Genomic DNA, 230,686 nt, shown 5'->3' on the forward strand with positions numbered 1-230,686 from the left:
CACCATTTCTCCGGGCTGCATCTCGCCGATTGGTGAGAAGTACGTCCGCTCCGGGGTCCCTTGCTCCTGTCGCGCCGGAATCGAGTCGCGGCTGCGATTGGCAATATAGGCAAACTTCTTGTCCATCCCGAACATGTGCAGCTGGGGGGCGATGATAATGAACGGTAAATCTCTTTTCTGCGCCCATACCTCGTATAGCGGTCCGTGCGTAAGCACGAAATCCAAATCCTGCCTGCCATCGCCACGCTCGCCGTTGCCATGCAGGAACAACATTAACGGCCACTGTTGTGATGAAGAAGCCGCGTAACCTCGCGGCAGATAGACAAAATACTCACGCTCTGCCCCATCCACCTCGCTGATATAGGACTGTCGATTTAGTTGTCCATCACTTACGATCTTCTGCACCTTCGGTTCTGGGGCGCACGCGCTGAGGAAAACCGAGCAGGCTAGCGGAAGAGCAATCGAAAGAACAAGCGAGAGAACGGCGCGAACACCGGGAAAACGACAATTTTGCAGCATGGTAAGTATTTGCTATCAGTGGTTTTACAACAGGACCGGGCCAGCGCTGAGAATCTATCAGAAAACCAGCAAATATACGGCCCGGCACTTTTGTTATAGGTATTCGGATTACTGTAACCCAGTGGCGCCTGAAGGTCTTTAAATTTGTGTCACGGTGCACAACTTTCACGGGGCCCACTTGGAGCGATTCCGATGCAGTGGTTTAAACTCGGTAGTACAAGAACGATAAAGAGCCAAATGCGATGAAAGTCCTGCTCCTGAAGAATTTCTGGTTGTCCGTAAAGTTCGCTCTGCTTGCATTACTGTCGCTATCACTCTGCGCCTGTAGCGACGACACTCCAACAAGCAACGCCTCATCTGCTGCACAAAATAAACTGATCGTTGCGACCGTAGGTGGCCAGCCTATTTACCTGCATCAAGTGGATACCGCCATCCAGATACAGCATTACGACCTGCTTCTTTCCGAATATGAAATGCGTTTCACCCAGTTAACTCAGATGGTTAATGCCAGGCAGGCCAAAATTGGCGGCGACGTCGAATGGCTACTGGATTATCCCGAGCCGCCACGCATCGAAGTGAATGCCGGGGAGCGTCCCGTACGGGGAAATCCGCAGGCACCCGTGGCACTTACGGTTTTCTGCTCCTACCAGTCGGTGCACTGCGCACAGGTTCACCCCCAACTGCTGGCACTCTTGGATACCTACCCGGGCTGGGTGTCACTGCAACAGATCGATTACCCCATGCACTTCCACCGCGAGGGCCACAACGCCGCCCGTGCCGCACGTTGTGCCGCCAGACAGGGCTCGCCCTGGGCTTATGCTGACGGGCTCTATGCGCGTGCGCGCCATCTCGATAGTGAAACCTATCCACTATTGGCAAAGCAGCTCTCCCTAAAAGCGGAAGATTTAGCAACGTGCATGCAGGAGCGGGAAATGTCTGCACGGGTGGAGTCTGATCTTGCGCTCGCCAAGGACCAGGGCTTCGGTAATGTCCCGGTCGTTCTGATCAATGGCCTATATACCCGCGGCCCCAAGTCTTATGAGCATTATGCGATGTGGGTTGAGCGGGAACTGCGGCGCATTGGGATCGCCTCTGGCAGTATTCATCCACAAGCCGACAGATATTCCGCAGGTGGTGAACCGCGCGTTCAGCACACGCAATTACCCCTGCGCCTCGAAGGCACCAGTCTTTCCACCGCCGCGGAGAACTCCAGCGCACTGATTGCGGTAGAAGGTAAGGAGGCGGTGCGGTTCTCCACGGGAGCATCACTGCTGCAGGGCGTGCAGCTAACCTATATCCATAAAGATCATGTGATACTGAATAATCATGGTGTTATAGAGCGGCTAAACCTGCGAGGTGCAAACAGCGAGGCCACTGATCTGCCGCCGTTAACCAGTCGGACACCACGGGACGCCGCAACCATGCAGCGTATTGAGCAACCTGCCGGTGAGACCCGCAAACTTATCCCACCAGATGGCGTTTTGCCATTGGGGCAAGAGTGGCTGCGCCAACAGCTGCTCGAGCGCGAGGAGCTGGCGAAGAAATTTGTTCTCGCGGAACACGAAGTTGATGGTTACAAGTTACTGCGCCTGGAAGGTATTGCAGACAGCGAGTTTTTTGCCGCACTGGGACTCGAAGAAGGCGATGTCGTGTTGCGGGTTAACGACGAATGGGTTCACAGCGGCCAGAACCCGTTGTGGGACGCCCTGGTGAGCGGTGAAGTGACAGACGTAACCTTTATGCGCAACGGATTGCCCCAGCGCCTGCAATATACCGTCGCAGAGTCCGGTTACTTCGACGACCTGGATAGCGCACCGGCGAATAGCAACAGCTCGGGCAGCAATAGCAATAACAATGACAGCGAGTCTGCCGGTGAGGAAGATGGCGCAGGAGGCCGGGAAGACGGAGAAGAAGATTCAGATCCGGACACCGATGACGATGAAGATGACGGCGCGTAGTCTTGCAGGGTAGGTGCACGAGGGCGGGTACTGCCTGAGCCCGCCCGTTCACCGTTTACGTCTCGGAATGTTTGGCCTTATTTGTCCGGGTTGCCATTCCACATCAGGTCGGCGACGGTATTTTGTCCGGCAACACTCGGGTGGAAGCAGTCCCCACCATCAATATCATTTTTACCGAACTGGAAAGTACCGGTGCTGGGCTGCGACTCCCCGGCATACTCTGCGACGACTTCGATGCCGTTGGTGCCGTTATAGGCGCTGGCTTCTTCCTGCAGGATTTCGTTATACCGTTTCTGGGCCGCGGTAATGCCCGCGTGACGGGTTGCAAAGCTCTCACCATTCAAGGTGCCGCCATCGGTGGCGATTCGACATATACCGAAGGTCGACCAGGCGCTTTCACAATTTACCCGCCAGTTGCCGAACTGCTTGGCAAGGCCCGCCGCACGCAGGTCCTGGATGCGCGGCACGGAACCAAGCACAACCGTAGAGCCTGTCGGAAGCCCATTCATCAGCTTGTCCATACCGGCACGGACAGCGCCGCGCCATTGTGCGTCGGTGTACAGCGGATCCCCACAGTTAGCGCCATCGACACAGTCGCGATTACAGATATCATTGCCGCCCAGTACAACCTCTACGTGATCGGCGACCGAGGTCTCGGCAAGAATCCGATCTGCCTGAACACTGAAGCTATCACCGCCTCCTCGCATTTCCGCACCGGAACGTGCGGCACCTTTGTTAGCTGCTACGCCCGGGTCTAGCGCCTTGTACTTGTCGTGGACACTGTTGACGCTGGCATCCCAGCCATCAAACCAGCTGTGTTCGGGCTGGTCTCCACCCAGAAGACAAAAGAAGCCGCCGGTAAAAAACGTATTACCGGTGCAGTCGGCGGCGAACCCCATGGTAATACTGTCGCCAGCAGCGGTGGCTTTTACTGGCGTGGCTACAACTTGGTTCGCTGAAAAAGAAAAGAACAACAGGAGGGAAGCAAGCAGTTTGAACTTCTGCATGATGAATTCTCCGTTTGTGGTTTTTATCAATTATTCGAATTTGCAATCACGGTGAACCGCCCAAGTGTTGTGCACGCAACGCCCCATTACCAACCAGATTCGACTGACCAATTAGTCCATGACCAAAATTGGGAATATGGTCGCATCTCGGTCGCAAAAATCTCTGCAAAGCAAACCGGCAGCGATCCAAAAAAGTGCGCTATGCACCAGCTCACAACGGGTTGCGCTGCTATCCGGGGGATGCGAAGAGCGTCAAATGAACGATCTAAACGGAGATTTAGACAAGAAGTAAGGGAGAAAAAGAGGAACTGTACGAGCGGCGGGAAGATAAAAGGCCTGGCGCATTTTTTACTTAGTGATCAATGCGCCTGCGCGTGACACGTCGCGGGAACGGAAAAAGACGAGCGCCTCACGAGACACTCAGCCACAGCGATCATCCAACCGCCAGAGGTCAAATGCGACCTCTTCATAGGGGTGTGCGCGGCGCATGGCCACGAGCACCTCATCGACCACATCATCCGCGCAGACGGTTTCCACGCGGTACTCCGCCACCTGCTCCACCTGCCCGCGCTGGCCGATAAACGGCTGGCTCTCGTCGAGTGGGCGAAACTGGCCGGTGCCCAGCACCTGCCAGCAACAGCGATCATAGTCGCCAATACGACCCGCACCGGCGTCGAAAATAGCTTGTTTCAGCGGTTCCAGATGGGTCTCGGGAACGTAAATACAGAGTTTGAACATGGCGCAGGCTCGGGGTTTTGGCTCAGAACATCAGTGTCATCAGCTTACGCTGATAAGTGGTGGCAACCGGGTCGCCGGCACCGAGAGCTTTCACGATATCCAGGAATGCCTGCTTGGCTGCACCATCGGCAAAACCGAGGTCTTTGCGCAACAGTTTGAGTAAAATCTCCAGGGCCTCTTCCTGGCGTTCCGCCTGGCTCAACTGAATCGCCAGCTTGTAGGCTGACTCATTGTCGTCCGGGTTCTCTACCAGCGCCTGTTGCAAGGCTTTGATTTCGGGGGATTCGGCGGCGGCCTGCTTCAGTTCCAGCTGTGCCATCAGTTGCTGGTAGTCGGCATCCTGATCCGCCATCAGGATCTTGCCCAGCACCTCTTCCGCTTCCTTGGCGCGATTCTTCTCAAGCAATACCGCGGCATACTGTTTGGCGATATCGGCGCGCTCGCCGGAATCCCCGTAGGCCTGGCGTAGCAATGGCAGCGCCTGGTCCAGTTCGCCTTCACCTACCAGCTGCTGCGCCTGCTGGAATTGCAGGTCCCAGGTCTTGGGCAGGTACTTATCCAGCATGTCGCGGATTTCTTTCTCCGGCTGCACACCGGCAAATCCGTCCACCGGCTGGCCTTCCTTCAGCAACATTACCGTAGGCAGGCTGCGCACCCCCAACTGGCCTGCCAGGGCCTGCTCCGTGTCGGCGTTCAGCTTTGCCAGCAGGAACTGACCGGCGTATTCCGTGGCCAATTTCTCCAGCACCGGCATCAGCTGCTTGCAGGGCTCGCACCAGTCCGCCCACACGTCGACCAGTACCGGTCGCTTCATGGACTCTTCGATCAGTACCTGCTGTGCGTTCTCTGCCGTCACCTCGACGATAAATTCTTCCACGATTACTCCTGTTGTTCTGCTGACGGGTCACCGCGCAGGCGGCGACCATCGGATGGGCGCATGATACCCGATTGGCTACCGATTGCGTTTCCTCCGCCAATAATTGGGGGTAGAGTGCGGCCTTTCAATCTCAATGAGCTTCGCAATACGCTATGGGCACACAAATTGACATGGATACGCCGATCCACAAGGTTTCTCTGCTGTTCGCCATGGAGGAAGAGGCGCGCCCGGTGATTGAGGCGCTGGGGCTGAGCGCCGATAGCCGGCTCCACGACCAGGACCTGCCTTTTGTGACCTACCGCGGCGAATCTGCCGGGCTGGCAATTTCCGCTACCGTGAGTGGCCACGACCACCGCTACGCGGTAGACAATATCGGGCCGGTTGCCGCCACCCTGATGGCCTACACCACGGTGGATCACTTCGCCCCTGACCTGGTGATCAGCGCCGGTACCGCCGGCGGCTTTTCCGCCCGCAGCGCCGCTATCGGCACCGTCTACCTGAGCGATGACCGTTTTGTATTCCACGATAGACTGGTGCCTTTGCCCGGCTTCGACGAATCCGCTGTTGGCCACTACCCGGCATTTAATGTGCGACGTATGGCGTCGGCACTGCAGTTACCCACGGGAGTGGTGTCATCCGGAAGTTCACTGCAGAAACATCCACGGGATGTGGAAGTGATCGAACAGTTCGGCGCGGTTGCCAAGGAGATGGAAGCGGCTGCAGTAGCCTGGGTGTGCATGTTAAAAAATACACCGCTGGTGGCGGTAAAATCGATTACCAATCTGCTGGACGAGCCGGGGACGTCCGAGGAGCAATTCCTGCGCAACCTTGCAACAGCCTCGCAATCCCTGCAGAAGCAACTGTTGCGAGTACTGGCGTATCTGCCAGGGAAAACCCTGGCCCAGCTGTCTGAACACGAGAGCTAACTACTAGAACAGAGTCTGCGACGTACCCGGTGGTATGTACTGATTCACCTGCTGGGCCTCCCCGGTGTACTCCAACCCCATGGCTTTGTGCAGCGGCTGCACCAACAAGTCCGCACCGTCAAAGCGAATATCCGGGTGCAGATAGGGTTCAAACGCCTGGGTGTCTTCCCCACCATCGAGCCACTGGTCGACAAAGGCCGGGTCTGCAGGCGCAATCATGGGAAAACTTTTCTCATGGAAGCGGGCGGTATCCGGGTGTGCCGCCAGGGTGATAATCGAGCAGCTCAGTAGGTCACCCCAGGTTTTGTACAGGCCACAGAAAAAGAACGGACGACCGAAGCGGAACTCTACCGGGTTCTTGCCGTGCTGGCTCTCCACCCAGGCGGTTGCGGGAATTAAGCAGCGCGACTTGCGGTACTCCGGCCGTTGCCCGAGCTTTTTCCAGTTACTGTTGATGGACCAGTATTTTTTGTGCGGTTTCCAGGCGTCGCCCTGCTTTTCCAGATACAGGTGCCAGATGGCATTTTCCACCTGATGCGCACCGTGGCGACCGGTGACGATACTCACCTTGGTGGTGGGCCGCCGGCGGCGGCCAAAAATCATTTCCTCCTGGTGTTCCACCCCATATTCATCGAGAAAGCGCTCGAAGCCGGCCTCATCATCAACATCAAAAACACTGCACATGGCTATTCGACTATTCGTTAAATGGCTACTAGTAAAGCGGTTACCAATTTAGTGAAGACGGCAAGCGCGGCGAGGACAGCAGCCGACTAAATTTTTGCCAGCGCGCCTGTGGGGTATCTGCGTCAGCCTCGATATACTCTTTGACCAGCGCCTTGCCCCAGTTGTAGTTGATCACGTAGGCACCGTAGGTATCGACAAACTTTACCCGCTGCTCCGCTTTCTCCGGGCTCATCGCGGTGTATTTCTGAAAGCGTTTTACCGCTTCCGCGCTATCGATTTCTCCGTCGATGTATTCGCGGGCAACAATATTTTCCGCGAACTTCAGCTGTGCCAGTAGATCCAGTACGCGCTGGTATTTTTCCGCAGTAGCAGGATCGAGTCCGGCCAGGGGATACAGGGTTTCCTGTTCAAAGCGGGTTTTCTCTTCCCCCGGGAACGCGAGTTCAATACCGTAATTCGCCGTACCTTCGGCGATCAGCGACTGGGGGCTGAATAACGGGTAAACACTGTACTCAACCCACCCCTGATCTTTTACCAGCTTTTCCTCGAGCAGGGCGTTATAGGTATGGTGCCCGGGATACCCTTCGTGGCAGCCGAGGTCCACGGCGCGGTCAATATGAATGGGGAGGCCAGCGTTGATCTGAATCAGGCTGTGAGAGTCACCCTGATACCAGTTGTAACCACTCCAGGGTTTGTCTTTGACGTATTCCAGGCGAAAGCTTTCGTTAGCAGGGAGCGCAACCTGTGCCTGGGTGCGCTCCTTGCAGGCTTCGATGGCCGCTTTGAATACGCTGTCGAGCTTGTCTTCGGGAATCCGGTATTGCTCGCGAAACGTTTGCACCCGAGTATGCAGGGGATCATCACCGGGCAGCTCGGCATCCAGCGCTTTGAGCACCGGGTCAAAGTCACTGTATTGCTGCACCGGCGGCTCGGTATCGTATAGCGCCTTGGCCTCCTGCTGAAAATTGCGGAAGCTGGCGTCGGCAATATGATGCGCGTGGGCAGCCACCGCTCCCAACTGGGTTTTCAGGTACTGCTTGCGCAGGGTGTTGAGGTCATCGGCAGGCGCAATGGCTTGCGGTAACTGGGCAAGCAGCCGCTCAGCGCGATTGGCAAGTTCCGCAGGCGATGCGGTGTCTGCCTCGGCCTCTGTTTTCCACTCTGCCGGGCCGTAGTAAGCATCGACGTAACTCTTATCGTGGTTACCCAGCGTAAGGACCAGCCGCACATAATGCTCGGCCAATGCGTCCATTGCTGGGTCGCGCTCATTAGAAACTTGCGCCCGATCATTGGAACCCGACGATTTAACAGCAGGCGCCTGTGCTTCCGCCGCCTGTTGCTCGGGAGGTTTGTTATCGCAAGCGGTGAGCACCCCCAGGATTCCACACAGAATTGTCGCGCTAATTATTTTTTTCACATTGTTTCCCGCTATTTGTTCACGATGTTTGTTGAGGACGAAATGGATTTCGGACCCAGCTTTCAAGCATATCCCAGCTTCAGGCTACCGCGCCGATTTGTGCAGGTAAGCGCGCGAGTTCCTGTTTTAACCAGGACAGAAACAGCTGTACTTTTTGCGTCCGGTGCATGTCACGATGGGTTACCAGCCACAAGTCCGTACTCCAGTCCGAGGGCGGCTCAATCAACCGCTGCAATCCGGGCCGGGCCTCGGCACACCAGCTGATTATTGCGGCAATACCCACATCGCAGCGGGCCGCATCCTCAAACCCAGAAAACTCGTTGCAACGTAGCACGATCTGCTCCTCCGGTACCGCCCGGGCGATCCATGCGAGGCTCGGAATGAAATCGTAGGCGTCAACCGGGGCGACAAAGCGATGCCCGGCAACCTGCTCCAGCGACTGAAACGGCCCGCACTCACGCAGGTAGGCGGCAGACGCATACAGCGAGCTATGCAGTGAAATCGCCTTTTGCACCACGTAATCCGGCTCCGAGGGCTTGGCGCCAGGGCGGATGCCGATATGGGCTTCGCCGTGTTCCAGGCGCAGCTGGCGACTGTCCGCCACCAGCTCCAGTCGCAGCTGCGGATTCTTGCGCTGAAACCCTCGCACAATGGGCATCAGCATGGGGATTAGTGTGCCGACCGTGGTGATTACCAGAGAGCCCTGCAGCGTCTCATCGACCCCCTGCATTTTGCCCACCAGCAGGTCCAACTGGTCCTGCATATTCTCCGCCGCGCCCATCAACATGCGCCCCGCTTCGGTTGGTACATAACCGCGGGGGTGACGAATAAACAGGCGAGTTTTTAGCGCTTTCTCCAGTGCATCGATACGGCGCAATACCGTGGAGTGGGACACATCCAGCTCGAGTGCAGCCCCCGACAGCGTGCCCGCCTTGGCCACCGCAAGGGCATAGTGCAAGTTGTTCCAGTCCTTGACCGATGGACCTGCCATTGAACGCTCCTCAAAGTCGCCTCTAGGGGTGGAAGTAATCGTGGGAAAGTAGTCGATAGGCGACGGCGATCTGCAGACTTTAGCCGGGCCAGCCCCTCTGTGCAAATTTGCACAGAAACATTGCAAATACTTTATTTTTGTTCTTCTGTGAAAGGATCAAAATAGCCTCAATACGTTCAAAGGCCCTCACACGACCAAGGTAACCGGGGCCAGGCACCAGAGGAATACACATGAGCAACCAACGTAAACCCCGTCTGCTGGCACTCTCCGGTAGCCTGCGCAAAGATTCCTGGAACCGCCAGCTGGCCAGCGCTGCAGCGGAAATGGCGCGGGCAGCAGGCGCCGAGGTAACCGAAATTGATTTGCGCGACTACCCCCTGCCCCTGTTCGATGAGGATGTGGAAGCGACCGCCACTCCGGAAGCAGCTGGCAAACTGAAAGCACTGTTTGCGTCCGCGGACGGCCTGCTGATCGCGAGCCCCGAGTACAACGGCTCCGTCACCGCCGCACTCAAGAATCTGATCGACTGGGTATCCCGTCCCGACGCAAACTTCAGCCGCGGCGTTACCTTCCAGAACAAACGCGCCGCCCTGTTCGCGACTTCTCCCGGTGGTCTGGGCGGTATGCGCGGGCTCAACCACCTGCGGGATATCCTGCAACCGATGGGCGTGTGGGTCTCCCCGACCATGCTCGCGGTACCGTCATCGTTTAGTGCCTTCGCCGATGGTGCACTGGTGGATGAATCCTCGTCCGCGCAGCTGCGCACGCTGGTGGAAAAAACCATCGCCGCGATTCCCGCACTGGAAGAACGCGAAAGCGCGACTGCGTAATCGCACGAGAAATGAGGTAAGCGCCCGCCGAAGATAAAAAGCGGGCCTATTCGCCCAGATCTTCAGCCCAATAGCGCTGCATTTTGAGGAACAAGAAAGAGGCCGACCAGGTGATCAATACCAGGCCGGTCAGGGCCTCAAGCCCCACGGTGAAACGCAAGGTGCCGTGGGGCTCAATATCACCGAGCCCGAGAGAGGTGTAGGTGGTAAATGAAAAGTAGATACAGTCCTGGAGGGTACCATCGAAGTTACCTTCCAGGGTCCCAAACAGCGGCGAGTGAAACATCACGTAATACCCAACCGCAAACATCCAGATTTCCATCACGTGCGCGATCAGGGTGCCGAAAACACCAATCAGCACGCCAATGTTCCTGCGCAATTGCCACTTCTGCCCCACCCAGAACAGCGTATTGAGTACCTCGTGGTGGATCACCACCGCGAAGGCAACCAGCAGACTGTTAATGACAATGGGGATCAGCATATCAACGCCGTTTCCGGAAAAAATCCTTTAGTAAGGCGCCGGCTTCCTCAGCCATAACGCCGCCTTCCACCTGCACCTTGTGATTGAAAAAGTTCTGATCAGGCAACTGTAGCTGACTGGTGATCACCCCGGCGCGCGGTTCGATTGCGCCATACACTACACGCCCGATGCGTGCGTGAATCAAAGTGCCGAAACACATGGTACAGGGCTCGATAGTCACGTACAGGGTGGCGCCGGGCAGCCGATAGTTTTGCTGCTTGTGCGCAGCCGCACGCATCGCCATCACTTCCGCGTGGGCACTGGGATCAGATGCCAAAATCGGTTGATTGAACCCTTCGCCGATCACTTCACCATCCAGTACCACTACCGCGCCAACGGGCACTTCACCCACTTCCGCGGCCTTGGCGGCGAGACCCAGCGCCCGCTGCATAAACATAAAATCCAGAGGTGTTGCCAAGGTTCGGTATCCTGAATCTGCCGGTGAGGAGGTTATTGTAAGGGTGAAAATCAGTGGACTCGCTTGGCGTAGCGACGCAGCAGAAAGTCCGCCTCGAGATTGAGGCCAGGCTCTTCCTCCAAGGTGCGACGGGCTTCGGCATCCCCCTTCCACGCAAACGGCGTCATGGCGAGAAAATCCTGTACCGGTTCACCACCCTCAATCAGCAGTGGAAATTCACAGCGCAGTTCGCTCTCCAGGTCAAAGCCAACTACAGGCGACGGCGCAGTGTGCTGCTGTGGTTTATCGTACAAGCGGCTTTTCAAGCTCCACAAATGATCCGGCCCCGGGGATACATCGAGCAGGATTCCGCCGGGCTTCAGCACACGCGATAATTCTTCTGCGGGGCCCGGGGCAAAAACCCGCAATATGGCGTCGACACTGTTATCTGCAACTGGCAGATGGAAGCTGCTGCCCACAGCGAAATGGGCCTGCGCCTGCCTCTTCGCTGCAAGCCGCACACCGGCCTTGGCGATATCCACACCAGCTATCCCAGATTCCGGCCAGCCGGCCTGAACCAGAGCCCGGTCGTAATAACCCTCGCCACAGCCCACATCCAGCAACACCGGAGATTGTGCTTGTTCTCGCCCCTGCATTAACTGTGCACAAATGGCGTCTGCCAGGGGCGCATAGTGCCCGGCTTCAAGAAAGCGCCGACGGGCATTTAGCATTTCAGCAGAATCCCCGGGTTCACGGCTGCGCTTTTGCTGCACAGGCAGCAAATTTACGTAGCCCTCGCGGGCCTGGTCGAAGGTATGGCCATTGGCGCAGCGCCAGCTTCGTCCTTCGAGTTCAAGGGAAAGGTTGCATTGGGGACACTGCCAGATCATGCGTTTTCGGTAACTTCCTCGGTGCTTGGCACGGCGGATTTGCTCAAGATTAAATCCGCGGCTTTTTCGGCTATGGCGATCACCGGCGCATTGGTATTGCCACTGATCAAGGTGGGCATTATGGAGGCATCCACCACACGCAGTCCATCCACGCCTCGTACACGCAAGTCACTATCCACAACGGCCAGTTCATCCTGGCCCATTTTGCAGGTACCTACAGGATGGTAAATAGACTCGGCCTTTTGTCGAATAAACTTCGTGATCGCTTCCTTGCTGGTGAGTGATTCTTCCGGCAGCCACCAGCGTTTTTGCAGCTGCTTCAATTCCGATTGCTCAATAATATCCCGGGACATTTCGAAGCCTTCCACCAACACCTGCAGATCATCCGGTTCCGCCAGGTAATTCGGCTGAATGATTGGCAAGTCCCGCGGGTTCCGGGATGCCAAACTGATCCGCCCGCGACTTTTTGGGCGCAGCGCACAGGCGTGCAATGAAAAACCATTACCCGAGCGCTTGTCGAGGCCGTGGTTAAACAATGGCACTGCACTCAAGTGGAACTGGATATCGGGATGCCCGCCCGCAAGACTGGAACTGGCAAATCCGCCGGCCTCGGCGACGTTATTGGTGAGTTTGCCGCGATTCAAGAACAGGTACTCGGGCAGGTGTAATGCCGCCATCATTTTCGGCAATAGCGCATCGTTAAACCCAACCGAACGGTTGGTCTCAACCACCTGGGTGATATCCAGATGATCCTGCAGGTTTGCGCCCACCCCCGGCAAGTGGCACTGGGGCACGATACCCAGCTTTTTCAGCTCGGCCTCCGGGCCAATACCCGACAGCATCAGGATGTGCGGTGACTGAATTGCCCCGGCACACAAAATGACTTCTTTATTCGCCACAATGCGCTGACCATTCACCAGGGTTACCGCACAAACCCGGTCGCCTTTGAATTCCAGTCTCGCCACCGGAGAGCGGGTATAGATACTGAGGTTTGAGCGCGCTTTAGCGGGGTACAAATAGGCGGTGGCGGAAGAGCAACGCCGGCCGGATCTCTGGGTTACCTGATAAAAGCCGACACCGTTTTGCTGCTGGCCATTGAAGTCGTTATTGAGAGTGTGCCCGGCCTCCTTGGCTGCGCGCAGAAATGCGTGGCCTGCGGGCGATTTCCACTTGAGGTCCGACACCGACAACGGGCCATAGCCACTGTGCCAGGCATCACTGCCGCGCTCGTTGCCCTCGGCCTTGAGGAAGTACGGCAACATACTATCCCAGCCCCATCCGGGGTTGCCGGCGCGTTCCCAGGCGTCGTAATCACCGGCATTGCCGCGGATATACAACATGGCGTTAATCGCGCTGCTGCCCCCCAGTACCTTGCCGCGGGGCCAGAACAGGCGGCGGCCGTCGAGATGTTCCTGCGGCTCGGTGTAGTGATGCAGATTGAAGCGTTTGCCGGGCACCAGATAGCCAATGCCCACAGGCATCTGAATCAACAAATTGTGATCCGAGGGGCCAGACTCCAGCAGGCAAACCCGATTCTGCTCGTCTTCACTCAGACGATTCGCCAGTACACAGCCCGCCGAGCCGCCACCGACGATTACGTAGTCATACACCTTACTTTTCGCCATGGGCACCTCTCGTCGTCGTTCTTATTAGTTAGATGGTCTTTGGATAAATACAGTGCACCCAATCTAGCACCCCACGGGCGGTATTTTCCCCACCCCCGCCATACAGAACACCTTCAATTCCGAAATCCGTGAGGAATAGCGCGCTGATCACCGGGATTTATTCAGCAATTGTAGACCTGAGGCAGAAACACTCTCCGGCGACAGCAAGTGACAACAACCAAAGCACAATAAAGAAGCAACAAAAGAACAACAAAAAAAGGGCCCGTAAACGGGCCCTTTTTTTAGAACACATCCACAACGGATGTCGGTTACGACGCCACAAATTACAGTGCCACTGATCGTCCAGCCCGTTGCCCGTCTGCGCTCATTGCACGCAGTGACTGCACCGCTTGTGGAGTTACATCATCGGCCAGTGGTTGCCACTGTTCGCCATCGAAATACTCCAGCGTCAGCCCCGGATACGGCAGAGCGGTCTTCACACTTTCCCCTTCAACCGTCGCCCCCGGTACCGGCACGCGGTAGCCAACACCGGCGCGATCCAGCTTGAGCAACTCTTTGTTACCGAGTGCCGCGGCAAACACTGCCCAGTCTGCCGCCATCGCGGACTTATCCACAAAGGTAGTTTCGGCAGAGAAACTCTGCCCTTCATTTAGAGGAAGCTCCCACGAGGCCTGGTGCCAGGCGCGTTCGGCCAAGGCCAGCAGGCGCGGGAAAACCTGGTACTCCACCGCTTCGTCGGTGCGCACCACTTCGCTCCACAACTGCCCTTGAATACCCCGCACACTGTCGGCGAATTCCACGGCCGGCGTATTGGCGGTCCAGCCCTGGCCATCGCGATTCGGATACACCTCGGCCAACTGCGCCGTATTCAGCGGTGCGTAGCTAAACGTTTTGCGCGTATCTGTATAACGGGATGCCCAGTAGTAACCACGCTCCTTGGGATCCACTTCCTGTGGCATGTCGAAGTAGAGGAAGTCAGAGTGGGACTGCACCACCTCAAAACCGGTTTCGGCGAAGTGCACGCTCTCGTCGCCGCCACCCCAGAAGAGCGGTGCCCAGGAATTCACGAAGTTATGCGGCGTCGCCAGCTCTTGCTCAGCATCACTGATTTTCTTCACGCCGTCGTTCCAGGCTGCCATGGTGGGCACGCCGGCATCGGCAACCAGCTTGCTCACCCGCTTGGCGTAGAGTTCACCCAGCTCGTCGATGGCTTTTACTTCCCCACTGGCGATCAGCTTTTGGCACTGGGGTGAATTGGTCCACGGTTTGTTGCGCTGCTCTGCACGCGCATCCCCCTTCTCCGGGTCATTACCTGGTGCATCTTCAAAGGAATCCGCGGCCATGATATTCACCGCCTCATCGCCTCCGAAGTGCCAGGTCTTCAGCGGGTGCCCCGCGCGATCGTGCATCGCCTTCACTTCGCCGATCAGCTTGCCGACGAAGTTATAGGTAGAGTCCACACAGGGATTAATGTAGCTGTCGTTGTAGAACTGCACCGACAGGTACTCGGTATCATCCAGCGGGTCGATCAGGCGGTAGGCGGCCGCCGCTTCTGGATCTGAATCCTTCAGCTTGCGGTAGCGGGCTTCCATTGCCACCACAGCGGAGCGCGCGTGGGCCGGCATATCAAATTCCGGCACCACCTCAATATGACGATCCGCCGCATAGCGCAGGATCTCTACATAATCGTCCACGCTGTAGAAACCACTGCCAAAGTTATCCGCAAATGGGCCGGAACCCAGCTGTGGCAGCAAGCAGCGGTTTTCTTCCAGGTCGAAACAACGCTGGCTGCCGATCTCGGTCAGCTCCGGCAACCCGGGAATTTCCAGGCGCCAGCCCTCGTCATCAGACAGATGGAAATGGAAGCGATTGAGCTTGTACGCTGCCATTTGATCCAGCAGCTTGAGAATCACTTCCTTACTGTGGAAATTGCGGCCCACATCCACAAACATGCCGCGATGGGGGAAGCGCGGTGCATCTTCGACCGCCGCTTGCGGCAGACTGGCGCTCTTTAGATCAACCAGTGCCAGCAGGGACTGCACACCGTAAAAGGCACCACTGGCATCGGCGGCGACTACTTCCGCACCCTGCTCACTCACGTTGAGCTGGTAGGCACCCACCGGCTGACCGGTAAAGCCAGCGACATCCACCTTAATTCGTACCGGGTAAGCCGCTTCGCCCTGCGGCGACAGCTTGAGCGTATCGATACGCTGCTGAAGTGCGGCAACTGAACCGGCACCCAGTCCGTCGGCGTGCAGCGCAATACCGGAACCCAGCTGGATCGCTGGCGCTTCGCTCAACTGTATGCTGGCAGGTTGCGGGATAATACGGGCTCGCCAGTCTTCTTCACTCACCGGCGAGACATCGGCGGTGAACCGCTGATAGCGGGTTTCGGCGGTGGCCAGGGTATTGCTGTCGCTCGTTACACGCTTCCAGTTGTTCGGATCATTCTTGGTGATTGGCAATACGATGTCCGACAGGTCATCGGTGTCGGTTGCGCGAATGATGTGGGGTTCACCGGCGGCGTCCACAACAAACAAACGGGGCTGGAAGTCGGACTCGAACTGCATCCAGTTCTCGGCCAGCAAATCCAGCTCCAAGGTATCGCCACTGGCAATACCAGCGAACTGCTCGGTCGGGGTCAATCGGTGCAAATCCCCATTCACCCGCTCCAGCTTGAAGGCATCACTGTTCAGCAGTGCAAAGGTGCGGCGCACGCTGTGGAAATACAGGGTCCAGTCGCGCTCGCCGGCGCCTACCGCAGCACCATTATTGATCAAGCTGATGCGATAGGTGGAGCAGATCGCCCCGCTACCACCAGCCTGTTTGCACTGCGCCCGCAGGGCATCGTCTACGCCCTGGAAGTTCTGAAGTACTTCCTGAGTCACCGCGAAATTGGCCGCAAGCCGCTCGGCGGCCGGGGAATCGGCGCTCGCCAGCGGCGCAGCGGCCTCTGGGGATTCGGTAGATCTTGGGTCGGAGCAGGCAGCAATGACCGCAGACAGGGCCAGGCTGGCAAAGAGTGGGATCCTTCTCATGGACAGTCTCTTTATTGGTGAGTGCACTGCACAAAGCACCCGTTAAATTCTTATGTTGTGGTGGCGGATTTTAGAGTCCACCCAAAGCAACACCATAACGAAAAAGACAGCGCTGTCAATAAGCCAGAAAACATATGACCCGCCACGCTCATTCGTTCACGTTTATCTCAAAGACTTACGACCAAAATGACGCCAACAGTCAAAAGCTATGGAACTGCCTTTTCCGTTATCGATCCAAGGCTACGATCACTAGACAAAGTTTTTATAAGCATTTCCGCGACTAAATCAATTTCATACTAAAAAACATTGGCGGAAAGCTCCCCGCAGGCCTTGAGAACTGGGCAAAACTCTAGAGATCCAGCAATCATGGGGCTTGCGGAAAAATGACTCGTTTCACAGAAACGTTTGCAAACGGCGTTGGCATCTTCGCGACTTTTGTGAGATACAACAGCTTGAACAGGGTGAGCCATAATAAATTCAGTGGTTGTTCAGCAACCACCTGAGCCAAGAAAACATTCCCTGGGGTAGCAAAATGGAATCTCGCTGTACTCGGTTTCGTTCATCAAGGCACCTGGTTAATCCTGTACCAGTCGTGCTCGGTCTCTTACTGCTCCCAATTTCTTCAACCCTGCTTGCCGACGATATTTTTATTCCCGACTCCGATAGTGCCCTGAACCTTCAGGCCGACAATGCATTTTTCATCGACAGTGCCTTTGGCATGGATAACCAGGCTCTGTACGAATCCGCCGAGAACCTGCGTAACAACTCCATGGGTATGGTCCACCGCCGCCTGAACCACCAGTGGCTCGAGCAGCATACCCGCCCCAGTGATTACGCCGAGAAAACCGGGGGCCGCGCGGTCAATGAAATCCTGAAGATGGGTTTCAAGACCTATATGGCTCAGCACAAGCGCAACAAACAACATCCGCTGCTGCGCTATACCCAGAGCGAGGGCAAGTTCAGTAACGTACTGGATTACGACTTCCGTCTATCCGACGACAAGTTCAAGTTCACATTCGAATACGAGTTCTGATCCGACTGCCGTCACCCACAAGGCGCGCGCTCCCTCATTTACCTGCTAGAATCTCCGCCACTTTTTCCACAGGCGGAGATTCCCGTGTCCGACACCGTCAAGTCACCTACTGAATTCAACCACCTTCCCTACGCAGGCGTCGTTCCGCGCCTGATTGCGCTGATCTACGACGCGCTGATCGTCGCCGGCCTGTGGATGGTGTATGGCTTCTTCGCCCTACTCGTGGCCACCACATTTGGCGGCCTGCAATGCCAGCCGGAGCACATTGACTACACCCCGTGCGTGGGCGGCCCGCTCTATCAGTTCGGCCTGCTACTGGTCACCGCCGGCTACTTCTTCTGGTCATGGCGAGCCGCGGGGCAGACCATCGGCATGCGCGCCTGGCGCCTGATGGTGGCAAACAACAACGGTGTGCAGTTGAGCTGGTACCAGTGCTGTATTCGCGCACTGGTCGGCCCGCTGTCGGTGGCGTGCCTGGGACTCGGGTACTTCTGGGGATATTTCCGGCCAGATCGGGCCAGCTGGCATGACCTGGCGTCAGATTCGGAAGTTCGACAGCTGCCGAAAAAGAAGAAGAAAAAGTCGCTGTAAGATCAAATAGGATAAAGCGAAGAACTGCTGGAGACGGGCGCTTAGCGCGCCCGCTTCAGTAACAACCAGCCGAGCAGGAAGCTCGCCAGAATGGGGACGATCACCGCAATAAACGGCGGAAAGCCAAACACCACGGAAGACGGCCCCAGCATATCCTGAATCGTCTGGAACACGATCCCCACTATCACCCCGGTAAACACCCGCAATCCAGTGGTCACCTCACGCAGCGGACCAAAGATAAACGAGATAGCCATCATCACCAGACCGGCAATGGTCAACGGTTGCAGCACCTTCTTCCAGAACGCCAGCCAGTAACGTGCGGACTCCTCCCCTTTGCGATCGAGGAAGCGGCCGTAGGACCAGAGGTTTCGCGGAGATAGATCTGAGGGCAGCGGCACCACCAGAGAGAAGAGTTCCGGTGACATGTCCGAATTCCAGGTGGAACGCGCTTCCCGGCTGCTGCTGGCGCGATCTGCCGTCAGGCGGGTCTGGCGACTGTTCTGCAGCTCCCAACGACCATTTTCGAAATGACCGCGCTCGGAGAAAACCACCTGCTGCAGCTGGCGATCCTCATCGAACTTATAGCGGGTAATGCCAAACAAGGTTCCGCCCGGCAGCGCCGCGTTGAAATGCACGAACTCCCCACTGTCAAACAGCCATAGTCCATGCTCCAGGCCGGAGTTTTCCAGTTCGCCCTGGGCAATCGCCCGGCGGCTCTCGGCGGTTTGATTGGTATAAGGTATCACCAGTTCGGCAAGCGCCAGACCGAAGATGATCAGCACAATCACCGGTTTCATTACCGCCCAGGCGATACGCCCAATGGATACGCCCGATGCGCGCATGACCGTTAACTCGCTGGTACCGGCAAGTGTGCCAAGGCCCACCATACAACCCACCAGTGCAGAAAAGCCCAACTGGCTGTAGATGCGTTCGGGCAGTGTCCACACCACGTACTCGAGCAGATTCGTGAACTGGTAGTTACCACCCAGATCTTCCAGCTCATCGACAATGGCAGAAATAATATCCAGCCCGAGGATAACCATCAGCACCGCAAGGACTGCCAGGGTAACGGTGCGCGCAATATAGCGATCAAGCAGAGACATCGGCACCCCCAACATTACTTGCGCCACCGCTATTTGCACCACGTTTGCGCGGCTTGCGGTCGCGCCCTCCGAGCAATATCAGACCGAGAATCAGGAAGGGGGGATGCACCAGCCAGATAGCCCAGGCCTGCTCGATCTTGCCATCTTCAATGGCGCCACGAACACTCTGCAGGGCAACCAGATACACGATGTAGAGCAGTACCGCGGGAATCATCTTGGCATAGCGGCCCTGGCGCGGGTTGGTGCGACTCAGGGGCACCGCCAGAATCGCCACGATCAGCACCAGCACAGGCAGGCTGAAACGCCAGTGCAGGTTCACCCGTTCCCGGGGATCCTCACTTTTCCACAGCGCTGCGGTGGACATGGATTGCAGCTTTTCACTAGCTTTTGAGCGCAGGCGCGGCACTTCGAGCAGCACCTCGTAGCTGGCAAACGCCATCTGCCGGTAATCGCTCTGGCCGGGTATACCTTCGTAGCGGTAGCCGTCCCGCAAAACCAGGTAACGCAGGCCGGTTTCCGGATCGATCTGCTGCACCCCTTCACTGGCTACGGTAACAATCTGATGGTCGGTTTCGGTATCACCGCGGGAATTGCCCAGCTCGGCAAGAAACACATTGTGCATCGTGGAGCGGTCGTCACTCAGCCCTTCGGCGTAGTACACCGCGCGATTGCCACTGGTGGCGATAAATTTCTTCGGCACCAGGTGATCAAATTCATTGCGGGTTTTATCTGCAGTAAGCAGATGAGAGGTGCGCTCAATGCCCGTGGGCGTCAGGTACAGGCTCATTGCGGCAACAAACGCCGCCACCATCAGGGCAGGCACCAGGGTGTAACCCAGCAGCTGACGCTCACTGAAACCACACGCATGCAGCACCGTCATTTCGCTTTCGATATACAGACGGCCGTAGGCGAGCAAAATACCGACGAAGAAGCCGAGCGGGATAACCAGCTCGAGAAAGCCCGGTAGACGAAAGCCCATCAGAGAAAACAGGATTCCGGCGGACAGATCACCCGCCGCAGCTTCCGCCAGGTACTTCACAAAACGGCCGCTCATGACCATCAGCAACAACACGGCACTGACGGCCAGAGTTGCACCGAGTAGCTCGCGGCAGAGGTAGCGGAAAATTATCACTGAACGACCAGCTTCCCTGATTGCACTGTTTGATTTCGGGCGATTTGAAATGCGATTCCGGTTTATCGGCATCGGCGAGTGTCAGAATAGGACACCTGTTCAGAGGTTCCCGAGCAAATCGATCCTTCTCGGGTTAAACTTGTGCGGCGCATTATCACCAAAAAGCCCGGCAATGTCTCGGCCCATCAGCCAATCTCTGGCCCACTGACAGCAAGACACCCCCGAGCCTGTAATAAATAGCTCGAAGTATTCGTCTGTACATAAGCCGCGGCAGGCAAAAATTCATAAAGGAAACGATTACATGCAGTTTACCGCCAAGGTCACCGATATTCTCAAACAGCGCAGTGCCTGCGCGATTCTCGCCGTCGACAACAAGAACCGTCTCACCGAAAGCGGCAGCGCACTGGACAAGGCAAATGGCGGCCTTTTGAGCAAAATCCTGAAACGCGGCGATCTGGGCAGTGCTGCGGGCAGCACTCTGATGGTCCCGACCGTGGAAGGTGGCGCCGAGCGCGTAGTACTGGTGCGCACCCCGAAGCCCCCTGTTTCCCAGGCGGAATTCCGCAAAGTGGCCAACAGCAGCGCCACGGCCGTTAAATCCCTCAAAGACGCCTCCTCTTACCTGGCCGAAGTGTCAGTAAAAGACGCCGACGTCACCTGGCAGGCCGCGCAAATCGCACTCGCCGCTGGCCTTGCCAGCTACAAATTCACCCGCTGCCACAGCGATGCCAAGCCAAACCCACTGGCGAAGTTCACCGTGCATGCATCGGACAAGAAGCAGTTGAAAGCGGTGCAAAAAGGTGTGGAGCTCGGCGGTGGCCAGGCGCTCGGCAGCAATGTCGCGCGCGAACTGGGTAACCTCCCCGGCAATATCTGTACCCCGAGCTATCTGGTGGGCGAAGCCAAGGCGCTGGCGAAAAAACATGCAAAACTGTCCACCACTGTGCTGGACAACAAGAAGATGGAATCCCTGGGCATGGGCTCCTTCATGAGCGTTGCCAAGGGCAGTGACGAGCCGGCGGCGATGATTGCCATGAACTACAAGGGCGGCAAAGCCGGCCAGAAGCCGATCGTGCTGGTGGGTAAAGGCATCACCTTCGATACCGGCGGTATCAGCCTGAAGCCGGGCGCAGCCATGGACGAAATGAAGTTCGACATGTGCGGCGCGGCCAGCGTGTTCGGCGTAATGAATGCACTGGTTGAAATGAACGCACCGGTGAACGTGGTTGGTGTTGTTGCTGCTGCCGAAAATATGCCCAGCGGTCGTGCCAGCAAGCCCGGCGATATCGTGACCTCCATGAGCGGCAAAACCATCGAGATCCTCAACACCGATGCGGAAGGCCGACTGGTACTGTGTGACGCACTGACCTGGGCGGGCAAATTCAAGCCCAGTGTGGTGATCGACGTGGCCACCCTGACCGGCGCCTGTGTAATCGCCCTTGGCCATCATGCCACTGGCCTGTACGCCAACCAGGACAAGCTTGCTAACGACCTAATCGCCGCCGGTGAGACCAGTGGTGACCGCGCCTGGCGCATGCCGTTGTGGGACGAGTACCAGCCCATGCTGAACTCCAACTTTGCTGATATGCAAAATATTGGTGGTCGGGAGGCCGGCTCCGTAACGGCAGCGTGTTTCCTGGCCCGCTTTGCCGAAGACTACAACTGGGCGCACCTGGATATCGCAGGTAGTGCGTGGAAGTCCGGCGCCGCGAAAGGTGCAACCGGCCGTCCAGTACCGCTGCTGCTGCAATACATCCTGAACAAAAAGTAAACAACCCCAAAAACGAAGCTCTAAATATGGGCTAAGGCCCTGCCACCGGTAACGGTTCGCAGGACCTTCCGCGAGAGGGACCTCGCGGAAGAGCCCCCAGGGATGGGTTCACGGCGTGTCCTGTGAACCGTTACCGGTGGTAGGGCCGCCACAGCGGTTAGATTAACCCTCTGAATCGAGGGGCGTGGCGGTGCCACTACCGGGGACAGCTGTGCGAGACACGCCGTGAACCCATCCATGGGGGCTCTTCTAAAACATCCCTGTTTTAGAAGGTCTCGCACAGCTGCCCCCGGTAGCGTCACCTTCGCAAATAGCTGAAGTAGCTCTTTTCAACCATCATGACCCGAATAGATTTTTACGTATTGGCTTCTGAGAATCCCGATGAGATTCAGAACTTTGCCTGTCGTCTCGCAGAAAAAGCGTTCCGCAATGGCCTCAAGGTACTGATCGCTGTGGATAACGGCGAGCAAGCCAAGCAACTGGACGAGCTGCTGTGGACATTTCGTGAGGACAGCTTTCTGCCGCACGCGCCCCAGAACCTCGACCAGCAGGCCGCGATTGAGGTCAACAGCGGCGAAGATCCCGGCCAACATCACGGCCTACTGATCAACCTGTGTGCGGATATCCCCGGCTGGTTCAGCCGATTCGACCGGCTAGCCGAGATTGTCTGCCAGCATCCCGACTCCCTGGCACGGTCAAGAACTCGATACAGTCACTTCCGCGACCGCGGATATCCGTTACAATCCCATAAAATTGGCAACTGATCAGAACCCGAACCTAATTCCATGTCCGGCCGCAAAAAAAACAGAAAGCACCGCCACGGCCAGCCGCCGCACGAACTGCTGAACGAGCTGAGTTCGCTGCACGAGCTGCTGGGCAGTGACATGGAAGCGGATATTCCCCTGCTGGATCAGGTAGCCGCCCCCACTTCCGCTGGCAACACCGCGAAGCCCCAGCAAACCGCTCCTGCCAAACCCGCAGCGGCAGCCCGCGCACCCAAGGCTCAGCCACGCCCGCTGGAAGAGGCGGACCTGCCGATTCTGTTCAGCCCGATCGACGAAGAATTGGACGATGAATACGCTCCGATACTGAGTGATGCAGACCGTGAACTACTGCGCCCTCTGCAAGACCTTCCACGCGCAGCGTCGAGCAATGCTATTCAGCCAGAGACGGCAAAAGAAAAGAGCACGGAGCCTCTGCCACCGAAAGACGCTGAGGCGCATGCGGACAACAAGTCCATAGCACGTGAAGAGTTCCAACCAGGCCTGTTCGACACCCCGCAAAAACGCACGAAGCACGCGGCAAACCCGGCACGCCAAAAGTCCGAGCCAGTACCTGAGCCTGCCGAGAAGCGCGCACCGGCTTCAGCTGGTGCCCCTGTGATCGAGCCGGACAACCAAGCCGATAACGCAAAACCAGCCCAGGACAAAGCACAGGCCAGTAAGACTAAGCCTGCCTCTCAAGGAACTGGCGTTGAGAACCCATTCTTGCCAGCACATATTCGTGCGCGCCTCACCGGCGGGCGGGTACCGCGGCCAGAGAACCAGGCCCTCTCCTCCCCCAAAGCAGAGGCCGCCACATCAGACGCACAAGCTGCCGCAGTGCAGCTAGAGCATGAATCACCTGCCGCCGCGGAGCCTCCAGCCGCAGAAGGCAGCAGTGAGCCAAAAGAACCCAGTGCACGGGAAAAGTTGATCGAGCAGCTTATGGCCGAGCAGCTTCCGGAACTGGAGCGGCAGCTACGCGCAAATATCACGGCCCTGGTAGACGAGATCTACCCGGAGCAGGATTAAGCGGCCCCCAAAGCACGCACAAGATTTGCCCCTCCTCGGCCCAGCGGTATAATTCCGCCCCTTTTTCTCTATTCTCTAATTTTAATGGCCCGGGAAATTGTGACCCGGCAGCCAGCCCATACAACGCAAGGTATTCCCCCGCGCATGGACAAGACATACCAGCCCAACGCCATCGAACAACAGTGGTACAAAACCTGGGAAGAAAACGACTACTTCAAGCCTTCCGGTAATACCGAAGCCACCCCCTACAGCATCATGATTCCGCCGCCGAACGTCACCGGCAGCCTGCACATGGGCCACGGCTTCCAGGAATCCATCATGGACGCGCTGATTCGCTACCACCGTATGAAGGGCGACAACACCCTGTGGCAAGTGGGTACCGACCACGCCGGTATCGCCACCCAGATGGTGGTGGAACGCCTGCTGGCCGCCGATGGCAAGAATCGCCATGAGCTGGGCCGCGACAAGTTCATTGAGAAAGTGTGGGAATGGAAGGAAGAATCCGGCGGCAACATCACGCGTCAGCTGCGTCGCCTGGGCGCCAGCCCGGACTGGTCCCGCGAACGTTTCACCATGGACGACGGTTTCTACAAAGCGGTGCAGGAAGTCTTCATTCGCCTGTACGAAGACGATCTGATTTACCGCGGCAAGCGTCTGGTGAACTGGGATCCGAAACTGCACACCGCGATTTCCGACCTGGAAGTGCTGAACGAAGAAGAACAAGGCAGCCTGTGGCATTTCCGCTACCCGCTGTCTGACGGTTCCGGCCACCTTGTGGTTGCCACTACTCGTCCGGAAACCATGCTGGGTGATACCGCCGTCGCCGTGCACCCGGAAGACGAACGTTACAAGCACCTGATCGGCAAAACCATCAAGCTGCCGCTGGCGGATCGTGAGATCCCGATCATCGCCGACGACTATGTCGATCTGGAGTTCGGTACCGGCTGCGTGAAGATCACCCCGGCCCACGACTTCAACGACTATGAGATGGGCCAGCGCCACGATCTGGAAATGATCAACATCCTCGACCAGGACGCCAACCTCAACGACAACGTGCCGGAGAAATACCGCGGCATGGAGCGTTTTGCTGCACGCACGCAGGTGGTCGATGACTTGGACGCGTTGGGCCTGCTGGAGAAAATCGAACCGCACACATTGAAGGTTCCGCGCGGCGACCGCAGTGGCGTAGTCATTGAGCCGTGGCTCACCGACCAGTGGTATGTAAAAACCCAGCCGCTGGCGGATGAGGCTATCAAGGTTGTCGAAGACGGCCGCGTTGAATTCGTGCCGAAAAACTACGAGAACATGTACTTCTCCTGGATGCGCGACATTCAGGACTGGTGTATTTCCCGTCAGCTGTGGTGGGGTCACCGTATCCCCGCATGGTACGACAACGACGGCAAGGTATACGTTGGCCGCAGTGAAGAAGACGTGCGTGAAAAGCACAACCTCGGCGACATCGAGCTGCGCCAGGACGACGATGTGCTCGATACCTGGTTCTCCTCGGGCCTGTGGACCTTCGGCACCCTGGGCTGGCCGGAAGAAACACCGGAACTGGAAATGTTCCACCCCACCAGCGTGCTGGTAACCGGCTTCGACATCATCTTCTTCTGGGTTGCGCGCATGATGATGCTGACCCTCTACTTCAAGAAGGAAGTGCCATTTAAAACCGTATACGTGCACGGCCTGGTACGTGACGGCCAGGGCCAGAAGATGTCCAAATCCAAGGGCAATGTACTGGACCCGATCGATCTGATCGACGGTATCGACCTGGAAAGCCTGGTGACCAAACGCACCGCGGGCATGCAGGTGCCGCGCCTGCGCGAGAAAATCGAAAAGCAGACCCGCAAGGAATTCCCGGAAGGCCTCGCCGCCTACGGTACCGATGCCCTGCGTTACACCTATTACTCGCTGGCCTCTACCGGCCGCGACATTAAGTTTGATGTAGGCCGTATCGAAGGCTTCCGCAACTTCTGTAACAAGATCTGGAATGCGTCCCGTTATGTTTTGCAAAACTGCGACGGCCACGACTGCGGGCAGGACAGCAGCGAAGACTTCGAACTGAGCATCGCCGACCGCTGGATTATTTCTCAGCTACAGCGCACCGAAATTGCAGTCAAGGAAGCCATCGAAAGCTACCGCTTTGACCTGGCCTCCCAGGCGCTGTACGACTTCGTGTGGAGCGAGTACTGCAGCTGGTACCTGGAGCTTTCCAAGCCGGTACTGTGGGACGACAACGCCAGCGACGCAGTGAAAAAAGGTACCCGCCGCACACTAATCCGCGTGCTGGAAACCATCCTGCGCATGGCGCACCCGCTGATGCCGTACATCACTGAAGAAATCTGGCAGCGCGCTAAAGAGCTGGCGGGCAAGGCCGGCGACACCATCATGTTGCAGCCCTACCCGGAAGCCAACGAGCACCGCATCGACGAAAATGCCGAAGCGGCGATCGCCTGGTTGAAAGGTGTGATCGAAGGCGTACGTAATATTCGCGGTGAAATGAACATTTCCCCGGCGAAGAAAATCCCGCTGATCCTGCGCAACGGTTCCGAACGCGACGAAGAACTGCTGAAGCAGACCCGCAGCCTGCTGACCAAGCTGGCAAGCCTGGAATCCATCGAATCTCTGGAAGCCGGTGCGGAAGCGCCAGCCTCCTCCACTGCACTGGTGGGCGAGCTGGAGCTGCTGGTACCAATGGCAGGACTGATCGATGTGGAAGCGGAAAGCGCGCGGGTTCAGAAGGAACTCGACAAGCTGGACAAGGACCTCGCCAGTGTTGCCGGCAAGCTGAAAAACCCGAACTTTGTGAATAAGGCACCGGAAGCGGTGGTGAACAAGGAAAAGGAAAGACTGGCCGATCTGGAAAGCGCGCGCACGCGCTTTGCGGAACAGCTGGAGTCTCTGAAGAACCTGTAACATTCCCGGTTCTTCAGAACAAAAAAGGCGAGCTTCTAGCTCGCCTTTTTTATGCACTCATTTAAATTTACTAGATGAGCCGATTCGGTTTCTCAACCGTTTAGTCAATTATCCCATCGGCTCGGCCGCGAAATAATCCATCGAGTAGGCCACTCGCTCATCCACGCCCTTTTCCAACTGCTCAAGATCCATCTTCTCGATATGCTCCAGGCGCGTGCGCAGACCAACACCATTGGCGATCTGGATCGCGAGGCCGGGGCGCGCATTGGCTTCCAGCAACAGCGGCCCACGCCGGCGGTCCAGCACAATGTCGCAGCCGAGATACCCGAGACCGGTCATCTCATAACAACTGGCCGCAAGTCGCACCAACTCCTTCCAGTCCGGCACTTCCAGGTCCGAAAAACGCATTTCCGTGTCCGGGTGCTGGTCGATTCGAACACCGTGCTGCACCGCATGGCAGGATTTACCCGTTGCCAGATCCACCCCCACGCCCACGGCGCCCTGGTGCAGGTTCGCCTTGCCATCGGAAACGTGCGTAGAGCAACGCAGCATGGCCATAACCGGATAACCGCGAAACACAATCACGCGGATATCCGGCACGCCCTCATAGGAATACTTGTCGAACACCGGATCGAAATCCACCAGCGCCTCGATCATCACCCGGTCCGGCTTACCGCCCAAGCTGTACAGGCCACTGTGGATATTGCTCACGTGACGCTGAATATCCAGCGCGGTAACTTTGGCTCCCGAGGGCTTTAAATAGTCGTCGCCGTCGCGCCCGACAATCACCAGAATACCCTTGCCACCAGAGCCCCGCGCCGGTTTGATCACAAACTTGTCCAGCGGCTCGATCACCCCCATTACCCTTCTGCGGCTTGGCTGTGTTTCAAACGCAGCAATCAATTCCGGCACGGGAATGCGGTAACGCTTTGCCTGGCGCTTGGTATTGAGCTTGTCATCGACGATCGGGTATTTGTCGCGGTCATTGTAGCGCGCAATGTAATTTACATTGCGCGCATTCATGCCAAGCACGCCACGCCGATTCAGCGCGAAGGGCGAGACCAGTCCACCGCGGAACAGATAGGACAGATGCATTAGCGCACCAGCTGGCGGAAGCGCGCCAGTTCAGCCAGCCTGAAACCGGTGTAGTTACCGACGATCATAATCACGCCCAGCAGTACCAGCAGCAGTTCAGGGAAGTTAAACGTCCAGTGCTCGATATAGCGGTTGGTCATCACCCACCAGGCAATCACCGCCACCAGCAGACTGCCACCCGCCTGAATCAGAACCTCGTAAGGGCCATCTTCCTCCCACACAATCGACATCCGCTCGATGGTCCAGGCCAGAATAATCATCGGGAAGAAGGTGACCGTCAGCGCCTGCTCAATGCCCAGCTTGTAACTGATCACACTGATTGCGCCCATCAGGATCACCACCGTCACCACGACGGCGGCGATCCTCGCCACAAGGAGCAAATTCAACCGACTTAAATAGAAGCGAATCCACAGGCCGAGGATCAGGATCAGGACGAAAATCGACAGGCCGGTAAGTAACTGGGTTTCAATAAACGCAATCGCCAGCAGTACCGGCATAAAGGTACCGGAGGTACGCAGGCCGACAAATACCCGCAGTAGCACTACCACCAATGCGCCAACCGGCACCAGCAGAATCAGCTTGAAGATACTCTGCTGCTCGATAGGCAGGCTGTAAATGGAGAAATCCACCAGGGCTTCTTTTTCCTGGCTGGTACTCAACATGGCAACGTCCCGCGCGGGCACGTCGTTGGAGATAACCGAGAAGGTCACACGAGAGTTATAACCGCCTTCAACGTCCAGCAGGCTCTTGCCCCCGCGCTGCCAGATAAAGAAGTTCTTCGGCACACCCGGCGACCCTGTCTGCGGCTCAAACACCACCCAGCGCGTGCCGTCGTATATCTCCAGCAGATCTTCCGGGGACATGCGTCGGCGGTCATCTTCCAGATAGAGGCCGCGAATACGATGCGCAGGAACATCTGCAGCCGCTAGGACCAAAAGTGCCACATCGACAAAAGAGCGATCTTTGTAGTAGCCGAAAATCATGTTGCCGTCCTGGTTGCGGCGGTCAGCCAGGGCGGTCAGCAGTTCGGTGGTAAAGGTTTGCGTGTCGGAAGAACGCTGGCGGGCCGTGTCTACCAGCGAGTAAATCGCCTGGCGTACCGCCTCCTGTTCGCGAGCAGCCAACAGTGGCTTCACCACTTTGGTGCTCATATCCAGGGGCTGTTCCAGTGCCGCGCCCGGTGTCTGGTGTACATCGAGCTGATAGAAGAGAGACTGGGGGCCACTGGCCTCGCGCTTGGCCCAGACCGCGCGATACTCGTCGTCTTCCTGAATGATATTGAAACCGTAGCCGGAAGAGCTGAAGGTTTCCCCCAGCACTTCCATATTGCGCTGTTCCCTTGGCAGGGTGAGCGCGGCCTTGGCCGGGCCGCCGTCTGCGGTAAACCCTACCTTGGCCTCAATGGTCCAGACGGTGCGGTATTCACCAGGCAGCAGCGGAAAGCCCAGTTCGACGTTTTTATAGATAGTAAGGCCGGCGCCCATCAATGTGAGCAGCGCAGCCAGAATATAGACCTGAGCCCGTGGCGACATTCGCCATTCCCCGTATCAAGATAATTTGCAGAATTTAGCGGCGTATTCTGCCGAATGCCATTAATTCTGCCATTAAACGCGACACATTTATCGGGATTAGTGTGATTCCCTTGGGCTATTTACTGACGATTGGCAGTTGACCGTTGCCCTGAACAAACTTGCGGCTCACATCAACTACGGCGGAATCCTTGAGGAAGTTGCGCCCTACCTGCAGCGGGAAGTCAAAATCACCGCGCTGCACCAGGTTCACCTCGACCATGTGGGTAACATCACCAATGGTAAGGCTCATATTCACAATCGGGCGGCGCTGGCGATCAAAGCCCGGGCGCGCTACGCGCACGTGCCGCTCGATGGGCAGCTCAATTTTTGCCGCCTCGGTCTCTTCGCCATTGGACACGTTAAAGCGCACCCAGTCACTGCCATCCCGCTCAAACCGTGTGAGTTCCTCGACATGGAGAGAGCTGGTGGCCACGCCAGTATCGATTTGCGCCTTTAAACGCAAATCACCGGGCTCAACCGTCGCGTACTCCTGTGAACCAAGCACCAATTTGTCTTTGGCCACCGGTACTTCCACGATGGTCTCGAACTTGCGCTCGATCACTCGCTCAACCACTTTGACTTCAGGCTCGGCACACACCACGGCCTGGACCGGTGGGCACTGGCCAGGTAGGGCTGCCGCATCAGCGGCTGACGGGGTGTCTTCGAATACATTCACTGTCTCCGGCGCAGCAGCCGGCGCGCGGGAATACAGCGATTCGCAGCCGACGAGCACCTGGCTCATCAGCAAAAGGGAAATTAAGGGCAAAAACCGCATCTGCTTTATTACTACCTTAGGGCGCGCATGACGGCCCTGTGTACTGTTATTAAGTAATCCTGGCGGTATGTGATCGGGAGGGCTCCTTGCTACCCGATTTTTGCAAAGTCCGGATACTACCTTATCCACTTAACATCTGCACAGCACCGATACCCACGCTTTTCGGGAGTGGGTATCGCGGTGAGATGCACTGATGCGATGGCAGAAATATCAACATAGGTGACAGCCGGACCAGAATGGTACCAATTGGTCACAATGAATCAAACGACAAACAACGTCAACCCTGCGCCAATCGCTCGTCAATTTCCGTCAGTTTTGCCACCAGTGCAGGCCCCTGTAGACTGCCCCCACGAAAATACTCTTCTGCCATCGGCGCAATACCGCATTTCTCAGGTAAAGGCTGTTCCAGCTCCACCAAGTGACTCATACGCGGCAAAAATACAAACTGCAGCCACTGGGGAAAGGTCAGGGTATCCACACAGAACGGCTGGGTGCTCGCCAGTGCCTCGGGGCTAGGTGGGGTTTCATCCCACAACTCGAGGAGCCGCAGTTCCGCTTCCAGTTCCAACAACAGCGTAGCAATATCCGGGTAGATGGACTTCATATCGGGTAAATCGTCAGTTAATAGCGCGCCGGAACGGCGGTAATGAATCCAGCATGGCACGGCCATAGCGCTTCGTCACGATACGACGGTCCAAAAGCGAGATAGTTCCTTCATCCTGCTCGGTACGCAGTAGGCGACCGCAGGCCTGTACCAGTTTGAGCGCGGCATCCGGTACGGTGATCTGCATAAACGGGTTACCGCCCTTGGCCTCAATCCATTCGGCAAGCGCCGCTTCGATAGGATCATCGGGCACCGCAAACGGCAACTTGGCGATAATCACATGCCGGCAATAATTGCCCGGCAAATCGAGGCCCTCAGCAAAACTGGCGAGACCAAACAGCACACTGCGCCCGCCCTTGTCGACGCTCTTCTTGTGACTGTCCAGCAGCTGCTGGCGGGACTGCTGCCCCTGCATCAGAATCCGATTGCGCCAGGTTCCGGGCAGCGATTCGTAGACCGTCTCCATTTGCCTGCGCGAAGCGAATAGCACCAGAGAGCCGCCCTCTTCCCCGTGGGTATCCAGCAGCTCCGGCAGCGCTTCGATCACCGCGCTGGTGTGCAGATCTGCATTATTCGCTTCCACCGCATCTTTGGGCACGCTCAACTCCGCGCGGGAGAAATCAAACGGGCTTGGCACAACCTCATAACTGGCATTATCCGGGGTACCGGCACGCATTTTCAGGCGATCGAAGCGCCCCAGTGCGGTCAATGTGGCAGATGTGAGTACGGCACCGTAACAGCGCCGCCACAGACTGTATTCCAGGGTCTTGCCCGCAAGAATAGGCGAGCTGCACACCTCAAAATCAAACGAGCCTCCCCAGTCCACCAGGGTTACCCAACGGGCCTGCGGCACCGCCCCCTGATCCTCTCGGGAATAGTTGGCCCAGAGTTCGAGGTTGGCCTCGGCGCGGCCATGCCACCCCCCCAGAATCGGGTACCACCGCTCCAGATCGACAATCGGCACCGGGCTGTGGGCGTCTTCCATCATGCGCTGGGCGGACTGCACCATTTTGCCCAGCAGGGCCTCCATCTCATCGAAGTCCTCGCGCAGCTGATCGGCAAGCTGCATCATGGATTCCGGCACCACACCGCCCTCGAAGCGGAAGCGGGCGCTGCGCGATTGCTGATTGCCGCCGCGGCCGCGCTCTTCCTCGAACTCGCACAGGTCTTCGATCAGCGGCCAGGCCATCTCGAGCTTTTGTTTGGCGGAGGTAAACAGTGCGGGCAGCTCTTCGCCGGCGCGGTCCAGCTCGGCACCATCGCCAATTTCCCCCAGCATCTGACTGAGGTTTTTATTCGCCTGATCCAGCCAGCCGGTGGTCGCACCGACGCGGCTGTGGTGGGCAAAGTGGTTCAGGGCCTTATCCGGCAGGTGATGGGCCTCGTCCAGCACATAAATGGTTTCTTCCGGCGGTGGCAGAATGGCCCCGCCACCGAGTGCCAGGTCAGCCAGCAGCAAATCGTGATTCGCCACGATCACGCGGCTTTTGCCCAGGCTTTCGCGGGCGCGGAAGAAGCTACAGCTGCTCACATGCGGGCAGCGACGACCACTGCACTGCCGGTGATCGGTGGTAACCCGGCTCCAATCTTCGCCTTCCAGGGTGTCTTTCCAATTATCGCGATCGCCATCCCAGCGCCCGCTGGCCAATTCGTCGGCCATTTCCCGGTACAGCTTGACCCCAGCCTCATCCACTTGCGGCTTCTCGTCTTCATACAGGGCGAGGGAGCCTCCCACACCGCTGGAGGTGAGTTCGGTCAGGAGCTGATCGAGTTTGGAAAGGCACAGGTAACGGCCGCGTCCCTTGGCGAGGGCGACATCAAACTTGAGACCGGAGTGACGCACCAGCTCCGGCAGGTCCTTGAGGATAATCTGCTCCTGCAGGGCCACGGTCGCGGTGGAGACCACCAGGGTTTTGTCGTGGGCGATTGCCATGGGGATGGCCGCCAGCAGGTAGGAAACGGTTTTACCGGTACCGGTACCGGCTTCTACCACACAGATGTGCTCACCGTCGGTCTTGCCGTGGTCGCGCTCGCCGGCGCCATTGCGTTGAATGCCGCCAAGGGCACGGGCGATGGCTGCAATCATCAGTTTCTGGCCATAGCGGGCTTTGAGCTCGCGGCCATTGAGGAACTGACGGTAGGCGTTTTGGATGGATTCTTTGTCTTTATCGCTGAGCACTGGGGACCGGCTGAATTTGCACTGGGGCTGTATTTACACAGGGGTTATATCAGCCGGCCATTATCCACGCTTGCTCAGTCTTGCGCCATTGTGGCGTGAGATTAGTGGCGTGAGATTAGTGGCGTGCGATTACTGTTCGAACGCGAGGCGCGATACCACGGGATTGGCGTAGCCCAGAATGGCCTTGTCACGCCAGCGCTCATCAATCCGCGCCATACGCTGTTCGAACTTCTCCCGGATTTCCTGGTGCTCTTCGGGATTCCAGGGCTTGGGCGGGTAGCCCACGGGCAGCGCGGGCGCCTCACCATAGATCTTTTCGTAGGCGATCATATTGGTGGGGTGCAGCACATAGTTACCGATGATCTGGCGATCAATCTCGTCCGCGAGGGCGCCGACATCGTTGAAATCGCCTTCAATCGGGGTACCGAATGCCGCGTGGATGTGCCCCTTCTGGCCCACCACACCCTTGGCAATACTGCCCAGGTCCTCGTGGGCCTGCTTCTGGTACTCGTCCTTGTGTTCCTTGATGTAGAGTTCGCGCGCCTTGTGGCGGTCGCAGGGATCCCACTCGTAGGAAATCGCCAGCGGGACAATGTGCAGCTCGCGCCAGAAGTCCGCGAAAGGCTGATCCTTTGGCTTCGCCATGGCAAACATGGCCGCCAGCGCGGGGTTGGTGCGGTCCAGCCCATCTTTAGCCCGGCCCGCGCGCTGGGCGATCCAGACATGCTCGTTATCGTTGACGATCGAGTGATGGATGTATTTGGAGAGTTTGGTCGCTGCCATCAGCTTCTCACGACGGCTGCCGGAGCTGCGCTTCACCACGAAACACTTATTGAGCTTCATGATATCGGTGGCAAATTGCTTGGACAGCAGGTTGTCACCAATCGCGATACGGGAAGTCTCGTGCCCTTCCTTGTACATGGACAGAATTGCCAGCGCCGGGTCCATGGCGATATCCCGGTGGTTGCCCACGAACAGGCAGGCGCGGTTGCGCGGCAGGGTGTCGAGCCCGGAGATCGAAAGGCCGCAGCTGGTGCGATTGACCGCCTTGTCCAGGTACTTGGCAATGACTTCCTGCACGCCGCGGACATTCTTGGCATTGCGGAACTCGAAGCGCACCAGCTGGCGCACCATCCACGCAAGCGGACGCTCCAGCTTGCTAGCAGCGCCGGGAAGCAGGAAGTGCGCGACCACCCGCGACATTTCCGGGTCTTCTACCAGGCGGCGCAGGACCGCGCGCACCTCGTCATCCCGGTAAGGGCGGATGTCATCGAACTGACTGGGATCAATATTTCTCGCATTCATGGACTAGTGCTACCTGCCAACTTCAGCGCGCCGAGGGTTCGCGCCCGCCGCGCTCTGGCTCATTCTTATTGTGGCCCAGCGTACACTGACTGATCGAAAACCAGGTGAATTGCCGGGCGAAACCGGCGCAGAACATACCGGAAGCGGCCGCGAACTGCCAGCGCCAACCCCGACCCGGGAGTAACACTGGCCGATTCGCCCACCTGTGCGGCGCCACAGCCATCCCCCAAACTCCTCGCGGCGCCCCTTACCCCGCTCTAGACATATCCGGACCCGGCCACGAGAATAGGCCGCTTTATAACAAGAAACTGACCAGGCTGCCGGCCACAAGCGGGCAAGCCAAGTTGCTGTCAGCCACTAGGAGTTCACTTTGAGTCACACCATTTCCAGCGAGTCTCCGCAAGACTCTCGCAACCCCAGTCTGCTGGATGCGCTGATCCCCCTCCTGATCCTCATTGGCCTGCTTTCGCTTTCCGTGTACTTCTATGGTGCCGACTCCTCTTACGGCCCGAACCAGATTGCCCTGCTGCTATGTGCCGGCGTTGCTGCCCTGGTAGGGATGAAGAACGGCTTCACCTGGAAAGAAATGGAAGGCGGCATGCTGCACGGCATGAGCCTGGTATTCGGCGCCATCCTGATCCTGCTCGCGGTCGGTGCGCTGATCGGTAGCTGGATTCTCGCTGGTACCGTGCCCTCGATGATCTATTACGGGGTGCAGATGCTGTCCCCAGAATGGTTCTACGCCGCGAGCTGTGTGATCTGTGCGGTTGTCGGCCTCAGTATCGGCTCCAGCTGGACTACTGCCGGTACCCTGGGTGTGGCACTGATGGGAATCGCCGGCGCGCTTGGCCTTAACCCGGCCATTACCGCCGGTGCGGTAATCTCCGGCGCCTACTTCGGTGACAAGATGTCTCCCCTGTCGGACACTACCAACGTTGCCGCGGCGGTAACCTCGAACGACCTGTTCCTGCATATTCGCCACATGCTGTGGACAACCATCCCCGCGTTCACCATCGCCCTGATCGTCTTCGCGGCAATCGGCCTGATGGCTGACACCGGCCAGGCTTCTGCAGAAGATATCCAGCAACTGCTGGGCGCCCTGCAGGAAGAGTTCAGCATTTCCATCGTCAGCCTGCTGCCACTGGCACTTCTGCTGTTTATGGCGTGGCGAAGAATCCCGGCCTACCCGACCCTGATTATCGGCGCACTGGTGGGTTGTGTGATTGCCATGATTTTCGAACCCAACGCCACCCGCCAGCTGGCGGGCGGTGAAGGTCCATTAAGCCTGCTGAAAGGCGCGTGGCACAGTCTGTTCGATGGCTACAAGTCGACCTCCAGCAACGAAGCCGTGGCGTCACTGCTGTCCAAAGGCGGCATGAGCAGCATGCTAAACACCATCTGGCTGATTATCTCGGCAATGGCCTTTGGCGGTGTGATGGAGCGCGCAGGCTTCCTCGAGCGCATCGTGCGCTGGGCGCTTTCCGGAGTTAAAACCGTTGGCGGCCTGATCACCTCCACCGTATTTACCTGTTTCGGCATGAATGCGGCAGCCGGCGACCAGTACATGGCCATCATCATCCCCGGCCGTATGTTCCGCGAAGCCTTTGAAGGCAAGGGCCTGCACGGGTTGAACCTGTCTCGAACCTTGGAAGATTCAGGCACCATCACCTCGGTACTGATCCCCTGGAACACCTGTGGTGCCTACATGGCAGCCACACTGGGCGTTGCCACCTTCAGCTACGCGCCTTTCGCCCTGTTCAACATTCTGTGCCCGCTGCTGGCCATCGCTTACGGCTGGCTGCACTTTAAACAGATGCCGCTGGGCACCCAACAACCCCTGCAAGATGCAGAAAAGGCTTGAGTTCATCCATGGCCAACACTCTGAGCGATCTGATTGCTTCAGCCGACTTTGACCTTCGCTGGTTCGACCTCGGGCGCCGGGTGCGCCCAATTTCTGCCAAGGCCGCACGCGCGTTTGAAGACGGTGCGGCACCCTGGTCCTACCCTTACCTGCGCCAAGCGTGGTGTGGGCTACTGCTGTCACCATCCAAGGCCGCAGAAGAAAACGGAGCAGCAGAACCCGCTGTTTGGTTCCTGCGTCTTCCTCTGGATGAACAGGGAAAACTAATTCTGCCTATTCGCGATCGTTTTCTCGGTGGTGTGCAGAAGGCTCTGGACCCAGCCCACCACAAGCCCGGAAATGGCCATGATCCGGCCAAAGCACTGCAACAGGCGCTGGAAGAGAGCGGCCTCATGTTCACACCCGCTGCGGATAAGCGCGCCGTATTCCACGCCAAGGCCGCCAAAGTCCTGCGAAGGGCGGCCAGCGACCACTTCCCCGCCGCCAAGGCCTACGCCAAGGACCCGGCTGCATTCCCCTGGGAACAACTGGCTCTCCAGGGGCTTGCCGACCTGGCGGTGGACTGGGAAAAGGAGCGCGATAATCTGATCGCAAACCTGTCGCGTTTTGCCACACCAGCACTGATCTCTCTTTGCCAGTGCCTGGAAAGTGAGGCCATTGATCACCAGCTGGTAGAGCCGCTGATCGCCCGCGCCACACAAAATCTGGCCTCAGATGCGGTGGACTTCAACCTTGTCACCGCCGTGATACGTGGGATATCGCTCAGCCCTGCAACGGGCATGCGACAGCAGTTTCTCAATTGGTTGCTCACAGAGAATCCCGCCGGGGCCGCCCACCAGTCGGAAGTACTCGCGGCCATCGGCAGCCGCTGTAACGAAGATCTGGTAGAGCCGGAGATCGCCAAAGCGTGGCTGGAGCGACTTAGCGATAGCCAGTCTCAAGACACCTTCAACTTGCTGCTGACAGACCTCCTGTTTCTGCCAGAGCTACGCAATGTCCTGCTAGGGGTGTTGCGAGACCCACAGCGAGAGGAATCCGTCGCAGTCGCGTTTGGCCGCTTCCTGCAGTCAGGCACCTAAACCGATCCCGGGCCACCCCAATGGCCCGAATCGCCTCACCCTTTATTTTTTTATCCCCTCCTGCTTTACCGAAACGCGAAAACCAGCGCGACAAACATCTTTCCTCGACCAAGCGCGACTCAAAAAAATAAAAAAATTTCAATTTTCTGGCGTCAATTTCTGCAGCTTTTCCCCACCAAGAAAGAAAAAAATTAAATTTTCACTTTAATGAAAAAAAATATTCCTCACTCTGCGGCGTCGCGGAGAAAGGTTAAGCGCAAAATGGCGTTTAACCCTTTAAATTCAGGCCGTCTGGGACGACAAACTGGCGGTGTTTTTATCCTGAATTAATGAGTGGCGGCTATTTTAACCGCGCGCCTATTACACTCCATTGGGCGGTATGTTTGTAGAAAAGATTTTTACAAAGCACACCAAACAGGTGACGTTTTATTGTCTATGCTATTGACTAACATCAACGGAAAGGAGTTAGGGGATGAATTTCACTCCAGCCAAGTACTTAACCGGAATTATTTGTGCACTGGTCCTCGCAGGTTGCTGTGCACCGGCTCCGATGCCGGCCGCCTGCCCACCGGGCTCAGAACAAATTCCGACTTCCATGGCCTGTCCTGCGGACGCGGATTGCTGGATGGCATCCGATAACGTTCGCTGTATGAAAGTGGTTAAGTAAACTCTCTCATAACAGGATCGTGCAAATGCCGCTTTTCGAAGCGGCATTTTGCATTTCTGGGTCTACAAATTTGTGCGCGGAAATCTCCGGTTTCCAATGCATAGAAAGAAGCCCCGGAACAGGCGACGCAAGCCAGCATCGATTGAATTAAACCTGTGCGTCCACCAGCGACTCGCACCACACTCCCATACCCGCCATCTATCACAGAAAGAAATTGCGCGCCAATTGCACCCTATTTGCGCCCTCCTTTAACTGTGTCGCTAAACTGGCCGCACCGGCCGTTTGTCGCTAATATCTGCAGCTTTCCAGCCGAACACTTATCTATTTCAGCGAAGAAGTCTTGACCATGGATGCTCTCCCCCTGTCTGCCGCAATTGCCGCTCTCCAGCAACATAAAGATCAACAACGCTGGTCCCTGCGCGACCTGTTTGCCTCAAACCCTGACCGCGCGCAGACCTTTAGTGCCGAAGCTGCCGGCCTGTATCTCGATTACAGTAAGAACCTGCTCAACGCCGATACGCTGCAGCAACTACTGGACTACACCGATACCGCGCATCTGAAAAGCAGTATCGAGGCGTTGTTTGCTGGTGCCAGCATCAACAACACCGAGCACCGCCCGGCCTTGCATACCGCCCTGCGCTTTCAGGGAGAGCCCAAAACCGAGCACGAACAGGCGGTAGCCGATTGCCGTGCGCAAATGGCCCGTTTTGTGGAACAGGTACACAGTGGGGCCTGGACCGGCTTTAGCGGCAAAACCATTCGCCACGTGGTCAACATTGGCATCGGCGGATCAGATCTCGGACCGCGCATGGTATGGGAAGCCCTGCGCCCCTGGCACAAGCAGGACCTGACCGCCCACTTTGTGGCGAACATCGATGGTGCCGACCTCAGCGATACCCTCGCCTCCCTGCCCGCTGACGAAACGCTATTTATCGTTGCCTCCAAGTCCTTCTCAACCCTGGAAACCCGCCAGAACGCCCTCTCCGCGCGCCAGTGGGTACTCGACGCTGGATGTAATGCATCCGATCTGGAGAAGCATTTTGTTGCAGTGAGCAGCAATATCGTTGCCGCCCAGGACTTCGGTATCGCGGCTCAAAATATTTTCCCGATGTGGGATTGGGTGGGTGGCCGCTACTCCCTGTGGTCAGCGATCGGATTACCGGTAGCACTGGCCTGTGGATTCGATGTATACAGCGACCTGCTGAAGGGCGCGAACGCGATGGACACACATTTCGCGGAAGCGGAATTCAGCCAGAATCTTCCGGTGCTGATGGCGCTGATTCACTTCTGGTACCGTCAGTGCTGGGGCGCGGGCAGCCTCGCGGTTCTCCCCTATGCGCAGCGACTTGCCAAGTTCCCGGCGTGGCTGCAGCAGTTGGATATGGAGAGCTTGGGCAAGAGCGTCACCCGCGACGGCCAGCCTCTGCCCTACCCGAGTGGTGCAGTGATTTGGGGAGCGGAGGGCAGTAATGGGCAGCACTCTTTCCACCAGCTCTTGCATCAGGGCACCGACATGATCCCGGCGGATTTTGTTGCCATCAAGGAACCCACTTCGGAGCTGAAAGAACAGCATCAGTGGCTGCTGTCCTGCTGCCTGAGCCAGAGCCAGGCTCTACTGCGTGGTAAATCACTAGCTGAAGCCCGCCGCGAGCTGGAAGCTTCCGGCCACACGCATAAAGAAGTCCACCAGCTGGCACCACACAAGGTGGTTCCCGGCAACCGCCCGAGCAATACGCTGATTGTGGAAAAGCTCGATCCGTTCCATCTCGGCAGTTTGCTGGCACTCTACGAGCACAAGGTATTTACCTTTGGCTGCCTGCTGGAAATCAACCCGTTTGATCAGTGGGGTGTGGAACTGGGCAAAGTGCTTGGCAATGGCGTACATGCGGCCATTGATGGGGAAATCCCGGAAGAATGGGATGGGTCTACTGCTTTGCTGCTTAAAAAGCTACTGAAGTGATATTACTCCCGGGGCTCCACTTAGGAGAGTCACGGGCGTTAAAGCACCGGGGAAGGGTTTTCGGGACCGAGCTAGGCGCCCCCCTGTGAACCCATCCCTGGGCGCTGCGGCGCAAACATCCTGATTTGCGACGCTCCTGAAAAGCCTCCCCGGCACTGGACCTTAGCGACAAACTCAGTGCTTTATCGATCCATGAGCTGTGGCTAGCTTAGATAGATTACGATTCTTCAAATCGAAGACAGAGTACTGGGTACTTGTTTTCGAAAGCGTCGGCGACATGGACGTCGCCGACGCAGCTTACATGGATGTATTTATAGCGGTTTCGAAAACAAGTACCCAGTGCTTTGTCGCCACTAACCTACCTTACTCGGCACCACTGACTTCAACCTACTCACGCACCTCGTTTCATCTGTTGGTCCAAAAGCGGCTTAATTAAGTCCATCGGCAGCGGGAACACAATCGTCGAATTCTGCTCTCCGGCAATATCAATCAACGTCTGCATATACCGCAGCGTGATCGCATTCGAATTCTTGGATAGCTGATCGGCAGCCTCGGTCAGCTTCAGTGCAGCCTGCGCCTCACCCTCTGCGTGAATTACCTTGGCACGACGTGAGCGCTCCGCTTCGGCCTGCTGGGCAATCGCGCGGATCATGCTCTCATCCAGGTCGATATGCTTGATTTCCACATTGGTGACTTTCACACCCCAGGCATCCGTCTGCTCATCGAGAATTTTCTGAATATCCACATTGAGCTTATCCCGCTCGGACAACATCTCATCCAGCTCATGCTTACCCAGCACCGACCGTAACGTAGTTTGCGAGAGCTGGCTTACCGCCTCATGATAGTTTTCCACATTGATGATGGCAGACTGTGGATCAATTACCCGGTAATACACAACCGCATTCACTTTTACAGACACGTTATCCCGGCTAATCACATCCTGCGTCGGTACATCCATTACCACCGTACGCAAGTCCACACGTTCCATCGTCTGCAGTACCGGAATGATGATGATCAGCCCCGGCCCCTTCACCGCCTGAAAACGTCCAAGAAAAAATACCACCGCACGTTCGTATTCTCGCAGAATACGAATCGCGTACATGATTACCAGGACAACCGCCAGTATCAGCAGACTGGCAAAGTAACTGACCATAGACATCTCTCCCTGACTATTTAATTAAATTGCTTATTTCAGACAACTTCTGTTGAAACTGATTACTGTGGTTCCACCTGCAACATCAAACCCTGTTCAGACGTCACCCGCACTGTCTGCCCTTCGCTTAGCGGCTCGTCACAGCGAGCACGCCAGATCTCGCCACCGACTTTTACCAGTAGCTCCGGTCGCACTTCGTCAACAATGGCGGTGCGCCCAACCATCGCCTGATTTGCCGGTACCTTAGGTTTGCGCAAGCTGTGGCCGATGGCATACATAATTCCCAGTAATGCCAAGCCACTGACCGCAGCAATGGATCCGATCAAAGTCTTGGATACGCGCATACCCGGCACATCACTATCAATCAGCATTACCGAACCGATCACCAGTGCAATCACGCCACCAATACCGAGGGCGCCGAAACTCGGCACAAAAAACTCCGCCGCAATTAGCAGTGCACCGACGACAATCAGTGCCAGCCCAGCGTAACTAATTGGCAATACCTGTAGCGCGTAAAACGCCAGCAACAGGCAAATAACGCCAACTACGCCGGGCACAATGGCACCCGGGCTGTAGCCTTCGAAAATCAATCCATAGATGCCGATCAACAGCAGGATATAAGCGATCTGAGGGTTAGTGATTAGGGACAGCAGTTCGTTGCGCCAGTCCGGTGCATAAGCCACCACGGGTAACTCTACGATATCTGCGGCGATCTTCTGCTGTTCGCCCAGCAATACAATTTCTCTGTCTGGCAGCTGCTGCAGTAATCCCTGTTGGTTATCAGCAACGATGTCTATCACATTCTCTTTCAGCGCTTCCTGCGCGGTAAGCGTTGCGGCATCGCGCACCGCTTTTTCCGCCCAATCCGCGTTGCGGCCATGGCGCTGTGCCAACCCGCGAATGTATGCCACCGAATCATTAATCACCTTGCGTTCCATCGCGCTTCCGGAACGGTCCGGACTCTTATCCGCGCCATCGCCTTGCGATGTATCCGCAGTGTCTTCTTCTGCCTCTTTGGAAGTCTGCTCTGCAGCTTCTCTCGGTGGCTGGCCCGGTGGTTCCTGCTGCCCCGGCATACCGCCCATCTGCACAGGTGTCGCCGCACCCAGAGTTGTCGATGGCGTCATCGCAGCCACATGGCTCGCATACAAAATATAGGTACCGGCACTGGCTGCACGGGCACCGGCGGGTGTCACATAGGTAACGTAGGGAATCTCTGACGCGAGGATGTGCTGGATGATGTCCCGGGTGGCGGCGTCCAACCCCCCGGGCGTATCCATATCGATGATAATCAGGCGCGCACCATTTTCGCGTGCCTTGTCGCTAGCGCGAATCAGATAGTCTGTTGTCGCAGGCCCGATGGGGCCATCGATGGTGAGTTGCGCAATGTGTGGTTTTGCCGCATCGGCCGCGGCACTCTGTCCACTCTCTCCACTATTTGCACTCTCTACACTCTCCACTTCCTGCGCAAACGCTGAGGCCTGCGCAAAAAACAACATGGAAAGGATGAGAAGCGCTTTCCGACACCACTGTTCCATAGCTGTTATCCCGGGTGCGAAAGATCAGAAACCACAAGGGTAACAGAACTGCGACAACGCACAGGGAAAAGGGCGCCGGTTGCGGATGGGAAGTCATCCACAGACGGTGGAATGGGGACATCCGCTACATCGCCACACCGTATCAGATAGCAGTCAGGTATCGCCTGGCAAATTTGGAGTCCATTTTCTCCAGATCTACCACAACCAGGCCGTCAACCGAATCGCAAAAATCCGGGTCGATATTGAAGGCATGGAAGCTGGTACCACCGGGAGTGGTAACCGCCGTGTACTTCTTGAAGAGCGGCGGCAACACCACCCCCTCTTCCTTCAGGATATGTTTCAGCTGCAGCATATCTTCGTTTGCGCAGCCGGAAAGCACCGGTAGATCTGCGCGCTCCTCGACAAATGGCAGGCGCGCATTTCCCATCGGACGTTCGGTGGAAAAATGGTGCAGGAAGTAACGAACAATGGCGGATTTGGCGCGACGGGAAAAGTTACCGGGCATGGAGACAGGACCGAACAGGAATCGTCGGTTATTGCGCAAAATCCACTGACCAATACCACACCACAACAGATCCAGGCCGCGGCTGCGCCAGTACTCAGGCAGTAGAAAACTGCGCCCAAGCTCTGCAGATCTGGGTAAGCATTCCTCCGGCGAGCGGGAATAGTTGAACAGAGTGGTGGAGTAGATTTCGTCCGCAGCCAAACCATCCGTACTTACCAAACGGTAAGCACCCGCAAGCTGCTGACGGTCCTTATCCCACAGCAGCAGATGGTCATACCAGGCATCAAACGCATCCCAATCGCGATTGTTGCCGGTACCCTCGCCCACCGCGCGAAACGCGATCTCACGCAGGCGCGACAGCTCACGCATTACCGGACAGTCCGGTTGCTGGCGATACAGCTTTACCTCGAACTCCCCGTGGGCCACCAGGGTCTCGCAACTGGCAATGCCTCTCGCAACTTCGAACGGCGCTTCAGCCGCAGCAATTGGCTCCGGCGCCAGTTCTTCCGGCTTCCTATGCAGACGATAAACCTGCTTTTTCCACAGCTTCGCCTGGGCACGCGGCGTCATTGGCCACTGCCGATAGTGCTCTGGTGCCACTGGTGTACCGACGCGAATGTCGATTCCGCGGCTTACCTGTTTGAACATTTCCCGCACCAGCCACAAGGTGGACAGCGGTTTGTTGACGATAGACAGGCCATACCACCACAAGGAATTCCGACCGCGTACCTGCACTGGCAGAATAGGCGCGCTGGTTTTGTCGGCAAAACGAATAAAGCCTGGATTCCAGCGACCGTCGCGCACCCCCTGAGGTGTAAGTCGCGATACTTCACCCGCAGGGAATACGATGATGGCACCGCCTTCACGTAAGTAGTCGTAGATCCCTTCCACATCCTCGCGGCGGGTGCGGCCATTAAAGTTATCCACCGGCAGCAAATAACTGCGCAGCGGCTCAATATTCCACAGCAACTGACTGGCAATCGCCTTCACGTCTTTACGAACACGCGCGACCAGGTCGATCAGCGCCAGTCCATCGAGGCTGCCCAGTGGGTGATTGGACACAATCACTAACGGGCCGGTGGTAGGAATGCGCTCAAGTTCCGCCAGATTGACGTCATAACGGAAATCAAAGGAGCGGAATACTTGGCGGATAAAGTCCAGCCCCCCAAGGTGGGGGAAGTCCTTGCCAAACTGTTGCAGCTGCTGCTCACAACATATTTTTTTTACCGTGGCGGACATCAATCGGCGCGTCGGGCTTCTCGGCGCAGCACTGTACCAGGGGTTCTTCTGTAAAAGGTTTTCCAGTTGAATCATGCGGCCACCGCCTCAGTCATAATACGGGCAATCTTCGGCGTCCGGTGCCAGTGTAATACGTTCAGCGCACCACTCTTTTCTTCCACAATGGCGGTCATTGAATCCACCCAATCCCCACAGTTGGCGTAAGTCACGGCGCTGTCTTTGCAGGCACTGTCCTTGGAGGCGCTGTGACGGATACCGGCTCGGTGGATGTGCCCACAGATCACCCCGTCGAATCCACGACGGGCCGTCTCACGAATCGCGACTTCTTCAAATTTATTCATCATGCGGCGGGCGGCGTGCACACGATTCTTCACGTGATTGGCGAGAGACCACCAAGGCTTGTCAAAACGACTGCGCCAGTAATTGATCCAGCGATTGATACGCAACATCAGGTAATAGCTCTGATCACCTATGTGGTAACTGACGGGGTTGATTTCGATATGGTGTTCGAACTGATCGCCATGGGTCACCCAGTAGCGCTTGCCATCGTTCGTGGTGTGGGTCCATTCGCGCTCGACGCGGATATTGCCCAGACGCTTGCCCGCCCAGCTGCGCATTGGGGCATCGTGATTGCCGGGCACATAGATGATTTCCGGGGTGTTACTGCCCAGTTCCGACAGCATTCCCAGCAGCAAGGAGGAGGCATGACACCAGCTGCCCTTGCCTTGGGAAAGGGCTTTCATGTCAAAAATATCGCCCACCAGATACACCGTATCGGCGGAATTCTGGGCCAGAAAGTCCGCCAGCCGTTGCGGCTCGCTATCCCGGCTGCCCAGATGAACATCGGAAATCCACAATGCGCGATATCGATTACTCATTGGCTAGTCCCATCATCGTTGGTTCGGACCACATCAGATGGCATGAGACTTTGCTTGAGTTTTCTTACAAACCGACGGCTGTTTCTTGAAGCTTCTATTGCAAAGCAGGATGGGGAAGGAAAGAAGCGACGAAATCCGCGCTTCTGCAAAACATTATTCTAATTGCGTACCCGCTGAATCCTTTCCAGCCGGGAAATGCTGCCCAGATAATCCTCCCAGCTGGCCTCCAGCTCCGCTGTCTGGAAGCGCTGGTACTTCTCACGGTCCAGCCAGTAGACCCGGGTGCGCACACGGCGTAAATCGATCATGGGCAACTGATCAATGGCCGCCGATCCCCGCTTAAACACCGAACCGGCGCGGGAGTTCTGCACCATGTCGCTGACGATCGTGAGATGCACATTTTGCGCTGCGGGATCCAGATGATTGAGCGCGGCGACATCCGATAGCGCCTCATAGATTGGCGATACCGGCTGTGCTTCACCAGTCACAGCGCGGCCAATGGCGCGATCCAGAGGCTGGGCAAAACGCTGCTTGTACAGCGCATCCACAAACTGCTGATTGGCCGTCAGCGCACTGACCTCTTTACCCGAATGCGGCTTGCACAAATCGATCACCGGTTCGGAAAGCCCGTTGTAGTGATCATCCAGCACAAAAATCGAAAACCGGTCGTTGACCGCGGCGGAGGCCAGCAGGTCGGAAATATGCGTTTTCAGGAAGTGGACTTGATGCGCGGACATGGTATCCGACGCATCGATCACCACCAGATGCTGGGCAAAACGCGGCAAGTGTGGATTGCACAGAGTCACCGCATCAAAATCCCGTGCCGGCGAGCGCACCACCTTCAGTGCGAACACCGCCAGTGCCAACAGGATGATCAGGCCCAGGGCAAACACCAGCACACCCTTTTTGTCTTCGCTGGAGAAACGCCCGCGGCGACTAGTGCGGAGCCTTGTTCGACGCACCCCAGCCATCAGCCTCTCCGCAACCCGTGGTCCAACTCAAGCTTGTCCACAAGCTCGGAAAGGGCCGCCTGAATCGTCTCGCAGCGGCGGTTCACCACATCGATCGCACCGGTGTAGGTGTGATCCAGTTCGTCCATCACCTGCTCGAAGGTCGCGAGATCCTGTTTATGCTGCTCGAGTCCCGTGGTGTTGAGGCGCGGCAGTTTTTCCAGCTCAAAGCGCAGAAGCTCGCCGAAGTAGGCGGAGCGGCGGTTCATCATGCGCGCGGAATAGGATTGATAGTAACGAACAAGCTCATCCAGCAAGCCCTGCGCCTTGATAATGTCTTCGTGATAGTGCCGATGAATTTCTTCGCTGCGCTCAATACTCGCCTTGAACTGGATAAACTGCGCGCGAATGGTTTTCTCCGTGTCAGAAATGCCATCCTGTATTTCTTCCGCCATCTGGTTAACACTCTCAATCGCATCTTCGTGGGCATCGCGCCACGCCGTATGCTGGGATTTCACTCGTCGGGTAATTGCCGTGTACCCCGGGTAGCGGTCATCCACCACAAAGAACTTTGCTGTCAGTAACACCAGAGCTATGCCACTGACCACCACCATGATCCACGAATTGAAATCCTGGATACCCAGAGGCTCCGCCTGCAGTGTGCTCATCGCCACCTGCGACGCGGTAAATGGATCGGCCTCCAGCGCCTCCCGGTAGTGCCCCACTCCGAGTACAAACACCACCGAAGTAACCAGCACCGCGCCAAACAAAACGCCAGCACCGAGTTTTCTCAGTGGGTTCAAGTGAAAACAATGTCGCAGGGAAAAAGCCAGAAAGGCAGCAAATCCGAGGTTAATCATGGAAATGATAAACGCTTGAAAGAAACCGCCGACCAGTCCAAGCGCACTGCCTTTCGACAGGAAGAACGCATTCAACACCGTCTCGAGAATGACGATGAAAAACACAATGGAAAAATGCAGCATTTTGGACTCGCGGTACACCGCTTCTCGGGTAAGTCCGTTGCGCTCCCGAAACATTTCCAAGTCCATGCGTAACGCGGAATACTCCTGCGCGCGCTGCTTGATGCCACTCACCAGATTGGCCAGGCGCGCAGCGATGGTTTTTTCCACCAGCGACTCGGTGTTTTTCATTTCCTGGTAGAGCTGGCGAATATCCACTTCACTGCGATCCGCAAGCTCCTTATCGAGCTCGCTCTGGCGGTTCTCGTGGACACGGCCGATGATTTCCCGCACCACGTAAGAGCGCATACTCTCTTCGCTGTCGGTGTGGTTACGTCGGTCGACTTCGGGGATGCCCGCTTTCACATCGCGTTCGACGCGCTGCTCAATTTTCAGGGCGGAGATAGCGGCTTTGGTGGCCGGAATTGAGGTCATGAGATCACCTAAAAACTTCCACTACATTTTAGGTTGTCGGGATTTTATCCATCCCTCTCTCAGAATAGACTGCCGCCACGCGCACATGCCGGCAATGCGACAAATGGCGCACATTTAACGCTTCAGGCGCCACAAGCGCATCACATTGTCGCGGGAACACACAAAATAGTGGTAGCAGCCGACAGGACTGCCAAAGCGGCGCGCGCATATTGCGGGCATAAAAAAACGGGCCGCTGAGCCCGTTTTTTGGTGAGCAAGGACAATGCCTTACTCGGAGTCGCTCGGGTGGCGCATCGGCGCAGGGAATGGAAACTGAGCCACCTTGTCGCCCTTCACGTCGTGAACCTTGCCAACGCCCTCTTTCTCCACCTCGTCAATCCGCACAATGCTGTGCATGGGGATATAGGAGCGCTTCACCGAGGAGAACTCGGTTTTCAGCTTCTCTTCACTGGGGTCGACCACCAGCTGGGACTTTTCCCCGAACACGAACTCTTCCACCTCAACGAAGCCATACATCTCGCTTTGGTAGATGGCGCGCGCGTAAAGCTCGAACACCTGGTTCTGGTTGTGAAAAATGACTTTGTAGATTGGGTTTGCCATAGATTGCTCAATGCCGGGGCCTATGCGGATGCCCCATGAATACTAGTGTGCAGGCGGGCTGACCCGCGAAAAGCGCGGAAGATTATCACTCTCGCCTGCCCCCGTCTATGCAGCCTCCAGAGGGGTCGGTATAATGCCCGACCTTTTGAATTGACCAGTTTTTAACCAGGCGCATCATGTCCACCGAGAAGTCCTCCGAATTATCCGAAAAACCGGTGAAAAAGCTCTTCATCAAGACCCACGGCTGTCAGATGAACGAGTACGACTCTGCCCGTATGCGGGACCTGCTGGGGGAATCCCACCAGATGGTACCCACCGACGATCCCGAAGAGGCGGATGTACTGCTGGTAAACACCTGTTCTATCCGCGAGAAGGCTCAGGAAAAATTGTTCCACCAGCTCGGCCGCTGGAAGCACCTCAAGGAAAAGAATCCCGAACTCGTGATCGGCGTCGGCGGCTGCGTGGCCAGCCAGGAAGGTGAAGCCATCGCCAAGCGCGCCCCTTATGTGGACCTGGTATTCGGCCCGCAGACCCTGCATCGCCTGCCGGAGATGATGGAAACCAAGAAACAGGAAAGCGGCGCGATCGTGGTTGATGTGTCCTTCCCGGAAATCGAGAAATTCGATCGCCTGCCCCAGCCGGAAGCCGACGGTGTAAGCGCTTTCGTTTCCATCATGGAAGGCTGCTCCAAGTACTGCACCTTCTGTGTTGTGCCCTATACCCGCGGTGAAGAAGTGAGCCGCCCGGTCGCAGACGTGCTGGAAGAAGTGGCGCACCTGGCTGACCAGGGTGTGCGCGAGGTAAACCTGCTGGGCCAGAACGTAAATGCGTACCGTGCACCCGGCGAAGATGGCCAGATCGTGGATTTCGCCGAGCTGATCACCTATGTTGCAGCGATCGACGGTATCGACCGCATCCGCTACACCACTTCGCACCCGGTGGAGTTTTCCGATGCGCTGATCGACGTGTACGCGGAAGTACCAGAGCTGGTAAACCACCTGCACCTGCCGGTTCAGAGTGGCTCCGATCGCATTCTGATGGCGATGAAGCGCGGCCACACGGCACTGGAATACAAGTCCAAGATCCGCCGGCTGAAGGCGATTCGCCCGGATATCTGCCTGTCCTCCGACTTTATTATCGGTTTCCCGGGCGAGACCGAGCGCGACTTTGAAGCCACCATGAAGCTGATTCAGGACGTGGGCTTCGATATCTCGTTCAGCTTTATTTACTCCCCCCGTCCGGGCACCCCGGCCGCGGACCTTCCGGACGACACGCCGGAAGAGGTCAAGAAACAGCGCCTGCAACTGCTGCAGCACCGCATTAACCAGCAGGCTGCGGAGATCGCCCGCCGTATGGTCGGGAATGTGGAGCGCGTTCTGGTCAGCGGCGTATCCAAGAAAGACCCTGGCCAACTGCAAGGTCGCACCGAGAACAACCGCGTGGTCAACTTCCGCTGTGACCAGCTGGAGCTGATTGGTAAGTTTGCCGACGTTGTGATTGAGGAAGCGCTGCCTAACTCCCTGCGCGGTACCTTGGTAGCTTCTGAGCTGGATGGCCCTCTGAGCTGATCTGATGGACTCTACTCGCTAACGTCAGGGTCCACGGCCTAAAGCTAAGGCGCTGATGCCGGGATTCGTTTCCGGGACCGTACGCGGCCAAGGATGGCCGCGTCCGAGCGCACAGGGATGTGCTTGTAGCGTGTCCCGGAAACGAATCCCGGCAGCAGCGCCGCCACCTAAGAAGCTACGAAGTAACAAAGTCACCAAACCGGTCACGAGCGAAAAACCTTCATACTCCAGTGTTATAAGCCACCGAACTGTTTAGAACCCATTCGTCACAAAGCGCCCTTTCCCATTGTGCCGAAATGGGTATAACCTACAGACTGAACCCTCAGACAAAAGGTGCATGGAAACCAATTTGGAAACACAAGCCCTCGCTCACAGCATCACTCTTGAGCCCAACGACGCCCGCCGCCTGGCCAACCTCTGTGGCCAATTTGATCAACACCTGCGCCAGATTGAACAGCGACTGGATATTGAAATCCGCAATCGCGGCAATCAGTTTGCTTTCTACGGTGACGCCAAGTCCGCACGCGCAGCCGGTGAGATCATCAGCAGCCTATATAAGGAAACCGGTGGCAAAGACAGCCTGACACCAGACGAGATCCATCTCGCCCTGCAGCAGTCCGGGGTGGAAGAGCTGATGAACGGTGGTCAGAAGGCCGCTGAAGGTGAAGGCGACCAAGTAGTCCTGATTCGCACCAAGAAGTGTTCAGTACGCCCGCGCGGGGTTAACCAGCGCAAATACGTGCGTGCGGTGCAGAGCAACGATATCAACTTCGGTATTGGCCCCGCCGGTACCGGTAAGACCTACTTGGCCGTAGCCTGTGCGGTAGAAGCACTGCTCAAGGACCAGGTAGAGCGCATCCTGCTGGTACGCCCGGCAGTAGAAGCCGGCGAAAAGCTGGGCTTCCTGCCCGGCGACCTGAGCCAGAAGGTAGACCCCTACCTGCGCCCGCTGTACGACGCACTCTATGAAATGCTCGGTTTTGAAACCGTCGACAAGCTGATTGAGCGCAACGTGATTGAGGTTGCACCGCTGGCGTATATGCGCGGTCGTACCCTGAACAACGCCTTCGTTATTCTCGACGAAAGCCAGAACACCACCCGCGAGCAGATGAAAATGTTCCTGACCCGTATCGGGTTTGGTTCTACCGCGGTGATCACCGGTGACCCCAGCCAGATCGACCTGCCCCGCGGACAGGCCTCCGGCCTGCGCCACGCGATTGAGGTGCTGGGCAAGGTCAACGGCATCAGCTTCACCCATTTCGGTGCCAAAGACGTGGTTCGCCACCCGCTGGTACAGCGCATCGTCGAAGCCTACGACGTGCACGAGGCGGAAGTGGAAGCCGAGCAACAGGCTGAACGCGCCGCGCGTAAAGCCGCCGCGCTCGAAGCCGCTGGCCGCGCTGGAGAAGATGCGGCCTGAGGCCGCGCCCATGAACGCCACCCTATCTGAGAGCCAGTCGGCCTCGCCCGCGGACATCCACCTGGATGTTCAGCGGGCCACCACACTTACCGCCCTACCCAGCGATGAGGACCTTGCCCTCTGGGCCGCCGCCGCTGTGGGCACGCACCGCGCTGAAGCTGAGATCTCCCTGCGTATCGTCGATGAAGACGAAAGTCAGGCACTCAACAGCCAGTACCGCGGCAAAGACAAACCCACCAATGTGCTCTCGTTTCCGGCCGATATCCCGCCGGAACTCGGCCTGCCCCTGCTGGGCGACTTGGTGATTTGCGCCCAGGTAGTGGCGCGAGAAGCGGAACAGCAGCACAAAGCGTGTTCGGCCCACTGGGCACACATGGTGGTCCATGGCACACTGCATCTATTGGGTTACGACCATATCGAGGACGATGAAGCCGAGATCATGGAAAATCTTGAAACCCGGATACTGGCAGGGCTTGGGATCGACGATCCTTACCAGCCAATTGAAGCGCCCACACAGGGCGTACAAATAGACAAATGACAAACGGAATCGACGAGTAAAGCGGAGTATGGCCACATCCATGACCACCGACGAACCCCCAAGTAGCTCCTCTTCCAACCGCCCTCGGTCGGGGGAGAAAAACTGGTTGGAAAAAATACTGGGCGCCTTTTCACAAGAGCCCAAATCCCGTGATGAGCTACTAGAAATCATCAAGGACGCCGCCGAAAACAAGGTGGTGGACGCCGAGGCATTAACCATCATCGAGGGTGCGCTGGACGTTTCCAGCCAGCAGGTGCGGGAAATCATGATTCCGCGCTCGCAGATGGTGGTCGTCAGTATCGAAGACTGCCCCAAAGACTTCCTTCCCAAGATCATCGAGTCCGGCCACTCCCGCTTCCCGGTAGTGGGCGAAAGCATCGACGATATCCGCGGTATCCTGCTGGCCAAAGACCTGCTGCCGCTGGTATTGAAGGGTGTGGATGAATTCCGTCTGGAAGACCATATCCGCCCCGCCAACATCATCCCCGAAAGTAAGCGCCTGAATATCCTGCTGAAGGAATTCCGCGAAAACCGCTATCACATGGCTGTCGTTATCGACGAGTACGGTGGTGTCTCGGGCGTGGTGACTATTGAAGATATCCTCGAAGAAATCGTCGGCGAAATCGAAGACGAGACGGACGAGGAAGAAGAAGATAGCTTCATCCGCAAGGTGAGCGACAACGACTATGTCGTTAAGGCACTCACTCCCATTGAGGAATTTAACGAGTTCTTCGCCTGTGAATTCAGCGACGAGGAATTTGATACCGTGGGCGGCCTGATCATGCAGTCCTTTGGCCACCTGCCAGGACGGGATGAAATCACCAAGCTCGGGGATTTCCAGTTCCGTGTCCTTTACGCCGACAACCGGCAGATCCATCTGCTGCGCGTGAGTCGGTTCGACAAGCCCGCAGAAGAAGATGGCTGATGCGTAAACCCCTGCCCGCCGTGGCCGCCGCGATTGCCGGCGGCCTGATGACCCTTTCCTTTGCCCCATACAATCTATGGTTGTGCGGCCTGCTGTCACTCGGGCTGTTTGCCTGGCTACTGGCACCGGGCCCCAAGGCGCCAAAGCTCTCGGGCAAAAATACCTTTTGGTTAGCACTGTGTTACGGGGTGGGCCTGTTTGCCACGGGTGGCTCCTGGGTATACGTATCGATTACCGACTTTGGCAACTCATCGCCACTGCTCGGCGTCATTCTTACCGGCGCCTTTGTCGGCATACTGGCGGTGCTGCTGGCACTGCCATTTGTATTGATCTCGCGCTTTCGCAGCAAGCCGATCTCCTTCGCCCTCGCCTTTGCCGCGCTGTGGTTTTTCAGCGAGTGGTTGCGTACCTGGATGTTTACCGGTTTCCCATGGCTGTTTGCCGGTTACGGGCACATCCACACTTGGCTGGCGGGCTGGGCACCCATCGTCAGCGTGTACGGTATCGGCCTGTTGCTGGCGTTTACCGCGGCGGTAATGGCTCTCTTTGCGCGCCGTACCTTCGAATCGTGGAAGTCCCCCAGCGCCATAGCACTCGCCGCCGTCGCACTGCTGGCCTGGCCTCTGGGCTTGCTGCTGAACAATATTCAATGGACCGAAGCCAGTGATGACACCCGCACCATCGGCTTGGTACAGGCGAACATTCCACAGGAAAAAAAGTGGCTCCCCGAGTTTCGCGGCGAGACCATTCGGCGCTACCAGAGCGCCACTCAGGATCTCCACTCCCAGGGTGTCGATGTCATTATCTGGCCGGAAGCAGCACTCCCCCTGCTCTACCATCAAGCGCCCAACCTGATTGAAGCACTGCAAGACAACGCTCTGAATACGCAAAAGGATCTGATCACTGGCATCCTCTACGATACCGAGCGCGACCATCGTCGTGTGATACACAATTCTGCGGCGGTCTTTGGCAGTGAGCAGCAGCTTTACCACAAGCGCCATCTCGTGCCCTTCGGTGAATATGTGCCGTTAGAAGACTGGATTCGCGGCACCATCGAATTCTTCAACCTGCCCACCTCCTTTATTCGCCCCGGGCCGGAAGGTCAGCAGCCACTGACAGCCGGCGGCCTGAGCTGGGCGCCGCTCATTTGCTATGAGATTGTCTACCCACAGCTGGTCGCGGAAAGTAGCGGCGATGCACAGGTGCTACTGACGCTGAGTAATGATGCCTGGTTTGGGGACTCCATCGGCCCGCTGCAACATATGCAGATGGCCCAAATGCGCGCACTGGAAACCCGGCGCTACCTGGTACGCGGTACCAATACCGGCGTCACCGCTATTGTTTCTCCGGATGGTGTTATCACCGAGCAACTGCCGCAGTTCGAGCAGGCCACACTGGTTGGGCAGGTACAGGCGCGCAGCGGACTGACCCCGTTTATGGTGATTGGCATTTGGGGGCTGGTGGCACTCGCGACCCTGATGCTGCTCGCTGCCGTCATCCTGCAAAAGCGCCCGGAGACAATCACGGACGGTGCGCTAACGGGAGCCCCCGACTAAGGCCTTTTGGAAAGGCCTTTCTGGTACAAGCGTTTCTAATAGAAAAATCCGGGCGGCTGTTACCCCGCTTTGCCGTCCGGTTTCACCCAGCGCGCACCAATTTTTTTCACATTTCATCGCAAGCGCCCTTGCGGCTGCTATTATCGTGAGATATTTGCCCGGCAGCGGATAAACCTGCGTGAAGGATTATCCGGCGCGTTACCGCAACGCAAACGCCCCCTCCCATCAGCCGGCGCAACTTGTGCAGACAGGAACGTCTGTCCCGAACAAGCCGAACGCGTTTTTACGGCGTACATTTGGGAACAAGTGGTTTAATTTAAACCGCACTCTTCCACATTCGATGCAGCGCCAACCGGGTTGCAGTGGCGGAAAGCGTGCGGCATGGATGCCAGATTTATGCATTGCTTAATCACCGGCGGCACCGGATTGATCGGCCGCCAATTCTGTTCAAAATGGCTGGAGCGGGGAAATAGCCTGACCGTACTCAGCCGCTCGCCAGAGAAAGTCCGCCGGCTTTGTGGCGAGTCCGCTACCGCGGTCAACGACCTCGGTCAGATAGATCGGCCCGTCGACATCGTGGTTAACCTTGCCGGAGAAACCATTTCCAAACGCTGGAGCGAGGCGCGCAAGGCAGAAATTCGGCGTTCGCGCATCGAAACCACCAACGATCTTGTGCGCTGGATACTCGCGCAACCACAGCGACCCAAATACGTCCTGTCTGGCTCTGCCGTGGGCTTCTATGGAGACCGGGGCGGTGACCTGCTCAAGGAAACCAGCGGGCCCGGAGGCGGATTTGCGGCGCAACTGTGCCGGGACTGGGAAGCCGCCACCCTACCTCTGCAACAGGCCGGCATCTGTGTCGGCATCATGCGCACTTCCATCGTCTTGTCGCCGGACGGCGGTGCCCTCAAGGAAATGCTCCCGGCCTTCAAGGCAGGGCTGGGTGGCCCAATGGGCTCTGGCGAACAGTGGATGAGCTGGATTCACGAGGCGGATATTGTCGGCCTGATTCTGCACGCCATCGACCGCCATCTGTGCGTCCCTTTCAACGCCTGCGCCCCGGAACCGGTGACCAACAGCAGCTTCTCGCGCCTGCTGGCGAAACAGCTGCACCGACCCTGCCTGCTCCGTACACCAGAGTGGCTACTCAAAATATTGTTTGGGGAAATGGCGGAGGAATTACTGCTGGCCAGCCAGCGTATGGAGCCCCGCACGGCACTGGATAGCGGGTACAGCTTTCAGTACCCGACACTGGAAAAGGCGCTAGCCGATCTGCTTGCCCCGCAAGGGGGAGCGGGCAATACCCACGTATCACCCAGAGGACACTAGCGCGGCGTCGGCGGTTCTACTGCCAGTAACCTACCTGTTACTTACTGCCAACAACTCGCCGACAGACGCTATTCAGGCCCGCAAGACCTATCAGATTTGCAGTGGGTGGAGATTACGCTGCCGCGTTACTGCGCGTCAGCACCTCTTCCAGGTAATTGCGCGCGGCCTCCGAAGTCACCGGGTCGGCCTTGCACTCCATTGGTGCAGACCCAACCCACTGGGCGTGCCAGCGGAACCAGTTGTGCGCTTCTGCAGCGGCATCAATACCGTCGGAGCTTTCAGCACCCTCTGCACCATCTTGGCGCAGCTCGACAAAGTCGGTCTGCTCCGGGTCCAGCTTGAACTCACGGACGATCTGGCCGACAAAGGTCTCGAAATTTTTACTGAATTTGGCGCCACTTTCCGCACCGGCGGACAGCATCACCAGGTGCCGGCTGCCGCGGCGAGCCAGCTTGAACCCGACCCAGACGGGGCGATTTAGACGATTGTGTAGCTGAATGGGTGAAAACGACGCGGGAAACTCCGACATCAGTACGTACCTCTATATTTTTTGTTGTTATTCGCTAGGTCGCCCTGCAAAACGCCTGCCGTGATTCGGCCTGAATCCGCGGCAGTCAGCAATGGGGCTAGCCATACTAGTTTTATCCGAAACTAACGGCAACCACCGGACACCTACAACACAGCGACAAAAACACTCAACACTGGCGGCGCGCGGGCAATGCGCGCCACCGATACCACTGCATACCCAATAGCTCGCGCCAATAGACCTGAGTCCGTATCAAGGCGCCAGCACTGGGCAACCAGCGCAACAAGCCACTCTCCCCCCTAGGCACCAATTCACCGGGGCCACCTACCGCCAGGGGCCGTACCTGCAGCCCGGCCCGGGCGAAAACGTCCGCTGCGCGGGGTATATGCCACCAGTGGGTAACCAGGAGTACATTTTCGACCCCCGCATCGTGCAGAAGTGCCGCGGAATTGGCAGCATTTTCCGCGGTAGTGCGACTGCAATTCTCGCGCCAAGTCACATTACGACCAAACAGATCCTCGAGGGCAGAGGCCATCAGGGCTGACTCCGGCTGCTTTTCCCCCGCAAATACACGCCCGCCGGAAACCAGAATCGGCATCCCTTCCGGCGCTTCCTGCACAGCCCAGGCCACCCGTTCCAGACTCGCCGCAGACAACCGCTCGCGCCCCTGCTCCTCGTCCCGGTAGCGACCACCACCCAGAATCACCACGGCCGCAGGCTCCACCTCCGGTGCAGTCGGCTGCTGATTCACCAGGCGCTGTCCAAGCCATTGGGCAAACGCCGGGGTCGCACAGATCCACAATGAGACAAAGCACAGAACCGCGAGCGGCACAGACAATTTGGCGAGCGGGGAGCCCGCGGGGAAAAACCAGAATGCGAGAGCCATCAGCATCCCAACCAGGGGAGCAAATGGCGGCATGGCGAGAGTGGTGAGTGCGGTTTGCAGTTCCATTTTCAGCGTGATCGGTCGTCCTTGTTCGCTCAGGGCCCGGAGAATACGGCTATTCGGCCTCGCTCGCACCCTCTGACGGTTGTCCGGGCAGTACCTGGCGGAAGCACCCGTAGCCACAGCGGTGGCAGGGCGTGATCTCCGAGCTCGCAGGAGGCAGAGCCCGATAGCCGCAGCCGAGGCACTGCAAAGCCTCGCCCTCCCCGGCGTCCTCCCCCGCCAGCGCCCAGGCCTCTCCGCGCTTGATACAGCGCATAATCGCCGGCCACACGGTCTTGGTGGGGTCTGCGGCATCCAACAGCCAGTCCCCAACCCGCTCTTCCTGGGTGATCAGCTCATCGCCCAGGTCGCGCAGGTAGTCATCGGCACGGTGTACATCATCCTTGAGCCAGGCATTCAGAAAGGCCGCCTTGCGCGCGGTGAACTGCTCGACATCCAGCTCCTCACCCACCAACTTTTCCAGTTCACGCCTGGCCTCGGTGGAAAGCTTGCCTTCCTGGTCCGGCAGATCGGGATTCGCAGCCTCTTTAGGTTCCTTACTCACCCTATCCCTCCTATAATTCGCCGTTTTCCGGCCGGCCTTAGTGTCACGGCCAGAATCGCCAAATAGATCGAATCACAGAGTATAGGTTCCCCACAGATGGAAGAGCAGTACAACCCCTCCGCAGTCGAAGCCGCCGCCCAGGAGCATTGGGCCGAGCAGAAGAGCTTCGAGGTAAAGGAAGACCCCAGCCGCGAAAAATTCTACTGCCTGTCCATGTTCCCCTACCCCAGCGGCAAGCTGCACATGGGGCACGTGCGCAACTACACCATCACCGACGTGATCTCCCGCTACCAGCGCATGCAGGGCAAAAACGTGTTGCATCCCATGGGCTGGGACGCCTTCGGCCTGCCGGCGGAAAACGCCGCCATCCAGAACAAGACTGCGCCGGCCAAGTGGACCTACTCCAATATCGACTACATGAAAGGCCAGCTCAAGGCCCTCGGTTTTGGCTTCGACTGGTCCCGCGAACTGGCCACCTCCCAGCCGTCCTACTACCGCTGGGAGCAGTGGTTCTTCACCCGCCTGTACAAGAAAGGCCTGGTGTACAAAAAGATGGCCACGGTCAACTGGGACCCGGTGGATCACACCGTACTTGCCAATGAGCAGGTAATCGACGGTCGCGGCTGGCGCTCCGGCGCTGTGGTTGAGCGTAAAGAAATCCCCCAGTGGTTTATCAAGATCACCGACTACGCCGAGGAACTGCTGGCGGACCTGGACAAGTTGCCACACTGGCCAGAACAGGTGCGCACCATGCAGCGCAACTGGATCGGCAAGAGCAAGGGCATCGACCTGAGCTTCGCCCTGCCGCAGACCATTGCCGGCGTCGACCACTTTGACGTGTACACCACCCGCCCGGACACCCTGATGGGCGTGACCTACGTATCTCTGGCCGCCGAGCACCCGATTGCACTTGAACTGGCGGAGAGCAACCCAGAGCTCAAAGCGTTTATCGCAGAGTGTAAAAAGCAGTCCATGTCCGAGGCCGATATGGCCACCATGGACAAGAAAGGCATGGACACCGGCCTCAAGGCCATCCACCCACTGACCGGCGAAGAAGTACCGGTATGGGTCGCCAACTACGTACTGATGGATTACGGCTCTGGCGCCGTTATGGCAGTACCGGCCCACGACCAGCGCGACTGGGAGTTTGCCAAGAAATACGACCTGCCAATCAAGCAGGTTATTGCACCGGCCAACGACGAAGCGATCGATCTGGACAAAGAAGCCTTTGTTGAGAAGGGCAAGCTGGTCAATTCCGGCGGCTTCGACGGTCTCGATTTCGACGCCGCCTTCAATGCCATCGCCGATGGCCTGGAAGCCGCGGGCAAAGGTCGTGTCACCACCAACTACCGCCTGCGCGACTGGGGTGTATCCCGTCAGCGCTACTGGGGCGCGCCGATTCCGATGTTCAACCTGGCGGACGGTAGCGAAATCCCGGTACCCGCGGAAAAACTGCCGATCCTGCTGCCAGAAGAAGTTGAACTGGACGGCGTAACCTCGCCGATCAAAGCCGACCCGGAGTGGCGCAAAGACGAAAACAATGGTGAAGCCGTTGAGCGCGAAACCGATACCTTCGACACCTTTATGGAGTCCAGCTGGTACTACGCGCGCTACACCTGCCCCGACTTCGAAGAAGGCATGCTCGACCCGGACCGCGCCAACTACTGGCTGCCGGTGGATCAATATGTGGGCGGCATCGAACACGCCATCCTGCACCTGCTGTACGCGCGCTTCTTCCACAAGCTGATGCGCGACGAAGGCCTGGTGAAAAGCGACGAGCCCTTCAAGCAGCTGCTGTGCCAAGGCATGGTGCTGGCGGAGTCCTTCTACAAAGAAGTGGAAGGTGCGCACAAAATTTGGGTGAACCCTGCGGACGTCGACGTAGAACGCGACGAAAAAGGTAAAACCATCCGCGCAGTTGAGCGTGCTACCGGCGAAGAATTGATTGCCGGCGGCGTGGTGAAAATGTCCAAATCCAAGAACAACGGCATCGACCCGCACGCTGCGGTGGAACAGTACGGCGCGGACACCGTGCGCCTGTTCACCATGTTCGCCGCGCCCCCCGAGCAAACCCTCGAGTGGCACGACTCCGGTGTAGAGGGCGCCAGCCGCTTCCTGCGCAAACTGTGGAAAACCGTGCAGAGCCACATCGCCGCCGGCGACGGTAGCGCTGCGATCGACGTAGACAACCTGAGCGACAAGCAACAGCAACTGCGCCGCAAGACCCACGAAACCATTCAGAAAGTCAGCGACGACTACGGCCGCCGCCAAACCTTCAACACCGCCGTTGCCGCGGTAATGGAACTGCTGAACGAAGTGGGTAAGATCGCCGAACGCGACTCCGCCAACGGCCTTGCCGTAGAGCGTGAAGCCCTGCAAGCCGCGACACTGCTGCTTGCCCCGGTTACCCCACATATCAGCCATGAACTGTGGAGTGCACTGGGTAACAGTGGTGAGCTGGTCGACGCCCAGTGGCCACAAGTGGACAAGAAAGCACTGGTACGCTCTTCCATCACCTTGGTGGTACAGGTGAACGGCAAGCTGCGCGCGAAACTGGAAGCGCCGGCGGATGCCGACAAAGAAACCCTGGAAAAAATGGCGCTGGCGGACGAGAACGTTCAGAAATTTACCGAAGGTAAAACGGTGCGCAAGGTGATTGTTGTACCGGGCAAACTGGTCAACATCGTCGCCAACTAACTCGACTATTTCTACAAATTAAAAGAGCCCAACGCGAAGGGCGGGCGCCGGGTACGGGTTTTCAGGAGCGTCGCAAACAGGAAGTTTGCGCCGCAACGCCCAGGGATGGGTTCACAGGGGGGCGCCTAGTCTGGTCCTGAAAACTTTTTCCCGGTGCTGGGCCGCCACGAAACCAGAACAAGAACTCAACGGACAAAGATGAAAAGCACACTGCTCCGCACTATTACAATAATTCTGGCCATCACTATTTCAGCCTGTGGCTGGCACCTCCGCGGCGCACCGAAAAACTTCCCTCCGGGCAGCAAGCTCTACATCACCACCCAAGACCCAAGAAGCGAACTGGCCGACAGCATCACCCGCCTGCTGCAAACCAGCGGCCTACCGCTGGCAGAGGAGCCCAGTGAAGCCGACTACACGCTCACCATCCACCAGGAAACCGAAACCAAACGTACCGTTTCTGTGGATGCCAAGGGCCGCGCCTCCGAATACGAACTGATTACCAGCGCCGAGTATAGCGTGCAGGACAACAACACCGGCCGCGACCTACTCACCCAGGCCAAAGCCGACGTCTACCGCACACTGGAATGGGACGACAACGAAGTCGTCAGTAAAGGCGAAGAAGAGCGCCTGCAGCGCGAAGAAATGCGCCGCGAACTGATCGGCCGCATCATCGACCGCCTGCGCCGCATCGACATCCGCACCCCGATCACCGACAACCCGGCGCAGCCCTGATATGCCGCGCATCAACCCTCGCCAGCTCAAGCAAAACCTGCGACAGGGCCTCTACCCCATATACGTGGTTACCGGCGACGAACCGCTGCTGGTGCAGGAATGCTGCGACAGCATCCGCGAGGCAGCACGCAAGCAAGGGTTTAACGAACGCGACCTATTGCACGGCGAGCACAATTTCGATTGGGGCCAGCTACTCTCCGCCGCCGGCAGCATGTCACTGTTTGCCGACAAGAAAGTCATCGAGCTGCGCCTGCCCGGCGGCAAGCCCGGTGACAAAGGCAGTAAAGCCCTACAGGAATTTGCCGCAACCGCCAATGATGACACCCTGCTATTACTGGTGTTGCCGCGACTGGACCGCTCCCAGCTCAACAGCAAATGGGTCAAAGCTCTCGAGGCCAAGGGTGTACTGATGCAGGTCTGGCCCGTGGAGGCCGCAGAAATGCCCCGCTGGATTCACCAGCGCCTGCGGGCCGCGGGGCTGGATGCCGAGCCAGAAGCAATTCAGATTCTGTCCGAACGGGTCGAAGGTAATTTGCTGGCCGCCAGCCAGGAAATCGAAAAACTGAAACTGCTGGTACAGGACTCTGTGGTTACCGCAGAAATCATGAACAACGCCGTGGCCAGCTCCGCCCGTTACGACGTGTTTGGCCTGATCGACAAGGCGCTGGCCGGCGACGCCGCCGGTGCCGTCCGAACTCTACAGGGGCTGCGCGCCGAAGGCGTCGAAGCGCCCATCGTTCTGTGGGCCATCGCCCGGGAAATTCGCACCCTGCTAGAAACCCAGCAGAAGCTCTCTGAGGGCCAGCCGATCAGCCGCCTGGTGCGTATCCAGAAACGTCAGTCGCTTATCCAGGCCGCCTGCCAACGCCTACGACCCCGCCATCTGGAAAACTTCCTGATGCGCGCTCGCGCTGTGGATAACGCCATCAAAGGTGGTAAGGAAATGGACCCCTGGGCCGGCCTGCTGGAGCTTACCCTAAACCTGTCCGGCAAGCGCAGTATCTAATCCTCAAGCAATATCTGACAAGCACGATCCATTCCGCGCCAGAAGGCAAGCCTGCCACCAGATAAACCGCTAGGATATCCGTTACTGATCTCAGGGCTTAGTTGCCGCCTTGAGAGCGCCCCAAATAACGGCCAGATCCAGCGACTATGCGAAATAATAATAACGGTCCAGCACAAACCAGCACGCACCAGGTCTTCAACCAACCTGAGCCACTGCAGGGACATAACCTCTACGCCGGGGATGACGCTCTCAAAGAGGCGGTCATTCGCTATGGCGGGCACTGGGGCGAGGATGACCTACAGCGCTATGGAGAAATCTGCGGGCGTCCCGAGTGGATCGAGCGCGGTTTTCAGGCCAACGCGCACAAACCAGAGTTTGAGCCCCACGACCGCGTGGGCAACCGCATCGACCAGGTCAATTACCACCCCGCATATCACCAGTTGATGCAGCTGGCGAAGAGCGAAGGGTTGCACTCTTCCCCTTGGACAGATCCACAACCGGGCGCGCACATCGTGCGCGCGGCCAAATACTACCTCCACAGCCAGCTGGAATCCGGCCACTGCTGCCCGGTAACCATGACCTTTGCCTGCCTGCCCGCACTACAGAGAAACCCTGTAATTGCCGCGGTCTGGTTACCCAAAATCACGGAACAGGCCTACGACCACAGCGATCGCCCTTATTTCGAAAAACCGGCGCTCACCATTGGTATGGGCATGACAGAGAAACAGGGCGGATCTGACGTACGCAGCAACACTAGCCATGCCACACCCTCGCCAGGCGAAGCCGCAGGCGTGTACACAATCCGCGGCCACAAGTGGTTCCTGTCGGCGCCCATGTGCGACGGATTCCTGATGCTCGCACAAACCGCCGAAGGCCTGAGCTGCTTTCTGGTACCGCGCTGGCGGCCAGACGGAAGCAAAAACCCAATCGAGATCCAGCGGCTAAAAGATAAGGCCGGTAACGTAGCTAACGCTTCTTCGGAAGTGGAGCTGCGCGATGCCGTAGGTTGGCTGGTGGGCGATGAAGGCGCGGGGATAAAAACGATTATCGAGATGGTGGCCCTGACCCGCTTCGACTGCATGATCGGTTCAGCCGCAGCCCAGCGACAGGCAACACTGCAAGCCATCTACCACGCGCAACACCGCAGCGCCTTCGGCAAAAAGCTGTCAGCCCAGCCGCTGATGCAAAATGTGCTGGCAGACCTGCAGCTGGAAGTCGAAGGCTCACTGGCACTCAACATGCGCATCGCGCAGGCACTGGACCACCCGAATGAGGAACACCAGCGACACCTGTTACGGCTGGGCGCCGCAGTGGGCAAGTACTGGATCTGCAAACGCACACCGCACCACAACTACGAGGCCATGGAGTGCCTCGGCGGTAACGGCCTGATCGAAAATTTCATTACCGCACGCCTATACCGGGATGCCCCAGTGAACGCCATCTGGGAGGGCTCGGGCAATATTCAGGCCCTGGATATTCTGCGCACCAAACACAAGGAGCCAGAAATCCTCGACAGCTGGATCGATGAACTGACACAAAGCGCCGGATCCGACCTCTGCTTTGACCGCGCACTGACTCACCTGAAAGCAGAGCTCAGCAAAGACAATGACTTGGAATACCGCGCCCGCGATATTGCCGACCAGCTGGCACTCACCATGCAGGCCCACCTGTTGATTCAGGGTAGTCCAGCACCGGTAGCAGATGCGTATATCCAGTCGCGGCTACACCGGCACAACAGCCACAGCGTTGGCACCATCCCATTGGGAGCAGATCTGGATCTACTGATTGAACGCGGCGATCCACTCGCTGGCTAGAGGGGCTCAACTTATACCCATGTATCCAGCTTAACCTCCTTACTCATCTGGTACGTTAATTTCGTTACCTTCGAGAGGGAGCCCTGACACGGAAACGCTTTCACCGGAATCAGCACGCACCACATCTATACCGACAACATCTGCACTGTAGCTAGAGCTGGTACTAACAGGTGTTGGTACTGACACATCAGGTGATTCACTGTCGTTACCTCCACCGCTGCCGCCACCACCGCACCCACTTAGCACCACCGCACAAAGGAATACACTTGATAACGCTGAATGAATTCTCATAATCGACTCCCTGTTACGGCGCTACGTCATAGGTAACTATGAATTGCTGGTGCCCGACGGGTAACGAAATCGGCTCATCCAGCTCCAGCACTAGACTGCCGTTATTGACGAGGTAATCACCCTCTGCCAATAGCTGATCTTGAGCGTCCAGCATTCCATTTTCATTTGCATCAATGTGCAGCGCGACCCTATCGATACCAACACTATCATTTCCACTCCCCCGCGCCTGCAACGTTATCGAGCGCAGCTTGAGAGTTGCATTTGTATTCAGCTTAAATACGTTAACTACGATGTTCTGATCCCCACGACCAACTTCCAGGTTTTGCAACGAAACGCTACTTCCTTGCACCGCTGCATTGGCAACATCCCAATAAGTCGGGTTGAGCGGCTGCACATCTTCACTGTCCTCAACACCATCACCGTCATCATCGACATCTTCATTGTTGCCGATGCCGTCCCCGTCAGTATCAACGGATTCGTTCGGATTGAGAGGTAATTGGTCTTCCGCGTCGGGAATGCCGTCACCGTCATCATCGGCATCTTCATTGTTGCCGATGCCGTCTCCATCGGTATCAACAGATTCGTTCGGGTTGAGAGGTAGCTGGTCTTCAGAGTCAGGGACGCCATCACCGTCGTCATCGGTATCTTCATTGTTGCCGATGCCGTCTCCATCTGTATCAACGGATTCATCTGGATTCAATGGCAGTTGGTCTTCAGCGTCGGGAACGCCATCACCATCGTCATCGGTATCCTCATTGTTGCCGATACCGTCTCCATCTGTATCAACGGACTCGTTCGGATTTAATGGTAATTGGTCTTCCGCGTCAGGAACGCCGTCACCGTCGTCATCGGTATCCTCATTGTTGCCGATACCGTCTCCATCTGAGTCGAGCCACTCGGTAGGGTCATCCGGAAATGCATCGACACTATCCTCCACACCGTCGTTGTCACGGTCTGTATCGGAATTGTCTCCGATACCATCCCCATCAGCATCACCAGATTCCATCGGGTCGAACGGAAAATGATCCAAGTCATCGACGACCCCATCATCATCAAGATCGACTTGCTGTGCGACATCAGACCCAAGAAGAAACGCGCCGTTTATGACATTAACAATACTGTTGCCGTCCGCCGTCTCCGCGGAGATCTTCAGCGCGACCTCTGACACTCCATCAATTACAGGTAAGGGCGTCACATACTTCCCGTCGAGATATTCGGAATTCAGAACCTCCCAGGCACCACCGTCCAATGCGATCTCCACCATGAACTCAGAAATTGCCTGGGCTTCATCGAGATAAATATTGATCGCAGCATTGCTCTCCGCGTAAACCGATACCTTCCCATCATTGATCAGCTCCACCATCTTTATGCGCGGTGACACCGACAGATCCATATTTGCCATACGAACTGTCGAAGTCGCCTCTAACTTGGCGTCTCCAAGAAAAACAGGATAACGAAACTCAAACGCTATCGTGTTGCAGCCAGAGTAATCACTATAAAAGGACGCGTGTATTACTGAGCCACTAGATAAAAACTGCCCGGTATCAGCACACGAAACGGAATAGGTGATGTCGTCCCAGTACCCATTACCCCAACTATCTGATACCGACTTTAAGGAAACGTAGCCATTACGGTCGGGCTGCAGTCGATACTGTCCAGCATGATTTTCCAGCTGTGCGGACCAGAACCTGAGTCCCTGTCCCATAACCATATCGCCGTTTTCACGGGCTAGAAATATCGAAACTCTATCCACATCGGAATCACTCCGGTTGAGCTTTTTGTAGCCCTCCTGGCCAATAGAGAGCTCCGCCGAATCTGACCGCGTACCCTCCCCCTCTATCCGCGTACTAAATGTGGGAAATGTCGGCCACTCAATCGGCACTGATTCGTTGCCGTGGAGAGTCAGTAACATTGATTGATTATGCTCAGGGCTGATACCGCCAAACCCCTCAGTTCCCCCCTGCTCGGAGTAACTCATAACCCAGGTAACAAGCTTGTATCCTGAGAGATTCCACAGGGGGTTACTAATCAACAACCGAGAGGAATGAAAGCTCTCGACGTCAAACGTAATATCTTCCGCAGGAGCATCCTGCTGGGTTTTCAGGAAGTACAAATCGCGGCTATAGGGGCTCTGGCTTGCGTCCTGCATCACTCCCATATAACCAAACTTGAATCCCGGTGTCAGACCGGAAAACTTTGACGGCTCTAAGTCCCCACCAAACCCTCTCCGCAGCCGAAAGTCAGGATTTCCGACATGCGTCACCTCGACGGCTTGCTCAACAAACTCAGCCTGACGTCCGTTGCCTATATCCGGTTTCACAATACGGAAGCCCGTGAGACCAGCGGGAACCACGATTGGCCCGTCTGCCAAAAGGTGCCCGGTAACACCATGTAACGTGTCCGTACCCCATGTTTCTACAATGCCAGTTACTGGCTGGTCGCGCACAGCAATATATAGCGAGCTTTCACTGCTATCGTAGGAGTCTGTATATCCTGAATAGATATGATCTTGATCAAAGAGCTGCGCACTGTAGCTCCAGTAGTCATATGGAGTTTGCGATGACTTCACTTGCAACAGCTCCGCGCGATGAAACCCAACCGGAATATTCACCGTACCTTCTGCCGACTCCAGTCGTAAACTCGAACCGAATGCCGTGCGAAGATCATCTGGATAATCAAACACCTCGGTATCAACACTTAACGTTGCGGTCGCCATGCGCTCACTAGCTGAATACAAGGTGAGCTGTGAGTCGTCAGGCACCAGGCGTGCTCCCTCAGGGAAGTCGCCGGAGTCCGTCACATCGATAACAGCCTCGCCACCCAAGTTCTTCACGACAAGCTTGACGTCGAGGTCGCTATCAATCGTATGCTCGCCCACGTGCCCTAAATACAAGGTAGCTGGCGAAACAAGAAATTTCGCTTGTGCCGAACGCGCCACATTCACCAAGCCCGCACCGACATCGGCAATATTCCCAGCCACAGTTGATGCCTGGTTAACCAGCAAGGACTTGATGTCCTGACTACTTAATGTCGGGTGCAGCTGGCGCAGCAGAGCAGCAGCGCCCGCTACATGTGGTGCGGCCAATGATGTTCCGGAATAACTTGCATAATTACCGCCAAGGTCGGTGGTATAGATGTCTACGCCGGGCGCCACCAGTTCAGGCTTGACTACATCGGACTGTCTATCCAAGCCGGTACCAAACAGGCCGCGAGAACTGAAACTTGCGAGAGTGCCGGAGTCATCGACAGCGCCGACGGTAACGACGTCCGTGGCGCTACCAGGTGCTTTGATAGAATTTAGCCACGGGCCATCGTTCCCTGCAGCGGCGACCACCACCACACCTGCCTGCATTGCTGCATTTGCAGCTAATGAAACGGCCGCTGAGCTACCGCCCCATCCGCCCAGGCTCAGGTTGATCACATCCACTGCGTCGTCAGTCATCGGATCACCGTCAGGATCCACCGCGCGCTCGATACCAGCAATGATCTGATCGTCCCACCCTTCACCATTCTCATCGAGTACCTTGTATGCATGCAGCCTGGCCCCAGGCGCGACGCCCAGTAAGGTGCCATCAGCAGCAACTACACCGGCCACAACAGTGCCGTGGGAATGGTCGTCCATTGGATCGGCGTCATTATTGACGAAATCCCAGCCCGCGGAGACTTTACAGCCATTGCCGAAGCACCCGCCCAAGTCTGGGTGCGTGTAATCGATCCCGGTGTCAAGAATGGCAACGGTGATTCCCTCACCAGTTAAAGAACTGCCGCTGCCATCCTGCATCGCCCATACCGCCGGCACACCGATCTGGTCGAGACTCGTAGTGAGCAGCACACCCATCTTGCGACTGAGCGTGACCGATTGAACGTCCGGCATTGCCAACACCTTGTCGATGTCACCAGCCTTCATATTTGTCGCTATCGCATTGACTACACGGTTGAATCGCCTGATCTTTCCGCGCGTGAGCTGACTCGAGCGCAGTCTGCCAATCAACTGTGCTTGGGTGGATTCAATTTGACGAAGCATGGTCACCAGCGAAGACGGCATCGTCGTGCGGCTCGCTCCTGCAACCCTAGTCTTGATTTGTTTAACCAATGGCGGCTGACGGAGGTGAATTAATACGCGAACATCTTGATTGGGAGGAATGTCAGAAAAGTCCAATAATTGCGACTGGGAACCGGTACTGACTCTCTTTGCTTCTTGCAAATCCACAGCGAGAAACGTGGGCGCGGTGTTGGCCGCTGCCCCGGTGGCAACACAAAAAAAACATAGCCCCAGCAAGTTATTCCATTTTTTTAGCATTATTCCCCCCAGGCCCGCTGCTAGTATTAGCGTCTCGGCTATCGATTATTTTTTACGCATATTGTGAGGTCAATTTCGCTGCATAATACTGACCGAGTCGGCAAAAAAATACGATACAGTCGATCGAAATTCACCGTCAGCTGAGGCACACGTCACACAGAACCTTCTTGAAATAACGGATTCGACTCAATCGCAGAATAAATAGAATGCCTGCGGGAGACTATACACAGCCTTACGCCCGCCCCCATTAACCCCTCCAAAAGCCCAAGAATTTACCCAACAGTATTTGACTCACTCCGGTTTAGGCCGTTTTATACAGGTATATCACCCATTTATCGCATGACATTGATCACTCAATGGAAGTGCCTATCTTGTCAGTCTCCCAAACAATGGAGGTGACTTATGAATTACAGGGTATTGATTGCGGCCACCCTGGCGGCAACCGCAGTGCATGCAAATAGCATCAGTGATCAACTGCCTGAATCCTGGTTTAAAACAGGAAAAAATCCGGCGCTGGCTGCCTGTACCGCAGGAACCGATCGACAGCTCGACCATCTTGGCGATGGCAATATTACCTTGCAGTGCGAATCGCCCACGGAGGGCTTTATCACTGCTATGCAACAATTCAGTGCTGAAGAGTATCGCGGTAGCCGCGTGCGTTTTTCCGCACAAGTAAAAGCCGAGGACGTAAAAGGGTGGAGCGGATTGTGGATGCGTATTAATGCAACAGAAAAGAACGCTGTCGCCTTCGACAATATGATGGACAGGCCGATTAAAGGTACGCAAGGCTGGAGTCCTTATGAGGTTGTTCTCGATGTACCGGCGGATGGAGAGAGAATCTCATTCGGCGTATTAATTGAGAATCAGGGACAGGTCTGGCTAAAGGATGCCGAGTTCGAGGCAGTCCCGACTAACGTCGCGACCACAGGGCCGCTGCAACGAACCAACCCTGACAACCTGAACCTGCAACAGAGATAAGGCGTGAGATGAATCCAATCCTACGCTTTTTGTTTCCCGGGAGCCCTCATCAGGGGCTCCTCGGGGAATTCAGTTTCCGCCGTGCTATCGTGCCAACGGCCCTCTTCGTTGTAATTCTCGGGCTCTTCTACCATTTATCTGGTAAGGGACCAGCATTGGCCTTGCTGGTCAAACTATGGGTCTCTTTCGCTTCAGCCTACGTACTGCTCGCAGCACTGGCACACTGGAAAGGCAGTAACCCCGAGTGGCATTACATTATCAGTGCATCCGTATTCGGCGTCATAATCGGCGGGGGACTCGCAGCTCAGATCGCTCATCTGGAGCACCCTGGCACCCACATCAGCTGGCAACAAACCGGGTTGGAATGGGTAACCGGCACAGCGTTTAGCGCCTTTTTCATTTGTTTATCCCTTGGCGCCAGTATCGTACGAAACAACGAGCAGCGGAAATCCAACCAACGCGAACAGGTACTCCAAGCGCAAGTTCGCGCATTGACCGCGCAGATAGAACCCCATTTCCTGATGAACACCTTGGCAAACCTGCGCTACCTGATGCGTAAGGATGTAGAACAAGCCCAAATTATGCTTGACCATATGGCCGACTTCTTCCAGGGCGCCCTGAGTCGCGCGAGAGCCGCCAAGGCCGACCTGGGTCAAGAACTGGATCTCGTACAAAGCTATCTGCAAATCATGCAAATTCGCATGGGAAACAAGCTACAGTGGTCAATCAATGTCCCAGCTGAGCTATTACATAATCCCTTTCCCTCACTCATGTTACAAACCCTGGTGGAAAACGCTGTTACTCACGGTATCGCACCAATGGAAAACACAGGCGAAGTAAAAATTTTGTCCGAGCGTCGCAATGGAAACATCCTGCTAACCGTTTCAGATAACGGTGTGGGCATGCCCCAAAATCCAGAATCGCGACATGGAATAGGTCTCGAAAACACCAGGGCCCGATTGAATGGATTTTTCCATGGCAAGGCAACACTTGCCATTCAGTCTAATCATTCTGGTACTACAGCGACGATTACCGTTCCTGAGTAAGGACCACAAAATGCCTACTGCGATTATCGCGGATGACGAACCGCTTCTGTGCATGGAATTAGCAGACGCACTTGAAGATCTCTGGCCTGAACTCCGCATCATTGCACATGCAGATAACGGAGCCAAAGCTCTCAGATACATTGAGGAATACCAGCCCGATGTCGCTTTCCTAGATATCCGCATGCCCTCTCTTGACGGCTTGGAAGTCGCTGATCAAGTTCGAGATAAATGCCAGGTGGTGTTTGTCACAGCATATGATGAGCACGCCGTAACCGCCTTCGAACAAGGAGCGATAGACTACGTCCTCAAGCCGATAAAGATGGCACGCCTCGCCGCTACGGTCAGCAGACTTCGGCAGAGATTGAGTGGAAAACCTGGCAACCGCGAAACATCCAATGACGAACCATTGCAGTGGGTTCGCGCCAGCTCGGGTAACAGCCTGCGCTTTTTCCCCGTACAGGACATTGTATATTTCCGCTCAGAAGGGAAGTACACAAAACTCGTGACCAGAGATAATCAGGCGCTGATTCGCGAGCCTCTCCGCTCACTGGGACAAACTCTAGACTCAAAGATGTTCTGGAGAATCAACCGCGGGATTATTGTCAACCTCACCCATATTTCCCATGTCACCAGAGATAATGAAGGCAAGATGACTGTGCATCTACAGGGGGAAGCCACCTCACTTCCGGTTAGTAAAAATCATCAATCCCAATTTCGCGGTATGTAAGGCCGTGCGCAGTGGCCAAAAGCGTGTAAGCTCACATTTTTACTTGGCAAACCGGTATTACCACGGAATCGGCGAGCCGTCCCAGAACAGGAGCCGACCCGTGTCATCCTCGGCCAGATTCTGAATCACGTCCGCAATCCGTGAAGCACTAAGTGCTGGGGAAAAAAGTTTTTCTTCGGACAGGTTGGCCTGGAAGGGTTTGGACAGCGGCGTATCGGTGGTTCCCGGGTGAATTGCCACCACCTTGCAGCTATCGACCTTGCGCCCCCATTCGATCGACAGGTTGCGTATCAACATATTCAGCGCGGCCTTGCTCATACGGTAGCTGTACCAACCGCCCAAATGATTGTCTTCAATACTGCCGACTTTTGCCGAGAGGGACGCCCACGTAAGTGGTGAGCGGCGTTTTAAGAGCGGGTCTAGCGCCTGGGCCAAATGCAGGTGTGTGAGGGCATTAATTGAGAAGCTGTGCAGCATTGCCTGGTCATCGCACTCCCGCAAGCTTTTCTCGGGGCGATGATCTTGCCAGTGCAGGGTGCCACAACAGCTCACCACCCAGTTGGGCAATGGACCGCGCAGCAACCAATCCTGTACATCAGCTACACTAGCCGGGTTTTCCAGCTCGATTTTCAGATGCTGATGGCTAGGCGAAAGGCGGGGAATGTCGTGGCGACTGATGGTCAGGAGTGTGGACTGCGGGAAACGCCCGCACAGGGTTTGCGCCAACGCTGCGCCGACACCGCCATGGGCGCCGGCAAGTAAAATGCACTGCGGCGATTCATTACTGGTATCGAGCGCTGGCGTCCCTGCCATAGTTCTTGCCTCGACCTTATCTCGATCTAGGGCCTTACTTGCGTTTTTTTGCCTTACCGGACTTTGCAGCACCGTCGTCCGAAGAAACTACGGGCTCCTTCATAACCCGGATCATCGGCTCGTCGGAGCGGAAGATAAGCCCGTGGATCTCCGTGCTATTTTGCCCCTGCAGGAGCTGCTGCAAGAACTGCACAATTTGCGGAGAAATTTCCTGCCCGGGTACCAACACAGGAATACCTGGCGGATAAGGTACGATCTCGTCTGCGCAAGTTCGTCCTACCAGCTTTTTCTCTGCTGCCACACCATTGTCCATCAGCGGCAACTCTTCCGTTTCAGAAAAGTAGGCATCTGCCGGCAGGCAATTAAGATGAGTAAATTCAGGCAACTGACGCGCGGTGCCAACGTGGCTGCGCTTGCGCGGGTGCTTTGCCAACTGTTTCAGCGCGTGTACCAGACGCAGTAATTTACTCTCAGTACTACCCAAGGTAACCAGCACAGTCACCGTGTTGTAAGTGGTTTTCTCCACCTGAATACCGAAATGATCGAACAGTTTCACCTGGATTTCTTTGCCGGAATATCCACTGGCGGTCACATCGATGGTGACTTTGGTTGGATCCAGGCTGATGTTGTCTTTGGCCAGGGGCGCGGGAATCAAATCGTCACAGGTCAGTGCGCGGAATACGCCGGTGGCATCTACTTCACGACGCAGTGTCTCGACCATTTTCAGGCAGCTGCGCAGACGCCCGAAGCCCTCCATCGACATTTGCTTGCGCGCGACATCCAGGCTCGCAATCATCGAGTATTGCGGACTGGTAGACGCATACATATTCAGGTTTTCGCGGAAACGGAACTCATCAAAGTCCGGGTCCTGCACATGCACCATGCTGGCCTGTGAGAACGCAGACAGCATTTTGTGCGAGCTCTGGGTCACGTAGTCCGCACCGCACTCCAGGGCGGTGGGCCGCAATTCATTGTGGAAATAACCGTGTGCATACCAGGCTTCGTCAACCAGCACTTTGACGCCGCGCTCATGGGCGTAGTCGATAATTGGCTTCAAGTCGTAACGCAGGCCGTCGTAGGTACAGGAGGTAATGACCAACAGGGCTGCATCCGGGTGTGCATCCAGTGCCTTCTCGATATCCGTGCGGCAAACAGGACCGTAGATTCCGAATTGCGGGTGCAGGGTAGACTTCAGGTACACCGGCTCGATCCGGTTCATCACAATGGCGTGATGCACGGATTTGTGGCAGGCCTGATCCACGATGATCTTGCCACCGCCACCGAGAATCTGCTGGATAACCACCTTGTTGGCGGTGGAAGTGCCGTTGGTGAGGAAGAAGGTATGTCGCGCACCAAACACCTGTGCGGCCAGGTCCTGCGCCTCCTGAATAACCGAGTGCGGTTCCAGCAGGCTATCGAGTACCTGGACCGATACCGACAGGTCGGTATTGAACACATGCTCGCCCATAAAACGGTAAAAATCGCCGACCCAGGGGCTGTTGCGCAGGCTGTCGCCACCGGAATGACCGGGGGTATGCCACGCGTCACGGGCAGAAAATACGTACTCTTTCAGGGTATCCGCAAACGGCGTGGAGGCTCGGCGGGCGATAAAGGCCTGCACCAGGCGGAACATATGGTTGAAGTTGCCTTCGCGGCGGTCAAACAGCTCGTCAAAGCGCTTGCGCACCGAAGCCGGCGCTCCACCTTCCTCACTTAAGAAGGAATCCTGCGCCACCAGAAACACGTTCAACTGCGAGCGCAGCTTGTGCATATGATCGGAGAGCGTTTCTGCGCTTTTCAGCTCATCGCGACAACAACCGGCGTCGATAATCACTGCCTGCAGGCGCTCGTCTTCGCGCAAGCGTGACTCTATCGCAGGGACCGCTACCGCCTCAAAACACAAGCCAAACGGGTTCTCGTGCTGGGCAGCAGTGGTGTTCAGGGCATTCACCCAGTTGTGACTGAGATCTCGATCATTGCTTACCAGAGCGACTCGACACTCCAGCGGCTGGCGCCGCTCACTCAGGTTGCCCAGGTCAGGCATTGTCAGTTCCACACCCATAGTACTTCTTCTTATAGTTCAGCATAAAAGGCGGATACTAAATGAGGCGGACAGCGAATTTGACGGCGAATTTATATTTGGCAATTACCACCAAAATTTCGCACAAATGTGATATCAAAACTGGGTTAGTCGCGCAGCTTCAGAATTTTGCGCTCTGAACTTCGCCGTTAAACTGCAAACAATGCTGAACACGCACACGCTGGACGGGCGTCAGATCTTTGAGGGAGAAATAGTCGAAGTCTGAATGCTCCGACGACAGGACGATGTCACCGCGTCCCTTGAGGTGAGCACGGAAAATAAATACATGGGAGTTGTACACGCGGTGGTAATAGACGCCACTGAGATAATCGATAACGACTTCCCGCCCCAACTCCTCCCGGCATTCACGGTGCAGCGCTTCGTGAATGGTTTCCCCCAGGTCCAGCGCCCCCCCGGGCAAGCCCCAGGTTTTATCCGCGTAGGTGGCGCGCAACTGGAGTACCTCACCGGCCTCATTGGCGATCACCGCGTGGGCGCTTAGCTTGTATGTGTCGTCAAATCCCATCCTTGGATCTATCCGTGCAAGGTCGTTTCAATCAAGTACCGGTACTGCGGGCCAGTTCAAAACCGATGCCCAAGGTCTGTACAGATTCATCGTAGTCGATCAGGCTCTCACCGAAGCCGTTGAAGTATTTTACATAGCCGCGTACCCGGCGGCCCATGGGGAAGCTCCAGCGCAGCTCCGCTGCCCCCTTGTTATCGGAGCGCAGGTTATTGCGCAGCATTAGCGACACATTGTGCGCGCCCTTTTCGAATCCGCCGGTCAACTCAAAGTGACCGAGATAAAACTCGAGGTCGGGATTGTCATCTTCTTCCCTGTCTTCCTTGATGCGATACCAGGGTTTGAACGCCAGATAGTAGTCATTTTTTTCGAAGACAAAGTTCGCGTAAATACGATTCCAGCTCCGCGAGAGTGGTTCGCTGCGACCATTGGACTGGTGGTTGATTGCCAGCTGGTTGGCCACGTTCTGCATGCCGAACAGGGTCCAGTCATTCAGCCAGGTCATGATCAACTCCGGCTCGTGATTGGTCTCGCGAAACGGTGCGGAATCGTCGGAGTTGTAGGCCTGCCAGAATGAGCGGTTGGTGTAGGCGAAGCTCATAAACGATGCCTTACCGAGAAAACCGCGCCACACGGGGACCTGTACCGACAGCTGAAACTGAATCTCGATGGAATCCAGGTCGATCAGCCCGTCCGGGTCATAGTCTGCAAGCCCCCCCTTATTCGGAGAGGGGTTGTAGGTGATGGGCAGCAGATAGTTGGTTTTATGCGAGGCCAGAGTAAAGGGGTTTTCCGCCGCGTCGCGAATGGCCTGTGCCCGCTGGCTGATACGCGGGCCATCGGACGATTCGATCGCTTCCGGCGTGGTCGCGAATATAGGGGTCTGTTCCTGATACTCGTCGCCGCGCAGCACCCGCAACTCGCAGCGAATACGCATTTCTTCGAGCGTAATATTGGCCGGTGCCGTGACTAGCTGTTCACGCAGACAATTTTCCTGCCGAATGGCCTCACTTTGCCCACTATCGTCCAGCTGCCACAAGGCTATGACACCGCCCTCTGCAGGCTCTGCGGTCTGCTCATCCTCAGGTGTCAGTATGTTCCCCTGCGCAACCTCCCGAGCCTCCAGTGGCGTCTCCTGCGCTTTCACAGCAATCGCCAAGGGCAGACACAACAGAGGCCACCAGCGGCGAATCCGCAAGCGGGGGGTAAGATAGCGGGAGAATGGCAAGGCACGCGCTCCTGAAGACCGTAGGGCCGCCAGTGTACACGGAATAGATACCGAGAATCGTTGTTGAGTCAGTTATTGCTGACCACTCAGACGAGGCTTTGCAGCTCCGGGGACCACTCCAGTTCGCGCAAGCGCACCTGCCACAGACGGCCGGTGCTACTGGGCCAATCGTAGCCCACTAGCAGTCCACGCTGGTCCACAAAGCAGTGGGCATCGCGCTCGGCCTCATCGCCCTGATAAGAGAACACCGTGACATCCGGGCCGAGATCATGCACACCCTGGATATTGGCATCACCGGGCATGACCGACGCGCGCCGGTGGCTGACTTTGGGCGCCAGTAGCTTGCCCCGCTGCGACGGGTCCACAATATCCGGCGCAACCACTTCACAGCCGAACTCCATATCGCACAGGCGCAGCAGCAGTGGCCCCATAAAGATACGCATCAGCGGGAACAACAGACGGTTCTCGCCTTCCAGCAGCTTCTGCTGTGGTCCGTTGGGGCCAGTCCAGTCCACTTCGATCGGATCGCCAAGAGAGGCAACCTCGCCATCACTGGGGACGAGACGGTAGTGAGCATTTACCTCATCCATCTCGTCTTTCCAGGTAACCCGGCACTCGGTAACCAGCCCCGCGTCCATCAACGCGCGCACCTCTATCCCGTGGCCCTGCTCGCCCACCAGACGGCGGCTGATTAACAATTGCCGGCCCTGCGCATCGCGCCCCAATTGCCAGTCATCCTGCACCGGCATGGTTCTGCCATCGCAACTGTATTGGTAGCGGCCCTGGGCCAGGTTAGCGGTCATTCGCATCGGGAGTCCGTCCTTGGAGTCGTCTGCGGAAAGTATTGCACACCCCCTCACTTTTGCTGCGCTTTGATGAAGTTTTCGCGAACTTTTCACTCGTTATTTTTCGACAGACTTCGCTGCTATTCGAAAAATACTGCCGTGAGTTATGGTGAAAAAGTAATCACAAAATTTGCTACCTTGCGCAATAGTGCGCGCGCCACATTGGATTGGGGCATAATCTCCCGCTTGCATACGCGCACATTGTGAGCGCTAGGAAATTCACGCATTACCAAGGAGAAGGCCATCATGCTGGAATGGCTCAATACACATATCGCCTACTGGCACTGGCTGGTGCTGGGCTTGTTGCTGGTTACCGCGGAAATATTTGTTTCCGGGTTTGTTCTTTTCTGGTTCGGCCTGGCCGCGCTGTTCATGGGCGTTTTGCTGATGGCAGTGGGCATGCCGATTACCGCGCAACTGGTGATCTGGGCAGGACTATCCATCGCGCTGGTATTTCTCTGGCAAAAATTCATTAAGCCCAACTGGAGAGATCGCACCACCTCGGGCATGGCGCTGGAAGCGCTCACCGGCCAGGTGGGCTCGGTAATCGAAACCAATATTGGCAAACCCCGTGGGCGCCTGCGCTTTCCCGCACCAATTTTGGGCGAGGACGAGTGGATGTTTATGAGCACCAGTCAAATTGCTGTGGGCGAACGGGTGAAGGTGCTGAATATTTCCGGCAACACGCTGGTTGTCGGCCCACTGTAAGCCCTTCGACACAGCACCAAAAACACCGAAAAAAAACTAACAAGACCTAACTGGGGAAATTAAATGGAAGGATTATCCGTAGTACTGGCACTGGTTGTGCTGGTGATCATTACCATCGGCATGGGCATCCGCATTGTGCCGCAGGGTTCCAAGCACATTGTGCAGCGCCTGGGTAAATACCACAGCACCTTAAACCCGGGCATGAATGTCATCATTCCCTACGTAGATCAGGTGCCCTACAAGGTAACCACCAAAGACATCGTGCTGGATATCCCGTCGCAGGAAGTGATTACCCACGACAACGCCACCATCATTGCCAACGCCGTGGCGTACATCAACATCGTCTCCCCGGAGAAGGCGGTATACGGTGTAGAAGATTACGAAATTGCGATCCAGAACCTGGTGCAGACGGCACTGCGTTCCATTGTTGGTGAAATGTCCCTGGACTCCGCACTTTCTTCCCGCGACCTGATCAAGGCGAAGCTGAAAGAAGCAATCTCCGACGATATTGCCGACTGGGGTATCAACCTTAAGACGGTTGAGATCCAGGACATCAACCCGTCCGCGACCATGCAGAAGGCGATGGAAGAACAGGCTGCCGCGGAACGCCAGCGCCGGGCAACGGTAACCCGTGCGGAAGGTGAAAAACAGGCGGCGATCCTGGAGGCCGACGGCCGTCTGGAAGCTTCCAAGCGTGACGCGAAAGCCCAGGTAGTACTGGCCGATGCGAGCCGCGAGGCCATTGAGCGGGTAACCCAGGCCATCGGCGAAAAAGAAATGCCGGTAATGTACTTGTTGGGTGAGCGCTATATCAACGCGCTGGAAGGGCTGTCGACCTCTGACAATGCCAAGAACATTATCTTCCCGGCCGACCTGCCGAATGCGGTAAAAGGTCTGCTTAACCGCTGATCAACTCGATATGAATCTGGTAGCGCTAACTGACCCAATCGCGGGTTACAGGTAGCGCTGCCAGAATTCCGCCTGGCCAAACTCTTCATCCAGAGCATAGGGTTTAAACCCACACTTGCGATACGCCGCCTGCGCCGGCAGATTTTTCTCCAACACCTCAAGGGTTATCTTGGTACACCCTCGCGCCTTGGCCTCTGCCACCACATGCTCGAACATCTTGGTGCATATCCCCGCGCCCCGTGCCGACGCGCTCACCACCACATCGTGAATGTTCACCAAAGGCTTACAGGCGAAGGTGGAAAAACCCATAAAACAATTCGTTAAGCCAACGGCTTGCTCGCCGCGATAAGCCAGGATCGAAAAGGCTCCGGGAAATTCAGCCAAACGCGCCAGCAACTGCTCGTTACAAATTTCTGACAGTGGTTCACCCCCACCGCAGGGGTCCAGAGCATATTCATTCAGCAGCGCCAGCAAATCAGCGCCCTGTTTGCTGTCACGGTAATCGGCGATCACCGTGACAATATCATTCTCGGAACTACCCAATTCTCACATCCTTAGACAGTCTCATGATTGTTTTTTAAACGCGGTTCAACAGAGAGCTTCGGAACGTATGAATTACTGATCCACCTGACCGGCTTCGGCCTCGATCACGATCTCCTCCTGCTCGGCGAAGAAGCGGCGGTAATTGCGGATACGTGCCCGCTGGGCCGCGAGCCAAAGCACTTTTTTCCGGCGCCGCGACTGCACCGCATTGTGTCGGTTAAAGCGGCGTGGTCGGCGAATTTTGGCACTGCGAAGCCCCATGGCTCAATCTCCTTGTTGATCCGGTATGCGCGGCTGGATAAAGCCTTTGCCTGAAGCGCAAGCTGGCAGGTTAGCAGAAGGCATAAAGCGGCCGCTAGCCGCTGAGGGCATAGATGCATCCGCGGCTGGAAATTCAACGTATTCCCCAGCGATCATAAACAGGATATTCTGCCAAAACGACGCTAACCAACGGATTGATTGCCTTGCCTGAACTGCAAGACCTTATCGAGAAAAATCGCCACTGGTCGGAAACTACCCGCGCGCAGGCGCCGGACTTTTTCCGCGACCTTTCCGCACAACAGTCTCCCGACTACCTGTGGATCGGCTCTGCGGACAGCCGCGTTACGCCCAATCAGATCGTTGGACTGATGCCCGGCGAACTGTTTGTGCATCGCAACGTGGCCAACGTCGTAGCACCCTCCGACCTAAACTGCCTATCCGTACTGCAGTATGCGGTGGAAGTCTTGCAGGTGAAGCACATCCTCGTGGTCGGACACTACGGCTGTGGTGGGGTCAATGCCGCGCTGGAAGATACCCGCATGGGGCTGATCGAAAGCTGGCTAAGACACGTCAAGGATGTACGCGACAAACACCACACCCTGATCGAACTGTTCCCGCAACACCAGCATGGAGATCTGCTGTGTGAGCTGAATGTACTGGAGCAAGTGATTCACGTGTGCCAGTCGCCCCCGGTGCTGGATGCCTGGGATCGGAGGCAGAAAGTCGCGGTTCACGGCTGGGTATATCGCCTCAGCAACGGGCTGATCAAAGACCTGCAGCTGACCATAGAAAGCCCCGAACAGGTCAATGACATCTACCACCGGGCCCTGACCACCATCGCCCAGCGCGACAAAGATTAAAGTGCTCCACCAGCACCGGCTCAGCTTCCTTAACTTTCCCCCCGTTTTTCCCTACACTCCTCTGCCACGAAAGTCTGACCAGTGCTTGGTCACCTTAATGAATAAAGCAGTTTCCAGGGGTAACCATGTCCAACTTCCGCGTGTGGGAATGCCAGATTTGTGGCTGGATTTACGACGAGGCCAAAGGCTCACCAGATGACGGCATCCCGCCGGGCACCCGCTGGGAAGACGTGCCCGACGATTGGGCCTGCCCGGAGTGCGGCGCCAGCAAAGATGAATTCGAAATGTTGGCCGTGGTTGGCAATCCACCCGCCCAGCAACCTGAAGTGAGCACCGCCCCACAAGCTGCCGCCGCTCCCACACCAACTACCTCGGCACAAACCTCCGCCAACCGCATCTGGGAGTGCATGGTATGCGGCTGGATCTACGACGAGTCCAAAGGTGCGCCGGAAGAAGGCATTGCCCCGGGCACCCGCTGGGAAGATATCCCCGATGACTGGACCTGCCCGGAATGTGGCGTGGGTAAAGAAGATTTCGATATGGTGCTGGTTAACCAGCCCGAGCCGGAAGCAGCCTCGACGGCACAGGCAGAAGCCGCTCCCATTGAGCTGGACGACACCCTGCCACTGGTGATTATCGGCACCGGACTCGCCGGCTACCACCTGGCAAAAGAATTCCGCAAACTGGACCAGCGCACCCCGCTGACCCTGATCACCGGCGACGATGGCACCTTCTACTCCAAGCCGCTATTGTCCGCCTCCCTCGCTCACGGCAAGACCCCGCAACAGCTGGCGACCGCCAGTGCCGAAGATATGGCCCGGGAACTGAACGCGGAGATCCTGGTGCACACCCACGTCACCAATCTCGATCGCGAGGCCAAACTACTGTCGCTGGTTTCCGACGGTGGTATCAGCGCCGAGCTGCCTTATGGCCGCCTGGTATTCGCCACCGGTGCCAACTGCACGCCGCTGCCGCCGATGGAAGGCAACGGCATGTCGCGCCTGTTCCGCGTCAACAACCTTTCCGACTATCACCGCTTCCGCACCGCACTGGCCAACCGCAAGCGCGTATTGCTGATCGGCGCGGGGCTGATTGGCTGTGAATTCGCCAATGACCTGATTCAGGCGGGCTACTCGGTGGATGTGGTGGACGTACAGGCATGGCCGCTGGCCACCCTGCTGCCAGAGGCTGCGGGCCGCGATATCCAGAATGCGCTTGAGCAGGCGGGCGTGCGCTTCCATTTCGGCGCCGGCGTCACCAAGCTCGAGCAGCGTGCCGGCGGCATTCGCGCGCAGTTGGCCGATGGCAGTGTCATCGAAGCAGACCTAGCACTGGCCGCCCTGGGCCTCAAGCCCAACGTGGGGCTGGCGGAAAGCGCCGGCCTCACCGTCAAACGCGGTATCGCCACCAATCGCGCGCTACAAACCAGCGACGCGGACATCTTCGCACTCGGCGACTGCGCCGAAGTCGATGGCCACAACCTGTTCTTTGTCGCGCCCCTGACCCAGAGTGCACGCGCGCTGGCACAAACCCTTGCCGGCAACCACACCGAGGTGCAGTACGGCACTTTGCCAGTAGCGGTGAAAACCACCTTGCGCCCCACCGTGGTATGCCCGCCGCGTGCCGGCAGCTTTGCCGAAGGCACTGCAGACTGGAAGGTCACCAAGCTCGAAGACGGCGTCGTCGCGGAATTCCTGAGCAACGATGGCCAACTGCTCGGCTTCGCCCTCACCGGCAGTGGCATTGCCCAGCGCGACAACCTGAGCAAGCGCTGTGTGCCATTGATGGACTCCTAACCAGGAACTCCAGTAGGCCAACGAAAGAAAATCACGCGCCGGCGGCACTTTTCCCGTAGAATGGCCGCCCGCACATTTTTTGTACACAATTTGAACGAAGTATGACGGCATCCACCCAACCCACCCCTTCCGGGGAATCAGCAAATCCTGCCAAGCCTGCCGCAGACGCTCAGGCCAAGGCCGAGCGTGCCCGCGCCCTGCGCGACACCCTCGGGCAGTTCGCCACCGGCGTGACCGTGGTCACCGCATTGAATGCACAGGGTGAGCCGGTCGGCATGACCGTCAACAGCTTTAACTCCGTGTCCCTGGACCCTGCGTTGATCCTGTGGAGCATCGACCGCGGTTGTATGAGCTACGCGGCCTACACCGAAGGGGAGTACTTCGCGGTACACGTACTGAAAGGCGACCAGCAAAACGTATCCAACCTGTTTGCGGGCCGCGGTGCCGACAAGTTTGGCCAGGTGAAATGGCACAAGGACGCCAATGGTGTCCCGCACCTCGACGACTGTGCGGCCATATTTCACTGCCGCCGCGTGCAGAATATCGAGGGTGGCGACCACACCATCCTGCTGGGCGAGGTAGTGGAGTTTTCCGCCGCGGGTGGTGAACCACTGGTCTTCCACTGCGGGCAATACCGAGCACTTGCCGGCCAGTAAACTGGCCGCTCCTCTCAGGGCGCTTCACGGCGCCCGTTTTCCTCCTCCCCCTCGTAAAACTTCGACATAAGCCCTTCCGAGCCACCGTAAAGCCGTTCAGTTATAAACGTGCCTCAGTGTTTCGTTAAATGATCTAAAAAATTCCGGCACTTTCTACCCTGCGTATTTGTGACGCTGTCACCTCATGGTCATACTTCTGGTACACCCTTGGGAGACCTCCGCCACCGTGGACGTCGAGATGCGAACCAGCGACACCCTCTTTTGCTTTGCTCACCGTGGCTATCCCAAGCGCGCCACGGAAAATACCCTGCAGGCCATCACTCACGCACTGGAGTTTGATATCGACGGTGTGGAAATTGATGTGTGGAATGTGGGGGGAGAGCTGATGGTCAAACACGACCGTCGTCTGGGACGCCTGCTCGCGGGCCAGGAACTACTGACGGATATGGCCCCCGCCGCCCTGCGCAAAATGCTGTTGCCGGGTGGTGAGAAGGTCCCCACCCTGCGGGAGGTGCTGGAGCTGATTGGCAACAACGCACAGCTCAATATCGAACTCAAAGGCCCCAACTGCGCAGCACTGGCGGCAAAAGAGCTGGAAGCCTACGTCCGCGATAACGGTGCCAGCTACGAGCAGTACATCCTATCCTCGTTCGACCACCGCCAAGTGTATCAGTGCCTACAGTTGATTCCCCAGGTACGCAGAGGCGTACTCATTGATGGGGTGCCACTGGATCTGGCCGCCTGCGCCGAGCCGCTGGAAGCCTATTCACTGCACCACAGCCTCAACTTTGTCTGCCCCGAGATTATCGCCGACGGGCACAAACGCGGCCTGAAAAGCTACGTATTTACCGTAAACCACCCACACGACCTGAACCTGGTCGCCGCCATGGGCGCCGATGGTGTGTTTACCGATGAACCGCAACTGATCATGGATTACAACGCCACCAAAACCGCGGAGCTGGTGGCCCAGCAGCTACAGACCTCAGGTGGCATAAAGGCCCAGTAAGCACTGGCGAGCGCGCTAATAGCCGTCCCCACCAGCCATGTTTCCACCTATTTACTGCCCACGGTTATCCAGCATATTCAGCAACTGCTCGACACTCGGACGGGTTTTGTAATCTTTGGACACATGGGCCCACTCCACGGTACCCGCCTTATCCAGCAGGAAGATACCGGGGGCCGCGATTTTGTGGTGATCCCGCCCGGACCAATCCTCCAGCACAATACCGTAGGTTTTGTACTTCTCCGCGGTGGCATCGTCGATCTCGATAATTACATCAAATGCCTCATGCGCCTTCAGGTCTGGATCGGACAGTACCGGGAAGGGAATCTCATAGGTTGCCTTGGCCATGGCACTGGCATCCGGCTTATCCACACTCACCAGTACCGGGGTAACGCCGCGCTTCTCGAATTCCGGCCAGGCCTCCGCCAGCTGACGGATCTGCACGTTGCAGTAGGGGCACCAGCCACCCCGGTAAAAGATCACCAGCAGCGGTGCCTTGTCTTTTGCCAGAGCCTCCAGGGATACGGGGCTACCCTTATGATCAAGCACGCTGAAATCGGCCACCTTGGCGCCCGGCTTCACGCCTGAGTCCGCAGTACCAAGTGCCGATTCGTCGGTGACCGACAGCTCCGGAAGCCGCTCCGGCAACTTGATGTCCTGCGCCTGAGCGAGCCCAGACAGGCAGGCCAACAGGCCGGCCAGATAAACAAAACGTTTCATCAAAACTCCTTGATTACATTTATGACAGGTGAAAACGGAACATGCGCCCAACATTGATACCCACAACCCCAAAGGTACGCCGTGTACTTATCAACACAGTACTCTACCCAATACTCCTGGTTGCCGCACTTCCGTTACTTAACGCCTGCAGCGAGCGACAAGATAACGATGGCAAAGCCATACTCGACCAGAGCAACCCAGCCGCGGAGCACTGCGCCAAAATCGGCGGTAAGCCAGGGACCTATACGCAGCCTAGCGGCGATCAGGTCAGTACCTGCACAATGCCCGACGGGCGTGAGTGTGATGCCTGGAAGCTAATGCGGGACGAACAGTGCCAAGTAATCGAGCGGCAAAACCCGTAAACTGCGAACCAAGAAAATGGCGAGTAGCCGTATCGCTGACATGCGAACGGACAGAAGTGAGAGAAAAAATGAGCAACGACCACCTGCAAAGCGTATTGGCACAGACCGCCGAGGAGCGCTTTGAATACTTTCTGGATGCCGTGGGTGAAGAACGGGAAATCTGGATTCTGATCAACAGCGACGAGCACTTCCTAAAACTGCACGGAGAGGAAGACGGCGGCTTCGAATACCTGCCCATCTGGCCCAGCAGCGACTTCGCCGAGCACTATTCCCAAAACTGTGCCGAAGACAGCAACGACCTAACGCCCAAGAGTATTCCCCTACCCCAGTTCCTTAACCGCTGGCTACCGGGCCTGAACAAAGACGGCATCGAAGTCGGCGTCTTTCCCGGCGCCGACAACAGCGTATGGATCAGTGAGCCCAAGGATCTGGAGCAGGACCTGCGTGACGAACTGACCCGATTCTGACTTGGCAGACTCGCCTCCCATATTCCCTCGACCAGGGCGCGAGCGACACGCCTCAGTGAGAGCGGTAATTCTTCGCCTGCGTATATAGCTGGTCTTTCAGCCGCGCGCGTTTGGTTTTTAGCTCTCTGAAGTGGTGGTCATCCGTCGCCACACCGCGCTCTTCCAAACCACGAATAGCCTTATCGAGCTTGTGGTAATTATCGTGGTCGTTTTTGTACTGGATGCTGTCCTGGACCAGGTGGCGGATGCTGTCGGCGAGGTCGGGGAACTCGGTTTCGAGGACGTGGGAAGGGATAGCCATTGATGGTGACTCCTCGTTATCAGGTCAAATACCTTCCCATTGTAGTGTCAGCATTTGCGGCAACCAGCTGGCAAATTTGCCAGAGACGCAGACCTGCAGAGACCAGAAATCCTCGAGTCGTGACAAGTGTGCAATACCCCCTGCGGCCTCGCTTTCGCGTCTATTGTGCCCAAACCTGTTTACTCAGCATGTCGAGCGATTTCGTTTAAAAGCCAGCGCAACGGCTGACCCTCAACCACACCAGGTATATCGGCATTCCCCAGCCACACAAACACCCCATCTGATGGCGTTATTACCACGAGTGCCGATGTTCCTGGCAAGTAACCATCCTTTACATTGAGATGAACTGCATTTTCTGCGGTAAACGAAAAGAATGCTCGACCGAAACAGGATCTGAGCGCGGTCGAATCACATTCACCGGCACTTTCGGGCGACGCTAGATAGCCGGGATAATCCCGCAAGAGGAGCTCTCGCATCAACCGCGCGTAGGCAAGCGCACTGCCAGACATACCTGCTGTAGCTGTTATGGCCTGATAGTCGAAATTACCGGTAAACGTCGCGCTATAAAATGGATTATTACGATAATCGCGCAGGACCTCATCCTCTGCGTTAGCCTCTCCCACAAAACCAATACCGCGCTCTTGTAGCGAAAGCAGTCGATCCAGCGCAACCCCGACGGGCTGCCCCTCGGCTACCGCGATCGCTTCTCCCACAAGGCAGTAATTGATGTTTTCATAGCGGCTCTGGCTACCCGGCGCAAAGTGCAAGCGCGCGTCGGCAATCTTGGTCAGGGCATGGGGGCACCATGGCTTACCGTCGCGAATAAAAATTTGATGCAGCCTCCCCACAAGACCGGCGCGATGCTCCAAGAGATGAGACAACTTGAGATTTTTAACCCGCGAATCAACTAGGGTAAGAGCGGCAGAATTATCCAGCATCGCCGACGTTACGGTTGTGTCGATCGGCAGTGTTCCCCGCCGGTCGAGCTCCAGTAACGCAGCAGATACCAGTGGCTTGGTTAAGCTCCCATAGCGAAAGCGCACATCGTCGGTCAATGCAGCAGTCGTAAAGGGAGTACCGGCCCAGCCGGTCTCACAGTGATGCTCCCGGCCCGAGCCATCAATCCAAACCAACTGGTTAGACAGTGCCCGCATTTGATAGGGAATAGTTTCCGAAAGGTGTTGAAGCCACAAGGGAGCCTGCTTGGAACAGGACTGCGGGCTCAACAACGCTTGCACAGGAAAAAGGGTGCGAAGAACTGATTGCCGATCGGCAATCCAGAAATGTGTGCCGACGGTCAGGGTAAGGACGGCCACAATCAGTAGTGCCAAGTCGCGTTTTCGGCGAGAAAACTTTCGCAACAACTGAGTGGAAGTGAGGGACAAAAAGGAGTGCATTAACTAGCCAGCACGAACGAATGACGCCCCGATTGGGGCGTCATCAATAAGCAGAGACGGACAGTCCGCCAAATACTTAAGGGGTAGTGGTGCCGCCACCAGTGCCGCCAGCTGCAGTAGTAGCACAGCCAACCGGCTGATACTTGGTATCAACAGTAGTGGAGCAAGACCAGGTGCCATTGGCATCACGGTTCCAGGTCAGGCCTTTACCGTTGATAGAGGCTGCAGAGTTACCGCCAAAAGTCGCCGCAAGAGAAGCGGTATTCGCAGTCAGGTCAATGGTGGCAGTGAGGCCAGTTTGCAGGGTCGCACCCAGCAGATTACTGTCGTTCCAGCCAAAGTCGCAAGCGGTGTCCGCAAGACCGTCCATCATGCAGGTTTCAGTCACGGTACGCAGTGCACCTACTTCACCCATTACACGGCTAACCTGAGACTTGGAAATGTAGTTCTGATACTGCGGGATCGCTACCGCGGCCAGAATACCGATGATCGCAACAACGATCATCAATTCAATAAGAGTAAAACCCTGTTGCTTTTTCATTGTAACCGTCTCCATACAGACTGTTGTTTTTAGACGAAATCCCGTGAGGAAGTCGGCAGTTACAATACAGGGATTGTGGCAAAACGCGCAAGCGAGAAAGCCCACGATAAAGCTGGTAATGAGAAATATTTCCTGCCAGCACCGAACAACTCACAGCCAATCAGTACACTTTTCACCCAGAAGACACCTTCTAGTGACACATATTGTCAGTGGGTCGTTTGTTCGTTATGCCAAGACCGCAACAATCGCCACCTCAGTTCACAGTATTCTTGAGCTTTATCACTTAAGGCTGTGATGCAATTAGCTTTTCAGTATTTGGCGGTCAGCAGGGAATTCGCTATATTGGTGCGCTGGCGTATAAGCTCAGTAAACCGCCAACAAAACAGAACAAAAAATGCACAACAACGCACGAATTGATCTCCATGAGTAGCCCCCCCCTGAGTGGACTGGCCAAGCGCCTAGTCATTGATAAAGCCATTGACGAGCCCACCGCGCAGTCTGCCATCAAAGCCGCTAAACGTGAGCGACAAAGTTTTGCCCAACATGCTGTTGAGGCGAAGCTGATCAAAAGCCGCGAACTGGCAAATATTGCCAGTCAGGCATTTGGCTCACCGCTTTTCGACCTATCGAGCTACAACTTCGACTTGCTGCCAAAAGATGTGCTGAGCGAAAAGCTGATTACCAAGCATTTTGCCTTGCCTCTATACAAGCGCGCCAACCGCTTGTTTGTGGCCGTAGCCGACCCCACGAACTTGGCCGGGTTAGATGAAATTAACTTCAATACTGGCCTGAATACCGAAGCGGTATTGGTGGAGACCGACAAGCTCACAAAAGCGATCGAAAGCTACCTGAATAATAGTGGTGATATTGGCGGTGGTCTTCAGGGCCTGGACGATGAAGGTCTGGACAGCCTGGACGTCGAAGGTAACGAACAGGCATCCGACGACGACAACGACGTTGGGGGGGACGAGGCACCTGTTGTACGTTTTGTGAACAAGGTTTTACTGGACGCAATACGTACAGGGGCATCCGACATCCATTTTGAACCCTATGAGAAGACATACCGGGTACGCCTACGCACCGACGGCGTGCTGCACGAGGTGGCGCGCCCGCCAATTCAGCTCGCAACTCGAATTTCGGCACGCCTCAAGGTCATGTCGAAAATGGATATTTCCGAGCGTCGCGTACCCCAGGACGGCCGAATAAAGATGAAGCTGTCCAAAACAAAAGCCATCGACTTCCGGGTCAACAGTCTCCCCACCCTGTGGGGGGAAAAGATTGTACTGCGTATTCTCGACCCTTCTTCCGCCAAGCTCGGCATTGATGCTTTGGGGTATGAAGAGGACCAAAAGCAAATTTATCTAGATGCCCTCGCGCAGCCGCAGGGCATGATTCTGGTAACCGGACCTACCGGTTCTGGTAAAACTGTATCCCTATATACCGGGCTAAACATTCTAAATACCCCCGAGCGCAATATCTCCACAGCGGAAGACCCAGTGGAGATCAACCTGGAGGGAATCAATCAGGTCAATGTTTCGAACAAAGTCGGCCTCAACTTTGCCGAGGCATTGCGTTCGTTCCTCCGTCAGGATCCGGATATTGTCATGGTCGGCGAAATCCGGGATCTGGAGACCGCAGAGATTGCCATCAAGGCTGCGCAAACAGGCCACTTGGTTCTGTCCACGCTCCACACCAATTCCGCCCCAGAAACCCTGACTCGCTTGATGAATATGGGTGTTCCCACGTTCAATATTGCCACTTCCGTCAGCGTTATTATCGCCCAGCGTCTAGCACGACGACTTTGTGGGGAATGTAAGAAGCCCGCGCAATTGCCAGACGAAGTATTAGCCGATGAAGGGTTTGATGCAGTAAACATTCCTAAATCTGAGTGGCAAGTCTACCAGCCGGTAGGCTGCGAGCACTGCTCCAAAGGCTATAAGGGGCGCGTAGGTGTGTATGAAGTGGTTCGCATCACCGATGGAATCTCGAGAATTATAATGGAAGGGGGTAACTCCATTCAGATCGCCGACCAGGCAAAAAAAGAAGGTTTCAACAACCTCAGGGTATCCGCATTGCGCAAAGTGGTAATGGGGGTTACCAGCCTTGAAGAGGCCAATCGGGTTACCAAAGACTAATAACATTCCGAATACCTATGGAGCCCCGGCTCCCATCGAAATAAAAACGGGTAAATAGTATGGCTACTGCCGCAGCGTCAGTCGCATATATATATAAAGGCGTTGACTCCAAGGGACAGAAGGTTGAAGGGGAAATCAACGGGACGACCCCAGCCCTCGTCAAAGCTCAGTTGCGCAGACAGGGCATTATCGCCAATAGAGTTCAAAAAAAGCCCAAACCTCTTTTTGGTGGCAAAAAGAAAATTACACCCGGTGATATCGCTCTATTTACCAGGCAGTTAGCCACGATGATGAAGGCTGGGGTACCACTGGTTCAAAGTTTCGAAATTGTCGCCGACGGTTCTGACAATGATGGAATTAAAGAGCTCATTTTAAAAATCAAAGATGAGGTCGCCTCGGGAACCGCGTTCGCGGATGCGCTACGTAAACACCCGCTTTACTTCGACGATCTGTTTTGCAATCTCGTTGCGTCTGGCGAGCAATCTGGCGCACTCGAAACCATGCTGGATCGAATCGCCACCTACAAAGAAAAGACCGAGTCGCTGAAAAAGAAAATAAAGAAAGCGATGACCTATCCGGTGGCAGTAATCGTGGTCGCCGTTGTTGTAACAGCCATTCTCCTGGTGAAAGTTGTTCCCCAGTTCGCCTCCACGTTTGCGGGATTTGGTGCAGACCTACCTGCATTCACGTTATTTGTACTAGGCATCTCCGAGTGGATGCAAGAGTATTGGTTAATTACTTTCGTAAGCCTGCTGATCGGTGTCGGTGGTTTGGTGGAGCTCAAAAAGCGCAACAAGAAGTTTGCAGAGTCTTTAGATCGATTAATACTGAAACTGCCTATTTTGGGGGTTATCACATACAACTCGATTGCCGCACGGTATGCGCGCACGCTTTCTACAACGTTCGCTGCCGGTGTTCCGCTAATTGACGCCCTGAAATCCGTCGCTGGTGCCACAGGCAACGTTGTTTACGAAGAGGCCACGCTAAAAATCCGCGACTCCGTGGCAACAGGTATCCCTTTAAATGCCGCAATGAGTCAATCCGGCTTGTACCCAAATATGTTGGTACAAATGGCAGCCATTGGCGAAGAGTCTGGCGCACTTGATGACATGTTGAGCAAAGCGGCAGACTTCTATGAAGAGGCCGTAGACAACCTAGTAGACAACCTGACCACACTGCTAGAACCGATGATTATGGCTGTCCTCGGGGTTCTCGTCGGTGGCCTTCTCGTCGCCATGTACCTGCCAATCTTTAACTTGGGTAACGTTATCTAAGTATGTCCATCTACCTAGCTTCCCACCCAGCGCTGCTTATTGGCAGCGCTTTTATTTTAGGCCTGCTAATCGGCAGCTTCCTGAATGTTGTTATCCATCGCCTGCCTATCATGATGGAGCGGGAGTATCAGCGGGATTTCTATGCTTACTTTGACAAGACGCCAACTGCGGAAGAAAAGAAGCTGCTGGGCCAGACTTATAACCTGATTCTCCCCCACTCCCACTGCCCCAGCTGCGATCGGGAAATCAAACCCTGGCAGAACATTCCCGTCATCAGCTACCTGCTGCTGGGCGGTAAATGTGGCAATTGCGGCACAGCTATTTCCAAGCGCTACCCGCTGGTGGAGCTGGCAACCGGTATTTTGACTGCAATTGTGGTTTGGCAGCTGGGCTTTACCTGGCAAGCGCTGGCCGGGGTAGTGTTTACCTGGGCGTTGGTGGCACTAACCGGAATCGATTTTGACAAGCAACTGCTGCCCGACAGCATCACCCTGCCGCTATTATGGGCAGGCCTGCTGATCAACCTATGGGGTGTGTTCGCACCACTGCAGGATGCGGTGATCGGGGCGATTGCCGGGTATCTAGTGCTGTGGAGCATTTTCCATGTCTTCAAGCTGGTTACCGGCAAGGAAGGTATGGGGGCAGGAGACTTTAAGATTCTGGCTGCCATCGGCGCCTGGTTTGGCTGGCAGGTGCTGCCACTGGTGATCCTGCTATCTGCCGCGGTAGGTGCCCTGGCGGGTATTCTGTGGACGCTGATTTCCGGGCGTGACAAAAACCTGCCAATCGCCTTCGGTCCCTACCTCGCGGGCGCGGCGTGGATTGCCATGCTTTGGGGCGAGCAGATTATGGGCTGGTATTTCCGCCTATCCGGAATGAGCAGCTAAAGCATGCTTATTGTCGGGCTGACCGGTGGAATCGGCAGCGGCAAATCTGCTGCGGCGGTGCGCTTTCGCCATCACGGCGTTAACGTAGTAGACGCAGATATCGCTGCACGTGTGGTGGTTGAGCCCGGACGCCCGGCGCTCGCTGCCATTGCCAAACACTTCGGTACAGGCATACTGCTAAAAAATGGGGAGCTGGACCGCGCTGCTCTGCGCAAGCAAGTTTTCGACAATCCCAAAGAGCGGCGCTGGCTGGAACAGCTGACCCATCCTCTAATTCGAGAAGAAATCATTTCCTCTCTTACAGCTAGCGCAGAAACCCATAGCGCGCCTTACGCCATTCTCGAGTCGCCACTGCTAATTGAATCCGGCCAAGTCGAGCTGGTGCAGCGGGTGTGTGTGGTCGATATTCCCGAAGAATTGCAGCTATCCCGAGCCACAGCGCGGGACAGCAACTCGGCAGCGCAGATACGCAAAATCATGGCCGCACAGCTCCCGCGCGCTGAACGATGTGCACAGGCACACGATATTTTGGATAATAGTGGCTCTTTAGAAGCCCTGAACGCTCAGGTGGATGTGCTGCACACACAGTACGTCCAGCTGGCGACGAAACCGGAATAGCCGTTATCCATGTCCGATCATTCTTCCCCAGACAAGCCAACCGTGCCCTGCCCTACCTGCAAAAAGCCAATGGAGTGGAGCGCCACCAACCCGCACCGCCCATTTTGCTGTGAGCGCTGCAAGCTGATCGATCTAGGTGAGTGGGCCAGCGAGGGACACAAGATTCCCGGCCAGCCAGCGTTTGACGATGTAATGAGCGAAGACCTGGATCCCACCAAGACCCGCCATTAAGCACATTTGTTTACTTATCCACAGGGGCCGGTAACTCTGCCACTCCCCTGCATCCGGCCATTGAAGCATCTTCGATACTCGCCGAACCGATAGCCAGACATTCGGAAAGTGGGCGCGGCCGAATACGTTGATCGATAAATCGAGCAACCTCGGCCTTCGGCGCACGCTGATCTGCACCTGAGGGTTTGGAATTATCAGTAAACTCCAAGCCACTCCACATATAAAGAGTGTGCTTGGCCTGCATCACAAAGTCGGTTGAAACGCCAGGAAGTGGGTATCCCCCAACTTGGTCCCTCACACTGCTCCGCTCAGCTTCAGCAACATCGGATAGACGGACGACCATCGTATCCATCACACGCTCCATTAACTCACGGTAATTTGTAGTGGGGGAGCGCTGTGCCTGTCGGTAAGGATTTCCGGCATTTTGCAACCATTGATTCACCATAAAGTGCCCTAGCAAGCATTGATTGTGGCCGATTGGACTCAACCAAAAAAAGTCATGCGGACCACTCCACAAAGGCTGAGTTTCAAAATACAACCACTCTGTGCCGTTTCGACTCAGCCACTGACTATTGATAGGTGATAGGTAATTTGGCCAACAGTACTTGGTAAGATCAAAAGGGTTCCGATCTTCATTGTGCCCAGCATGATATCTCCCAATGTCTGTAGTGTTGTGCAGACGCTCAACAAGGCCGACCATCGTCGAGTGAGTAAATAGACTCTGATTGACGGGAAGATCCTTCACGTTTAGCACGCTCAATCGCAAAACTAAATCACCTAAAGTCTCCCCATCTAAAAACGGTCGGCCAGTAAAACTCCAACCGCTGAGCCAGATTAGCGCATCCTGAATACCACCCTCGCTTTCGGATTTTTCGTAAGGCCGATAGATTGCGGGATCACTCAGATCAAAAGCATCAGGCTGCTCTTCCAGCTCACTGCGTCCGCGTAGTGGCAGTCGCAAGACCGGTGCTGATAACTGTACTTGGGTCCCAGACACACTCTTGTGTACCGTCCGTAAACGTTTCCAGTCCGGGCCCTTTGGGTTCTTTTCATTTCCAAAAAACATTGATCTCATACCTAGCCGGGTTTGCGGAGTCGATTCAGCCATGCACCGAACTGCTGCCCCGGATTCTTGTAATGGCTATCTCTAGCCCCCGGCAAGGACGCAATCAAAATACTCGCACCTAAAATTGCTAAACTGCCGGGAATACCTGCAGTGGAAATCAATGCAGTGGCAGCGCCTGTAACAAACAACCCTTTGGTACCTGATTGCCATAACAGGTCGCCAGTTTTCCCAAGCATATCGTCTTTCGAAGTACGATGACGCAACTCGCCTGCAAGACACAGCAGCGGAGCCACGCCAAAATGCAAACCTCCCGCTACTTGTGCCGGGCCCGGGGCAGTGTTATGCCAAGTGTTGTCTTTGGTATCCATATTAATGGCGCGTCTTACTTGATCAGCAACCACATGGCTTGAAGATGCATCGCTGAGAAATATCTTCTGGCGCTCCTCAAGGTTAACCTGTCTCTTTGCCAGCTGCCGCATGGCCTCTGTTAACACCCAAGTCCCATGCTTATGAGCGGTCCACTCAATGTAAAGATCTTTATGGTGAGCCTCATACATGCATTGGGCCAAAATACCTACAGCTAGTCGTTGCTCATCAGTTCCACCCAAACCCAGAGATTTAATCGAAATCCACTCTGCTGCGAGCGCACTATTCGTTGAAGGGACATAAAACAACTGAAATCCAGAGCGCTCCAGATTGGCCCTTTTACCCTCATCACCACGTGACATTTGCTTACTGAGTACCGTCGCAGCATGACTGAGACTTTCACAATGTCCGTTGATCCCTACTCGAAGCGGGCTTTGCTGCGTCCCAGACGATTTTGCAGTCGGCGATATCGTTAATCTCGGCCTCGCATCCTCGGGTACCCATTGCCCGCCCTGGCGATACCCCATTTCCCATAGCGCCGGACGGAGGCGGTTAGTTGCATCCTCGGTTGTTAGCCGAATATCTACAATCTCCACATCGGTCTGACAGTCTCCATAGTAACTATTCAGCTCGTACTCAATCTCAAAGCCACCCGCTACGAGCAAGCGCCGTGTAGGATACTTCGGCTTGAGCATGCTATTCACTGGACTGACGGCACCACGCAAGCTATTTACGGCCTTTACCAGTGACTGTGCATGATAGCCTTCACTACTTTGTTGAGTGCTGAGCTGCTGAAAATTATCGAGAAGCTTACGGTGATGGCCGGAGGCGAAGATGGAGCGGCCGGGGCCGCGTTGGCCCCAGGCTTTAAGCGCAGCGGCGCTTTGAGTGGCTTGCAGATATCCCACAGCAAAATCCTTTTGCAAACGGTTTTCCATGTTTTGGCGAGTTGAGCGAACGCCTATCACGGAAGACTAACAAAGGGCGTGAAACATCGGCAAAAATAGTTGGAGTACTAGAGTCCCAAATGAAATAACAATCAAAGACTTGCTAGCGAGTGGCCCACCACAGCCGCGCTTTTAGCCCCAAGCGGGAAGCCATGCCGGCGGTCACGGTACTGACTTCACCCGAGCTATCGACGATGGCAATGGTGGGGGTTACCTTGAGGCCCCAGCTCGCACTGAGTGCACCACTGGGATCGTTGATGGTGCGGAACTTGAGATTGTGTTCCTGCTGGTAGGTGGCCACTTCGTCCGGCGTACCGGATTGCAGGGCGATACTGATTACCTGGTATTCCTCGGATAGATCGGACACCGCCGGCGACACCACCCGGCAATAACCACACCAGGTGGCCCAGAAATAAATCAGTACGGGGCCTTTCTGAGTCATCCCCTGCAAATTGATTGGCAGGCCATTAATGTCGGGCGCCAGTAGATCCGGTGCCTGTCCTTTGGGCATGCTACGGGCGTGATACCAGGAAACCGCGACAACGACCAACACAGCCAGAAGTGCAAACTTAATCAGGGACCGCAGCCCACGTTTTACATTCACTCGCCCTTTCCTTCCGTAATTACTTTCGACTCGAGCGGGGTTAGTGCCGCGACTTGAATCCCGTCATCCCCATAGCGCCATTGCAGGTTAAACCCGCACAGTTCCATCCCGTATATACGCGAGGAATCGGGCTGCTGATACGCGGGTTTGGGGTCTTGCGCGAGCACCTGTTGAATTAACGCCAACAAGTCGGTGCTCCACTCATCTTGATATTTACGCGCAATTTCCGCGATTGGATCCGGGATATTTACCTGCGTGGCAGCCGGGGCGGTATCCGCAAATTCGCTGGCAGCGTCGGGGACATTATCGGCGTAAGGAATGTAGGGTTTGATATCCAGGATCGGTGTGCCATTTAGCAGGTCGGCACCGGCAACGATAATTTCGACTTTTGCCGGCGCGTTGGCTTTATTCACGCGCACTTCAATCAGCCGAACCACGGACAAGCCGATGTTATTCGGCCGAAACGGGGAGCGGGTGGCAAATACGCCCATTTTTTTATTGCCGCCAAGACGCGGTGGGCGGACCTTGGCAGACCATTGCCCTGCTACCTGATGAAACTGCCAGGTTAGCCACAGGTGTGTATATTGCTCCAGGCCGGCGACAGCCTCCGGGTCGTTGTAGGGAGGCAGCAATTCGAGGGATGCGCGGCTGGCATCCGCCAGCAGAGGCTGGCGCGGGATGCCGAATTTATCCGTAAAGCAGGAGTGGGTGATGGCAACGGGCTCAACACTCAGTGCAGGGATATTCAAATGCCACCCATGCACAGATATTTGATCTCGAGATAATCATCGATTCCGTACTTGGAACCTTCGCGGCCACTACCGGATTCTTTGATGCCGCCGAAGGGGGCCATCTCATTGGAAATGATGCCCTCGTTGATGCCGACCATACCGTATTCCAGCCCTTCCGATACGCGCCAGATGCGGCCGATGTCGCGGGCATAAAAATACGAGGCCAAGCCAAACTCGGTATCGTTGGCCATACGGATCGCTTCTTCTTCGGTGCTGAATTTAAATAGCGGCGCAACCGGGCCGAAAATTTCTTCTTTGAACAGGCGCATGGTGTCGTTCGCGTCCCCCAATACCGCGGGGGTATAGAAGCACGCACCCAGTTCGCTCGGGCCACCCGGGTTCAGCGCCTTGGCACCTTTGCTTAATGCGTCTTCCACCAACGCAGTAACGTCTTTGACCGCGCCCGGGTTGATCATGGGGCCAACATCGGTGCCACTGTCTGCGCCATTACCCAGGGTTAACCCGTTCACGGCCTGAGAGAATTTCTGTGCGAACTCATCGTACACGCCTTCCTGCACCAGAATGCGGTTGGCACAGACGCAGGTTTGTCCGGCATTACGGTATTTGCAGATGATCGCGCCTTTTACCGCTTCGTCGATATCCGCATCGTCGAACACGATAAACGGGGCATTACCGCCCAACTCCATGGAGGTTTTCTTGATGGTTTCCGCACACTGGGCCTGCAACTGCTTGCCCACCGCGGTGGAACCGGTAAAGGTGAATTTGCGCACCAGCGGGTTACTGGTCATCTCACCGCCAATTTCCCGCGAGCTTTTACCCACCACTACGTTGAAGACCCCATTGGGCACGCCGGCCTTTTCCGCCAGTACTGCCAGCGCCAGTGCGGATAGTGGTGTTTCCGATGCGGGCTTGGCAACGAAAGTACAGCCCGCGGCCAATGCGGGGGCGACCTTGCGCGCAATCATCGCACTGGGGAAATTCCATGGCGTAATAGAAGCGGTTACGCCCACCGGCTGCTTGATGACGACAATGCGCTTGTCGTCGGCTGGTGGGGCGATCACATCGCCGTAAGCACGCTTGGCCTCCTCGGCAAACCACTCCAGGTAGTTAGCGCCATAGATAATTTCGGTTTTCGCCTCCGCCAGCGGCTTGCCCTGCTCCGCGGTAAGGATTGCGGCCAGGTCATCGACGTTTTCGATAATCAGGTTGTACCAGTCGCGCAGAATTTTCGCGCGCTGTTTCACCGGCAGTGCACGCCACGCTGGCCAGGCTTCATTGGCGGCCTCGATGGCGCGACGGGTTTCGGCGGCGCCGAGGCTTGCGATGGTGGCGACGGTTTCGCCATTGGCCGGGTTGGTAACGTCCAGGGTATTACCACTATCGGCATCCAGCCACTGGCCGTTGATAAAGGATTGCGTGCGGAACAGATCAGAATCGTTGAGCTTCGGCATGTCAGAGCCTCTTCCTTGTGGTAGCCGACAGTAAAAGGGCGGCACGTGTAATGTGCCGCCCAGCCAATTCAGTTACTTTTTCTTTTTCTTCACAAACTTCATCAGGCGACGTTTCTTCGCCTTCTGGCGGTCGCTGAGCTTGTTTTTCTTACCCGCGAATGGGTTATCGCTGGTGCGGAATTCAATTTTCACCGGGGTACCGTGCAGGTCCAACGCCTTGCGGAAAGTCTTTTCCAGGTAACGGACATAGTGATTCGGCACCTGACTGGTCTGGTTACCGTGAATCACGATCACCGGCGGATTCTGCCCACCTGCGTGTGCATAGCGCAGCTTGATACGGTGACCATTCACTAGCGGAGGCTGGTGCTCACTTACCGCCCATTGCAGGATACGCGTCAGGTGGTTAGTGGAGAGCTTGTCGGTGGCCGACTGATAAGCGGCCTCGATGGACTCGTACAGGTTACCGACGCCGGTGCCGTGCAGAGCAGAGATAAAGTGGATATCGGCAAATTCCACAAAACGCAGACGCCGTTCCAGTTCGGTTTTCACGAAGTCGCGGTGGTCCGGATCCAGGCCATCCCATTTGTTCAGCGCCACAACCAGCGCGCGGCCAGACTGGATCACGGTACCCATAAGGTGCAGGTCCTGGTCCACCAGGCCTTCACTGGCATCAATCACCAGCACCACCACATTGGCGTCTTCCACCGCCTGCAGGGTTTTGACGATGGAGAACTTCTCCACCGATTCCTTGACGTTCTTACGCCGGCGAATACCCGCGGTATCGATAATGGTGTAAGGCTTTTCGTCACGCTCGTAATTGATATACACACTGTCGCGCGTAGTACCGGGCTGGTCGAATACCACCACGCGGTCTTCACCCAACAGACGGTTCACCAGGGTGGACTTACCCACATTCGGGCGGCCGACAATACCAATCTTGATGCCGCTGGCCTCGTCCACGACCTCTTCTTCGCCCACTTCCGGGAAGTCGCCAACCAGGCGCTCCATCAGCGAGCGAACACCACGGCCGTGGGTAGCGGTGGTCGGGAAGAGTTCCCCAATCCCCAGCTCGTAAAACGGTGCCAGGGCAATATCCGGGTTCACCCCATCTACCTTGTTAGCTACAAGAATGGTGGGTTTGGAACGGGTGCGCAGGCGCTCGGCGATCATTTCATCCGCCGGAGTCAGGCCAGCACGGCAATCCACCAGGAACAGGACAAAGTCCGCCTCTTCGATCGCCTGCATGGACTGCTGCGCCATGGCCGCATCGATGCCCTCTTCGCCGCCACTGATGCCGCCGGTATCCACCAGGATCATCTTGTGGCCTTCGAATTCCGCCTCGCCATATTTACGGTCGCGGGTCAGACCGGCGTAGTTAGCCACAAGGGCATCACGGCTCTTGGTCAGGCGATTGAACAGGGTGGATTTACCCACATTGGGGCGCCCAACCAGGGCGATTACAGGCAACATAAATTGAATATACTCAAAAACTGGCCCCTTAACTGGGCCAGACCATAAATACAAACGCCCGCATACTGCGGGCGATAGTTAAACCAGAGCGGTTTTGCTTACCCCTGGCGCAAACCCGGGGCAGCATTGTGGGCGCTTGCTCTGCTGTTTCAGCGCTCCAGGCGCAGAGCCACCAGCTCACCGTCATCGGACAGCGCGAACAGCAGATCGCCATCCGCCAGCAGCGGGATGCGGATCGGATCGCGGTCAATGCGGGTACGACCGACAAAGCGACCGGTGGTCGGATCCAGCGCATGCAGATAGCCGTCCAGGTCACCAACCACAACCACATCGACAAAGTAAGCCGGGCCACCAAGCTGGCGGCGCAGTAATTCACTGTTGGTCCACTGAATCTGGCCATTACCTACATTGTAGGCGTGGACACTGCCGTCGGCGTCGCTCAGATACACCTGGCCGGCACCCACGGCAACACCGTGGTTAGTGGAGGCATCGCGCGCCCACAGGCCACGACCATCTTCACGGGACAGCGCAACAACGCGCCCCTGATAGCTGGCGGCGAATACCAATTCACCGCGCACCAGCGGCGCACCGTCAATATCTACTACCCGCTCCAGCTCCGCAGTACCCTGCGGAATGGCGACGCGCTGCTCCCAGCGGGTAATACCGTCGGTAGCACTCAAGGCAACCAGCTTGCCGTTATCCAAACCGGCGAACACAACGCCGCCAGAAATAACCGGGCTCGCGGTACCGCGCAGGGTCAGTACAGGCAAAGTGGTGTTATGGCGCCAGGTCTGTTCACCGGTTTCCGCATTGAGGCCGAGGAGCTTACCGTCTACGGTCTGCACCACCACCATACCTGCGCCAACCGCGGGAGTAGAAACAACCTCACCGCTGAGCTGGGTATCCCAGCGCTGCTCACCGGTATTCAAATCCAGTGCCACCACGCGGCCGCGGAAGTCCGCCACTACCGCGATACCCAGGCCAACGCCAACGCCGCCGCTGATGGAGCGCTCGATATCCGTTTTCCACACGCGCTTGCCGGTGCTGCGATCCAACGCGACCACATCGCCGTCGCTGTTGGCGGCAATAATTTTTCCGTCAATCAGGCCAGGGGTCAGCATGGCGTAGCGCAGCGCATCAATATCACCGATATTGGTGGACCACACTTCGGTCAGCCGCACGCTCTCCTGAATTTCAGTCAGCTCGACGGGATCCGTGTCTTCCTTTTCTTCATTGGAAGCACAGGCACTGATGACCGCGGCCAGGGCCACGGCAAGAATTCGGTTGAGTGCCTTGCCTGCCGCGAAGCGGTTACCGGTGTGCGTGCCTATCATTGCGGGGTGCTCTCCTTGTCGGCTTCGTCTGCTTCGGTTTCGTTACCGGGCTCAGACACCGCTTCGCCTTCCGTAGTTTCATCGGATTTAGGCGCATCGCCCAAACTTTCGATTTTCAGGTCCAACAGGCGGGAGCCTGCAGCTTGCTCCGGCAGCAAAAGCGCGCGGGCTTCCTGATAGGCGGCGCGAGCGGCGTCTTTGTCACCCTGCTGCACGAGGATGTCGCCGCGGGTTTCTGCATAGAGCCCAGCAAATGCCGCGGGGACATCGCCTTCGAGCAACTTCAGTGCTTCGCCGGTTTCGCCGCGCGCGGCTTTGACCGCAGCCAGGCGGCGCTGGGCGACAAATTTCAGCGCGTCGTCTCCGGTGTTATCCAGCGCCCACTGCAGCTGCTTGGCAGCCTCTTCCAGGTCATTGGATTCGGCGGCGAGTGCGGCCAGCTCGAGGGACGCCTGAGTGGCGTAGATACGCTTGCCAAAGTCGTCTTTCAGTTCACGGGCCAGGGACTGGGCCGTGGTCAGCTGCTTGTTATCCGGGTTGCCTTCGTTCGCTGAAACCGCAGCAACAAAGCTCTGGTACAGGTTGGAAGCTGCCTCGGCATCGCCGCGCTCCTTACCCTGCCACCACTGCCAGCCAAAATAAGCAGAGAGCGCCAGTACCACACCGGTGACAATGCCAGTGCCATTTTCTTTCCACCAACGCTTGATGGATTCAATTTGTTCTTCTTCTGTCAGATGGTCTGCCATTTGTTATTTGCCTTATTCCCAATACCAATTCTTTGAGATGCTGTTCGCGCGCTGAGACGGCTTTCGCCTCAGAAGTGCAATTTAGCCTTGTAAAATTTTTGCCAGTTCAGCAACCGCCACGGTCTGCTGCTCGACATCTGCGCGCAGGGACTTAACGGTAATTTGCCCCGCCGCCGCTTCATCTTCGCCAATGATCAATGCGTAATCCGCGTTGCTCTTGTCGGCCTTCTTCATCTGGCTCTTGAAGCTGCCACCACCGCAGTGCGTCTGCAGGCGTAGCCACGGCAAATCACTGCGCAGCTGCTCGGCCGCGGCCAAAGCGGCTGATTGTACATCACCCACGGCAACCAGATAGGCGTCAACCTGCTGATCCAGGGTGTCGGGCAGCACTTCCAGGGTCTCCAACAGTAGCACCAGGCGCTCAACGCCAAGGCCGAAACCCACCGCGGGCGTGGGCTTGCCGCCCATCTGCTCTACCAGGCCGTCGTAGCGGCCGCCGGCACACACGGTACCCTGGGCACCAAGACTGTCGGTTACCCACTCGAAAACCGTTTTGCCATAGTAGTCGAGGCCGCGCACCAGGCGCGGGTTTACTTCATAGGTAACGCCAGCCGCGTCGAGGAAGGCGCGCAGCTGCTCAAAATGGGTGCGCGACTCGTCGTCGAGGAAGTCGAGCAGGCAGGGAGCATCGGTAAGCAGCGCCTGGGTATCCGGGTTCTTGCTGTCGAGAATCCGCAGCGGGTTGCGCTCAAGACGGCGCTGGCTGTCTTCATCCAGCTGGTCTTTGCGCGCAGACAGGTACTCCACCAGCGCATCGCGGTAAGCCGCGCGGCTCTCGCTGTTACCGAGAGAGTTCAGCTGCAGGGATACATGCTCGGAGACACCCAACTGTTTCCACAGACGCGCGGTCATCATTAGGATCTCGGCGTCGATATCCGGACCTTCGATACCAAACACTTCCACCCCGAACTGGTGGAACTGGCGCAAGCGGCCTTTCTGCGGGCGCTCGTAACGGAACATGGGGCCGAAGTACCAGAGGCGCTGTGGCTGAATAAGCAGATTGCTCTGGATGGCCGCGCGCACCGTGCCGGCGGTACCTTCCGGGCGCAGGGTGACACTGTCACCACTCTTGTCATCGAAGGTGTACATTTCCTTTTCGACGATATCGGTGGCCTCGCCGACGGCGCGGGCAAACAGTTGGGTCGCTTCCAGCAACGGGGTACGGATCTCACTGTATCCGTAGCGTGCGAAGAGTTCGCTGAGGGTGCTTTCCACGTATTGCCACACCGGGGACTGGGTGGGCAGCAGGTCATTCATGCCGCGGATGGCGCGAAGTTGTTTCAACGGTAGTCCTTAAATACAGTTCGTACGCGATGCCGGCATCCGCCGGCACCCAATATTATTCGGTGGTTTCCTTGGCGATGATGTTCGCCTCTTGCTCCGCCTTGGCCGCAGCCTTTTCGCGGATCAGCTGCTCCAGATCGTCCACCAGGTTGTCATTCTTGAATTTGCGGTCCGGCTGCCCGTCGACATAAATCGCGTGGCTGGGTGTGCCACCCGCCAGGCCGATATCCGCCTCTTTTGCTTCACCCGGGCCGTTCACGATACAGCCGATGACCGCCACATCCAGCGGCGTGGTGATATCTTCCAGACGGGTCTCCAGCTCGTTCATAGTTTTCACCACGTCGAAGTTCTGGCGAGAACAGCTGGGGCAGGCAATAAAATTGATGCCCTTGGTGCGCAGGCGCAGGCTCTTGAGCAGGTCCCAGCCTACTTTCACCTCTTCCACCGGGTCTGCAGCGAGGGAGACACGCAGGGTGTCGCCAATCCCGTCCAGCAGCAGCGCACCGAGGCCAATGGCCGATTTCACGGTGCCCGCGCGCAGCCCGCCGGCTTCGGTAATACCGAGGTGCAGCGGCTGCTCAATCTGGGTCGCCAGCTTGCGGTAGGCGGCGGTGGCCATAAAAATATCCGACGCCTTTACGCTGACCTTGAAGTCCTGAAAGTTCAGGCTGTCGAGAATATCCACATGGCGCAGCGCGGATTCGACCAGCGCATCCGGCGTGGGTTCACCGTATTTTTTCTGCAGGTCTTTTTCCAGAGAGCCCGCGTTAACGCCGATACGAATCGGGATATTCATGTCCCGCGCCTTGTCCACCACTGCGCGAATGCGCTTTTCGCGGCCAATATTGCCCGGATTAATACGCAGGCAGTCCACTCCCAGATCCGCCACGCGCAGTGCGATGCGATAGTCGAAGTGAATATCCGCAACCAGCGGCACCGCCACCTGCTTCTTGATCTCGCCAAAGGCCTCCGCTGCGTCCATGGAGGGCACAGACACCCGCACGATATCCGCACCGGCGTTTTCCAGACGCTGAATCTGATCCACAGTGGCAGCTACATCGCAGGTTTCCGTATTTGTCATGCTCTGGACGGAAATGGGCGCACCACCGCCGACCGGCACATTGCCCACCATGATCTGGCGTGACACGCGACGAACTATGGGTGACTCGAACTGCATAACAGAACCTGCGTTAGTGTTGAGCGGGGACGGAAAAACGGGAGGATTATAGATAGATTGGGCGCAAACCTACAGAGTTTGCGCCCTTCGCAAGGAGAATAAGAAGCTCAAACCGGGGCGCTAGCCGCCCACAATCAGCTTGCGGGTACGGCGCGTACCCAGCGGCGAGCTGTCCACCAGCTCACCGGCATAGCTGACGGTAGTCGCCGCCGCATTGCCCAGCATTACGTTAAACGGCGCCTCGCCGGTCAACTCGACCGTGGAATCAGCGGGCTGCAGGCGGGACAACAGCTTGTTACCCGTCGCATCGACCACTTCGATCCAGGCCTCTTCGCTGAAGCTCAGGGATAATACCGCATCGGAGATGGTTACCTCCGGCGTCGCCTCTGCTTCGGCTAGGGGGTCAACGGAAACCGCTGCGGCTTCCAGCTCTGGCGTTACTTCCGGTTCTGGCGCGGCTTCCGGTGCTGGCGAAGCAGCCAGCTCCTGGGGCGCGTCGGATTCGGTCGGCTCTGCGACTACCACCGGCGCAGGAGCCGATTGCGTACCTTCTGCCACTTCCGCGACCGTCTCGGCTACCGCTACGCTAGCTTCGATGTCAGCAGAGGCCACAACGCGCTCAACCGCGTCCACACCGGACTCAATCACTGCATCCGCCATGGCTATCGGCGCTTCTGGCGCCAACTCAGCACCCTGAGACGCCTCGGCAAGTGCCGGGTCGACACTGGTGATCGGCGCTCCGCCCTGTAGGCCAAACCACCAGTAACCACCGGCAGCGGCAATCGCCAGTACCAGCATCAGCGGGCGAAACGACGAGTCACCACCTGAGGTACCTGCGCCCTCCACCTTCATACCGCGCGGCATTTCCGGGATATGGGGCGTGGAGTCGTCGGGCGATTGCTGGGCGAACACTTCCAGCAAGGGCTCCGCATCGAGACCCAGCTCTTTACACGCATTGCGGATGTACCCGCGCACGTAGAGAGCGCCGGCCAAGCGATCAAATTCGTCCTGCTCCAGAATTCTGAGCTTTTCGGTCGACATACACAGGCGACTGGCCAGCTCTTCAATTTCCAGCCCGGCCTGCTCACGGGCAGCCCGTAGCTGACCGCCAACTGAAATGGAGGAGACCTGCTCGGCGGCGTGCTCGGTAGAGCCTACGAAGGAATCATTACTGCTCATTTTCGGCCTTCATCTCCTGGTATTTCAGCGTTTCCGCTGAATAGGGAAACAGGTTTTTCAGAGCCAGGGCATAGCTTCGCTCTTTGTCCCGGTTACCGAAAATCTTCTCGATACGGATACCCAACCACAGGGATTGGGGTACCTGCCGGCTTTTTTCGGTGTAACGGTCCAGATACTGCTTGGCTTCGGCGTAGTCCTGCTTTTGAAACTTGAGTTCGGCCAGCTCCAGCAACGCCACCGGCAGCCCGGGACTCAGAGCCAGCGCCTTGGTGAAGGCGCGCTCGGCACCATCCAGCTCGTTCAGTCGCAGCTCAGCGCGGCCCAGGTTGGCCAGAGCAAATGAACGGCGGTTATAGGAGAGATCTTCAGAAGCGGTGAGGAACTGGGCTTTCGCTTCACGGTAGCGCTCCTGTTGATACAGAAACACCCCGTAGTTGACCCGCGCCATGGAGAACTTACGGTCAAAACGCAGGGCTTTCTCGAAGTGGGATTCGGCCACGTTCAGCTCGCCGTCTGCCTGATACAGCAGCGCGAGGCCATGGTGGGCACGGGGGTCTTTCTTACCCAGCTTGAGCGCTTCCTGGAAGTGATGACGGGCCATTTCCCGGTTATCACTGCCACTTTGCAGATAGCGCAGCCCCAACTGAATGTGGGTCTCACGGGCCTTGTCGAGATCAATGGACTTGCCGCCCGGGCCGGTGCTGACACAGCCCCCCAACAGAAGGGTAATGAACAACCCGGCGAGCAGCGCCGACTTGGAATTTCTTGCTAACACTAGCCTCACCTTATAGTTATCGGGTGCGTACAACCCCACACGCCAACTCCATTCGGCGATGCTTGGCAGCAATCGAGGCGGTTAGGCCTGGCCAACAATCCGTACTGGACGCTCGGCGTTGCGATAGCGCTCGGAGCGGCGGGTACGATCGTTTACTTGGCCGGCCAGCTGACCACAAGCCGCATCGATATCATCGCCACGGGTGGTACGCACGGTTACGGTATAGCCTTTGTCCAACAAAATCTGTTGAAAACGTCGCAAAGCGTTATTGCTGACCCGCTGATAGTCGGACAGCTCAAACGGATTGAAGGGTATCAGATTTATCTTCACCGGCACATCACGCAGCAGCTCGGCCAACTGTTCCGCGTGCTCAGGGCGGTCGTTCACCTCCCGGATCATGGTGTACTCGATGGTCATCTTGCGATGGTTATCCGGCATGTTCTCGATATAGCGCTGGGCGCTGTCGAGCAGCATGGCGATGGGATACTTCTTGTTAATCGGCACCAGCTCGTTGCGCAGCTCGTCATTGGGCGCGTGCAGGGAGATCGCCAGGCTGACATCGGTGACTTCCGCCAGGCGGTCCAGTGCGGGCACCACACCGGAGGTACTCAGGGTAACCCGACGCTTGGAGATGCCGTAGGCATTGTCTTCCATCATCAGGTTCATGGAATCCACCACGTTGTCGAAGTTGAGCAGGGGCTCGCCCATACCCATCATCACGACATTGGTTACCTTGCGCGGGCCATTCGGCTGTAACTGGCCAAATGACTTACACGCGATCCACACCTGGCCAATAATTTCGGCCGCGGTCAGGTCTCGGTTAAAGCCTTGCTTGCCGGTGGCGCAAAAGCTGCAGTCCAGGGAGCAGCCCACCTGCGAAGACACACACAGGGTGCCGCGGTCGCCGTCCGGAATATACACGGTCTCGATGACATTGCCGCCGCTGACTTCGATCAGCCACTTGCGGGTGCCATCGGCGGAATCCATCTGCTTCAGGACCTTGGGCGCGCGCACTTCGGCGATTTCCGACAGCTTGGCACGCATGGCTTTGCTGACGTTGGTCATCTGCTCGAAATCGTCCACGCCATTCTGGTGAATCCACTTCAATACCTGCACCGCGCGGAAACGCTTTTCGCCCAAACCGGCAAAAAAGTCCGCAAGCTTGTCCACGGACAGGCCCAGCAGGTTCACTTTTTCGGTTTGTACTGTTTCAACAGTCGCGGTCATGGATTCACCTTGCACCGGTCGCGGTGCGGAAATTGCCGAAACGGCAAAACTTTGTAGGGATAGCAAGAGTCCGCATTACTGCAGACTCCTGCAAAGGCACGTGCTGAATTAGCGTGCGCAGATTTCTTCGGCAGCGAAGAAGTAGTTCACTTCACGCTCAGCGGAAGTCGCGGAGTCGGAACCGTGAACAGCATTCGCGTCGATGCTGTCAGCGAAGTCAGCGCGGATGGTGCCAGCGTCAGCTTCTTTCGGGTTGGTCGCACCCATCAGGTCGCGGTTGGCCAGGATGGCGTTTTCGCCTTCCAGAACCTGTACAACAACCGGGCCGGAGGTCATGAATTCAACCAGGTCTTTAAAGAAAGGACGCTCTTTGTGCTCTGCGTAGAAACCTTCAGCCTTCTCCTGAGACAGCTGAACCATTTTCATGGCAACAATGCGCAGGCCGGCTTTCTCAAAGCGGCTTTCGATTTCGCCGATTACGTTCTTGGCTACGGCGTCCGGCTTGATGATGGACAGAGTACGTTCCAGGGCCATGGTTTTCTCCATTTCTAGGTTTTGAAAAAAATTGTCTTAGATCAGATACGAAAAGAGCAACTGACGTTGCTCTTCCCTGAATTCTCTCAGCTCGCAAACTGTCGATTAATTAACCAACAATGATCGCGGAGCGCGGATTATACGCGTAGTCGCGTGAAGTGTGTACTGTAGGACTGACTACTCGTTCTCTTCGATCCATGCGGCCTGAATGGCCTCCAGGATCTTTTCCCCGCAGCGCTCCGGATCGTCGTCGAAATCCGGCAAATCCATCACCCACTTGCGAAGATCGACGAAATTGACCGTCAAAGGGTCAATATCCGGGTGGCCATCGCTCAGTTCGATGGCAATATCGTGAATGTCCGTCCACTTCATAATCCAACGCTCCCTGCCGATTTAGTGTTTTTCCGAAACCTGGTTGATGGTGTACTTGGGAATCTCAACCACCAGATCCTCCTGCTCTACCACTGCCTGGCAGGATAGGCGAGATTCCGGCTCCAGGCCCCAGGCTTTATCCAACAGGTCCTCTTCCAGCTCGTCCGGCTCTTCCAGAGAGTCAAACCCTTCACGCACGATGACATGACAGGTAGTACAGGCGCAGGACTTCTCACAGGCATGCTCAATGTGGACACCGTGCTTCAGGGCGGCATCACATACGGTAATACCGGGATCTACCTCGACAACCTTGCCCTCAGGGCACAGCTCTTCGTGGGGTAGGAAAACGATTTTCGGCATATTTCATTACTCTCGTTCGATGACCGCCCCAAGGGCATGTCAGATCGCCTTCAGGGTTTATCAAAAGGCCCTTAGGGCTTATCAAATTCATCCAGGCTGTGGCCTTGCATTGCGCGCTTGATGGAGGAATCCATACGGCGCGCGGCAAAGGGCTCGGACAGGGTGTTGAGCGCCTCGACCCGGCTGCGAATCTCGTCCGCAGTGCCCTCATTATGCGCCTGCCGCAGGCCCTGCATGGCCTGCTCCAGCTCGGACAACTCGGCCTCACTCAACAGTTCCGCACCGTTTTCCTGCAGGGCAACAAGCATGGCCTCCAGGGTGCGCTCAGCCTCCACCTGCGCCTCGCGCAGTGCGCGCGCCGCAATATCTTCCTCGGCATTGGCGTAGGAGTCCTGCAGCATACGCGTGATATCCGTGTCCTCAAGCCCGTAGGAAGGCTTGACCGTAATCTCGGCCTGCACGCCACTGCTTTTTTCCATCGCCGTCACCGACAGCAGACCATCCGCATCCACCTGGTAGGTCACGCGAATATGTGCCGCGCCAGCCACCATGGGCGGAATACCGCGCAGCTCGAAACGCGCCAGCGAACGACAGTCGGCCACCAGTTCGCGCTCTCCCTGCACCACGTGAATAGCCATCGCAGTCTGGCCATCCTTGAAGGTGGTGAACTCCTGGGCCTTGGCCACGGGAATGGTGGTATTGCGGTGAATCAGTTTCTCGGTGAGTCCACCCATGGTTTCAATACCCAGGGAAAGCGGAATCACATCCAGCAACAGCAGATCTTCGCGGGACTTGTTGCCCACCAGTACATCCGCCTGAATCGCCGCGCCAATGGCCACCACTTTATCCGGGTCGATATCGGCGTGGGGTTTTCTACCAAAGAACCCCTCTACCTTTTCACGCACACGCAGCGTGCGCGTGGAACCGCCAACCAGCACGACCTCTTCCACATTTTCTGCGGATAGGTCCGCGTCGCGCAGCGCACGCTTACAGGCGCGCAGGGTTTTGCTAATCAGCGGGTCCAATAGCTCGGCGAGCTTTTCCCGGCTCAGCGAACCGCTCCAATCTAGATAAGACATCGCAACTGTTTCTTCCGCAGCCAGTGCCTCTTTTGCCGCGCACGCAGCATCCAGCAACTTGCGCTGGGTGCCCGCGTCCAGGTCGGTGCCGAGCCCTGCCTCTGCGGCAATCCACTCTGCCACTGCGCGGTCAAAATCATCACCTCCGAGCGCACTGTCGCCACCGGTGGATAGTACTTCGAAGACACCTTTGGACAGGCGCAGAATGGAGATATCAAAGGTGCCGCCACCCAGGTCGTAAACCGCGATAGTTTTATCGGCGGAGTCAGCACCATCTTCTGTCTTATCCAGACCGTAGGCGACTGCTGCCGCGGTCGGCTCGTTCAGCAGGCGCAACACTTTCAGGCCCGCCAGTTTGGCCGCGTCTTTGGTCGCCTGACGCTGGGCATCGTCAAAATACGCCGGTACGGTGATTACCGCACCATCCAGCTCGCCGCCGAGGGAATCGGCACCGCGCTGCGCCAGCACCTTGAGGATTTCCGCTGATACCTGCACCGGGTTTACGGCACCAGAAACGGTTTCGATGGCGGGCATACCGCCAGTATCTTCGGCAAAGTGATACGGCAGTTGCTCACCGAAGTGTTTGATATCCGCGAGGCCGCGTCCCATCAAACGTTTGATGGACACCAGGGTGTTATAAGGATCGTCTCCTGCAGCGGCGCGCGCGCCGTAGCCTACCTCAATACCACTATCGGTATAACGCACCACAGACGGCAGAATGGCTTTGCCATCCTCCGCCGGCAAGGCTTCCGCGGTACCGCTGCGCACCGTTGCCACCAGCGAATTGGTGGTGCCCAAATCGATCCCTACCGCGCGCTTGCGCTGATGGGGTTCGGGGGTCTGGCCGGGTTCGGAAATCTGCAGTAATGCCATAGGTCTGTACTAGTCCAGTAAATCTTCTTCGAGCTCTTCGATTTGCCGCTGCAACTTGGCGAGAAACTGCAGCTTCGACAGCGCGCTCTCGCCGTCTTTCAGCGCATTGGCTGCCAGCGCATCGGAAAATGCCTGTTCTTGAGCTTTGAACAGAGCGGCGGCTTCAGCGCTCAGCTCTTCCAGTTCGGCCTCCGGATCGGACGCTTCGCGCACCTCTTCGAGACGCTCACGCAACATCATTTGCTGCATCAGAAAGGCGCCATCTGCGGTGGTCTGCTCCGCCTTCCGCTCCACTCCACGCAGCTGCAGCAAATAAGCAGCGCGGGCCACCGGATCCTTCAGGGTGTTGTTGGCTTCGTTGATCTGCGCGGCGTACTGCATGGCCAGCATTTGCTCGCGGTCAGATTTTGCGGCGAAGCGATCCGGGTGAAACTCCTGCTGCAACTCGCGGTAGCGTTTCGCCAGCGCCTGGCGATCCACCTGGTAGCCAACCGGCAAACCAAAAATTTCAAAGTGATTCTGCTGCATAGGATTTTGCTAATTCGCCTGCTGAATGGAGAGCATCATAGAGCGCTTCGCCCAATAACAAAAAGGCCGGCATGCTTGTGCGCACCCGGCCCTGTTGCTGCTGCGCTTGAACTTTAAACGTGAAAGCTCTCGCCGCAGCCGCACTCATTTTTCACATTGGGGTTTTTGAACTCGAAGCCCTCGTTCAACCCCTCCTTGACGAAATCCAGCTCGGTGCCATCCAGATAAGCAAGGCTTTTGGGGTCGACGATCAACTTCACGTCGCCGGAGTCAAACACCTCATCTTCCGCCTGCGCTTCGTCGACGAACTCGAGCACGTAAGCCATACCGGAGCAGCCGGCGGTTTTCACGCCGACCCGAATGCCGATACCTTTACCGCGACTGGCCAGCTGTTTGGCCACGTGTGCCTGGGCCGCTTCGGTCATGGTAATTGCCATATCGGTGCTACTCCTTACTTCTTAACCTGATTGTGCGGATGCTACTTACTTTAACTACTTAGTTAGCCCGCAGCCTGCTCGGCTTCTTCACCGCGCTTCTCGCGGATATTTTTCACTGCCGCTTTAATGGCGTCTTCCGCCAGAACGGAGCAGTGAATTTTCACCGGAGGCAATGCCAGTTCTTCGGCAATTTCGGTGTTCTTGATCTGTGCCGCCTCATCCAGGGACTTGCCTTTCACCCACTCGGTCAGCAGGGAACTGGACGCAATAGCGGAGCCGCAGCCATAGGTCTTGAATTTGGCGTCTTCGATGATGCCGTTGTCATCCACCTGAATCTGCAGGCGCATCACATCACCACAAGCGGGAGCGCCGACCATGCCGGTGCCCACGTTGTCCGCTTTGTCGTCTAAACGACCAACATTGCGGGGGTGTTCATAGTGGTCAATTACTTTATCGCTATAGGCCATGACTATACCCTCTCAAAAAGTCTCAATTACTGCGCCAGTGCGTTAGTGTGCTGCCCATTCGATGGTGCTGAGGTCAACGCCATCCTTGTACATATCCCACAGCGGGGACAGCTCACGCAGTTTTTCCACTGCCTTTCTTACTTCTTTGGCCGCGGTATCCACGTCCTGTTCCGTGGTAAAACGGCCAAAACTGAAGCGCAGAGAACTGTGAGCCAGCTCATCGTTCACGCCCAGAGCACGCAATACATAGCTCGGCTCAAGGCTGGCAGAGGTACATGCGGAGCCGGAGGAAATGGCCAGGTCCTTCAGGGACATGATCAGGCTTTCCCCTTCCACAAACGCGAAGCTTACATTCAGGTTACCGGGCACACGCTGCTCTGCGGAACCATTGATATGCACTTCTTCCATATCGCTGATCTGGCTCCAGAAGCGGTCGCGCAGGGCCAGTATGCGCTTGGCTTCGTCTGCCATTTCTTCTTTGGCAATGCGGAAGGCTTCACCCATACCAACGATCTGATGCGTCGGCAGGGTACCGGAACGCATACCGCGCTCGTGGCCACCGCCATGCATCTGCGCTTCCAGGCGCACACGCGGCTTACGGCGCACATACAGGGCACCAATGCCCTTGGGGCCGTAAATTTTGTGGGCGGAGAAGGACATCAGGTCCACTTTCATTTCCGCCAGGTCGATCTCAATCTTGCCGGGGCTCTGCGCCGCATCCACGTGGAAAATAACCTTGCGCTCACGACACAGCTCGCCAATTGCGGCGATGTCGTTGATCACACCAATCTCGTTGTTTACGTGCATCAGGCTCACCAGAATGGTGTCCTCACGCATGGCTTCCGCCACCTGCTCCGGATAGACGATGCCGTCTTCTTTAGGGTTCAGGTAAGTCACTTCAAAGCCTTCACGCTCCAGCTGACGACAGGTATCCAGTACCGCCTTGTGCTCGATCTTGGAGGTAATGATGTGCTTGCCGCGGCCCTGGTAAAAGTGCGCAGCACCTTTAATGGCAAGGTTGTCGGATTCGGTCGCACCACTGGTCCACACGATTTCACGGGGGTCCGCGTTAACCAGCTCGGCGACTTGGCGGCGCGCTTCCTCGACCGCTTCCTCCGCCTTCCAGCCGTACAGGTGGGAGCGGGAGGCCGGGTTACCGAAGTTGCCTTCCATCGTCAGCTGCTCCGCCATTTTACTGGCGACGCGCGGGTCTACCGGACAAGTTGCCGAATAATCCAGATAAATGGGAAGCTTCATAATCTTTTGTCTCCACTCGCTGGCCTTTGCCAACGCCTTACTGCTGTCATTAATGCGTAAATAACACTTTCAACAATCATTGAGCAGGCGCTTGGCCTGATCGGGCGGCCGGCACCTTACTGCAGGCCGCCAATAATCGCCACTTTCTGCTCGCCGGCATCGCCAAGTGCCTCACCGCGACGATCTTGTCGACGGGCCACTTCCTGCACTTCTGCGCGCTTAACCATGTCTTCCAGGCTAATCCCATTGAGGAAGCCGTGGATCTGTTCGCTGAGGTCGGTCCACAGGTAGTGGGTCAGACACTGCTCGCCGCCGGAGCAGTCGCTGTTTCCACCACAACTGGTGGCATCTACGGATTCATTTACCGCGTCGATAATCTCCGCCACGCAGATTTCTGCACTGGCGCGCGCCAACCGGTAACCGCCGCCCGGGCCCCGCACACTGCACACCAGTTCCGCTTGGCGCAGACGGGAAAACAGCTGCTCGAGGTAAGACAGGGAAATGTCCTGCCGCTTGGAAATATCGGCAAGGCTGATGGGGCCGCGCTCGGCATGCAACGCCAGATCCAGCATGGCTGTGACCGCATACCGCCCTTTGGTTGTCAAACGCATAGACCCTTCCTCCAAGACCGGTTTCACATGTGCCGGCCGCCGGTGCACCCCGGTTTAACGAGTGCCCACCATCAATTTGGGCGCGAGTATGAAATAACCGACTACTTCAGTCAAGTATATAGCCGAGTAATTCACTCGGGTATTTGGCGCCTACTACTACGTCAAGCGACCAATTGGCGGCAATGGTCACCAGAGCCTCACTCGACCAGCTAGTCAGGACGCCCCTTGCCCCCGCTGCGGTGAATATGGTTCTGGATCGCGGTCAGCATTCCGCGCAGGATGCCGAGCTCCATATCGTCCGGGCGCACGCGACTGAACAGGCGGCGCAGACGGGTGATGGTTTGACGGGGGTTGTCCGGATCGATAAACCCGAGCTCCGCCAGTGCCAGCTCAAGATGCTCGTAGTACAACTCCATGTCCTCAGCCCTGGCGGGCGGACGGTCCCAGTCGCTGAAGCGCAGCGCTTCGCCCTTATCAGCTTCCAGCGCGGCCATGCGGGCTTCGTACACCAGCACCTGCACCGCTGTGGCGAGGTTCAGAGAGCTGTATTCGGGATTGGAGGGAATGTGCACGTGGTAGTTACACGCCTGCAGCTCATCATTGGTAAGACCGCGGTCTTCGCGCCCGAACACCAGTGCCACCGGGTGGGTTTTTGCCTCCGCTACTGCACGCTCACCGCATTCTCGCGGGGTCAGCAATGGCCAGGGTATACGGCGCTCACGCGCACTGGTGGCCACTACCAGGCCACAATCTGCGACCGCTTCCTCCAGCGTCTCCACGACTACAGCGGAATCCAGCAGCTCTGATGCGCCGGCAGCCCGCCATACCGCATTGGCGGCAGGGAATTCCCGCGGCTGCACCAGATACAACTGACCCAGCCCCATATTTTTCAGGGCGCGAGCGGCGCCACCGATATTGCCCGGGTGCGCACTGTTCACCAGTACAACACGGATGTTGTCCAGTGCGGCAAGCGCTGACTGAGAAGCCATCTGGGTGGAAGTTTCAGAAGGAGAAATCGCCATGGTGAGTACCGGGGTCTGAGCTGGTTTGCAGGTAGCGAGGCGCTGCTCGGCCACTCTACACTTGACTGTTACAAAACGGGCGCGGAGTGTAGCAAAATTGTACGGAAATCCCTACAATCGCGCCCGCCGGCGAGCCCGGCATTGCTTTTTACCATCCACAATCCACAACTGATCGCGGAATCCCTATGGAACCCATGCTGAATATTGCCCTGCGCGCGGCGCGCAAGGCCGGTGAACTGATCGAACGCGCCTGGGAGCGCGGCGACCTGATGAAGTTTGAAGAAAAAGGCCGCAACGATTACGTGACGGAAGTGGACAAGGCCAGCGAGCAGGAAATCATCTATCACCTGCGCAAGGCCTACCCCAAGCACAGTATCCGCGCCGAAGAAACTGGCGTCATCGAAGGCGCCGAGCCTGAGTACGAGTGGATTATCGACCCACTGGACGGCACCACCAACTTTATTCACGGCATGCCGCACTTCGCGATATCAATCGCCTGTCGCTATAAGGGACAGATCGAGCATGCAGTGGTCCTGGACCCGATTAAGCGTGAAGAATTCACCGCGAGCCGCGGTCGTGGCGCAGCCCTGAATGGCCGCCGTATTCGTGTATCCAACCGTCAGGGTTTGAACGGCGCACTGATCGGCACCGGTATTCCATTCAGTGGCGAACAACTGGATAACATCGACGCCTACCTGGCGGCAATGAAAGAAATCGCCGGGCAAACTGCCGGCATTCGCCGTCCAGGTGCCGCAGCACTGGACCTCGCCTACGTTGCCGCTGGACGTTTTGACGGCTTCTGGGAGATGTACCTGAACACCTGGGACATCGCTGCAGGCTCACTGCTGGTCAAAGAAGCTGGTGGCCTGATCAGTGACTTCCGCGGTGGCAACGACTACCTGGACTCCGGCAACCTGGTTTGCGCCACCCCGAAAACCTTCAAGCCACTGCTGCAAATTGTGGGCAAGCACCTGGGTAAAATTCGCCAGTAGCCGTCTCCTTGCGGGGCAACCCCCGGCAAAAAACAGCAATAAAAAAGGGCGCATATGCGCCCTTTTTTATTGCTTCACTTTTATTGTTTCAAAACGGCTGTTCAGAGTGCCGGCGCCAGATCTTGCTCACGCGGAGCACGGCGTTTCAACACGCCATCCAAAACCTCATCCAGAGGCACCGGCCTGCCAATGTGATAGCCCTGTACCAGGTCTACGCCAATCTTATCCAGCTTGTCGACAGTTGCCTGATCTTCCACAAATTCCGCAATGGTCTTTGCCTTCAAGCGATGCGCCACCTGATTGATCGACTCTACAATCATCAGGTCAACGAAGTTCGAATCCACGTGCCGCACGAAACTTCCGTCGATCTTGATGTAATCAATCGCGAAGTTTTTCAGATAGTTGAAAGAACTGAGGCCATTACCAAAGTCATCCAGTGCAATGGTGCAGCCCATACTCCGCAGCTCCGCTACAAACTGGCTCGCGCTTTCCATCTGGTTGATCATTGCGGTTTCGGTGATCTCAACGCCCAACTGGCTTGGCACAACAGAGGAGCCGCGCAACATGTCAAAAAACGCCTGCTGAAATGCACTGTCACTCAATGCATCGGCAGAAAGATTCAACGCAAATTTCAATCCGCTCTCGGTAATTAACGCGGCTTTACGCCCAAAGAACTCTTGCGCGACCCAGCTATCGATTTGCAGCATCAACCCGTAGCGCTCCGCCGCCGGAATAAATGCACCGGGGAAAATAATATCCCCATTGCTATCGAGCATGCGCACCAGGATTTCATAGTGGTGAATTTCTGAAGGATTAGCTGAGTTCGCGATTGGCTGGGCATACAGACTAAAACTCCCCTGGTCCAGAGCAGTGCGAATACGAGAAGCCATATGAATTTCACGATGCTGCTCCGCCGCCGCGCTGCGGTCGGGTTCGTACAGCATCACTACGCCGCGCCCGCTGTGCTTCGCCGAGTAGCATGCGACATCCGCCTGACTCATAAGGTCAGCGACCTGACTATTTTCATGGGAGACTTCTGTCACCCCTACACTGGCACCGACATCGAAAATCCGGCCGCCCCACGGGAAACGCAGCGCAATAATCTTCCGCACCAGCTGTTCGCAGCGGGCAATTCCCTGCTCCTTGGAGCAATCCCGCAGCAGGATGCCAAATTCATCACCCCCAAGACGCGCCACCTGGTCTGACGCGCGCAGGTGACCTCGCAAGAAGCGTGCAACATTTTTTAACAATGCATCACCGGCCTGATGCCCGGCGCTATCGTTGATAACCTTAAAGCGGTCCAGATCCATATAAGCCAGCACATGGACACGGTCTGAGTTTCGCACCGTGCTTACCGCTTCCAGCAAATCTCGTCGAAACGCCTCCCGATTCGGTAGGCTGGTCAAGTGATCGTGACTCGCCTTATAGCGTAATTGACGAATTAGCTGGCGCGTTTCTGTCACATCCTGAAAGACCAGTACTGCCCCAAGTAATTCACCATTGCAGGAGCGCAGTGGGGACGCGGAGCACTTGACGTCATAACCACTTCCGTCTCGGTGGTAAAGCACAGCGCCTTCGGCAGAGAATACCGATCGGTTTTGGGTCAGACACTCCTCAACTGGGCGCGGAACTTTTTCGCTCCCACGTCCATAAGAAAGGTTCAAAATGGTTTCAATTTGCTTGCCCTGCACTTCATTCAGTTTCCAGCCTGAAAGCTGCTCGGCAACAGGGTTCATAAACGTCACGTTGCGATACTGATCCGTGGCGATAACCGCGTCCGCAATCGCGTCCAGGGTTACCTGTAAACGCTCTTTTTCCTCCCCCAGCGACTGCGCCATTTGTTTATTTTGGGTAATGTCCCGCAACACACCGATCAAGCGCAGCGACTCATCTCCATGACTCGACTCCATAATATGCGCAACTTCATGAATCCAGCGCAGCTCGCCCGAGTCTGTGCGCACACGATACTGGCAATCAATATCCGCCGCGTCGCCATCGATATGGGCTTCCTGAGCCGCCTGCAGCCGCTGCCGATCTTCACCGACCAACCTTTGTAGCCAATCATCTCTGCTCTTCAGACAGGAAGGTTCAATCCCTATGCCGCTACCCAACCATTCAGAGAAGAAGGTCTTGCCCGTAATCAAGTCCCAGTCGTAAACCACCTGGCCGGTCACCGAAAGAGAAAACTTCCAGCGCTCTTCCGCGCGCGCGAGCTGCTCTTCGCTGTGTTTGCGCCAATCGATATCCTCGACCTGAACAACCACGTACTGAGGTTCATTGTTACTTCCCCGAGCTACCGAGCAAGACCAGTGGCCCCACAACTGCTTGCCATCTTTGCGGATAAAGCACAGCTCTGCGTCCTGAACGAAGCCAAATTCCAGGTCCAGCAATGGGCGCTCAAAGCCCTCGGTCTCCTCCCGGCGAATGCCGATCCCATACGGTGGTATCGATACAACCTCGTGAATACTCATGCCACGCAGTTCGACATCGGTGAAGCCGATAAAGCGGCAAAAGCTGGGATTGGATTGGATGATGCGGTTATCCAGCGAAACAAGCAGCATGCCAATGCGCGAGGATGCCATCGCCGCACGAAAGCTACTCTCGACCTCAATGATCCGCTGTCCGCGCTGACGCTCCACACGCGACACCACCGCCATGATGTAGGCCGGGAATACTGCGGCGTACAACGGCAACAGGTCCAGCGAATCCTGTACTTCACCCGCCCCCACAGGAAGCCAAGGCAGGCGACCAGAAAATGCCAGCAACTGCACCACGATGGCGACAAATATCAGCAATAGCGACTGGAATATTTCCAGTCGAGAAACCGCCCAAATCAGAGGAAGCGAGATAAATACGAAGGGGTGTGGGAAGGCAAAAAGTAACAGGGATATGCCAGTCAAGGCGAGGGAGGAAACCGTAAGGAAACGGGAACACGCGCGCAGGCTGAAATCACATACTCCGCTTCCCGTTAACCACAAATAGACGATCGGGAAAAATACGCTGATACCAATTACATCCGCAAGATACCAAACGAGAAAGACATCAACGAAGGGTAACTCTGCAAACCGGAAGGCAACAAAGGCACCGAAGCCGGCCCCCACAAAGGTGGGCAGCAGGGCTCCAAACATTATGAATTTCAGCCAGCGCCCTGTGCCGTCAAAAAAATCGCCCCTTGCACAGAACAATCGCAGTAGCCCAGCTGCACAGCATGCTTCAATGGCGCCAGCAAGCGAGTAGAGGGGGGCAATTGCAGTATCGATCCCCGAGACAACAGCGGCCGCGAGCGTACCCGCGAACGATGCTAGTAACAACATTGGCCATGACGAATAGGAATAACGAAACAAATACGCGATCGTCAACGCATCTGCCAGCCAGATAGCGGCAATGCCATCACTGATCGAAAGGTGGTGTTTACACAGATAGGCAAGTGCGTAGCAACCCAACGCGAGCACAATCGCCCCGGACCAAAGGCCAGCAGAGGTTGGCTGCTTCGGGCCCGCTGGCGGCAGCCCGAACACCTGTTGTTGACTGCCCTCAATTTGCGCGCGCGCGATCATCGCCCCTGTTTTCCCTTTGTAATCATATTCTTTTTCTCTTGCCATATTGCTCTTAAAGCAATGTGGCCTCAGGGTATTTTATTGTTTGGCTAAGTCGACGACTTCATCCCTGACTGTCATCATTCGCAAACTCAAAAGACAAGCCGCGCCGCAGCGCCTCGGAGAGCATCGCCAGGTCATAGTTGATCGGAATGCTCAAGTCCACGCATTGAGCGGGCTGATCCATAATGCCCACAAGCGGAATGCGGGCGGTTGCCGGATCCTGGCGCAGAATACTGGAAAAATCTTTGAGCAATACACCGTGTAAATCATCGTCAACCAAAATAAGATCAGGTTGAGCGGTCCGTGCACTGAAAATGCCCTTCATCGCATCGTTACACACCTGTACCACTATTTGTTCCACCGACGACAATACTCCCCTGAGCCGGTTTGCATTCGCAGTGTGCCCCGTTACATACAGTAGCCGGCACGGAGGCAATGCCTTGGCATAATCTGGACGCGCGGCCATGCGCAGCACTTCACTGGGAGCATCGTTCATCAGGAAGTCGATCCAGAATACCGACCCCTGCCCCTCTTCACTATCAAAGCCGATACGCCCACCCATGGCTTCGGTCAATTGCCGAGCAATTGCCAACCCCACACCGGTACCTTCAATTTTTCCCTGCTCAGCGCCAAGCCGGTTAAAGGGCTCAAAAACCTGAGGCTGCTTGCTGGTAGGGATTCCGCAACCGGTGTCCAGTACGCTGAGACGCAGCCAACCTTCCGCCTGCGGTACGAGCGAAATAACCACCCGCCCGTTTTCCCGATTGTATTTGATCGCATTCCCAACCAGGTTGAGCACAACCTGCTTGAAACGCACGGGATCCGCGAGGATGTAGGCCCGCTCCCACCCCAAAGGCTCGAACGTGAGGCTCACCTTGCGCGTTTCCGCCAGCGGTTCCAATAGCTGGCGGCAATCTGCCACCAGATTGGCCGGCTGCACCAGTTCGATCGACGGCGCGAGACGATTACTGTCAATTCGCGCCAGATCCAAAACATCTCCCACTAGGTGCAGCAGGTGTTGCCCGGCCTTGCGAATTTCTGCCAGACGTAGGCGCTGATCCGGATTAACGCTCTGATCCAGCTCTACCATCTGGCTGAAGCCCAATATAGCGTTCAGAGGGGTACGCAACTCATGCCCCAGGCTGGAGATCAATTCCGCCCGACCTTTGTTTTCTTGCTTGAGACGAAGCAACTCTTGCTCCGCGTGCAACTGCTTCTTTTTACCAGCAGTTACATCCTGCAGGGTTCCCAATACGCGAATCGGCTGGCCAGCACTACTGGTTTGCAGGTTGCCGCGGCAACGCACCCAGATCACGTGGCCCTGTTGATGCTTCAGACGATACTCCACATCCAGAGGTAGGCGTTCACGTACCGTATCCTCCATCGCCTGCTTCACATCCGGGTAATCCTCGGGAAGCATGTGCGTCTTCCAGCGGGCCAGTGCCGCCCTTGCATCAGCATCACTTTGCCGACGCGGGTAGCCGAGTAATTGCCAACAGGCCTCGCTCAGGACCACCTCATCAACACGCAGATCCCACTCCCAAAAGCCATCACCGACCGCATCGAGAGCATTCTGTAACCGTTCACTAGAAAAGTTAGATGGGCCACGCGCTTCCAAGGGCTCGCTGTAATCCGTACACCCACCAAGAAAAAAACGGTCGCCCGCGGGATCGGTAAAGGCCCGCGCCCAAAGGCGCAACCACACCGGTTGGCCATCGCGAGAGGTAGCACGGAAGGCCGTATCCACAAACGTCCCTTGCTGCGATAAACGGCTGCGCAATGCCCGCAATGCGTCGCGCTCATCCGCGTGTACCAGGCTCAGGTCACCACTCCATATACTGCTGAGTGCAATGTCCGGATTTTCATGCAGCTGCTGCCAGACGTTACCGGTCGCACGCTGAACCCCAGTCTCCGGGTGCCACTCCCAGAACCCCTGATTCACATTCAACAGCAGGCCGTGCAGATACTGAACCTGGTCCAACGCCTGTTCCGCACCCAAACTCGCCAACTCACCGGGAGTAGCAAGTAAAAAGTCGCCAGTATTGGATTGAGTTAGAGTCGTCTTCGACACCGTATTACCGTGATCGTATTGTCGCGAATGCTAAATATCGCCAGGAAAGGCCGTAGATGACAGCCAGATTACGGCTAGTGAATCACTTATTGCTGGATAAAAAAAGGCCCCGCAATGCGGGGCCCAAAATAGCGATGATGAGAGAAAACGGGAAGTCACGCATTATTTCGTTTGCCATAACCCGTGATGGATTCCCGGAGCATGGATCTTTCGACCCATGTCATAGGTATTGCAACTGGTGTGCCAACTTTTTAAGAAAGGCAAAATAAACAGAAAAAAGTCGCGACAGAATGAAAAGTGTACGCAAATTAACCAATCCAAAACGGCGGCGGGTGAAATGGCTGTGCTATACACAAGAGTTTTACCGAAAAATGACAACGGTTGACCCATCTTTGAACGCAAAAATCCACTAATGCACCAAAAGGATGCAAATTACGACCATTTGGATAATATGTGACTTTCTATCCACCCTTTTGTGCAAACACACTACCCAATATCGACTTATTTACGCTGGTCTCGGGTCAAAATAGGTCTCACAAACAAAGTTTGAGGTCTAAGTGCCCTCGAATAACGTGTCCCGAATCGGCATCTGCGGTAGGATTTGCCTTTCGGTCCACGCACTGCGCAACGGGCCGAGATCGGTAGGCTCTAACAAGGTTGTAAAAATATGAAAGTAGTTCCCGAAGCCCCCCGTATCTGGCTCACGACGATACTCTTCGCCAGTACCGGGCTGGCGGCTGTGACCCTGGTGCCGCTTTACGGTTTCATGGTCGGGTACCACTGGTATCAATGGTTGGCATTCGCTGTACTGGGTGCCTTTTGCGGTTTCTCCATCACCGCAGGCTATCACCGTCTCTGGTCGCATCGCACCTACGAGGCCCACTGGTCCCTGCGGCTGTTTTATGCGCTGTTCGGCGCAGCCGCGCTCCAGAACAGCGCGCTGATTTGGTGTTCTGGCCACCGTCGCCACCACCGCCACTGCGATGACAACGAGCAAGACCCTTATTCAGCCAAGCGCGGATTCTGGTTCTCCCACATCGGCTGGATGCTGCGGGAATACCCCAGCGGTGAAGTCGACTTTGATAACGCCAAAGACCTGCAGCGCGACAAGATCGTAATGTGGCAGCACAATAACTACATCGCGATTACCGTTGCCATGAACGTTGGTGTGCCTCTGGCCCTGGGCCTGCTCACCGGCGATGTAATCGGCATGCTGCTGCTGGCGGGTATTCTGCGCATTGTGGTTAACCACCACACCACCTTCTTTATCAACTCCCTGGCGCATATCTGGGGCCGCCGCCCTTACACCGATGAAAATACTGCCCGCGACAACGATTTGCTGGCGTTTTTCACCTTTGGTGAGGGTTACCACAACTACCACCACATCTTCCAGACCGATTACCGCAATGGCATCCGCTGGTACCAGTGGGATCCCACCAAGTGGCTGATCAAGACCGCAAGCTGGTTTGGCCTGGCACGCAACCTGAAAACCGTGCCGGCCATGCGTATCCAGCGCGCCATGCTCACCATGCAGTTCAAGCGCGCGGAGCAAAAGCTGGAGAACTCCAAACATAAAGAAGGCTGGAAGCAGCTGCTGGAGCGCGAAGCACAAGACTTCTCTGAATCGCTCGCCGAGTGGAAAGAGCTGCAGCAGCAACGCTATGAAAATGCCCGCGAGCGGCTGGTGGAAAAGTGGGAAAACGCAGCCATCCGCACCCGCGTTAAAGAGCTGGAGTACAGCCTGAAGATGCAGCGCAAACGCTTGCAGATCATGATGGAACAGTTCCACCTCGCTCCTGCGGCGGCGTAAACAACGAAAAGGCGATCCAAGTGGATCGCCTTTTTTGTATGCGCAACGATATTCGATGACGACTTGAACGCCGCCAGATTTGCACTATAACCATAAGAGAAGGCAAAACTTCCTTTTTGAACCTATCGCCCCGAAACCTACAGCCCGACGACGAAAACCATAAAGACATCAATCAATGAGAAGGCGCGCAGATGAAGACGTTCAAACAGGCCCACGAAGTACTCAAGGACGCCCAGAAGTTTCACCTGGATATGGCCGGTGTTTACCAACAACTACTGGAAAATGCCCAGGATAACCGCACGCAATTACTGCTAAAGCACCTCCATGAGCACGAACTGCGCATGGCCAATAACTTAAAGAACTACGGTGCCGTTGCAGAACAGAAGGTCATGCAGACCTGGCTACAGTACACTCACGAAGAATCTGCCGGCGAGCTGGTACAGAAGCTCTACCTGAGCGACAAACCTTCAATCGACGAAATTAACAAGCTGGGTCAGGAAGTGGACCGCTACTTTTCCGAGCTGTATCACGCCGTCTACGGCTCCATCGAATCAGTGGAAGTCAAAGAGGTATTCGAAAACCTGAAGCACATTCAGGACAAGGAGCGCATTACCCTATCCATGGCGACCAACTCACTGTGGGATATGTAACGCGGACAATTTTTTGCCGTATCCAGCGCCATTCTGTCGCACCACAATTAAGCCCAAATGCACACTGCGCCAATGGGGTGCCAGTGTGACTTACTTCCAATTCCCCGCACAACGATCAAAAAAATGGCGCAAAAATTCACGGTTGTGACAATTTTGTGAATGCCGGCAGTTGCCTCCACAAACCCCGATTGCTATTTTGACAGCGATGTCATTTCATGACGCCGAAGTTCTAGCGTCGAATTCTTATAAAAATAATCTGCCGCAAGGTGAACAATATATGATCAGCAATCAGCTCAGGCTCGGTCTGATGACCGCTGCCATGCTCTCTGCCGGACACAGCTATGCCGCTGTGGACTGCACCTCTCTCCCGGTCTGGGAAGCGGGGCCCTCCTACAACGGTGGCGCCCAGGTCCAGCATAACGACAATGCCTACCAAGCGAACTGGTGGACCCAAAACCAGGACCCGGAACAGTTTTCTGGCCCCTATCAGGAATGGACTCTTCTGGGCTCCTGTGGCGATAGCACTCCGCCGCCATTGACGCCACCCCAGGGCTCTATTTCCGCCCCCACCGCTGGCGCGACTTTTACCGAAAATGACAGCGTTGTCTTTAGCGTCTCGGCCTCCGACGCTGACGGCCAGGTAACCGCCGTTGAATTCTTTGTCGATGGCGTACTGATTGCCACCGACACCGCTGCCCCCTGGCAAACCACCTGGACTGCAGTCGCGGGGACTCCGAGCCTGAGCGCGCGTATCACCGATAACGACGACCTCAGCACAACCACCGCGGCGGTAGCCATCAACGTGGAAGAAGTCGTGGTTGGCCCGGTTCCGCCACAAGTGAACATCACGGCACCATCCAATGGCTCCAGCCACACCACTGGTGACGCCCTGAACATTACCGCCAGCGCATCCGATGCGGACGGCAACGTTACTCAGGTCGCGTTCTATGTAGACGGCAGCCTGCTCAGCACCGACACCAGCGCGCCTTACAGCGCTCAGTGGACCGCCACCCTCGGTGACCACACGCTTTCCGCCGTTGCAACCGACAACGATGGCCAGACCGCAAGCGCCGAGTCCGGCATCTCGGTTGCCGACGAGCAAGTCGTGATCGGTGAGCACCCCTGCCGCCCGGACGGTCTCTACACCACCCCGGGCACTGCGCCGAACTACTGTGACATCTATGACGCAGACGGTCGCGAAGACATGGGCGCCGACCACCCACGCCGTATCATTGGTTACTTCACAAGCTGGCGTAACGGCGCCAATGGGCAGCCCAGCTACTTAGTGAAAGACATCCCCTGGGGCAAGATCACCCACATCAATTACGCTTTCGCGCATGTAGCCAGTGATTACTCCGTTTCAGTCGGTAATACCAACAACCCCGACAACCCTGCCACTGGCATGGAATGGCCGGGCATCGCCGGCGCGGAAACCGATCCGGACTACGCCTACAAGGGCCACTTCAACCAGCTGTCCAAGTTCAAGGAACAGTACCCGGAAGTGAAGACCCTGGTCTCCGTTGGGGGCTGGGCAGAAACCGGCGGCCACTTCAATGAGAATGGCGACCGCGTTGACGACGGTGGTTTCTACACCATGACCACCAACGCCGACGGCAGCATCAATCACCAGGGTATCGAAGCCTTCGCCAACTCCTCGGTGGCGTTCATCCGCCAGTACGGCTTTGACGGTGTGGATATCGACTACGAATACCCCACCAGCATGAACGACGCCGGTAACCCGATGGACTTCGGTATTGCCAACCCACTGCGCGGTTCACTCATGGTGTCCTACGTTGAACTGATGCGCGTGTTGCGTGAGAAGCTCGACGAGGCAGGCCAGCAGGATGGAACCCACTATATGCTGACCATCGCTTCCCCGTCTTCCGGGTACCTGCTGCGCGGCATGGAAACCATGCAGATCACCCAGTATCTGGATTACGTCAACATCATGACCTACGACCTGCACGGGGCGTGGAATGAATATGTTGGACACAACTCGGCACTGTTTGATAACGGCAACGACCCGGAACTGGCCGCTGCCAGCGTATACAGCACCTCTCAGTACGGTGGCATCGGCTACCTGAACATTGACTGGGCAGTGAAATACTTCCGCGGCTCCATGCCGGCAGGGCGTATCAACGTGGGTATCCCCTACTACACCCGCGGCTGGCAGGGCGTATCCGGCGGCACTAGTGGACTCGGGGGCTCGGCGGCACTGCCGGCTCAGTCTGAATGTCCAGAAGGCACCGGCGGCGCGTCGGACTGCGGCCACGGCGCCATTGGCATCGACAACATGTGGCATGACCTGGACGAAAACGGCAACGAGATGGGCGCCGGCTCGAACCCCATGTGGCATGCCAAGAACCTGGAGAACGGTATCCTCGGCAGCTACGTCACCGAATACGGTCTCGACCCGGCTGGCGACCCGGACGACGCACTGGTTGGTACCTATGCACGTAACTACGACAGCGTGTCGGAAGCACCATGGCTGTGGAACGCACAGAAAAACGTGTTCATCTCTACTGAAGACGAAGAGTCCATGGACGCCAAAGTGCAGTACGTCATCGACCAGGGTGTAGGCGGCATCATGTTCTGGGAGCTGGCCGGCGACTATAGCTGGGATGCGGCGAAGGGCGAGTACTACATGGGCGATACCCTCACTACCCTGGCTTACGACAAGTTCGCCAACGCTAGTGACTACCGTCACCTGCGCACCGACCGCGCGGTACCGACAGAAGCTCTGGATATCGGCATCGAGGTCACCGAGTTCAAGCTCGGCGATCAGAACTACCCGCTGAACCCCAAGATGTATATCACCAACAACACCGGCGGAACCTTGCCCGGCGGCACAGTGTTTGAGTTTGATATGCCAACGTCCACTTCCAACATCATCACCGACCAGAGCGGTGCCGGTCTGGAAGTGATTGAGGACGGCGCCAATGCCTCTGGTGGCAACGTGGGCGGATTGGAAAATGAATTCCACCGTGTGCGCTTCAGCCTGCCCGCCTGGCAAGACCTGGCCGACGGTGAAAGCTGGGACATGACGCTCAACTATTACCTGCCGGTATCCGGCCCCCAGGCCTACACCGCGACGATTGATGGCACCGCCTATGCGCTGGCCTTCGAGTACCCGGATCTGCCGTTGGCCGATCTTTCCAGTGGCGGCTCTTCAAGCAGCTCTTCCGGCGGCAGCTCCTCCGGTGGAAGCTCTTCCGGCGGTGGTAGCGACAGCTGTAGCGCCCAGGATGTCAGCACCGATGGCCTGGTTACCTACCCGGAGTGGCCGCAGGGCAGCAACGCGGTCGCTGGTGACCTGATTATCCACGACGGCAGTGTGTATCGGGCCAAGTGGTGGACCCAGTCGGTACCGGGCACCGCGGATGGCAGCTGGGAGTTTGTCTGCAACATCTAGCCAACAAACCAAATGGAATTACCCGGCCGGCGACGCAGCGCCGGCCAACTCTCACAGGATGGACCGCTGTAACAAACTGTTTTTTAAAAAATTCTCTCTGCGTTGTGACCGATAGGAAACTCCTTTACAGGATTTGCTCCTATGTTTGCCCCGACTTCTAGTCGGGGCTTTTTTTGTTTCGGGGTATCGTAAATGTGGCTCTCAAAATGCCATATCATGGCGCGACAAGCTTCTAATCCCCGATTTCGTTAACCGTGTTTTCATTCAAGTAGCAGTAACCATGGCCAAGAAAAAACAACGACTTGCATCCGTCGATGCCCTGCGCGGCTTCGACATGTTCTGGATTATCGGCGGCGAGGCCCTATTCCTTCCGCTATTTGCGCTCACCGGCTGGTCGATTTTCCAGTTCGGTCACGCGCAGATGCAGCACACACCTTGGCATGGCTTTACGTTTTACGACCTGATCTTTCCGCTGTTTATTTTCCTGTCCGGGGTGACGCTGGGACTGGCTAATAAATCGTTGCGCGGCCTGCCAATGACGCAAAGGGCACCGGTGTATCGCAAGGCGACGAAACGCCTGCTGCTGCTTGTTCTGTTGGGAATTCTTTACAACCATGGCTGGGGTACAGGTATCCCCGCCGATCTCAGCGAAATTCGCTACGCCAGTGTGCTGGCGCGCATCGGCTTTGCCTGGTTTTTCGCGGCAATGATCGTATGGCACTTCAGTATCCGCGCGCAGTACGTAATTACCGCGTGCATTCTGCTCGGCTACTGGCTGTTGCAGGCTACTGCCGGCAATTACACACCCGACGGCTCGGTAAATGCATGGGTGGATCAACACTTCTTGCCCGGTATCACCTACCAGAACCGCGCTTACGATCCGGAAGGTGTTTTGTCTACCATCCCGGCTATTGCCAATGCGCTGTTCGGGGTTTTCGCCGGTCGCTGGCTGAGTAAACATGCTGGCAACCACAAAGCCATTTTGAAAGGCGTGTTTGTCGCTGCAGCAATCTGCCTTATAGCCGGTTTTGTTTGGCACTGGGTCTACCCGGTGAACAAGGAGCTGTGGACAAGTTCTTTTGTGTTGATCACCTGCGGCTGCTGCCTGTTACTGCTGGGGCTTTTCTATCTGCTTGTGGATATGTGGCACTGGAAGTCCTTCACCTACTTTTTCTCGGTGATCGGTTGCAACGCCATTCTGGTATATCTCGGTACCAGCCTGGTGAACTGGCAGTATTCGAGCAAAAGCGTGTTTGGTGGGGTTGCTGCTGCCTTGCCGCAAGCCGCGGGGACCCTAGTGATTGCTTGTGGCGTGATCCTGCTGCAGTGGCTGGTGTTGCGATTCCTGTTCAAGCGGGGGATTTTTATTAGTCCTTAAGAGATGGGGGCTCTGTTGCCTATGCGCTCAGATTGCGCTGCTGTGGCGGCAAAGCTCTGGGTGTGGGTTTTCGGGACCGCTGTAAACCCATCCCTGGGCGCTTCGGCGCAAACATCCTGTTTGCGACGATCCCGAAAACCCACACCCAGTACTTTGCCTTCAAGTCGAACTATTTACTTCGATTTCTTGCGTGATTACTCAGAAAACAGGTATTTAAAGTGAAGACTCATTCACCGGGTGCGTTTGCGTATTTTAGTACAGCCTCAACAATTGGCTGGTTAGCATCGGGGAAGTGATATTCGGGCAATTCACTCACAGGAACCCAGGCAAGCTCCTGTCCTTCGACGCCACGCTCCTTGCCAGAAAACTCGGTGACACACCAGGTATCCAGAAACACCTGTTTATCCCCATAATCGTGCCGGACCTCGATTAGCGGCTCCATCGCCTTTACTTCAATATCGAGCTCTTCCTTCAGCTCACGCGTCATGGCCGCGTGAATAGATTCATTGTTCTCGACCTTGCCACCGGGAAACTCCCAGCGGCCGCCCATGTGCAGGTGGTCCGGGCGCTTGGCCAGAAGAATGCGGCCGTCAGCGCCGAGAATCACCCCAACTGCCACATGAATATGTTTGATTGCGGAGCCGCCCATCAGGTGCGGTACTCCGCATTGATGGTGACGTACTCGTGGGAAAAGTCACACGTCCAGATATGTTCGCTGACGTCGCCACGTTGCAAATCAACGGAAATTGTAAATTCCGGCTGTTCAAAAACCTTCTGCCCGGCATCCTCCGTGTAACTCGACGCCCGACCGCCGGCCTCGACGATCTGCACATCATCCAGATACACACTGATCTTGCTGGTATCCAGATTCTTTGCACCGGCATTGCCAATCGCCATTACCAGTCGTCCCCAGTTGGGGTCCGACGCATACAGGGCAGTTTTTACCAGCGGCGATTCACCGATCTCAAACGCCATACGCAGTGCCTCTTCGGAGCTGGCGGCGCTGTTCACTTGCACGGTAACGAACTTGGTCGCGCCCTCACCGTCCTTAACGATGGCCTGGGCAAGTTCGATATGCACACCAATAATGGCGGCTTTAAGTTGCGCATAAGCATCACTGTTGGTGTCCGCAATTTCCGGACCGGTGGCACCACTGGCGATCAACACACAAGCATCGTTTGTAGAGGTGTCCCCGTCCACGCTGATGCGGTTAAACGACGCGGCGACTGCTTCCTGCACCAGCGCATCCAGTACACCCTGTGGAATACGTGCGTCGGTAGCGACATAGGCGAGCATGGTCGCCATATTTGGCTGGATCATGCCGGCGCCTTTGGCGATACCGACAATGGAGATCGTCTCGCCGGCAATCTCCAGCGAACGACTTGCAGTTTTCGGGCGGGTGTCGGTGGTCATAATCGCCGTGGCCGCACTTTCCCATCCCTCTGCCTGTAATTGCGCCGCGGCCGTAGGTATCGCGTTCAAAATATTCTGTACCGGCAGATGCTCGCCAATGACACCAGTACTGAATGGCAAAACCTGCTGTGCACGGACACCAAGGGCCTGCGCTACGCCCTCACAGCAGCGGTTCGCATCCAGCAATCCCTGCTCGCCGGTCGCCGCATTGGCATTGCCGGCATTAACCAGCAGCGCGCGAATACCACCCTGGCGGATGTGCTCTTTTGCCACCAGTACCGGGGCCGCACAAAACGCATTCTGGGTGAAAGTTGCAGAAACGCTGGCACCTTCGGCAATTTCAATCAACAGGAGGTCATCGCGCTGCCAGTCTTTGACCTTGGCGGGAACGGCGGCAAGACGGATGCCGGGAATCGAAGGGAGAGGCTGCGCCATACAGATACGTCCTTGAACATTCACGAATTAAGCGCAGAGTATAAATAAAAAGGCCCGCTGGTAAGAGCGGGCCTTTCAATAAGACAGTAACAAGACTGATCTAAATAGTCAGATTCAACTTCAGGAAGTGGTTGAAGACGATGAAGGAGAAGAAGTCAGTTTGCCGTGGCACTGTTTGTACTTCTTGCCAGAGCCACACGGACACGGGTCGTTGCGGCCGACACGCGGGCCACGGCGTACCGGCTCCGCATTTGGCTGCGCAGGTGCCGGCGCAGCTTCCTCTCCTTCCGGCATCGCAGAAGCCTGCGCGTGTTGCAGCTCCAGCTGCTGGCGGCGCTGCGCTTCCAGACGGCGCTGCTCCATCTCTTCCATCTGCTCGCGGGTCATCGGCTCAACATGCGCCAGCACGCGAATCACCTCTTGTTTGAGGTTCTCCAGCAGCGCCTGGAACAGCTCGAAAGACTCGCGCTTGAATTCCTGCTTGGGGTTCTTGTTGGCGTAAGCGCGCAGACCGATACCCGCACGCAGGTGATCCATGCTGGACAGGTGCTCCTTCCACAGCTGATCCAGTACCTGCAACATCACCTGACGCTCGATGGTCGGCATCAGGTTTTCATCGCCGGTGCTCTCGGCGATACGTGCCAGCTTCTGCTGGTACACACCCTGTGCTTCCGCAACGATTTTTTCGCGCAGGCTTTCTTCATGCAGCGTGCGGTCTTCGTCCAGCCACTGCTTGATCGGCAGTTGCAGGCCCAACTCGCCAGCGAGCTGCTGCTCCAGCGCCGGAATGTCCCACTGCTCTTCCACACTCTGCGGCGGCACATAGATGGAGATCAGCTCATTCACCACATCATCGCGGATCGCGGTAATGGTCTCGCTGATCGTTTCCGCTTCCAGCAGCTCATTGCGCTGGGAGTAGATTACCTGACGCTGGTCATTGGCAACATCATCGTATTCCAGCAGCTGCTTACGAATATCGAAGTTACGGCCTTCTACGCGACGCTGCGCCTTTTCGATGGCATTGGAGACCATACGGTGTTCAATCGCTTCACCGCGCTCCATGCCCAGCATCTGCATAAAGTTCTTCACCCGGTCGGAGGCGAAGATACGCATCAGGTTGTCTTCCAGAGACAGGTAAAAACGGGTAACACCCGGATCACCCTGACGGCCCGCACGGCCGCGCAGCTGGTTGTCGATACGACGGGATTCGTGGCGCTCGGTACCGATAATGTGCAGGCCACCGGCCTCAATCACGGTTTCGTGGCGGGACGCCCAATCCGCTTTGATCTTGTCGATCTCTTCCGCGGTGGCTTCGCGCTTCTCGCGCTCCTGAAGCTCTTCCACTTCCGCTTCCCAGTTACCACCGAGCACGATGTCGGTACCACGACCGGCCATGTTGGTAGCGATGGTAACGGTACCCGGGCGACCGGCCTGGGCAATGATCTGCGCTTCTTTTTCGTGGAACTTGGCGTTCAGTACCTGGTGCTCGATCTTGGCCTTTTGTAGCAGGCGCGACATTTCTTCAGAAGTCTCGATAGACGCGGTACCGACCAGGATCGGCGCCTTCTTGTCGCGGCAGTACTTGATGTCCTCGATGATCGCTTCGAGCTTTTCATCTTTGGTCAGGTACACCAGGTCATTCAGGTCTTCACGCTGCTTCTCACGGTTGGTGGGGATAACCACCACATCCAGGCCGTAGATCTGGCGGAATTCAAATGCTTCGGTATCCGCAGTACCGGTCATACCCGCCAGTTTGGGGTAGAAGCGGAACAGGTTCTGGAAGGTAGTGGAAGCCAGGGTCTGGCTCTCGCTCTGAATCTGAACGTTCTCTTTTGCTTCGAGTGCCTGGTGCAGGCCCTCAGACAGGCGACGGCCCGGCATGGTGCGGCCAGTGTGCTCGTCGATCAGCACCACCTGGCCGTTCTGCACGATGTAATCCACATCTTTGTTGAACAGCACGTGCGCGCGCAGTGCGGCGTTGACGTGGTGCAGCAGGCCCAGGTTACCGGGTGCGTACAGGGATTCGTCTTCCTTCAGCAGGCCGCCGCGGGTAAGCAGGTCTTCGATCAACTGGTGGCCGTCTTCGGTCATCTCCACCTGGCGGGTCTTTTCATCCACCGTATAGTGACCTTCACCACCCTCTTCGCCGCGCTCCAGCTGGGGTACCAGCTTGTTCATGGCCATGTACAGCTGCGAAGAATCTTCCGCGGCACCGGAGATGATCAACGGGGTACGCGCTTCATCGATCAGGATGGAGTCCACCTCATCCACGATCGCAAAGTTCTGTGGGCGCTGGGTGCGATCTTCCTTGCGCAGCACCATGTTGTCGCGCAGGTAGTCAAAACCGAACTCGTTGTTGGTTCCGTAGGTGATATCGGCCTGGTAGGCCGCCTGCTTTTCAGCCGGGTGCTGCTGGGAAACCACGATACCCACACTCAGGCCCAGGAATTCGTACACCGGGCGCATCCAGTTGGCGTCACGAGCGGCCAGGTAGTCGTTCACGGTAACAATGTGTACACCCTTGCCTTCCAGCGCATTCAGGTACGCGGGCAGGGTTGCTACCAGGGTCTTACCCTCACCGGTACGCATCTCGGCGATGCGGCCTTCGTGCAGGGTCATACCACCAATCATCTGTACGTCGAAGTGGCGCATGCCCAGGGCACGGGAGCCGGCTTCACGCACGGCAGCAAATGCTTCCGGCAGCAGGCTATCCAGTGTTGCGCCATCCGCCAGGCGCTGCCTAAATTCATCCGTCTTGGCTTTCAGCGCAGCGTCATCCAGCGCCTTATATTCGTCTTCCAGCGCATTGATCTTGGTAACGACCTTGCGCATGCGCTTGAGTTCGCGGTCATTTTTTGACCCGAAGACTGTTTTTATCAGTTTGCCAATCATTATTCAGAAACCACATTAATGCTGATTATGCCCGCAGGACCAGTCGTGACGTCACTGCGCGGAAAAGGTGCAAGTAAACAGGAAGGCGCCAGACGCCGCAACAGTCTTGCCCGGTGTTTGGGGTAAAGTTGCGGGCGCCAGTACGGGATTACAAGGGTCCCGTTGCGCAATGATAGAGGATAGTTGTTATCTGCCGGTGCGGCGGATGTAGCTGGCAGGATCGACCGGACGGTCGTTCTTGTAGACTTCAAAGTGTACGTGAGGGCCCGTGGAGCGGCCGCTGGAACCCATCAGGGCAATCACCTGGCCCTTTTTCACGATATCGCCCAGCTTGACCTTGATCTCACTGTTGTGACCATAACGGGTTTTGTAGCCGTTACCGTGGTTAATCTCCACCAACTGGCCATAGCCATAGCGGTCTTCCGCCCAGGTCACCACACCGGCGGCCACGGAAACCACATCAGAGCCGCGCTTGCCAGCGAAATCCACACCCTTATGCCAGGAGCGGCGACCACTGAAAGGATCGGTACGATAGCCATAGCGCGAAGACATCCAGCCACGCGTGATTGGGCGCCCGGCGATAAACTGCTCATCCTGCAACTGCTGACGGCTCATCAGGCTATCAAGCGTCTGCAACTGCATCTGGCGGTCTTCAATCTGATCCGACAGATCGCCAATTACCTCAAGGAATTCTGGGGGATGGTAGGGAAGATCACTGGTACCGGCGATACCCGATTCCTCGGGGCCACCCACAGCGGGCGTAGCGCCAAACTGGAACTCACCCTCATCAAGCTTTGCAATGGTGGTCAGTCGCTCACCGAGAGCATCCAGACGGGTCAGGCGGGCCTGCAACTCCGCAAGTTTCACAGTAAGCGCAGTAAGCTGTTCACGCGCCTGCTGATCCGCATCGGAGATCTGATCTTGCTGCTTGCGCAGGGCCTTGTTCCACGCCTTCACTGCGCGCGAATCGAATACGTCGGACTCTGTAGCAGGAAGGTTTGCGCCAATGAAAAATGCGCCAACAGGAAGCCCCAACAGGCACAGGCCGAGCAAAGCTTTGCTCAGGCCGCCGAAGTTGAAGCTGCGGGAGACACCGCCGCGGTCGTTGACGAGGATAACTTTCATAGCAAGCGTGTAAGGTTTGCGACAAATTGTTGTTGTAATGATTCAGTCACCAGCAGCTACCTAAACGGATCAGAACCCACTGACCTCAAATGGTATTACTTCTGCGGTAACCGGGACTGTCGCATCCTGCTATGTCCCACGGCCATCCTCAATGGCAAGTCGCCGACCAATGTACCAGGTACTGGCGGCTTAAAAAGAGTAGTGGCGCAGAAACCTTCTGCCACCAACACACAAAAAAGCCGGCAATTTTCGTGCCGGCTTTCTCGATACGCGCCTCTTACACCGCCAGGATTGGCTTGACGTAAGAGATAGGCGCTTCTTCCTGTTCACCCTCGAAGGTCACCATCTCCCAGGCGTCTTCTTGCGCCATCAGGGTGCGCAGGGACTTGTTGTTCAATGCATGGCCAGATTTGAAGGCCTTGAACTCACCAATCACGCTAGTACCCAGCAGGTACAGGTCACCGATGGCGTCGAGAATCTTATGCTTTACGAATTCGTCTTCGTAACGCAGACCGCCCTCATTCAGGATGCGGTACTGGTCAATAACGATGGCGTTATCAACGCTGCCACCCTGTACCAGGCCTTTGGAGCGCAGGTACTCGATCTCATGCATGAAACCGAAGGTACGCGCACGGCTCACTTCCTTGACGAAAGAAGTACTGGAGAAATCGACCGCTGAGGTCAGATTGCGTCCTTGGAATACCGGGTGGTCAAAATCAATAGTGAAGGAAACCTTGAAGCCGTTGAATGGCAGGAAGCTCGCGACCTTGTCGCCTTCCTCAACGGTTACTGGCTTTTTGATCCGCAGGAACTTCTTCGGAGCAGCCTGCTCCTGAATACCCGCAGACTGGATCAGGAATACGAAAGGACCGGCACTGCCGTCCATGATCGGCACTTCCTGGGCAGACAGTTCGACAATCGCGTTGTCGATACCCAGGCCCGCCATTGCGGAAAGCAGGTGCTCAACCGTAGCGACACGCACATCGCCCTTCACCAGAGTGGTGGAAAGCAGGGTATCACCCACGTTTTCGGCACGTGCTTCAATCTCAACCACCGGATCCAGGTCGACCCGACGGAAAACGATACCACTGTTCACCGGCGCCGGTTTCAGGGTCAAAATCACCTTTTTACCGGTATGCAGGCCTACGCCAGTAGCACGAATTGCGTTCTTGAGAGTGCGCTGTTTGATCATCTATATCTAGGTTCCCAATCGGTGAGCGGCACACGAGCCGCAGCGAGCCGGCGATAATAACAGAAAATCTACGCCAAAACTACAGAAACCCCTTCGGTCATCTCTGCATTTGCCGCACGGTATTTCCGCACTGATAAGATTAAGCATAGTCTAGCGCGAAGACTCCAACGCCAAACCAGTACACAGTATCGCCAATAATTGTACGTTCTCGCCGAAAATGCGGCGCAGTAGAACCTACTGGTCACCAATCTCTCGTTTATCGGTGTGTCATCTTTCCTCAATCAAGCAACGCTTCCGTGCGTCGTATTACTCGTTGTTTCATCCCTGTTCAGTCGCCGTCAGCGGACTACGCTGACGGGCTCCAGGTGACAGGCCCCGTTGTTCCAAGTCCTGCCACCCTCGCCAGAGCGGGCGAAAGCCCGGGGTTTCACCGGGCGAGGACATGAGCAAATGCCGCCCCTACTCTGGGGAGCCCACTCGACTTAGTCGGCCTGTCGACGCAAGAACGCAGGAATATCCAGGTATTCCATGTCCTGATCAGAAGGGTTGATCGGTGGCAGGCTGCGCTTGCGCTCACCTTCCGCACGCGGTGCAGAGGGAACCTCTTTGGACTCACGGGTCGCGTCAGCGGTCGCGGCAGGACGCGCAGCTTCGCGCGGATCCTGACGACGGGTGTTGTCCACCACTTTGGTCGGACGCGCAACTTGTGCAGACGCTTCACCAAGCCCAGCGGCGACAACGGTCACGCGCATCTCGTCACCCAGCTTGTCATCCACTGCAGTACCGATTACCACAGTCGCGTCATCGGAAGCGATTTCCTGCACGATCTGACCAACTTCCGAGTACTCACCCAGGGTCAGTTCCTGACAGCCAGCATCTTCGCTGCCGGTAATGATGTTCACGAGGATTCCGCGAGCACCCTGCAGGTTTACGTTATCCAGCAACGGGCTGCGCACGGCTTTCTCCGCGGCTTCGCGGGCACGATTTTCGCCAACCGCCGCACCGGAGCCCATCATCGCCATACCCATTTCGGACATAACGGTGCGCACATCGGCGAAGTCGACGTTCATGATGCCCGGGCGAATCATCAAATCCGCGATGCCCTGCACTGCGCCCAGCAATACGTTGTCGGCTTCCTTGTAAGCCGCCTTCATGGTGATCTTGTTGCCGAGCACTTCCAGCAGGCGATCGTTGGGGATGGTAATCAGCGAGTCGACCTTGTCGCGCAGCTCGAGGATACCCTCTTCCGCAACCGTGGTGCGCTTGCGGCCTTCGATCATGAAAGGACGCGTAACCACAGCAACGGTAAGGATGCCGAGATCTTTGGCAATCTCTGCCACGATCGGCGCACCACCAGTGCCAGTACCGCCGCCCATGCCAGCAGTAATAAATACCATGTCGGCACCGGTCAGTACTTCTGCGATGCGCTCGCGGTCTTCCAGTGCAGACTGGCGGCCCACCTCAGGGTTGGCACCGGCACCCAGTCCGCGGGTAATGGTGTTACCCAGCTGCAAGATGGTTTGCGCTTCCACATCTTTCAACGCCTGGGCATCAGTGTTGGCGCAGATGAAATCTACACCGTCTACTTGGCTGGCGATCATGTGCTTCACGGCGTTACCACCGCCGCCTCCCACACCGATCACTTTGATGACAGGCTTATCCTGTACGCTATCTACGAGTTCGAACATTGCTGTTCCCCTTTTTTGCTCATGTCTAAATTTAATTATCGATCCCGGTAATTATTTTTTGCTTCAGAGGTTGCCTCTGAACCAGTGCTTAACCTTGTCCCACCACTGGTTTTCACTGTGCTTCACGCTGGACTGTCCGCCCTTGTTTTCTTCCGACTGGATTGCATACATCAGCAAGCCAACACCTGTGGAATAAATCGGGTTGCTCACGATGTCCGTAAGGCCGGAGATACCCTGAGGTACCGCGAGACGCACCGGCATATGGAAAATTTCCTCAGCCAGTTCCACTGCGCCCTCCATCTTCGACGAGCCGCCGGTAAGCACGATGCCCGCCGCACATAAATCTTCAAAACCGCTGCGACGCAATTCGGCCTGCACCAGAGTGAACAGTTCGTCGTAACGTGGCTCAACGACCTCGGCCAACGCCTGACGGGACAGGTCGCGCGGTGCGCGGTCGCCGACACTCGGCACCTTGATGGTCTCACCTTCACGGGCAAGCTTGGCCAGGGCGCACGCATATTTGATTTTCAGGTCTTCTGCGTGCGGCGTTGGCGTACGCAGGGCCATGGCGATATCGTTAGTGACCTGATCCCCTGCGATCGGGATCACGCCAGTGTGTCGAATAGAACCGCCGGTAAACACCGCGATATCCGTGGTGCCACCACCGATATCCACCATACAGACACCCAGCTCTTTCTCATCGTCGGTCAGTACCGCATAGCTCGAGGCGAGCTGCTCAAGAATGATGTCTTCCACTTCCAGGCCGCAGCGACGAATACACTTTTCAATATTCTGTGCCGCATTTACCGCACCACTCACCAGGTGCACCTTGGCCTCCAGGCGAACACCGGACATTCCCAGCGGCTCCTTCACACCTTCCTGGTTATCGATCAGGTATTCCTGCGGCAGGGTGTGCAATATCTTCTGGTCAGCAGGAATCGCCACGGCGCGGGCCGCGTCAATCACTCGGTCCAGATCCTGCTGTGTTACTTCACGATCCTTGATCGCGACAATTCCGTGCGAATTCAGGCTGCGAATATGGCTGCCGGCAATACCCGCATACACCGAATGGATCTCACAGCCGGCCATCAATTCGGCCTCTTCCACAGCGCGCTGAATGGACTGCACTGTGGATTCAATATTCACCACCACGCCCCGCTTCATACCCGTGGAGCGGTGAGAGCCGATGCCGACGATATTCAACTCGCCGTCTCCGGTAACTTCGCCGACGATCGCAACCACCTTGGACGTACCGATATCCAGTCCGACGATCATGCGTGGTTCAGAGGATTGTGTCATTGGATTTTCAACCTCGCGAGACGCTGTGCCGATCCGCATTTTGAATGCCAGATCAGGACGAAGCCTCGCTTTTTATCTACCTATTTTGTTGTCAGTTTTTCGCTTGTTCCGTTTCTTTCCATTGCACCGCAACTGCGTTGTTATAACGGGCATCCACGCCCGCAATTTTTTGCAGATGCGGCGCCAGCACACCGCGCGTCAAGCTGAGGAAACGGCCAACGCGCTCCAACAGCTCATCATGACCAAGCTGCAGGCGGATGCCGCTCACCAGCTCTAGCTGCCAGCCCGCCAGGTCATCAAATGACAGGCGGCGCACTTCCATATCTTTGGTGGTAAGCAGCCCGGCCAGTGCCTGATACTGCATCATTATTCGATCCACCAGATCCGCGTCCCCGGCCAGTTCCGGTAAACGCAAATCACGCAAATTTTCTGGCCGGGGTAACAGTGCACCACTGGCGACCAACAAGTGATCGTCGCCCCAAATCGCCAGAGGCTCGGCCTCTTCGATGACCACCTCAACCCCGTGCGGCCAGCGCCGGCTCACCGACGCATTCACAATCCAGGGGTCGTCCATCAGCGCCGAGCGCACCCCATCAATATCCACAGCGAAAAAGCCTTTGCGCAGGTGTGGAAGCAAAATGTCCTCCACCGCTTTTTCACTCACCGCGCGAAACGGCGCTTCTACCCGCACATTAACCAGAACTTCTTCCCGGCTCGGTGCCACACTGGGGGCCTGCTGCCAAAGCCAGTGGGCGGCATATCCCAGCCCGGACGCCACCATCGCCAGCAACCCAACCATAGCGACGATGCGCAAAACACCGGTAGAGGCTTCCTGGCCAGGGTCCGGCAGCGCACGCGCACCGCGTACCGGCTTCTTCCCCTTCTTTGGCTTGGCGACTTTATCGCGCGACGCTTTTTTGTTTGTAGCCACGGCTGAAAGTCACCGCATTTCTCGTTTATTCAAAGTTTCTTGCTTGGTGCTCTACGCACTCTACTTATCACCAAGACGCCATTCAGACAGCTGCTGCGCGAGTCCGCCAACATTGCCAGCGCCCTGGGTTAAAACGATATCCCCGGGTTCCAGCAGGTCCGCAAGAATTGGCGGCACCTGATCAACTTTCTCCACGAAAATCGGATCGACCTGACCGCGGTTACGGATACTGCGCGCCAGGGTTCGACCGTCTGCGCCGGGGATCACCGCTTCGCCCGCGCTATATACATCCAGCAGGACCAGTTTGTCGACCTCGGATAGCACCTGGACAAAGTCTTCGAACAAATCCCGGGTCCGGGTATAGCGGTGTGGTTGATACACCATTACCAGACGACGTTCCGGCCAGCCATCGCGCACGGTTTTAATCGTCGCCGCCACCTCGCGTGGGTGATGACCGTAGTCATCCACCAGCATGACTTTTGGCGCCTGCTGATCGTCACTGACCGGGTACTCGCCGTAAATCTGAAAGCGTCGACCCACACCCTGAAAACCTTTGAGGCCCTCGCGAATAGCGGTATCACTAACCGCCTCTTCCGTTGCTACCGCGATCGCAGCAGTGGCATTCAGTACATTGTGGATACCCGGAACGTTCACACAAACGTCGATGACGCTGCCGTCTGGGCGCTGCACATCGAAGAAGCTGCGCAGCGGTTCCTGTCGCACATTGCTGATCCGGAAGTCGTTGCCCTCTTCAAAGCCGTAGGTCGCAACCGGACGGGCCAGTTTGGGGATAATTTCTTGCACATTGGCATCATCACCGCACATCACCGCCAGACCGTAAAACGGCAGGTTGTGGATAAAGTCGATGAAAATCTGCTTCACTTTTTCAAAGTCGCCGCCATAGGTCTCCATATGATCGGCGTCAATATTGGTCACCACGGTAACCATGGGCTGCAGGTGCAGGAACGACGCATCACTTTCGTCTGCTTCGGCAACCAGATATCGACTCTCACCCAAGGCCGCATTGGCGCCAGCACTATTCACCAGTCCGCCAATCACGAACGTCGGATCCTTCTCATCGGCGGCGAAAATCGACGCGATCAGACTGGTTGTGGTGGTCTTGCCATGGGTGCCCGCCACCGCAATGCCGTAGCGGTAGCGCATTAACTCACCCAGCATCTCCGCGCGACGCACCACGGGAATACGATTTTCTCGCGCCGCGGTTAACTCCGGGTTATCTCCATAAATTGCCGAAGAGTTCACCACAACATCGACATCGCGGACATTCTCTTCGGTGTGGCCGATCTGCACTTTCACACCCAGGTTACGCAGACGCTCGGTAACCTTGCTCTCGCGCAAATCGGAGCCAGAAACCTCATAGCCCTGATTCTGCAAAACTTCCGCAATACCGCTCATGCCCGCACCACCGACACCGATAAAGTGGATGCGGCGAATACGGCGCATGGCCGGAACTTGGTAGTTACGCTCACCTGATGGGGTCATTACATTTCCTGACTCGGCGCTTTTGGGTAAATCTTTGGACATATCAGCACCTCAATTCTTCACTGCACACGGCCAACACTCGGTCGGTCGCATCAGGCCTGGCCACTCGGCGCGCAGCCTCGGCCATGGCCAATAATTTTTCCGGTTGGGCGAACAGGCCTTCCAGTAATTGGGCCAGCTGTGATGCATCAAGATCATCTTGCTGAATCACTTTTGCGGCGCCCGCCTGCTCCAGCCATTCACCGTTCTTTGTTTGGTGATCATCAATCGCAAATGGAAACGGCACCATGATCGCGCCCAATCCCGCAGCGGCAATCTCGGAAACGGTCAAAGCGCCTGAGCGACAAATCACCAGGTCCGCCTGACCGTAAGCGGCCGCCATATCGGCAATAAACGGCACCACGTTGGCGGAAACTCCGGCGCGCTCATAGGCTTCCTTCGCCACATCCAAATGCCGCTGCCCAGCCTGATGCACCACCTGCGGACGTTTATCTTCGGCAATGTTGGCCAGCGCCTTCGGCACGAGCTCATTGATTGCAACCGCCCCCAGGCTACCGCCCAGCACCAACAGGCGTGGGGGCTGTACCGTACCCACTCGCGACGACGGCGCCGGCAGTTGGGATATTTCTACCCTGACTGGATTGCCAACTTCCTCAGCTCTGGGCAGTCCACTGGGAAACGCTTCCAGCACCCGGCGCGCAATTTTTGCCAATAAACGGTTGGTGGTCCCGGCCACGGCATTTTGCTCATGGATAATCAACGGCACTCCGGCAAGTCGCGCTGCAACACCGCCGGGGCCAGTAGCAAAGCCACCAAAACCCAACACGGCATCAGGCTTCACTTCACTAACCACTTTACGCGCCTGCCAAACCGCCTTGCTAATCTGCAAAGGCGCTTTCAGCAACGCAGCCTTACCTTTTCCGCGCACCCCTTCCACCGTAATAAAGTGCAACGGGACCTCTGCCGCCGGAATTAGTTGTGATTCGATACCGCGCATGGTGCCGAGCCACTCGATGGATGCACCCTGGTCCCGCAGCGCATTGGCCACCGCAAGCGCCGGGAAGACATGACCACCGGTACCGCCCGCCATCATCAAAATTTTCTTGCCGGCGAAGCGCTTGGTGACAACTGAGGTATTCATTACGCCGCCTCCCCGGATTTTCTGTCGCCCAGCTGCAGTGGATTGAAAATCGGCAACTGGCTGATTTTTTCAATGCGCCCCTGGTCCTGACCTTCTTCACTGTTCAATTCTTTCTGCGCGCGCAGTGCCAGGGCAAACAGGCCAAAGCACACCACCAGACTGGAGCCACCGGAACTTACAAATGGCAAGGTCAGCCCCTTAGTGGGTAACAGGCCAGAGGCAACGCCCATATTCACAAAGGCCTGCCCTGCCAGCAGCACCGCAATACCGAAGGTAAGCAGAGCGGTAAAGTACGCCTGTTTGGCCAGCGCTTTACGCACCAGTCGCAACAGCGACCAGGTCAGCGCCGCATACAAACCAATAACCAGCAGGCCACCAAACAAGCCCCACTCCTCCGCCAGAATCGCGAATACAAAATCAGTATGCGCCTCCGGCAAATAAAACAATTTCTGCACGCTGTTACCCAGGCCAACGCCAAACCATTCACCTCGGCCAAATGCAATCAGTGACTGAGTCAACTGGTAGCCCGCCGCGTACTGTTCCGCCCACGGATCCCAGAAAGTGGTCAAACGCTGCAAGCGATAGGGGCTGAAAATCGCCATCATCACCAGTCCGCAAGCGGCAACCGCCACCAACATAAAGGTATGCGGCAGGCGCGCTCCGGCAAGAAACACCATCGCCAGAGCGGTGCCCGAGATCACCACTACCGACCCAAAGTCGGGCTCGAGAAGCAGCAGCAGTGCGACAATGCCCAGCACGGAAATCGGCACCATAAAACTGGTCCAGTGACGCAGCTTTTCGTGACGCCGCGTCAGGAAGCTCGCAAAAAACACCAAACAGCAAAATTTGGCAACTTCCGCCGGCTGTACCGTGATTGGCCCGAGGGCAATCCAGCGCATACTGCCATTCACCGTGCGCCCCACTCCGGGGATAAGCACCGCCACCAGCATGGCCACAGCAAAAATCAACAGCGTCCAGGACAGGTTCGACCAGGTGTTGAGCGAGATCCGGCTCAGGATCAACGCGCCCACGACACCCGCGGCCAGAAACACCAAATGGCGCTTGAGGAAATACCACTGGTCGTTGTACAGGTCCGCAGCAAATGCGACCGATGCCGAGGCAACCATCACCACGCCAATACTCGCCAGCGCCGCCACGCAAAAAGGCAGCACCCAGGCATATGGATCTATTTGCTGGTTCGCCGCGTTCAGGGGCAACTTGCTCATTGCAGCGCCTCCCTGTCCGCACCACCACCGGAAACAAGCTCTTCCACCGCACGACGAAAATCTTCGCCGCGCGCTTCGAAATTGCGGTACATATCAAAACTGGCACAGGCTGGAGACAGCAGTACGAAATCGCCAGATTGCGCCATCGCACGCGCTTTCGTCACTGCATCAGCCATATCACTCGCTGCTACCTGCGGCACGCCATCGGCAAACACACTGGCGATCTTCGGACCATCCACGCCGATAGTAACCAAGCCACGCAGCGCGCTTACCGCTTCGCCCAGGGGCGAGAAATCCGCTCCCTTACCGTCGCCACCAGCAATCAATACAATTTTGTGTTCGTCATCCGCGAGTCCGTCCAGCGCGGCACGGGTAGCGCCAACATTGGTACCTTTGGAGTCATTTACGAATACAACACCGTCCATATCACCGACCCGCTCGCAGCGATGGGTCAGACCGGTAAAGTGGCGAAGCACCTGCAACATCGCGGGCATTTCCATACCTACTGCATTGCCCAGCGCCAGTGCTGCCAGCGCATTCGCAATGTTGTGGCTACCCACCATTGCCATTTCGTCGGTACGCAATAATTTTTCGGTACCCTGCGCTAGCCACTGGCCTGCGCCGTCACGAATTATTCCAAACTGGCGCAGATCCGGACGGTCGAGCCCAAAGCTCCACTCCACCCGATCTTTACCCAGCGGGCCGCGAGTCAGCGGGTCAGCGCGATTGATCACTAGCTGCTGGGCATGGCGATACACACGCTGCTTCGCCTGGTGGTAGGCGGCCATACTCGGGTAGCGATCCATATGATCCGCGCTCATATTCAGGATCGTCGCGACATCCGGAGCCAGCGAGTAAGTAGTTTCCAACTGGAAACTGGACAACTCCAACACAAACACGTCCGGCATGTTCGATTCGCACCGTGCCAGCAGATCGAGGACCGGCACACCGATGTTGCCGCCCACTTCGACATTGAACCCGGCCGCAGAGACCATCTCCCCCATAAGGGTGGTCACTGTGCTTTTGCCATTGGAGCCGGTAATCGCAATGACTTTTGGACTTTCCTCAAGACGATTTAACGCGCGCGCGAACAGTTCTATATCGCCAACAACGGGGATACCTTCAGCCATGGCAGCAGCAATCGCCGGTTCTGCGACGCCCACGCCGGGGCTGACGATAATTTCACTGGCGGCGAGCAAGGTATCCGGATTGAGCGGACCACATTCGACGGCCACATCCGGATACTCGGCGCAAAACTGTTCCAGCGTCGGCGGTGCCTCGCGGCTATCAACAACAACAGGAGAAATTCCCTGGCGCAGCAGAAAACGCACCACCGATTGCCCGGTAGCACCCAATCCGATCACCACTTTTTTCTCTGAGGTTGCGATAAGGTTCATTGTCGATTTATGTTTCTAGTTATCCCTGGTTCCTGATCAACGCAGCTTGAGCGTGGCCAGACCGGCCAGCACCAAGACCACCGTAATAATCCAAAAACGCACAATCACGCGGGGCTCCGGCCAACCTTTCAATTCAAAATGGTGGTGCAGCGGGGCCATACGAAAAATTCGCTTACCGGTAAGCTTGAACGATGCGACCTGCAGAATGACCGACACCGTTTCCATCACAAACACGCCACCCATGATGAACAGCACAATCTCGTGACGGGTAATCACCGCGATGATGCCAAGCGCGGCCCCCAGGGCCAATGCGCCCACATCGCCCATAAATACTTGTGCGGGATAGGTGTTAAACCATAAAAAGCCCAACCCGGCCCCACCCAGCGCGGCACAAAACACCGCCAGTTCACCAGCGCCAGCGATATAGGGAATATGCAGATAGTTGGCAAATTCCACATGGCCGACCAGGTAAGCAATCAGCCCCAGTGCACCACCCACCATGACCGACGGCATAATCGCCAGGCCATCAAGCCCATCGGTAAGATTGACCGCGTTACTGGAGCCCACCACCACGAAATAGGTGAGCAGGATAAACATCACCGGCCCCAGGTTAATCGCAACATCTTTGAAAAACGGCACAAACAATTGCGTTTCCGCAGGTGTCGTCGCGCTCATGTATAGGTAAATGGCAGCACCCAGGCCTGCCACCGACTGCCAGAAGTACTTCCAGCGCGCGATCAGACCGCGTGAATTCTTTTCGACGACTTTCTTGTAGTCGTCCACAAACCCAACCGCGCCAAACACAAAGGTCACCAGCAGAGTTACCCACACAAGTCGGTTGCTCAGATCGGACCACAGCAAAGCGCCAGAAAAAATTGCCGCAAGGATCAAAGTACCGCCCATGGTCGGGGTGCCCGACTTGCTCAGGTGCGACTGAGGGCCGTCATCGCGCACCGCCTGCCCCACCTGTAGACGGTCCAGCCACGAAATCATCCGCGGGCCTACCAACAGCGAAATCCCCAGTGCTGTCAGCGCACCGAGAATGGCGCGTACGGTAAGGTAGTTAAAGACCGTAAAACCCTTAACGTACTGTTGTAAATATTCAGCCAGCCATAGCAGCATGGTGTTAACCTTTTATTGATTTCCGTCAGTCAGCGCCTGCACGATCAGTTCCATGCGCGCACTGCGGGAACCTTTCACCAGCACAGTGGTGTTTTCATCCAGCTCCGGCGCGAGCACCTTAATCAGGGATTCGCGCTCGGAGAAATTACGTTGTTCATGTTGATGGCCCGCGGCAAACGCCACGCTGGCCGCCCCGCTCAAACTGCCCAGAGTAAACAACTGATCGATTCCGCGCTCGCGGGCGAGCAATCCCATATCGCGATGGGCGCTATCCGCCTCCGGACCCAGTTCCGCCATATCCCCCAGCACCAGGATCTTTTTGCCGTCGCGCTGGGCGAGCATTTCAATTGCGGCACTCACCGACCCCGGGTTGGCGTTGTAACTATCGTCAATCACGGTGGCGCCATTACGCCCGCTGAGCGATTGCATACGCCCGGCAACGCCGCTGGAAACACCGAGTCCGGTTGCGATTTCGGCTACCGGAATTCCCGCAGCGTGGGCGATACCCGACGCAACCAGTGCGTTATGTACGTTGTGCTCCCCCAGCACCTGTAGCTGTACCGGATGGGAAACACCCTCAACGACGAGATCAAACTTCGGGCAACCGCGAGAATCCAATTCGATATTGTCCGGGTGCACCGCCCACTGGTGGCCAAATCCCACTTCCAGGGTGCGCACACCTTCTGGCATTTCGCCACGCCAGTAATCCGCATAGTTGTCGTCTGCGTTGATCACTGCCGCACCACCGGGTTCGAGGCTGGTGTAGATCTGCCCTTTGGCAGTTGCAATACCATCCACCGAACCAAAGCCTTCTACATGCGCAGGCATCACATTGTTTACTGCGGTGATTTTGGGGTTAGCAATGCTGCACAAATAGCCGATCTCATTCGGCCCGCTCGCCCCCATCTCCACAATCAGCACGTCATTTTCGGGCGCGAGAGAAAACAGGGTCATCGGCACGCCAAAATGATTATTCAGGTTTCCCTGTGTCACACACACGTTATGGCGCTGTCCAAAAATACCCGCGAGCATTTCTTTCACCGTGGTCTTGCCGCAAGAACCGGTGATACCGATGACGGGCCCACTGAATTGCTCGCGACACAGGCGGCCAATCTGCCCCAGGGCGACATTCGTATCTTTTACCAGCCACTGCGGCAGCAAAGAATTCTCCAGTCGTTTCTCGGACACGATTCCGAGTACCTTGCCATCCACGTCGGCCAGAAAGTCGTGGGCATCAAAGGTCTCTCCCCGCAGGGCGACAAATAGGGCACCCGCGTCGAGCTTGCGGGTATCGGTACACACCGCGTCAAATTGCACCGAGCCGTTAACCAACTCACCGCCAAATCGCTGCTGCAACTGTTCGAGGGTAAGTGGTGCAATCATGATTCACTCCCTGCAGTCTGGCCGGCAGCTCTCTCAAGCAGCGCACTGGCGGCCTGTTCGCGATCGCAGAAATGCAATTTTTGGTCGCCGACCAGCTGGTAGTCTTCGTGCCCTTTCCCCGCAATCAATACGGTATCGCCAGGGCCAGCATTGGCGACTGCAAAAGCAATCGCTTCGGCACGATCCGCCTTCACCACACATTTCTGGTCGTCTACGCCCTGCAAAATATCGTCGATAATTTTTTGCGGATCTTCGCCGCGCGGGTTGTCACTCGTCACCACAGGACAATCGGACAGCTCGACCGCGATGCGACCCATCGGTGCGCGCTTGCCCGTGTCACGATCACCGCCGCAACCAAACACACACCATAATTTGCCGCGACAATAGGGCCGCGCGGCCTCCAGCGCTGCACGCAGTGCATCCGGTGTATGGGCATAGTCCACCAGGACACTGATGTCCTCGCTTTCTCCCGAGACAACGCGCTCCATGCGACCAGGTACCGGGCGAATAGTTTCAAAGGCTGCAAGAATGCCCGTCAGGGGCATACCTGCTGAACCTGCGGCAGCCACAACCGCGAGCGCATTGTGAATATTGAAGTCCCCAATGAGTGGTGCCTTCAATTCCCCTTCACCCCAGGGCGTAATAAGACGCACCGAGAAGCCGCTATCCAGACGCTTCAGATCACGAATTTGCAAGTCACCGGACTGTAAGCCGTAGGTAGTTACTCTCAAACCACGCAATTTGCAGCGCTCAACCATTTGCGCACCAAACGGGTCATCAATATTGATCACCCCGCGCTTCAGCTTGGGCAAGCCAAACAGCTTTTCTTTGGCCGCACCGTAGGCCGCCATGTTGCCGTGATAATCGAGGTGATCCCGGGTGAGATTGGTAAATACCGCGGTATCAAATTCCAATCCGTGCACCCGCCCTTGCGCTAGGGAGTGGGAAGAAACTTCCATGGCACCAGCGCGTGCGCCCTGCGCATAAAATTCTGCGTAATCTTTTTGCAGCCGCACCGGATCGGGAGTGGTCAGGCCCGTATCTTCCAGATGGACTTCGCCATCTTTCCACACACCGTTACCAATCGTGCCCATCACTGCAGCGCTGCCAAAATGGGCTGCAAGTAGTTGTGCGGTCAAATACGCACAAGTGGACTTTCCGTTGGTACCGGTAATACCCACCAGATACATTTCTGCACTTGGGTTGCCATAAAAACGCGCGGCAATCTCACCCACGCGCGCGGCCAGGCCGGGCACGGTAATGACCTGCACACCATTACGCTCGACGCTATCGAGCGTCTCACCATCGGCAAGCACCGCGGCAGCGCCGTTAGCGATAGCGCTGTCTATATATTCACGGCCATCCACCACGGTGCCGCGAAGCGCCATAAACACGTCGCCAGACTTCACTTGTCGGCTATCCAGGGCGACGCCACTCACTGAAATATCTGGAATACCGGCATAGCCGGGCACCAGCGTCGCCAGGGATACTTGGCGTGCATTATCTGTATGCGTTTGGTTGCGCTGGGTCACGATGCTGTACCTCTTTCGTCCAGCTGCTTCGCCAGCTGTTCATCAGCCGGCGGAATATGTTCAGGTGGCACCTGCAGCAAGCGCATGGCACCAGTCATAACTTTGCCAAAAACCGGGGCCGCCACTTCACCACCGTAATATTTGGTATTGGTCGGATCGTCGATCACTACCACCGCGGCGAGGCGCGGATTATCCACGGGCACGAAGCCGGCAAACACAGAGCGATAGCGATTGTCGACATAGCCTTCACGCCCTACCTTGTGCACGGTACCGGTCTTGCCTGCTACACGATAACCGTCCACAGAAGCGTGCTTACCGGTGCCTTCGGGGCCGATTACGGTCTCCAGCATCGCGGCAACTTGGCGCGCCAGCTCGGCATCAACCACACTTTCTGCCGGAGCATTTGTGGCAGCTTTTTTTCCCTGCTCCAAAATCAGCGAAACCGGGCGTTTAAGCCCGGCGTTGGCGACCACACTGTAGGCCTGAGCCAATTGCACCGCGTTCACTGTTAAACCGTAGCCGAACGCAAAGTTTGCTAGCTCAATGGGGTGCCATCGATCCCTGGTTGGCAGTATTCCCGGGGCTTCTCCGGGGAACCCGCTGCCAACTGCTTCGCCCAGCCCCAAGCGGTAAAATAGTCCACGCAAGGTCTCAGGCTCCAAATCCATTGCCACTTTGGTGATTCCCACCTGGCTGGATTTGGTGATGACCTTGGTCAAGTCAATCTCGCCGTAGTTCACCGGGTCCAGCAATGTTTTGCCTGGCAAGCGGATATATCCCGGACTGGTATTGATCCGCGTATTTGGCTGCCAGCGACCGGTCTCCAGTGCCGCCAGCGCGGTCAGTGGCTTAATCGTCGAGCCGGGCTCAAACTGATCGATCAGTGCGCGGTTGCGCATTGCGGCAGCCTTAACCCCGGCACGATTGTTGGGGTTAAAAGAAGGCTGATTCGCCATCGCCAGCACGTCGCCGGATTGGGTGTCGAGGATCACCATGTAACCGGACGCGGCACCGTTTTCTGCAACAGCTTTTTTCAATTCCCGATACGCCAGGTATTGCAGGCGCATATCAATGGTGAGCTGAAGGTCGCGCCCGGGGCGCGCTTCCTGCTGAACCGCCAGATCGCGCACCACACGTCCTTTAAGATCTTTCATCACCTGGCGCTTGCCTGGCTCGCCCGCCAGGGATTGCTCATAAGCGAGCTCAAGACCTTCCTGGCCAAGGTCGTCGATATTAGTAAAGCCCAGCAATTGGGCAGTCACTTCGCCCGCCGGATAAAAGCGCCGGTACTCTTTCTTGCTGTATACCCCGGCCAGATCCAGAGCCAGCACCTTCTGCGCGCCCTCTGGTGTCATATGGCGACGCAGGTACATGAACCCTTTATTGCGATACTTGTTCAGGCGTTCCGCAAGACGGGCCGGCGGTGTGCCAAGCGCCGATGCGAGTAGACGCAACTGGTCAGCACTTGTCTCTGTTAACAGCTGAGGGTTTGCCCAGATGGTGTGCACCGGCGTACTCACCGCCAGCAACTCGCCATTGCGATCCAGAATACTGCCTCGATAGGCGGCTATTTCTTCGGTACGAATGGTGCGCGCGCGCCCCTGATCCTGCAGGAACCGGTAACCCTTATCCTGCTCGGGCAACACTTGCAGCCCAGCAAGATGGATCACCAGGGCCGCGGCAAGCAGGCACAGCAAACCGGCCACCAGCGCGAAGCGCCAGCGGGCAATACCCGGCTGTTGTTGCTGCTTTTTCACGGCACCCATAATGGAGACCTTCCCCTGACCCTGTTTTTCTTTTCTGTTGTTTTGGCTTTACTGCTTTGGCACCGCGCCAAAACACCTTCCCAACTTTCTAATTCTTAGAAACCAATACCCGCTCGGAGGGACCCGGCGCGTGCATATCCAGTTTTTCCTTTGCAACCTGCTCAATCCGGCTGTACGCAGACCAGGCACCGCGCTCCAGCAACAAACGCTCCTGCTCGTAACGCAGCTCATCCCGGTGGCGCTGCGCCTGCTCCAGCTGGGCGGTCAAAACCCGACTCTGATGCGTTGTGTGTACCACCCCCAAGGCGGATGCCATCACCAGCCCCCACAGCACAAACAACCACAACTTCTTCGTCGCCATTTATTGCGCCCGACCCGGCAAGCGTTCCGCCACTCGCATCACGGCACTTCTTGAGCGAACATTCTCACCGACCTCCTGGGCCTCAGCCTTGACCGCTTTACCCACAGAGCGCAGAGTTTTGTTTATCTGGCTGTCCATCACCGGCAATCCACGCGGCAACTGCGGCCCCTTTTCTTGCTCGCGAATAAAACGCTTCACGATGCGGTCTTCCAGTGAGTGGAAGCTAATAATGACCAGACGCCCACCTGGCTTTAACAGCTGTAGCGACTTGTCCAGCGCCTGATAAAGGTCGTCCAACTCACCATTTATATGTATGCGTATTGCCTGGAACACGCGCGTGGCCGGATGCTTACCCTTTTCCCAGGCAGGGTTTGCAGCCTTCACCACCTCTGCCAGATCAAGCGTACGCTCAAATGGCTTTTCGACCCGGCGCTTGGCAATGGCTGCAGCCATACGGCGCGCAAAACGCTCTTCGCCGTACTCTTTAAACACCCGCGCCATTTCAGACTCGGATTCCGTATTGACCCACTCGGCGGCACTCATACCGCGACTGGTATCCATACGCATATCCAGCGGCCCATCCTGCATAAAGCTGAACCCGCGGTCGGCCTGGTCCAATTGTGGTGAAGAGACCCCCAGGTCCAGCAAGATACCGGAGACCTGCCCCACCTTCCCGGCGGCCGCCTGATCCATATCGGCAAAAGAGCCATGCCAGATCGCAAACCGCGATTCCCCAGCAAAACGCTCACCCGCGTACTCGATGGCCTGTGGATCCTTATCCACTGCCAGCAGGCTACCGGCCTCTCCGAGCTGCTCCAGCACCAGTGCACTGTGACCACCACGGCCGAAAGTGCCGTCTATATAAAAGCCGTCGGGGTCCACCACCAGGGCGTCCACAGCCTCGCGTAACAACACACTGCGATGCAGATCCTGGGACACCCCTTTCTCCTGCGTTTGGTTAAATTCGTTTACAGGGAGAGAGAAGCCATCTCTTCGGGCATCTCACCATCCCCTTCGCTGTCGTCGAGCCAATGCATCCAGCGGTCTTCGCTCCACAATTCCAATTTCTTGCCCTGCCCCACCAGCATCAGCTTTTTCTCTAGCCCGGCGTACTCGCGCAGGGTGGGAGGAATCAGTACCCGGCCATTGGCGTCAACCTGCAGCTCACAGGCATAACCAATCAACAACCGCTGGGCGCGACGCGCCACTTTATTGAAACTGGACAGTGCCTCAATCTTAGGAAGGATTTCGCGCCACTGTGCATCAGGATAGACGAGTAAGCAGCGCTCTTCCGTATGCGCCGTCACAACCAGACGACCATCACAATCTTCCAGCAGCGAGTCTCTTACTCGCGCCGGAATCGCCAGACGCCCCTTGGCATCCATATTGATTGCGTGGCTACCCAGATACATGAATCTGCCGCTGCTCAGTTTCCCATTTCAAATGCACAGTTTTTAATCAGAAAAGCGGGGGAATTGCTCTATATGGCTGGCGAATGTGGGCAAACAACCACTCACAACCACCAACACTCCACAATCACCCACAATTTTCCACTTTTCTCCACCTACGACACTATAAATCTGAGCGGAGCAAAGTCAAGGAAATAGAGGGGAGAAAAGTAGAAAGGGCCCAGTAATTTCGCGGGCTACAGGCGAAGTGGTCACATTTTCGGCACATGTAAGGCGGCACAAAAGAGCTGCAAAGCAAGCACTTACTTTGCCAACCTAATAAACCACTTTAACTTCGCGCCAAAGTGCCATGACAGGCATAAAAAATCGTAGATGTGAGCGGGCACTTACAGCGTTCAAAGCAACTGGAGCAGTCTCGAGAGGATTTTTGCGCCGAAAGATGCTTTTTCCGCCATTCCTGAACTTACCCACACGACCAGAGACCCGCAGGTCGAGCCGGTGACGCAAGCCCCAACCAGACAAATAGAACCTAGAGGCATATAAAAATCAGCTTTTATTATTTTTAATACCGAATGAGTCGCTGTAGCTTTGCCATATCCAACTTTAAGCAGGAATTTTTCAGCATGGGCCTTTCAGCAGGACTGAGCACGCAAAGCGCCGTTGCCCGCACCTTCCATCACGGTGCCGACCTGGACGCACTCAACCAGCGCTTCAAAGACAGCAAGCCCAGTGAAATCATGGAATTCACCATCGCCGAGGCGCAAAACCCGGTGGTGTTCACCAACTTTCGCCCCCTGGCAATTGCATTCCTACACCTGGTAACCCGGGCAAAGCCGGACATCCCCGTTATCTGGGTGGATCACGGCTATAACACGCCGGAAACCTATCGCCATATCGAGAAGGTCATCAAACTTCTGGACCTGAACCTGTACACCTATTCGCCAAAGATGTCCGCGGCGCATTACAACGCGGTGTACGGTGGGATTCCGCCACTGGACACCCCGGAGCACGACTTCTTCTCCCGCACGGTAAAGCTGGAACCGTTTAACCGCGCCATGGAAGAGCTCAAGCCGGACGTGTGGCTGAATGGCATCCGCCACGATCAGAATGCGCACCGCAAGGGCCTGGATGTGTTTACCAAGGGCAACCATGGCACCATTCGCGTAGCCCCCATGTTCCACCTCAAGGAAATTGATGTGGAAGAGTACGTGTACGAGAACGAGCTGCCGGATAATGATGTGTACTTTGACCCTACCAAGGGTGAAGAGCATCGGGAGTGCGGATTGTTACTGCAGAAGTAAGTAGTCACTGGCCACTGTAAGTAACTACCGGGAGGAGGGTTCCCCACCCTCCCTCTAAAACAAGATTCACTAATTCCTGATACTCAAATCCCTGCTACTCAGGAAGACATAAACCTCTCCAAAGCGCCGCGGGAAATCAGCAATTTTACATTGGCGATGATGGATGCGCGCTCCGCAGGCAGGCTCAACGCCAGCTGCACAGCAGAGCTGGCAAGGTGCATACACACAAATAAAAACTCGTGCAGCGCCGGCCAGTTTTTCTCAGGAAACAAGTCGCGACAGAAAGCAAACACCTGCTCGGCATTAAAGCGACTATCCTCGATATCCAGATCCTGCAGCGACTTATCCGCGGCGGCACTCACTAGAAGGTCGCGAAATACCGGTTCACATTCATAGAAGGTAAAAAACTGGTCGAGCAGCTGGTGCAATCTGGACACACAATCGTCGAGGTCGCGTACTGGCTCAGCCACGGTGCTGCCAAGCGTCCCGCGAAACTCCTCCATATATTGGCGTGTCAGCGCCTCGATAATCGCCGTTTTATTGGGGAAATACTGATACATTGAGCCAGCTGTTACCCCGGCGCGCGCGGCAATATCCTGAACTTTCAGCCCGGCACTTCCCCGCTCGACAATCAATTCCTTGCACGCCTGCAAAATGGCATCAACCCGCGCACGGCTGCGGCTCTGGCGGGGTGCACGCACCTCGTTACGGCTAACTAGCTGCCCCTCCGGACCGGGCTTTTCGACACGCTTTGGCATATGGACTCTCACTGCTCGACACCGCGTATCATACCGGATAAAAACCTTAAAGTTATTCAGGTTTATTGACAGGCCCGCAGGGGAGCCATTACCTTTGAGCAAAACCTGAAACTGTTTAAGGTTTTGAGAAGGCCACACGCGACAACAAGGAATAACAATGGCTGATCAGCAAATGCAACCCGACGAGCCTGCCAACGACGCACCTGCCCACAAGGTAGCGATCATCGGCGCAGGTCCCGCGGGACTTGCCACCGCGCGCGCGCTGCGCGCCATGGATATCCCGTTCACAAGCTTCGAAAAACACTCCGACGTGGGTGGTATCTGGGATATCGAGAACCCCGGAAGTCCCATGTACGAATCAGCCCACTTTATCTCTTCGAAGACCATGTCCGGTCACTACGGCTTTCCCATGCCGGAGAGCTACCCGGATTACCCCTCCAACCGGCAGTTGCTGACGTACATCCGCGCATTTACCGAAACCTACGACTTGCGGGCCGATATTCGCTTTAACACCCTTGTGGGCAATGTGGAGCGCACCGCAAATGGCTGGTACCTGCGCACGCGCAGCGAGAATGACACCACCGAGGAACACAATTTCCGCTGGTTAGTCTGCGCCAGCGGCACCAACTGGCTACCCAACCGGCCAACGCTTGTCGGAGAAGACGAATTTGAAGGTGAGGTACTGCATTCAGTGAACTATCGCGACGCCTCCATGCTGAGGGATCGCAAGGTTCTCGTTGTAGGTGCGGGTAACTCCGGGGTGGATATCGCCTGCGACGCCGCTGCGAACGCGGAGTCGGCCTACATCAGCCTGCGCCGCGGTTACCACTTCGTACCCAAACACATTTTCGGCATGCCGGCTGATGTGTTTGGAGCTCGCTCCAATTGGTTACCGGCCTGGGTACAACAAAAGACATTTGGACCACTACTACGCCTGTTAAATGGCGACCTTCGCCGTCTCGGCCTGCCGCAACCAGATCACGCGGTATTGTCCAGCCATCCGATTCTTAACAGTCAATTACTGCACTATCTGCAGCATGGAGACATTGCCGCGAAAGGCGCGATTGATTACTTGCGGGGCAAGCAGGTGTTCTTCAAAGACGGCAGCAGCATCGAGGTGGATACCATCATTCTCGCGACGGGTTATCACTGGCAGCTGCCTTATTTGCCCGCGAATACATTTGCCTGGGAACACGAGCGACCACAAACGTTTTTGAAAATCTTTAACCGCAATGACCCAAGTATTTTCATCAATGGCTACGTGGAGACGAACGGCGGCGCCTACAAAATGTTTGACGATATGGCATACCTGATCGCCAACACGATTGATACACAACGCAAAGGTGGCAATGCGGCAGAAAGGCTCGCGCAGTTTATTCAGGGCCCGGAACCAGATCTCAGCGGCGGCGTCCGCTACGTCGAATCTAACCGTCACAGTGGCTATGCCAACCAGCAAGCCTACGGCAAAGCAATGCGCAAAATGCGTCGCGCCATGGGCTGGCCCGACCTGAGTGAAGACTTTTATGCAGGTCACCCGACTTCGGCACAAGTCCAAAGCGCAATCTAGGAGGCGTCCATGCAACAGGTATTAATTACCGGCGCTGCCGGCGGTATCGGGCGAGCTGCGGCAAAAAAATTCAGCGCCCAGGGGAATAGCTTGTGGTTGGTAGATCGCGACGGTAGCGCACTGGAAGAACTCAGTCGGGAGCTGCCGCAATGCCGAGCGTCCATCGTGGACTTAGCAGACCGCGTCCAACTCTCGAATTTGTTGAGCGAAATAGAAAACTATTCCGGAGAGCTTGCCGTAGGCCTCGTCAATGCCGGTATTGCATCCACCTTATTTGTGGCAGACAGCGATCCCGCAGATCTCGACCTGCAATTGGAAGTAAACCTGCGCAGTGCCATTCAAATCAATCGCGCGCTGGCCAAAAAAATGCTGACGCAAAAACACGGACACATTATTAACACTATCTCTGCCGCGGCGCTGGTGCCGCTGCCCGGGTCGGCAACCTATTCAGCCACCAAATTCGGCCTGCGCGGTTTTACCAATGCCCTGCATGCCGAGCTGCACGGTAGTGGGGTTTATGTGTCCGGTATCTACCCGAGCGCTGTAGACACTCCCATGTTGCGCTGGGAAGTACGTAACGGCGGTAGCCCACTCAATTTTGTAAGCACGCCCAAGAGTGCGGATTACATTGCCGAGCTGATATTGAAAGCACTGCGCACCCGCAAATTGGAATACTACAGCTCGCGTTCCGATAGCTGGATGGGCAAACTGATCGGCTGCGTGCCTGGGTTGCTGGTTCGCATTTACCCCTTCTTCGCCCGTCTGGGCCAGCGCGGCATGCAACGCTATCGTCGCCAAGTGGAATTGCAGGGGGAGCACTGATATGCAAAAAACATGTCTGGTTACCGGCGCCACCGGATTCCTGGGGCTAAACCTGGTGCATGAGCTGGTCGAGCAAGGCTGGCAGGTCCGCGCCAGTGGTATGCACGGTTCCAACGATAAATACCTGCGTGCACTCCCCGTAGAGATTGTACTTGCCGACATTACCAAACGGGAGGAAGTACTGCCTCTAGCAAAGGGCTGCGATACCGTATTTCACGTTGCCGGCGACACTTCCTACTGGAAGCGCCTCTACCCTCGCCAGCGCGCTATCAACGTGGATGGCACCCTCAATGTCGCGCGCGCGTGTCTGGAACACGGTGTCCGGCGGATGGTGCACACCAGTACACTGGATGTGTTGGGTGCATGCCCGAACGGCGGCACGGTCAACGAGGAAACTGGCCAGTTTAACTTCACCAATATGGGCTACCACTACGGGGAAACCAAATTGGAAGCCCAACAGCGGCTGGAAAACATTCGGCAGCAACAAGGCCTGGATGTGGTGTATATCTACCCCGGGTTTATGATCGGCCCATTCGATCACACCCTGCAAATAGGAACCGTATTTTTCGAATTACTCAAAGGATCACTGCCGGGGTTTATTCCCGGGGGCGGCTCCTTTTGTCATGTGCGGGAGGTGGCGAAAGCGCATATTGCTGCCGCCGAGAGAGCGCGCAGTGGCGAGGACTTCCTGTGCGCAGGATTACCGCACAGCAACATGCCCCACAAACAGATCTGGCAACTTATCGCTCAGGAAATCCAAGCCAAACCACCGCGTTTTACCCTGCCGCGCTGGGCATTCCTTGCCTACGCCTATGCCTGTGAATGGCTTTCGGAGATAACTAACAAACCACCACAAATCAACCCCGGGCAGGCGCGCTATATGATGGCTCGGCAGCATACCGACAGCAGCAAAGCAGTCGCTCGCTTGGATTACAAGGTACCGACGGTGGAAGAGTGTATTGCCGAGGCCGCCGACTGGTACCGGCAGGAAGGAATGCTGGTGGCAAGAAAATAGTAGCTCTAGCTCGCCACACCAGACCGAAAAAGGATGCAGCCTGGTGTGGCGGGAGAGGAAATTGGTGAGTCAGCCGATAAGCCGGGTTCTGTCGCGGACAATCATTCATCTGGGATGCCTGTCACCAGACACCTCAAGCGACCTACCCGCCCCCAGTGCGGGTCACACCTGCTAGCACAAGGCTAAAGGGGGCCTATTTGGTCTTGCTCCGAACGGGGTTTACCGTGCCGCGGACTGTTACCAGCCGCGCGGTGCGCTCTTACCGCACCCTTTCACCCTTACCTGTGCCTGCGAACAGGCCATCGGCGGTCTACTCTCTGCTGCACTTTCCGTAGGCTCGCGCCCCCCAGGCGTTACCTGGCGTCCCACCCTATGGAGCCCGGACTTTCCTCCATCCAACCACCCGAAGGCAATCGAACAGCGATTGTCTGGCTGACTCGGGCGCGAAGGTTAATGACCGGGGGTGCGGGATGCAAGACAATTTCATCGGCTCGCGCCGATAACACGAAATTCGCTATTTCTGCGCCAGCGACCAGTTGTACAGCACCTTTTTGTTCACCCCGGTGATCTCCGCCGCCAGCGCGGCAGCGCGCTTGGGCGGCAACTCGGCCAGCAGCAGCTTCATCACCCGCTCTGACTCTGCGTCCAACTTCGCGGCTTTTGACTCCGCAGCGCCGCGCACCAGCAGGACTATCTCGCCGCGCTGCTGGTTGCTGTCTGCGCGCACCCACTCCACCAGCTCCGCAAGCGGCATCAGCTGGATGGTCTCAAAGGCCTTGGTTAGCTCGCGCGCGATCACCGCCTCGCGCTCACCGCCAAAGCTTTCCGCCATGGCTTCAAGGGTGTCCAGCACCCGGTGGGGCGCCTCATAGAACATCATGGTGCGCGTTTCCCCGGCCAAGGCATCCAGAGCCTTGGCCCGCGCCTGCGACTTGGCGGGTAAAAAGCCCTCGAATGAGAAGCGGTCGCTGGGCAACCCGGCAGCGGACAGAGCGGCCACAAAGGCACAGGGCCCGGGAATGGGCACTACCTGGAAGCCCCGTTCACGGGCATCGCGCACCAGCCGGTAGCCCGGATCGGAGATCAGCGGGGTGCCCGCATCGGAAATAAGTGCCACAGTCTGCCCTTGCGCCAGACGCTCGAGAATCTTGTTGGTGCGCTGATCGTCCGAGTGGTCATGGTACGCAACCAGGGGTGTATCGATGGAAAAGTGGGAAAAAAGTCTCTGACTGTGACGGGTGTCCTCTGCCGCCACCAAATCAGCGGATTGTAGAACTTCAACGGCTCGCGGTACCATATCAGCCAAATTGCCAATGGGCGTCGCGACGATATATAGCACCGCTGTATCAAGCCCCATAGTTCACTCCAGAATAAGTTTTGTGGGAGAAGAATATGTCCGCCCTTTCCCGGCGTATCCCCTTCATTTTGAATAGCCTGGCTGCAGGCACTCTGGCTCTGGCCCTGACCGGTTGCCAGACACCCAGTACCCAGCCCGGCACCCCGGTTGCTGCCGCGCCCAGCGATGCGGAAACCGCCAACCGCCAGAGCGCCATTCGCCTGTTGAGCGAGGCGCGCCAGCTGCCTTCGCCACAAAAGGATCAGGCGCAGCTGCAGGCGGCCGCCATTCTATACGGATTGGGCGATAACGCGACGGTTCTGCAGACCGCCAGCAGTATTGACCCGGAACAGCTGACCAATTCGGAATACGCCCAGTACGCGCAAGTCTACGGTAGCGCGCTGGCGGCGGACGACGAGTTTTTCACCGCCCTGGACCTAGTAAGCGCACCCCGCTTGGAACAGTCCTGGTTTGAGATCCCGGCCACCACCGCCCTGCCGCTGCGCAACCTGCGCGCGGACCTGTGGGGCCTGATGGGCGATATCGATAGCGGTATTCAGGAGCGGCAGCGTATCGCCGGCCTGCCTCTGGATGACCAGGCAACCTTTACCAACAACGATGGCCTGTGGCAGCTGCTGACCCAGTTGCCCTCCGCCGAGCTGCGCCTGCGCGCCGATGAGAGCCTGTCGCCGCAGATGCGCGCCTGGTACCAGTTGGCGTTGATCGGCCGCGATACCCAGGCCGATATCAGTACCCAGCTGAGCGAGCTGAGCCGCTGGCGCCAGCAGTGGCCGACCCACCCCGCGGTCAGCCATCCGCCGCAGGCCCTGCAGCTGCTGGAGCAACTGGCCACACAACCGGCGCAAAATGTCGCCCTGTTGCTGCCGCTGTCCGGCCCACTTGGCTCCGCCGGCCGCGCAATTCGCGATGGCTTTATGGCGGCCTACTACAGCGCGCTGGACGCCGGTGCGCCCACGCCGCAGGTCCAGGTGTATGACACCGGTACCGAGCAGCCGTTTGAAGAGATTTACCAGATGGCCGTCAACGGTGGCGCCCAGGCAATTGTCGGCCCGCTCGACAAAAGCAAGGTCGCCAACCTGCTCGCTACCGAGAAGCTGCCAGTGGCAACCCTCGCCCTGAACTACGGCGATGAGGGCCGCCTGACCGACGATCTGGTGCAATTTGGCCTCGCCATCGAAGACGAAGCCCGCCAGGTAGCCCAGCAAGCGTTCCTCCAGGGCCACCGTCAGGCCATGATCCTGGCCCCCGAGTCTGGCTGGGGCCAGCGTGGACTGACCGCATTCACCGAAGAGTGGAACCGCCTGGGCGGTACCGTGAGCGTCAGCCGCAACTACCGGGATAACTCCAACTTCTCGCAGCTGGTGAGCGACTCCCTGCTGATTTCTGAGAGTAAAGAACGGGAGCGCGCCCTGCGCAGCACCCTGTCGACCCCGCTCAAGTTCACCCCGCGCCGTCGCGGCGATATCGACATGCTGTTTGTACTGGCACAGCCACAGCAGGCTCGCCAGATCAAACCGATGCTGTCGTTCTTCTACGCGGGCGAACTGCCGGTTTACTCCACCTCGCAGATCTTTGCCGGCAATATCGACCGCCAGCGCGACAGGGACCTCAACGGTGTGCGCTTTACCGCACTGCCGTGGCTGTTTGAGGACAATAACGAAACCAAGCAGAACATCGTCAAACAGGCGGCACCGGCCCCAGCCTTTGCCCGTTTGTATGCGCTCGGCGCCGATGCCTTCCGCCTGTACCCACGCCTGCCGATTCTTCGCCAGTTCCCGGACCAGCAGGTATACGGACTGACTGGCGCGCTCAGCCTGAGTGCAGACGGCCGCATTGTGCGCGAACAGATCTGGGCGCGGATCAACAAGGGAGCCCCGGTACCCATTACGCAGAACTGAGGGATAGCGGGCGCTCACTGACACACATCCATCGAAAAGGAATTTCATGGACACCACCAGTATCGGCAACCAGATGGAAGCGCAGGCCGAGCGGCACCTGATTGCCGCGGGCCTGCGTATCGTGGAGCGCAACTTTCGCGGGCGCTTCGGCGAAATTGATATAATCGCGCACGATGGAAATACCCTGGTGTTTGTTGAGGTGCGCTACCGGCGCAACCGGACTTTTGGTGGCGCCGGGCTTTCCATTGACTATCGAAAACAGCGAAAATTACTCGCCACGGCCAACGGCTACCTGCAATTACGCAGATTGGATTGCCCCTGTCGTTTCGACGTTGTGACGATCGAGCGCGGAAACGGTGATGGACCACTCAACATTGATTGGATACAAAATGCCTTCGGGCAATAAATAGGCTCACTCACAGGAATACACAGAGTACATGGAACAGAGAGTGGTAACCCTGTTTCACCGCAGCATTGAAGCCACCATGAATGCCGGTGAACTTTTGGCACCCTACATTGCCGAAGCCAGCGAAATGATCGTGCACACCCTGCTGGCCGAGAATAAGCTCCTGATCTGTGGCAACGGACTCAGTGGCGCGCTTGCGCAAAGCTTTTCCGCTCAGCTGATGGGCGGCTTCGAGCGCGAGCGACCGGGCCTGCCGGCCATTGCCCTGAATGGCGATGCGGTAACCACCGGCACCGTTGCCCGCAACCATGGCCGGGCCGAATCCTACGCGCGTCAGATTCGTGCACTGGGCCAGCCCGGTGATTTGCTGGTGATCATCAGTACCGACGGCCAGGACTCAAATCTGGTGCAAGCCATCCGCGCCGCGCACGATCGCGATATGGGCGTACTGGCACTAACCGGTGGAGAAGCGGATGGAGACTGCACCGCACTTCTGGACGTACACGATATTGAATTGCGCGTACCTTCCGCGGTTGCTTCAGAAGTACACCAGGTTCAATTATTAATACTTTTCTGTCTGTGCGATCTCATCGACAGCAGTCTGTTTGGCGGATTCGAGGAATAATCCATGCGATCGAGCGCGAAAAAAACATTTTCCGCAACTCTGAAAACTCTTATTGGGGGTGGCTTGCTGGCGCTGTTGGGCGGCTGTGCAACCGTGCTGGACGCCACCCACGACGGCCCAATTCAGCCAGATCCGGGCGAGCGCAGCTTTGGCACCTACATCGATGACCAGCAATTGGAAACCATCACCAAGGTCAACCTGCGCAAGGCGCACCCGGAACTGAAGGAATCCAATATCGACGTCACCAGCTTTAATGGCGTGGTACTGCTGACCGGACAGGTTTCCAGCAATGACCTGCGCAATCTGGCCGGGCAAACGGCACAGCAGGTGCACTCTGTGCGCCAGGTATACAACGAGATTCAGGTGCGCGGCACCACATCGGTGCTGGCGCGCACCAGCGACACCTGGCTTACCACCAAGGTGAAAGGCGCCCTGATGACCGATAAGGAAATCGACAGCGGACGCATCAAGATCGTCACCGAAAACGGCGTGGTTTACCTGATGGGCTTGCTGACCCGTCAGGAGGCGGAAAATGCGGCGGAGAAGACCCGCACCGTGGGCGGTGTACAGAAGGTGGTAAAAGCGGTGGAATACATCGACTAATCACAGCTTTTACGCATAAAAAAACGGAGGCCAGGGCCTCCGTTTTTTTTATGCTCGAACAATGCTTTGGTGCCGCTTAATCAGGGACGCTCGATCGCAACAGCCGTCGCTTCACCTCCACCGATACACAGGCTGGCAACGCCTTTCTTCAGGTCGCGATTTTCCAGCGCCGCCAACAGGGTAACGATCACCCGGGCACCACTGGCACCAAGCGGGTGACCCAGTGCGCAGGCGCCGCCATTCACGTTTACCTTCGCACGCGGCAAATCCAGGTCCTTCATCGCCGCCATGGTAACTACCGCGAATGCCTCATTGATCTCGAACAGATCAACATCGGTGCTGCTCCAGCCGGTTTTTTCCAGCAGGTTCGCCATGGCGGAGACTGGGGCCGTGGTAAACCACTCCGGCGCATGGGCAAACTGGGTCTGGCCACGCAATACCGCGAGCACCTTGATACCGCGGGCCTTGGCTTCGCTCTCACGCATCAGTACCAACGCTGCGGCACCGTCAGAAATAGAGCTGGCGTTCGCGGCGGTTACGGTACCGTCCTTGCGAAACGCAGGGCGCAGTGCCGGAATCTTGTCTGGACGCGCATTGCCGGGCGCTTCATCCACACTTACTTCCACGTCACCCTTACGACTGCGTACAGTTACCGGGGCGATCTCGCGCTCGAACGCGCCCGACCCAATCGCCGCATTGGCGCGGGCCAGGGATTCGATCGCGAATTCGTCCTGCTCTTCACGGGAGAAACTGTACTTGTCCGCGGTATTTTCTGCGAAATTGCCCATCAACTGGCCATCGGCGGCGTTTTCCAGCCCGTCCACAAACATGTGGTCCAGCACCTGACCATGGCCCAGGCGCATACCGCCGCGCGCCTTGGGCAGCATGTATGGGGCATTACTCATGCTCTCCATACCACCAGCAACAACGACCTTCGCATCACCGGCAAACAGGGCGTCACGCGCCATCATGACGGTCTTCATACCGGAGCCGCAGACCTTGTTCACGGTCGTGGTCGGGGTAGCCTGGGGAATTCCCGCGCCCAGAGACGCCTGGCGTGCCGGTGCCTGACCAACACCCGCGGGCAGTACACACCCCATCAGCACCTCGTCGACATCGGCGGCATCCACACCGGCATCGGCCAGCGCACCGCGAATCGCAACTGCGCCCAGCTCCGGGGCGCTGAGGCCAGAAAGGGCTCCCTGCATGCCACCCATAGGCGTACGGGAGATACCGACGATGACCACGGGGTCCTTAACTTGCTCGCTCATACTGATTTCACTCCGAATCTAGCGGGAATTACCCGGCAAGGCTGACCAATATTGCGGGAAAACGCAATTTGGTGGCGGATTATAACCCACCACCACGGCGCGAGGGCTATCCGCCTTTCGTTGTACGGTCCATGGTAGTATCAAGCTCGGCGCTGGAATAAACCGATGCGGATCAATCTCAATGACCGAATCCACTATTTACCAGCAGATTTCGCGTATTACCCACAGCCTTGTGGCCACATGCGTCGCCAGGTACACACTTACAGGGAAATTCGAGCTCTATGGAAATTTCTACCATCGTATGGCTGGTTGCTACGGCGGCAGTCGTTTTTTACGTCATCAGTATTTACAACAACCTGGTTTCACTGAAAAACCGCTATGAAAACGCCTTCGCCCAGATCGAAGTACAACTGAAGCGTCGCTACGACCTGATCCCCAACCTGGTGGAATCGGCCAAGGCATACCTGAAGCATGAGCGCGAAACCCTGGAAGCGGTCATCTCTGCGCGTAACACCGCGATGGCAGGTCTCAAGGCCGCCTCCAGCAACCCGGGTAACGCCGCCGCGATTGCCGACCTCGGCAACGCCGAAGGGCTACTCAGCAATGCCCTGGGACGGCTCAATGTGGTGATGGAGGCCTATCCGGACCTCAAGGCGAACCAAACCATCCAGCAGGTTATGGAAGAACTGACCAGCACAGAAAACAAAGTTTCCTTCGCACGTCAGGCCTTCAACGACGGTGTTACCGCCTACAACATTTTCCGCCAAAGTTTCCCGCCGGTATTTTTTGCTGGATTTTTCGGCCACCGGGAAAATGGCAAGCTACTGGAGTTCGCGGACTCCGAAGCATTCCAGGCTGCGCCGCGCGTAGAGTTCTGATTTCGGGGCTAACCACCGATGAATTTTTTTGAATATCAGGACAAGGCCCGGCGCAACAGCGGCGTGCTTATTACGCTGTTTTCCGCCGCGGTTATCGGGCTGGTGGCGATTACCACAGTGTTCGTCGCCTTTCTTGCAAGCTACTCGGATCTGCGCGATCCGGCGGTAGACACATCACTTGTCGGGATCATCAGCCATCTGGGCTGGGAGACCGTCGCCGGGATCGCAATTACGATCACAGCCATCGTCGGCTTGGCGAGCCTGTTTCGACTGCGCCAGCTGGCTGGCGGTGGGCGCGCAGTTGCCGAATCCCTGGGCGGGCGAAAAATAAACACCTCCCCCGATGGTCTCGCGGAACAACGCGCTCTGAATGTGGTTGAGGAGATGGCGCTGGCCTCCGGTACTCCGGTACCCGACGTCTACATCCTTGAAGACGGAGCCATCAACGCCTTCGCCGCCGGTTACTCCCCAAACGATGCAGTGATTGGCCTGACCCGCGGCTGCATCGAACAGCTCGACCGGGACGAATTACAGGGTGTTGTAGCTCACGAATTCAGCCACATTTTTAACGGCGATATGCGCCTCAACATCCGGATTGTTGGGCTCCTTCACGGCATTCTTGTTATCGGCCTGGTGGGTAGCTGGCTACTGCGCGGTAGTTACTGGGGCGGTCGCAGCAGCCGTGGCCGCATGCCGGTGTTTGCTGCCGGTATGGGGCTCGTCGCCATTGGCTACACCGGTACTTTTTTTGGCAACCTGATCAAGTCCGCAGTGAGCCGTCAGCGCGAATATCTAGCGGATGCGTCAGCCGTGCAATTTACGCGTAACAAACAGGGCATTGCCGGCGCGCTGAAAAAAATTGCTCAGCATGTGCCTGGCTCAAACCTGCAAGCCACCAACGCCAGTGAATTCAGCCACATGTACTTCGCCAGCGGACTGAAGGCGAGTTTTGCCGGTCTATTCGCAACGCACCCCCCCCTGGATGCGCGTATAACCCGTCTCGATCCACAGTGGCAGACAGGCGCATACACCGGTGAAAGCAGTATCGCGGCCATGGCAGACTCGGACCCGGCGGCGGTCTCGCATATGCACAGCCCGCACAACGCGACTAGTGGGGAGAAGCCGGCTAGCGCTGCGGCCGACACCGCAAGTAATCCTTATCAGGCTACGCTTGCGGACATCGTTGAGGTGGTCGATAACAATATCGCCAACCCCTCTCACCAGCAGTGTGCGCAAGGCAAGGTACTACTTGCGGAAATACCCTCGCTGCTGAAGGCGGCGGCGCATGATCCCTTTGCAGCACGCGCACTCGTCTACGGCCTACTGATTGCCGACGAGAAAGCGTCAGTACATCGCGCAGCCCAGCTGGATTTACTTGCCAAGATCGCTCACCCAGCCGTGCTGCGGGAATTTGAAAAGCTGGCACCGGAACTGGCACAGATCGGGACGCATCTTCGTCTCCCCCTATTGGACCTGTGTATTCCAGCCCTGAAGTCGCTGGCGCCGCAACAATTTCAGATATTCAAACGCAATGTCATCAAGTTGCTGCGCGCCGATGGCAAAATAGAAATCTGGGAGTGGGCGCTTTATCGAGTACTGATACACGGCCTGGAACATAACCCAGATCGACATCGCAAACTTGGTGCAACGAAAAAAAGCACAAAAGTCCTTGCCGATGCACACCAGTTCCTGCTCGCGACCATGGCACATGCAGACTGTTCGGATTACCTTGCTGCGAAGCGGGCATTTGAAGCAGGTGTACATCTTTTGGGGATGGGCGCGGTAGCACTTCCCGCACGTGGAGATATGACACTGCAGAGGTTGGATAAGGCGGTTGCAATCGCGCGAGATACCCCCGCGCTGCAAAAACCGGCACTGCTTAAGGCTTTGGCGACAACCATGAGTCACGATGGAATCGTCGACGGCCGTGAAGTGGAGCTACTGCGTGCCATCGCAGACTGCCTGGACTGCCCTATGCCCCCACTCACGTTAACCGCGGCTGCGCAGGCAACCAGACCTTCACAGGCCCCGGCAGAAACCGCGTAAACGGCAAAACCGGCGTAAACCTGAACAGGCCACGCCCGCTTACGAGTGACCCTCAAGTCAGCTTGAGGGTCACTCGTTTTGGTATACAGGGCCTATTCCCATGCTCCAAAGAATGACAGTTCCAATCCGCACCGTTACCAGCAGCACCAAGCCCACCGTAATCACCGACGATGCGTAAACAAACGCACGCTCCTTATCGATGTTCATCAAAATCGGAATGCCCTCATAAATGAGGTAAACCGAATACGCGGTAGCAATCAGTGTGACGGCCGCATTCAACCAAAGGTTCGGATAGAGCCCAATAAAACCAACCAGGAAGATGGGCGTTGTCACAAACACGGCCAGCGCAGTGCCTTCGTAATGGCGCGTCTCTTCGTCACCCTCAACCTTGAAGCTCTTCGCCATCCAATTGATAAACTCACCGAAGATATACACGCCGAATAACAGAGAAAAATACGTAATGATGGCGAGGCTAAGCGCGCTACCGGGCGTTAGCTTTTGCACGTTGTCACCGACAGCAAACCCGACCTGGGTGACTCCTATGTAGGCCGAAACGACAGGTATCAGCGCGAGAATCGGGACGTGGCTCAAAAACACCTGTACGAACGAGTGTTTATCGGATCGGATTGCCTGCCACTCTTTATCCGGGTTGGTGAATATTCCAATGGTATGGCTCAGTAGTCTCACTTGGGCTCCTCCTGTACACGGCTTGATAGCAGTATCGGAAGGTGCCAGCAAATTCACCAATGAATAACAGGATTACGGCGTCAATTTTTACGCCAAAAGAATTTAAGCGAGAGTTACACAGGGTATCGACAGGAGAAAGGCAGCGCTTGAGTTATATTCAGCGCCAGCAGGTGCCCCACTGATCGGGGCACCCATGGAAAATCACTTCACTACGCGTAGTGCAGGCTTTTTAGACGGCTTTTTCAGGGTCGTTGGCGGTGTCGGCTCTGGCGGTTCCGGTGTTTCTTCCGGCTCAAATACCATGCCCTGACCATTCTCACGGGCATAGATCCCCACCACCGCACCAACCGGTACCTGGATATCGGTCGGAACGCCACCGAAGCGAGCGTTAAAGCGGATAGCGTAGTTGTCCATGGTGAGACCAACAACCGCCGTTTCCGATACGTTCAGCACGATCTGACCATCTTCATTGACGTGCTGCTGGGGAACCAGCACACCATCCAGGTGTGTATCCACCAACAGATAGGGCGTGCACTTGTTGTCGGTTATCCACTCGTAAAACGCCCGTAACAGGTACGGGCGATTGGACGTCATCGGCGGCTTATTCAATCAGCACCTCAGGCGCGCATTTCGCGCTCAAACTCGGTCAGGCTCTGCTGGAAGGCTTCACGGGCGAACAGGCGATCCATGTAGTCCAGCAGTGGCTTGGCCTGCTTGGTCTTCGGCAGCGCAACTTCAAGCTGATCAAGACGCCACAGCAGTGGTGCCATACAGCAATCTACCAGAGAGAACTCCTCATTAAAGAAGTACGGCAGATCGGTGAACATCGGTGCGATACCCACCAGACTATCGCGCAGATCTTTACGCGCCGCAGCAACATCCTTACCACCGGCCAGGATCTTGTCCACCAGCGGGCACCAGTCGCGCTCGATGCGATGCATGATCTGACGGCTCTGCGCACGGGCTACCGGATATACCGGCAACAGCGGCGGATGCGGAAAGCGCTCGTCCAGGTATTCCATCATGACCTTGGTCTCGAACAGCACCAGATCACGATCAACCAGAGTCGGCAGAGAGTTGTAGGGGTTGAGGTCGGCAAGCTCTGCTGGCTTGTCATCGGGGTCAACGTCAATGATTTCGACAGAAACGCCTTTTTCCGCCAGCACAATGCGTACGCGGTGGCTGAAGTGACAACGACCGTCGGAAAAGAAGGTCATGGAGGAGCGCTTGTTGGTCGGCACACCCATTATGGAACTACCTCAATCTACTGACCGGAGCTAGTCCGGCCAAAACATTCAAAAATAGAAAACGGGTGGTGAGCTAGTGCCGACAAAGCGGCGGCCCACCACCCGAAAAATTCTCAGGCTTAACCTTAGTGGTGTACGTCTTTCCAGTACTCGCGGTTAAGCAGCCAAGCGAAGATGAAGAACACCAGAATAAACGCCAGCACATAGAAACCAATGCGCTTGCGGGTTTCTGCCATCGGCTCGGCGATATACTCCATGAAGTTCACCAGGTCGTAGACCGCCTGATCGTACTGCACCTCATCCATAGTGCCCTTCACGTCGCCAACCCGCAGGCTGCCGCAATCGGCATCCATGATCGGGTTACCCATTTCGTCACGCACCACTTTGCCGTGATCGCGCTTCGGACCCGGGGCGCATTCCGGCAGGCCCTGCAGCTCCATCAGCACGTGCGGCATACCAACGTTAGGGAAAACCTTGTTGTTCACACCCAGCGGACGGCTGTCATCTTTATAGAAGCTGCGCAGGTAAGTGTATAGCCATTCTGGCGAACGGGCGCGCGCCACCAGGGTCAGATCCGGCGGAGTGGCGCCAAACCAGACTTTGGAATCGTCCGGCTTCATGGAGATCTCCATCAGATCACCAATTTTGGCGTCACCCAGTACCAGGTACTCGAGCATCAGTTCGTTTGGGATATCCAGATCCGTGGCCACACGCTCCCAGCGGGAAAAGTTGGCACTGTGACAGCCCATGCAGTAGTTCACGAAGTACTTGGCGCCGCGCTGCAAGGAAGGCTTGTCGGTCAGGTCGGTCTTGATGTAGTCCAGCTCGATGTCACTGGAAGCACCAACCGCCTTGATCGGGATAAAGGTCAGCAGCAGCACAGCAATGATACCGGCGAACAGAGTAATGAACGTCTTGGCACCAGACGGGCTGGTAACACGCTCAGGCTCCGGATGTACCACATCGCGATCGGTCAGCCACGGCAGGATGCCGAAGAACACCGCAAACACCAGGGACAGCAGACCTACAAACAGGCTCGCACCCCAGTTGGCCACCGCCATCCACAGGAACATAAAGCCGAATGCGCCGCTCACAATCCAGGACAGCATGCCCTTACGGCTGGTCGGGTTGGTCCAGATCGGCATGGTCACAAAGAAGGCGAAGTAGAACAGGGTCGCTACCTGTGCCAGGAAATTACGTCCGGGGGTCGGGGACTTCACACCCAGGTAACCCAGGATGATGAAGATCGCCGCGAATACCAGCAACAGAACCTTCGGCAACCAGCCTTTATAGCGGATGGAACGTACCGGGCTCTTGTCCAGCCAAGGCAGCACGAACAGGATTGCAATAGCTGCACCCATAGCTACCAGGCCGAGGAACTTCGCAGTCAGCGGGCCAATATCGATGGTCACCGCACGCAGCACTGCGTAGAACGGCGTGAAGTACCAAACCGGCGCGATGTGCTCAGGCGTCTTCAGCGGGTTCGCCTCTTCGAAGTTGGCGTACTCGAGGAAGAAACCACCCATTTCCGGGAAGAAGAACACCACTACACAGAAGGCAAACAGGAATACCGCGATACCAACCAGGTCGTGCACGGTGTAGTACGGGTGGAAGGCAACGCCGTCCAGCGGCACGCCATTCGCGTCCTTGTTCTTCTTGATATCGATGCCGTCGGGGTTGTTGGAGCCCACTTCGTGCAGCGCAAGGATATGCAACACAACCAGCAGTACCAGAACCAGCGGCAGCGCAATCACGTGCAGGGAGAAGAAGCGCGTCAGGGTAATACCGGAGATCAGGTAGTCACCGCGAATCCACTGCACCAGGTCTTCACCAATGCCCGGGATAGCACCGAACAGGGATACGATTACCTGTGCACCCCAGTAGGACATCTGGCCCCAGGGCAGTACGTAGCCCATGAAGGCCTCGGCCATCAGCACCAGATAGATGCACATACCGAAAATCCACACCAGCTCACGCGGTGGCTTGTACGAACCGTACATGAGCCCGCGGAACATGTGCAGGTAGACCACTACGAAAAAGGCGGAAGCGCCCGTGGAGTGCAGGTAGCGAATGATCCACCCCATCTCTACATCGCGCATGATGTATTCAACGGAGGCGAAGGCGCCCTCTGCGGTGGGCGTGTAGCTCATCACCAACCAGATACCGGTCAGCAGCTGGTTCACCAGAACCAGCATGGAGAGCACACCAAAGAAGTACCACAGGTTAAAATTCTTAGGCGCGTAGTATTTACCCATATGGGTATCCCACGCGCGGTAGATCGGCAGTCGCTGGTCGACCCAATCGCCAAGTGCGGTTAGCCAGTTCATGCAGCGCCCTCCTGATCTACACCAATTACGATTACATCATCCCCGTCATAGGAATAGGGAGGTACTTCCATATTCAGCGGAGCCGGAACACCGGTATATACGCGGCCAGCCAGGTCATACTTGGAGCCGTGACAGGCACAGAAGAAACCACCCTGCCACTGGTCACCGCCCAGATCGGCAGTGCCCACTTCCGGGCGATACATGGGCGCGCAGCCCAGGTGGGTACAGAGACCAACAAGCACCAGAGTCTGCGGCTTGATTGCACGATTTTCCGGGTCAACATACGCCGGCTGGGTGGATTCCTGAGACTCAGGATCACGCAGGAACGGATCAACCTTGGTCAGGTTGTCCAGGACTTCCTGGGTACGACGCACCACGTAAACGGGCTTACCGCGCCATTCAACGGTGACCATCTGGCCCGGCTCCAGCTTGGCAATGTTGTACTTAACTGGTGCGCCGGCGGCCTTAGCCTTGGCACTCGGATTCCAGGAGGCGACAAAAGGTACAGCAACCCCCACTGCCCCGGCACCACCCACAACGGAGGTAGCGGCAGTCAGGAATCGACGACGCCCCACATTTACACCGTCATCACTCATGACGTAGATCTCCCATCACAGCGCCCCGTAACCTGCCATATGCAAGCTCGAGACTGACTGGCCCAAACCCAAAATTCCGGAAAATAACTGTCAAGAATCTAAAAGCCATATCACGCAGGTAAATCAGGGAATCCCACGCGTTGGCAATGACGATACAGCTCCAATGGCCGAAAACCAGAGAGAACAGAGCGCCCGTGTAACGGCAAATAGCGTACCGTCACATAATCAGAGACTTAAAACAGAAACTCCCCTACAACTGGCCCGCCTGCTCAGCCATAGGACAATATGGCCAAACCCCAAGTGCAAGCGGATAGAAATTCGCGCAATGTTAAAGAAAATGCCAATTTGATACAAGGTGAATCCCGAGGCGAACGTCGGCAATCACGCAGCAAACTGGCGACTTTTTGCACAGCAAGGCAGCACACCCAAGCACAAACACAAAAACGCGAACAAAAAAAAGCCCGGCATTTGCCGGGCCTGAAAAAAGAAATTCTCGCTTAACGCTTGGAGAATTGCGGCTTCTTACGCGCCTTGCGCAGACCGACTTTCTTACGCTCAACTGCACGAGCGTCGCGAGTAACGTAGCCAGCTGCACGCAGCGGCTGACGCAGAGACTCGTCATACTGCATCAGAGCGCGAGTCAGGCCGTGACGGATAGCACCCGCCTGACCAAAGGAACCGCCGCCCTTCACAGTAACGTTGATGTCGAATTTTTCGACCATGTCGACCATTTCCAGCGGCTGACGCACGATCATGCGCGCCACTTCGCGGCCGAAGTATTCGTCCAGGGAACGACCGTTAACGCTGATTTTACCTTCACCCTGCGCGATAAATACGCGAGCGGTGGAGGTCTTGCGGCGGCCGGTACCGTAGTATTGAGTAGTTGCCATGAGAATGATTCCGTTTAGATCGACAGTTCAATCGGCTGCTGGGCCGCATGAGGATGTTCGCTACCCTTGTACACCTTCAATTTCTTGAACATGGCGCGACCCAGAGGGCCTCTAGGGAGCATGCCTTTCACAGCACTTTGGATAGTGCGCTCAGGCGCCTTGTCGATCAACTTCTCAAAGCTGATGGATTTAAGACCACCAGGGTAGCCGGAGTGGCTGTGGTAGATCTTGTCTTTGGCCTTATTGCCGGTCACGCGGACCTTTTCGGCGTTGATTACTACGATGTAGTCACCGGTGTCCACGTGGGGCGTGTATTCAGGCTTGTGCTTGCCGCGCAGGCGGTGGGCGATCTCGGCGGAAATACGGCCGAGAGTCTTGTCCGCAGCGTCAACAATGTACCAGTCGCGAGTGACCGCTTCCGGCTTGGCACTGTAAGTCTTCATGTTATAAAACACCTGTATATGGCTCCCGAAATGGGGGCCGTCCCACGAAAAGAGCGCGAATACTACATAAGCGCCATGGGGTTTTCAAGCACAAAATTGAGCAACTTGTGAACAGCCCGTTCACGCGCTGCGCGCCCACTCAACACCCGTTAGCGCGACTGGATATAAAGGAACAGCGCGCTATTCCGCGCGGTGCGGCTGCGCCAGGTATTCGCGGGACTGCATCTCCTGCAAGCGACTTACCGTGCGCTCAAACTCGAAGCGCAGCTGACGCCCGCCATAAAGACGCTCAATCGGCTCCGCCGCCGACACCACGAGGTTGACGCCACGGTCATAAAATTCATCGATCAGATTGATAAAGCGCCGCGCCTGACTCTCGGTACGCTCGTTGAACTGCGGGATATTCGCCAACAGTACCGTATGAAACTCACGAGCCAGCTCGATATAGTCATTCTGGGAGCGCGGCCCGTCGCACAACTCGGCAAATTCAAACCACGCCACATCATCGGCGATACGTACAGCGACGATGGGGCGGCCCTCGATATCCAGCGTGACCTGCTCACGCACCTCAGCCCCCTCCACCATCAGACTACTAAAGGAGCGCGCCAGACTGGCATCCGCATCCTCATCCAACGGGCTGTGATACAGCTCAGCCATTTCCAGGGCACGCAGGCGGTAGTCCACCCCATTGTCCACATTGACCACTTTGGTGTGGGTCAGCAGCAGATCAATCGCGGGCAGGAAGCGCGCACGCTGTAAGCCATCGCGATATAAGCCCTCCGGCACGATGTTTGAGGTGGCAACCAGGGTAACCCCCCGCTGGAACAGCGACTGCAGTAGATTGGCCAGAATCATTGCATCGGTGATGTCCGAGACAAAAAACTCGTCAAAGCACAGCACGCGCGCGCGCTCGGCTATGCGATCTGCCACCTTCTCCAGCGGGTTTTTCTGCCCCGCCAGGGTCTTCAACTGACGGTGCACCTCGCGCATAAAACGATGGAAGTGCGTGCGCTGCTTGCGCTCAAAAGGCAGCGACTCATAAAAAGCATCCATAAGGTAGGTTTTGCCGCGCCCGACACCGCCCCAGAAATACAGCCCCTTCTCTGGCACTTTCGGCCCACCCCAAAGACGGCGCACCCGCGCGATCAACCCACCCTCTCGCTCGCCCGCAAGCAACCGCTCATACAAATCCTGCAACTCCGCCACTGCCGCACGCTGGGCAGGGTCCTCCATAAAATCGGGGCGTTGCAGGTCGCGCTGGTAGCGCTCCATTGGAGATAAGCGCCGAGAGGACGCTATTTGGGCAGGCTGATGCTGTTCCGTGACCATCTAAGAGAAACCGTTCATATATATCAAGGCGACACTGCCGAGGAGAAGCCACCGGGCACCTATCTTTGGCGCCACAGGCTCAAGCGGAAGGGCCGACTACAGGTCGACTGGCGCGCACTTTACCAAATCCCCCACAAATTGGCACAAACACCGCCACAGCGCAGTGGACGGAATTGCGTATAATAAGATCGCCGCCACGGAATGGCCGGTGCCATTTTTCTAAGAGGAGGAAGTATCGTGCACTCAACTTCGGTTTTAATTCTGGTGGGCGTGATCGGCCTGACCCTAGGCGCATTGCTGGCGTTTCTAGCCACGCGCGGGCGCCAGAGCATTGACCGCACCCAGGAACTGGAATTGCGCCTGAAAGAAGCCAACACCAAACTGGAAGACTTTCAGCTTCAGGTAAATGAACACTTTGATCAGACGGCGCAACTGGTCCACAACCTCACCGAAAGCTACCGAGACGTTCACGAATATCTGGCCAACAGCGCAATGCGTCTGTCCAGCCAGGACATCGGCCGACAGATGCTCGAAGCAGGCAGCGGCCAACTGAGCGACCGCAACGAAGAGCTGAATGTGCTGCCCCCACGCGACTGGGCACCCAAAGAGCCTGGCGCCAAAGGCACACTATCGGAAGAGTTTGGCCTGGAGAAGGAAGCTTCCGCCCCGACCCCGACACCCGCGCCGGAAGGGGTTACACACCGCTAAGCGCACGCAGTGTAAATGCACTGCCACAAGACACAAAAAAGGCGGGTTACAACCCGCCTTTTTTGTGTCGCTCGAGTACTGCATGTATCACTCGAGCAACCTCAATAAACCTGCGAATTACAGGTTTTGATAGTAATCCATCAGAATCTGCGCAACTTCCGGACGGGAGAACTCCGGGGGCGGTGCAACACCGTTACCCAGCATCTCACGGACCTTGGTGCCTGACAGCAGAATGAAGTCTTCCTTGGAGTGATCCGGAACGTCACGCATCATCACGACACGATTCAGCTTCTTCGAGTAAGCGGTGTGGTCTGCACGGAAGATTTCAATCTCCAGCGCGCCTTCGGGCACCTTGTCATCGAAGATGGTCTGCGCATCGAACGCGCCGTAGTAATCACCAACACCGGCGTGGTCACGACCAACGATCAAATGGCTACAACCACAGTTCTGACGGAACACCGCGTGCAGAACCGCTTCGCGCGGGCCCGCATACAGCATGTCGAATCCATACCCGGTCACCATCACGGTGTTTTTGGGGAAGTAGTCTTCCACCATTTTACGGATAGCTGCATCGCGCACGTGGGCAGGAATATCACCCGGCTTCAGCTTGCCCAGCAGCATGTGGATAAGTACACCATCCGCATCGACCGCATCCAGAGCCATTTTGCACAGCTCTTCGTGAGCACGGTGCATCGGGTTACGGGTCTGGAAAGCAACAACCTTGCTCCAGCCGTGCTCGACAAATTCATTGCGAATTTCCACCGCGGTACGGAAGGTATCCGGGAAGTCCGCCTGGAAGTAGCTGAAATTCAGCACTTCAATTGAACCGGAAATCAGCTGACGGCCCGCACCCTTAAAGGTAGCAACACCGGGGTGGGCGCCATCCAGAGTACCGAATACGTGCTCGGCAATGGTATCTACCTGCTCGTCGGTCACCGTTTCGATGGCTTCAACGTCCATCACCGCCAGTACTGGATTGCCTTCCACGTTGGGGTCGCGCAGGGCAATGCGTTTGGCGCCGGCAATCGCGGAAGTGTCTTCCACCATGTTCACTACAGGTACCGGCCAGAACAGGCCGTCAACGGTGCGCAGGGTTTCCGCAACGCTCAGGGTATCCGCCAGGTTCATGTAGCCGTGCAGCGGGTTGAAATAACCGGCACCCAACATCACGGCGTTCGCCGCCGCAGCGGAACTTACAACGATGGAAGGCAGGGACTCCGCTTCATGCGCGAGCTGGTGATGGCGCTCGGCATCGTAGACAAAGCGCGGCTGCAGCTCGACACTGCCGTGTGGACGAACCAGGGACATAGAAACTCCTGAGAATGAGGAACCAGACGAAATTTTTGAGCGGCACATTATACGGATTAACGCCACCACACCAAGAGCAGAGACGGTCGGACGTTAGAACTTCTGATGAGGACACCAGAACCGAAAGACGTATAATGACCTCAAACCAAGGAGCCTTCGGTGTCATTACAACGATTTGTGCAAGATTGGGCCATCCCCGCCGCGATTGGCCTGGCGGTGGCTGCCGCACTGTTACTGGTGTTTCCCCACTTGCGCGGAACTACCACACCCCCTACTCCGGGCGCCGCCACCTCAGGCCCAGTATCCTATGCCAGCGCGGTCAATCTGGCAGGCCCCGCGGTAGTCAACGTGTTTAGCCGGATACCCCTGCGCAATCACCCGATGGCTAACCATCCCCTGTTCCCCTACTACCTGAACAAAATGACTCCGCTGCAGCGAGAGCGCCTGCAACAAAATCTCGGCTCCGGTGTTATTGTGAGCGAAAACGGATATTTGCTGACCAACCTCCACGTCATCTCCGGGGCCGAGCAGGTCTCGGTGGTATTGGCAGACGGCCGCGAGGGGCAAGTCAGATTAGTAGGTGCCTCCGCAGAATTTGATCTTGCAGTGCTCAAGCTAGACCTCCCCAATCTGACCGCGATCGAGATGGGTGACCCGGACCGGGCGCAGGTTGGTGATGTGGTGCTCGCCATCGGCAATCCATGGGGAGTTGGACAAACGGTTACCCAGGGCATCATCAGCGCTACCGAGCGCGATCTGGGCAATACCGGTATCGGTGGCTACCTGCAGAACTTCCTGCAAACTGACGCGGCGATAAATCCCGGCAACTCTGGCGGCGCGCTGGTCGATGCGCGCGGCAAGCTGCTCGGCATTAATACACGAGTCCTCGACCAAACCGCCTCCACCAGCGGAATCAGCTTCGCGATCCCATCGAACATTGCCCTGAAAGTGATGCAGGACATCATCGAGTTTGGACGTGTGGTACCTGGCTGGCTCGGAATCGAAGCGCAAAACCTGACACCACTGCTGGCACGTTCGTTTAACCTGACTTCCACCAACGGAGTCATTGTTACCGCAATCTACAATCAGGGCCCGGCCCAAGAGGCAGGACTGCGGCCCGGTGACGTCATCACACACATCAACGCGACACCGATTAACGACGGCAAGCACGGCAACGCTGCAATGGCAACGCTGCGCCCCGGGGAGGTTGTGACCATCACCTACATCCGCGAAGGCGAAGTTCTTGCCACCCGCGCTACGGTCTCAGAAAAACCTGGCGGTAATGCACTCCCGGCGCCGGAAGAAAACTAAGCAAAAAGCGGTTAAGAGGAGAAGAGATTTGGCACTGGTAAACAACGGAATAAAAGCGCTATCACTCGTAATCCTGTGTGCAAGTAACGCATTCGCCAGCGAGCAAAAAGACCTGAACACCCTGCTCGACCAATTCCTCGCAGGCGCATCCAATGACATCGAGGTACATAAGCGCTTCTGGGCAGACGACCTGATCTACACCAGCTCGAGTGGGCAGCGCTTCGGCAAGCAAAAAATTATTCAGGGGATGCAGGAAGCGGAAAACGAGACCGAGAAAGCGACCGCAAGTGTAGATTACCGGGCCGAAGATACCGACATTCGACTCTTCGGAGATACCGCGGTGATAGCCTTCCGGCTCGTGGCTGAACCGGGTTCCGTTGACGCCGGCGGCAAGCAAACCGAGAAAACCGAGTTCTTCAACACCGGCACTTTCGTGAAACGGGATGGCAAATGGCAGGCAGTGGCCTGGCAGGCAACGAAAATCCCACCGGCCACACCATCTTCAGGCGACTAAATCGCCGCAATTATTCCGAAGTTTCCCGCACCCGATATTCCGCGGAGCGGGCATGGGCATCCAGCCCCTCTCCTTTCGCCAACGTCGCGGCAACCCGACCCAGGGTATCCGCGCCTTGCGGCGAACAGAAGATAATCGAGCTGCGCTTCTGAAAATCGTAAACCCCCAAGGGAGAAGAGAAGCGCGCAGTTCCACTGGTGGGCAATACGTGATTGGGCCCGGCACAGTAGTCACCGAGCGCTTCTGCGGTGTAACGACCAAGGAAAATAGCACCGGCGTGGCGGATTTTCGGCAGATATTGCTCCGGCTCACCCACTGACACTTCGAGGTGCTCCGGTGCAATCCGGTTGGAAACTTCGATCGCCTGCTCGATATCCCGCACCAAAATCAATGCACCGCGATCCGCCAGCGAGCGGCTCGCAATTTCTTCTCGCGGCAAATCTGCCAGCAGTTTTTGCAGCGATTTTTCAACGGCATTTAGGAAGTCGGCATCCGGGCTCAGCAGTATCGACTGGGCCTGCTCGTCGTGCTCAGCCTGCGACAACAGGTCCATGGCAATCCAGTCCGGATCGGTCTCACCATCGCAGATCACCAGGATCTCCGAAGGCCCCGCGATCATATCGATGGCCACCTGACCAAACACTGCGCGCTTGGCCGAAGCGACAAAAATATTGCCCGGGCCCACGATTTTATCGACCCTGGCCACCGTCTCAGTGCCATAGGCCAGTGCGGCAACCGCCTGGGCACCGCCAATGGTAAACACCTTATCGACACCGGCTATAGCTGCGGCAGCCAGCACCAGATCACTGAGTTGGTTATCCGGGGCTGGCACCACCATCAATATTTCATCAACACCGGCAACCCGCGCGGGGATCGCATTCATCAATACCGACGAAGGGTAGCTCGCCTTGCCTCCGGGTACGTAGATCCCCACCCGCTCCATAGCGGTAATCTGCTGGCCAAGTACCGTGCCATCGGCTTCCTGATATTGCCAAGACGCTTGCAGCTGGTGTTCGTGATAGGCCCGCACGCGCTCTGCGGCAGCCTCAAGCGCGGCGCGCTTATCAGCAGGGATGCGCGCCAACGCTGCGTTCAAATCTTCACGCTGCAAACAAAAGTCTTGTGCCTGCTGCAACTCTCGGCGATCAAAACGGTTGGTGTATTCAATCACCGCGGCATCTCCGCGGGACTTCACCTCGCGCAGAATATCCGCCACTGTCGACTCAACCCGCGTATCGGCTACCGACTCCCATGCCAGTAACGCGTCGAGCTCACTGGAAAAATCGGCAGAACCAGCATCCAGCCGGCGTATGGAAAAATCACTCATGGAGGACTACTCCCCACCCCGTGCGCGTACCGCTTCGGCCAGCTGCTCAATCAGCGCATTAATCGGGCCATATTTCATTTTCATGGAGGCCTTGTTCACGATCAGGCGACTGCTGATGTCTGCGATTTCATCGCGCGCTTCCAGGCCATTTGCCTTCAGCGTGTTACCGGTATCGACGATATCCACAATTTCGTCGGCGAGATCCATCAGCGGCGCCAACTCCATCGCGCCGTACAGCTTGATGATATCGGCCTGGCGCCCTTGTGCGGCGTAATACCGCTTTGCAGACTGCACGAACTTGGTAGCAACCTTGATACGCCCACTGGGCAACGGAGCACCTTTGATCCCAGCCGTCATCAATCGGCAGCGCGCGATATTGAGATCAAGCGGCTCGTAGATGTTGCTGTCGTCATGTTCCAGCAGGTTATCTTTACCGGCCACGCCCATATCGGCGGCACCATGCTGCACATAGGTAGGCACGTCGGAACCACGAAGGATCAACAGACGGACATTTTCCTGATTGGTTGGGAAAATCAGCTTGCGGCTCTTGGCAATATCTTCCGCTGGCTCCAAACCTGCGGCGGCGAGCAGCGGCAGGGTTTCCTTGAGAATACGCCCCTTGGTCAGGGCAATAGTGATCTGCATAGCAATTATGATTGTTTGTAAGCCCGAGGTATCCAGGCCAATGTGCGTGGGCTTCGCCCCCAAAATCCCCCGGGAGCTTATCGACTCTTGTTTGGCCGCGCCAATACAAATCTAGAATAGCGCTAGAAGGAATCGGGCTCGCGCCCGACTCGCCAGCAGAGGATTAGCCGGGTACGCGGCGAATATTCGCACCCAATAGCTGCAACTTCTCCTCAATGCACTCGTAGCCACGGTCGATATGGTAAATACGATCCACGGTGGTAGTACCTTCGGCCACCATGCCCGCGATAACCAGGCTTGCGGATGCGCGCAGGTCAGAGGCCATCACCGGTGCCCCAGTGAGTTTTTCCACACCGGTGACAATCGCAGTGTTGCCTTCCAGAATGATGTTCGCACCCATACGATTGAGTTCATGCACCTGGATCAGGCGATTCTCAAAAATCGTCTCCACCACGGTGCCCTTACCCTCCGCAACCGCGTTCATCGCAGTGAACTGAGACTGCATATCGGTGGGAAACGCGGGATACGGTGCAGTGCGGAAGCTCACCGCCTTGGGGCGATTACCCTTCATATCCAGCTCAATCCAATCATCACCAATGCTGAGGTGCGCCCCCGCTTCCTCGAACTTGACCAGCACCGCATCCAGAATATCCGCGCGCGTGTGCGTGAGGCGCACCTTACCGCGGGCCGCAGCAGCCGCTGCCAGGAAGGTGCCGGTTTCGATACGGTCCGGCATTACCGAGAAGGAGCAAGGGTTCAGTCGCGCCACGCCATGCACGCGAATGGTATCGGTACCGGCGCCTTCGATCTGCGCCCCCATCGCCATCAGGAACTCAGCCAGATCGACAATTTCAGGCTCGCGTGCTGCGTTGTGCAGTACGGTGGTACCTTCGGCCAACACAGCCGCCATCAGCAGGTTCTCGGTACCGCCAACGGTCACCTTTTCCATCACAATATTGGCGCCTTTGAGACTGCCATTACTGCGTGCGCGAATAAAACCTTCGTCAATGGTAATTTCTGCACCCATGGCCTCAAGGCCTTTCAGGTGAATATCCACAGGCCGGCTACCAATGGCACAACCGCCGGGGAAAGAAACATTGGCCACACCGTGACGGGCCAACAGAGGGCCGAGCACCAGGATGGACGCGCGCATGGTTTTCACCAGCTCATAGGGCGCGGTGAGCTCGTTCACCGAGCGCGGATCAATCTCCACACCCAGCTTCTCGTCGATGGTGATTTCGGTCCCCATGCACCGCAACAGGGTGATCATGGTGGTGATATCGTTGAGGTGCGGCAAATTATGAATTTGCACGGGACCATCGGCTAACAGGGCCGCCGCAAGAATCGGCAGAGCGGAATTCTTGGCTCCGGAGATCTTGAGGGTTCCGGAGATGGGGCTGCCCCCTTCGATAATCAGTTTATCCATGCGTTCTGGTTTCCCATTGCGATGCGAAAAATACCTGCATCACAAAAATTACAGTCCAGCCTCTTCGGGCGTAAGGGTTTTCATTTGCACCGCGTGCAGGGTGCCATCGGCAATCTTGTCAGACAGCGCCGCGTAAACCAGCTGCTGCTTTTTTAAACGGCTGAGGCCGTCAAATGCACTGCTGACCACGGTGAGCTGCAGGTGGCTACCTTCAAAGGCCACCTCTACATTACTGCCGGGAATGTGCCCTTCGATCAGGGACTTGATTTGATCTGGCTGCATAGGAGGGAATTACTATCGGATATCAAAGAGCGCGCAAGTGTACTGGAATAGCGCCCGGTGCGCAGCCGCGTTACCGCCACTGCACACCGCTGTATGAATTTGGTTCAGGGATCAGGGGTTGCCTGCAACCTTGTCCGCCGCAGACCAACCGGCAATCACCTTGTCGATATTGCCGTTGTTCGCCTGCATGGCCTGGGCAAACTGCCCACGGAAGGTTTTGCCCAGGTTTACGCCATTCAAAATTACATTGATCAGCTTCCACTGGCCGCTGCGATTGCGCACCAGGGTGTACGAAACCTTGGTCAAACCTTCATTACTGCGCACTTCCTGTAGCACATTGACGCGGTTACCGCTGGGGGCGGTGCCCGGATTGACCACCTTTACGTCCAGGTCACCAAAGGTGGCAACGCCACGAGCGAAGGTTGCAACCAGGTCCCGACGGAAGGTGCTGGCGAACTTGGCACGCTGGGCGGGCGTCGCCTTTTTCGCATAGCTACCCATCACCCCGCGAGCGATGAAATCGAAGTCCACCACCGGCGCGAGCACCCGATCAACGGCGGCGTAGTAACGCTGAGGGTTGGAGCTGAGATGCTGCCCCTCTGCACGGATGGTATTCAAAAGCTGCCCGGAAACACCTTCTATCAGGCTATACGGGTTTTGAGCGGCCGCAGCGAAGGGCGCCACCAGGCACAATAGCGCGGCAGACATCCACAGGCTCGATTTGCGCACGACGCGCGCTACAACAGAGCCGGAACGTTTTCCGGTGCTATCGGTAGAAATAAAGGTAGAAGTGAGTGCACTCACAGATCATCTCCCATTGGCAATTCGTCCCTTGGATGCCCATAACGCCAAAAAGTGTCATGGGACGCCGAAAAATCACGCTGACTGACGCAAAAAGGCGGAATATGTATTCGCCCCAGCTCTACAGCTGACAATAGCGGCGGCAAACTATACCATGGCGGCCCCGCGGACAAGCGGCACTGGGTCACTTTGCCTTGAGGCGCCGCTTTTTGAGCCAATATTGATAGGTTAGCACTTCTGCCAACCGAGCAGATGGCTTCCGCAAAGCTACGCTAGAGACTGCCCCGAGACAGTGAGACAAACGATGGGTAAAGACCTGATTCTCCAGGCGGGACGCCGCACCATTACTATGGAGACCGCCGCTGTGGCGGCACTGGAAGCGCGCGTTGATGACAGCTTTCACCGCGCCTGCGAGCTTATGTTGGCCTGTAGCGGCCGAGTTATCGTGTCCGGCATGGGCAAATCCGGCCATATTGGTCGAAAAATCGCCGCCACCCTGGCGAGCACCGGTACGCCCAGCTTTTTTGTGCACCCTGGAGAAGCCAGCCACGGCGACCTGGGTATGATCACCCGCCACGACGTGGTGATCGCCATATCCAATTCTGGCTCGTCAGCAGAAGTACTCACCCTGCTCCCGCTCTTGAAGCGACTGGGCATTCCGCTGATCAGCATGACCGGCAAAGCAGACTCCCCACTGGCACAGTCCGCAGACGTCAATCTCGACATTGCCGTTGAGACGGAAGCCTGCCCGCTGAATTTGGCGCCAACGTCTTCCACCACCGTCACCCTGGTGATGGGTGACGCACTGGCGGTGGCATTGCTGGAGGCCCGCGGCTTTACCGCGGAGGATTTCGCCTTCTCCCACCCCGGCGGCGCGCTCGGCCGACAATTGCTACTCAAAGTCGCCGATGTCATGCACGCCGGCGAAGAGCTTCCCCAGGTATCCCCGGATACCCCACTGTCCAAAGCGCTCCTGGAAATGACCAGCAAGGGCTTTGGTATGACCACGGTTGTGGATAGTAACGGGCAGTTACTCGGGGTATTCACCGACGGTGACCTGCGTCGGGTCATCGACCAGAAGCTGGAGCTGGATACCGCCACCATGGAACAGGTGATGAGCCGCCGCCCGAAGACGGTGAGCGCACACACGCTCGCCGCCGAAGCCCTGCGCATTATGGAAGACAACAAAATCACCGCGCTGGTGGTGGAAGATCCAGAACACCACCCGATCGGCCTGCTGCACATGCATGATGTTTTGCGCGCCGGCGTTATCTGACCGTATTGAAGGACGATACTTTTGACCCAACCCACTTCCACCGCCAGCCACCAACAGATTCACGAAAAGCTGAGCAAGGTGCGCCACCTGATCCTGGACGTCGACGGCGTGCTCACCGACGGGCGCCTGTATTTCGACAACCAGGGCAACGAACAGAAGACCTTCCACACCCTAGACGGGCACGGCATCAAAATGCTGCAGAAATCGGGTGTAGCAGTGGCGATCATCACTGGTCGCCGCAGCTCCCTGGTGGAGAAGCGGGCACATGACCTGGGCATCACCCGCCTGATCCAGGGCCGCGAGGACAAGTACACTGCATTCCTCGAGCTGTTCGCCAATGAGCCCTACGATCTGGATAATATCGCCTACGTTGGCGACGATTACCCAGACCTGCAATTGATGACCCGAGTAGGCTGCCCGATTGCGGTCCCGGATGCTGCGCACCCGGTGCTGGAGCGCGCGCTGTTTGTCACCGAGCGCCGCGGTGGCATGGGGGCAGTGAGAGAGGTGTGTGACCGAATTATGCATGCGCAGGGAACCTTTGAGGCCGCCCTCGCTCCTTATTTAGCAGATTGAAGAAGGAAGAAACAAAGGAATGCGCACCTGGCTCCCCCTGGTGATCGTGGTGGTTCTCATCTCCGCTGGACTCTGGTTTACCGAGAGTCCCCCGGAGCAGTTACTGGGCAAACGCCCCACGCAACAGGAACATAATCGCGCCGCGGATCTGATCATTCGCGATGCGCGTACACGCCACTACAACATCGATGGCAATCTCGCCTATGAAGTGGACGCCGAGCGTATTACCTTCTTTCGCTTTGCCCGCCGCGACCGCGCGGACCTCACCGAACCGCGCATGATGTTTTATCAGGGTGAAGACACAAAATGGCGCACCGAGTCCCGCAAGGGAATCGCCTTTAACAACGGCCAGAGAGTTGTATTGCAGGGAGACGTTTCCGTCGCCGAGCTGCCGCAACCGGGAATCACCCTGCGCACCCCAAAAATCGTTCTTAAGCCCCGAGAGGAATTCGCCGAAACCGACAAAGTTGTTACCATTACCGATGGTGCCAACGTCACGACCGGCAAAGGCCTGAGGGCAGACCTCAAACAAGACAAGGTAGAAATACTCTCCAATGTGGAAAGTCGCTATGAAACTCGCTAATTCCCGCGGGCAAATCGCCGCACTCGCGCTCGCCGCAGCCTGTGTACTGGCGGCTCCCCAGGCACTTGCACTGCCCGACGATCGACAGCAGCCGGTCAAAGTCTCCGCCGACAACCTCGAGGCCAACCGCAGTAAAAACCTGTCGATCTACAGTGGCAACGTGGTGATCAGCCAGGGCTCGCTGCAGATTCGCGCAGACCGAGTAGAAGTGCACGGCAACAGCAAGGGCGAAATCAACAAGGTGGTCGCCACCGGCAAGCCTGCGCACTTCCAGCAGCAAGTAGAAGAAAGCACCAACCCGGTGAAGGCCCGTGCCAAGCGAATTGAATTCCTGGTGGCAAGCGATGCCCTGCAGCTGACCGGTGAAGCTTTTGTGGATCGCGATGGCAATACCCTGTCTGCCGAGCGTATCGACTACGACCTCAACAGCGAGCAGATGCAGGCCCAGGGCCAGTCAGAAAAGAAACGGGTCGAGATGATCTGGAAGCCGGAAGCCAAGCCGGCGCAGGACGGGCAGTAACCCCGCCTCTTGTACCAACAAGATCAAACCCAACAAACTCAAGCAGCGCGCTGCGCGCTGACAGCGGAATCAAGCAATGCCAACGCTCCAGGCGCTACACCTCGCCAAGCAATACAAAAAGCGCAAAGTTGTTCAGGACGTGTCCGTGAGCGTATCCAGCGGGCAGGTTGTAGGCCTGCTCGGCCCCAACGGCGCCGGCAAAACCACCTGCTTCTACATGATTGCGGGCCTGGTACAGGCCGATGCCGGCCAGGTAATGATCGATGATGAGGACATTACCGGCCTCTCCATGCACGGTCGCGCCCGCAAGGGTATTGGCTACCTGCCGCAGGAAGCCTCGGTATTCCGTCGCCTGTCGGTACAGGACAACATCATGGCGATCCTGGAGACCCGCAAAGACCTCGACCGCGCACAGCGCAAAGAGCAACTCGAGTCCTTGCTGGAAGAGTTCCACATCACACATATTCGCGAGAGCCTTGGCATGGCACTGTCCGGCGGTGAGCGCCGCCGGGTGGAAATCGCGCGCGCGCTGGCCACCAACCCCGCGTTCGTACTGCTGGACGAGCCCTTTGCCGGCGTTGACCCCATCTCCGTAGCCGATATTCAGCAGATCATTCGTCACCTGCGGGATCGCGACATTGGCGTCCTGATCACCGACCACAATGTGCGCGAGACCCTCGATATCTGTGAAATCGCCTATATCGTCAGCGAAGGCCACATCATCGCCTCGGGCAACCCCAGAGACGTCGCCGAAAACAAACGAGTGAAAGATGTGTATCTGGGCCACCAGTTCACAATTTGAGCCTTTTTCGGAAAAGCTTTCCGAAAATAATCAAAAATAGAGATTTTGGTCACGGGTATACACGCTAAACCGGAAGACGTGACTTTTTCGGCATAGTTATTGCTTAACTTGCCCCTTGTCTTCCTACCCGCCCCGGGGTAGTCTGCAGGAAATGAGCCTTATCCCGCCGCCAAAGGAATAAAATTCTTTGCGACGGGTCATCGCCAGATTTTTCTGCCGGCAACCCTCTATGAAGCAGTCACTCCAGTTAAAACTCGGCACTCAGCTGACAATGACCCCTCAGCTGCAGCAGGCTATTCGCTTGCTGCAACTGTCGACGCTGGATCTGCAACAGGAAATTCAATCCGCACTGGACAGCAATCCGCTGCTCGAGTCGGATTTTGACGAGCACGCCGGCGAGTCCCACCAGGACCAGAACACCCCAGCCCAGCAAGCCGAAGAGCGTACCGAGAGCACACCAGAGCCCCAGGCAGAATCCACCGCCGAGGGGGACTGGAACAGCGACATCCCCGATGATTTGCCGGTAGATACCCGCTGGGATGATATCTACTCCGGTGGCACCAGCAGCGGCTCGGCGGAAACGGAAGAGTACACGCTGGAGCAGCGCAACGCGGTCTCCGAAAGCTTGCAGGATCACCTGTTATGGCAGCTGAACCTCACCCCACTCACCGACCCAGACAAGCAGATCGGTGAAGCACTCATTGACGCTATCGCCCCGAACGGTTTTCTCGACACGAGCGTGGAAGAACTGGCTGAATCCTTGGAAGTGGATGCCGATGAGGTAACCGCGGTCCTAAAGACGATTCAGCAGCTCGAACCCGTTGGTTGTGGCGCCCGCGACCTGCGCGAAAGCCTGATTCTGCAGTTGCGCCAGCTGCCCGAGGAGACGCCCTGGCTGGCGCAGGCTCTGACCGTGGTCGGTCAGCACCTCGACCTGCTGGGCAAACGCGATTTTCGCCAGCTAAGTCGGCGCACCCGACTCAATGAGACACAGCTCGGCGAGGTCATGCGCCTGATTCAGACGCTCACCCCCTACCCCGGTGAAGCCTTTGGCGGCGAGGAGCCACAATATGTGGTCCCGGACGTCATCGTCACCCGCAAGCAGGATCGCTGGGTAGTGGAGTTAAACCCGGAAACCACCCCCAAGCTGCGTATCAACGACACCTACGCCGCACTAATCAAGCGGGCGGATAACTCCAGCGAAAACAACTACCTGCGGGACAACCTGCAAGAGGCTCGCTGGTTCCTGAAGAGCCTGCAGAGCCGCCACGAGACACTGCTCAAGGTGGCCAGTAGCATCGTGGAAAAACAGCAGGGCTTCTTCGAGCAGGGCCCCGAAGCCATGAAACCCATGGTGCTGGCGAATATTGCCGAAACCATCGGCATGCACGAGTCCACCATCTCGCGGGTAACCACCCAGAAGTACATGCTCACCCCTCGCGGCGTGTTCGAGCTCAAGTACTTCTTCTCCAGCCACGTGAGTACTGACTCCGGTGAGGACGCCTCCTCCACCGCCATTCGCGCGCTGATTCGCAAGCTGATTGATGGTGAGCAGCCACGCAAACCACTATCCGACAACAAAATCACCCAGGAACTGGACGCCCAGGGCATCAAAGTCGCAAGACGCACTGTGGCCAAGTACCGGGAATCCATGGGCATCCCCTCTTCCAGCGAGCGCAAGCGACTGGTCTAACCAAACCGGTCATTTTCTTGCGAGAATTCGCCTCCCAAAGTGACTACTTCGAGCTCCGAAAGCAGTATTCCGCACAACCAATAGCCCTGCGCCGAGTGTATCCTTCCATTCTGACGCACTTCCTAGTAGGGTTGCCGCCCTGTGCGGGGGTGCGACAGGATTCGTGTTGTTCCCAATAAGGAGAAATCCATGCAGATCAATATCAGTGGTCACCATGTAGAAGTTACTCCGGCCATTCGCGATTACTGCCTGACCAAACTGGACAAGCTCTCCCGCCACAACGACCTCGTCAACAATGCACAGGTCACTCTGTCTGTCGACAAACTCACTCAGAAAGCCGAGGCCCTAGTGCACGTAAACGGCAACAAGGATATTTTTGCCGACTCGGAATCTGACGATATGTACGCAGCGATCGATTCGCTCACGGACAAGCTCGACCGTCAGCTGCTGAAACACAAAGAGAAGTTACGCAGTCACCGCTAGTCTCAGTACCCAAAGTACCCAAGGGCAACGGCTGACCTGCACCGCTAGATCATCTGTACGTTATGACATTGGAAGCATTACTCTCTCCCCGCCTGAGCCTTTGCCACCTGGCGGGGAGTAGCAAGAAGAAGCTGTTGCTCAATATCGCCCAGGCGATCTCTGAACAGTTCCCCGAGCTCGATGCCGACACGGTATTCAGCCAGCTGGTCGCCCGTGAACGGCTGGGCTCCACCGGTATCGGTGAAGGGGTCGCTATCCCCCACTGCCGCCTGCCCGGCTGCGAAAAGCCGATTGGCGTGCTGTGCACCACCTCACCTGCGGTAGACTTCGATGCCATCGACCGCCAGCCCGTGGACCTGCTGTTTGCGCTGCTGGTCCCCGAAGACTCAGAGCAGGAACACCTCGACACCCTGGCGGAGATTGCCGCCCTGTTCAGCGACAGCCGAGTGCGGGAAAAACTGCGCGACGCCACCACCAGCGACGAACTCTACGCGCTGGCCATTAACAGCGCTGCAGCGGCATAAATTTCCACCCCGCTACCCGGGGTGACTGCTTTATACTGGCACGGTTCGCCACCACCACACCAAAACCGGTGCCAGCCAACCAGCAAGGAGCGCCACAGCAATGCGATTGGTCATTATCAGCGGCCGTTCGGGTTCAGGAAAAAGTTCTGCCCTACAGCTGTTGGAAGACGTTGGTTTCAACTGTATCGACAACCTTCCCACCAGCCTGGTGCCGGACCTGCTGCGCCGCGTTAGCCAGCAGCCGCCGGAGGAAAACACCCAGCTGGCACTGGGAATTGATGCGCGCACCCTGTGGCAAGATGTGGCTCAAGCCCCCAAGATCATTGATGACCTGCGCGCAAATGGCGTGGACTGCGACGTGGTTTATCTGGACGCACGCTCGCCGATACTGGTACAGCGCTTTAGCGAGACTCGCCGCAAGCATCCATTGAGCGACAGCCATACCCATCTGCTGGAAGCACTCAATCGCGAGAAAGAGATCCTGTCGCCACTTGCGTCCATGGCCGATCTGGTGATCGATACCAGTAATCTCAGCCTGCACCAGCTAAGAGACCAGATTAAGACCCGCGTGGTGGGCAAGGACTCACCGGGCATGGCGGTACTGTTCCAGTCCTTCGGTTTCAAGCACGGGGTACCCGTGGATGCGGACCTGGTGTTTGACCTGCGCTGCCTGCCCAACCCCTACTGGGTACCCGAGTTGCGCGAGAAGACCGGCAAGGACCCGGAGGTCGCCGAGTTTCTGTGCTCACATCAGGAAACTGAGGATATGCAGCGGGATATCACCGCGTATCTGGAGCGCTGGCTGCCCTCCTACCAGCAGAGCAACCGCAGCTATACCTCGGTCTCGATTGGTTGCACCGGCGGCCGACACCGCTCCGTGTATATGGTGGAAGCTCTCGCCAAGCATTTCGCCGAGACCTTTGAAAACATCCAGGTACGCCACCGGGAACAAGAAAAAAAGCGGGGCTGACGCCCGCAGGGAATGCCTCACTACCCGCACCGACAACCAGAAGAACAGCGCCCATGCAAAAAAGCCGGATCACCATCATCAACAAGCTCGGACTGCACGCTCGTGCCGCCAGCAAGTTTGCCCAAACCAGCGCCCGTTTTTCATCCGAGGTGAAGGTGCACTGTCAGGGCAAGGCGGTGGATGGCAAGAGTGTGATGGCGCTAATGTTGCTGGCCGCCGGCAAGGGCATCGAACTGGAACTGGAAGTCATCGGCCGCGACGAAGACGCCGCGCACGAAGCCATTTGCGCACTGATCAACGACCGCTTCGGTGAGGGTGAGTAAGCGTACGGCCTAATTGCCATACGCGGCATTCGCGCAATACCACCAGCAAGCAGGAAACACCGTGGTTAATCCCGCCACCAATACGGACTTTACCTTCCGCGCGCAAAAGCAGCTCGGCGAGCTGTATGCGGCGCTGGATAGCGGCACCGGCCGGGAAGTACAGCAGATGCTGGCATCCCTGTCGCCGCAGAGTATTGCCCAGCTGCTGGAAAGTTCGCCCCCACACATCCGCCAGGTCCTCTGGAAACTCATCGACCAGGACGTGGAAGGGGAAGTCCTGCAAGAACTCCCCGACGAAGTTCAAAGCCAGATTCTGTCCACCATGGATACCAAGGAAATGGTAACCATCATGGAGGGGCTGAATGCGGATGACGTCGCCGATATCCTGCAGCAGCTGCCGGAGCGGGTAATGGCAGAGGTACTCTCGGCGATGAGCGAGAGCGACCGCAAGCGCGTGGAAAGCGTCCTTGCCTACGATGAGGAAACGGCCGGCGGCCTGATGGACACCGAGATCGTGTCCGTGCGCCCCAACCTCACTCTGGATGTGGTTTTACGCTACCTGCGGCGGCACGACCAACTCCCCGAGTCCACCGACAACCTGTTTGTGGTGACCCGCAAAGACCGTTTTATCGGCCTGCTGCCACTGACCAAGTTGTTAACCACAGATCCGTCCGTCACCGTGCGCGAAATTATGGTGACCGATGTGGACCCGATCCCCGCCGATATGCCGGACGATGAAGTGGCGCGGCTGTTTACCAAATACGACTGGGTAACCGCGCCGGTGGTGGATGAGCACAAGCGCCTGCTCGGGCGCATCACCATCGATGACGTGGTGGATGTGATCCGTGAAGATGCAGACCACTCACTAATGAGCCTTGCCGGTCTCGACGAGGAAGAAGACACCTTCGCCACCGTCGCCCGCACCGCTCCCCGCCGCGCTATCTGGCTCGGGGTCAACCTGCTCACCGCACTGCTGGCGTCCTGGGTTATCAACCTGTTCCAGGGCACCATCGACAAGGTAGTGGCCCTGGCGGTGTTGATGCCTATTGTCGCCAGTATGGGCGGTGTTGCCGGCAGCCAGACGCTTACGGTAGTGATCCGCGGCATGGCCCTCGGCCAAATCGGCAAAAGTAACCTGGGCTGGCTATTGTCTAGGGAGCTGGCCAGCGGGGCGCTAAATGCCATCCTGTGGTCCGCGGTCCTCGGTGCCATCACCGCGCTGTGGTTTGGGGATCACCGCATTGCCTGGATTATCATTGCGGCCATGGTCATCAACCTGATTACCGCGGCACTCGCCGGCGCCATCTTGCCGGTGACGCTCCGCGCCTTGCGCATCGACCCCGCACTGGCCGGCGGTGTGGCACTGACCACGGTGACCGATGTGGTAGGATTCATGTCCTTCCTCGGCCTCGCCACCTTGTATTTCGCCTGATGCCGTTCCCGCCGTGGAGCGCCAAATTTCTTGAGATGTTTTATGCACAATTCCGACGACTTTGACTCACACGACGAATTTGACGAGGACCTGCCGAAGAGCAAGACCCAGCTCAAACAGGAAATGCATGAACTTCAGGCACTGGGCAAGCAGTTAACCGAGCTGAACGCGGCCAAGCTTGCGGAAGTACCGATGGATGCAGAGCTCACAGACGCCATCGACACCATGCATCGCATCAAGTCCCGCGAAGCCCGCCGCCGGCAACTGCAGTTTATTGGCAAGCTGATGCGCAATGCCGATGTAGACGCAATCCGGGCCGTGCTGGAAAAGCACAAAGAGCAGGATCATCAACACCTGCGCTTTGACCGCATGGCGGAAGACTGGCGCCAGCGATTGCTGGAGCAAGGTAAAGATGCCCAAAGCGCCTTCTTCGACGCCTACCCCGGGGTCGACCACCAGCAATTACGCGCCCTGATTCGCGAATCGAACAAAGAAATCGCCAATAAAAAAGCGCCCACCAATCAGCGCAAACTGTTTCGCTACCTGCGCGATTTCTTTATGCAGAACGACTAACAGCCGGTCGCCCTCCAGCGCTTATCGATAGCGAGCACTTATCCACATTTCCGCACGCGGGCCCAGCGCCCGCATTCACCAGCGCCTTACCAGCGCCTTACCAGAGCCTTACCAGGGCCTCACCAGTACGCTCGACAATTCCTGGGCAACAATTTCAATCACCCGCGGGTTTTGTGGCACCCAGCGGTGCAAGCTGACCGGCACCTGATAGGTTTCCCCCAGCGGCAGGCGGGAGCTGGTATAAGGCACGATGGTGGTATCGTAGGGCGTCCAGATGGAGACCGGTGCGGTGCACTCCAGTAATCCCGAGTCGCTATTGAGGTCACCCAGGAAATCGCTGCCAATGCGCAACTGACGCCCGCCCTTGTAGGGCAGGAGGTGCGCCCAGGCACTGCCAAAATGTGGGCTGGAGAGGGAAATAAATTTGTGCACCCTGTCCGCGCCGCCCAAGCGCTGTAGGTAATAGCGCGCAACAATGCCTCCCATACTGAACCCCACCAGTGCACAGGTTTCCCCCTGACGGGTTACCTCTTCCACCAGATCGCGCAGCTGCAGGGCCATAGGCTCCATACCGTGCCAACCACTGTTGGTTTTCAGTTTGACATTGTGCGCGGTGAATCCCGCCAAATTCAGGGCATGCTGCATCCTGAGCATCGAATTGCCCCGGTCAAAGATGCCCGGAATCAGTATCGCTACGCGACTTTTTCGCACTTCCACACCATCCACAGGTCAGCCAATTTACCGCTGCGTATCCCATAAGGTTAGAAGGCTGATGCGGTGAGCGAAAACAATTCGGGCCCGAGGATTCACATCCACGGGCCCGAAATTCAAGCGATCAAGGGTTACCGGCAAGCGCTGTCAGCCAGCACAGGCCTCAGCCACCGGCAGCGGCTTTCCCGGCGAAGATTCCCCCGCAGGCTTTGGCAACGGCTTAAACAGCACCAACAGCAGCGGCAACAGGGTCAGAGAGCCCAGCAGCGCCGCCGACATCGCCAGCGCGGTCAGCAGGCCAAAGTAAATGGATGGCACAAACTTCGACAGGGCCAAAATCGAGAAACCGGCAATGATGGTAATGGCGGTATAGAACATCGCCCGGCCAATGGTGGCGTGGCTGCGATGCATGGTCGCCACGTAATCACCGTCTTTGGCAAACTCCTCGCGGAAGCGGTACAGGTAGTGGATCGCATGGTCCACGCCAATACCCACGGTAATGGCCGCAATAGTAATGGTCATCATATCCAGCGGGATATTTGCCAGCCCCATGCCACCGAGCACCACACAGGCGGCGAGCATATTGGGTACCAGTGCAATCACCGCCAGAGAAAGAGAGCGGAACAACACCAGGAACATCAGCAGAATGCCGGCAAACACCGCACCCAGGGTGAGGATCTGCGATTTAAACAGGCTCTGCAGCATGTTGTTGTAGAGCACCAGCATGCCGGTCTGACGCACATTCTCCGAGGCCAACCCCATTTCGTCTTCGGCAAAGGTGTAAATGCGCTGAATCAGCTCATCCCGACGCAAATTCGGGTCCGTCTCCATTACCCGCATGGTAATCCGGGCCTGCTGTTCCCGCGGCGACCAGTAGGGATTGACCAGAACCTGATTGATCTCTTCCGGCAGCGTCTGGCGGGCTACCGCCAGCTCAAAATCATTCAGGCCACCGTCGTTCAGATCCTGCGCCACCTTGTACAGGGTCGCGAGCGACTGTACCTTGCCAATTTCCGGCTGTGCTTCGAGGAAGTCATGCAGCTGCTCGATCTGGTTTAAACCGGCAACGGTAAACCAGTAGGCGTCCGGCGCCGCAGCCTCGCCCTCACTGGCAAACGGGTCGTCCGCAGCGAATGGATCCTCGCTGGCAAATGGGTCTTCTGCGGCAAACGGATCACTGCCTTCCTCACCACCGACTGATGCATCCCCAGCCAACTCTTCTCCACCGAAGTCGCTGCCAAAGGGATCTTCCTCACCCTCAAATGCGGGTGCGGAATCCTCGGGTTTATTCAACACGATATCCAGATTGATGGTGCCGCCGAGACGCTGGTCGATCACCAGCATGCCCTGATGGATTTCCGTCGAGTCATCAAAGTAATCGATAAAGCGGTTTTCCACTTTCAGGCGGGAAATACCCACGGCGCTGATAATCGCCGCCAGCACGGCAACCCCCAGCACTACCGCCTTGTGGTGCTCCGCGAAGCGGGAAAACACCTGAGTAAACGCGTGTGAGTTGTCTTTGCCCAAAGCACCGTCCTGCTTTTTCAGCAGCATCAGGCTAGCGGGGATGATCAGGAAGGACAGCACCAGTGCCAGGGTCACACCAATGGTCATCATCCAGCCAAAATCGATTACCGGACGAATACCACTCACCACCAGCGAGATGAATGCAACCATGGTGGTCAGGCCCGTATATAGACACGGCTTGGCCATAAACGCGACCGTTGCGGAGGCCAGCTGGAAGCGATCCCACTCCGGGTGCTCGGCAAAATATTCCCGATAGCGCACCGCGAGGTGGATGGTAATTGCCAGCGTGATGATCAACAGCAGGGCGACAAAATTGGCGGAAATCACGGTCATCCGCCAATCCAGCCAGGACAGCAGGCCCAGCATCACCACGGCGGTGGTGACACAGGTAATCAGCGGCAGGATTACCCAGCGCGGCTGGCGGAAAATAAGCAGCAGGGTCACCACGATAAAAATCAGAATACCCGCGCCGAACACCATCAGGTCGCTCTGGATAAACGCGATCATGTCCGAGGTGATCATGGTGAGGCCGCCGAGGAACAGCTCCGCCTGGTCATCGTAGTGTGTGAGGATGTCGCGCACTTCCTGCACCCGTTCGCGCGCTTGCGCTTCCTGTGCGGTGCGGTGTTTCAGGTACTCCGCGGCAACCACTTCCAGGCGTTCTGCCTGTTCCGGGTTCAGGCCTTCGGCGTTGCGCAGTCGGCGCAGCGCATCGCGCTCGCGCACCAGGTCCAACCCCTCCTTGTCCAGCTCCAGATTGAGCATCATGGCGGTGGTCTCGCCATCGGGGCTCAAAATCAGCTCTTTATAAATGGGGCTTTCGAGAAACTCGGTGCGCACCATATCGCGCTCGACGCCCGGGCTAGACAGGGTGCGGATGCCATCGGCAACTTCGGAAATGGGCAGCTTGGGGCTATACAGCAGAGGCACGTTCAGAATGGACTGTACCGTGGTAACGCCCTGCACCATGGTCAATTCGTCCTGCAAGCGCCGCATGGTTGCGAGGGACTCATCGCTAAACAGGTCCCCGCCCTTGTAGCGATAGGTAACTACCAGAAAGTCGCCGGAGTTATAGCGCTCGGAAATCTCGCGGAAGAAATCCAGCGAGTCATCGGTCTCCAGAGTCAGGGAGTCCGCAGAGGCATCCAGTTTGAAGCGCGGCAAGCCCGCAGCAGCGGCAATGGTGAGCAGTGCCACCAACGCGAGTACGGTTTTCGGATGCCCGAGAACCAATTTTTCATACCAGGTCTTTAAGCCCAACAGCATAATTCATTCGCTTTTTTAATCGACGGCGAGGGCCATAGATGCTGGCGCACTCGCGATATTCAAGGTCACTTATCCACGTGGCCCAAGTCGCGTTCAGGAAAAAGTACATCGCGTACTTTCTGTTTCAATTCTTTTGCCCCGGGAAAGCCCCCGTCCCGTTTGCGCTCCCAGATCAGCTGGTCACCGACGTGAATCTCGAATACGCCGCCGCTCCCGGGCCGCAGCGCCACCTGATCCAGGTCCTCGGAAAAGGTGTACAGGAGCTCCTGGGCCATCCAGGTAGCCCGCAGCATCCAGTTGCACTGCACGCAAAAGTGAATAGTGACCGTCTTTTGCATAGTTCTACTACTCACTGGCTACCACTCACTGGCCGCCCCATGAGGGCAACAGGTCCTGCTCGATGTGCAGCTGGCTCAGAATCCGGGCCACCACAAAATCCACCAGCTCTTCCACCGACTGGGGTTTCTGATAAAAACCCGGGCTCGCGGGCAGAATCACTGCGCCCATGCGCGTCAGCTTGAGCATATTCTCCAGATGCACCTCCGAATACGGTGCCTCTCGGGGCACAATAATCAGTTGCCGGCGCTCCTTGAGCGCCACATCCGCGGCCCGCTCAATCAAATTGTTCGAGGCCCCACAGGCAATGGCCGACAGGGTGCCGCCGCTGGCCGGACAAATAACCAGGCTGGAAGCAGCCCCGGTGCCCGATGCCACCGGCGAAAACCAGTCGCGTTTGCTGAACAGGGTCAGCTGTTCTGGCTCCGCATTGTACAGATCGTTCAAAAAACATTCTGTGCGCTCTTCCTCTTCTGGGAGAGAAATATCGGTCTCGGTATTGATTACGATGCGCGCGGCATCAGAGATCAGTAACCACACACGTACCCTTGCGGCCAGCAGGCACTGCAGCAGGCGCAGGCCATACTGGGCGCCGGACGCACCGGTAATTGCGAGAGTGACGGTTTTGGGAAATGTGGGCTCAGCCAATGGGGTATCCGTTACGCCCCGTGACGAGGCTATCCGCTGCTAGTCTGCGACCCGTACTTGTGCTCAAGCGCACGCAACAGCCGCTGGTGTACACCGCCAAAGCCACCGTTGCTCATCACAATCACGTGACTGCCGGGGCTGGTCAGTTCGAGAACGGATTCTACCGCAGCCTCGATGCTGTGGAGAACCTTCGCCGGCACGGTGGAGTGATGGACCACCTCATCCAGGGACCAGTTCATCCCCTCCGGCTGGTACCAGAGCACCAGATCCGCCCCGGCACAGGCGCGGGCCAACTGGTCGCGATGGTGCCCCTGGCGCATGGTATTCGAGCGCGGTTCGATCAGCGCGATCACGCGCTCCTCGCCGACTTTGGCCCGCAAGCCGTTGAGGGTGGTTTCGATGGCCGTAGGGTGATGGGCAAAATCGTCGTACACCCGGATCCCCTGGATATCCCCCAGGCATTCCATACGGCGTTTGACCCCGGCAAACTTTGCCAGCGCCTCGGCAGCTACCGCGGGCTCCACCCCTACATGACGCGCTGCGGCCATAACCGCAAGACCGTTTTTAACGCTGTGCATGCCGGTTTGGTCCCAGCGCACGCTTCCAACGGCTTTACCCTCCAGCAGCACATCAAAAGTACTGCCATCGGCGGCAATATTGATGGCACACCAGTCTCCCAGACGGACGCCGTCTGCCTGCTCCACATCAAAGCGCTGCACCTGGCTCCAGCACCCCTGATCCAGCACCTGGGTTACGGTGTCTTCCTGGGCAGCCACGATCAGACCACTGGCGGGCACTGTGCGCACCAGATGGTGAAACTGCTTCTGGATCGCCGCCAGGTCATCAAAGATGTCTGCGTGGTCAAACTCGAGGTTGTTGATAATCAGGGTGCGCGGGCGATAGTGGACAAACTTGGAGCGCTTGTCGAAGAAGGCCGTATCGTATTCGTCGGCCTCCACCACAAAGAACGGCGTGCCGCCGAGTCGAGCGGACACATCAAAGTTGCTGGGAACGCCGCCGATCAGGAACCCGGGATCCATACCCGCATATTCCAGCACCCAGGCAAGCATGCTCGCGGTGGTGGTCTTGCCATGGGTTCCGGAAACCGCCAGCACCCAACGCCCGCCCAGGAAGTGATCGCACAGCCACTGGGCACCGGAGGTGTAGGGCAGCCCTTGTTCCAACACCGCTTCCACCGCCGGGTTACCCCGCGACAGGGCGTTGCCAATAATCACCAGGTCTGGAGCCGGCTCCAGCTGGGCCGGATCGTACCCCTCGGTCAGGGTAATACCCGCACGCTCCAGCTGGGTACTCATGGGGGGGTACACGTTGGCGTCGGACCCGGTGACCTTGTGACCCTCGGCGACGGCCAGCTGGGCCAGGCTGCCCATAAAAGTTCCACAGATGCCTAAGATATGAATATGCATGCCAGTAGAAATGCTCTCTCAAAATACGGATTGCCGTGAGACTCAAGGTTCACGCAATCATTTTCGCCATGCAGGCATGGTAGTGACCGGCAGCCATTGTCGGCGCGGTTTTTGCTTGCTTGATGTTCAGCGGCATTGCGCGCTGCGACACAGCCGTATTCGGCAATCGGCCAAGCTTATCACGGCCTTTTCCCGCAGTATGTGCCGAATGCCCGCAATACCATGCAATTACTATATGAATACATTAGACTTCGCGCCGCGCGAGGCTGCCAATAGAAGTCGCCCGCCGACAACACGCCAAGACGTGTACTTTGACGAGAAACTGCAGCCATAGGATAGTCATGTCCAAGAAGAACGCTTTTTACGCGCAATCTGGCGGCGTAACCGCCGTTATTAACGCCTCCGCCTGTGGGGTTATCGAAACCGCCCGCCAGCACAGCGACAAGATCGGCAAGGTCTACGCCGGCCTGAACGGCATCGTCGGTGCTCTGAAAGAAGAGCTAATCGACGTCAGCCAGGAGTCCACCGAGACCATCGCCGCCCTGCGCCACACTCCCTCCGGCGCCTTTGGCTCCTGCCGCTACAAGCTGAAAAGCCTCGAGCAAAATCGTGCCGAGTACGAACGCCTGATCGAAGTGTTCAAAGCCCACGATATCGGCTATTTCTTCTATAACGGCGGTGGCGATTCCGCCGATACCTGCCTCAAGATTTCCCAGCTGTCGGAGAAAATGGGGTATCCCATCCAGGCAATCCACATCCCGAAAACCGTGGACAACGATCTGCCGTTTACCGACAACTGCCCCGGTTTTGGCTCGGTGGCCAAGTATGTGGCCGTGTCCACAAAAGAAGCCGCGCTGGACGTCGCCTCCATGTGCGCCACTTCCACCAAGGTATTTATCCTCGAAGTGATGGGTCGCCACGCGGGCTGGATTGCCGCCGCCGGCGCCCTGGCCCAGGAACAGGAAGGCGATGCACCGCACATCATCCTGTTGCCGGAAGTGGCCTTCGACAAAGAAAAGTTTCTCGCCAAGGTACAGCAGACCGTTGCCGACAACGGTTACTGCGTGATCGTCGCTTCCGAGGGTGCCCAGTACGCAGATGGCACCTTCCTCGCGGATGCGGGTAGCGTTGATGCCTTCGGTCACAAGCAGCTGGGTGGCGTCGCGCCGACTTTGGCCAAAATGGTCAAAGACGAGCTGGGCCTGAAGTACCATTGGGCACTGGCAGACTACCTGCAGCGCGCCGCACGACACATTGCCTCGGCCACCGACGTCGAGCAGGCCTACGCCGTGGGTAAGGCTGCGGTGGAAGCTGCTGTTGCCGGCAAGAATGCCATCATGCCGACCATTGAGCGCAACGGCAGCTCGGCGGCCGACTACAGCTGGAGTATTGGCGAAGCACCGCTGTCGGAAGTGGCGAATGTCGAAAAATTCATGCCCAAGGAATTCATCGCCGAAGATGGCTTCGGCATTACTCAGGCAGGCCGGGATTATCTGGAGCCGCTGATTCAGGGTGAGGACTACCCGCCCTACAAAAATGGCATCCCCCAGTACGCGCGCCTGAACAAAGTACTGGTAGATAAAAAACTGCCAGACGGCTTCGACGTCTAATAGTCGGTTACTAACGAGTAAGCATCAACGAAGCACAAAAAAGCCCCCGACGGAAAACCATCGGGGGCTTTTTTATTTGCGCTCATTCGGGGCGCTCGCTAGGGGATATAGGCGCGCTGATTACACGTTTAGCAATAGATGCTGACGTTCCCAGGGAGAAATCTCGCGGTGAAACAAACGCATCTCCTGTAACTTAACTGCTGCATACAGCTGACAGAAATCCTCACCCAGCGCCTGACGTACCTCACTGGCATCGGTAAAAATTCGCAGTGCCTCATCAAAAGTACCGGGTATATAGAAACTCGCTTCCTGCTCCTCATCCAACTCGGATGCCGCCGGCGCACTAGGTTCCACACCATTAACCATGCCGAGATAGCCACAGACCAGACTGGCGGCGATCGCCAGATAGGGATTGGCATCCACACCCACTACCCGGTTTTCCAGCCGGCGATCCTGGGCCCCGGAATTCGGCACACGCAGACCCGTTGCACGATTGTCGTAACCCCACCCGGTATTAGTCGGTGCACTGGAGTTATCGGCAAGCTCAAAACGCCGATAAGAATTCACGTTGGGGGCAATAAACGGCATGATTTCCCGCAGATGCTTCTGGGTACCGCCGATAAAGTACCGGAACAGATCGGAAGCACTGCCGTCCTCACTGGAAAAGACATTCTTGCCACTCTCGATATCCACCACACTCTGGTGAATATGCATGGCGCTACCGGGCTGATCACGCATTGGTTTGGCCATAAAGGTCGCGAACATACCATGCTTCAACGCGGCCTCACGGATGATGCGTTTGAAGTAAAACACCTGATCCGCCAGCAGTAGCGGATCGCCATGGGGCATATTGAACTCCACCTGCCCCGCGCCATCTTCCTGAATCACCGAATCGATATGCAGGCCGGCGGCCTCGGCAAACTCATAAATGGTATCGATGACCGGACCATACTCGTCGATCGCCGTCATGGAGTATGACTGCAACGAGGTACCCGAGCGCCCGTTACGGCCAACCGGCGGCTGGATGGGCTCGTTGGGATCGATGTTTGGGCGTGTCAGGTAGAACTCGAGCTCCGGCGCCACAACCGGCTGCCAGCCCTTTTCCCGGAACATACCAATTACCCGTTTCAGCACGTTGCGCGGGGCACAGGGAATCGGGTTGCCATCGAGGTCCTGCAGGTCGTGAATAATCTGCAAGGCCGGCGTCTTGGCCCAGGGTACCGCCATCGCCGTGGACATATCCGGCACCAACGCCATATCGCTTTCTGCCCACTGATCCTGGATATCCATTTCTACATCCTGACCGGTAATGGTCTGATAAAAGATTGAAATGGGCAGGAAAATTGGCGTATCCGGGGAGAACTTGATCAGCGGCATTGCCTTGCCACGCGACATGCCGTGCAGGTCCGGCACTATGCACTCCACCTCATCCAGGCGACGGCCATCAAGATAAGTGAGGAAGGCTTCGGGCAGGGCTTCCAGCCAGGAATTGACATCGGGCTGACTCATACAGGCTCCAGAGGACTAGCCAAGAAATTGAACAGGAGTGCGCAGTGTAAAGGAAACGCCCTGTTTGCAAATCCATACACGCAAAAAACCTTGAGGAAGAAGCGACTGGTTTGCCGCTTACTCGTGTTCCTGCGTCACGCCATTTCTGATAGCATCGCGCCCGCAAACCTAAGGGGTGGCGTAAGCCTGAGATGCCGCTGGTTCCGATCGAGCCAGGCCGGTAAACCCTTGAACCTGATCCGGCTAATACCGGCGTAGGAATAGGTAGTCCTCAAGCTCCCCTCTTCACGTCGCGCACCGGGTCTCTCACCGATATGTCAGAGAGAGCCATGAATTCCAAGATTCGCATCCAGTCCCGTATCAAACCGGTCGCCCAGGCTATCGCCGCCGCCACCGCATTCGCCAGTATTGCGGCATCCGCGGAAACCGCCATCGAGGAAGTCACGGTCACCAGCCAGCTGCGCGAAACCAGCCAGCTCGACACCCCTACTAGCGTAAGCGTACTGGATGCGGCAACCATCGAGACTCGCGGTGCCACTAACCTCGAGCAATTGTTGAATCTGGCTCCCAACGTGAACTTCTCCAGCGGCGCCTCCCGCGGTCGTTTTGTACAGATCCGCGGGATTGGCGAGCGCAGCCAGTTTATCGATCCGGTGAATCCATCGGTGGGCCTGATCGTGGACGGCATCGACTTTACCGGCCTCGGCCTCGCCGCTAGCACGTTGGATATGCAGCAGGTGGAAATCCTGCGCGGCCCGCAAGGCACCGTGTATGGGGCCAATGCATTGGCTGGCCTGGTGAGCATGAGCAGCAATGCACCAAGCGAAGAGCGCACCACCAAGGTATCCGCCGAAGCCGCTCGCTACGGCTCCCACACCCTTTCAGCGGTAACCAGCGGCCCATTGTCCGAGCAGCTGAGCTACCGCTTCGCGGTGCAGAGCCAGCAGTCCGACGGCTATGTGCACAACCGCTACCTGGAGCGCGCCGACACCAACGGTATTGACGAGACGGTTGCCCGCGGCAAGCTGCGCGTTAAAGCCAGCGATGACCTGCAACTGGACTTCACCCTTTTCTACCTGGATGCAGACAACGGTTACGACGCATTCAGTTTCGACAATTCCCGTAACACCCAGTCCGATCAGCCTGGCCACGACCGTCAGGAAACTCTCGCTGGCGCGGTGACCATGCAGTGGAGCGGTAATGACCGGTTCACCGTCAACTCCGTACTGAGCGTAGCCAACTCCGATACCGAATACGGTTACGATGAAGACTGGTCCTATGTGGGCTTCCACCCCTGGGAATACAGTTCTACCGATAATTACCTGCGCGAGCGCGACAACCTGAGCGCGGATATCCGCCTGGTTTCAACCGAAGCGAGCCGCCTGTTTGGCGACAGCACCGGCTGGGTGGCCGGTGTCTATCTGCGCACCGAAGAGGAAGCTCTGCAGCGCAACGCCAGCTTTGCCAGCCAGTTCGACACCGACAATACGGCCGTCTATGGACAGCTCAACACCGCTCTGGGTGCGCGCCTTGAATTGATTACCGGGCTGCGTTTCGAGCAACGCCGTGCGGATTACAGCGATTCCCTCACGGTGGGCAATGACACCAGCGAAGACCTGTGGGGTGGCAACATCACTCTGCAGTTCAACGCCACCGACAACACCATGGTTTACGGCACTGTCTCCCGCGGCTACAAGGCCGGCGGGGTCAACGGCCGAATTATTTCTGCTTCCGCAAGCAATCCGGCCATTGGCAGTGACACCTTCCTGTTCGATACCGAAAGCATGCTGAACTACGAGTTCGGGGTAAAAGGCGACTGGCTGGATAACCGCCTGCAGGCCCAGGTTGCCGCTTTCTATCAAGATCGCAGCGATGTCCAGGCCAAGCAATCGATCTTCAACCCGCAAGATTTTTCCTTTGATGACTACCTGGCGAATGCCGCCAGCGGTCACAGTGCCGGTATCGAAGCGGAAGTATATTTCCAGGCCAGCGACGCACTGCAACTGTTCGCCACCTTTGGCTGGTTGAATGCGGAGTTTGAAGATTTTGTCAGCAGCACCCATGTTGACGCCCGCGATGACTATACCGGTGAAACCGCACTGATCGAGCTCAGTGGCCGTGATCTGGCTCACGCCCCCAACTATCAGTACTTCACCGGTGCTGAATACGCGCTGACCGGCAACCTGAGCGCGCGCTTGGAACTGGAAGGTAAGGACGAGTTCTACTTTTCCAACAGCCACAACGAAAAATCCGCCGCCTACGAACTGGTCAATGCGCGTCTCACCTACCGTGAAGACAACTGGGATCTATCCTTGTGGGGCAGAAACCTGACCGATGAAGTGATTTACACCCGCGGTTTCTACTTCAGCAATCAGTTCGGCAATAACCCGGCGAATGGTTATGCTCCGGAAGCTTACTACCAGCTGGGAGAACCACGCACTGCCGGCATCTCTGGCAGCTACACCTTCTAAACGGGAACCTTGCAATGCAACTCTCCGTAGAAATCAGCATGTACCCGCTGAAAGACGAATACATTCCGGCCATCAAGGATTTTATCCAGCGCCTGAATGAACATCCGCAACTGCAGGTAATCTCCAATACCATGAGTACTCAGGTATTCGGTGATTACGATGTGGTCATGGATATTCTGAAAGCGGAAATGCGTAAATCCTGGGAACAGTTCGGTCGCGCGATTTTCGTGTGCAAGTTTATCGACGGCGACCTCAACCCGAATCGCGGGCTCTGACCCATGTTCACTCCGGAAGTACGCGAAGCCATCGCCACCGCCTACGCCGCCATGTCCCTGTGGGAGGTGGCAGCGGTGGTGCTGGCACTTACCTACCTACTGCTGGCCATGCGGGAAAACATCCTGTGCTGGTATGCGGCGTTTGCCAGCACGGCTATCTACCTGTTCCTGTTCTGGGATGTCAGCCTGTTGATGGAATCCGCGCTGCAGATCTTCTATCTCGCAGTCGCAGTGTACGGCTGGTGGCAGTGGCGCCAGCGCCAAGATGATGGGGAGAGGCTGCATATCCACCGCTGGTCCGCAGCCATGCACCTTTATGCATTTGTCGGTGTTGGTGCTCTCACCCTTATCTTTGGCTATGTACTGGATAACTACACAAACGCCGCCCTGCCCTATCTGGATTCATTTACCACCTGGGGCGCAGTGGTAACCACCTATATGGTCACCCGCAAAGTGCTGGAGAACTGGCTCTACTGGATTGTGATCGACGGTGCAGCGATTTATCTGTATATCGACCGCGAGATGTATCTCACCGCCTTGCTGTTTGTGCTCTATGTGATACTGGTGATTATTGGATTTTTCCAGTGGCTGACCTTGTACCGCTCTCAGAGCGCTTCATTCGATCATAGTTCACTCAGTCCCAATGATTCCCTGGCCAGCTGAAGTTATCCCCGATGACTGGCGGCACTGGAGCCTCGCCGAGCCTGAATTGATCCGGCCGTTGACCAATGGCTTGACGAATCGCAGCTTCCTCTTGAATACAGTTAAGGGAAAGGTCGTGTTGCGCTGGAACTCTCCGATCAGCGTCCAGCTCGACCTTGATCGCCGGGCAGAAGCGCAGGCTCTGCAACTGGCCAGAGGGCTCAGCGCCCCACTGGTTTACTGCGACCCTGATCAACGCTACCTAGTTACCCAGTTTATCGATGGCAAAGCCTGGCCATCTGGGCCACCGGATACACATCTTCAGCTGCGCAAACTGGCTCGACTGACCAGAAGCATCCATCAGCTACCCACCATCGATCTTCAGCTCGATATAAATGCCAAGATCTCGGCCTACAGGCAGTCAATAGGGAATGATCGGCAGGGCTTGCGGCAACTGAATCGTGATATTCACGCCCATATCATCTCTGCTGAGGCCATGGGCGACCACAAGGTCCTTTGTCACAATGATTTACAGAGGGAGAACCTGATTTCAGACAGAAACGGGCAGCTCTACGCCATAGATTGGGAATATGCCGCCACAAGCGATCCATTTTATGAACTCGCGGTAATTACCGAGGAGCACCAATTACAGGGCACTCGGCTAGAAGCATTCCTTACAGAATACCTCCGGCGCCCTGTCGACAAACAAGACCTCCTTAGACTGCGCCACTGGCAGGTGATATACACGTACTTGACGCTACTATGGTATGCGGTACAGCTCTCCCAGGACACTATGCCTGAAGTTCATTCAGGCACAAAAATCAAAGCGCTAAAGCAACACCTCTCCAACCTTTTGCAGGGCTTTTAGTTGTTTTCACCACTACTTGCAAAGGTGGGCAGACATCAGAGTGCCCTGTAATCACGATACACTCCTCAAGCCTTAACTGGGCTGCCCACCGTTTTATCTGTCGCGCTTGGGCCGTAACTCAGTTTGCCATTAAACAGCAGAGAGGTAATTTTAAAGCGCTTCACAATGGCAAAATGGAATAGCATACCGCCAAGACAGGCGCCGACTGCCGAGAGAGCCATGCGCGCATCCATAGACACGCCAATTTTTTGAAGCGCATATAACAGGAAGGCCACAATAATAAAATGGACCACATAAACCGTGTATGCGGACTGCGCCATCACCCTAACAACCCAAAAATCCTTATCCAGAAAACGTGCGCCGAACGCACAGAGGAAAATCGATAACACGATAGCCAGGAAGTACTCATAAACAACCGCAAAAAATTCAAGGAACCGCAACCCAAGCCCCCCTCCCTGATACTGACCCAAAACAAGGCTCAGTGCGACCGAACCGCCAATGCATACCAGAGCCACGAGGCCCCACTGGACATAGCCACTATTGAATTTCACGTATACATCTCGCCACATATACATGAACACTCCCAGCAAAAAGTAGGGGAAATGCTGCACAGAAATGAGAACAAATAGCCCTACCAGGTGAATATAGGGAATTTCCCACATAAAACTCGGAAGTATCACCTTGTAGGATAGAGCACACGCGAGTACCACAATGGAAAAGAACACAATCCTTGCTAGATTTTCAGGCATATATTTTGAGAGCCAATGAACCGATATCATTGAATAACGCACGGTATACTTCAGGATTAATGTGTACGCCAAAAGAGAGAACAGGAACCAGGCGTGGTACATCCAGAACATTTTAAAATCTTTGTTCGCGCTCACCTGGCTGTAATAGGAAGCCATCCACTCTGCCGTAAATGGCGCCAACAGAATGACACACACTAGTGCGGGAACCATCAGCATGACGAGCCTTCCCTTGAGAAAAGGCAGAGTTCCCTTGCGCTCAATCAGCGCCAAGGAAAAATAACCGGATATCAGGAAAAAGCAGGCCATTCTGAACGCGCCTGAAACATCCCGCACCAAGTCATAATCACCACCCCCCGCATCCGCATGCGCTGACCGATAAAAGACTCCAACAAATAGCGCAAATGCCCTGAGAAAATCCAGATGATATAACCGACGATCCATGTCTCCCCCTTGTTACTCCAATACTTATATGACAACTGCAATTTTCAGGCCGCTCCATTTAGCCCAAAAGCGCGGCTATCTTATAAAAATAATTTGCCGCCCGGCCAATGGAATTGGCCGAAACTTGGGGTGCGAAGAATGAAACTGGCGCGAAAAACGACTCCAGTGCACGCTGGCTTCATTTCGGACAGTTACTGTATCGAGAAACGATTGAAGAAGAGATTGTTGAGCGCGAGATATGCCTGGATGCCAATTGGGTTTTGGTCAGAGGTTTCCGCGGCAGGCATCCAGAAATATGTCACCATAATCATCGGCTGTCAGCGGCAGCGGATTTCCCAGTGCTGAGGGATCGGCAATCGCCATTCGGGCAATCTCACTTGCGTCGTTTTCGCCAATACCGATTTCCGCCAGAGTGTTGGGAATCCCAAACTCACGGCGCAGTAAAAGAACCCAGTCTAGAACACCGTTAAATCCAGATTCGGGCAGGGCGAGATAGCTCGATAGCCGGCGCATCGGTTCTTCAATGGCAGATCGATTTGCCGCCAGCACATAGGGCATCAGGATCGCGTTCAACAATCCGTGATGTTTGTCATACACGGCGCCCAAAGGATGTGCCAGCGCGTGCATCGCACCCAGCCCGCGCTGGAATGCGGTCGCCCCCATGCTGGATGCTGCCAGCATTTGCATACGCGCCTCGAGATCATTGCCATTGGCGACTGCGCGTGGCAGGTAATCATGAATCAGGCGCATGGCTTCGAGCGCAATCCCCTCTGCCATGGGGTGGTAACTGTTTGCGCAGAAGGCTTCCAAATTGTGAGACAGGGCATCCATCCCTGTGGCCGCGGTGATCGGTGCTGGCAGGCCGACCGTCAGCTCGGGGTCCAGCAACACGATTTGCGGCAACATGCGCGGATGGAAAATGATCTTTTTTAGCTTAGCGCTCTGGTCGGTAATGACCGACGAGCGCCCCACCTCCGAGCCGGTTCCAGCAGTGGTGGGCACCGCGATGACCGGCGCCATACCCCGGGTATTTACCTTGAGATAGTTATCGCCCACATCTTCAAACTCCCAGATTGGATGCGTCTGCCCAACCATTAACGCAATGGCCTTACCCGCGTCCAGGGCGGACCCTCCACCCAGGGCGATCACGCCGTCGCAACCGTGCGCCCTGAACGCGACCACACCATCGGTAACGTTTTCTCCCGTAGGATTACCCTTGATATCACTGAATACCGCCAGCGGTATCCCATCCACCAGGCACCGCTCTACGATCGCCTGCACCATGGGCAGCGCCGCCAACCCCGGATCGGTGACCAGCAGCGGTGTAGCCATACCCAACTCGCGGCACAGCTGTGGCAATTCTGCGATACGCCCGGCACCAACACGCATTGCGGTGGGATAATTCCAGTTGGAAAAAAATGCAGTATCAGACATTTTGCTATCCGCGCGGCAACTTGAAATTGAAGGACTTTGGTCGCGTAAGGTGCTCAAAGCCGATACCGGACAAGGTACAACCGCGACCGGAGTTTTTAACCCCGGTCCACGCCAGTGCCGGATCCAGGTAATCACACCGATTCAAAAACACCGTGCCGGTGCGCAGTCGGTCGCCCAGAGCCAGTGCAACCGGCTCATCGGCTGAATAGATCGCCGCAGTAAGTCCGAATTCGCTGTCGTTCATAAGCGCCAGCGCTTCTTCATCATCGCGCACGGGCACCACCCCCAGCACAGGGCCGAAAGATTCCTCGTTCATCACCCGCATGTCGTGATCCACATTGCTCAGTAGCTGCGGCGCCATATAGGCACTGCCGCGGCAATCCATCGCAAAGGCACCTTCATCGATATGCGCATGTGCGCCTTGCGCCACTGCCTCGTCGATTTGATCGCGCACAAAATCCGCGGCGCTGGCTCGCACCAATGGTCCCAATGTGGTTTCCGGCTCATCCGAACGGCCCAGGCGATACTGGTTAATTTTCTGCACCGCACGCGCGACAAATTCGTCATACACCGACCGATGGACGTATAACCGCTCGATCCCGCAACAGGATTGCCCTGAATTGAAAAAGGCACCATCGACAACGGAATCCACCGCATACTCAACGTCAGCATCGGCACGTACGTAAGCGGGATCCTTGCCGCCAAGCTCCAGCCCCACTGCAAGAAAACGCCCGGCAGCAGCACTCTCTACCGCCGCGCCACCCGCCACAGAACCGGTAAATGCCACGTGTTCCACGCTACCGCGAATAATGATTTGCTCCGCGTCCCGGTGGCCGAGATGAAGATATTGAAACACTCCGGCAGGTAAGCCCGCCTCGACAAATGCGTCGACCAATCGCTCGGCGCACAGCGGTGTTTGCGCCGAGTGCTTCAGGATTACACTGTTGCCAGCAAGAAGCGCTGGCACCACCGCATTGATGGCGGTGAGATAGGGGTAATTCCACGGTGCGATCACCAGGCTTGTGCCCAGAGGCTCACGGCGAATAAACCGCGTGTAGCCGCTTTTCTCCGGGAGCGATATATCCTGCAGCGGGCTGGCGCCGGACTCGGCGAGATCCGCCATGTACAGCGCGCGCTCGGCAAGGCCGTCAATTTCGCCGCCGGCGTAGACGATGGGGCGGCCCATCTGCCAGCAAATTTCTTCGGCAAGCGCACTTTTTTGGTTTTGTAAATTGGCCACCGCGGCACGCACCAGCTCGACCCGCTCCGCCACGGGCACCTGCCGCCAGGCAAGCTGAGCACTACGTGCGCTATTCAGCGCATTCTGGATTTCGTACTCCGTCGCCAGCGGCCGCTCCACGTAAACGCGGTTATCGATCGGAGAAATACACTGGAGTTTATGCATAACGATCCCGGCTTCCTGCCGCAATTATTGGAATAGCTTTTTAACGCCCCTCGCGCCTGGCACACCGCGCCCGAAGCTATTCGACCTGGCGCTAAATGATTTCCCGCTAGATAATTTCAAAGTAACGCTGTAATTCCCACTCACCAACATGCTTGCGATACTCGCGCTCTTCCCATTCACGACTGGCGGCAAAGTGCTCCACAAACGCATCACCGAACAGGCTGCGCGCGGCGCTGGATTGCCGCAGCCGTTGCGCCGCATCCCACAGGGTGGCCGGCAGCGCCAGTTCCGCCGCATGCTGCCCCTCATACGCATTGCCCCGCACTGGCTCTCCGGGCTCCCAGCCCTGTTCGATACCGTAAAGGCCCGAGCCAAGGGCCACCGCGAGCGCAAGGTAGGGATTGGCATCGGCAGCACCCAGTCGATATTCCTGGCGCTGGGATTTGTCACTGCCAGGTATTACACGCAACGCCGCAGTACGGTTTTCCACCCCCCAGGTGGCATCGGTGGGTGCCCAGAACCCGGGAATCATGCGCCGGTAGCTGTTAATGGTCGGCGCGACCATGCTCAACAACTCAGGCATCAACCGCTGCTGCCCGGCGAGAAAGTGCCGCTGAGTGGCGCTCATATTGTGCGGCTGCCCTGGAGTAAAAAACGCAGAGGTGTCGTCACTTTTATTTCGCAGAGACAGATGGATATGCCCGCTCTGGCCCGGATACTCATTCGACCACTTGGCCATAAAGGTGGCCATCAGGCCGCGACGCTCGGCCAGCACCTTGATAAAGGTTTTGAACAGCGCGGCCTTGTCCGCCGCAGCCGCGGCCTGATCCACGGTGATGGCCGCTTCCAACACCCCCGGGCCCGTTTCCGTATGTAGTCCCTCAATAGGGAAGTCCATGCGCTCGGCGAGGGTAAGAATTTCCTCGTACAGATCCGCGTGCACGGAATTGCGAATCATCGAGTAACCAAACCACCCCGGAGTGAAGGGTTTGAGGTCTCGATAACCCTTGGCACGTGCGCTATCTGGGGTTTCATCAAACAAAAAGAATTCGTATTCCAGAGCGGCGTAGGGACTGAAACCCGCCTGCTCGCAGCGCTCGATAACCCGCCGCAATAGCGCACGCGGGCACACGGCCTCGGCAGCGCCGTCAAATTCCGCCAGGAACAACAGCATGCCGTCCTCAAACGGCACCTCGCGACAGGTATGCGGCAATATCCGCACCGGCGCATCCGGATATCCGGTGTGCCAACCGGTGTATTGGGCGTTGTCGTACAGTTGGTCCTGTGTGTCCCAGCCCAACACCACATCACAAAACGCAAACCCTTTGTCCAGCGCCGAAAAGAACTTCTCGCGGCTCATGTATTTGCCGCGCATCACCCCGTCGTTATCGAACAATCCCACCTTCACATGACTGAGGCCGCGGGCATCAACAATGTGCTTGGCATCCTCCACCGAGCGCACCTGACGCGGCTGCGGCGATCGCGTTACCCCATTGGCTGATGAAGACGGGCTGGAAGACGGAATGCCGGAAGCACGGCTAACAGGCGGCTCCTGCGGGGCAGGCGGCAGTTCGGTGGACTCGTCCATGGTCGGCTCCATTATTGTGATCTGGATTGTGACCCGGCAGACGATGCTGGCTGCGGGCGGAATCTCGCCTACAGCATAGTCAACACATGAGGACTAAGGTCGCAGAACACCGTACTGCAGGGCGACTATGTAAGTGCCCGCTCAGGGTATATAATCCGCGCTCCTAAAATTAACCCACCCATTTGATTATTTTTTAGTCAGGACCACCAACAGGACTAGCAATGAGCTTCGACAAGGTTTCCCCAGGTAAAGAGCTGCCCAACGATATCAACGTAATCATCGAGATCCCGGCCAACCACGATCCGATCAAATACGAAGTCGACAAGGACGCAGACGCGGTATTCGTAGACCGTTTCGTAGCTACCCCGATGTTCTACCCGGCCAACTACGGCTACGTGCCTCAGACCCTGTCTGAAGACGGCGACCCCCTGGACGTACTGGTTGTTGCACCTTACCCGGTAATGGTTGGTTCCGTAATCCGCTCCCGCGTGATCGGCGTGCTGAACATGACCGACGAATCCGGTGTCGACGCCAAGCTGCTGGCGGTACCGCACACCAAGCTGACCAAGCTGTACGACCACGTAAACGAAATCGGCGACCTGCCGGAGCTGCTGATCAAGCAGATCGAGCACTACTTCGAAAACTACAAGGCGCTGGAAGCTGGCAAGTGGGTGAAAGTAGACGGCTGGGCCGATGCTGACGCGGCACGCGCAGAAGTTATGGCTTCCCGCGAGCGCTACCTGAAAGAAGAAGGCTGATCCCACACTGGTGATCGTCCGATCTTTCCGAAAGCCGGCCTTGCGCCGGCTTTTTTGTGCCCGTTAAATAGGGGTAACAACGTAATTGGAGCCCGCCGATGGCAAACACAATCGCAGGACCCGATGGCAAACCGCGCTGTGGCTGGTGCGCCGCCACCGATGATTTCTTTCCCTATCACGACAACGAATGGGGGTTTCCGGTAGACGACGATCAACGCCTGTTTGAAAAAATTTGCCTAGAAGGATTCCAGTCCGGCCTGAGCTGGCGAACGATTCTCGCCAAGCGGGAAAATTTTCGCGCTGCCTTCAAGCAATTCGATTTCAACAAGGTGGCGAAGTTTGCCGAAAAAGATGTGGAACGACTGCTTCAGGATGCAGGCATTGTTCGGCACCGCGGCAAAATCGAAGCGGTGATCAACAATGCCCAGCGAGCCAAAGAGATGGTACGCGAGGAGGGGTCGCTTGCCGCCTACTTTTGGGGGTTCGAACCTGAGGAGATCCCGGGCGCAATTCCGCAGAGTGTATCCACATCGGAAGTTTCCAAGACCATCTCAAAAGACCTGAAAAAGCGCGGTTGGAAATTCGTGGGGCCCACTACCGTCTACGCGTTTATGCAAGCCATGGGGCTGATCAATGATCACGCCACAGATTGTGTAACGCGCAAGGCCGTAGATAAGGCCAGAAAGCAATTTAAACGGCCATCAATCCGGTAGTTTGAACGAGGCCTTGCCGGTGACATGCCCGCCCAGCTTCCAGTCAGGCACCTTCACCTGAACTGGCGGCGGCGCTTGCTGTTCACTCGCCTCGACCAAATTGCCAACCGCGGGCTTCAGGCTCAGATGACTGACGGGCACCTGCACCGGCTCCACCGTGGTCCGCTCATGTTCCTTCAGCAGGTTGCCTTCCATGGGCGCAAGAGATAGCGCACCTTCAGCTTGCGCCACTGGGGCAGACTTCGCCGCCGGCGCCGGTGCGGCCGGGGTTTCCTCCATCGGGCGCGGCGCCGGCACGGCTTCCGCTTCGGGAGCGGCTTCGTTTTTAACCGAAGACTGCGCACCCTGGCGCGCCAGGGTGGCCTGTAACTGCTCCGCCTGCGCCAGGTTCAGACCTTTCTTAATCGCCAGAGGGCGACCACTGAACAACTTATCTACAGTCTCTGGACCCGCCTTGAACAAACGCGCCATATTGGCTTTCACATCGGCGGCGGTGTAACCGGGTTCAAGGTCGCCGCGGAAAATCACGCTGTAAGTGGATTCGCTCATAACACTGTCTCGATAGTGGCGCCGCGTTAAATCGGCATGCGTACTTTTTATTTTTGTCGGTGTCTGTTCTAGTTGTTCGCTCTTGGCACCAGCACCCTACGTTGGCGTATCTGGCGGCAGAATTCAATGGGTTTAGTCGTCGGAATCCAGGGTCTGATCCATGGTGTAGGCCGGGGTAGCCGCACATTTGCCGGCCACAATACGCGCGGGCACACCCGCGACCGTCGAGTGATTCGGGACGTCACGCAGCACCAGGCTGCCCGCTGCGATCTTAACACCCTCCCCTATCCGCACCGGGCCCAATACCTTGGCACCGGCACCGATCATCACACCGCGACCGATTTTCGGATGGCGATCGCCACCACCACTGCCACTGCCACCCAGGGTCACCGAATGCAGAATAGAAACGTCGTCTTCCACGATGGTGGTTTCCCCCACCACCAGACCGGTTGCGTGGTCGATCATGATGCCGCAGCCAAAATGCGCCGCCGGATGAATATCCGTGGCGAACTGCTCGGAGACCTGGCTTTGAAAATACAACGCCAGCGTGCGGCGTCCCTTGCTCCACAACCAGTGGGCAATACGATGGGACTGCAAGGCGTGAAAGCCCTTGAAATAAAGGAACGGCATTATGTATTGATCGCAGGCGGGATCGCGGTCGTACCAGGCACAGATATCTGCCTGCATGCTGAGAGAAATCGCCGGATCATCTGCCAGGGCAGCCGCAATGACTTCCTGCAAGGCGGTCGCGGTCAAAGCGGCATGGTCGAGCACTGAAGCGAGCTGATAGGCAAGCGCACTGTCGATAGAGTCATGGCGCAGCACGGTATTATGAAAATAACTGGCCAGCACCGGCTCACCGGAAGCGGACGCGGCAGCCTCCGCCCGCATGGCGGCCCAAATATCCCGTTGTTTCAGTTCAGTGACGGTAATAACACAAACTCCTGTACCGGTGCCTAGCACGCAAGTGCTTTATAACCTGTTGATATTCGCTGGGTATGCGGACTCTGGCACCGCAATAAAGCGCGCATATATCTGCGGCATTTGCTCACAAACGAGTTTACTTAATGCCAGCGACTGATCTTGCGGGCAACTATTCACCTGCTCAACCAGCGCCTGCTCACTCAGCAGATCCTGAAACTCTCGTGCGCGCGGCGCATAACTCAGGTGCCAGCGCTCTGGCGCCACTCCTCCGCGGTCTTCACTGTAGGGGCGAAACAGCCCATAACTTTCACCGGCCGCAATACGTGCATCCAGCCAGCCGTGGAAGGGACCAAACATCCCTTCGTCCGCAACCTCTTCCGAGGTCAACTGCACCTTATATCCCTCTGGCAATGCCGACGCATCAATCACGTCGAAATCGGTACCCCAGTGATGGCGCGATGCACCGGGCAGGGCAGACCAGCGCAATATAGCGAATAGAATATCCTCAGGCGACATTCCCGCCACATCCATAGGCCTGCCCAGACTATCCAATACTGGGCGCACTCCCTCGGCCTTCGCATTCCAGATACGGCGCTGACGCTCAAAGTCACGAAAGCCGGATACCACCTTCGGTTCAAAGCCTGCGTCCCGTGCATCCCGACGCAGCTGATCAAATGCCACCAGCGCCTCAGGATGCATCAATTGTCCGGAGATCGGCTCGAGTATCACGTGTGCATCGGTGCGCCCGAAAACCATGTCTCGTATCAATTTGTGCATGGCAAAGTTTTCTCCTCAAAGCCCCCGGGCATCAGCTCTAATACTACATCTGGCCGAGCCAAACAGAACAAAAGATCTGCAAAACAGTTATTTGCGAACTAGTCTTTTTCTGCAACGGGCAAAAAGCCGCGCGATGCTATTGAAGCAAGATACTACCTGACGAAATACCATCAATGGCTAAGCGGCTCGGCAAATTTGTGATTTCCACACGTTTTGCCAGCTCCGGCATGGAGTCTGCCAGAGATGCCTATCCCTCGCCCACACGCAGTCTAGGGGCACGGTTTGGCCTTTTATTATTTTGTGCTATGTTGGGCGGCCGTTGTATTCGACTCGGGATTGGGTCGAATCTGGTAGCCATCGGGAGACCGCCCGAAGAAGTGCGACGAATGATGCGCCGCGATAATGGCTACCGCACTGTCTAACAGTTCAGGGAAGAATGTTATGCACCCAAGTCAGTCAGAGTTGTTAAAACTGAAAAACCTGGGCCTTGCCTCCGTCAATATTCTGCACTCCATCGGCATTCGCACTCAGGATGACCTCCATCGCGTGGGTCCCGCTGAAGCATTTGCCAGTATCCGTGGCCGCGGTATCAACGCCTCTCGTGTACTACTTTACGCGCTACAGGGCGCCCTGCTCGATGTTCACTGGAACGAACTCGACCCGGACCTCAAGGCCAACCTGGTGACCGAAGCCGAGCAAATACTGGCGCGCAAAGATCGCGCCTGACCTACCCTCCACGGGCTTCAACACAACACCTCTCTCTTGAAAACCGGCCTGGCCCATCGGCAAGTCGCAGACTTGCAATTGGCGCTCACCGACCCTATCTAATCCTCGGATTAACTTCGAAACAGGCCGCCCCAACGCACGCTGGAACCAGCCGGTGGGGGCTGTGCTCTAACCTTATTATTATTCGATCTATTTTCACCCTGCGGAGAACACAATGCTGCGAATAGGGCTCTTCCTGCTCACCAACCTGGCTGTCATGGTATTGGTCGGCATCATCTTTAACCTGTTCGGGATTCAGGGCATTCTCGACGCCAATGGCGTCAATCTGAACCTACCCGGATTGCTAACGATGTGTGCCATCTTCGGTATTGGCGGCTCATTGATCTCACTGCTGCTGTCAAAAACCATCGCACGCAGGACAACTCGCACCCAGATCATCGAACAGCCGCAAACCGCCGACGAACGCTGGTTGGTGGAGACCGTGCGCGAGCTGTCGCAGAAAGCGGGTATCGACATGCCGGACGTGGGTATTTTTCCCATGCCACAGGCCAACGCCTTTGCCACCGGCTGGAATCGCAACAGCGCTCTGGTAGCGGTGAGCGCCGGATTGCTGCAACGCTTTAATCGCGACGAAGCGCGCGCGGTGATTGGCCACGAGATCGGCCACGTCGCCAACGGCGACATGATCACGCTGGCTTTGATCCAGGGGGTGGTAAACACCTTTGTTATGTTCTTTGCGCGCCTCGTGGGCTTCTTTGTGGACCGCGTCGTGATGCGCAATGAGCAGGGGCTCGGTATCGGCTACTACATCACCTCCATTGTGATGGATATCGTGTTTGGCTTCTTTGCCATGATGGTCGTCGCCTGGTTCAGCCGCCGCCGCGAATACCGTGCCGATGAGGCCGGAGCGCATCTGGCAAGCCCGCAGGCGATGATCGCTGCCCTGGCGCGGATCAAGGCGGAATCGGAAGCCGGTCGCGAGGAACCGCTGCCCGCCAACATGAAGGCCTTCGGTATCTACGGCAACAGCATGGCCGCGCTGATGGCAAGCCACCCCCCTCTTGAGGATCGGATCCTGGCGCTGCAAAATTCTGCTCGTTAACCGCAAGTATTGGCGAGGAGCCCCACCCGGGACTCCTCGTCACTCTACCCTGCGGTACCCACTTTTTTGACGCAGGAAACCCGCTCAGCCATGCGCCTGATCAGATTCTTTTCTCGACTGTTTCTCACTACCCTGCTGGCCATCCTTGCCTTCGCGGCCAACGCAGAATCCCGCCCCCCGCAATTTGCCACCGACGACGAAACCAACACCATGCAGGTGTTCAATTTCGCCAGTCCCTCGGTGGTGTACGTCACCAATGAAGCACTGGTGCGCGACCGCTGGAGCCTGCGCCTGCACACCGTGCCGAAAGGCGCCGGCAGTGGCTTTATCTGGGACGAACACGGCCATGTGGTGACCAACTTTCACGTAATCGAAAAAGCCCGCAAGATCACCATTACCCTGCAGGACCGCAGCGAGTGGCCGGCGCAGCTGGTCGGATCGGCACCGGAGAAAGATCTGGCGGTATTGAAAATCAATGCGCCACGGGAACGGCTCAAGCCACTGGTACCGGGCGAATCCTCCAGCCTCTCGGTGGGGCGCAAGGTACTGGCTATCGGCAACCCCTTTGGCCTGGATACCACCCTGACTACCGGTGTGGTGAGTGCACTGGGGCGTGAAATCGATGCCGCAGGCAACCGCACCATTCGCAACGTGATCCAGACCGACGCGGCGATTAATCCCGGCAACTCCGGCGGTCCTCTGCTCGATAGCAGCGGACGGCTTATCGGGGTGAATACTGCAATTTACAGCCCCAGTGGCGCCAGTGTGGGTATCGGTTTTGCGATTCCGGTGGATACGGTGAAAAAAATTGTTCCGGAGTTGATCGCCCACGGCCGCCTGGTGCGGCCGATTCTGGGGATTGAATCGGCCCCGGACCAGTGGGCGAACCGTTACGATTTTGAGGGCGTGGCGGTTCTGCGCACCGCACCGGGCTTGCCCGCCGAGAAAGCCGGGCTGCGCGGCGTCTACCGCGGCAGTCGCGGTGGCTGGCAACTGGGTGATGTGATTGTGGGTATCGATGGTCGACCGATCAGCAATTACGACGACCTGATGAATGTACTGGAAGACCGCCGTCCCGGGGACCGGGTACAGGTGGACTATCTGCGCGACGGGGAGGCGTACCAGACCTCGCTGGTACTCGCTGCACCCTAACGCATATGTAATTTAACTTCGCCCGCTACTTAAGTGGCGGCGCCGCTACCGGGGTGCGCTTGTGAGACACGAGCTAGGCGCCCCCCCTCAACCCATCCCTGGGGGCTCTTCGAAAAAGTCCCTTTTTTCGAAGGTCTCACCAGGCGCACCCCGGTATCGACACCTTCGCCCCAGACTTTAAGTAGTAGCTCGAGCCAATAATTCGTTAAACTGCCCGCCGAACCATTTTTACTACAGCGCTGTAATTTTCCATGCAAAAACATTTCCTCTGCGGCTACGAAGACCTCAACGAAGGTGATTCCAAAGGCTTTTCCCTGGGCGACAAAAGCGCGGGCATGGACAATGTATTTGCGGTGAAAAAAGACGGCGAAGTGTATGCGTATAAAAATGTCTGCCCCCATCGGGGTATCAACCTGGAGTGGCAGCCGGATCAATTCTTGGATTCAGAAAAAGCCCTGATCCAATGCGCTTCCCATGGCGCCCTGTTCGAGATACGCACCGGCGAATGTATTGCCGGCCCGTGTGCGGGCGACGCGCTGACGCCAGTGCCTGTCGAGTACGCGCAGGATGGGCTCTACGTGTTGCTGGCAGACTAACTACTGCGCAGGTAGAAACGGCACCGACTCGATCAGGCAGATTTCTTCTGCATCGAGCTTGGCGCGGTAAGCGATCACTTCCACACCACTCTTTAACGCCTGCGCCAGGGCCTCGGCATAGGCCGGGTCGATGTCGGCTGCGGCTTCCACCGTGGCAATCTGGTCGTGCTGCACGCAGTAAAACAGCACCGCGCGTACGCCGGATTGGGCGAGTTTTTCCAGTTCACGCAGGTGCTTGGTGCCACGGGTACTCACCGCATCGGGAAACATGCCGCGCGCGCCTTCGGCGAGGGTGACGTTTTTTACTTCGACGTAACAGGCGCCCGCGTCCCCTTCCAGCAGAATATCGATTCGACTGTTTTCTTCACCGTACTTCACTTCGCGGCGCAGGGCGTCGTAACCCTGCAGTTCAACGACAACGCCTGTACTTATCGCCTCTTCCACCAGGTGATTTGCGCGGCCGGTGTTCACACCGGCTTTCGCGCCCTCGGGCGTGGTGGTGATCTCCAGGGTGTGACGATACTTGCGCTTGGGATTACCGGAATCGGAATACCAGCAGGGGGTGTTTTCCTCCCAGCAGTTCTTCATTGATCCAGTGTTGGGGCAATGAATGGTCATAATTTCGCCATCCGGCAGGGCAACATCCGCCAAAAATCGTTTGTAGCGGCGCAGGAGTTTTCCCTCGATCAAGGCAGGGCTCAGTTTCACGTGGTCTTCTCAATAAATCGTTTAAAAATCCAACACAAGTTGATGTAAACGCCAACTTGTCGAAAAAATGGCCGCCAGAATACACCAATCAAGTCACCCTTTGTGGGAGGATCATCGCTAGAGGGCAGCTCCGACAACATTTTGTGGCGCAGTCGTGTGAGATTTGATAGTTTCCTCGCCTTGGCTGCCGCCGCAGCCGTTGGATACAGCCTGCGGTCTAGGCTTCGCGCCTGCTAGGCTTGAATTTGGTTGTAGTGCCCCTATAAAGAAGGGCCCGTATTACGAGAGAGGCAATGACTATGCCCAATACTGCTGCGAAATCCGATTCTCTGCACGGCTTTGAGCCCTATCAGGAACAGAAGGGCGAGGAGTACATGAATGAGAAGCAGCAGGAGCATTTCCGCAAACTGCTGCTGGCCTGGAAAGCCGAACTGATGGCAGAGGTGGATCGCACCGTAACGCACATGAAGGATGAGGCTGCCAACTTCCCGGACCCGGCCGATCGCGCCAGCCAGGAAGAAGAGTTCAGTCTGGAACTGCGCACCCGCGACCGCGAGCGCAAGCTGATCAAGAAAATCGACTCCACTCTGGAACTGATTGATCAGGAAGACTATGGCTTCTGTGAAGCCTGTGGTGTCGAGATCGGCATCCGCCGCCTGGAAGCCCGTCCAACCGCAACCCTGTGTGTGGACTGCAAAACCCTGGCGGAGATCAAAGAGAAGCAAATCTCCGGTTGATCCCGCTCTCTGGGCGGCTGCACCCAGCGCCGCCCGGAATCTTCCTCTCACACTGAATACTGCACCAGTGTCCTTGCTTCCAGATTCTTCGTCCTCTTCCGAGCGCTACGTAGGCCGCTTCGCGCCCTCGCCCACCGGCCCACTGCATTTTGGCTCTTTGGTATGTGCCCTCGGCAGCTATTTGGATGCCATTGCCCATGGCGGCCACTGGTTGATCCGCATGGAGGACCTGGACCCACCGCGGGAAATGCCCGGTGCGGCGGAACGCATTCTGCACTCGCTGCATGCCCACGGCCTGCACAGCCATTCGCCAGTGGTGTGGCAAAGCAAGCGCCACGACCTGTATCGGCAGGCACTGCAGCAGCTTCGCGCACAGGATCAGATCTACCCCTGCTCGTGCACGCGCGAGCAGGTACGCAGGGCCGGCGGTCACACCAAAGCCAATTGCGTCGGCGAGTCCGGGCCGCACTCCCTGCGCTTTCGATGTGCCGGTGCCCGCGAGGGGTTTGCCGATATCTGGCAAGGCACACAGCAGCAAGCCATTGATGAGGACACGATTCTCAAGCGTAAAGATGGTCTCTACGCCTACCAACTGGCAGTGGTGGTCGACGATATCGCCCAGGGGGTAAACCATGTGGTACGCGGCGCGGACCTGCTGGACTGCACGGGAATCCAGCGATGCCTGTTCCGCGCGCTGGGTGCCGAACCGCCGCAGTTTGGGCACTTGCCGCTGGTGATGAACGAAGCCGGACAGAAACTGAGCAAGCAGAATCACGCCGCCCCGCTGGACGACAACAAAGCCGCCTCAAACCTGATTCAGGCACTGGGATTTCTCGGTCTGCGCCCCCCGCAAGATCTCGATGCGAACACCCCGGCGCATATCCTTGCCTGGGCCAGCGCCCACTGGCAGCGCAAGGCGGTCGATCGCCACAATCGCCTGCTCGACTAATTCGCCAACCGCTACTCCGTTAAACAGTTGAACTGTGCCCCGGCGGCGCATTAACATTTCGCGCCAGTTTCCCCGTGTTCTAATTCCCCGTGTTCAAGCTGCTTCACCACAGGGACCCCAACAGGCTTCCAATGAGCAACCGCACCCTGTTAATCCTGCTGGTACTGGTGGGCTACGTATTCAGCCCCACCGTATTCACCTGGATGATCAACCCCTCCGGCGCCTGGTATCGCCCGTTTATTCTCTGGTTCGTGCTGATTCTGCTGGCCATTTTTATTCAGCGGAGGCGCAAACCCGATGACCTTTGACATCGTCAATATTGCGCTGATTGGCGTCGCCTATATTTTCGCGCTGTTCTTTGTGGCCTTCGCCACCTCCAAGGGCTGGCTGTCCAGCAGTTGGGTGCGCCACCCCTTCTTCTATGTGATGTCCCTTGGGGTCTCGCTCAGTGCCTGGACCTATTACGGCATCATCGATCTCGCCTGGCAGCACGGCTATGGGGTACTCGCCTATTACCTGGGTACCGGTGCCATGTTCCTGTTTGCGCCATTTGCGCTGGAACCCCTGGCGCGGCTGGCACAGCGCTACCAGCTGACCTCACCCGCCGATTTGCTGGTGTTTCGCTATCACAGCCGCGAAGCGGGCACCCTCGCTACCCTGTTTATGTTGCTGGGGCTGCTACCGCTGATCGCCCTGCAGATTCAGGCAGTGGCAGAAACCCTGGCACTGCTGTCCCGAGACAATGTGGCGGCGATGGCACTGCCCGACAGTGGCGTCACCAGTAAAGATCTCATCGCGTTCCTTTACTGTGTGTTGCTGGCGGTATTTACCAGCACCTACGGCGCCTCGCGCAAACGCCGCGCAGGCCTCGCCAGTGCCATGGCGTTGGAATCCGTGGTCAAACTGGTCGCCCTGCTCGCGGTTGGCCTCTATGCGGTGTACGGCGTGTTCGGCAGCCTCGGCGACCTGGACAACTGGCTCGCACAAAACAGCGATATGCAGCAGCTGCTGTACTCGCCAATCAAACAGGGCTCCTCCCACACCCTGCTGCTGGTGTTTATCGCCACCGCAGTGGCCATGCCACATATTTTCTATCTGAGTATCGCGGACCGACCTCCCACCGAAGGGTTGCGCACCGCCAGCTGGGGCTTCCCGCTGTTCATGCTGCTGATGGCGCTGCCAATCTTCCCGATCATGTGGGCGGGCTTCGCGCTGGATGTTACGGAACCCGTGCAGTACTTCACCCTCGCAGTGCCCCGCGCCAGCGGCTCCGCGCTGCTGACCATTCTCGCCTTTATCGGCGGCCTGTCTGCAGCCACCGGCGCCCTGATCATGATCACCCTGGCACTGGCCACTATGGTGATGAATCACTGGCTGCTGCCCGGCACGCGCTGGCAATCCGACGACAACATGTACCGCCAGCTGCTGTGGCTGCGCCGGGCACTGGTGGCGGCGCTGTTTCTCGCCGGCTTCGCGTTTTACCTGTTGTTGAACAACCGCCTGTCGCTATCGGACCTCGCGATCATTGCGTTTATCGCCTCCCTGCAGTTTTTGCCGGGGATCTTCGCGGTTATCCACTGGCCGCAGGGCAATCGGCGCGGATTTATCGGCGGGCTGCTGGCGGGCATGCTGGTGTGGGCCGGCGGGCTACTGCTGCCGGCAATGGTGGGTAACAGCGGTATTCGCATTGGTGACTTCCACATACCGCTGGGGATGGAGATCTGGCCACAGATCACCACCCTGACTCTGTCGGTAAATATGCTGCTGTTTGTGGGCCTCTCCATCTTCACGCGCACCTCCAGCCTCGAGCGCTATGCCGCCGACCTGTGTAGTGACGATTCCATCAGTCAGGCGCTGCGCCTGGAACTGGATGTGCAATCCGCGGCGGAATTCCGCCTGCGTCTGTCCGAAAGCCTCGGCGCGGCCACCGCGAGTCAGGAAGTGAGCCGTGCATTGCGCCAGCTCAACCTGTCGGAAGAGGAGCGGCGGCCCTATGCGCTGCGCCAGCTGCGCGACCGCCTGGAAGCCAACCTCTCCGGCTTGCTGGGGCGTGTACTGGCGGGCCAGATTCTCGACCGGCACGTGCCATTTGTTACCAGCGACCAGCCTGCAAACAAAGACATCAACCTGATCGAGACCCGTCTCAGCCGCTATAAAAACCAGCTCACTGGCCTGGCCGCGGAGCTGAACAACCTGCGCCTCTATCACCGACAAATGCTGGAAGAGCTGCCCATGGCGGCCTGCTCCCTGGGGCGCGACGGCGAGATACTGCTGTGGAACTACGCCATGACGGAGCTCACCGGAATCAGTGCCAGCGAGGTAATCGGTTCCAAGCCAGAGTACCTGCCGGAGCCATGGCGCAGCGAGCTGACGGAATTTGCCCGTTCCACCGATGACAGCCGTTTCAAACAGCAGGTAGATATCGATGGCACCAGCCACTGGTTGAACCTACACAAAACACGACTCAAGCAGCGCGCCGGAAAATACGGCCGCGAGAACACCCGTCGCGACAACCGCAGTGACGGGCAAATGTTGCTGGTGGAAGACATCACGGAAACACAGGTGCTGGAGCAGGAACTGATGCACAGCGAACGCCTGGCATCGGTTGGTCGCCTCGCCGCCGGGGTTGCCCACGAAGTCGGAAACCCGGTCACCGGTATCGCCTGCCTCGCACAGAATCTGCAGTACGAGTCGGAGAACCCGGAGGTACTGGAAACGGCAGACCAGATCCTCAGCCAGACCCAGCGCATCAGCCGCATCGTCCACTCGCTGGTGAGCTTCTCCCACAGCGGTAATCAGGACAGCGAAAAAGCGCCGGTGGACCTGCGCGCCTGCGTGGAAGAGGCGGTACAGCTGCTATCGCTGCAGCGGGACAAGACCGAGGTCACCTTCGCCAATGAGGTGCCCGCCGACCTGATTGCGCTCGGCGACAACCAGCGTCTGATTCAGGTGTTTATCAACCTGCTGAGTAACGCGCGTGATGCCAGCCCCGATGGCGGCCATATCGAAGTCACCGGCTACACCCGTGCCGGGCAGGCCTGTGTCGCAGTGACCGACAATGGTCCGGGGATCTCACCGGCACACCGGGAGCGGATTCTCGAGCCCTTCTTCACCACCAAGGAACCCGGCGAAGGTACCGGTCTTGGCCTGGCGATGGTGTACAGCATTGTGGAAGAGCATGGCGGGCAACTGGAACTGGTCAGTCCGGCCCATCCGGAAACCGGGCGCGGTGCGCAATTTATTGTGCAGATCCCACTGGCCGAACTCTGAGTCACCCCCGAAAGATGGCTGACTGGTGGGTTTATGACCAATCTGTTACCTGCAGACATAAAAATCAGGGTGATTTTTGATCACAAACAGGCAGCTGGGTTGCATCGAAACGCTCAAAAGGTAAAACTTAGCGTCCCCTGAACACTTTGTAACCAGGCGTAACACATGAGCCACATTCTGATCGTAGAAGATGAAGCCATTATCCGCACGGCTCTGCGCAAGCTGCTGGAGCGGCACCGCTACAAGATCAGTGAAGCCGGCTCGGTACGTGAGGCCACCACAAAATACCGCCTCGCGGATATGGACCTCATTATTTCCGACCTGCGCCTGCCCGGTGCACCCGGCACAGACCTGCTCAAGCTGGCCGGCGATGTGCCGGTGCTGATCATGACCAGCTACGCCAGCCTGCGCTCTGCGGTTGACTCCATGCGTATGGGCGCCGCCGACTATATCGCCAAACCCTTCGACCACGATGAAATGCTCGCCACCGTGCGCCGGGTCATCGGCAAGGCGGAACAGAATCGTGCGGCGGGTGCCGCAGCAGCGGACAGCAAAGCGGAAGGCCGCGCCATATCTGGCATGATCGGTGACAGCCCGGTAATGCGCGACCTCTATGCACGTATCCACAAGGTGGCTCCTACCGACGCCACCGTACTGGTGCACGGTGAGACCGGTACCGGTAAAGAACTGGTAGCCCGGGCGATTCACGAAGAGAGCAAGCGCAACGGCAAACCCCTGATCTCGGTGAATTGTGCCGCCATTCCGGAAACCCTGATCGAAGCGGAGCTCTTTGGTCACGAGAAAGGCGCGTTTACCGGCGCGCAAACCGCGCGCGAGGGTCTAATCGCTGCTGCCGATGGCGGCACCCTGTTCCTCGATGAGATTGGCGAATTGCCCCTGGAAGCGCAGGCACGACTGCTGCGGGTGCTGCAGGAAGGTGAGGTGCGCCCCATCGGCGCCATTGAGTCACGCAAGGTCAACGTGCGCCTGGTCGCGGCAACCCACCGGAACCTGCGCCAGCTGGCAGCAGAACACAAATTCCGGGAAGACTTGTATTACCGTATCAACGTGGTCCAGATGACCCTTCCGCCTCTGCGTGAGCGCGGCAAGGACGTACTGACCATTGCCGAGAACCTGCTGGAAAAATTCTGCGCCAAGGTCAATCGCTCAATCCTGCGACTGTCACCGGAAGCGATTCAGGCGATCACTACCTACACCTGGCCCGGTAACGTGCGCGAGCTGGAGAACGCAATTCAGCGCGCAGTGATTCTCACCGAAGACAACGTCGAGATTGACCACCGCACTCTGGACATCGATCTGGATCTGGTACCGATCGAAGAAGCGGACCCCGAGCGGCGTCCACGCACCAGTCTGCGCGCCGACCCGCGCGAAGACCTGTCATTGGAAGATTACTTCGCCCGTTTCGTTCTGGAACATCAGGAAACCATGAGTGAAACCGAGCTGGCCAAAAAGCTGGGTGTGAGTCGCAAGTGCCTGTGGGAGCGCCGCCAGAAGCTCGGCATCCCGCGCAAAAAGGCCAAACGCCTCGCCGAAGCCTGAGCATCTTCCCCCCAAGTAAACAAAAAAGCCCGTGCACACCAGCACGGGCTTTTTTGTTACCCCGTCGCAAGAATCAAAAACACGTTAACTTTCAATAAGTTGGAGGTGACTTGCGTGCTCGCGCCCCAACTGGGAAGCCGCACAGAGTGGGGGCGAATTGGTAACAGGTGAAAGTGTTACCCAGTTCCGCCCCCAAGTAACAACCACCGCACTATGCGTAACGGAAAGCTGTATTTCAGCGCCACAAAAAAGTTCCTTAAAAACTTAACCCTTTGATTTTAAAGGATTTTTTAAAGTTGGCACGCTATCTGCTTTGTATAGGCCAAACAACAAGAACAGCCAAGAATAATAATAAATGACTGTTAAAGCCCTAATAACAACTGACAATAAGCGGGCGCAACACAATAAAAATAATAACGGGAAGATCGACAATAAAAGCCAAAGTGATCGAATCCGGAGCAAAATTTGAGCAATAAAAACAATAAAGCTCGCAATAACAATAAAAATAAACAAAAAGTAATAAGAAACAATAATAAAAATAAACAATAAGAATAAAGACGAATAACAAGAACAATAACTTGTAGAAGACAACAAAAATAACGACAAGCACGTGACAAACTGACTGATTGTGCCTGGGAGAGGGTTTGCTGAATAGCAAATTGATAGCGCAAGGAAGCCGCTGCCTTCATACCGAATAAGAATAATTTCTTTCTTTTCTTTATTTCACTCGATGCACTTTGATGCTGGACCCCATTGGATTGGGCCCGGCAGCTGTGCATTGTGCTGTATGTGTTAGAATCCGCCTCCAAACCGTCTTCCGGACCAGTAGCCGCCGGAGCAACCCCGGTTTATCTAGAGTACTTTTAAGCAACCGCTTCAGAGAAAGTACACCGATACAGATACAGCCGCCCCTGCATCAGTGGGCTGCGGACAAAACAGATAGCCGTATGTTCAATACCCTGATCAGCCGTATCAAGCGCTGGCACGACAAGTCGAAGTCCGCCGAAGGTGATTCCACAGCGGAATCCAGCCGGCCAGACACCACCCCATCACGCGGCCCTCGCCCACCCAGCCCCGGGCGCAAGAAATCCAAACGCTCCAACAATACCCGCACCGTGGTTCCCCGCGGCGATCATTGCCTGTCTCGGCGCGACGTAAGCCGCGCGGCACTGACGGTAATGAAACGCCTGCAGGAAGCCGGATTTGAGGCCTATATCGTCGGCGGTGGTGTACGCGACCTGCTGCTGGGCGGCCACCCCAAGGACTTTGACGTCGCCACCGATGCCACCCCGGAGCAGGCCAAGCAGCTGTTTCGCGGGGCGCGCATTGTCGGGCGCCGCTTCCGTATCCTCCACGCCCGCATCGGCCGTGAAGTGATCGAGGTAACCACCTTCCGCGGCCATCACAGTGATGGTGAGGCCCACGAGGCGCAACAGTCCGAACACGGCATGCTGCTGCGGGACAATGTCTACGGCGATCTGGAGAGCGATGCAGTACGCAGGGACTTCACCGTCAACGCGCTCTACTACACCACCAACGGTTTCGAAATTCACGACTACACCGGCGGTATTCAGGACATCGAGCAACGGCTGATCCGCATGATCGGCGACCCAGAAACCCGCTATAAAGAAGACCCGGTGCGCATGCTGCGCGCGGTGCGCTTTGCCGCCAAGCTGGGTTTCGACATTGAACCCGGCACAGCTGCGCCGCTGCACAAACTGGCTCCGCTGCTGCGTAACATTGCCCCGGCCCGCCTGTTCGATGAAGTCCTCAAGCTGTTGATGAGCGGCAATGGCGAGCGCACCTTCGAACTGCTGCGCGAATACGAGTTATGGCCGCACCTGTTCCCCGACAACGCGCGCATGCTCGATAACCCGGAAGCCCTGGCGCTCACCCGCCAAGCCCTGCGCAATACCGATACCCGCATCCGTTCCGACCAACGTGTCACGCCCGCGTTCCTTTACGCAGCGCTGCTGTGGCCCGCGGTCAACAGCGAACAGAAGTTCCTGACTGAAAAAGGCATTCCTCCGGTGCCGGCCCTGGCGCAGGCCGCGCAAAAAATTACCAGTGCACAACTGGTACACACGGCGATTCCCAAGCGTTTCTCCATGCCCATGCGGGAAATCTGGGACATGCAATCCCGCCTGCCGCGCCGCGGTGGCGAACGTGCGTTCCGCCTGATGGAGCACCCGCGTTTCCGCGCCGCGTACGACTTCCTGTTACTGCGCGAAGACAGCGGCGAGATCCCTTCCGGGCTGGGCCAATGGTGGACAGAGTTCCAGCAACAGGACGAAGAGCAGCGCTTGCAAATGGTTCGTGACGTTCCCAGAAACGGGCCGCGCGGCAGCAAAAGCCGTGGCCGTCGCAACCGCGGTGGTCGCCGCAACCGCACCAACAAGGGCGGCGAACGCCCGTCAAATTGAGCGGACTTCACAAGTGACTCGCTGTTATATTGGCCTCGGCAGCAACCTCGCGGACCCCGCCGGGCAGCTGCGTAGTGCACTGAACGCCATGGCCGAAATCGCGCACACCCGGTTGATCGAGAGCTCTCCGTTTTATACCAGCGCGCCGGTAGGCCCCGGAGAGCAGCCAGATTATGTGAACGCCGTAGCGGCGCTGGATACCGATCTAAGCGCGGAAGCGTTATTGGATGCACTGCAAGCCATTGAGAATGCGCACGGTCGTGAACGCACGGTGCGTTGGGGAGCGCGGACCCTGGACCTGGATGTGTTGCTGTTTGGCAACCACACCCTGGCGACCGACCGCCTGAGCGTACCGCATCCGCGCATTCCAGAACGAAATTTTGTGCTGGTTCCACTGGCCGATGTGGCTCCGGATCTCGTGATGCCCGACGGCACACCACTGCATGCCCTGCTTGACCAGTGTCCAGCCAACCGGTTACACCGACTGTAACCGGGGAACCTAAAAGGAGTAACCTCGGTGAGTAATTTTCCCGCGTCCGACGCCCCCTCTTCCGACGATTACCGTGCCGAAAACCTTTCCCACGAGATCGATTTGAACGGTCGGGACTTGCCGCGCTTTATTGCGGTAGAGGGCAATATCGGTGTGGGTAAAACCACCCTGGCAAAGCGCCTGGCGGCCACGTTCAATTACGATACCCTGCTGGAGCTGCCGGAAGACAACCCCTTCCTCGAGCGGTTCTACCGCGACCCCAAAAGCGCGGCCCTGCCGACACAGTTGCACTTTTTGCTGCAACGCTCGCAGCAAATCCAGGCCCTGCGCCAGGACGATATGTTCAAACCGGTGCGGGTAGCAGATTTCCTGATCGAGAAAGACCAGCTGTTTGCCGAGGTCACCCTCGACAGCGACGAACTGCAGCTCTACCGCCAGGTATACCAGCACCTCACCCTCGAAGCTCCGAAACCCGACCTGGTGATCTACCTGCAGGCGCCGCTGAATGTATTGCAGGAGCGTATTCACAAGCGCGGTATCAGCGCAGAGCGCAGCATCAGTAACGAGTACCTGAGCACCCTCAACGAGGCGTACACCAAGTTCTTCCACTACTACGACCAGGCACCGCTGCTCATCGTCAACTGCGCGGAAATCGACATCGTCGACCAGCAAGAAGACTATCAACAGCTGGTGGAATACCTGCTGAACGTAAAAAGCGGCCGGCATTACTACAATCCAGGCAAGTAACCCAGCCAAGCCTCCACAGTACCATTAGAGAAGTCCGGGCCTATGCGCCCGCAAAGCGAGAACACAACATGCCCTACGGATCCCAAGAGCTGAGCAAGCCCGTTACGGTACAAACGCTGCGCAAAATGAAGGCCGACGGTGAAAAGTTTATCTGTGTCGCCCTCTACGACGCCCCCATGGCGGCGATGGCGCAAAAAACGGGCGTCGAAACCCTGCTGATTGGCGACTCGCTTGGCATGACCGTATTGGGATACGACAGCACTATCCCGGTCACCATGGAGCAGATGATCTATCACGTGGAGGCGGTGGCGCGGGGCAACAAGAAGTCCCTGATCATGGGCGACCTGCCCTTTATGACCTACGCCACACCGGAGCAGGCACTGACCAATGCCACGCGCATCATGCAGGCCGGTGCCCATATGGTGAAGATTGAGGGCGGCGCCTGGCTCGCACCGACGGTCAAAATGCTCACCGAGCGCGGTATCCCGGTGTGTGCCCACCTTGGGCTTACCCCGCAATCGGTACACAAGCTGGGCGGTTTCCGTGTACAGGGCCGCGACGACGACCGCGCCGGTGAGATTCTCGATGACGCAGTACAACTGGACGAGGCTGGAGCAGACCTGCTGGTGCTCGAGTGTGTCCCCACGGAACTCGGCAAACGCATTACCGAAACCGTCACCATGCCCACCATCGGAATCGGCGCCGGTCCCCATACCGATGCCCAGGTACTGGTGATCAACGACATTCTCGGCCTAACGGAAAAGCCACCAAAATTCTCCAAGAACTTCCTAGTGGAAGCCGGCGACATCCCCGGTGCGCTACGCAAGTACGCGGAAGATGTGAAGAATGGCATTTTCCCGGACACGGACCACAGTTTTAGTTAAGGCTCACACACCGGCTGGCGACCGGTACCACGAGAAATCACAGGAAAAGTAGTATGGATTTCGAGACCACATTGAATGTCGCGCGCCGCGATGCGCCAGCGCAGATTCCGGCAGGCTGGAGCCAGGGACGAGCAACCTTTGGCGGCATGGTGGCCGCGGTTCTGTACCAACCACTGGAATCTGCATTGGAACAAGCGTGTGGTGATACCGCACCGCAAACGCACCTTCGCTCATTGACGTTCTCTTTCGTGGCACCGGCAGCCGCAGGCGCGCTGGACACATCGGTACGCGTGCTGCGCGCCGGACGCTCCGCGGTACAAATGGAAGCCCATGCGTCGCAGGGCGAACAGGTGACCACCGCTGTACTGGCGAGCTTTGGCAAGCCCCGCGAGTCCGCGGTTTCTGTCGGCACCGGCGCTGCACCGGAATTCCCGGCGCCAGAGGCCTGCGAAGCCCTGCCCTACATCGAAGGGCTGGTCCCAGAGTTTTCGCAACACTTTGATTACCGGCTGGGCGAAGGCGCCATGCCATTTACCGGCAGCGATGAAGGGCGCATCGGTGGCTGGATCCGTTTCAAAAGTGAAAATAGCGGCCCGGTCAGCACGGGGCACCTGCTGGCACTGATCGACGCCTGGCCACCGGCTGTGCTTTCA

207 protein-coding genes, 1 other RNA gene and 1 riboswitch (2 of these 209 only partly in view) are annotated in these 230,686 nt (G+C 56.9%); of the genes, 90 read left to right on the top strand and 118 right to left on the bottom strand.

From position 1 onward, the window contains the following. Nucleotides 1-405 carry the beginning of a carboxylesterase family protein gene (locus KUV22_RS12955; RefSeq protein ID WP_315857555.1) on the bottom strand. 468 nt of this gene lie to the left of the window's left edge, so 405 of the gene's 873 nt are visible here — the first part of the coding sequence; the start codon lies at nucleotides 403-405; its stop codon lies off the left edge, out of view. Nucleotides 406-761: 356 nt separating this feature from the next. Here KUV22_RS12955 and KUV22_RS12960 point away from each other — a divergent pair, with 356 nt between their 5' ends. After that, nucleotides 762-2,477, top strand: coding sequence for a thioredoxin domain-containing protein (locus KUV22_RS12960; protein WP_222231784.1), 1,716 nt, complete (start codon nucleotides 762-764; stop codon nucleotides 2,475-2,477). A gap of 77 nt (nucleotides 2,478-2,554) precedes the next feature. Here the strand turns inward: KUV22_RS12960 and KUV22_RS12965 are convergent, their stop codons facing one another. The 3 genes from KUV22_RS12965 to trxA all read right to left on the bottom strand — a co-directional run bounded on the left by KUV22_RS12965 (nucleotide 2,555) and on the right by trxA (nucleotide 5,099). Continuing rightward, nucleotides 2,555-3,484 (bottom strand): SGNH/GDSL hydrolase family protein, encoded by a 930-nt coding sequence (locus KUV22_RS12965; protein ID WP_222231785.1) that lies wholly within the window; start codon nucleotides 3,482-3,484, stop codon nucleotides 2,555-2,557. A 420-nt stretch (nucleotides 3,485-3,904) separates the two neighbouring features. Next, complete coding sequence (locus KUV22_RS12970) at nucleotides 3,905-4,222, bottom strand: Nif3-like dinuclear metal center hexameric protein (RefSeq protein ID WP_222231786.1); 318 nt, start codon at nucleotides 4,220-4,222, stop codon at nucleotides 3,905-3,907. Nucleotides 4,223-4,244: 22 nt separating this feature from the next. After that, nucleotides 4,245-5,099 carry a thioredoxin gene (trxA, locus tag KUV22_RS12975; protein ID WP_222231787.1) on the bottom strand — a complete coding sequence of 285 codons (855 nt, stop codon included), beginning with the start codon at nucleotides 5,097-5,099 and terminating at the stop codon, nucleotides 4,245-4,247. Nucleotides 5,100-5,251: 152 nt separating this feature from the next. Here trxA and KUV22_RS12980 point away from each other — a divergent pair, with 152 nt between their 5' ends. Further along, nucleotides 5,252-6,025 carry a phosphorylase family protein gene (locus tag KUV22_RS12980; protein ID WP_222231788.1) on the top strand — a complete coding sequence of 258 codons (774 nt, stop codon included), beginning with the start codon at nucleotides 5,252-5,254 and terminating at the stop codon, nucleotides 6,023-6,025. Nucleotides 6,026-6,028: 3 nt separating this feature from the next. Here KUV22_RS12980 and KUV22_RS12985 read toward each other — a convergent pair whose 3' ends face one another. The 3 genes from KUV22_RS12985 to KUV22_RS12995 all read right to left on the bottom strand — a co-directional run bounded on the left by KUV22_RS12985 (nucleotide 6,029) and on the right by KUV22_RS12995 (nucleotide 9,117). Continuing rightward, a complete protein-coding gene (locus tag KUV22_RS12985) occupies nucleotides 6,029-6,709 on the bottom strand; it encodes an SOS response-associated peptidase family protein (protein WP_222231789.1) in 681 nt (226 codons plus the stop codon). Nucleotides 6,710-6,749: 40 nt separating this feature from the next. Continuing rightward, nucleotides 6,750-8,126 (bottom strand): hypothetical protein, encoded by a 1,377-nt coding sequence (locus tag KUV22_RS12990; RefSeq protein WP_315857556.1) that lies wholly within the window; start codon nucleotides 8,124-8,126, stop codon nucleotides 6,750-6,752. A 79-nt stretch (nucleotides 8,127-8,205) separates the two neighbouring features. After that, complete coding sequence (locus KUV22_RS12995) at nucleotides 8,206-9,117, bottom strand: LysR family transcriptional regulator (protein ID WP_222231790.1); 912 nt, start codon at nucleotides 9,115-9,117, stop codon at nucleotides 8,206-8,208. A gap of 230 nt (nucleotides 9,118-9,347) precedes the next feature. Here KUV22_RS12995 and KUV22_RS13000 point away from each other — a divergent pair, with 230 nt between their 5' ends. After that, nucleotides 9,348-9,947, top strand: coding sequence for an NADPH-dependent FMN reductase (locus KUV22_RS13000; protein WP_222231791.1), 600 nt, complete (start codon nucleotides 9,348-9,350; stop codon nucleotides 9,945-9,947). A gap of 46 nt (nucleotides 9,948-9,993) precedes the next feature. Here KUV22_RS13000 and KUV22_RS13005 read toward each other — a convergent pair whose 3' ends face one another. The 5 genes from KUV22_RS13005 to KUV22_RS13025 all read right to left on the bottom strand — a co-directional run bounded on the left by KUV22_RS13005 (nucleotide 9,994) and on the right by KUV22_RS13025 (nucleotide 16,417). Beyond that, the gene (locus KUV22_RS13005) at nucleotides 9,994-10,428 is read right to left on the bottom strand and encodes an ion channel (RefSeq protein ID WP_222231792.1); all 435 of its coding nucleotides are present in this window, start codon (nucleotides 10,426-10,428) and stop codon (nucleotides 9,994-9,996) included. Nucleotide 10,429: 1 nt separating this feature from the next. Further along, on the bottom strand, nucleotides 10,430-10,864 hold the full coding sequence (gene tadA, locus KUV22_RS13010; protein WP_222232328.1) for a tRNA adenosine(34) deaminase TadA: 435 nt from the start codon (nucleotides 10,862-10,864) through the stop codon (nucleotides 10,430-10,432). Nucleotides 10,865-10,935: 71 nt separating this feature from the next. After that, nucleotides 10,936-11,754 carry a 23S rRNA (guanine(745)-N(1))-methyltransferase gene (gene rlmA / locus KUV22_RS13015; RefSeq protein ID WP_222231793.1) on the bottom strand — a complete coding sequence of 273 codons (819 nt, stop codon included), beginning with the start codon at nucleotides 11,752-11,754 and terminating at the stop codon, nucleotides 10,936-10,938. After that, on the bottom strand, nucleotides 11,751-13,379 hold the full coding sequence (locus tag KUV22_RS13020) for a GMC family oxidoreductase (protein WP_222231795.1): 1,629 nt from the start codon (nucleotides 13,377-13,379) through the stop codon (nucleotides 11,751-11,753). Before KUV22_RS13020 ends, rlmA begins: the two co-directional genes overlap by 4 nt. Before the next feature lie 323 nt (nucleotides 13,380-13,702). Continuing rightward, nucleotides 13,703-16,417: a family 20 glycosylhydrolase gene (locus KUV22_RS13025; protein ID WP_222231797.1), complete on the bottom strand. Its 2,715-nt coding sequence runs from the start codon at nucleotides 16,415-16,417 to the stop codon at nucleotides 13,703-13,705. A 592-nt stretch (nucleotides 16,418-17,009) separates the two neighbouring features. On the opposite strand from KUV22_RS13025, the gene KUV22_RS13030 reads away from it, so the two are divergent. Together KUV22_RS13030 and KUV22_RS13035 are read left to right on the top strand one after the other, a co-directional pair. Then, nucleotides 17,010-17,450, top strand: coding sequence for a hypothetical protein (locus KUV22_RS13030; protein ID WP_222231799.1), 441 nt, complete (start codon nucleotides 17,010-17,012; stop codon nucleotides 17,448-17,450). An 84-nt stretch (nucleotides 17,451-17,534) separates the two neighbouring features. Then, a complete protein-coding gene (locus KUV22_RS13035) occupies nucleotides 17,535-18,041 on the top strand; it encodes an RDD family protein (protein ID WP_222231801.1) in 507 nt (168 codons plus the stop codon). 41 nt (nucleotides 18,042-18,082) lie between these two features. Here the strand turns inward: KUV22_RS13035 and lptG are convergent, their stop codons facing one another. Together lptG and lptF are read right to left on the bottom strand one after the other, a co-directional pair. Continuing rightward, complete coding sequence (gene lptG / locus KUV22_RS13040) at nucleotides 18,083-19,144, bottom strand: LPS export ABC transporter permease LptG (RefSeq protein WP_222231803.1); 1,062 nt, start codon at nucleotides 19,142-19,144, stop codon at nucleotides 18,083-18,085. Then, on the bottom strand, nucleotides 19,131-20,276 hold the full coding sequence (lptF, locus tag KUV22_RS13045) for an LPS export ABC transporter permease LptF (RefSeq protein WP_222231805.1): 1,146 nt from the start codon (nucleotides 20,274-20,276) through the stop codon (nucleotides 19,131-19,133). Before lptF ends, lptG begins: the two co-directional genes overlap by 14 nt. Before the next feature lie 301 nt (nucleotides 20,277-20,577). Between lptF and KUV22_RS13050 the strand changes: the two genes are divergently transcribed. The 4 genes from KUV22_RS13050 to KUV22_RS13065 all read left to right on the top strand — a co-directional run bounded on the left by KUV22_RS13050 (nucleotide 20,578) and on the right by KUV22_RS13065 (nucleotide 26,756). Next, nucleotides 20,578-22,047, top strand: a complete 1,470-nt coding sequence (locus KUV22_RS13050; RefSeq protein ID WP_222231807.1) for a leucyl aminopeptidase — start codon at nucleotides 20,578-20,580, stop codon at nucleotides 22,045-22,047. 338 nt (nucleotides 22,048-22,385) lie between these two features. Further along, entirely contained in the window at nucleotides 22,386-22,811 is a 426-nt protein-coding gene (locus tag KUV22_RS13055; protein ID WP_222231809.1) for a DNA polymerase III subunit chi, read from the top strand. A 21-nt stretch (nucleotides 22,812-22,832) separates the two neighbouring features. After that, nucleotides 22,833-23,840: a hypothetical protein gene (locus KUV22_RS13060; RefSeq protein WP_222231811.1), complete on the top strand. Its 1,008-nt coding sequence runs from the start codon at nucleotides 22,833-22,835 to the stop codon at nucleotides 23,838-23,840. Nucleotides 23,841-23,984: 144 nt separating this feature from the next. Continuing rightward, complete coding sequence (locus KUV22_RS13065; RefSeq protein ID WP_222231812.1) at nucleotides 23,985-26,756, top strand: valine--tRNA ligase; 2,772 nt, start codon at nucleotides 23,985-23,987, stop codon at nucleotides 26,754-26,756. Between the two features lie 108 nt (nucleotides 26,757-26,864). On the opposite strand, the gene KUV22_RS13070 is transcribed toward KUV22_RS13065, so the two are convergent. The 6 genes from KUV22_RS13070 to KUV22_RS13095 all read right to left on the bottom strand — a co-directional run bounded on the left by KUV22_RS13070 (nucleotide 26,865) and on the right by KUV22_RS13095 (nucleotide 34,285). Beyond that, nucleotides 26,865-27,851 carry an alpha-L-glutamate ligase-like protein gene (locus KUV22_RS13070; RefSeq protein WP_222231815.1) on the bottom strand — a complete coding sequence of 329 codons (987 nt, stop codon included), beginning with the start codon at nucleotides 27,849-27,851 and terminating at the stop codon, nucleotides 26,865-26,867. Next, nucleotides 27,851-29,383: an inactive transglutaminase family protein gene (locus KUV22_RS13075; protein ID WP_222231817.1), complete on the bottom strand. Its 1,533-nt coding sequence runs from the start codon at nucleotides 29,381-29,383 to the stop codon at nucleotides 27,851-27,853. Before KUV22_RS13075 ends, KUV22_RS13070 begins: the two co-directional genes overlap by 1 nt. A 115-nt stretch (nucleotides 29,384-29,498) precedes the next feature. Continuing rightward, the gene (locus KUV22_RS13080; protein ID WP_222231818.1) at nucleotides 29,499-30,197 is read right to left on the bottom strand and encodes an ATP-dependent zinc protease family protein; all 699 of its coding nucleotides are present in this window, start codon (nucleotides 30,195-30,197) and stop codon (nucleotides 29,499-29,501) included. A gap of 277 nt (nucleotides 30,198-30,474) precedes the next feature. Further along, entirely contained in the window at nucleotides 30,475-30,801 is a 327-nt protein-coding gene (locus KUV22_RS13085) for a YqcC family protein (RefSeq protein ID WP_222231820.1), read from the bottom strand. Nucleotides 30,802-30,814: 13 nt separating this feature from the next. Next, entirely contained in the window at nucleotides 30,815-32,980 is a 2,166-nt protein-coding gene (gene dinG, locus KUV22_RS13090) for an ATP-dependent DNA helicase DinG (RefSeq protein ID WP_222231822.1), read from the bottom strand. A 129-nt stretch (nucleotides 32,981-33,109) separates the two neighbouring features. Then, a complete protein-coding gene (locus KUV22_RS13095) occupies nucleotides 33,110-34,285 on the bottom strand; it encodes a 1-acyl-sn-glycerol-3-phosphate acyltransferase (protein WP_222231824.1) in 1,176 nt (391 codons plus the stop codon). Between the two features lie 370 nt (nucleotides 34,286-34,655). Here KUV22_RS13095 and nhaC point away from each other — a divergent pair, with 370 nt between their 5' ends. From nhaC to pgi, 3 genes are all read left to right on the top strand, one after another. Beyond that, nucleotides 34,656-36,146, top strand: coding sequence for a Na+/H+ antiporter NhaC (nhaC, locus tag KUV22_RS13100; protein WP_222231826.1), 1,491 nt, complete (start codon nucleotides 34,656-34,658; stop codon nucleotides 36,144-36,146). An 8-nt stretch (nucleotides 36,147-36,154) separates the two neighbouring features. Beyond that, nucleotides 36,155-37,225, top strand: a complete 1,071-nt coding sequence (locus KUV22_RS13105; RefSeq protein ID WP_222231828.1) for a DUF3549 family protein — start codon at nucleotides 36,155-36,157, stop codon at nucleotides 37,223-37,225. 1,013 nt (nucleotides 37,226-38,238) lie between these two features. Then, nucleotides 38,239-39,852 (top strand): glucose-6-phosphate isomerase, encoded by a 1,614-nt coding sequence (pgi, locus tag KUV22_RS13110; protein ID WP_222231831.1) that lies wholly within the window; start codon nucleotides 38,239-38,241, stop codon nucleotides 39,850-39,852. Between the two features lie 391 nt (nucleotides 39,853-40,243). Here pgi and KUV22_RS13115 read toward each other — a convergent pair whose 3' ends face one another. The 7 genes from KUV22_RS13115 to KUV22_RS13145 all read right to left on the bottom strand — a co-directional run bounded on the left by KUV22_RS13115 (nucleotide 40,244) and on the right by KUV22_RS13145 (nucleotide 48,109). After that, nucleotides 40,244-41,005 carry a slipin family protein gene (locus tag KUV22_RS13115; protein WP_222231833.1) on the bottom strand — a complete coding sequence of 254 codons (762 nt, stop codon included), beginning with the start codon at nucleotides 41,003-41,005 and terminating at the stop codon, nucleotides 40,244-40,246. A gap of 62 nt (nucleotides 41,006-41,067) precedes the next feature. Continuing rightward, nucleotides 41,068-42,543, bottom strand: coding sequence for an NfeD family protein (locus KUV22_RS13120; protein WP_222231836.1), 1,476 nt, complete (start codon nucleotides 42,541-42,543; stop codon nucleotides 41,068-41,070). A 142-nt stretch (nucleotides 42,544-42,685) separates the two neighbouring features. Further along, on the bottom strand, nucleotides 42,686-44,362 hold the full coding sequence (locus tag KUV22_RS13125; protein ID WP_222231838.1) for a lysophospholipid acyltransferase family protein: 1,677 nt from the start codon (nucleotides 44,360-44,362) through the stop codon (nucleotides 42,686-42,688). Beyond that, nucleotides 44,359-45,165, bottom strand: a complete 807-nt coding sequence (locus KUV22_RS13130) for a UDP-2,3-diacylglucosamine diphosphatase (RefSeq protein ID WP_222231839.1) — start codon at nucleotides 45,163-45,165, stop codon at nucleotides 44,359-44,361. Before KUV22_RS13130 ends, KUV22_RS13125 begins: the two co-directional genes overlap by 4 nt. A 158-nt stretch (nucleotides 45,166-45,323) precedes the next feature. Continuing rightward, nucleotides 45,324-46,136: a hypothetical protein gene (locus tag KUV22_RS13135; RefSeq protein WP_222231840.1), complete on the bottom strand. Its 813-nt coding sequence runs from the start codon at nucleotides 46,134-46,136 to the stop codon at nucleotides 45,324-45,326. Then, nucleotides 46,136-47,509 carry an ABC transporter permease gene (locus tag KUV22_RS13140; RefSeq protein ID WP_222231841.1) on the bottom strand — a complete coding sequence of 458 codons (1,374 nt, stop codon included), beginning with the start codon at nucleotides 47,507-47,509 and terminating at the stop codon, nucleotides 46,136-46,138. The genes KUV22_RS13135 and KUV22_RS13140 overlap by 1 nt, the downstream gene beginning before the upstream one ends. Before the next feature lie 267 nt (nucleotides 47,510-47,776). Beyond that, entirely contained in the window at nucleotides 47,777-48,109 is a 333-nt protein-coding gene (locus tag KUV22_RS13145) for a DUF1820 family protein (RefSeq protein ID WP_222231842.1), read from the bottom strand. A gap of 176 nt (nucleotides 48,110-48,285) precedes the next feature. Between KUV22_RS13145 and miaB the strand changes: the two genes are divergently transcribed. From miaB to KUV22_RS13175, 6 genes are all read left to right on the top strand, one after another. Then, on the top strand, nucleotides 48,286-49,677 hold the full coding sequence (gene miaB / locus KUV22_RS13150; protein WP_222231843.1) for a tRNA (N6-isopentenyl adenosine(37)-C2)-methylthiotransferase MiaB: 1,392 nt from the start codon (nucleotides 48,286-48,288) through the stop codon (nucleotides 49,675-49,677). 337 nt (nucleotides 49,678-50,014) lie between these two features. Beyond that, the gene (locus KUV22_RS13155) at nucleotides 50,015-51,097 is read left to right on the top strand and encodes a PhoH family protein (RefSeq protein WP_222231844.1); all 1,083 of its coding nucleotides are present in this window, start codon (nucleotides 50,015-50,017) and stop codon (nucleotides 51,095-51,097) included. Nucleotides 51,098-51,107: 10 nt separating this feature from the next. Continuing rightward, nucleotides 51,108-51,635, top strand: coding sequence for an rRNA maturation RNase YbeY (gene ybeY, locus KUV22_RS13160; RefSeq protein WP_222231845.1), 528 nt, complete (start codon nucleotides 51,108-51,110; stop codon nucleotides 51,633-51,635). A gap of 28 nt (nucleotides 51,636-51,663) precedes the next feature. Continuing rightward, the gene (locus KUV22_RS13165) at nucleotides 51,664-52,560 is read left to right on the top strand and encodes an HlyC/CorC family transporter (protein WP_222231846.1); all 897 of its coding nucleotides are present in this window, start codon (nucleotides 51,664-51,666) and stop codon (nucleotides 52,558-52,560) included. Beyond that, complete coding sequence (gene lnt, locus KUV22_RS13170) at nucleotides 52,560-54,116, top strand: apolipoprotein N-acyltransferase (protein ID WP_222231848.1); 1,557 nt, start codon at nucleotides 52,560-52,562, stop codon at nucleotides 54,114-54,116. Before KUV22_RS13165 ends, lnt begins: the two co-directional genes overlap by 1 nt. A 381-nt stretch (nucleotides 54,117-54,497) precedes the next feature. After that, nucleotides 54,498-55,445: a TIGR01777 family oxidoreductase gene (locus KUV22_RS13175; RefSeq protein WP_224871127.1), complete on the top strand. Its 948-nt coding sequence runs from the start codon at nucleotides 54,498-54,500 to the stop codon at nucleotides 55,443-55,445. Nucleotides 55,446-55,557: 112 nt separating this feature from the next. Here the strand turns inward: KUV22_RS13175 and KUV22_RS13180 are convergent, their stop codons facing one another. The 3 genes from KUV22_RS13180 to KUV22_RS13190 all read right to left on the bottom strand — a co-directional run bounded on the left by KUV22_RS13180 (nucleotide 55,558) and on the right by KUV22_RS13190 (nucleotide 57,464). Next, nucleotides 55,558-55,974, bottom strand: a complete 417-nt coding sequence (locus KUV22_RS13180; RefSeq protein ID WP_222231850.1) for a hypothetical protein — start codon at nucleotides 55,972-55,974, stop codon at nucleotides 55,558-55,560. 166 nt (nucleotides 55,975-56,140) lie between these two features. Beyond that, nucleotides 56,141-56,923, bottom strand: coding sequence for a YdcF family protein (locus KUV22_RS13185; RefSeq protein WP_222231852.1), 783 nt, complete (start codon nucleotides 56,921-56,923; stop codon nucleotides 56,141-56,143). A gap of 49 nt (nucleotides 56,924-56,972) precedes the next feature. Then, complete coding sequence (locus KUV22_RS13190; protein ID WP_222231854.1) at nucleotides 56,973-57,464, bottom strand: zinc ribbon-containing protein; 492 nt, start codon at nucleotides 57,462-57,464, stop codon at nucleotides 56,973-56,975. A 96-nt stretch (nucleotides 57,465-57,560) separates the two neighbouring features. Between KUV22_RS13190 and leuS the strand changes: the two genes are divergently transcribed. The 4 genes from leuS to KUV22_RS13210 all read left to right on the top strand — a co-directional run bounded on the left by leuS (nucleotide 57,561) and on the right by KUV22_RS13210 (nucleotide 63,713). After that, entirely contained in the window at nucleotides 57,561-60,161 is a 2,601-nt protein-coding gene (gene leuS / locus KUV22_RS13195; protein ID WP_222231856.1) for a leucine--tRNA ligase, read from the top strand. Between the two features lie 198 nt (nucleotides 60,162-60,359). Further along, nucleotides 60,360-60,893, top strand: coding sequence for an LPS-assembly lipoprotein LptE (locus KUV22_RS13200; RefSeq protein ID WP_222231857.1), 534 nt, complete (start codon nucleotides 60,360-60,362; stop codon nucleotides 60,891-60,893). A 1-nt stretch (nucleotide 60,894) separates the two neighbouring features. Further along, nucleotides 60,895-61,899 carry a DNA polymerase III subunit delta gene (gene holA, locus KUV22_RS13205; RefSeq protein ID WP_222231859.1) on the top strand — a complete coding sequence of 335 codons (1,005 nt, stop codon included), beginning with the start codon at nucleotides 60,895-60,897 and terminating at the stop codon, nucleotides 61,897-61,899. A 146-nt stretch (nucleotides 61,900-62,045) separates the two neighbouring features. Then, on the top strand, nucleotides 62,046-63,713 hold the full coding sequence (locus KUV22_RS13210) for an acyl-CoA dehydrogenase family protein (protein ID WP_222231861.1): 1,668 nt from the start codon (nucleotides 62,046-62,048) through the stop codon (nucleotides 63,711-63,713). 304 nt (nucleotides 63,714-64,017) lie between these two features. Here KUV22_RS13210 and KUV22_RS13215 read toward each other — a convergent pair whose 3' ends face one another. Then, nucleotides 64,018-68,304, bottom strand: a complete 4,287-nt coding sequence (locus tag KUV22_RS13215; RefSeq protein WP_222231864.1) for a S8 family peptidase — start codon at nucleotides 68,302-68,304, stop codon at nucleotides 64,018-64,020. A 402-nt stretch (nucleotides 68,305-68,706) separates the two neighbouring features. Here KUV22_RS13215 and KUV22_RS13220 point away from each other — a divergent pair, with 402 nt between their 5' ends. Genes KUV22_RS13220 through KUV22_RS13230 form a run of 3 tightly spaced genes read left to right on the top strand, consistent with a single transcriptional unit; the run spans nucleotide 68,707 to nucleotide 71,055 of the window. Next, a complete protein-coding gene (locus tag KUV22_RS13220) occupies nucleotides 68,707-69,282 on the top strand; it encodes a hypothetical protein (RefSeq protein ID WP_222231866.1) in 576 nt (191 codons plus the stop codon). Nucleotides 69,283-69,290: 8 nt separating this feature from the next. Continuing rightward, complete coding sequence (locus KUV22_RS13225; protein WP_222231867.1) at nucleotides 69,291-70,328, top strand: sensor histidine kinase; 1,038 nt, start codon at nucleotides 69,291-69,293, stop codon at nucleotides 70,326-70,328. A 10-nt stretch (nucleotides 70,329-70,338) separates the two neighbouring features. After that, a complete protein-coding gene (locus KUV22_RS13230; RefSeq protein WP_222231869.1) occupies nucleotides 70,339-71,055 on the top strand; it encodes a LytR/AlgR family response regulator transcription factor in 717 nt (238 codons plus the stop codon). 57 nt (nucleotides 71,056-71,112) lie between these two features. Here KUV22_RS13230 and KUV22_RS13235 read toward each other — a convergent pair whose 3' ends face one another. The 5 genes from KUV22_RS13235 to KUV22_RS13255 form a co-directional block, all read right to left on the bottom strand. Beyond that, complete coding sequence (locus KUV22_RS13235; RefSeq protein WP_222231871.1) at nucleotides 71,113-71,868, bottom strand: SDR family oxidoreductase; 756 nt, start codon at nucleotides 71,866-71,868, stop codon at nucleotides 71,113-71,115. A 34-nt stretch (nucleotides 71,869-71,902) separates the two neighbouring features. After that, on the bottom strand, nucleotides 71,903-73,912 hold the full coding sequence (locus KUV22_RS13240; RefSeq protein WP_224919193.1) for an aminotransferase class I/II-fold pyridoxal phosphate-dependent enzyme: 2,010 nt from the start codon (nucleotides 73,910-73,912) through the stop codon (nucleotides 71,903-71,905). Nucleotides 73,913-74,069: 157 nt separating this feature from the next. Continuing rightward, the gene (locus KUV22_RS13245) at nucleotides 74,070-74,474 is read right to left on the bottom strand and encodes an NUDIX hydrolase (RefSeq protein ID WP_222231875.1); all 405 of its coding nucleotides are present in this window, start codon (nucleotides 74,472-74,474) and stop codon (nucleotides 74,070-74,072) included. A gap of 31 nt (nucleotides 74,475-74,505) precedes the next feature. Further along, entirely contained in the window at nucleotides 74,506-75,699 is a 1,194-nt protein-coding gene (locus KUV22_RS13250) for a phospholipase A (RefSeq protein WP_261319545.1), read from the bottom strand. Between the two features lie 86 nt (nucleotides 75,700-75,785). Next, nucleotides 75,786-76,508 (bottom strand): hypothetical protein, encoded by a 723-nt coding sequence (locus KUV22_RS13255; RefSeq protein WP_261319546.1) that lies wholly within the window; start codon nucleotides 76,506-76,508, stop codon nucleotides 75,786-75,788. A gap of 282 nt (nucleotides 76,509-76,790) precedes the next feature. Here KUV22_RS13255 and KUV22_RS13260 point away from each other — a divergent pair, with 282 nt between their 5' ends. Both KUV22_RS13260 and KUV22_RS13265 read left to right on the top strand, forming a co-directional pair. Further along, nucleotides 76,791-77,252, top strand: coding sequence for an NfeD family protein (locus KUV22_RS13260; RefSeq protein WP_222231877.1), 462 nt, complete (start codon nucleotides 76,791-76,793; stop codon nucleotides 77,250-77,252). Nucleotides 77,253-77,315: 63 nt separating this feature from the next. Next, nucleotides 77,316-78,161, top strand: a complete 846-nt coding sequence (locus KUV22_RS13265) for an SPFH domain-containing protein (RefSeq protein ID WP_222231879.1) — start codon at nucleotides 77,316-77,318, stop codon at nucleotides 78,159-78,161. A gap of 45 nt (nucleotides 78,162-78,206) precedes the next feature. On the opposite strand, the gene KUV22_RS13270 is transcribed toward KUV22_RS13265, so the two are convergent. Beyond that, entirely contained in the window at nucleotides 78,207-78,704 is a 498-nt protein-coding gene (locus KUV22_RS13270) for a GNAT family N-acetyltransferase (protein WP_261319547.1), read from the bottom strand. A 72-nt stretch (nucleotides 78,705-78,776) separates the two neighbouring features. Continuing rightward, on the bottom strand, nucleotides 78,777-78,965 hold the full coding sequence (locus KUV22_RS13275) for a hypothetical protein (protein ID WP_222231881.1): 189 nt from the start codon (nucleotides 78,963-78,965) through the stop codon (nucleotides 78,777-78,779). Nucleotides 78,966-79,168: 203 nt separating this feature from the next. Between KUV22_RS13275 and can the strand changes: the two genes are divergently transcribed. The 4 genes from can (at nucleotide 79,169) to KUV22_RS13295 (ending at nucleotide 83,283) form a co-directional block, all read left to right on the top strand. Next, nucleotides 79,169-79,825, top strand: a complete 657-nt coding sequence (gene can / locus KUV22_RS13280; protein ID WP_222231882.1) for a carbonate dehydratase — start codon at nucleotides 79,169-79,171, stop codon at nucleotides 79,823-79,825. A gap of 125 nt (nucleotides 79,826-79,950) precedes the next feature. Then, entirely contained in the window at nucleotides 79,951-81,621 is a 1,671-nt protein-coding gene (locus tag KUV22_RS13285; RefSeq protein ID WP_222231884.1) for an FAD-dependent oxidoreductase, read from the top strand. A gap of 101 nt (nucleotides 81,622-81,722) precedes the next feature. Next, nucleotides 81,723-82,277 carry a flavin reductase family protein gene (locus KUV22_RS13290; RefSeq protein WP_222231886.1) on the top strand — a complete coding sequence of 185 codons (555 nt, stop codon included), beginning with the start codon at nucleotides 81,723-81,725 and terminating at the stop codon, nucleotides 82,275-82,277. Nucleotides 82,278-82,461: 184 nt separating this feature from the next. After that, nucleotides 82,462-83,283, top strand: a complete 822-nt coding sequence (locus KUV22_RS13295) for a glycerophosphodiester phosphodiesterase (protein WP_261319548.1) — start codon at nucleotides 82,462-82,464, stop codon at nucleotides 83,281-83,283. Nucleotides 83,284-83,334: 51 nt separating this feature from the next. Here the strand turns inward: KUV22_RS13295 and KUV22_RS13300 are convergent, their stop codons facing one another. Next, nucleotides 83,335-84,000 carry a peroxiredoxin-like family protein gene (locus tag KUV22_RS13300; protein WP_222231888.1) on the bottom strand — a complete coding sequence of 222 codons (666 nt, stop codon included), beginning with the start codon at nucleotides 83,998-84,000 and terminating at the stop codon, nucleotides 83,335-83,337. A gap of 41 nt (nucleotides 84,001-84,041) precedes the next feature. Here KUV22_RS13300 and KUV22_RS13305 point away from each other — a divergent pair, with 41 nt between their 5' ends. Beyond that, nucleotides 84,042-84,362, top strand: coding sequence for a putative hemolysin (locus KUV22_RS13305; RefSeq protein ID WP_222231890.1), 321 nt, complete (start codon nucleotides 84,042-84,044; stop codon nucleotides 84,360-84,362). 68 nt (nucleotides 84,363-84,430) lie between these two features. Next, nucleotides 84,431-84,829 carry a DUF2750 domain-containing protein gene (locus KUV22_RS13310; protein ID WP_222231891.1) on the top strand — a complete coding sequence of 133 codons (399 nt, stop codon included), beginning with the start codon at nucleotides 84,431-84,433 and terminating at the stop codon, nucleotides 84,827-84,829. Nucleotides 84,830-84,881: 52 nt separating this feature from the next. Here the strand turns inward: KUV22_RS13310 and KUV22_RS13315 are convergent, their stop codons facing one another. The 3 genes from KUV22_RS13315 to KUV22_RS13325 form a co-directional block, all read right to left on the bottom strand. Further along, nucleotides 84,882-85,130 (bottom strand): YdcH family protein, encoded by a 249-nt coding sequence (locus tag KUV22_RS13315; RefSeq protein ID WP_222231892.1) that lies wholly within the window; start codon nucleotides 85,128-85,130, stop codon nucleotides 84,882-84,884. Between the two features lie 179 nt (nucleotides 85,131-85,309). Continuing rightward, nucleotides 85,310-86,461, bottom strand: coding sequence for a serine hydrolase domain-containing protein (locus KUV22_RS13320; RefSeq protein WP_222231893.1), 1,152 nt, complete (start codon nucleotides 86,459-86,461; stop codon nucleotides 85,310-85,312). A 142-nt stretch (nucleotides 86,462-86,603) separates the two neighbouring features. Further along, nucleotides 86,604-87,068 carry a pilin gene (locus KUV22_RS13325; RefSeq protein WP_222231894.1) on the bottom strand — a complete coding sequence of 155 codons (465 nt, stop codon included), beginning with the start codon at nucleotides 87,066-87,068 and terminating at the stop codon, nucleotides 86,604-86,606. A 422-nt stretch (nucleotides 87,069-87,490) separates the two neighbouring features. Here KUV22_RS13325 and pilB point away from each other — a divergent pair, with 422 nt between their 5' ends. The 5 genes from pilB to yacG are packed head-to-tail and all read left to right on the top strand — an operon-like array spanning nucleotide 87,491 to nucleotide 92,213. After that, nucleotides 87,491-89,203: a type IV-A pilus assembly ATPase PilB gene (gene pilB / locus KUV22_RS13330; protein WP_315857557.1), complete on the top strand. Its 1,713-nt coding sequence runs from the start codon at nucleotides 87,491-87,493 to the stop codon at nucleotides 89,201-89,203. 59 nt (nucleotides 89,204-89,262) lie between these two features. Then, entirely contained in the window at nucleotides 89,263-90,477 is a 1,215-nt protein-coding gene (locus KUV22_RS13335) for a type II secretion system F family protein (RefSeq protein ID WP_222231896.1), read from the top strand. A gap of 2 nt (nucleotides 90,478-90,479) precedes the next feature. Beyond that, a complete protein-coding gene (locus KUV22_RS13340) occupies nucleotides 90,480-91,364 on the top strand; it encodes a prepilin peptidase (RefSeq protein ID WP_222231897.1) in 885 nt (294 codons plus the stop codon). A gap of 3 nt (nucleotides 91,365-91,367) precedes the next feature. Continuing rightward, complete coding sequence (gene coaE / locus KUV22_RS13345) at nucleotides 91,368-91,982, top strand: dephospho-CoA kinase (protein WP_222231898.1); 615 nt, start codon at nucleotides 91,368-91,370, stop codon at nucleotides 91,980-91,982. Nucleotides 91,983-91,991: 9 nt separating this feature from the next. Further along, nucleotides 91,992-92,213, top strand: coding sequence for a DNA gyrase inhibitor YacG (yacG, locus tag KUV22_RS13350; RefSeq protein ID WP_010132581.1), 222 nt, complete (start codon nucleotides 91,992-91,994; stop codon nucleotides 92,211-92,213). Nucleotides 92,214-92,223: 10 nt separating this feature from the next. On the opposite strand, the gene KUV22_RS13355 is transcribed toward yacG, so the two are convergent. The 23 genes from KUV22_RS13355 to trmJ form a co-directional block, all read right to left on the bottom strand. Beyond that, the gene (locus KUV22_RS13355) at nucleotides 92,224-93,321 is read right to left on the bottom strand and encodes a hypothetical protein (protein WP_222231900.1); all 1,098 of its coding nucleotides are present in this window, start codon (nucleotides 93,319-93,321) and stop codon (nucleotides 92,224-92,226) included. Then, nucleotides 93,291-94,571 carry a hypothetical protein gene (locus KUV22_RS13360; protein WP_222231902.1) on the bottom strand — a complete coding sequence of 427 codons (1,281 nt, stop codon included), beginning with the start codon at nucleotides 94,569-94,571 and terminating at the stop codon, nucleotides 93,291-93,293. The genes KUV22_RS13355 and KUV22_RS13360 overlap by 31 nt, the downstream gene beginning before the upstream one ends. A 124-nt stretch (nucleotides 94,572-94,695) precedes the next feature. Next, entirely contained in the window at nucleotides 94,696-95,196 is a 501-nt protein-coding gene (locus tag KUV22_RS13365; RefSeq protein ID WP_222231904.1) for a protein disulfide oxidoreductase, read from the bottom strand. Next, nucleotides 95,193-95,945, bottom strand: coding sequence for a tRNA (N6-threonylcarbamoyladenosine(37)-N6)-methyltransferase TrmO (gene tsaA, locus KUV22_RS13370; RefSeq protein ID WP_222231906.1), 753 nt, complete (start codon nucleotides 95,943-95,945; stop codon nucleotides 95,193-95,195). Before tsaA ends, KUV22_RS13365 begins: the two co-directional genes overlap by 4 nt. Beyond that, nucleotides 95,942-97,399, bottom strand: a complete 1,458-nt coding sequence (locus tag KUV22_RS13375) for an NAD-dependent succinate-semialdehyde dehydrogenase (protein WP_222231908.1) — start codon at nucleotides 97,397-97,399, stop codon at nucleotides 95,942-95,944. The genes tsaA and KUV22_RS13375 overlap by 4 nt, the downstream gene beginning before the upstream one ends. A 72-nt stretch (nucleotides 97,400-97,471) precedes the next feature. Continuing rightward, complete coding sequence (der, locus tag KUV22_RS13380) at nucleotides 97,472-98,869, bottom strand: ribosome biogenesis GTPase Der (RefSeq protein WP_222231910.1); 1,398 nt, start codon at nucleotides 98,867-98,869, stop codon at nucleotides 97,472-97,474. Between the two features lie 149 nt (nucleotides 98,870-99,018). Next, entirely contained in the window at nucleotides 99,019-100,203 is a 1,185-nt protein-coding gene (gene bamB, locus KUV22_RS13385; protein ID WP_222231912.1) for an outer membrane protein assembly factor BamB, read from the bottom strand. Then, complete coding sequence (locus KUV22_RS13390; RefSeq protein ID WP_222231913.1) at nucleotides 100,200-100,949, bottom strand: YfgM family protein; 750 nt, start codon at nucleotides 100,947-100,949, stop codon at nucleotides 100,200-100,202. Before KUV22_RS13390 ends, bamB begins: the two co-directional genes overlap by 4 nt. Nucleotides 100,950-101,030: 81 nt before the next feature. After that, the gene (gene hisS / locus KUV22_RS13395; RefSeq protein WP_222231915.1) at nucleotides 101,031-102,293 is read right to left on the bottom strand and encodes a histidine--tRNA ligase; all 1,263 of its coding nucleotides are present in this window, start codon (nucleotides 102,291-102,293) and stop codon (nucleotides 101,031-101,033) included. A 55-nt stretch (nucleotides 102,294-102,348) separates the two neighbouring features. Then, entirely contained in the window at nucleotides 102,349-103,470 is a 1,122-nt protein-coding gene (ispG, locus tag KUV22_RS13400) for a flavodoxin-dependent (E)-4-hydroxy-3-methylbut-2-enyl-diphosphate synthase (RefSeq protein ID WP_222231917.1), read from the bottom strand. Nucleotides 103,471-103,590: 120 nt separating this feature from the next. Next, a complete protein-coding gene (locus tag KUV22_RS13405; protein WP_222231919.1) occupies nucleotides 103,591-104,649 on the bottom strand; it encodes a RodZ domain-containing protein in 1,059 nt (352 codons plus the stop codon). Beyond that, nucleotides 104,639-105,424: a type IV pilus biogenesis/stability protein PilW gene (gene pilW / locus KUV22_RS13410; protein WP_222231922.1), complete on the bottom strand. Its 786-nt coding sequence runs from the start codon at nucleotides 105,422-105,424 to the stop codon at nucleotides 104,639-104,641. The genes KUV22_RS13405 and pilW overlap by 11 nt, the downstream gene beginning before the upstream one ends. An 81-nt stretch (nucleotides 105,425-105,505) precedes the next feature. Continuing rightward, nucleotides 105,506-106,651, bottom strand: a complete 1,146-nt coding sequence (rlmN, locus tag KUV22_RS13415; RefSeq protein ID WP_222231924.1) for a 23S rRNA (adenine(2503)-C(2))-methyltransferase RlmN — start codon at nucleotides 106,649-106,651, stop codon at nucleotides 105,506-105,508. Nucleotides 106,652-106,759: 108 nt separating this feature from the next. After that, nucleotides 106,760-107,185 carry a nucleoside-diphosphate kinase gene (gene ndk / locus KUV22_RS13420; protein ID WP_222231926.1) on the bottom strand — a complete coding sequence of 142 codons (426 nt, stop codon included), beginning with the start codon at nucleotides 107,183-107,185 and terminating at the stop codon, nucleotides 106,760-106,762. 177 nt (nucleotides 107,186-107,362) lie between these two features. Next, nucleotides 107,363-107,557, bottom strand: a complete 195-nt coding sequence (gene iscX / locus KUV22_RS13425; protein WP_010132566.1) for a Fe-S cluster assembly protein IscX — start codon at nucleotides 107,555-107,557, stop codon at nucleotides 107,363-107,365. A 21-nt stretch (nucleotides 107,558-107,578) separates the two neighbouring features. After that, on the bottom strand, nucleotides 107,579-107,917 hold the full coding sequence (gene fdx / locus KUV22_RS13430; protein WP_010132565.1) for an ISC system 2Fe-2S type ferredoxin: 339 nt from the start codon (nucleotides 107,915-107,917) through the stop codon (nucleotides 107,579-107,581). 71 nt (nucleotides 107,918-107,988) lie between these two features. Next, nucleotides 107,989-109,869, bottom strand: coding sequence for a Fe-S protein assembly chaperone HscA (gene hscA / locus KUV22_RS13435; protein ID WP_222231928.1), 1,881 nt, complete (start codon nucleotides 109,867-109,869; stop codon nucleotides 107,989-107,991). Between the two features lie 9 nt (nucleotides 109,870-109,878). Continuing rightward, entirely contained in the window at nucleotides 109,879-110,397 is a 519-nt protein-coding gene (gene hscB, locus KUV22_RS13440; protein WP_222231930.1) for a Fe-S protein assembly co-chaperone HscB, read from the bottom strand. Between the two features lie 113 nt (nucleotides 110,398-110,510). Continuing rightward, nucleotides 110,511-110,834 carry an iron-sulfur cluster assembly protein IscA gene (gene iscA / locus KUV22_RS13445; RefSeq protein WP_222231932.1) on the bottom strand — a complete coding sequence of 108 codons (324 nt, stop codon included), beginning with the start codon at nucleotides 110,832-110,834 and terminating at the stop codon, nucleotides 110,511-110,513. 62 nt (nucleotides 110,835-110,896) lie between these two features. Next, complete coding sequence (gene iscU / locus KUV22_RS13450; RefSeq protein WP_010132561.1) at nucleotides 110,897-111,301, bottom strand: Fe-S cluster assembly scaffold IscU; 405 nt, start codon at nucleotides 111,299-111,301, stop codon at nucleotides 110,897-110,899. A 42-nt stretch (nucleotides 111,302-111,343) separates the two neighbouring features. Then, complete coding sequence (locus KUV22_RS13455; RefSeq protein WP_222231934.1) at nucleotides 111,344-112,558, bottom strand: IscS subfamily cysteine desulfurase; 1,215 nt, start codon at nucleotides 112,556-112,558, stop codon at nucleotides 111,344-111,346. A 116-nt stretch (nucleotides 112,559-112,674) separates the two neighbouring features. Further along, nucleotides 112,675-113,169: a Fe-S cluster assembly transcriptional regulator IscR gene (gene iscR, locus KUV22_RS13460; RefSeq protein WP_222231936.1), complete on the bottom strand. Its 495-nt coding sequence runs from the start codon at nucleotides 113,167-113,169 to the stop codon at nucleotides 112,675-112,677. Between the two features lie 209 nt (nucleotides 113,170-113,378). Next, nucleotides 113,379-114,158 (bottom strand): tRNA (cytosine(32)/uridine(32)-2'-O)-methyltransferase TrmJ, encoded by a 780-nt coding sequence (gene trmJ, locus KUV22_RS13465; RefSeq protein ID WP_222232339.1) that lies wholly within the window; start codon nucleotides 114,156-114,158, stop codon nucleotides 113,379-113,381. Nucleotides 114,159-114,376: 218 nt separating this feature from the next. Between trmJ and KUV22_RS13470 the strand changes: the two genes are divergently transcribed. Next, on the top strand, nucleotides 114,377-115,183 hold the full coding sequence (locus tag KUV22_RS13470; RefSeq protein WP_222231938.1) for an inositol monophosphatase family protein: 807 nt from the start codon (nucleotides 114,377-114,379) through the stop codon (nucleotides 115,181-115,183). Nucleotides 115,184-115,284: 101 nt separating this feature from the next. Here KUV22_RS13470 and KUV22_RS13475 read toward each other — a convergent pair whose 3' ends face one another. Then, entirely contained in the window at nucleotides 115,285-118,785 is a 3,501-nt protein-coding gene (locus KUV22_RS13475) for an EAL domain-containing protein (protein ID WP_222231940.1), read from the bottom strand. Between the two features lie 58 nt (nucleotides 118,786-118,843). After that, complete coding sequence (locus tag KUV22_RS13480) at nucleotides 118,844-120,853, bottom strand: hybrid sensor histidine kinase/response regulator (protein WP_315856959.1); 2,010 nt, start codon at nucleotides 120,851-120,853, stop codon at nucleotides 118,844-118,846. Nucleotides 120,854-121,520: 667 nt separating this feature from the next. Here KUV22_RS13480 and KUV22_RS13485 point away from each other — a divergent pair. From KUV22_RS13485 to nagX, 4 genes are all read left to right on the top strand, one after another. Continuing rightward, nucleotides 121,521-122,663: an acyl-CoA desaturase gene (locus tag KUV22_RS13485; protein WP_222231942.1), complete on the top strand. Its 1,143-nt coding sequence runs from the start codon at nucleotides 121,521-121,523 to the stop codon at nucleotides 122,661-122,663. A 191-nt stretch (nucleotides 122,664-122,854) separates the two neighbouring features. After that, complete coding sequence (locus KUV22_RS13490) at nucleotides 122,855-123,313, top strand: hypothetical protein (RefSeq protein WP_222231944.1); 459 nt, start codon at nucleotides 122,855-122,857, stop codon at nucleotides 123,311-123,313. Nucleotides 123,314-123,590: 277 nt separating this feature from the next. Beyond that, nucleotides 123,591-126,725: a chitinase C-terminal domain-containing protein gene (locus KUV22_RS13495; RefSeq protein WP_222231946.1), complete on the top strand. Its 3,135-nt coding sequence runs from the start codon at nucleotides 123,591-123,593 to the stop codon at nucleotides 126,723-126,725. A 280-nt stretch (nucleotides 126,726-127,005) separates the two neighbouring features. Next, complete coding sequence (gene nagX, locus KUV22_RS13500; protein WP_222231948.1) at nucleotides 127,006-128,103, top strand: transmembrane glucosamine N-acetyltransferase NagX; 1,098 nt, start codon at nucleotides 127,006-127,008, stop codon at nucleotides 128,101-128,103. A gap of 226 nt (nucleotides 128,104-128,329) precedes the next feature. Here nagX and mutT read toward each other — a convergent pair whose 3' ends face one another. The 19 genes from mutT to mraZ all read right to left on the bottom strand — a co-directional run bounded on the left by mutT (nucleotide 128,330) and on the right by mraZ (nucleotide 151,921). After that, nucleotides 128,330-128,752, bottom strand: coding sequence for an 8-oxo-dGTP diphosphatase MutT (gene mutT, locus KUV22_RS13505; protein WP_222231950.1), 423 nt, complete (start codon nucleotides 128,750-128,752; stop codon nucleotides 128,330-128,332). Further along, nucleotides 128,752-129,951, bottom strand: coding sequence for a bifunctional glutamate N-acetyltransferase/amino-acid acetyltransferase ArgJ (gene argJ, locus KUV22_RS13510; protein WP_222231952.1), 1,200 nt, complete (start codon nucleotides 129,949-129,951; stop codon nucleotides 128,752-128,754). Before argJ ends, mutT begins: the two co-directional genes overlap by 1 nt. 120 nt (nucleotides 129,952-130,071) lie before the next feature. Then, on the bottom strand, nucleotides 130,072-132,843 hold the full coding sequence (gene secA, locus KUV22_RS13515; RefSeq protein WP_222231954.1) for a preprotein translocase subunit SecA: 2,772 nt from the start codon (nucleotides 132,841-132,843) through the stop codon (nucleotides 130,072-130,074). 186 nt (nucleotides 132,844-133,029) lie between these two features. After that, nucleotides 133,030-133,968, bottom strand: coding sequence for a M23 family metallopeptidase (locus KUV22_RS13520; RefSeq protein WP_222231956.1), 939 nt, complete (start codon nucleotides 133,966-133,968; stop codon nucleotides 133,030-133,032). A 277-nt stretch (nucleotides 133,969-134,245) separates the two neighbouring features. Continuing rightward, on the bottom strand, nucleotides 134,246-135,160 hold the full coding sequence (gene lpxC / locus KUV22_RS13525) for a UDP-3-O-acyl-N-acetylglucosamine deacetylase (RefSeq protein ID WP_010132544.1): 915 nt from the start codon (nucleotides 135,158-135,160) through the stop codon (nucleotides 134,246-134,248). A gap of 482 nt (nucleotides 135,161-135,642) precedes the next feature. Next, a complete protein-coding gene (gene ftsZ, locus KUV22_RS13530; RefSeq protein WP_222231958.1) occupies nucleotides 135,643-136,848 on the bottom strand; it encodes a cell division protein FtsZ in 1,206 nt (401 codons plus the stop codon). Nucleotides 136,849-136,911: 63 nt separating this feature from the next. Further along, a complete protein-coding gene (ftsA, locus tag KUV22_RS13535; protein WP_222231960.1) occupies nucleotides 136,912-138,147 on the bottom strand; it encodes a cell division protein FtsA in 1,236 nt (411 codons plus the stop codon). A gap of 91 nt (nucleotides 138,148-138,238) precedes the next feature. Next, complete coding sequence (locus KUV22_RS13540) at nucleotides 138,239-139,078, bottom strand: cell division protein FtsQ/DivIB (RefSeq protein ID WP_222231962.1); 840 nt, start codon at nucleotides 139,076-139,078, stop codon at nucleotides 138,239-138,241. Nucleotides 139,079-139,138: 60 nt separating this feature from the next. Continuing rightward, complete coding sequence (murC, locus tag KUV22_RS13545; protein ID WP_222231963.1) at nucleotides 139,139-140,581, bottom strand: UDP-N-acetylmuramate--L-alanine ligase; 1,443 nt, start codon at nucleotides 140,579-140,581, stop codon at nucleotides 139,139-139,141. A gap of 43 nt (nucleotides 140,582-140,624) precedes the next feature. Further along, nucleotides 140,625-141,722, bottom strand: a complete 1,098-nt coding sequence (gene murG, locus KUV22_RS13550) for an undecaprenyldiphospho-muramoylpentapeptide beta-N-acetylglucosaminyltransferase (protein ID WP_222231965.1) — start codon at nucleotides 141,720-141,722, stop codon at nucleotides 140,625-140,627. After that, nucleotides 141,722-142,948 (bottom strand): putative lipid II flippase FtsW, encoded by a 1,227-nt coding sequence (gene ftsW, locus KUV22_RS13555; RefSeq protein WP_222231967.1) that lies wholly within the window; start codon nucleotides 142,946-142,948, stop codon nucleotides 141,722-141,724. The genes murG and ftsW overlap by 1 nt, the downstream gene beginning before the upstream one ends. Next, nucleotides 142,945-144,345: a UDP-N-acetylmuramoyl-L-alanine--D-glutamate ligase gene (gene murD, locus KUV22_RS13560; RefSeq protein ID WP_222231969.1), complete on the bottom strand. Its 1,401-nt coding sequence runs from the start codon at nucleotides 144,343-144,345 to the stop codon at nucleotides 142,945-142,947. Before murD ends, ftsW begins: the two co-directional genes overlap by 4 nt. A gap of 36 nt (nucleotides 144,346-144,381) precedes the next feature. Further along, a complete protein-coding gene (gene mraY / locus KUV22_RS13565; RefSeq protein WP_222231971.1) occupies nucleotides 144,382-145,467 on the bottom strand; it encodes a phospho-N-acetylmuramoyl-pentapeptide-transferase in 1,086 nt (361 codons plus the stop codon). A gap of 12 nt (nucleotides 145,468-145,479) precedes the next feature. Beyond that, nucleotides 145,480-146,850, bottom strand: a complete 1,371-nt coding sequence (locus KUV22_RS13570; protein ID WP_222231973.1) for a UDP-N-acetylmuramoyl-tripeptide--D-alanyl-D-alanine ligase — start codon at nucleotides 146,848-146,850, stop codon at nucleotides 145,480-145,482. Further along, entirely contained in the window at nucleotides 146,847-148,382 is a 1,536-nt protein-coding gene (locus KUV22_RS13575) for a UDP-N-acetylmuramoyl-L-alanyl-D-glutamate--2,6-diaminopimelate ligase (RefSeq protein ID WP_222231975.1), read from the bottom strand. The genes KUV22_RS13570 and KUV22_RS13575 overlap by 4 nt, the downstream gene beginning before the upstream one ends. After that, complete coding sequence (locus tag KUV22_RS13580) at nucleotides 148,379-150,148, bottom strand: peptidoglycan D,D-transpeptidase FtsI family protein (protein ID WP_222231977.1); 1,770 nt, start codon at nucleotides 150,146-150,148, stop codon at nucleotides 148,379-148,381. The genes KUV22_RS13575 and KUV22_RS13580 overlap by 4 nt, the downstream gene beginning before the upstream one ends. 88 nt (nucleotides 150,149-150,236) lie before the next feature. Continuing rightward, nucleotides 150,237-150,509, bottom strand: a complete 273-nt coding sequence (gene ftsL, locus KUV22_RS13585; RefSeq protein WP_222231980.1) for a cell division protein FtsL — start codon at nucleotides 150,507-150,509, stop codon at nucleotides 150,237-150,239. Next, nucleotides 150,510-151,448: a 16S rRNA (cytosine(1402)-N(4))-methyltransferase RsmH gene (rsmH, locus tag KUV22_RS13590; protein ID WP_222231981.1), complete on the bottom strand. Its 939-nt coding sequence runs from the start codon at nucleotides 151,446-151,448 to the stop codon at nucleotides 150,510-150,512. It abuts the gene before it with no gap. A 29-nt stretch (nucleotides 151,449-151,477) separates the two neighbouring features. Then, nucleotides 151,478-151,921, bottom strand: coding sequence for a division/cell wall cluster transcriptional repressor MraZ (gene mraZ, locus KUV22_RS13595; RefSeq protein ID WP_010132529.1), 444 nt, complete (start codon nucleotides 151,919-151,921; stop codon nucleotides 151,478-151,480). A 620-nt stretch (nucleotides 151,922-152,541) separates the two neighbouring features. Here mraZ and KUV22_RS13600 point away from each other — a divergent pair. Then, nucleotides 152,542-153,219: a phosphoadenosine phosphosulfate reductase domain-containing protein gene (locus KUV22_RS13600; RefSeq protein WP_222231983.1), complete on the top strand. Its 678-nt coding sequence runs from the start codon at nucleotides 152,542-152,544 to the stop codon at nucleotides 153,217-153,219. Nucleotides 153,220-153,317: 98 nt separating this feature from the next. Here KUV22_RS13600 and KUV22_RS13605 read toward each other — a convergent pair whose 3' ends face one another. Beyond that, nucleotides 153,318-153,977, bottom strand: a complete 660-nt coding sequence (locus KUV22_RS13605) for a TetR/AcrR family transcriptional regulator (RefSeq protein WP_222231985.1) — start codon at nucleotides 153,975-153,977, stop codon at nucleotides 153,318-153,320. Between the two features lie 157 nt (nucleotides 153,978-154,134). On the opposite strand from KUV22_RS13605, the gene KUV22_RS13610 reads away from it, so the two are divergent. Genes KUV22_RS13610 through KUV22_RS13620 form a run of 3 tightly spaced genes read left to right on the top strand, consistent with a single transcriptional unit; the run spans nucleotide 154,135 to nucleotide 157,381 of the window. Then, nucleotides 154,135-155,544, top strand: a complete 1,410-nt coding sequence (locus KUV22_RS13610; RefSeq protein WP_222231987.1) for a flavin-containing monooxygenase — start codon at nucleotides 154,135-154,137, stop codon at nucleotides 155,542-155,544. A gap of 9 nt (nucleotides 155,545-155,553) precedes the next feature. Next, nucleotides 155,554-156,366, top strand: a complete 813-nt coding sequence (locus tag KUV22_RS13615) for an SDR family NAD(P)-dependent oxidoreductase (RefSeq protein ID WP_222231989.1) — start codon at nucleotides 155,554-155,556, stop codon at nucleotides 156,364-156,366. A gap of 1 nt (nucleotide 156,367) precedes the next feature. Continuing rightward, the gene (locus tag KUV22_RS13620) at nucleotides 156,368-157,381 is read left to right on the top strand and encodes an NAD-dependent epimerase/dehydratase family protein (RefSeq protein ID WP_222231991.1); all 1,014 of its coding nucleotides are present in this window, start codon (nucleotides 156,368-156,370) and stop codon (nucleotides 157,379-157,381) included. A 61-nt stretch (nucleotides 157,382-157,442) separates the two neighbouring features. Here KUV22_RS13620 and rnpB read toward each other — a convergent pair. Both rnpB and rsmI read right to left on the bottom strand, forming a co-directional pair. Next, nucleotides 157,443-157,821: RNase P RNA component class A (rnpB, locus tag KUV22_RS13625), an RNA gene on the bottom strand. Between the two features lie 74 nt (nucleotides 157,822-157,895). Further along, nucleotides 157,896-158,738, bottom strand: a complete 843-nt coding sequence (rsmI, locus tag KUV22_RS13630) for a 16S rRNA (cytidine(1402)-2'-O)-methyltransferase (RefSeq protein WP_222231993.1) — start codon at nucleotides 158,736-158,738, stop codon at nucleotides 157,896-157,898. Nucleotides 158,739-158,773: 35 nt separating this feature from the next. Between rsmI and KUV22_RS13635 the strand changes: the two genes are divergently transcribed. Genes KUV22_RS13635 through KUV22_RS13650 form a run of 4 tightly spaced genes read left to right on the top strand, consistent with a single transcriptional unit; the run spans nucleotide 158,774 to nucleotide 162,270 of the window. After that, entirely contained in the window at nucleotides 158,774-160,636 is a 1,863-nt protein-coding gene (locus tag KUV22_RS13635) for a penicillin-binding protein activator (RefSeq protein WP_222231995.1), read from the top strand. Between the two features lie 46 nt (nucleotides 160,637-160,682). After that, nucleotides 160,683-161,042, top strand: a complete 360-nt coding sequence (locus tag KUV22_RS13640) for a YraN family protein (protein WP_222231997.1) — start codon at nucleotides 160,683-160,685, stop codon at nucleotides 161,040-161,042. Between the two features lie 31 nt (nucleotides 161,043-161,073). After that, nucleotides 161,074-161,667 (top strand): SIS domain-containing protein, encoded by a 594-nt coding sequence (locus tag KUV22_RS13645; protein ID WP_222231999.1) that lies wholly within the window; start codon nucleotides 161,074-161,076, stop codon nucleotides 161,665-161,667. A 3-nt stretch (nucleotides 161,668-161,670) separates the two neighbouring features. Next, nucleotides 161,671-162,270, top strand: coding sequence for a BON domain-containing protein (locus tag KUV22_RS13650; protein WP_222232001.1), 600 nt, complete (start codon nucleotides 161,671-161,673; stop codon nucleotides 162,268-162,270). Nucleotides 162,271-162,350: 80 nt separating this feature from the next. Here the strand turns inward: KUV22_RS13650 and KUV22_RS13655 are convergent, their stop codons facing one another. After that, nucleotides 162,351-163,541, bottom strand: coding sequence for an acetyl-CoA C-acyltransferase (locus KUV22_RS13655; RefSeq protein WP_222232003.1), 1,191 nt, complete (start codon nucleotides 163,539-163,541; stop codon nucleotides 162,351-162,353). Nucleotides 163,542-163,822: 281 nt separating this feature from the next. On the opposite strand from KUV22_RS13655, the gene KUV22_RS13660 reads away from it, so the two are divergent. Continuing rightward, nucleotides 163,823-164,419: a LemA family protein gene (locus tag KUV22_RS13660; protein WP_222232005.1), complete on the top strand. Its 597-nt coding sequence runs from the start codon at nucleotides 163,823-163,825 to the stop codon at nucleotides 164,417-164,419. An 18-nt stretch (nucleotides 164,420-164,437) separates the two neighbouring features. Continuing rightward, nucleotides 164,438-166,465, top strand: a complete 2,028-nt coding sequence (locus tag KUV22_RS13665; protein ID WP_222232007.1) for a M48 family metallopeptidase — start codon at nucleotides 164,438-164,440, stop codon at nucleotides 166,463-166,465. Between the two features lie 69 nt (nucleotides 166,466-166,534). Here the strand turns inward: KUV22_RS13665 and KUV22_RS13670 are convergent, their stop codons facing one another. The 5 genes from KUV22_RS13670 to petA form a co-directional block, all read right to left on the bottom strand. Continuing rightward, nucleotides 166,535-167,152 carry a Yip1 family protein gene (locus KUV22_RS13670; protein ID WP_222232009.1) on the bottom strand — a complete coding sequence of 206 codons (618 nt, stop codon included), beginning with the start codon at nucleotides 167,150-167,152 and terminating at the stop codon, nucleotides 166,535-166,537. 201 nt (nucleotides 167,153-167,353) lie between these two features. Further along, nucleotides 167,354-167,746, bottom strand: coding sequence for a ClpXP protease specificity-enhancing factor (locus KUV22_RS13675; protein ID WP_222232012.1), 393 nt, complete (start codon nucleotides 167,744-167,746; stop codon nucleotides 167,354-167,356). A 23-nt stretch (nucleotides 167,747-167,769) separates the two neighbouring features. Next, nucleotides 167,770-168,399: a glutathione S-transferase N-terminal domain-containing protein gene (locus tag KUV22_RS13680; RefSeq protein ID WP_010132516.1), complete on the bottom strand. Its 630-nt coding sequence runs from the start codon at nucleotides 168,397-168,399 to the stop codon at nucleotides 167,770-167,772. 125 nt (nucleotides 168,400-168,524) lie between these two features. Continuing rightward, nucleotides 168,525-170,726: a ubiquinol-cytochrome c reductase gene (locus KUV22_RS13685; protein ID WP_222232013.1), complete on the bottom strand. Its 2,202-nt coding sequence runs from the start codon at nucleotides 170,724-170,726 to the stop codon at nucleotides 168,525-168,527. Further along, on the bottom strand, nucleotides 170,723-171,322 hold the full coding sequence (gene petA, locus KUV22_RS13690) for a ubiquinol-cytochrome c reductase iron-sulfur subunit (RefSeq protein WP_077405950.1): 600 nt from the start codon (nucleotides 171,320-171,322) through the stop codon (nucleotides 170,723-170,725). Before petA ends, KUV22_RS13685 begins: the two co-directional genes overlap by 4 nt. 285 nt (nucleotides 171,323-171,607) lie before the next feature. On the opposite strand from petA, the gene KUV22_RS13695 reads away from it, so the two are divergent. After that, a complete protein-coding gene (locus tag KUV22_RS13695; protein ID WP_222232016.1) occupies nucleotides 171,608-171,823 on the top strand; it encodes a hypothetical protein in 216 nt (71 codons plus the stop codon). Here the strand turns inward: KUV22_RS13695 and rpsI are convergent. The 3 genes from rpsI to zapE form a co-directional block, all read right to left on the bottom strand. Beyond that, complete coding sequence (rpsI, locus tag KUV22_RS13700; protein WP_043317418.1) at nucleotides 171,820-172,212, bottom strand: 30S ribosomal protein S9; 393 nt, start codon at nucleotides 172,210-172,212, stop codon at nucleotides 171,820-171,822. The genes KUV22_RS13695 and rpsI overlap by 4 nt on opposite strands. A gap of 14 nt (nucleotides 172,213-172,226) precedes the next feature. Continuing rightward, nucleotides 172,227-172,655 (bottom strand): 50S ribosomal protein L13, encoded by a 429-nt coding sequence (rplM, locus tag KUV22_RS13705; RefSeq protein WP_222232018.1) that lies wholly within the window; start codon nucleotides 172,653-172,655, stop codon nucleotides 172,227-172,229. Between the two features lie 180 nt (nucleotides 172,656-172,835). Beyond that, nucleotides 172,836-173,927 (bottom strand): cell division protein ZapE, encoded by a 1,092-nt coding sequence (gene zapE, locus KUV22_RS13710; protein WP_222232020.1) that lies wholly within the window; start codon nucleotides 173,925-173,927, stop codon nucleotides 172,836-172,838. Nucleotides 173,928-174,221: 294 nt separating this feature from the next. On the opposite strand from zapE, the gene KUV22_RS13715 reads away from it, so the two are divergent. Then, the gene (locus KUV22_RS13715; protein ID WP_077405956.1) at nucleotides 174,222-174,692 is read left to right on the top strand and encodes a YhcB family protein; all 471 of its coding nucleotides are present in this window, start codon (nucleotides 174,222-174,224) and stop codon (nucleotides 174,690-174,692) included. Nucleotides 174,693-174,809: 117 nt separating this feature from the next. Here KUV22_RS13715 and sat read toward each other — a convergent pair whose 3' ends face one another. After that, nucleotides 174,810-176,000: a sulfate adenylyltransferase gene (gene sat / locus KUV22_RS13720; RefSeq protein WP_222232022.1), complete on the bottom strand. Its 1,191-nt coding sequence runs from the start codon at nucleotides 175,998-176,000 to the stop codon at nucleotides 174,810-174,812. Between the two features lie 159 nt (nucleotides 176,001-176,159). Between sat and KUV22_RS13725 the strand changes: the two genes are divergently transcribed. Continuing rightward, on the top strand, nucleotides 176,160-177,311 hold the full coding sequence (locus KUV22_RS13725; protein ID WP_222232024.1) for a S1C family serine protease: 1,152 nt from the start codon (nucleotides 176,160-176,162) through the stop codon (nucleotides 177,309-177,311). A 28-nt stretch (nucleotides 177,312-177,339) separates the two neighbouring features. Further along, entirely contained in the window at nucleotides 177,340-177,825 is a 486-nt protein-coding gene (locus KUV22_RS13730; protein WP_261319551.1) for a nuclear transport factor 2 family protein, read from the top strand. 10 nt (nucleotides 177,826-177,835) lie between these two features. On the opposite strand, the gene hisD is transcribed toward KUV22_RS13730, so the two are convergent. The 5 genes from hisD to KUV22_RS13755 form a co-directional block, all read right to left on the bottom strand. After that, complete coding sequence (gene hisD / locus KUV22_RS13735; protein WP_222232028.1) at nucleotides 177,836-179,152, bottom strand: histidinol dehydrogenase; 1,317 nt, start codon at nucleotides 179,150-179,152, stop codon at nucleotides 177,836-177,838. 6 nt (nucleotides 179,153-179,158) lie between these two features. Then, nucleotides 179,159-179,797: an ATP phosphoribosyltransferase gene (gene hisG / locus KUV22_RS13740; protein WP_222232030.1), complete on the bottom strand. Its 639-nt coding sequence runs from the start codon at nucleotides 179,795-179,797 to the stop codon at nucleotides 179,159-179,161. 163 nt (nucleotides 179,798-179,960) lie between these two features. Then, nucleotides 179,961-181,223: a UDP-N-acetylglucosamine 1-carboxyvinyltransferase gene (gene murA, locus KUV22_RS13745; protein WP_222232032.1), complete on the bottom strand. Its 1,263-nt coding sequence runs from the start codon at nucleotides 181,221-181,223 to the stop codon at nucleotides 179,961-179,963. 48 nt (nucleotides 181,224-181,271) lie between these two features. Next, the gene (locus KUV22_RS13750; protein WP_222232034.1) at nucleotides 181,272-181,505 is read right to left on the bottom strand and encodes a BolA family protein; all 234 of its coding nucleotides are present in this window, start codon (nucleotides 181,503-181,505) and stop codon (nucleotides 181,272-181,274) included. 111 nt (nucleotides 181,506-181,616) lie between these two features. Further along, entirely contained in the window at nucleotides 181,617-182,309 is a 693-nt protein-coding gene (locus tag KUV22_RS13755; protein WP_224919147.1) for an MlaC/ttg2D family ABC transporter substrate-binding protein, read from the bottom strand. A 301-nt stretch (nucleotides 182,310-182,610) separates the two neighbouring features. Here KUV22_RS13755 and KUV22_RS13760 point away from each other — a divergent pair, with 301 nt between their 5' ends. The 12 genes from KUV22_RS13760 to yjgA all read left to right on the top strand — a co-directional run bounded on the left by KUV22_RS13760 (nucleotide 182,611) and on the right by yjgA (nucleotide 192,061). Next, the gene (locus KUV22_RS13760; protein ID WP_222232036.1) at nucleotides 182,611-183,582 is read left to right on the top strand and encodes a KpsF/GutQ family sugar-phosphate isomerase; all 972 of its coding nucleotides are present in this window, start codon (nucleotides 182,611-182,613) and stop codon (nucleotides 183,580-183,582) included. 21 nt (nucleotides 183,583-183,603) lie between these two features. Then, the gene (locus KUV22_RS13765; protein ID WP_222232038.1) at nucleotides 183,604-184,158 is read left to right on the top strand and encodes a KdsC family phosphatase; all 555 of its coding nucleotides are present in this window, start codon (nucleotides 183,604-183,606) and stop codon (nucleotides 184,156-184,158) included. 19 nt (nucleotides 184,159-184,177) lie between these two features. Further along, complete coding sequence (gene lptC / locus KUV22_RS13770) at nucleotides 184,178-184,741, top strand: LPS export ABC transporter periplasmic protein LptC (protein ID WP_222232040.1); 564 nt, start codon at nucleotides 184,178-184,180, stop codon at nucleotides 184,739-184,741. Beyond that, complete coding sequence (lptA, locus tag KUV22_RS13775) at nucleotides 184,728-185,261, top strand: lipopolysaccharide transport periplasmic protein LptA (protein WP_222232042.1); 534 nt, start codon at nucleotides 184,728-184,730, stop codon at nucleotides 185,259-185,261. The genes lptC and lptA overlap by 14 nt, the downstream gene beginning before the upstream one ends. Nucleotides 185,262-185,337: 76 nt before the next feature. After that, nucleotides 185,338-186,063, top strand: coding sequence for an LPS export ABC transporter ATP-binding protein (gene lptB / locus KUV22_RS13780; RefSeq protein ID WP_222232045.1), 726 nt, complete (start codon nucleotides 185,338-185,340; stop codon nucleotides 186,061-186,063). A gap of 229 nt (nucleotides 186,064-186,292) precedes the next feature. Continuing rightward, nucleotides 186,293-187,756 carry an RNA polymerase factor sigma-54 gene (locus KUV22_RS13785; RefSeq protein WP_222232047.1) on the top strand — a complete coding sequence of 488 codons (1,464 nt, stop codon included), beginning with the start codon at nucleotides 186,293-186,295 and terminating at the stop codon, nucleotides 187,754-187,756. Between the two features lie 189 nt (nucleotides 187,757-187,945). Then, entirely contained in the window at nucleotides 187,946-188,239 is a 294-nt protein-coding gene (hpf, locus tag KUV22_RS13790) for a ribosome hibernation-promoting factor, HPF/YfiA family (protein ID WP_077405989.1), read from the top strand. A 62-nt stretch (nucleotides 188,240-188,301) separates the two neighbouring features. Beyond that, nucleotides 188,302-188,763 (top strand): PTS IIA-like nitrogen regulatory protein PtsN, encoded by a 462-nt coding sequence (ptsN, locus tag KUV22_RS13795; protein WP_029249935.1) that lies wholly within the window; start codon nucleotides 188,302-188,304, stop codon nucleotides 188,761-188,763. 100 nt (nucleotides 188,764-188,863) lie between these two features. Next, the gene (rapZ, locus tag KUV22_RS13800; RefSeq protein WP_222232049.1) at nucleotides 188,864-189,733 is read left to right on the top strand and encodes an RNase adapter RapZ; all 870 of its coding nucleotides are present in this window, start codon (nucleotides 188,864-188,866) and stop codon (nucleotides 189,731-189,733) included. Between the two features lie 53 nt (nucleotides 189,734-189,786). Then, nucleotides 189,787-190,056 carry an HPr family phosphocarrier protein gene (locus KUV22_RS13805; RefSeq protein WP_222232051.1) on the top strand — a complete coding sequence of 90 codons (270 nt, stop codon included), beginning with the start codon at nucleotides 189,787-189,789 and terminating at the stop codon, nucleotides 190,054-190,056. A 61-nt stretch (nucleotides 190,057-190,117) separates the two neighbouring features. Further along, the gene (mgtE, locus tag KUV22_RS13810) at nucleotides 190,118-191,488 is read left to right on the top strand and encodes a magnesium transporter (RefSeq protein WP_222232053.1); all 1,371 of its coding nucleotides are present in this window, start codon (nucleotides 190,118-190,120) and stop codon (nucleotides 191,486-191,488) included. Between the two features lie 42 nt (nucleotides 191,489-191,530). Then, on the top strand, nucleotides 191,531-192,061 hold the full coding sequence (gene yjgA / locus KUV22_RS13815) for a ribosome biogenesis factor YjgA (RefSeq protein WP_222232055.1): 531 nt from the start codon (nucleotides 191,531-191,533) through the stop codon (nucleotides 192,059-192,061). 108 nt (nucleotides 192,062-192,169) lie between these two features. Here the strand turns inward: yjgA and KUV22_RS13820 are convergent, their stop codons facing one another. The 5 genes from KUV22_RS13820 to mpl form a co-directional block, all read right to left on the bottom strand. Further along, nucleotides 192,170-192,787 (bottom strand): esterase/lipase family protein, encoded by a 618-nt coding sequence (locus KUV22_RS13820; protein ID WP_315857558.1) that lies wholly within the window; start codon nucleotides 192,785-192,787, stop codon nucleotides 192,170-192,172. A gap of 132 nt (nucleotides 192,788-192,919) precedes the next feature. Beyond that, the gene (locus tag KUV22_RS13825) at nucleotides 192,920-195,565 is read right to left on the bottom strand and encodes an efflux RND transporter permease subunit (protein ID WP_222232059.1); all 2,646 of its coding nucleotides are present in this window, start codon (nucleotides 195,563-195,565) and stop codon (nucleotides 192,920-192,922) included. A 65-nt stretch (nucleotides 195,566-195,630) separates the two neighbouring features. Beyond that, nucleotides 195,631-195,903: a SelT/SelW/SelH family protein gene (locus KUV22_RS13830; RefSeq protein ID WP_222232061.1), complete on the bottom strand. Its 273-nt coding sequence runs from the start codon at nucleotides 195,901-195,903 to the stop codon at nucleotides 195,631-195,633. A gap of 25 nt (nucleotides 195,904-195,928) precedes the next feature. Then, nucleotides 195,929-196,549, bottom strand: a complete 621-nt coding sequence (locus KUV22_RS13835; protein ID WP_222232063.1) for a flavin prenyltransferase UbiX — start codon at nucleotides 196,547-196,549, stop codon at nucleotides 195,929-195,931. A 29-nt stretch (nucleotides 196,550-196,578) separates the two neighbouring features. After that, nucleotides 196,579-197,976, bottom strand: coding sequence for a UDP-N-acetylmuramate:L-alanyl-gamma-D-glutamyl-meso-diaminopimelate ligase (gene mpl, locus KUV22_RS13840; protein WP_222232065.1), 1,398 nt, complete (start codon nucleotides 197,974-197,976; stop codon nucleotides 196,579-196,581). Nucleotides 197,977-198,317: 341 nt separating this feature from the next. Between mpl and KUV22_RS13845 the strand changes: the two genes are divergently transcribed. Beyond that, complete coding sequence (locus KUV22_RS13845) at nucleotides 198,318-199,586, top strand: 6-phosphofructokinase (protein ID WP_222232067.1); 1,269 nt, start codon at nucleotides 198,318-198,320, stop codon at nucleotides 199,584-199,586. A gap of 120 nt (nucleotides 199,587-199,706) precedes the next feature. Here the strand turns inward: KUV22_RS13845 and KUV22_RS13850 are convergent, their stop codons facing one another. Further along, complete coding sequence (locus KUV22_RS13850) at nucleotides 199,707-201,095, bottom strand: glutamine synthetase family protein (protein WP_222232069.1); 1,389 nt, start codon at nucleotides 201,093-201,095, stop codon at nucleotides 199,707-199,709. A 161-nt stretch (nucleotides 201,096-201,256) separates the two neighbouring features. After that, nucleotides 201,257-201,373: riboswitch (TPP riboswitch) on the top strand. Nucleotides 201,374-201,424: 51 nt separating this feature from the next. Between KUV22_RS13850 and KUV22_RS13855 the strand changes: the two genes are divergently transcribed. The 4 genes from KUV22_RS13855 to KUV22_RS13870 are packed head-to-tail and all read left to right on the top strand — an operon-like array spanning nucleotide 201,425 to nucleotide 205,351. Beyond that, nucleotides 201,425-203,566, top strand: a complete 2,142-nt coding sequence (locus KUV22_RS13855) for a TonB-dependent receptor (RefSeq protein ID WP_222232071.1) — start codon at nucleotides 201,425-201,427, stop codon at nucleotides 203,564-203,566. Nucleotides 203,567-203,580: 14 nt separating this feature from the next. Beyond that, on the top strand, nucleotides 203,581-203,841 hold the full coding sequence (locus KUV22_RS13860; protein ID WP_222232074.1) for a YkoF family thiamine/hydroxymethylpyrimidine-binding protein: 261 nt from the start codon (nucleotides 203,581-203,583) through the stop codon (nucleotides 203,839-203,841). A gap of 3 nt (nucleotides 203,842-203,844) precedes the next feature. Beyond that, nucleotides 203,845-204,504 (top strand): nicotinamide riboside transporter PnuC, encoded by a 660-nt coding sequence (gene pnuC / locus KUV22_RS13865; protein WP_222232076.1) that lies wholly within the window; start codon nucleotides 203,845-203,847, stop codon nucleotides 204,502-204,504. Next, nucleotides 204,485-205,351, top strand: coding sequence for a choline/ethanolamine kinase family protein (locus tag KUV22_RS13870; protein ID WP_222232077.1), 867 nt, complete (start codon nucleotides 204,485-204,487; stop codon nucleotides 205,349-205,351). The genes pnuC and KUV22_RS13870 overlap by 20 nt, the downstream gene beginning before the upstream one ends. A gap of 65 nt (nucleotides 205,352-205,416) precedes the next feature. Here KUV22_RS13870 and KUV22_RS13875 read toward each other — a convergent pair whose 3' ends face one another. The 4 genes from KUV22_RS13875 to KUV22_RS13890 all read right to left on the bottom strand — a co-directional run bounded on the left by KUV22_RS13875 (nucleotide 205,417) and on the right by KUV22_RS13890 (nucleotide 210,968). Continuing rightward, nucleotides 205,417-206,541, bottom strand: a complete 1,125-nt coding sequence (locus KUV22_RS13875; RefSeq protein ID WP_222232078.1) for an acyltransferase family protein — start codon at nucleotides 206,539-206,541, stop codon at nucleotides 205,417-205,419. Nucleotides 206,542-206,805: 264 nt separating this feature from the next. After that, on the bottom strand, nucleotides 206,806-207,975 hold the full coding sequence (locus KUV22_RS13880; RefSeq protein ID WP_222232079.1) for an iron-containing alcohol dehydrogenase: 1,170 nt from the start codon (nucleotides 207,973-207,975) through the stop codon (nucleotides 206,806-206,808). 4 nt (nucleotides 207,976-207,979) lie between these two features. Further along, nucleotides 207,980-209,380, bottom strand: a complete 1,401-nt coding sequence (locus KUV22_RS13885) for an aldehyde dehydrogenase family protein (protein WP_222232080.1) — start codon at nucleotides 209,378-209,380, stop codon at nucleotides 207,980-207,982. A 106-nt stretch (nucleotides 209,381-209,486) separates the two neighbouring features. Then, nucleotides 209,487-210,968, bottom strand: a complete 1,482-nt coding sequence (locus KUV22_RS13890; protein ID WP_224919137.1) for a glutamine synthetase family protein — start codon at nucleotides 210,966-210,968, stop codon at nucleotides 209,487-209,489. Between the two features lie 221 nt (nucleotides 210,969-211,189). Between KUV22_RS13890 and ppa the strand changes: the two genes are divergently transcribed. Beyond that, on the top strand, nucleotides 211,190-211,726 hold the full coding sequence (gene ppa / locus KUV22_RS13895; RefSeq protein ID WP_010130952.1) for an inorganic diphosphatase: 537 nt from the start codon (nucleotides 211,190-211,192) through the stop codon (nucleotides 211,724-211,726). Nucleotides 211,727-211,824: 98 nt separating this feature from the next. After that, on the top strand, nucleotides 211,825-212,439 hold the full coding sequence (locus KUV22_RS13900; protein ID WP_222232081.1) for a DNA-3-methyladenine glycosylase I: 615 nt from the start codon (nucleotides 211,825-211,827) through the stop codon (nucleotides 212,437-212,439). Here the strand turns inward: KUV22_RS13900 and KUV22_RS13905 are convergent. From KUV22_RS13905 to KUV22_RS13915, 3 genes are all read right to left on the bottom strand, one after another. After that, nucleotides 212,428-212,988 carry a hypothetical protein gene (locus KUV22_RS13905; protein WP_222232082.1) on the bottom strand — a complete coding sequence of 187 codons (561 nt, stop codon included), beginning with the start codon at nucleotides 212,986-212,988 and terminating at the stop codon, nucleotides 212,428-212,430. The genes KUV22_RS13900 and KUV22_RS13905 overlap by 12 nt on opposite strands. Nucleotides 212,989-213,120: 132 nt before the next feature. Next, complete coding sequence (cysE, locus tag KUV22_RS13910; protein ID WP_222232083.1) at nucleotides 213,121-213,879, bottom strand: serine O-acetyltransferase; 759 nt, start codon at nucleotides 213,877-213,879, stop codon at nucleotides 213,121-213,123. A gap of 81 nt (nucleotides 213,880-213,960) precedes the next feature. Beyond that, nucleotides 213,961-214,689 carry a M15 family metallopeptidase gene (locus tag KUV22_RS13915; RefSeq protein ID WP_222232085.1) on the bottom strand — a complete coding sequence of 243 codons (729 nt, stop codon included), beginning with the start codon at nucleotides 214,687-214,689 and terminating at the stop codon, nucleotides 213,961-213,963. A gap of 441 nt (nucleotides 214,690-215,130) precedes the next feature. Between KUV22_RS13915 and KUV22_RS13920 the strand changes: the two genes are divergently transcribed. The 4 genes from KUV22_RS13920 (at nucleotide 215,131) to KUV22_RS13935 (ending at nucleotide 218,265) form a co-directional block, all read left to right on the top strand. Further along, nucleotides 215,131-215,415, top strand: a complete 285-nt coding sequence (locus KUV22_RS13920) for a TfoX/Sxy family protein (protein WP_077406042.1) — start codon at nucleotides 215,131-215,133, stop codon at nucleotides 215,413-215,415. A gap of 214 nt (nucleotides 215,416-215,629) precedes the next feature. Beyond that, nucleotides 215,630-216,517 (top strand): protease HtpX, encoded by an 888-nt coding sequence (gene htpX, locus KUV22_RS13925; protein WP_222232086.1) that lies wholly within the window; start codon nucleotides 215,630-215,632, stop codon nucleotides 216,515-216,517. 90 nt (nucleotides 216,518-216,607) lie between these two features. Next, a complete protein-coding gene (locus KUV22_RS13930) occupies nucleotides 216,608-217,669 on the top strand; it encodes a S1C family serine protease (protein WP_222232088.1) in 1,062 nt (353 codons plus the stop codon). A 251-nt stretch (nucleotides 217,670-217,920) separates the two neighbouring features. After that, nucleotides 217,921-218,265: a Rieske (2Fe-2S) protein gene (locus KUV22_RS13935; protein WP_222232091.1), complete on the top strand. Its 345-nt coding sequence runs from the start codon at nucleotides 217,921-217,923 to the stop codon at nucleotides 218,263-218,265. Here KUV22_RS13935 and sfsA read toward each other — a convergent pair whose 3' ends face one another. Then, complete coding sequence (sfsA, locus tag KUV22_RS13940) at nucleotides 218,266-218,973, bottom strand: DNA/RNA nuclease SfsA (protein ID WP_222232093.1); 708 nt, start codon at nucleotides 218,971-218,973, stop codon at nucleotides 218,266-218,268. It lies immediately after the preceding gene. Between the two features lie 299 nt (nucleotides 218,974-219,272). On the opposite strand from sfsA, the gene dksA reads away from it, so the two are divergent. The 10 genes from dksA to KUV22_RS13990 form a co-directional block, all read left to right on the top strand. Beyond that, entirely contained in the window at nucleotides 219,273-219,710 is a 438-nt protein-coding gene (dksA, locus tag KUV22_RS13945; protein ID WP_010130962.1) for an RNA polymerase-binding protein DksA, read from the top strand. Between the two features lie 67 nt (nucleotides 219,711-219,777). After that, the gene (gluQRS, locus tag KUV22_RS13950; protein ID WP_315857559.1) at nucleotides 219,778-220,659 is read left to right on the top strand and encodes a tRNA glutamyl-Q(34) synthetase GluQRS; all 882 of its coding nucleotides are present in this window, start codon (nucleotides 219,778-219,780) and stop codon (nucleotides 220,657-220,659) included. A 131-nt stretch (nucleotides 220,660-220,790) separates the two neighbouring features. Continuing rightward, nucleotides 220,791-220,967, top strand: coding sequence for a hypothetical protein (locus KUV22_RS13955; protein WP_010130964.1), 177 nt, complete (start codon nucleotides 220,791-220,793; stop codon nucleotides 220,965-220,967). Further along, the gene (locus KUV22_RS13960; protein WP_222232095.1) at nucleotides 220,957-223,929 is read left to right on the top strand and encodes an ATP-binding protein; all 2,973 of its coding nucleotides are present in this window, start codon (nucleotides 220,957-220,959) and stop codon (nucleotides 223,927-223,929) included. Before KUV22_RS13955 ends, KUV22_RS13960 begins: the two co-directional genes overlap by 11 nt. 165 nt (nucleotides 223,930-224,094) lie before the next feature. Continuing rightward, entirely contained in the window at nucleotides 224,095-225,489 is a 1,395-nt protein-coding gene (locus KUV22_RS13965; RefSeq protein ID WP_222232097.1) for a sigma-54-dependent transcriptional regulator, read from the top strand. A 947-nt stretch (nucleotides 225,490-226,436) separates the two neighbouring features. After that, nucleotides 226,437-227,912 carry a polynucleotide adenylyltransferase PcnB gene (gene pcnB, locus KUV22_RS13970; RefSeq protein WP_222232099.1) on the top strand — a complete coding sequence of 492 codons (1,476 nt, stop codon included), beginning with the start codon at nucleotides 226,437-226,439 and terminating at the stop codon, nucleotides 227,910-227,912. Between the two features lie 13 nt (nucleotides 227,913-227,925). After that, nucleotides 227,926-228,402 carry a 2-amino-4-hydroxy-6-hydroxymethyldihydropteridine diphosphokinase gene (gene folK, locus KUV22_RS13975; RefSeq protein ID WP_222232100.1) on the top strand — a complete coding sequence of 159 codons (477 nt, stop codon included), beginning with the start codon at nucleotides 227,926-227,928 and terminating at the stop codon, nucleotides 228,400-228,402. Between the two features lie 27 nt (nucleotides 228,403-228,429). Then, entirely contained in the window at nucleotides 228,430-229,149 is a 720-nt protein-coding gene (locus KUV22_RS13980; protein WP_224870897.1) for a deoxynucleoside kinase, read from the top strand. A gap of 68 nt (nucleotides 229,150-229,217) precedes the next feature. Next, a complete protein-coding gene (panB, locus tag KUV22_RS13985; RefSeq protein ID WP_222232102.1) occupies nucleotides 229,218-230,033 on the top strand; it encodes a 3-methyl-2-oxobutanoate hydroxymethyltransferase in 816 nt (271 codons plus the stop codon). A 53-nt stretch (nucleotides 230,034-230,086) separates the two neighbouring features. Continuing rightward, nucleotides 230,087-230,686, top strand: partial view of an acyl-CoA thioesterase gene (locus KUV22_RS13990; RefSeq protein WP_222232103.1) — the 5' portion only. 216 nt of this gene lie beyond the right edge of the window; 600 of the gene's 816 nt are visible here — the first part of the coding sequence; its start codon is at nucleotides 230,087-230,089; the stop codon falls past the right edge of the window.

Origin of the sequence: Microbulbifer agarilyticus, from assembly GCF_019800665.1 — a bacterium.
Classification (GTDB): Bacteria; Pseudomonadota; Gammaproteobacteria; order Pseudomonadales; family Cellvibrionaceae; genus Microbulbifer; species Microbulbifer agarilyticus_C.

Excerpts from the sequence above, each read along its gene's own strand:
- KUV22_RS13785 (WP_222232047.1), top strand. The coding sequence starts at position 186,293 with ATGAAGCAGTCACTCCAGTTAAAACTCGGCACTCAGCTGACAATGACC.
- KUV22_RS13935 (WP_222232091.1), top strand. The coding sequence starts at position 217,921 with ATGCAAAAACATTTCCTCTGCGGCTACGAAGACCTCAACGAAGGTGAT.
- KUV22_RS13305 (WP_222231890.1), top strand. The coding sequence starts at position 84,042 with ATGCGCCCAACATTGATACCCACAACCCCAAAGGTACGCCGTGTACTT.
- ftsL (WP_222231980.1), bottom strand. The coding sequence starts at position 150,509 with ATGGCGACGAAGAAGTTGTGGTTGTTTGTGCTGTGGGGGCTGGTGATG.
- KUV22_RS13875 (WP_222232078.1), bottom strand. The coding sequence starts at position 206,541 with ATGGATCGTCGGTTATATCATCTGGATTTTCTCAGGGCATTTGCGCTA.
- mutT (WP_222231950.1), bottom strand. The coding sequence starts at position 128,752 with ATGGGCGGCTCCGCAATCAAACATATTCATGTGGCAGTTGGGGTGATT.
- KUV22_RS13665 (WP_222232007.1), top strand. The coding sequence starts at position 164,438 with ATGAATTTTTTTGAATATCAGGACAAGGCCCGGCGCAACAGCGGCGTG.
- KUV22_RS13680 (WP_010132516.1), bottom strand. The coding sequence starts at position 168,399 with ATGGGTGTGCCGACCAACAAGCGCTCCTCCATGACCTTCTTTTCCGAC.
- hscB (WP_222231930.1), bottom strand. The coding sequence starts at position 110,397 with ATGCAGCAGAATCACTTTGAAATTTTTGGTTTGCCGGTTGGCTACCAG.
- rapZ (WP_222232049.1), top strand. The coding sequence starts at position 188,864 with ATGCGATTGGTCATTATCAGCGGCCGTTCGGGTTCAGGAAAAAGTTCT.
- KUV22_RS13095 (WP_222231824.1), bottom strand. The coding sequence starts at position 34,285 with ATGAATGCGAGAAATATTGATCCCAGTCAGTTCGATGACATCCGCCCT.
- KUV22_RS13905 (WP_222232082.1), bottom strand. The coding sequence starts at position 212,988 with ATGAGCGAATCCACTTACAGCGTGATTTTCCGCGGCGACCTTGAACCC.
- KUV22_RS13025 (WP_222231797.1), bottom strand. The coding sequence starts at position 16,417 with ATGAGAAGGATCCCACTCTTTGCCAGCCTGGCCCTGTCTGCGGTCATT.
- KUV22_RS13890 (WP_224919137.1), bottom strand. The coding sequence starts at position 210,968 with ATGGACGAGTCCACCGAACTGCCGCCTGCCCCGCAGGAGCCGCCTGTT.
- KUV22_RS13695 (WP_222232016.1), top strand. The coding sequence starts at position 171,608 with ATGGCCAAACCCCAAGTGCAAGCGGATAGAAATTCGCGCAATGTTAAA.
- pcnB (WP_222232099.1), top strand. The coding sequence starts at position 226,437 with ATGTTCAATACCCTGATCAGCCGTATCAAGCGCTGGCACGACAAGTCG.
- KUV22_RS12965 (WP_222231785.1), bottom strand. The coding sequence starts at position 3,484 with ATGCAGAAGTTCAAACTGCTTGCTTCCCTCCTGTTGTTCTTTTCTTTT.
- miaB (WP_222231843.1), top strand. The coding sequence starts at position 48,286 with ATGTCCACCGAGAAGTCCTCCGAATTATCCGAAAAACCGGTGAAAAAG.
- iscA (WP_222231932.1), bottom strand. The coding sequence starts at position 110,834 with ATGGCAATTACCATGACCGAAGCGGCCCAGGCACACGTGGCCAAACAG.
- KUV22_RS13085 (WP_222231820.1), bottom strand. The coding sequence starts at position 30,801 with ATGAAGTCCATCTACCCGGATATTGCTACGCTGTTGTTGGAACTGGAA.
- KUV22_RS13310 (WP_222231891.1), top strand. The coding sequence starts at position 84,431 with ATGAGCAACGACCACCTGCAAAGCGTATTGGCACAGACCGCCGAGGAG.
- KUV22_RS13145 (WP_222231842.1), bottom strand. The coding sequence starts at position 48,109 with ATGGCAAACCCAATCTACAAAGTCATTTTTCACAACCAGAACCAGGTG.
- KUV22_RS12995 (WP_222231790.1), bottom strand. The coding sequence starts at position 9,117 with ATGGCAGGTCCATCGGTCAAGGACTGGAACAACTTGCACTATGCCCTT.
- KUV22_RS12970 (WP_222231786.1), bottom strand. The coding sequence starts at position 4,222 with ATGTTCAAACTCTGTATTTACGTTCCCGAGACCCATCTGGAACCGCTG.
- mraZ (WP_010132529.1), bottom strand. The coding sequence starts at position 151,921 with ATGTATCTGGGTAGCCACGCAATCAATATGGATGCCAAGGGGCGTCTG.
- ndk (WP_222231926.1), bottom strand. The coding sequence starts at position 107,185 with ATGGCCCTGGAACGTACTCTGTCCATCATCAAGCCGGACGCCGTAGCC.
- hisD (WP_222232028.1), bottom strand. The coding sequence starts at position 179,152 with ATGAGTGATTTTTCCATACGCCGGCTGGATGCTGGTTCTGCCGATTTT.
- KUV22_RS13640 (WP_222231997.1), top strand. The coding sequence starts at position 160,683 with ATGGACACCACCAGTATCGGCAACCAGATGGAAGCGCAGGCCGAGCGG.
- KUV22_RS12985 (WP_222231789.1), bottom strand. The coding sequence starts at position 6,709 with ATGTGCAGTGTTTTTGATGTTGATGATGAGGCCGGCTTCGAGCGCTTT.
- KUV22_RS13685 (WP_222232013.1), bottom strand. The coding sequence starts at position 170,726 with ATGAACTGGCTAACCGCACTTGGCGATTGGGTCGACCAGCGACTGCCG.
- iscU (WP_010132561.1), bottom strand. The coding sequence starts at position 111,301 with ATGGCCTATAGCGATAAAGTAATTGACCACTATGAACACCCCCGCAAT.
- lptA (WP_222232042.1), top strand. The coding sequence starts at position 184,728 with ATGAAACTCGCTAATTCCCGCGGGCAAATCGCCGCACTCGCGCTCGCC.
- KUV22_RS13860 (WP_222232074.1), top strand. The coding sequence starts at position 203,581 with ATGCAACTCTCCGTAGAAATCAGCATGTACCCGCTGAAAGACGAATAC.
- KUV22_RS13295 (WP_261319548.1), top strand. The coding sequence starts at position 82,462 with ATGGTCATACTTCTGGTACACCCTTGGGAGACCTCCGCCACCGTGGAC.
- dksA (WP_010130962.1), top strand. The coding sequence starts at position 219,273 with ATGCCCAATACTGCTGCGAAATCCGATTCTCTGCACGGCTTTGAGCCC.
- leuS (WP_222231856.1), top strand. The coding sequence starts at position 57,561 with ATGGAAGAGCAGTACAACCCCTCCGCAGTCGAAGCCGCCGCCCAGGAG.
- lptC (WP_222232040.1), top strand. The coding sequence starts at position 184,178 with ATGCGCACCTGGCTCCCCCTGGTGATCGTGGTGGTTCTCATCTCCGCT.
- mpl (WP_222232065.1), bottom strand. The coding sequence starts at position 197,976 with ATGCATATTCATATCTTAGGCATCTGTGGAACTTTTATGGGCAGCCTG.
- lptB (WP_222232045.1), top strand. The coding sequence starts at position 185,338 with ATGCCAACGCTCCAGGCGCTACACCTCGCCAAGCAATACAAAAAGCGC.
- KUV22_RS13900 (WP_222232081.1), top strand. The coding sequence starts at position 211,825 with ATGGCAAACACAATCGCAGGACCCGATGGCAAACCGCGCTGTGGCTGG.
- KUV22_RS13855 (WP_222232071.1), top strand. The coding sequence starts at position 201,425 with ATGAATTCCAAGATTCGCATCCAGTCCCGTATCAAACCGGTCGCCCAG.
- KUV22_RS13240 (WP_224919193.1), bottom strand. The coding sequence starts at position 73,912 with ATGCCTGACCTGGGCAACCTGAGTGAGCGGCGCCAGCCGCTGGAGTGT.
- coaE (WP_222231898.1), top strand. The coding sequence starts at position 91,368 with ATGCTTATTGTCGGGCTGACCGGTGGAATCGGCAGCGGCAAATCTGCT.
- KUV22_RS13650 (WP_222232001.1), top strand. The coding sequence starts at position 161,671 with ATGCGATCGAGCGCGAAAAAAACATTTTCCGCAACTCTGAAAACTCTT.
- hisG (WP_222232030.1), bottom strand. The coding sequence starts at position 179,797 with ATGCAGATCACTATTGCCCTGACCAAGGGGCGTATTCTCAAGGAAACC.
- KUV22_RS13175 (WP_224871127.1), top strand. The coding sequence starts at position 54,498 with ATGGATGCCAGATTTATGCATTGCTTAATCACCGGCGGCACCGGATTG.
- KUV22_RS13070 (WP_222231815.1), bottom strand. The coding sequence starts at position 27,851 with ATGCATCTGTCCTATCTGTTCCGCGGTGGACTGGTCTCGCCCTTCGCG.
- KUV22_RS13285 (WP_222231884.1), top strand. The coding sequence starts at position 79,951 with ATGTCCAACTTCCGCGTGTGGGAATGCCAGATTTGTGGCTGGATTTAC.
- KUV22_RS13405 (WP_222231919.1), bottom strand. The coding sequence starts at position 104,649 with ATGAGCAGTAATGATTCCTTCGTAGGCTCTACCGAGCACGCCGCCGAG.
- KUV22_RS13635 (WP_222231995.1), top strand. The coding sequence starts at position 158,774 with ATGTCCGCCCTTTCCCGGCGTATCCCCTTCATTTTGAATAGCCTGGCT.
- KUV22_RS13660 (WP_222232005.1), top strand. The coding sequence starts at position 163,823 with ATGGAAATTTCTACCATCGTATGGCTGGTTGCTACGGCGGCAGTCGTT.
- KUV22_RS13605 (WP_222231985.1), bottom strand. The coding sequence starts at position 153,977 with ATGCCAAAGCGTGTCGAAAAGCCCGGTCCGGAGGGGCAGCTAGTTAGC.
- KUV22_RS13610 (WP_222231987.1), top strand. The coding sequence starts at position 154,135 with ATGGCTGATCAGCAAATGCAACCCGACGAGCCTGCCAACGACGCACCT.
- KUV22_RS13675 (WP_222232012.1), bottom strand. The coding sequence starts at position 167,746 with ATGACGTCCAATCGCCCGTACCTGTTACGGGCGTTTTACGAGTGGATA.
- KUV22_RS13375 (WP_222231908.1), bottom strand. The coding sequence starts at position 97,399 with ATGCCGAAGCTCAACGATTCTGATCTGTTCCGCACGCAATCCTTTATC.
- KUV22_RS13210 (WP_222231861.1), top strand. The coding sequence starts at position 62,046 with ATGCGAAATAATAATAACGGTCCAGCACAAACCAGCACGCACCAGGTC.
- murA (WP_222232032.1), bottom strand. The coding sequence starts at position 181,223 with ATGGATAAACTGATTATCGAAGGGGGCAGCCCCATCTCCGGAACCCTC.
- tadA (WP_222232328.1), bottom strand. The coding sequence starts at position 10,864 with ATGTTTATGCAGCGGGCGCTGGGTCTCGCCGCCAAGGCCGCGGAAGTG.
- KUV22_RS13965 (WP_222232097.1), top strand. The coding sequence starts at position 224,095 with ATGAGCCACATTCTGATCGTAGAAGATGAAGCCATTATCCGCACGGCT.
- KUV22_RS13275 (WP_222231881.1), bottom strand. The coding sequence starts at position 78,965 with ATGGGGCTTCGCAGTGCCAAAATTCGCCGACCACGCCGCTTTAACCGA.
- KUV22_RS13300 (WP_222231888.1), bottom strand. The coding sequence starts at position 84,000 with ATGAAACGTTTTGTTTATCTGGCCGGCCTGTTGGCCTGCCTGTCTGGG.
- lpxC (WP_010132544.1), bottom strand. The coding sequence starts at position 135,160 with ATGATCAAACAGCGCACTCTCAAGAACGCAATTCGTGCTACTGGCGTA.
- fdx (WP_010132565.1), bottom strand. The coding sequence starts at position 107,917 with ATGCCGAAAATCGTTTTCCTACCCCACGAAGAGCTGTGCCCTGAGGGC.
- KUV22_RS13180 (WP_222231850.1), bottom strand. The coding sequence starts at position 55,974 with ATGTCGGAGTTTCCCGCGTCGTTTTCACCCATTCAGCTACACAATCGT.
- KUV22_RS13915 (WP_222232085.1), bottom strand. The coding sequence starts at position 214,689 with ATGCACAAATTGATACGAGACATGGTTTTCGGGCGCACCGATGCACAC.
- KUV22_RS13230 (WP_222231869.1), top strand. The coding sequence starts at position 70,339 with ATGCCTACTGCGATTATCGCGGATGACGAACCGCTTCTGTGCATGGAA.
- KUV22_RS13485 (WP_222231942.1), top strand. The coding sequence starts at position 121,521 with ATGAAAGTAGTTCCCGAAGCCCCCCGTATCTGGCTCACGACGATACTC.
- KUV22_RS13805 (WP_222232051.1), top strand. The coding sequence starts at position 189,787 with ATGCAAAAAAGCCGGATCACCATCATCAACAAGCTCGGACTGCACGCT.
- der (WP_222231910.1), bottom strand. The coding sequence starts at position 98,869 with ATGTTGCCTGTAATCGCCCTGGTTGGGCGCCCCAATGTGGGTAAATCC.
- KUV22_RS13315 (WP_222231892.1), bottom strand. The coding sequence starts at position 85,130 with ATGGCTATCCCTTCCCACGTCCTCGAAACCGAGTTCCCCGACCTCGCC.
- rpsI (WP_043317418.1), bottom strand. The coding sequence starts at position 172,212 with ATGGCAACTACTCAATACTACGGTACCGGCCGCCGCAAGACCTCCACC.
- rlmA (WP_222231793.1), bottom strand. The coding sequence starts at position 11,754 with ATGATCTGGCAGTGTCCCCAATGCAACCTTTCCCTTGAACTCGAAGGA.
- hpf (WP_077405989.1), top strand. The coding sequence starts at position 187,946 with ATGCAGATCAATATCAGTGGTCACCATGTAGAAGTTACTCCGGCCATT.
- KUV22_RS13235 (WP_222231871.1), bottom strand. The coding sequence starts at position 71,868 with ATGGCAGGGACGCCAGCGCTCGATACCAGTAATGAATCGCCGCAGTGC.
- murD (WP_222231969.1), bottom strand. The coding sequence starts at position 144,345 with ATGAACCTTATCGCAACCTCAGAGAAAAAAGTGGTGATCGGATTGGGT.
- lnt (WP_222231848.1), top strand. The coding sequence starts at position 52,560 with ATGCGTAAACCCCTGCCCGCCGTGGCCGCCGCGATTGCCGGCGGCCTG.
- ftsA (WP_222231960.1), bottom strand. The coding sequence starts at position 138,147 with ATGACACAATCCTCTGAACCACGCATGATCGTCGGACTGGATATCGGT.
- KUV22_RS13135 (WP_222231840.1), bottom strand. The coding sequence starts at position 46,136 with ATGGCTGGGGTGCGTCGAACAAGGCTCCGCACTAGTCGCCGCGGGCGT.
- ptsN (WP_029249935.1), top strand. The coding sequence starts at position 188,302 with ATGACATTGGAAGCATTACTCTCTCCCCGCCTGAGCCTTTGCCACCTG.
- KUV22_RS13655 (WP_222232003.1), bottom strand. The coding sequence starts at position 163,541 with ATGAGCGAGCAAGTTAAGGACCCCGTGGTCATCGTCGGTATCTCCCGT.
- hscA (WP_222231928.1), bottom strand. The coding sequence starts at position 109,869 with ATGGCATTACTGCAGATTTCCGAACCCGGCCAGACCCCCGAACCCCAT.
- KUV22_RS13620 (WP_222231991.1), top strand. The coding sequence starts at position 156,368 with ATGCAAAAAACATGTCTGGTTACCGGCGCCACCGGATTCCTGGGGCTA.
- pnuC (WP_222232076.1), top strand. The coding sequence starts at position 203,845 with ATGTTCACTCCGGAAGTACGCGAAGCCATCGCCACCGCCTACGCCGCC.
- KUV22_RS13845 (WP_222232067.1), top strand. The coding sequence starts at position 198,318 with ATGTCCAAGAAGAACGCTTTTTACGCGCAATCTGGCGGCGTAACCGCC.
- KUV22_RS13115 (WP_222231833.1), bottom strand. The coding sequence starts at position 41,005 with ATGGTCAGTTACTTTGCCAGTCTGCTGATACTGGCGGTTGTCCTGGTA.
- KUV22_RS13140 (WP_222231841.1), bottom strand. The coding sequence starts at position 47,509 with ATGACCTCAATTCCGGCCACCAAAGCCGCTATCTCCGCCCTGAAAATT.
- KUV22_RS13885 (WP_222232080.1), bottom strand. The coding sequence starts at position 209,380 with ATGCATAAACTCCAGTGTATTTCTCCGATCGATAACCGCGTTTACGTG.
- KUV22_RS13470 (WP_222231938.1), top strand. The coding sequence starts at position 114,377 with ATGGAACCCATGCTGAATATTGCCCTGCGCGCGGCGCGCAAGGCCGGT.
- KUV22_RS13850 (WP_222232069.1), bottom strand. The coding sequence starts at position 201,095 with ATGAGTCAGCCCGATGTCAATTCCTGGCTGGAAGCCCTGCCCGAAGCC.
- KUV22_RS13600 (WP_222231983.1), top strand. The coding sequence starts at position 152,542 with ATGGGCCTTTCAGCAGGACTGAGCACGCAAAGCGCCGTTGCCCGCACC.
- KUV22_RS13105 (WP_222231828.1), top strand. The coding sequence starts at position 36,155 with ATGGCCAACACTCTGAGCGATCTGATTGCTTCAGCCGACTTTGACCTT.
- KUV22_RS13120 (WP_222231836.1), bottom strand. The coding sequence starts at position 42,543 with ATGGAACAGTGGTGTCGGAAAGCGCTTCTCATCCTTTCCATGTTGTTT.
- panB (WP_222232102.1), top strand. The coding sequence starts at position 229,218 with ATGCCCTACGGATCCCAAGAGCTGAGCAAGCCCGTTACGGTACAAACG.
- KUV22_RS13060 (WP_222231811.1), top strand. The coding sequence starts at position 22,833 with ATGTCCGGCCGCAAAAAAAACAGAAAGCACCGCCACGGCCAGCCGCCG.
- rplM (WP_222232018.1), bottom strand. The coding sequence starts at position 172,655 with ATGAAGACTTACAGTGCCAAGCCGGAAGCGGTCACTCGCGACTGGTAC.
- ftsW (WP_222231967.1), bottom strand. The coding sequence starts at position 142,948 with ATGAGCAAGTTGCCCCTGAACGCGGCGAACCAGCAAATAGATCCATAT.
- holA (WP_222231859.1), top strand. The coding sequence starts at position 60,895 with ATGCCGCGCATCAACCCTCGCCAGCTCAAGCAAAACCTGCGACAGGGC.
- sat (WP_222232022.1), bottom strand. The coding sequence starts at position 176,000 with ATGTCCCTGGTTCGTCCACACGGCAGTGTCGAGCTGCAGCCGCGCTTT.
- KUV22_RS13520 (WP_222231956.1), bottom strand. The coding sequence starts at position 133,968 with ATGAAAGTTATCCTCGTCAACGACCGCGGCGGTGTCTCCCGCAGCTTC.
- KUV22_RS13220 (WP_222231866.1), top strand. The coding sequence starts at position 68,707 with ATGAATTACAGGGTATTGATTGCGGCCACCCTGGCGGCAACCGCAGTG.
- KUV22_RS13920 (WP_077406042.1), top strand. The coding sequence starts at position 215,131 with ATGCACCCAAGTCAGTCAGAGTTGTTAAAACTGAAAAACCTGGGCCTT.
- htpX (WP_222232086.1), top strand. The coding sequence starts at position 215,630 with ATGCTGCGAATAGGGCTCTTCCTGCTCACCAACCTGGCTGTCATGGTA.
- pgi (WP_222231831.1), top strand. The coding sequence starts at position 38,239 with ATGGATGCTCTCCCCCTGTCTGCCGCAATTGCCGCTCTCCAGCAACAT.
- KUV22_RS13760 (WP_222232036.1), top strand. The coding sequence starts at position 182,611 with ATGGGTAAAGACCTGATTCTCCAGGCGGGACGCCGCACCATTACTATG.
- KUV22_RS13245 (WP_222231875.1), bottom strand. The coding sequence starts at position 74,474 with ATGGGATTTGACGACACATACAAGCTAAGCGCCCACGCGGTGATCGCC.
- rlmN (WP_222231924.1), bottom strand. The coding sequence starts at position 106,651 with ATGACCGCGACTGTTGAAACAGTACAAACCGAAAAAGTGAACCTGCTG.
- KUV22_RS13165 (WP_222231846.1), top strand. The coding sequence starts at position 51,664 with ATGGCCACATCCATGACCACCGACGAACCCCCAAGTAGCTCCTCTTCC.
- KUV22_RS13825 (WP_222232059.1), bottom strand. The coding sequence starts at position 195,565 with ATGCTGTTGGGCTTAAAGACCTGGTATGAAAAATTGGTTCTCGGGCAT.
- KUV22_RS13255 (WP_261319546.1), bottom strand. The coding sequence starts at position 76,508 with ATGCGAATGACCGCTAACCTGGCCCAGGGCCGCTACCAATACAGTTGC.
- KUV22_RS13005 (WP_222231792.1), bottom strand. The coding sequence starts at position 10,428 with ATGCTGATCCCCATTGTCATTAACAGTCTGCTGGTTGCCTTCGCGGTG.
- ybeY (WP_222231845.1), top strand. The coding sequence starts at position 51,108 with ATGAACGCCACCCTATCTGAGAGCCAGTCGGCCTCGCCCGCGGACATC.
- KUV22_RS13000 (WP_222231791.1), top strand. The coding sequence starts at position 9,348 with ATGAGCAACCAACGTAAACCCCGTCTGCTGGCACTCTCCGGTAGCCTG.
- cysE (WP_222232083.1), bottom strand. The coding sequence starts at position 213,879 with ATGCGGGCGGAGGCTGCCGCGTCCGCTTCCGGTGAGCCGGTGCTGGCC.
- mraY (WP_222231971.1), bottom strand. The coding sequence starts at position 145,467 with ATGCTGCTATGGCTGGCTGAATATTTACAACAGTACGTTAAGGGTTTT.
- KUV22_RS13260 (WP_222231877.1), top strand. The coding sequence starts at position 76,791 with ATGCTGGAATGGCTCAATACACATATCGCCTACTGGCACTGGCTGGTG.
- KUV22_RS13075 (WP_222231817.1), bottom strand. The coding sequence starts at position 29,383 with ATGTCGCCACGGGCTCAGGTCTATATTCTGGCTGCGCTGCTCACATTG.
- KUV22_RS13290 (WP_222231886.1), top strand. The coding sequence starts at position 81,723 with ATGACGGCATCCACCCAACCCACCCCTTCCGGGGAATCAGCAAATCCT.
- argJ (WP_222231952.1), bottom strand. The coding sequence starts at position 129,951 with ATGGCGCAGCCTCTCCCTTCGATTCCCGGCATCCGTCTTGCCGCCGTT.
- KUV22_RS13475 (WP_222231940.1), bottom strand. The coding sequence starts at position 118,785 with ATGGCAAGAGAAAAAGAATATGATTACAAAGGGAAAACAGGGGCGATG.
- iscX (WP_010132566.1), bottom strand. The coding sequence starts at position 107,557 with ATGAAGTGGACGGACATTCACGATATTGCCATCGAACTGAGCGATGGC.
- KUV22_RS13570 (WP_222231973.1), bottom strand. The coding sequence starts at position 146,850 with ATGATTGCACCACTTACCCTCGAACAGTTGCAGCAGCGATTTGGCGGT.
- KUV22_RS13390 (WP_222231913.1), bottom strand. The coding sequence starts at position 100,949 with ATGGCAGACCATCTGACAGAAGAAGAACAAATTGAATCCATCAAGCGT.
- KUV22_RS13490 (WP_222231944.1), top strand. The coding sequence starts at position 122,855 with ATGAAGACGTTCAAACAGGCCCACGAAGTACTCAAGGACGCCCAGAAG.
- pilB (WP_315857557.1), top strand. The coding sequence starts at position 87,491 with ATGAGTAGCCCCCCCCTGAGTGGACTGGCCAAGCGCCTAGTCATTGAT.
- lptG (WP_222231803.1), bottom strand. The coding sequence starts at position 19,144 with ATGTCTCTGCTTGATCGCTATATTGCGCGCACCGTTACCCTGGCAGTC.
- KUV22_RS12960 (WP_222231784.1), top strand. The coding sequence starts at position 762 with ATGAAAGTCCTGCTCCTGAAGAATTTCTGGTTGTCCGTAAAGTTCGCT.
- ispG (WP_222231917.1), bottom strand. The coding sequence starts at position 103,470 with ATGCAGTTCGAGTCACCCATAGTTCGTCGCGTGTCACGCCAGATCATG.
- KUV22_RS13265 (WP_222231879.1), top strand. The coding sequence starts at position 77,316 with ATGGAAGGATTATCCGTAGTACTGGCACTGGTTGTGCTGGTGATCATT.
- petA (WP_077405950.1), bottom strand. The coding sequence starts at position 171,322 with ATGAGTGATGACGGTGTAAATGTGGGGCGTCGTCGATTCCTGACTGCC.
- yjgA (WP_222232055.1), top strand. The coding sequence starts at position 191,531 with ATGCACAATTCCGACGACTTTGACTCACACGACGAATTTGACGAGGAC.
- KUV22_RS13355 (WP_222231900.1), bottom strand. The coding sequence starts at position 93,321 with ATGGCTGAATCGACTCCGCAAACCCGGCTAGGTATGAGATCAATGTTT.
- trmJ (WP_222232339.1), bottom strand. The coding sequence starts at position 114,158 with ATGGCTTCTCAGTCAGCGCTTGCCGCACTGGACAACATCCGTGTTGTA.
- KUV22_RS13080 (WP_222231818.1), bottom strand. The coding sequence starts at position 30,197 with ATGCGGTTTTTGCCCTTAATTTCCCTTTTGCTGATGAGCCAGGTGCTC.
- murG (WP_222231965.1), bottom strand. The coding sequence starts at position 141,722 with ATGAATACCTCAGTTGTCACCAAGCGCTTCGCCGGCAAGAAAATTTTG.
- yacG (WP_010132581.1), top strand. The coding sequence starts at position 91,992 with ATGTCCGATCATTCTTCCCCAGACAAGCCAACCGTGCCCTGCCCTACC.
- KUV22_RS13930 (WP_222232088.1), top strand. The coding sequence starts at position 216,608 with ATGCGCCTGATCAGATTCTTTTCTCGACTGTTTCTCACTACCCTGCTG.
- secA (WP_222231954.1), bottom strand. The coding sequence starts at position 132,843 with ATGATTGGCAAACTGATAAAAACAGTCTTCGGGTCAAAAAATGACCGC.
- KUV22_RS13960 (WP_222232095.1), top strand. The coding sequence starts at position 220,957 with ATGACCTTTGACATCGTCAATATTGCGCTGATTGGCGTCGCCTATATT.
- zapE (WP_222232020.1), bottom strand. The coding sequence starts at position 173,927 with ATGGAGCGCTACCAGCGCGACCTGCAACGCCCCGATTTTATGGAGGAC.
- KUV22_RS13645 (WP_222231999.1), top strand. The coding sequence starts at position 161,074 with ATGGAACAGAGAGTGGTAACCCTGTTTCACCGCAGCATTGAAGCCACC.
- KUV22_RS13335 (WP_222231896.1), top strand. The coding sequence starts at position 89,263 with ATGGCTACTGCCGCAGCGTCAGTCGCATATATATATAAAGGCGTTGAC.
- KUV22_RS13880 (WP_222232079.1), bottom strand. The coding sequence starts at position 207,975 with ATGTCTGATACTGCATTTTTTTCCAACTGGAATTATCCCACCGCAATG.
- KUV22_RS13495 (WP_222231946.1), top strand. The coding sequence starts at position 123,591 with ATGATCAGCAATCAGCTCAGGCTCGGTCTGATGACCGCTGCCATGCTC.
- KUV22_RS13125 (WP_222231838.1), bottom strand. The coding sequence starts at position 44,362 with ATGATTCAACTGGAAAACCTTTTACAGAAGAACCCCTGGTACAGTGCT.
- KUV22_RS13955 (WP_010130964.1), top strand. The coding sequence starts at position 220,791 with ATGAGCAACCGCACCCTGTTAATCCTGCTGGTACTGGTGGGCTACGTA.
- KUV22_RS13050 (WP_222231807.1), top strand. The coding sequence starts at position 20,578 with ATGCAGTTTACCGCCAAGGTCACCGATATTCTCAAACAGCGCAGTGCC.
- KUV22_RS13185 (WP_222231852.1), bottom strand. The coding sequence starts at position 56,923 with ATGGAACTGCAAACCGCACTCACCACTCTCGCCATGCCGCCATTTGCT.
- KUV22_RS13615 (WP_222231989.1), top strand. The coding sequence starts at position 155,554 with ATGCAACAGGTATTAATTACCGGCGCTGCCGGCGGTATCGGGCGAGCT.
- KUV22_RS13580 (WP_222231977.1), bottom strand. The coding sequence starts at position 150,148 with ATGGGTGCCGTGAAAAAGCAGCAACAACAGCCGGGTATTGCCCGCTGG.
- KUV22_RS13215 (WP_222231864.1), bottom strand. The coding sequence starts at position 68,304 with ATGCTAAAAAAATGGAATAACTTGCTGGGGCTATGTTTTTTTTGTGTT.
- KUV22_RS13020 (WP_222231795.1), bottom strand. The coding sequence starts at position 13,379 with ATGGCGAAAAGTAAGGTGTATGACTACGTAATCGTCGGTGGCGGCTCG.
- KUV22_RS13750 (WP_222232034.1), bottom strand. The coding sequence starts at position 181,505 with ATGCAGCCAGATCAAATCAAGTCCCTGATCGAAGGGCACATTCCCGGC.
- KUV22_RS13455 (WP_222231934.1), bottom strand. The coding sequence starts at position 112,558 with ATGAAGCTTCCCATTTATCTGGATTATTCGGCAACTTGTCCGGTAGAC.
- ftsZ (WP_222231958.1), bottom strand. The coding sequence starts at position 136,848 with ATGTTCGAACTCGTAGATAGCGTACAGGATAAGCCTGTCATCAAAGTG.
- KUV22_RS13155 (WP_222231844.1), top strand. The coding sequence starts at position 50,015 with ATGGAAACCAATTTGGAAACACAAGCCCTCGCTCACAGCATCACTCTT.
- iscR (WP_222231936.1), bottom strand. The coding sequence starts at position 113,169 with ATGCGTTTGACAACCAAAGGGCGGTATGCGGTCACAGCCATGCTGGAT.
- KUV22_RS13200 (WP_222231857.1), top strand. The coding sequence starts at position 60,360 with ATGAAAAGCACACTGCTCCGCACTATTACAATAATTCTGGCCATCACT.
- KUV22_RS13055 (WP_222231809.1), top strand. The coding sequence starts at position 22,386 with ATGACCCGAATAGATTTTTACGTATTGGCTTCTGAGAATCCCGATGAG.
- murC (WP_222231963.1), bottom strand. The coding sequence starts at position 140,581 with ATGACCCCATCAGGTGAGCGTAACTACCAAGTTCCGGCCATGCGCCGT.
- KUV22_RS13225 (WP_222231867.1), top strand. The coding sequence starts at position 69,291 with ATGAATCCAATCCTACGCTTTTTGTTTCCCGGGAGCCCTCATCAGGGG.
- KUV22_RS13340 (WP_222231897.1), top strand. The coding sequence starts at position 90,480 with ATGTCCATCTACCTAGCTTCCCACCCAGCGCTGCTTATTGGCAGCGCT.
- KUV22_RS13325 (WP_222231894.1), bottom strand. The coding sequence starts at position 87,068 with ATGAAAAAGCAACAGGGTTTTACTCTTATTGAATTGATGATCGTTGTT.
- KUV22_RS13830 (WP_222232061.1), bottom strand. The coding sequence starts at position 195,903 with ATGCAAAAGACGGTCACTATTCACTTTTGCGTGCAGTGCAACTGGATG.
- rsmI (WP_222231993.1), bottom strand. The coding sequence starts at position 158,738 with ATGGGGCTTGATACAGCGGTGCTATATATCGTCGCGACGCCCATTGGC.
- nagX (WP_222231948.1), top strand. The coding sequence starts at position 127,006 with ATGGCCAAGAAAAAACAACGACTTGCATCCGTCGATGCCCTGCGCGGC.
- KUV22_RS12980 (WP_222231788.1), top strand. The coding sequence starts at position 5,252 with ATGGGCACACAAATTGACATGGATACGCCGATCCACAAGGTTTCTCTG.
- bamB (WP_222231912.1), bottom strand. The coding sequence starts at position 100,203 with ATGATAGGCACGCACACCGGTAACCGCTTCGCGGCAGGCAAGGCACTC.
- KUV22_RS13870 (WP_222232077.1), top strand. The coding sequence starts at position 204,485 with ATGATTCCCTGGCCAGCTGAAGTTATCCCCGATGACTGGCGGCACTGG.
- KUV22_RS13130 (WP_222231839.1), bottom strand. The coding sequence starts at position 45,165 with ATGAGTAATCGATATCGCGCATTGTGGATTTCCGATGTTCATCTGGGC.
- KUV22_RS13065 (WP_222231812.1), top strand. The coding sequence starts at position 23,985 with ATGGACAAGACATACCAGCCCAACGCCATCGAACAACAGTGGTACAAA.
- ppa (WP_010130952.1), top strand. The coding sequence starts at position 211,190 with ATGAGCTTCGACAAGGTTTCCCCAGGTAAAGAGCTGCCCAACGATATC.